Origin of the sequence: Bradyrhizobium sp. B097 (genome assembly GCF_038957035.1) — a bacterium.
GTDB lineage: Bacteria > Pseudomonadota > Alphaproteobacteria > Rhizobiales > Xanthobacteraceae > Bradyrhizobium.
Window position 1 is genome coordinate 8,254,565 of sequence record NZ_CP152412.1, and the last position, 226,102, is coordinate 8,480,666.

Below are 226,102 nucleotides of genomic sequence, written 5' to 3' on the forward strand. Positions count from 1 at the left end.
TTGACGAGAAGAACGGCTCGATCGCCCGCTTCAGCACGTCCGGCGACATGCCACTGCCGCTGTCGACCACCGACAGCTTCAGGTAATTGCCCGGCTGCAGCGCGGGATCGCCCTTGACCTGATCGCTCCTGACCTGATCGTTTTTGGCCTGCCAGGCCGCGAGGCGGATTTCGATCACGCCGCCATCCGGCATCGCATCGCGCGCGTTGATCGCAAGGTTGAGCACCGCAAGTTCGAGCTGGTTGGTATCGACGCAGGCCGCCGGCAGTCCGTCCGGGATATCCAACCGCAGCGTGATGCGCGGCCCGAGCGAGCGCTCGAGCAGTTCGCTCATATCGCGCACCAGCGCGCCGAGATCGACCGGCACCGCGCGCAGATCCTGCTGCCGTGCGAAGGCCAACAGCCGCTGCGTCAGCGAGGCACCGCGCTCGGCGCCCTGCAACGCGCCGTCGACCAGCCGGCGCAGGCGTGGGTCCTCCGGCATCCGCTTGCGCAGCAGATCGAGATTGCCCATCACGGCCATCAGCAGATTGTTGAAGTCGTGCGCGACGCCGCCGGTAAGCTGGCCGATCGCCTCCATCTTCTGCGCATGGCGGAGCTGTTCCTGCGCCCGCTCGCGCGCGGCGACCTCCTTCATCAGGTCGGCGGTGCGCTGTTCGACGCGCTGCTCCAGCGTCGCGGTGAGCTCGGCAAGCGCGGTGCGTTCTGCGGCGAGCTGCGCCAGCAGCGCCTCGCGCTCGATCTCCGCGGTCTTGCGCGCGGTGATGTCGGAGCAGACCCCGACCAGCGATCGGATGCTGCCGTCGGGCCGGCGCACCGCGCGGGCGCGGACATCGAGCCAGTGCTGGGTGCCGTCGGGCCAGATGTTGCGATACTCGATCCGGTAATCCGCGCCGGTGCGCAGCGTTTGCTCGACGATTTCGCTGCGGCGGGCGCGGTCATCGGGATGCACCGCGTCGAGCAGATCCTGATAGGTGAAGGGACCGCGAGGCTTGCGCCCGAAGAATGTCTTGCAGGTCGGCGACGCCTCGAGCTCGAAATCCGGCAGATGAAGTTCGAGCGCGCCGAGATGGCCGGCATCGAGCGCGGTCTGCAACAGGTCTTCGCTCTCGGTCAGGTCTTCCAGTATCTGGCGGGTCTGGTACTGGCGGCGGCGGCCACGCACCGCCGCGGCGACCAGGCTCACCAGCGTGGTCGGATGGAACGGACGCTCGATGAAGGTGACATTGCCGAGCGCGCGGCCGAGCCGCGCCGCTTCGGGATTGCGCTCGGGCCCGCCCTTCTCGCTCATCAGCACGACGGGAAAATCCGACCATGACGGCTGCTCGTTCAGCCAGCGCGTCAGGCCGGCAAGGTCGGCGGTCCTGATCGCCTCGTCGGCAATGATGCCAAGGCCCGCCCCGCTCGCGACCTGGTGCTCGAGCTCGGCGAGGTCGCCGCAGATGTTGGCGTAGTAACCGGCTTCCTTGATCAGGTGGGCAGTCTTGACGGCGTCCCGCTCGCTCGCGGCGAGGATGACCGCGCGTTCCGAGGACGGGCCGGGCTTCACCGCGAGGCTCCGAGCCACCGCGCAGCGCCGATACCACCCGCCCGCAACGGACAGGGCCGCCGGACGGCCTTGGCCAGGAAACCGGCGGCGAGATCGATGCGCGTCATGACACCCCCTAACGAGACGAAAACTCGTTGGTGCCGCCAACCGTTCCGGACCCGCAGGGGTATTTTTGCACAAGGGCAGCCGCTCCGGGCTGCCCTTGTCCATCGTGGTGGGTGAAACCGGTCCGGCGCTAGCGCCGCTCGATCACCAGGCTCTGGACGGCCCTGCCGAAATAGCCGCTGATGTCGGCGAGCCGCGACATCGCAAGCCCTGCACCGTCAGGCCCGATCCAGGACTCGCTGTCGAGCAGGACCCAGTCCCCGACCGGCTCGCGCGCCAGGCTCACGGAGAGGTCGGCGTTGATGAAGGTCCACTGACTGAAATCGAGCGCCGGCGAAACGCCGTTGGAGAAATCCGAAGCGACCACCGCACGCATCGCCTGCGAGACGGTGGAGCCCTCGATCAGCGGCTGGTTGACGCGGAACCAGATCGCGCCCGGGCCCAGCACGCCGAAGCGGCCGCGCGCGGCGCGCATCGAGATGTTCTTCACGAACGGACTGTTCGCAAGGTTACCCGGCTCGACGATGCTTTCGTCGGGGCCCGGCAGATCGACCGGAAGGGCTGCGACATCCGGCGGCAGCTCGGCCGCCTGCTGCTTGATCTTGAGCACGGTGGCCGAGACGACGAGAACGCCGGCGGCGAGCAGTCTGACGCCGCAGAGCTGGATCTTGCGGCCGTCGCGCAGGATCTCGCTCGAGACCGTCAGCGGCGCCACCGGCACCGGGCGCATCAGGTCGATCGTGACCCGCGCGATCCGCATCGGCACCGGCGTGGGGATGGCTTCTGCGGCCCACACCACCAGCGCGGCCGGCGCGGAACCGTGCTGCATCCGCGGGTCCCATGGACCCGCGGCATCGGGACTGGTGACGACGCGGTCGCCGTCAACGCGAAAGATCGGCTCCATCAACCAAGCGCCGGATCGACTGCTTCGTCATACTCTTTCTTGAAGCGGGCGATTAGCTCGGCCGCGGGCACCACCTTGGAGATGCTGCCGACGCCCTGGCCGGAGCCCCAGATCTCTTTCCAGGCCTTCGGCTTGGCGCGCTCGCCCGACGAGTCAGTGCCGAAGCTCATCTTCGAGGGATCGGAGGTCGGCAGGTTTTCCGGATCCATGCCGGCAGCGACGATCGACGGCTTCAGGTAGTTGCCGTGCACGCCGGTGAACAGATTGGAGTAGACGATGTCCTCGGCGGACGAATTGGTGATCATGCTCTTGTAGCCCTCGACCGCATTTGCCTCTTTGGTCGCGATGAAGGCGGAGCCGATATAGGCGAAGTCGGCGCCGATGATGCGCGCCGCGCGAATGGCGCGGCCATTGGCGATGGTGCCCGACAGCGCGATCGGCCCGTCGAACCACTGCCGCGTCTCCGACACGAACGGGAACGGCGACAGCGTGCCGGCATGACCGCCGGCGCCGGCCGCGACCAGGATCAGGCCGTCGGCGCCCTTCTCGATCGCCTTGTGCGCGAACTTCTGGTTGATCACATCGTGGAACACGATGCCGCCCCAGCCGTGGACGGCCTGGTTGAGCTCCTCGCGCGCGCCGAGCGAGGAGATGATCATCGGCACCTTGTGCTTCTCGCAAAGCGCCATGTCGTGATCGAGCCGGTTGTTCGACTTGTGCACGATCTGGTTCACCGCGAACGGCGCTGACGGCCGCTCCGGATGCGCCTTGTCGTAGGCGGCAAGCTCTTCCTTGATCCGGTACAGCCATTCATCGAGCAGTTCCGGCGGCCGCGCGTTCAGTGACGGAAACGAGCCGACCACTCCGGCCTTGCACTGGGCGATGACGAGGTCGGGCACCGAGATGATAAACAGCGGTGCCCCGATCACGGGAAGAGACAGGCGGCCCTTGAACAGAGCAGGCATGGACATTGGCGGCGGATCCTCAAGTTGGTTGGTCTCGAATGCTGATCGTCATACCAACAAGGCAATCTTTCCAGTGTCAAGTATTGCGTTACGGCGCTGCAAAAAGGATGACAAAACCTCATCCAGATGCCGTGTTTTCGGGCGCATCTGGCATCCCAGACGCGGTTTCGACCATCTTTATTGGCAGACCGCCCGTGTCACGAAATTTTCCGTCTTGCAGTCGTTCGGCCCGCGCTTGTGGCCCGGCAGATAGACCAGCGGCGAGCATTTCTCGGAGGCGTCGGTATCGATGCTCTTGCCCTCCTTGAACCCCTTGCTCTGGCACAGCCGGTCGGCGCCGATCTTGCAGTCCGGCGCGCCGTTCGAGGCCACCACGCAGGCCGCGCGCCCGGTCACCATCGTCGAGGGGCGCGCAATGTTCGACAGATCGTTGATGGTCTCGCTGGGGCTCTTCAGCTGTGGCAGCGCCGACTTCGACTTCTCGAACAGCTTTCCGATTTCGTCGATCAGTCCGGGATTCTCGCGCTCGACTGGCGCCGGCGACAGCTCGATCTGTTGTTGCTGCGGAGACTCAACAGGCTGCTGCGCCGGCGACTGCACGCCGAGCGCAGGCGGCGCAGTCTGCGCCCGTGCGCTGTCGGTCGCAGGCAGCGCCATCGACAGCGCAAGGCCCGCCATCGCAACGCGCGCCTTGGCTGGATTGAGTCTCGTGAGATTCACCGGTCGTCGATTCCATCAGCCAACGCAACGACCGTAATCCGAAGCCGTCCGCGAGCAAAGACGCGAACAGCTAGAACTTTGGTCAGATCAGCTTGAATGCGACAACAAAGCCCAGCACCAGCACGATCGCGCCGATCGCGACCCACAGGCCGAGCCGCTTCTCGAGCTCGGCGCGGATGACATCGCCATAGCGGTTGAGCAGCACCGCGACGAAGAAGAAGCGGCCGCCGCGTGCGACAATCGAGCACAGGATGAACAGCCAGATGTTGTAGCCGGCAAAGCCCGACGTGATCGTCACCAGCTTGTAGGGGATCGGCGTCAGCCCCTTCACGAGGATGATCACGGCGCCCCACTCGGCATAGGAGGCGCGGAACGCGTCGACCTTGTCGGAGAGGCCATAGAGATGGATCAGCCACTGCCCGAGCGAGTCGTAGAGCAGCGCGCCGATCGCGTAGCCGAGCACGCCGCCGGCAACCGACGCGACCGTGCAGACGGCCGCGAACCACCAGGCCCGCTTCGGCCGCGCCAGCGACATCGGCAACAGCATGATGTCAGGAGGGATCGGAAAGAAGGAGCTCTCGGCGAAGGCGACGGCCGCGAGAATCCAGAGTGCGTAGGGCTTGTCGGCCGCCGCGACGCACCAGTCGTAAATCCGTTTCAACATGGGCGCGATGAACCATCATGGAGCGGATTTGTCCATGCCGGGAATGGATCGAATTTGGTTGATTTACGACTGCCGTTTGCGCAGCCGGTTCTCCAGCGCGACAATTCGACGCCGAACCACCGGAACGGGCGCGGTCTTGGGCAGGGACTTGGAGACCTTGACCGGCGACTTCGGCAGCTTCTCGGCGATCCCGAGCAGCCGCTCGCGCCGCTCCATCTCGCGCCAGACATCCCCCGGCTTCACGCCGGCCGATGCCCACAGCACGGTGAGATTGTAGAGCAGGTCCGCGCTCTCGCGGACGACGGCGTCCGGCTTACCGCTGACGGCGTCGATCACGACCTCGACCGCTTCCTCGGCGAGCTTCTTGGCCATCTTGGCCGGCCCGCGCTGGAACAGCCGTGCCGTGCGCGACGTAGCCGGATCAAGATCCTTGGCCACGATCACCGCCTGGTAAAGCCGCTCGATCGAATCACTCATCCTACGAGCCTAATCGAAACGCGTCGCCAGCGTGTTAACGGGCGAGCCGACAACGAAAAATCCACCGGCCTCGCAGCCGGTGGATTCGATCTTTTGTGACAGTTCTGAGAACCGACGACGGTGTCAGTACGGCGTATAGGGCAGTGCCGAGCGGCGCCCGTAATAGCCGTGATAACCATAATACGGTCCGCCGCCGTAATAGGCCGGGCCACCACCATAATAGGCGGGACCGCCGTAGTAGCCCGGGCCGCCGTCGTAGTAGCCATAGGAGTCGTAATAGTCGCGACGGTTCTGGGCTGCAGCGATCGCCAGACCCGTGCCGACGATCCCGGCGAACACAGCCGCAGCGGCCGCACCACCGCCGCCGCCACGATAGTAGCGACGGCGCGCGCTGATGTCGGTCGCGCCGCTCGTGCCATGCGATGTGGTCACAGCGGCCGCCTTGCCCGCCGGAGCAGAGCCTGCGAACGCCATCGTCGGCTCAACGGCCGTCAACGCCACCGCGGCAACTGTTGCCAATGTGGCTGCGCGGCCAATGGACGAATAAACACCCTTTCGCGCAAACATTGCAGTCATCCTTTGTGGAAGCCGGCCCGACGGGCCCTGCTGAGCTAACCACTACCCCTAGATTAGGTTCCCCAAACCGAATGCAAGCTGAACAACCTGAGGTGAAATCGAGGCAGTCATCGGCCGTTCACCTTGCCTGGAGCAGGATGCCGGCAAATAACGCTTGAAATTGATGCTTGAATTGCACCCTGCCCTGGCGCATTCGATGTCATCAAGCAGTCGCAGCCGGCGCGGCACTTTGTCTCGCCTCCCGGATGTCATGATGCAGGTAAGTCGGACCACCGTTCTCCGCTGGATACTGGCGGGCATGATCGGCCTTTCGGGCGGCGTGTGGCCGGCCGTCACACCGCTGCGCGCCGGCGATGCGCCGCAGCCGCTCACCATTCAGTTCACACTGGACCGTCCGCTTGATGCTGCCGCGGCCCCATTCGTGATGGCGTCAGCCGGCGGCCTGTTCAGCGCCGAGGGCCTTGCGGTCGGCACCAACGTCGCTACTAGCTCGGCGGACGCGATCGCGCGCGTCGCCGACGGATCGAGCGATTTCGCCCTCGTCGACATCAACTCGCTGATCCGCTTTCGCGACAAGCCTGGTGCTGCCCCCGTCAAGGCGGTGTTCGTGCTGTTCAACCAGGCGCCTTATGCGATCATTGCCCGCAAGAGCCGTGGCATCAAGGCGCTGACGGACATCCAGGGCAAGAACCTCGGCGTCGCCGAGGGCGACCTCTCGATCCGGCTGTGGCCAGCGGTCGCCAGGCAGAACGGCATCAAGCTCGCGAGCGTGAAGCAGAATACGATCAGCGCCGCGGTGCGCGAGCCGATGCTTTCCGCAGGCCAAATCGATGCCGTCACCGGCTTCTCCTATCTCTCGGCAATCAACCTGCGCGATCGCGGCGTGCCCGCCGACGATCTCGCGGTGCTGCGCTTCGCCGACTATGGCTGCGAAGCCTATGGCTTTGCCGTGATCGTTAGCCCGCGCCTTGCGGCGGCGAAGCCGGACACGGTGAAACGGTTCGTGCGCGCGGTGATCGGCGGCACCAACCTCGCCGTCAAGGACCCGGCCCGCGCGGCGAGCGAGGTGGTGAGCCGGATGGATGGCGGTTCGCGCGACCTGGAGCTCGAGCGGCTGAGCGCCATCATCCGCGACAACATCCTGACCGGCGAGGTGAAGCGCCGCGGCCTCGGCGGCATCGAGCCGGAGCGCTTCGAGCGATCGGTCGACCAGCTCGCGGAGGACTACAAATTCCAGAAGCGGCCGCACGCCACCGACATCTTCGACGACCAATTCCTGCCGCCGATCGATGGCCGGCTGGTGAATTGACCGCATGCGAATGCGTAGGTGACGAGCGGCACCGAATGTTCAACGTCGTCCTGGCGAAGGCCAGGACCCATTACCCCAGCCGTTTGTTGCGCGACGCTGGGGCCGCTATCCCGCTCTCAATCAAATTCGGTGGCTATGGGTCCTGGCTTCCGCCAGGACGACGGCGTAGGGAGCCGCTCGCCGCAATCACCGTCACCCCGAGCATGACGCGCTGTCACCGCTGGCCCTCGCTGGCGAACCCTGATTAAATTGCATCCCGCCTGACCGGGCGCCCACCGCTGACGAGTCCCGCCGGCATGTCCATGCTTCGCCTCTATACCCGCGTCCTCGAACTGCTCGGCAAGGAGGCGCGGCTCGGCTGGATCCTCGCCGCCGCCAACATGCTGCTCGCCACCGCGCAATTCGCCGAGCCGGTGCTGTTCGGCAAGATCGTCGACGTGCTGTCCGGCCGGCCGGTCACCGGGCTGTTCGCGACCTCCTCGGCATGGCCGCTGCTCGCGGCCTGGGCGGCGTTCGGCCTGTTCACGATCGGCTGCAGCGCGATCGTGGCGTTGCAGGCCGACCGGCTCGCGCACCGCCAGCGCCAGGCCGTGCTGACGGATTATTTCGAGCACATCCTGCAACTGCCGCTGACCTTCCACTCCGGCACCCATTCCGGGCGACTGATGAAGGTGATGCTGAACGGCACCGATGCGCTGTGGCGGCTCTGGCTCGGCTTCTTCCGCGAGCACTTCGCCGCGATCATGTCGCTGATCGTACTGCTGCCGCTCGCGCTCTACATCAACTGGCGGCTGGCGATTCTGCTGTTCGCACTCTGCGTCGTGTTTACCGTGCTGACCACGCTGGTGGTGCGCAAGACCTACGGCATGCAGAGCGAGGTCGAGGCCTATTACAGCGACCTCTCGGCGCGCGCCTCCGACGCGCTCGGCAATGTCGCGCTGGTGCAGAGCTTCGTGCGGATCGATTCCGAGGTGCAGGGCCTGCGTTACGTCGCCGACAAGCTGCTCGCAGTGCAGATGCCGGTGCTGTCATGGTGGGCGCTGGTCACCGTGATCACGCGCGCCTCGACCACCATCACCGTGCTTGCGATCTTCACGGTCGGCATCGCGCTTCACAACGAGGGCCTCACCACGGTCGGCGAGATCGTGATGTTCGTCTCGTTCGCCACCATGCTGATCCAGAAGCTCGAGCAGGTGGTGAGCTTCATCAACAATGTGTTCATGGAAGCGCCGCGCCTGCAGGAATTCTTCGACGTGCTCGATGCGGTACCGGCGGTGCGCGACCGGCCCGGTGCGGTCGATCCCGGCCGGCTGTCGGGGCTGGTCGAATTCAACGACGTCTCGTTCTCCTATGACGGCAAGCGGCCGGCGATCGAGGACCTCAGCTTCACCGCATTGCCCGGCCAGACCATCGCGCTGGTCGGCTCGACCGGCGCCGGCAAATCCACCGCGATCGCGCTGCTGCATCGCGCGTTCGATCCGCAATCCGGCATCATCAAGATCGACGGTATGGACATACGCGCGCTGAAACTGACGGCGCTGCGGCGGAACATCGGCGTTGTGTTCCAGGAGGCGCTGCTGTTCAACCGCTCGCTCGCTGACAATCTGCGTGTCGGCAAGCCCGATGCGACCGATGAGGAGCTGCGTACCGCCGCGGCGCGCGCGCAGGCGCTGGATTTCATCGAGCGCAGCGAAAAGAAGTTCGACACCCATGCCGGCGAACGCGGCCGCATGCTGTCCGGCGGCGAGCGGCAGCGGCTGTCGATTGCGCGTGCGCTGCTCAAGGATCCGCCGATCCTGATCCTCGACGAGGCGACCAGCGCGCTCGACGCCGTCACCGAGGCCAAGGTCAATGCTGCTCTCGACGAAGTGATGAAGGGCCGCACTACCTTCGTGATCGCGCATCGTCTTTCGACCATCCGCTACGCCACCCGCATCCTGTTGTTCGACCAGGGACGGGTGATCGAAAGCGGAACTTTCGATGAACTGGTGGCGAAAGGCGGGCGTTTTGCCGAACTCGCGCGGGCCCAGTTCATGGTCCAGGAGCAGGCGCGCGCCGGCATCGAGGCACCATAATTCTGCCCTTTCCAATTGAGGCGGCTGCCGAAATTCAGCCGATTTCGTCCACGATATAATTGGCCGGCCTCTGTTCTCAGCTGGCAAGCCGGTATAGGTTTGCATCGCCGCAATGCGGCGCCGGACACGCTTGAAACCCGTACGTCACATCGCAAGACCTCCTTCTCGAAGGCGGGTCTCAAAGGACCGGAACCGTCGTGTATTTTCCTCGCCCGCTGCGCCCGTCGTTGAAATGGATTCTGGCCACAGCGATGCTCGCCATCGCAACGCCGCAGATCGCGCAGGCCGAGGCGCTGCTGGTCGTCGAGGCCGATACCGGGAAGGTGCTGCAGGCCGACAACGCCACGATGCCGTGGTACCCGGCTTCGCTCAGCAAGCTGATGACCGCCTATGTGACGCTGAAGGCGGTCAAGGATGGCCGGGTGTCGCTCGACACGCTGCTCACGGTGTCGCCGACCGCGTCATCGCAGTCGCCCTCGAAGATGGGCCTTCGGCCCGGCACCCAGGTCACCGTCGACAACGCGCTCAAGATGATGCTGGTGAAGTCGGCCAACGACATGGCCGTGGTGCTGGCCGAGGGCATCGGCGGCTCGATCGACGGCTTTGCCGGCGAAATGAACCAGACCGCCTCGAGGCTCGGCATGACGCAAACGAGCTACGTCAACCCGAACGGCCTGCCCGCCGACGGCCAGATCACCTCGGCGCGCGACATGGCGATCCTCGCCCGCGCCATCATCCGCGACCTGCCGGAATACGAATATTTCGTCCACATCCCGTCGATCCGCTTCGGCCGCCGCATCACCCAGAACTTCAACAAGCTGATCGGCCGCTATCCCGGCGCCGACGGCTTCAAGACCGGCTTCATCTGCGCTTCCGGCTACAATCTCGTGGCGTCGGCGACGCGCGACGGCAAGCGGCTGATCGCCGTGGTGCTCGGCGCCTCCTCGGGCCGCATGCGCGCGATCCGCGCCGCGCAGCTTTTGGATCGCGGCTTTGCCAATAACGGGCTGGCGTGGCTGCGGCCCTCGCTCGGCACCGTCGACAATCTGGTGCCGATCGATTCCACCCCGCCGAACCTGCGCGAGGAGATGTGTGGCGCCAAGCACAAGCGGCCCGCCAGCGACGAGGACGGAGAAGACACCGTCGCCAGCGCCAGCGCGAGCACCAACGGCGACAGTGGCGTGAGCTTCTTCGCCTCGGGCCTGCAGGCCGCGATGCCGACAAAACCGGCCGACATGCTGGCGCAGCCGGCGGCGGCGTCCGAACCGGTCGTGGTTTATACGGGACCGACCAAGACCGGCGCTGCGTTGATCGCCGCGGTCGAGGCCGACACCGAGAAGCTGCAGCCGGCCAAGCGCGCCAAGGGCAAGCACACCCGTGTCGCCGGCAAGAAGTCCGATGCGGCTGATGACGCCAAGGGTGACAGCAAGAGCGCCTCCAAGTCAGATAACTCTAAGTCGGACAGCAAGCCGGCGGCCAAGCCGGTGCGTCACGCCAACGCCAAGCCGGATGCCGCAGCTGCGAAGCCCGCCGCGGACAAGCCGGCCGCCGCAAAGCCTGCCGGCAAGCCGGCGGCGGCAAAGCCTGCTGCAAAGCCCAAGGCTGAGAAACCGAAGGCCGACGCCAAGCCGGCAGGCTAGCAGAGCGTCACCCCCTCCGATCTCCCAATGCGTCGATAGCGCGCAGCGGCTTGCCATTGGCCGCGGCATCGCTCAATACTGCCTGAAATAAAGCGGCCAAGACGCGGTCAAGGGTCGGAAAACCCGGAAGCAATCCGGGACATCAGCCAAATTTATATGAGAGGGAATGATCATTATGGAGCGCATCTGGCTCAAGCATTATCCGGCCGGCGTGCCCGCCGATATCGACGTCACGCAATATTCGTCACTGGTCGAATTGCTGGAAGAGAGCTTCAAGAAATTCGCCGATCGCAAGGCGTTCATCTGCATGGACAAGGCGATCACCTATCGCGAGCTCGACGAGATGTCGACGGCGCTCGGCGCCTACCTGCAGAGCAAGGGGCTGCAGAAGGGCGCGCGGGTCGCGCTGATGATGCCGAACGTGCTGCAATATCCGGTCGCGACCGCCGCCGTGCTGCGCGCCGGCTTTGCCGTGGTCAACGTCAATCCGCTCTACACCCCGCGCGAGCTCGAGCACCAGCTCAAGGATTCCGGTGCCGAAGCGATCATCGTGCTGGAGAACTTTGCCACCACCGTGCAGAAGGTGCTTGCGAACACGGCCGTCAAGCATGTGATCGTCGGCAGCATGGGCGACCTGCTCGGCTTCAAGGGCGTGATCGTCAATCTCGTCGTGCGCCGGGTGAAGAAGATGGTGCCGGCCTGGTCGATCCCCGGCGCTGTCGGCTTCAATGATGCGCTGTCAGCCGGTCGCGGCCTGAAGATGAACAAGCCGGCGCTGACGCTCGATGACGTCGCCTTTCTGCAATATACCGGCGGCACCACCGGCGTCTCCAAGGGCGCCACCCTGCTCCATCGCAACATCCTGGCCAACGTGCTGCAGAACGACGCCTGGCTGCAGCCGGCGCTGGCGAAGCCGCCGATCGTCGAGCAGATGGTCATCGTCTGTGCGCTGCCGCTCTATCACGTCTTTGCGCTGACCGCGTGCTATCTGCTGGGCATGCGGGCCGGCGGCACCAATCTGCTGATTCCGAATCCGCGCGACATGGCAGGCTTCGTCAAGGAACTGTCGAAGTACCAGGTCAGCTTCTTCCCGGCGGTCAACACCCTCTACAATGGCCTGTTGAACACGCCCGGCTTCGACAAGCTCGACTTCTCCAAACTGAAGATCGCCAACGGCGGCGGCATGGCGACGCAAAAGCCGGTCGCGGAGAAATGGCTGAAAGTCACGGGAATCTCGTTGTCGGAAGGCTATGGTCTGTCGGAGACCTCGCCGACGCTGACCTGCAATCCCGCGACGATCACGGAGTTCTCCGGGACGATCGGCCTTCCGGTCCCCTCGACCTGGCTCTCGATCCGCGACGACGACGGCAATGAACTGCCGCTCGGCGAGGCCGGCGAAATCTGCGCCAAGGGCCCGCAGGTGATGTCGGGGTATTGGAACCGCCCCGAAGAGACCGCCAAGGTGATGACGGCGGATGGCTATTTCCGCACCGGCGACATCGGCGTGATGGACGAGAAGGGCTATACCAAGATCGTCGATCGCAAGAAGGACATGATCCTGGTCTCCGGCTTCAACGTCTATCCGAACGAGATCGAGGAAGTGCTGGCGAGCCATCCCGGCGTGCTGGAATGCGCCGTGATCGGCGTCCCCGATGCGAAGTCCGGCGAGGCGGTGAAGGCCTTCGTGGTCAAGAAGGACCCCAATCTCTCGGCCGAGGACGTCATCAAGTTCGCCGCCACCCAACTCACCGCCTACAAGGTGCCGAAGCAGATCGAGTTCAGGACCGACCTGCCGAAGACCAATGTCGGCAAGATCCTGCGTCGCGAGCTGCGCGACGAGAAGAAGGCCGCGGCCTGATACAAGTGACGCGGGCGTTGGACAAACATGACTGACGCTCGCATCGCGACGCCTGCCGACATCCTGGCGTTCTGGCGAGAAGCCGGCCGCGAGCGCTGGTACAAGCACGACGACGCCTTCGATGCCGAAATCCGCAGCCGCTTCCTTGCCACCTGGCAGAAGGCGGCTGCCGGCGAATTGTCGTCATGGGAGGCAAGCGACGAGGGCGCGCTGGCGCTGACCATCGTGCTCGACCAGTTTCCGCGAAACCTGTTTCGAGGCGACGCCAGGACCTTTTCAAGTGACGCGCTGGCGCGTGACGTGGCAAGGCGCGCCATCGACCGCGGCGTCGATGCGCGGACCGACCCGGTGCTGCGCGAATTCCTCTATCTGCCCTTCGAGCATTCGGAGGACCTCGACGACCAGCAGCGCTGCGTGATGCTGTTCCGGCAATATGACTGCCATCCCGACAACCTGAAATACGCTGAGGACCACGCCGACATCATCCGCCGGTTCGGCCGCTTCCCGCACCGTAACCGGGTGCTGGGCCGGGAAACCACCGCGGACGAGCAGGCCTTTCTCGACGCCGGCGGGTTTTCCGGCTGATGACGGAACGGTGACCGGAGCCTTTTCCGTTCCGATTGCATCGGAACGGGGCTCCAGACTCTTGTTTTGACGCGTTTTCTTCACGCGAACCGGTACCCACTTCGCTCGAAAACGCTCTCGCCTTCGGCATTGCCGTTCCCGCAGCAGGCCGTATTGTGCCGTCCAACCGCCGGGTTTAAGACAATTCCGCTTCACCGAGGGAGAACAACGATGACGATCAATGTTGGCGACAAGCTGCCGGAAGCCAAGTTTCGCGTAATGACCGCCGAAGGTCCGCAGGTCAAAACCACCGACGACATTTTCAAGGGCAAGAAGGTCGCCCTGTTTGCGGTGCCCGGCGCCTACACCGGCACCTGCCACAAGATGCATCTGCCGAGCATCTTCCTCAACGCCTATGCCATGAAGAACAAGGGCGTCGACACCATCGCGATCGTCTCGGTCAACGACGCCTTCGTGATGAACGCCTGGAAGCGCGACACCGACCAGCGCGACGAAGCCGTCTTCCTGGCCGACGGCAATGCCGACTTCGCCAAGGCGATCGGCATGGAGCTCGACGCCTCCGGCAACGGCCTCGGCATCCGCTCCCACCGCTACTCGATGCTGGTCGAGGACGGCGTGGTGAAGAAGCTCAACAAGGAGCCGGCTCCGGGCAAGGTCGAGGTCTCCGGCGGCGACACGCTGCTCGGGCAGCTCTGAGCTGACGGCCCACGCACACTGTCATCGCCCGGCTCGACCGGGCGATCCAGTACGCCCCGGCCTCTCGTTTCAATCACCACTGTCTCTGGAATACTGGATCGCCCGCTTTCGCGGGCGATGAAAGTTGTGGGCATGGCGATAGCCGGGATCGCTGATCCGTAGGATGGGTAGAGCGCAGCGAAACCCATCGGCTTCGTGCCGTGTATTGAGATGATGGGTTTCGCTTCGCTCTATCCATCCGACACAGTTACCCACCCTGCGCAGCCGATACGCGGCGCGACCGTGCGCCCTACCCCTTCAACCTTGCCATCGCCACGCCTTCCCGCGCCAGCTCGTCGGCGCGTTCGTTCTCGGCGTGGCCGGCATGGCCCTTGATCCAGTGCCAGCGCACCTCGTGCGGCTTCAGCGCGGCGTCGAGGCGCTGCCACAGCTCGACATTCTTCACCGGCTTCTTGTCGGCCGTGCGCCAGCCGTTGCGCTTCCAGCCGTGGATCCATCCGGTGATGCCCTGGCGGACGTACTGGCTGTCGGTGGTGAGGTCGACTACGCAGGGCTTCTTCAGGGCTTCCAGCGCCGAGATCGCCGCCATCAGCTCCATGCGGTTGTTGGTGGTGTGCGCCTCGCCGCCCTTCAATTCCTTCTCGACGTCGCCAAATCTGAGGATCGCGCCCCAGCCGCCCGGTCCGGGGTTTCCGGAGCAGGCACCATCGGTGAAGACAATCACATGCGGCTTGTCGCTCACGCCACGCATCCTACCGGCGTGATGCCGTAGTCGTTGATCGCAGCGACGTTCTGGTGGAAGCGCAGCTTGCGGACGTATTCCAGCGGGTCCTTCGGCTGCACCAGCGCACCCGCGGGCACGTTGAGGAAATCGACCAGTCGCGTCAGCAGGAAACGGAGCGCGGCGCCGCGCGCGAGCAGCGGCAGCGCGGCCTCTTCCGCCGCCGACAATTGCCGCTCGCGGTTATAGGCATTGAGCAGCGCGCGCGCCTTGGTGACGTTGAAGGAATGATCCGGCTCGAAGCACCAGGCGTTGAGGCAGATCGCGACGTCGTAGGCCAGGATGTCGTTGCAGGCGAACGGAAAGTCGATCAGGCCCGAGAGCTTGTCGCCGAGGAAGAAGACGTTGTCGGGAAACAGATCGGCATGGATCACGCCGACCGGAAGGTCCGCCGGCCACGCGGCCTCGAGATGATCGAGCTCGCGCGCGATGAAGTCGTGCAGACCCGGCTGCACGCTGTCGGCCCGCGCGGCGGCAAGATCGAACAGCGGCCGCCAGCCGGAAACCGACAGCGGATTGTTGCGGACCAGCGGAAAGTCGCGACCTGCGAGATGCATTTTCGCCAGCGCCTCGCCGACGCCGGAGCAATGCGCCACGTTCGGCCGCCGCGGCCACACGCCTTCGAGGAAGTTGATGATCGCCGCCGGCCGGCCGGCAAGCCGGCTGTAGACCTCGCCCTTGCGGTTGCGCGCCGGCTGCGGGCACGACACCCCGCGCTCGGCGAGATGCGCCATCAGCGACAGGAAATACGGCAGGTCGTCCTCCGCCACGCGCTTCTCATAGAGCGTGAGGATGTAGGCGCCCTGGCTGGTGTGCAGCAGGAAGTTCGAATTCTCGACGCCCTCGGCGATGCCCTTGTAGGAGAGCAATTCGCCGATGTCGTAGCTCTTGAGGAATTCCGCGAGGTCTTCGGCGGCAACGTCGGTGTAAACCGCCATATGGTCTATTCCGCGGCGGCAGCGTCGGGCCGCAGCGAACGCGGCAGCGGGAAGAACTCGTTCTCTTCCGCGGCCGAGACCGTCTCCACGTGAAGCTCGAAGCGCTCGGCGAAGGCGCCCATGATCTCCTCGACGATCACTTCCGGCGCCGAGGCGCCCGCGGTGATGCCGAGGCTCGTGATGCCTTCGAACCTGCTCCAGTCGATGTCGCTGGCACGTTGTGCAAGCACGGCAATGGGACAGCCCTCGCGCTCGGCGACCTCGCGCAGGCGCTGCGAGTTCGACGAGTTCGGCGCGCCGACCACGATCAGCGCATCGACCACCGGCGCCACCTTCTTGACCGCCAGCTGGCGGTTGGTGGTGGCGTAGCAGATGTCTTCCTTGTGCGGACCGTTGACGTTCGGGAAGCGCTGCTTGAGCAGCGCCACGATCTCCGCGGTGTCGTCGATCGACAGCGTGGTCTGGGTCACGAAAGCGAGGTTGTTGGGGTCCTTCGGGACGAAGGTCTTTGCATCCTCGGCCGTCTCGATCAGGGTCACGGCGCCGACCGGGAGCTGGCCCAGGGTGCCGACCACCTCGGGGTGATGCGAATGCCCGATCAGCAGGATCTCGCGGCCGCGCTTGAAATGGATCGCCGCCTCGCGGTGGACCTTGGTCACCAGCGGGCAGGTCGCATCCAGCGAGAAGAAATTGCGGGATTTGGCCTCGGCCGGAACCGACTTGGGAACACCATGGGCCGAAAATACCACCGGCGCATTGGTATCGTCGGGGATTTCGGCCAATTCCTCGACGAAAATGGCGCCTTTGGTCTTCAGGCTGTCGACCACATACTTGTTATGGACGATTTCGTGCCGGACATAGACCGGGGCACCATAAATGGTGAGCGCGCGTTCGACTGTATCGATGGCGCGGACCACCCCGGCGCAAAAGCCGCGGGGGGAACAAAGCACGATTCTAAGATCGGGTTTTTTCGCTGACATCAGGCTGTCTCGGGGCAATCTCGGGACCGAATCACCCCTCGCCGGCGGGCGGGGAACGGCCAGTTAGGATAAGGACTTGGGACTGCTTTCGGGCGCTGTCAAGGCGATTTTGCTGGCCCATTGCGCCATTCCCCCCGGAGGGCTTATATAGGCCCTATAATTCCCGTCATCGCCGATGACTACCAGCTTCGCCTCTACAGAGGTGGGCGAAGCACAAAGGAGATTTGCCATGAGCAACGCACCGCTGATGCCGAAGGCGACTGCCGTGTGGTTGGTCGATAATACCGCCCTGACGTTCGATCAGGTGGCCGATTTCACCAAAATGCACCCCCTGGAGGTGCGCGCCATCGCCGACGGCGACGCCGCCCAGGGCATCAAGGGCATGGACCCGATTTCCAACGGCCAGCTGACCCGCGAGGAGATCGAGCGCGGCGAGCGGGACCAGAATTACCGCCTCAGGCTCCAGGAGAGCAAGGTGGTGCTGCCGACCGCCGCCAAGAAGAAGGGCCCGCGCTACACCCCGGTGTCGCGCCGCCACGAGCGGCCGAGCGCGATCCTCTGGCTGGTGCGCAACCACCCCGAGCTCAAGGACGCCCAGATCATGCGTCTGGTCGGCACCACCAAGACCACGATCGCCAGCGTGCGCGACCGCACCCACTGGAACGCCTCGACCCTGACCCCGATGGACCCGGTGACGCTCGGCCTGTGCTCGCAGATCGAGCTCGATTTCGAGGTGCAGCGCGCCGCCAAGGAGAAGCCGACCACGACCGTCTACGGCGGCGCCACGCTGCTGCCGGCCTCCGAGACCACGCGCAAGGACGAGCTGGACGATCAGCCGATCGAGCGGCACGACGATCTCAATGTTGATGCCGTGTTCGCCAAGCTGAAGACGATCGGCGGCAAGAAGGCCGACGACGAAGAATAGGCGCTGGCTGCGTTTCTCGAGGACCGGAATACGAAACGCGGCAGGGCAACCCGCCGCGTTTTTGTTTGGGGCACGGGTAGCCTCGATCCCGCTAGCGGCGCGCCGGTGGCCCGCTTTCGCTTACCCGAACGAGAAGCGCCGGTGGGCGAAGTCGAGCAACGGACGTTCGAAATATCGATAACTCAGGGCACACAGGGCGAACGTCAGCGCGAGCGCGCCGAAGGTCAGCGAGAGGCCGGCGAGGCTCTCGACTGTCCTCGGTTGATGCAGCACGGCGAACAGCAGGTACAGGATGACGTGGTGGGTGAGATACGCCGCGTAGGACGTCCTGGCGAAGAAGCTCGCGACCGAACTGCGCAGCAGCGCGAGCTTTGGCGAGCCGCGATTTTCGAGGACGACGAACAGCAGAGAACCGAAGAAGATCTCGACCTGCGTGTGCGAGAACGCCACCGACCAGCGCTTCCATCCGAACAGCCACAGCAGCGGAAGCGAGACGCTCGACCATTTGAGGACGGCTGCGACGCGTCTGGAGACCTCGGCATCCGGCTTGCGATAGAGGCGCCACCAGGCGATCAGCGCGCCGATCGCCAGCGAATCGATCCTGAACTGCGGCAGCACGTACCAGCCGTAAGCGTCCGGCAGCGCGCTATCGATCAGGCGTCCGATCGGGCAGATCAGGATCGGCACGAGCAGGATCGCGAACAGCCGCTCGGACGGGATGTTCCGCACCAGCAACGGAAACAGCAGATAAAACTGCTCCTCGATCGCGAGCGACCAGGTGACGGCCAGCCAGAAGGCGCCATCGGTCTGCGCCTTGGCCATGCCGAAGTTCTGCAAGCCGAACAAATACAGCCAGCCGGGCACGCCCCTTGTGTCGAACAGATCAGGGCTTAGCGAAAAATACCAGCCGATCAGAGCGCAAGCGCACATCAGGTAGTAGAGCGGCCAGATGCGAAACGCGCGCCTGCCGTAGAAGGCCGAGTAATATCGTTCGGCCGCGCGGTGGCGCAGCAGAATTTCCGTGATGAGATAGCCGGACAGAATGAAGAACAGGTCGACGCCGAAGCGGCCGACATGCAGCAGTTTCCACGGCCAGCCCTGCGGACCGTCCGGCGCGCCGAAATAGTGCCAGATGACGACGATCAGCAACGCGATCGCGCGCAGCCCGTCGAGCTCTCCGATCCTGTCACGCTCCAACGCGAGCTCGCCTTCCACAAGCACAGGACCTGGTCTCATCCAAAACAGCCGCTCATGATTGCATGCGGCGAGCCAACACCTTGCCGGAATTTGGCCCGGCGGCCGTCCACGCATACCCGACCGGCCGGGCAGTAGCCAGCGCGCCTAGTGGCGGTCCGGATTGTTCATCATGTATTCGCCGAGATCGCGCTGCCGCCGATCGGTGCGGGCTTCGGCGTTCTGGCGCTGGACGTCGCGATCCTTGCGGCAGGCGACATATTCGGGCGATCCGACCGCGACCTTGCCGTTGCCCTGGCAATACTGATCGTCGTCGCCCATGCTCTCCGCGATCGGCGATCGGCCGCGCTCCAGACAGCCTGCCAGCAGCGGCAGTGCGAGCAGCAATGCAAGAGGCGCGCGTGCGGAAATGGATCGCATCCGGTGGTCCGTATCTGGTGGCACATGACAGGGAAGGTCGGGATGACCCGGCAATCCATCAAAATCAAGGCCATTTTGCTTCCGATGGGTTTCGATGGAGCGCAAGCCCGATTGCACGATGGCACGCTCATTGATGGATCTCGCCCGGGGCCACCCCTCTCCCTACCCTCTCCCGCAAGGGGAGAGGGAACCCTTCCGCCGGTGGCCGCCTCACGTCAGGTGAGCACAATGTTCAGGCTCCCTCCCCCCTTGCGGGGGAGGGTTGGGGAGAGGGGGCCACACGGCGCGCCCTCTCAAGTGCAAGCAAAGCTCTAACGACGAGCTACGCCTTGCCCTTCAGCGCCTCGCCGATTTCGTCGAGCACCTTGGGGTCCTCGATCGTCGCCGGCATGGTCCAGGGCTCGCCGTCAGCGATCTTCTTGATGGTGCCGCGCAGGATCTTGCCGGAGCGGGTCTTCGGCAGCCGCGCCACCGTGATCGCGAGCTTGAACGCGGCGACCGGTCCGAGCTTCTCGCGCACCAGCGCCACCACTTCCTTCTCGACCTGATCGGGCGCCTTGGTGACGCCAGCCTTCAGCACCAGGAAGCCGCAGGGCACCTCGCCCTTGATCGCATCCTTGACGCCGAGCACGGCGCATTCGGCGACATCGGGATGCGAGGCGAGGATCTCCTCCATGCCGCCGGTGGAGAGCCGGTGGCCGGCGACATTGATGATGTCGTCGGTGCGGCCCATCACCCAGACATAGCCGTCCGCATCCTTGTAGCCGGCGTCCGAGGTCTTGTAGTAGCCGGGGAATTCCGTGAGATAGGCGTCCCTGAAGCGATCGTCCTGCTGCCACAGCGTCGGCAGGCAGGCCGGCGGCAACGGCAGCTTGATCACGATCGAGCCCATGGTGCCCGCGGGGACCGGCTTCGCCGCCTCGTCGACGATGTCGACCTGATAGCCCGGCATCGGCACCGTCGGCGAACCGTGCTTGACCGGCAACTGACCCAGTCCCACCGGATTGCCGGCAATGCACCAGCCGGTCTCGGTCTGCCACCAGTGATCGATGACAGGCACCTTCAACTGCTGCTCCGCCCATTCCACCGTCGGCGGGTCGGCGCGCTCACCGGCGAGGAACAGCGTGCGGAAGCGCGAGAGGTCGTAGCTCCTCAGCAGCTTGCCCTCGGGATCTTCTTTCTTGATCGCACGGAATGCGGTCGGCGCCGTGAAGAAGGCAACCGCCTTGTGCTCTGAGATCACGCGCCAGAACGCGCCGGCATCCGGCGTGCCGACCGGCTTGCCCTCATACATGATCGTGGTCGCGCCGTGGATCAGCGGGCCATAGACGATGTAGGAGTGGCCGACCACCCAGCCGATGTCGGAGCCGCACCACCAGATCTCGCCGGGCTTCACGCCGTAGAGATTGTGCATCGACCATTTCAGCGCGACCAGATGCCCGCCATTGTCGCGCACCACGCCCTTCGGGATTCCGGTCGTGCCCGAGGTGTAGAGGATATAGAGCGGATCGGTCGCGGCGACCGGCACGCAGGGCGCGGCCTTGCCGGCGTCGAACGCCGCGCGGCGCAGCGTCGCCCAATCATGGTCGCGGCCCGCGGTGAGCTCGCAGGCCTGCTGTGGCCGCTGCAGGATGATGCAGGTGTCGGGCTTGGCGCCGGCAAGGCGGATCGCTTCGTCGAGCAGCGGCTTGTACTGCACGATGCGCCCGGGCTCGATGCCGCAGCTCGCCGAGAAGATCAGCTTCGGCTTGGCGTCGTCGATACGGGTCGCCAGCTCCTTGGCCGCGAAGCCGCCGAACACCACGCTGTGCACCGCGCCGATCCGCGCGCAGGCGAGCATCGCGACGACAGCCTCCGGCACCATCGGCATATAGAGGATGACGCGATCGCCCTTGGCCACGCCGAAATCCCGCATGACCGCGGCCAGCGTCTGCACCTCCGCCAGCAGCTCGGCATAGGTGAATTTGGTGATCGTGTTGGTAAGCGGCGAATCGTGGATCAGCGCGACCTGGCCGGCGCGGCCGCCGGCGACATGGCGATCCAGCGCGTTGTAGCAGGTGTTGATCACGGCGCCGGCGAACCAGCGTCCATAGGCGCCCACAGAGGGATCGTAGATCTTTTTGGCCGGCTCGATCCAGTCAATCTCGCGCGCCGCTTCCGCCCAAAAACCCTCGGGGTCTCGAAGCGAGCGGGCATACACCTCATGATACCGGCTCTGCTGGATGTTCATCGCGTTTCTCCCTCGCGCCGTCGCGCGTGATTTGCCGACCATTGTCACGGGAAGCGGCGCCGTTTCAAGCCGAAATGACCGCGACCTTCGGCCGGGCAGGCCGGGCTCGGCTAATAGCCGTCGACCCCGTTGATCCGCTGCAGCCGCTCGCGCATTGCCGTTTGCAGGTCATAGCCCGGCTTGCCGAATTCGGCATTGCGGCGGGTGATGAACTGATCCTGCGCGCGCTGCAGCTTGCGCGCCTGGCGCGGGTCCTGCGCCTCGCGCACCGTGCGGAAGGTCGATGCGACGATCTCGCGATCGAGATCGGCCAGCGCGGGATTGGCGCAGATCGCCTTCTCCACCGGCCGGCGTGCCTTGCGGCAATCGAAGCTCGGCTTGCCTGCCACCGCCATCAGGGCGCCGATGCGCTCCAGCTCCAGCGACAGCGATTTGTAGTTGGCCTTGGCGGCGGCGTGATCGGGGTTGAGTTTCACGGCGGCGCCGAAATCCATGATCGCCTTCGGCCGGTCACCCTTGCGGCGCCACAGCTCGCCGCGGGCGTTGTGGGCGTCGGCAAGCGATGGATCGAGCAGGAGCACGGTGTCGTAATCTCCGATCGCGCGATCGATCATCTGCTTGCGGTCATAGGCGCTCGCGCGCGCCAGCAGCGCCTTGATTCGATCCGGCTTGGCCACCTTCTCATTGTCGATCAGCGCGCCGCAGGCCTCGATGGTCTTGTCGTCATCCGCGGCCGCGGCGGCGGCGACGCAGGGTCCGGCATCGGCCTGCACATCCTTGCCGGGCTCGCTGCCGGCCGCGCGCGCAACGCCCGATGTCCGCGCGCCCGACAGCCAAACGCACAGCAGCGCCAGAGCCAGATTGAAGGCCAGATTCGCAGAGTTGCGTCGCATCCCGATCACCGACAAGACATCCCTCTCCCGCGCCCGCACCACCGACCTCTGATGTCCGGCAGCGCGCCATTTGCCGCAAAACCACACGCTGGATTATACGTCAATTGCGACGATCGGCTGCACTTGGAGCCGTACTTGGTTGGGGGTTCGCGTGCTGACATTCGAATGGATCATCGGCCTGTTGCTCGCAGCCGTGGCGCTGTCGGCGCTGGCGCGGCGGATCAAGGTGCCCTACCCGACCTTTCTTGCGCTCGGCGGCGTACTGCTGACCCTGCTGCCATGGGCCCCGACCTGGGCGCTGGAACCGAAACTGGCGCTGGCGCTGTTCGTCGCACCAGTGCTGCTCGATGCCGCCTACGACACCTCGCTGCGCGATCTCCGCAACAACTGGCTGCCGGTCTCGACGCTGGTGGTGGTCGCGGTCGGCGTCACGACAGCAGCCGTGGCGGTGGTCGCGCACTGGCTGCGCCCCGACATGCCCTGGCCGGTCGCGATCGCGCTCGGCGCCATCGTGGCGCCGCCGGACGCGGCCGCGGCCACCGCGATCCTGCGCCAGGTCAACCTACCCTATCGGATCCAGAAGATCCTCGAGGGCGAAAGCCTGCTCAACGATGCCACTTCGCTGTTGATCTATCGCGTCGCGGTTGGCCTCGTCGCCGCCGAGCACATGAAGATCCGCGAGTTCGTACCATCGATCGCGGTCGCGCTGGTCGGCAGCCTTGCCGCCGGCTACCTGTTCGCGCGGGTTTGGATGATGATCACCCGCCGCATCACCGAGGCGCCGAGCGCGATCATCACGCAATTCGGCGGCACCTTCATGGTTTGGATCGTCGCCGAGCATCTCGGCCTGTCCGGTATCCTCACCATCATCGCCTATGCGATCACCATCGCCCGCACCGCGCCGGCCCGCACCTCGGCGCGGCTGCGCGTGTCGTCCTATACGGTGTGGGAAACCGTCGTGTTCGTGCTCAACGTGCTGGCCTTCATGCTGATCGGCCTGCAATTGCGCCCGATTTGGTCAGAGCTCGACGACGAGGTGCGGTGGAAATATTGCAGCTTTGCCGCCGCGATCCTCGCCGTCGTGATCCTCGCCCGCATCCTCTGGGTGATGCCCTATGGCGCCCTGCTGCGCGTGCTGAAGGCGCGCAACCTGCTGCCCGCCCATATGGTGGACGCGGTGCCGACCCTGAAGCGCGGCTTCATCGTGTCGTGGTGCGGCATGCGCGGCATCGTCACGCTGGCGGCCGCATTTGCGCTGCCCGAGTATTTCCCCTATCGCGACCTGATCCTGCTGACGGCGTTTGCCGTGGTGCTGGGCTCGCTCGTGATCCAGGGGCTGACCTTGCGGCCGCTGATCCTGGCGCTCAATTTCGATGACGACGATCCGGTCGGGCGCGAGGCGGCCCATGCCCGCGGCGTGGTGTTTCGCGCAGCGCTCGAGGAGATCGACGCGGACCCGTCGGAAGAAGCCGAGATCCTCCGGCTCGAATACCGCGCCGTGCTGCTGCGCGCCGAGAATGACCCGGATGGCGGCCTGACCTCACGCGAGCTGCCGTCGGATCCGATCCGCCGCCGCGCCATCGCGGCCGCGCGTCAGGCGCTGCTCAATCTGCGCCGCACCGAGACCATCGGCGACGACGCATTCCATCTGGTCGAGGAGGAGCTCGACCGCGCCGAGCTCAGCGTCGAGGCGTAGTTCTTTCAGCGACCTCTCAAGCACCCGACTTCGAGGTGATGCCGCCGTCGACCACCAGCTCGATGCCTGTGACATATTTCGATTCGTCCGACGCAAGGAACAGCGCGGCATTGGCAACGTCCCAAGCGTCACCCATGTGTCCCATCGGCACCTGCGCGTCGCGGGCGCGCCACATCGCCTCCACATCGCCCTTGGCGTAGCTCTGCGCCAGCCCCGCGGAATGTTCGACCATCGGCGTCTTCATCAATCCCGGCAGGATCGCGTTGACGCGCACATGCTTGGAGGCGAACTCGACCGCGGTCGAGCGCGTCATCTGGTTCATCGCCGCCTTGCTCGCGTTGTAGCTGACATAGGAAATGCCGACATGGCGGATCGAGGCGATCGAGGAGATGTTGATGATCGAGCCGCCGCCCTGCTTGATCATGACCGGAATGACGTGCTTCATCGAGAGATAGGCGCTCTTGAGGTTGACCGCGAAGACGCGGTCCCAGTCGGCTTCCGCGACTTCCACCACGCTGCCGACCTCGGCGATGCCGACATTGTTGTCGAGCACGTCGATGCGGCCGTAGGCCTTCAGGCAGGCCGCGACCATCGCCTCGACCTCGCTGGCGCGCGAGACATCTGCGGTGAATGCGGCCGCGGTGCCGCCTTCGTCGGTGATGATCTTGACCGTCTCCTCGGCCGCCGCGCCGTTGCGATCGACGCAGAACACGCTGGCGCCCTCGCGCGCGAAGGTCACGGCGGTCGCCTTGCCATTGCCCCAGCCGGGCCCGATCGAGCCTGCGCCGACCACCATCGCAACCTTGCCCTTGAGCCGATCCATCGTTTGTTCTCCCGTTTGTTGTTCTTGCAGCCTGACCCGTAGCCCGGATGAAGCGAAGCGCAATCCGGGAACCCTGGCCCCGGATTACGCTGGCGCTCCATCCGGGCTACGGACTTTTACAAACACTCATCGCCGTGACATTAGCACCGATCGGATGTCCGAAAATCTCCGATAGCGTCTGGCAGCGTCCCGCCTCGCACAGATGCCATTCGCCCGCCACACCGGAATTGCCGAGCACGACCTCAGGCCTTGGCACCGGCGGCGGCGACCATTGAAACCAGCCATCGACGAGACGCGCTTCCGGCGGCGGCTCCATGCCGGCGCCGGTGCCCTTGATGCGTGCCTGCTGCAGCGTCAGGCCGGCCGGCGTGACCTGCCAGTCTTCCTGCCAGGCGGTCTTCTCGATCGAATGCGTCCAGCTAAGCGTGAAGGCTGCGATCGACAGCGTCTTCACGACACCCGCGGATGTGAGGCAGAGGCTCAAGCCGCCGCCACCGCGTTGCGCGGACGCTGCCGCCATTGCCACAGCACGACCGCGGCCGCGAGCGTAAAACCCGCCGTATCCGAGAAGGGGAAATCGCCGAGCAGGCAGAGTGCGGCGCCGAAGGCGACCACGATCTCGATCAGGGTCAGCCGCGTGAACAGGAAGCCAATCGCGACGATGCCGAACAGGGCGATCGCCACCAGTGCCTTGAAGGTCGCCAGCGCCACCGCGCCGTAGAACCCGAGCTGGGCGGCCATCGGATCATTGCCTTGCAGCATCAGCGCCGGCGAATAGACGAAGATGAAGGGGATGACGTAGCCGGCAAGCGCGATCCGCATTGCCTCCCAGCCGATCTTGTCCGGATTCTCCTTGGCGATCGGCGCCGCCGCCAGCGCCGCGAGCGCGACCGGCGGCGAGAGGTCGGCCATGATGCCGTAGTAGAACGCAAACATATGGCTTGCGATCAGCGGCACGCCGAGCTTGGCCAGCGCAGGCGCCGCCAGCGCCGCGGTGATGATGTAGGTCGGGATCGTCGGGATGCCGGTGCCGAGCAGGATCGACAGCAGCATGGTCATGATCAGCGCCAGGAACAGGCTCTTGGCGCCGAGCCCGATGATCCAGCTGCCGAAGATGGTACCGACGCCGGTCTGCGTCATCATGCCGATGATGGTGCCGACGATGGCGCAGGCCATGCCGACGGTCAGCGCCGACTTGGCGCTGTCGGCAAGCGAGTCACGGCAGGCCCGGAGCGTTGCGCGACCTCCACGGGTGATCGCCGCAATCACGATCAATCCGGCGACGACGCCGGCGACCGGAACGATCTCGAGCCCGTGGCGCGAGACCGCGGCAACCACCAGCGCGAGGCCGATCCAGAAGATGTAGCGCACGACGGTGTTGGAAAAGCCGAGCGTGATGCTGGCGCCGAGGATCAGCGCGACCGTCAGCGCGAGCCCCATGCTGCCGGCATAGAGCGGCGTAAAACCCTCGAACAGCATGTAGACCAGCGCCGCGAGCGGCAAGACGAGATACCAGCGCGCCACCAGCGCCTTCCAGGCGCTCGGGATCTCCGAACGCTTCATGCCGACGAGGCCATGCTTGCCGGCTTCCAGATGCACCATCCAGAACGCCGAGGCGAAGTACAGGATCGCCGGAATCACCGCAGCCTTGACGACCTCGGAATAGGGAACGCCGAGCGTCTCCGCCATGATGAAGGCGACCGCGCCCATCACCGGTGGCATGATCTGGCCGCCCATCGAGGCGGTGGCCTCGACCCCGGCGGCGAACGCGCGGCGATAGCCGAACTTGATCATCAAGGGAATCGTGAACTGGCCCACGGTCACGACGTTGGCGACGCCGGAGCCGGAAATCGTGCCCATCATGCCCGAGGCGAACACCGCGACCTTGGCCGGGCCGCCGCGGGTGCGGCCGAACAGGCCGAGCGAGACGTCGGTGAAGAGCTGGATCATCCCGGCCCGCTCGAGGAACGAGCCGAACAGGATGAACAGGAAGATGTAGGTCGCCGAGACGTAGATCGGCACGCCGTAGAAGCCTTCGGTGCCGAACGAGAGATGGGTGACGATCTGGTCGAAGTCGTAGCCGCGATGATTGAACGGCGACGGCAGGTATTGTCCGAAGAACCAGTAGAGCAGACAGGCGCCGCACATCAGCGGCAGCGCCGCCCCCATCAGTCGCCGCGTGCCCTCGAAGATCAGAATCGCGAGCAGCGTGCCGACCGCAAGGTCCATGTTGGTCGGATCGCCGTCGCGGGCGATCAGGTCGGCATAGAAGATCCACTGATAGAGCCCGCACAGGAAGCCGGCGGCGCCGACGATCCAGCTCACCGCGCGGCCGAAATCGGTCTTGGCGGTGAAATTGCCGATCAGGCCGAAGGTCAAGAGGATCAGGAAGCCGACATGGACGCCGCGCACCACCTGGCTCGGCAGGTAGTTGAAGGCTGCGACATAGAGCTGGAACACCGCAAAAGCGAGACCAATGGCGTAGGCCAGATGGCCCCAGGCGCCCGGACCGAAACCTTCCGGAAAGCCATGTTCGAAATTGTCGAATTCAACCTTGATGGGCTGCTCGCCCGCAACCTGCTGCTGCATATGATTAGTCCCCCCGCCGTGCCCGCGACGTCTATAGCACCTGTGCAGTGCCTCGACCGCCTCCCTCGCACGTCATGCGCGGGCTTGATCCGCGCATCCATCGAAAATCAGAGTCTCTAGAAAGATGGATGGCCGGGTCAAGCCCGGCCATGACACCTCGAAACGTAGCTGGCCTTACTTGATCAGGCCCTTTTCCTTGTAATAGCGGATCGCGCCGGGATGCAGCGGCACCGGGCTGCCGGTCGCGGCGGCCGCCAGCTTGATCTCCTTGCCCGCGGCGTGGGCGTTGGCGAGCTCCGGCAGCGATTCATAGACCAGCTTGGTCATCTGATAGGCCAGATCGTCCGACACTGCGCTCGAGGTGACGAGGTAGTTCACGACCGCCGCGGTCGGCACGTCCTTGTCCTGGCCGGTATAGGTGTTGGCCGGAATGATCACGGAGACGAAGGGTGGGCCGATCTTGTCGACGGTCTCCTTCGGCACGGCGACCACGGTGATGTCGCTGGAGGTCGAGAGGTCCTTCAGCGAGGCGACGCCGAGGCCGGCGGACTGCAGCGTGGCGTTGAGCTGGCGGTTCTTCATCAGGTCGACCGATTCGGCGAACGGCAGATACTCGACCTTGCCGAGATCCTTGTAGCTCATGCCGGCGGCCGCGAGGATCGCGCGCGAGTTGAGCTCGGTGCCGGACTTCGGCGCACCGACCGACAGGCTCTTGCCCTTGAGGTCGGCGAGCGTCTTGATGCCGCTTTCGGCGGTGGCGACGATCTGGATGTAGTTCGGATAGATCGCGCCGATGGTGCGCAGCTTGTCGAGCTTGTTCTTGAAGCCGGCCTCGGTGTCGCCTTCCCAGGCGGCCTTCAGCGAATCGCCGAGCGTGAAGGCGATCTCGCCCCGGCCCTGCTGCAGCAGCACCAGGTTCTCCACCGAGGCCTTGGTCGCCTGCACCTGGGTCTTCACATCGGGGATCTTGTCGCCGTAGATCTTCCCGATCGCGACGCCGAGCGGATAGTAGACGCCCGAGGTGCCGCCGGTGAGCACGTTAATGAACTGCTGGGCCTGTGCGACAGGCGCGGACAAAACACTGGCAGCCACGATCACGGCGGCCATCAACCTTGAATTCATGAGTATTATTCTCCCCTAAGCCGGGCCGGAAATTGGCCGGACGCCCCTGCCGGGTCAACCCATCCAAATGACGCATGCAGGGCCGAAATCCCTGATAGCAGCACCACTTTACCTGCACGGGAACTCTGCGCGCGCCGCCGGGTTGAGATGCGCAATCTCGCCGCGAGGTATCACTTGCAGCCGTCCGGGACGCCCGTTGAGCGCGCGCTTGACGCGTTGAACTTCTTCCTCGCCGACGTGCGGGACGGGCTCGGCCCTTATCTGGCGATCTACCTTCTGACCGAACGGAGGTGGGACGAGGCCTCGATCGGGTCGGTGATGTCGATCGCGGCGATCGCCGGGATCGTCGCCCAGACACCGGCCGGCGCCCTGATCGACCGCAGCCGCGCCAAGCGCGCGTTGATGATCGCAGCTGCGCTCGCCGTGACCGCCGCCTGCCTGCTGCTGCCGCTGCTCGACCACTTCGCGCTGGTCGCCGCGACCCAGGCGCTTGCGGCCGCCTCGGGCTCGGTGTTCGCGCCGGCGATCGCCGCGGTGACGCTCGGTATCGTCGGCCCCAAGGCGTTCGCGGCGCGGACCGGCCGCAACGAGGCCTTCAATCATGCCGGCAACGCGGTGGCCGCGGCGATCGCCGGCGGCACCGCCTACTGGTTCGGTCCCGTCGTCGTATTCTGGCTGCTCGCGGCAATGGCGCTCGCCAGCGTCGCCGCGACGCTCTCGATCCCACCCGCCGCCATCGATCATCAGGTCGCGCGCGGGCTCGACGATATCGCGGAGGAGCACGGCACGCTGCATGACCGGCCTTCCGGCTTTCGCGTGCTGCTGACCTGCAAGCCGCTGCTGATCTTCGCGGCCGCGACCGTGATCTTTCATTTTGCCAATGCCGCGATGCTGCCACTGGTCGGACAGAAGCTCGCATTGGTCAACCGCAACCTCGGGACATCGCTGATGTCGGTCTGCATCATCGCGGCGCAGCTGGTGATGGTGCCGGTTGCGATGCTGGTCGGACGCAAGGCCGACGTCTGGGGCCGTAAGCCGATCTTTGCCATGGCGCTCGCAGTGCTGGCTGTTCGCGGCGCGCTCTATCCGTTGTCGGACAACCCGTACTGGCTGGTGTCGGTGCAATTGCTCGACGGCATCGGCGCCGGAATCTTCGGCGCGCTGTTCCCGCTCGTCGTCGCAGATCTCACGCACGGTACCGGGCATTTCAACATCAGCCAGGGCGCGATCGCCACCGCAACCGGCATCGGCGGCGCGCTGAGCACGGCGGTCGCCGGGTTCATCATCGTCCACGCCGGCTACAGCGCCGCCTTTATGTTCCTTGCAGCCGTCGCTTGCGCCGGGCTGATCGGCTACTGCGCGTTGATGCCGGAGACGTTGCGAACGCCAACGACGACATCACGCACGACTGCATTGGCATCGCAGAGCGGATGATCTGATTCGCCGTTGGTGCTCTGCGGGCAACTCGATTTGATGTCCGACAATGGTGCAATTCCGCTTCTGCATCGACCCGACACCACAGTCATTAACGTCGTCTCGCGATGACACACGCGCGCAACGTTTCCGGTGCGGTGCAAAGTCAGACACGATTGCTCTCATGAACGCCAGATGACGCATTTGTTGCGCCCATAACCGCGGCAAGACGCGGCGATTCCGGCATCATTTGAGTCGAATTGAATCCTTTAAGGTTAGCGAACCAATCAATGTATGAACCAGAAATTTCCATGATTGCCGCCGCTCATGGATGTACGAGTCAGGCCGGGGTAATTACGGATAAGGCGGGGCATGAACCACATCAGTCACATCGGACAAGCGCGAGCCGGCTGGTTCGGACATCGCAAGCTGACCCCACGCGCATGCATTGCGGACAGCAAAAAACACCTTCGGACCTTCCTCGCAGAGGCGCTGGAAGACCTCGGCTTCATCACCAGTGAATGCGGCCAGGCTTTGGAGCTCGACACCGTGCTGGACGCGGAACGGCCCGATCTTCTGGTGCTCGGCGTGTCCGTGGACGGCATCGAAGTCAGTAAAATTCTCGAGACTTTGGTGAGAAAGGACTACGGCGGCAAGGTCCTCGTCATCGGCCAGCCGGACTCCATCATCGTGAAAGCGGTTCGGCAGATCGGCGATGAGTACGGTATCGCCATGCTGCCGGCCCTCTCCACCCCGTTCAGCGCCGGAACCCTTCGTGACAGTCTTGCGTCATTGATGCCGCTCGAGCCCGCACCGAGCCCGGCAGTGGACGTGCACGAAGCGCTGAAGGCCGGCTGGCTCGAGCTGTGGTATCAGCAGAAAATTCATCTCCGGACCTTGGTTCCGAGCGGCGCCGAGGCGCTGATCCGGATGCGCCATCCCGCATGGGGCGTCGTGCCGCCTGCCTACTTCATCCCCGACGAAAGCGATCCGCATTTTCATGCGCTGTCCGAGTTCGTGATCGCGCGCGCGATCGAGGACTGGCGCTATCTGCTCGAGCAGATCGGACCGGTCGATCTCTCGATCAACCTGCCGATCTCGTTTCTCGCCGACGATGCTGCGGTGCGCGAGCTTTGCTACCGGATTCCGGATCATGCCGCCTTCGCCGGCCTGCTGATCGAGATCGACAGCGCCGAGGTGGTCGACAATCTGGACCTGGCGATCGATGTCGCCCGGCGCGTTCGCCTGCACAATATCGGCATCTCGATCGACAATGTCGGCGCGAACTGGCCATCCTTGCTGGGACTGCCGAACTTTCCGTTCGTCCAGCTGAAGGTCGACCATCAATACGTCACCGGTTGCGCGGATCAGCGCCTGAAGCAGACGGTGTGCCGGCGTATCGTCGAACTCGCACACGACGCCGGCGCGCAGGTTATTGCGCAGGGGGTCGAGACGCGCGCGGACTTTCTCGCCGCGCACGAGATGGATTTCGATCAGGTCCAGGGCTACCTGTTCGGCAAGCCGATGGGCGTCAAGAAGTTCGCCCGCTCGCGCATGCACTTCTCGGAGAAACAGCCGGCGTCCTGAGGCATGGCGCCTAGTCAGGCTTGAGCGTTGCGATCGATCGCGCGCAGCGCTTCGCCGCGCGCGATCAGGCGCTTTGCGTTGGAATAGGTCGGGACTTCCAGCAGCGAGCCGTCAAGTTCGACGCGCCCAAGGCCCTGTGCCCGCGCCGCTTCGAACGCAGCTACGATCCTGGCCGCCTGGCGCAACTCATCCTCGCTCGGCGCGAGCACGCCGTTGACGATGGCGGCATGTGCTGGATCAACCAGGCTCTTTGCGGTGTAACCCAACCGTCGTGCCCAGATCGTGTCGCGTTCGACCCCCGCAACATCGCTCCAGGTGTAGGGACAGTCGACCGCGACGACATTGGCGGCGCGACATTCGACGATGAAGCGCTGCCGCGCGTAAGCGAGCTCCAGGCCATCGCTGCCGCGCTCGGCGCCGAGATCGGAGGCGAGGTCTTCGGCGGCCATCAGGCAACCGATGGTGCGCCGGCTTACTGCCGCGATCGCGCCGGTCTGCACCAGCCCGCGCGCGAACTCGATGTTCGGCAACAGCGACGTCGATCCCTCGGCGATGCCATAGTCACGCTCGAACCGTGTCACCGCCTCGTCGAGTCTGACGACATGATGCGGCTCGGCGACCTTCGGCAGCGCGACGATGTCAGGATGGCCGCGCATCACGGCGGCAAGATCGTCCATGCCGTCCTGGTCCAACGGATTGACGCGGACCGCGACCACCACGCCCTGGTTGCGCCAGGCCGCGTAGAGCTCGGCCGCCAGCGCCCGCGCCTTCGGGCGCAGCGGCGGCGGGGTGAAGTCCTCGAGCTCGTGGATCAGCACGTCGGCGCCGCTGGCGGCCGCGTTCTGCAGGACCGCCTCATTGGCGCCTTCGAGAAACAGCCAGGAGCGGCACAGCGGGGCCGGGCGCAGCGTGCGCATCACGCGGCCCGCACAGCCGTCACTGAAACGTCATGTCGAGGCATTTCGAGATGTCGGAGCCGAGGCCGGACGAGATCGTGATGCAGCCGCGGATCTTCTGGGTGTTGGTATCGCTGGCCCAGATTGCATAGCCGCCCGGACCGAAGAACGAATTGGTGTTCGGCGGCTCGGTCTCGGTGGCGTCGAACGTGTAATTGCCGTCGGTCTCGAAGATGCGCGGCTTCTTGGTGCAGCCACCGTCGGCCTGCACGTTGATGACCTCCTTGTTGTCCCGCGTCAGCGCCAGCGAGACCTGGCAGCGGAAATATTCGGAGGTCTTGGCGTTGAACAGATAGGCGTAGGACTTGCAGGTCGACGTGTTGAGCTTGCCGGCCGACAGGCCGCGGCTGCAGGAGATCCGCTGGTTGTTGGAGAGCTTGAACTCGTCCGCCTGCGCGACTGACGCCAGCGCCATGAACGACAGAGCGACACCGATCTTCATGACGTGGTTCATCGCGATCATCCCCAGGTAGTGTTTCCGCCAATCGAGGCGTTTGTAAACGGTAACGCGAAGATAGTCGCCAAGCTTGATGCGGGAAATCACAAAGTCGCTGATCGACGACAGCGGTCGCGCCGATTGTCGTATTGACGCGCGAATGCCGTTCGTGATTTGTTCAAAAACGTGGGGACGACGCCGTTTTTCTCGGCCGGAGGTGGATCATGACGCTTTTTCTGACCAAGACCTTTATTGCGACTGCGGCGTTTGCCGCGCTGACGACATGCGCATTCGCGCAGGAGGCTGCGCCCTGGGAGCTGAAGACCGACATGGGCTACGCCTATGACAAGGACGGCAAGACCTGGGCCTACAAGATGGGGACCAGCAATGCCAACACACTGCTGAAGGGCGCCAAGAAGGTGCCGAAGGGGACGCTGTTCTTCATCGGGCACAACGGCCAGCTCTACATGCGCTCCGGGCCCTATCTCGAGGGCGACGGCAAGTTCATGTTCGGCTCGAATTAGAGCGTTTTCGAGCGACGTGGACGCCGGTTCACGTGAAGAAAGCGCGTCAAGAGAAGGCTCTGGAGCTTCGGTTCTGATTCAATCGGAACCGAAGTTCTGACGTCTTCGGCAGACCTCAGAACGCCGTGGCCAATTCCCTCGCGCCGGGCTTGCTGCTGTTGGAATCCATCCGCTCGTTGGTGATGGCGAGCAGCTTGGCCACGGTGTTGTGACGGATCGCGACCGGATTGCGTTCGTAGCCGGAGCGCTGGAAGAAGTTCGTGGTCGGCACCTGCTCGCGCATCGCCTGCGGCATGGTCACCATGTCGAGCCCGGTGCCGTCGCCGGTCAGGTTCATCATCTCGAGCTCGGCCGCGGTCAGCGGCCTCGTGTAGCCCTTGTTGCGGGCGAAGATCACCGAGGTCAGCAGCTTGTGGGTCTGCAGCATCGGGCCGATATCGATGTCGAGCACCATGGCGTGACACGCCCAGCCCTGGGGCGTATCAGCCAGACGCTGATGCGCCGACCAGTCGTCGGGCACGGTGCGCGTGAACGCAACCATCTTCTTCAGCACCGCGAGCTTGTGCTCCATGGCCTTGCGCGCAGGCCCCTGCGTCGCCGCAACCCGCGCAGTCAGGTCCCGGACGAATTCATGGCCCTGCTCGGCCAAGAGCTCGACGGTGTTGGTGGTGAGCAGCTGGTTGTAGCCCATCGCGGTGGAGATGGCGCGCTTGCCGCCATGCTCGATGCCGGCCTGCACGTCGTAATTGCCGGTGCCCCCGGTCTCGAATGAATAGACCCGCACCGCCTGCTCCGGCGTCAGCCCCGCGGCGCGTGCGTAGCGGGCATAGGCGCGCTTGAACTCGACCTCGCTCGTCGGACGCTGCGGCGTGAACTGGAATTGTTCGGCCGCCGCCCTGACGAAATCGGAGACCACTGGAATGGTTTTGGGCGGACGCGGCGGCTTGCCGCCCTCTTCTTCCGGCGCCGGGTTGACCGGCCGCTTCGGGCCCTCATAGACCGGCGGCTGCTGCAGCACGTAATCGTCCAGCGTGATCTGCACACGGTCGCGGCGCTTGGCGTTGCGGCCGCGCCGCTTGTCGGCGATCGCACTCCAATAGGCGCTGGCGTCCTGCTCGAAGGCGTCGCGCGCCGCCTGATATTCCTCCAGCTTGCGGCGATATTCCATGATCGCCTGCGGCGAGGCCTGCGCCATCGCATTGGCGACGGACGGCGGCAACGCATCGGCCTCGCCGGCCAATACCGGCGGCGCGCTGGCGGCGAGCGCGAGCGCGACAAATCCAGGAACGAGGCGAATCAATTGCGGGCGCATGGCCTCGTTGTAGCAAGCGCCGCCGCGAAGTCAGCCCGGAAATGTCCGGAGCGCAAGCGGCCGGATGCCGCGATCAGGTCCAGAATTTTCGCCACAATGCGGTGTTCTCCGAAGAATGCTGTGGAGATTGCGATGAGAATGGCACTCTGGCTCGCCGCCGCCGCGCTGACGCTCGCCACATCTGCGCACGCCGAGCGTCCGGATTGCGGGTCGTTTCCGGATACGCGCTCACGGCTCTCTTGTTACGAGAATGTGTCGCGGGCGCCGCCGGAACCCGCGACCGCAGCGCATTCGCCTGTTGCGCAAGGCAAGGCAATGAAGATGAACGCCCGCAAACGCCGTCACAAATAGCCGCATCGTTGCGGCCTACTTCCATGCGAACACCGGCTGCTCGAGATCGGCGACGCGGGTGTTGCGGCCGGCGAGCACCTCACGGAACTGATAGATCAGCGCGGCGGTCGGCGCATGGATCTGCTGGCCACCGAGCCGGAAGCGGATCACGCGCCGCGCGCTCTCGGGAATCGTGACGAAGGTGAACGCATCGTCGTGCTCGATCGCATCGAGGCCGATGCGGTGGACGGACGCGACCTCGTCCGGGTTCGGCGCGATCGCCGCATGCGCACCGGCCCAGACCACGACCGGTGTAATCAGATAGCCGGAGCGTGTCGGATAGTCGTCGAGCATGCCGAGCACGTCGCGTTCGGACAGCGCGAGGCCAAGCTCCTCGTGCAGCTCGCGCAGCGCGGCCTCGGGCTGTGTCTCGCCGGCATCGCAGCGTCCGCCCGGCAGCGCCCATTGCGCGCTGTGGGCGCGCAGGCGCGCGCTGCGGCGGGTCAGCAGGAAGGCGGTGCCGTTGCCGTCATCACCCTCGGTCAGCGCAATCGCGACCGCCGCGCGCTTCAGCGTCGGTGCGGCGTCGGCCGGCGCGAGGCGCGCGAATGCGGCGCAGAGCTCTGCGATATTCCGCCGGGTGGCATCGTCAAATGTGCGGGCCATTGAGCTTGACTACAACACAACAGCATTTGATGAAATGAGCGGAACGACATGCCTCCTGCGATCAATCATCTGCAAGCAAGGGATCCCTCCTCATGACGGCCAAGGCCGCGGACAAACTCAAATCCGACGGCTGGAAGATCGCCGACACCACGGGTTTCCTGACGCTGATCGGCCCGTTGTGGGAGCGGCTGAAGGACGGCGCGCTCGAGCTCGCGCTGATCACCGAGGACAAGCACCACAACCGCCGCGGCCTGGTGCAGGGCGGCGTGATCATGACCTTTGCCGACCGCGCCTGCGGCATGGCCGCGCGCTTCGTCTCGGGCAAGCCGACGCTTGCGACGGTGCAGCTCGACACCCATTTCGTCGAGGCCGGCAAGATCGGCGAGATCCTGACGACGCGGCCGCGCGTGGTACGCTCGACCCGCAGCCTGATCTTCATCGCGGCCGAGGTGACCGTCGACAAGCGCTGTGTCGCGATGGCCAATGGCGTGTTCAAGATCCTGAAGAACGAGAGTTGATCCTGTCATTCCGGGGCATCGCGCAGCGATGAACCCGGAATCTCGAGATTCCGGGTCTGGTCCTTCGGACCATCCCGGAATGCCCCGGAGGAACGATCGATGCAATATCGCCAGCTCGGCCGCAGCGGCCTGAAGGTTTCGCCGATCTGCCTCGGCACCATGATGTTCGGCGGACCGACCGATGAGGCGACCTCGTCGCGGATCGTGGCCAAGGCGCGCGAGGCCGGCATCAATTTCATCGACAGCGCCGACGCCTATAATGGCGGCAAGTCCGAGGAGGTCGTCGGACGCGCGATCTCGAACAGCCGATCGAACTGGGTGCTCGCGACCAAGCTCGCCAATCCGATCGGCGACGATCCGAATCATGGCGGGCTGTCGCGGCGCTGGGTGTTCCAGGCCGCAGACGAGAGCCTGAAGCGGCTCGGCACCGACTACATCGACGTCTACTACCTGCACAAGGAAGACCACACGACGCCGCTCGACGAGACGGTGCGTGCGATGGGCGACCTGATCCGCGCCGGCAAGGTGCGCTATTTCGGTGTCTCCAACTATCGCGCCTGGCGCGTCGCCGAGATCTGCAACATCTGCGACCGGCTCGGCATCGACCGTCCCGTCGCGAGCCAGCCCTATTACAATGCGATGAACCGGATGCCGGAGGTCGAGCATTTCCCGGCCTGCGCCTATTACGGCCTCGGCATCGTGCCCTATAGCCCGCTGGCGCGCGGCGTGCTGACCGGCAAATACGCACCCGACGCCGCTCCGCCTGCCGACACCCGCGCCGGCCGCAACGACAGGCGCATGATGCAGACCGAGTGGCGGCCGGAATCGCTGCAACTCGCGCAGGAAATCAAGCGCCACGCCGAGAGCCGCGGCATCACCGCCGGGCAGTTCGCCGTGTCCTGGGTACTGAACTCGTCGTTCGTCAGCGCGGTCATTGCGGGCCCGCGCACCGAAGCGCAATGGGACGATTACATCCGCGCGCTCGATTATCGCTTCACCGCCGAGGACGAAGCCCTGATCGACCGCCTCGTCGTCGCCGGCCATCCTTCGACGCCGGGCTTCAACGATCCCGCCTATCCGATCGAGGGACGCCGCGCGCGGACTGCATAGAACCGGCAGCGGCGACGAAGTCAGGCTACATCGCTTCAGCGGCAGATTCGCTGCACCTCTCCTGCTTGCGGGGGAGGTCGCATCGCATTTCATGCGATGCGGGTGGGGGCTCCTTCCGCGATGCGACTCGTGGAGAGAGCCCCCATCCCAGCCCTCCCCCGCAAGCGGGAGAGGGAGCACAGTTCGGACGCGGCTCTCGGCTACGCCGAAGTCACGTTTCGTAACTTCCGAATTGCGCAAGCGCCACACAGGCTGCACCATCAGCGTATGGAAATGCTGATGCTGGTGCTGCAATGACGGCATCCAATGTACTGGACTGGATCGTCGCTCTCCTGGTGTGCTGGGCGAGCCTGACCGCGATCTTCGAGCCTTCGCGCGGGGCCTCGCAGTGCGATGCTCCCATCGTGATGAGCAGCGCGCCGGAATCGCCACCGGCGATTCCGACGCAGGCGGAGTTCGAGGAGATGATCCGCGACATGAACCTGCACGACTGAGCAAAGCTGCGGAAAGCCTTAATCTCTTCCAAATTGCGTCCCCGAAATGAAACAGGGCGGCGCCGAAGCGCCGCCCTGTCGTGATTGCCGTGACGTACCGGCCGCTTACTCGTCCAATTTACTTGGCGAGATCGAAGCGATCGGCGTTCATCACCTTGGCCCAGGCCGCGACGAAGTCGTTCACGAACTGCTCCTTGGCATCCGACGAGCCGTAGACCTCGGCGAACGCGCGCAGCTGCGAGTGCGAGCCGAAGATCAGGTCGGCGCGGGTGCCGGTCCACTTCACCGCCTTGGTCTTGCGGTCGCGACCCTCATAGACGCCCTGGCCGGCATCGCTCCACACCGTGCCCATGTCGAGCAGGTTGAGGAAGAAGTCGTTGGTCAGCGTCCCCGGCTTGCCGGTGAAGACGCCGTGCTTCGACTTCTTGGCATTGGCGCCGAGCACGCGCAGGCCGCCGACGAGGACCGTCAATTCCGGTCCGGTCAGCCGCAGCAGCTGCGCACGGTCGACCAACGCCTCCTCGGGCTGCAGGAACTGATGCTTGCCGCCGATATAGTTGCGGAAGCCGTCAGCCCGCGGCTCGAGCGGAGCGAACGATTCGACGTCGGTCTGGTCCTGCGTCGCATCGGTGCGGCCCGGCGTGAAGGGGACCTTCACATGGGTGCCGCCGTCCTTCGCCGCCTTCTCGATCGCAGCCGCGCCGCCGAGCACGATGAGATCGGCCAGCGAGACCTTCTTGCCGAACTCCTTCTGGATGGCTTCGAGCTTGGCCAGCACACCCTTGAGCTGGGCCGGCTCGTTGACATCCCAGTCCTTCTGCGGAGCAAGGCGGATGCGCGCGCCGTTGGCGCCGCCGCGCTTGTCGGAGCCGCGGAACGTGGAGGCCGAGGCCCAGGCGGTCGACACCAGTTCGGAGACCGAGAGACCCGAGGCAAGGATCTTCGCCTTGAGCGCCTCGATATCCTTGTCGTCGATCACGGCGTGATCGAGCGCCGGCACCGGGTCCTGCCAGATCAGCGTCTCCTTCGGCACCAGCGGGCCGAGGTAGCGCGCGATCGGACCCATGTCGCGGTGGGTGAGCTTGAACCAGGCGCGGGCGAAGGCGTCCGCGAACTGATCCGGATGCTCATAGAACCGGCGCGAGATCTTCTCGTAGGCCGGGTCGTAGCGCAGCGACAGGTCGGTGGTCAGCATGGTCGGGACATGCTTCTTCGACGAATCGAACGCGTCCGGAATGACGGCGTCCGCGCCCTTTGCCTTCCACTGTTTCGCACCCGCCGGGCTCTTCGTCAGCTCCCATTCGTACTTGAACAGGTTCTCGAAGAAGTGGTTGCTCCACTTGGTCGGGGTCTGGGTCCAGGTGACCTCGGGACCGCCAGTGATTGCGTCAGCGCCGACGCCGGTGCCGAACTTGCTCTTCCACCCCAAGCCCTGATCCTCGATCGCGCCACCTTCCGGCTCCGGACCGATCAACGACGGATCGCCCGCACCGTGGGTCTTGCCGAAGGTGTGGCCACCGGCGATCAGCGCAACCGTCTCCTCGTCGTTCATCGCCATGCGGAAGAACGTCTCGCGGATGTCCTTGGCCGCGGCAACCGGGTCCGGATTGCCGTTCGGGCCTTCCGGGTTGACGTAGATCAGGCCCATCTGCACCGCGCCGAGCGGCTCGGAGAGCTGGCGCTCGCCGCTATAGCGCTCGTCGCCAAGCCAGGTGCCTTCCGGACCCCAGTACAGCTCTTCCGGCTCCCACACGTCGGCGCGGCCGCCCGCAAAACCGAAGGTCTTGAAGCCCATCGATTCCAGCGCGACGTTGCCGGCGAGGACCATCAGGTCGGCCCAGGAGATCTTGCGGCCGTATTTCTGCTTGATCGGCCACAGCAGCCGGCGCGCCTTGTCGAGGTTGGCGTTGTCAGGCCAGCTGTTGAGCGGGGCGAAACGCTGCTGACCGGCACCGGCGCCGCCGCGGCCGTCGGTGATGCGATAGGTGCCCGCCGAGTGCCAGGCCATGCGGATCATCAGGCCACCGTAATGGCCGAAGTCGGCCGGCCACCACTCCTGCGACGTCGTCATCAGGGCCGTGAGGTCCTTGATCACGGCGTTGAGATCGAGGGACTTGAATTCCTTGGCGTAGTCGAAGCCCTTGCCCATCGGATCGGACAGGTTGGAATTGTGATGCAGCACCTGAACGTCGAGCGTCTCCGGCCACCAGTCGCGATTCGCGTGCCCGCGGGGCCCGCCCGTGAATGGGCATTTGCCCGCGCCGTCGTCGGTTTTTGCGTCCATGTTTCTTCTCCGAGGTGATGGATTCTGGAATGCGCTGGAGCTCTTCCAAGAACGATTCTACGCGCCCCAATCCATCAGGTGAAATTGACTTTAGTGATCGCGTCGATAAGATAATCTGATGATAAATGTCACACTCCGGCAACTGAGGTATTTCGATGCGCTGGCCCAGCACGGGCATTTCGGGCGCGCCGCGGATGCCTGCGCGGTGTCGCAGCCGGCGCTGTCGATGCAGATCCGCGAGTTGGAACGGGCGGTCGGCGGCGTGCTGATCGAACGCAATGCCCGGCAGGTCACCCTGACGACCTTCGGCGAGGACCTGCTGCATCGCGTGCGCGACATCCTGCGCTCGGTCGACGAGCTCGGCGACTTCGCGCGCGCCTCGCGTGACAAGCTCGCCGGCCGCCTGCGCGTCGGCATGATCCCGACCATTGCGCCATATCTGCTGCCGCGGGTGATCGAGACGCTGGCGCGGCTGCATCCCGAGCTCGACATCCATGTCCGCGAGACGCTGACGCCGAAGCTGATCAAGGCAGTCGCCGAGGGCCGGCTCGACACCGCGATCGTGGCGCTGCCGGTGCATGAACCGTCGCTGACCGAGGTCGCGCTGTTCTCGGAGAATTTCCTGCTGGTGCGGCCGGGCGAGGACGCCAAGACGCCGGTGCCGAGCGCCGAGATGCTGCGCGAGATGCGGCTGTTGCTGCTCGAGGAAGGCCATTGCTTCCGCGACCAGGCGCTGTCGTTCTGCAACATGCAATCCTCGCCGCCGCGCGAGGTGCTGGATGCGAGCTCGCTGTCGACACTGGTGCAGATGGTCGGCGCCGGCATCGGCGTCACCCTGATCCCCGAGATGGCGGTGACGGTGGAGACGCGCTCCGCGCCCGTCACCGTCTCGCGCTTCAAGAACCCGCAGCCCTCGCGCACCATCGGCATGGTCTGGCGCAAGACCAGCCCGCTCGCCGCGCAGCTGCAGCAGATCGCCGAGGTGGTCTCGCTCGCTGCCCGGGAATTGCGTGCGCCGAAGGCGGATGGGGCGAAGGAGCCAATGAAACGGGCGAAGCGAAGGAAGGTGGCGTGATTGGGTCGGGGTGCGGCGGAGACGATGCCGTCCGTGTTTGACGCACACGTCGCGCCATACTTACAGCTGTCGTCCCTGCGAAAGCAGGGACCCATACTCCGCGGCGGGTGTCGTGAATGGGACTCGTCGTTCCAGCGTCGCGCAACAACGAACTTCGGTGGTTGATGGGGTGGACGGCCCCCTACGGCATCAGTGTGCCAGAATGAGGTTGTTGCAAATCTCAGACAAGGGAGCCGTCCGTGAGAGAGATTATCCGTATAGGCATGGATACGTCGAAGCATATTTTTGTGCTGCATGGAGTTGATGCAGCGGAACAGCCGGTGTTGCGCAAGAAGCTGTCGCGCAAGCAGGTGCTTGAGTTTCTTGCCAAGCTTCCGCCGACGGTGATCGGGATGGAGGCCTGCGGCGCGGCCCATTACTGGGCGCGCGAGCTTGGCAAGCTTGGCCATGAGGTGAAGCTGATAGCTCCGCAGTTGGTGAAGCCTTATGTGCTGCGGAACAAGAACGACGGGCGAGATGCGGATGGGGTGTGCGAAGCGATGGGCCGACCGCGGATGCGGTTTGTGCCGGTGAAGAGCGCCGAACAGCAGGCCGCGCTGATGCTTGCGGGTGTCCGCGACGGGCTGATCGGCCGCCGTACCCAGCTCAGCAATGCGATCCGCGGCTACGCGGCGGAGTTTGGCCTGATCGCGCCGAAGGGGTTGGACAAGATCGAGCCGCTGTTGGCCCGGATCACGCAGGACGAGAGCGTTCCCGCTATGGCGCGCGAGCTGTTCGCCATGCAGGGCCGTGACTATGCGCAGTTGCAGGGTGAGCTGAAGGCGGTCGAGGCCAGGCTGCTGGCCTGGCACCGGGCCAACGCCACGAGCCGTCGTCTGGCCCAGATCCCCTCGGTCGGTCCGATCATCGCAACCTCGCTTGTGATGAAGACGCCGGACCCGCACGCCTTCCGCTCCGGCCGCTTGTTCGCGGCCTGGCTCGGCCTGACGCCCAAGGACCATTCCACCGCCGGCAAAACCAGGCTCGGCAAGATCACCCGCGCCGGCGACGAGACCCTGCGTCGCCTGCTCGTGGCCGGGGCGACCGCGGTGATCCGGCAGGCAAGGCTCGGGCGCGGCCACCCCTCGCGCTGGCTGGTGGCGTTGCTCAGGCGCAAGCCGCCGAAGCTTGCGGCCGTAGCGCTCGCCAACAAGGTGGCCCGCATTGCCTGGAAGCTGATGGCGACGGGCGAGAGCTATGATGCCGCACGCATGAGCGCTGTCACCTAACAGTTTGGCCGGCCGGACGCAGCGCTCGCCGGACGAACCGGAGCTGCAAGAGCAGATGGAATGATCGATCGATCCAGAACGCGAGACAAGCCGCGGGACCCATTGGCCTTCACAAGGTCGCCAGGTTGTTTGGCACTCGCGTCGCGGAAACCATCTTGGCCCAGCGATCAACACCATCGCATCAAACAGGCCGGACATATGGATGACAGCGATCCGACCAAGTCCAGAACGCTCTTGTGCCACGGGGGCCGTCCACATATGGGTCCCGGCCTCCGCAGGGACGACATCTTGGATGGTTCTGGCGCAATGTCATCGCCCGGCTCGACCGGGCGATCCAGTATTCCAGAGACGCCGGCGCTTGAATCGACAAGCCGCGGCGTACTGGATCGCCCGCTTTCGCGGGCGATGACAGACGTGCGTGGGGACGTAGCTTCGCATTCTCGCGAGTCTTGCTACTCGCCGCGCGCAGCGCGAACCGGAGCGCCCCTACTTCTCCAGATACTTCTTCATCTCGGCGATCAGGCCGTCGCGCAGCTCGGGGCGCTTGAGGCCGAAGGCGATGTTGGCGCGGAGGAAGCCGGGCTTGGAGCCGCAATCGTGGCGCTCGCCCTCGAACTCGACGCCGTAGAACTTCTGCGTCTTGGCAAGCCCGATCATCGCGTCGGTAAGCTGGATCTCGCCGCCGGCGCCGCGCTCCTGCGTGGCCAGGATGTTGAAGATCTCCGGCTGCAGGATATAGCGGCCGGTGATCGACAGGTTGGACGGCGCGGTGCCCTTCGGCGGCTTCTCGACCATGCCGTCGACCTCGAAGATGTTGCCGGTGCGTTTTCCGACGCCGCAGATGCCGTATTGATGGGTGAGTTCGTCGGGTACCGCCTCGACCGCGATCACGTTCGACTTCTCGCCGAGCTTGTTGGCGGCATCGATCATCTGCTTGAGGCAGCCCGGCGTGTTCAGCACCAGTTCGTCCGGCAGCACCACCGCGAACGGCTCGTTGCCAACGATGTCGCGCGCGCACCACACCGCATGGCCGAGCCCGAGCGGCGACTGCTGCCGGGTAAAGCTCATCGCGCCGGCTTCAGGCTGGTTCTGCGCCAGGATGTCCTGCTCGGTCTTCTTGCCACGCTGCGCGAGCGTGGTGTCGAGCTCGAACATGCGGTCGAAGTGATCCTCGATGACGCCCTTGTTGCGGCCGGTGACGAACACGAAGTGCTCGATGCCGGCCTCGCGCGCCTCGTCGACCACGTACTGGATCAGGGGCTTGTCGACGATCGTCAGCATCTCCTTCGGCATCGCCTTGGTGGCGGGCAGCACGCGGGTGCCGAGACCGGCGACGGGAAATACGGCTTTGCGGATCTTCATGGGATTATCGGGAGCCTTGAAACGGGTGGGACGGCGCGAGATGTAATCGCTTCTTCGTACCCGTTTTGCAGCCGAGAACAAAGGCGGATGTGTGATGCGCACTCATCCGCTTCTTCCACCCAAGCATTTCCGACCCAAATGGCGGGCCTACCGAGGCATCCCGACGGCCCGCGCGTTCGCACGCGACAAAACCGACCCGACGTGAGACGCAGCAGTCGCGTCGGCAGATGACGCGATCCAGCGGCGATATTTGCGGGTGAGCGACGACGTGCGCAGCTGGGCGAGAACCAACGCCTTCAGCGGCGAAACGTTCGGATTGGCCGTGCCGCCCCGGCTCAACCGCCCCAGCTGGAATTTCACGACGGCCATGGCGGCAAGCGAGGCCATCGGCTTGCTCTTCCAGCGGATGGGCGCGACTTCTGGCCGCAGATCTTCGCCGCGGCGCCACGCATTCGGCAGATCCGGCCTGATGGCAAGCGCGGTGGCGATACCCGCAATGGCGACGCCGCTGTCGAGCACCTGTTGCACGATGCCGATGCGGCGAATGCCGCCGGTGACCATGACCGGCATCCTGGCGACCCCTGCGATATCGCGCGCGAAGTCGAGGAAATAGGCCTCGCGCGCCAGCGTGCGGCCGTCGCGTGCATCGCCCTGCATCGCCGGCGCCTCGTAGCTGCCGCCCGACAGTTCCACCAGATCCACGGGCAGTTCATTCAGCATCTCGACGACGGTCTTCGCATCGGCTGCATCGAAGCCGCCGCGCTGGAAATCGGCCGAGTTCAATTTGACCGCGATCGAGAAGTCCGGCGACACCGCCGCGCGGACGGCCTTGACGGTCTCGATCAAGAGACGCGCCCGATTTTGCAGCGAGCCGCCCCAGCGGTCGGTGCGCCGGTTGCTCAAGGGCGACAGGAACTGGCTGATCAGATAGCCGTGCGCGGCATGGATCTGCACGCCGGAGAAGCCGGCCTGCTCTGCGAGTTTCGCGGCCGTGACGAAGCGCGCGATCACCTCGTCGATGTCGTGCTCGGTCATCGCTCTGGGCATCGCAAACAGGTTCGAATGCTTGCCGAGATCGAGCGCCACCGCCGATGGCGCCAGCGTCTGCTGGCCCATGTTTTTCATCATCTGCCGCCCCGGATGACTGAGCTGCAACCAGATTTGCGCGCCCCTGGCCCGGCCGATCCGCGCCCAGTTTCGGAACGCTTCAAGCGGCGTGCCGTCCTCCAGCACGACGCCGCCCGGGCCGGTCATGGCGCGGCGATCGATCATGACATTGCCGGTGATGATGAGGCCGGCGCCGCCGTCGGCCCAGGCCTGATAGAGGCGCAGCAGTTCGGCCGACGGGAGATGCCCGGCGTCGGCCATGTTCTCCTCCATCGCCGCCTTGGCGATGCGGTTGGGAACGCTGGTCCCGTTGGGCAGAGTGAGGGAATCGAACGACGACATGAGCCAGCTTCCTTACCGAGTTCCTTGTTGATCTGCGCGCACCCTAACCTTAAAGTTAGCTTTAAGGTCAAGCAGCAAGGAGCACGGCGGTGAAGATCGGGGAACTGGCTCGGGAGTCCGGCCTCGCGCCGTCGCGCATCCGTTTCTATGAGCGGGAGGGCCTGATCGGGTCGATCGATCGCGGCCTGAATGGCTATCGGCAGTATTCGCGCGGAACCAGGCAGGTCCTCGAGATCATCGTGATGGCCCAGCAGGCCGGGTTCTCGCTCGACGAGATCCGGAACCTGCTGCCGCCACACGGCAAGGGAGACTGGAGCCGCGACACGCTGGTGGCCGCGCTCAAGGCCAAGGTGGTCGAGGTCGCAGCCTTGCAGCACCGCTTGTCTGAAACCCAGGCCGGGCTCGAGGCCGTGATCGCCCGGATCGAAGCCACGCCGCCCGGCGGCGACTGCTTTGAGAATGCCGAAGCTGTTCTGGCCGGTCTCAGGGAACAGTCGAAGGCGGGTTGACGACGCCGGACAATTTGTCCCGGTCAAACATCGCGCGCGATTTCGTCACGCCCCAAATGCCGCCCTTTGTTAAGCTATTGGAAACCGTGACGGGGCCTTCTGAGGCGGCACGATTTTGACAGGCACACGACACATGCGCGCGAAGGGAATATCAAGGACCAGGCTTTGCAGCGCGAGCCTGATCGCACTGGCCCTGCTGCTGCCGGGCGCGACGCAAGCGCAATCGGCCGGCAACGGCCTGACCAACCTGATCGACAGCATCTTTTCGGGGAACGCCGCGACGCCGCCGCAGGCCGCAACCGGACAGGACGGCGCCGCGCCGCCCTGGAGCGGGGAAGACGGCGCCTCCGGCCATCCTTTGATGACGGCTGCCGCGGTCCGTCAGGCCGCATCCGACTTCCCGAACTGCGTCGCCGCGATGTGGCCGGATGCCGCGCGGCGCAACATCACCCAGCAGAATTTCGAGCGCTTCACCGCTGGCCTGCAGCCCGATCTGCGCATCATGGATCTCTTGGATTCGCAACCCGAATTCACCAAGGCGATCTGGGACTATCTCGACATTCTCGTCAGCGACGCCAGGCTCGCCAAGGGCCGCGAGATCCTTGCGAAATACAAGCCGCAGTTCGATGCGACCGAGAAGGCCTATGGCGTCGATCGCTATATCATCGCGGCGATCTGGGGCATCGAGTCGAACTACTCGACTCAGATGGGCGATCGCAGCGTGGTGCAGTCGACCGCGACGCTCGCCTGCATCGGCCGCCGCCAGGCCTATTTCAAGGACGAATTCCTGTCGGCACTGGAGATTCTCAACCGCGGCGATCTCAAGCCCGAGCAGATGCGCGGCTCCTGGGCCGGCGCGTTCGGCCCGACCCAGTTCATGCCGACCGCGTTCAAGCGCTACGCGGTCGACGGCGATGGCGACGGCCGCCGCGACGTCGTCGACGATCCGAGCGACCTGATCGCCTCGACCGCCAACAATCTGAAGAAGGACGGCTGGCAGACCGGGGCGAGCTGGGGCTATGAGGTCGTGCTGCCGCAGGGCCTGAACTACATGCTGGCCGACCGCGCCAAGGCGATGCCGCTGTCGCAATGGGAGCAACTCGGCGTCAAGCGGCCCAACGGTCAGGCGTTGCCGCGGCCGTCCGACAAGGCCTATCTGCTGGCGCCCGCCGGTGCCGAAGGTCCGGGCTTCCTGATGCTGCAGAATTTCCGGGTGATCATGAAGTACAACCCGGCCGAGGCTTATGCGCTCGCCATCGGCCATTTCGCTGATCGCCTGCGCGGCGGTCAGCCCTTCGTGCAGCCCTGGCCGCGACAGGAACGGGTGCTGTCACGCGCCGAGCGGCTGGAACTGCAGCAGCTGCTCGCCCAGCGCGGCTTCTACAAGGGCACGCCCGACGGCCAGTTCGGCGGCCAGACCCGCGAGGCGCTGCGCGGCTTCCAGGTCTCGATCGGGGCGCCGGCCGACGGTTTCGCCACCGCCGAGGTGCTGGAGCGGCTGCGGGGGCGGTAGGGCCGAGGTCACAGACTGCCCGTAGCCCGGATGAAGCGCAGCGAAATCCGGGGTTCTCACCATGCGGCTCGTCTGGTCCGGATTACGCTTCGCTCCATCCGGGCGACAACAGCTCAACGATGTCGTTCCGGGGCGCGAAGCGAACCCGGAATGACGAGGTACTTGCCCCTCATCCCCGAAAGTAACCGTGAAATCCGATATTTGCCCGGCGCCTTGACGGCGGCCGGAGGCACCCGATTTATGGTGGAAAAGCTGCCCGCTTGCGGCCCGATTCCGCTAATATGCTCACGTACTTCTGATCATTGCGACGAACTCGATGGCGAAGCCGAAGTCCTTCCTGCGCATATTCACCGAAGCCGGTCCGCTGGTCGCGCTGACGGTGGCGCTTGCGCTGTTGATCGGCATTGCCGAGCCCGCCTCGGCGCAGTTCTTCGGCTTCCCGGGGTTCGGTGACGCTCCGCCGCAGCGCCGCGCACCGCAGCGTGGCGGAGGAGGTGGAGGTGGTGGTGGCGGCTGGTTCGGGGGCGATTTCTTCGCACCGTTCCAGCAGCAGCAACCGCAATCACAGCCGCAGCGGCCGCGCGAGGATTTCTCGCGCGCCCCGCCGCCGGCCAAGCACGAAGCTGCGGCGGAGCGCAACGTGCTGGTGATCGGCGACGCCATGGCCGACTGGCTCGCCTATGGCCTGGAAGATGCCTATTCCGACCAGCCCGACATGGGCGTGATCCGCAAGCACAAGACGGTCTCCGGCCTGATCCGCTATCAGCCCAAGGGCGACCCGGCGGACTGGGCTGCGGCCGCCAAGGGCATTCTCGCCACCGAGAACCCCGACGCCATCGTCGTGATGCTCGGCCTCAATGACCGCACCTCGATCCGCGAACCGGTCGTGGAGAAGAAGGTCGACAAGAAGGACGAGAAAAAGGACGCGCGCGCCAAGCCGGACGCAAAGCCGGGCGACAAGCCCGATGCCGCCGCCAAGACCGACGGCAAGACTGACGGCAAGGCCGATAGCAAGACCGACAGCAAGCCGGTCGATGCCGAGCTGCCGGCCGACGACGCCGACACCGATTCGCAGGCGGCGCCGGGAAAGACCGCGCGCTCGCCGAATGGCCTCTACGACTTCCGCGACGACCGCTGGGTCGAGCTCTACGGCAAGAAGATCGAGGAGCTGATCAACGTGCTGAAGAGCAAGGGCGTGCCGGTGCTGTGGGTCGGCTTGCCCGCGATCCGCGGCCAGAAGGGCACGTCGGACATGCTGTTCCTCGACGCGCTCTATCGCGACGGCGCCGGCAAGGCCGGCATCACCTATGTCGACGTCTGGGACGGCTTTGTCGACGAGGCCGGCCGCTTCATGCCGAAGGGCCCCGATTTCGAAGGCCAGCCGCGCAAGCTGCGCTCCGATGACGGCGTGTTCTTCACCAAGGCCGGCGCGCGCAAGCTCGCGCACTATGTCGAGCGCGAGGTGACCCGCCTGCTCGCGGTGCGCACCGGTCCGATCGCGCTGCCGAGCGAACCGGCAACGCCCGAGACCAGCACCGAGCCCGGCAAACCCGCGCCGCGGCCGCTGGCAGGCCCCGTGCTGCCGCTGGTCGCCTCCACGGTCGGTACCGATCAATTGCTCGGCGGCCCGGGCTCGCGGCCTGCCGCCGTCGACGCGCTCGCCGCACGCACGCTGGTGAAGGGCGAGGCGCTGGCGCCGCCGGCCGGCCGCGCCGATGATTTCGCCTGGCCGCGCCGCGAAATGGGGCGCGAGCAGGCCAAGGGCGACGTGCCGGTTGCCGCGACCACGCCGGCCGCCCCGACCGGTGGCCCTGCGAATCCGCCGCCATCGACCACGGCGATCGCGCCCGACGGCTCGATCATCACTGCGCCGAAGCCGCCAAGGCGCGTGTTCCGTCCGGCCCAGGCCCAGCCGCAACAGCAGCCACAGACGCAGCCCTGGCTGCGTGACATCTTCGGATTCGGCGCGCCGCAGCAGCAGCGCCCGCTGGTCGCCCCGCCGCCGCGCCCGCCGCGCAATGTCGGACAGCGTGCCGCGGTGCCGGGGAATCCCTGGCAGTAGGCGGCGCGCGCGTTCAGATCATGGAAAAACTGTAGGGCGGGTTAGGCGAAGCCGTAACCCGCCGATGCCGTATGCGCGGAGAGAATGCCGGGTTACGCTAACGTTAACCCGCCCTACGAATCTCAACCGTAGTAGCGCCAGCGTGACGACGGCGGGCGGCGCGGCTGGCGCGTCATCAACAGCGCCAGCGCGAAGCCGATGCCGCCGGCAATCAAGAGCGATCCGAGTGGATTGTCCTGCACCGTTTGCGCCATCGCCTTCTGTCCGCTGCGAACGGTCTCGCCGCGATTCTCATAAGCATCCTTGAAAGTATCCTTGGCGTATTTGACCGCGGTGTCGGCGGCGTCGCGCGCGGCATCCTTGGCCTGGCCGTAGAGGTCCTGCACTGCGCCTGCGGCCTCGCGCGCGCGGCCCGACGCTTGCGTCTGCGCGTCGCCGGTCGCATCGCCGACGGCGCCTTCGGCCTTGCCCGCGAATTCCTTCGCCGTTCCGAAAATCCGATCCTTGTCCATCATAATGGCTCCCTGAAACTGTCAGGGAGCCAACCGTCGAACCTCGCACAAGTTCCTGGAGCTAAAGAATGAGCCCGCCATCGACGATGATGGTCTGGCCGACGACGTAGGAGGCGAGCGGCGAGGCCAGGAACAGCGCGGCGCCGGCCATGTCGGCGGGTGTGCCGAGACGCTTCAGCGGAATGCGCTCGAGCGCGCCTTCGAGCCGCTTCGGATTCGCCGTCGTCGCCTTGGTCATCTTGGTGTCGACGAGGCCCGGCGCGATGCCGTTGACGCGGATGCCGTTCTCCGCCCAGGCCTCGCCGAGCGTGCGCGTCAGGCCGACCGCGCCGGTCTTCGAGGCGTTGTAGGCCGGATTGCCCATGGTGGAATGATAGGCCGCGGTCGAGCTCACGATGATCAGCGAGCCTTTGCTCGCGCTCAACATCGCGTGGAATTTGGTGGCGCAGGCCATCAGGCTCATCAAATTGACTTCCATCACCTTGCGGAAGCCTTCCATCTGGAATTCCCCGCGGCGGTAAATCACCGCGCCCTGCGCCAACACCAGCACGTCGAGCCGATCGAACGACGGCGTGAGGCTTTCGAGCGCCTGCGGATCAGAGACATCGAGCCGCGCATAGGCAAGGCCCTCGAGATGCGAGCCCTCCTCTGCGGAATAATCGCTCGCCTGCGCGCGGGTGCCGTACACACTGACGCGCGCGCCCTTGGCGCGGAATGCCTGCGCGATGCCGTTGCCGATGCCGCTGGAGCCGCCGACCACCAGGACCTGCTTGCCGCCGAAATCGAGCTCGTTCATCGCATTCCTCTCCCGCGTTGTTTTCTGGATTGAGCATGATCCTTTTCGAAAAGCCAACGCAAAAGCCAACGCAGAACTTGCGTTAACGCGCTGCGCGCGTGCCGGATACGGATCGCCGGTTTGACGTCTTTGCGGATCGGTGCCAGCGTTGCCGGTCTCACACCAAAAAAATCAACGGAGGTCCGTCATGTCCGAATTCAAACAGCTCAGCCGCTCGGTGAAGGGCCTCACCGTTCTCGTCACCGGCGCCGCCAGCGGCATGGGCCGCGCCACCGCGCGCGTGTTCGCCGATGAGGGCGCCAATGTCGCGGTCACTGACCTGACCGAAGATGGCACGCAGGCGGTGGCGAAGGAGATCGCAGCGAGCGGCGGCTCGGCAAAGGCCTGGACGCTCGACGTCAGCGATCGCGACGCCATCACCAGGGTCGTCAACGATGTTGCCGCGCATTTCGGCGGGCTCGACATCATCGTCAACAATGCCGGCATCTCGGTGCGCGTGGCGATCGACGATCCTGCTTACGAGGACGCCTGGGCCAAGGGCATCGCGGTGATGCTGACGGCGCATCCGCGCATCATCCGCGCCGCACTGCCATACCTGCGCAAGTCGCGATCGCCGCGCATCGTCAACATCGCCTCGACCGAGGCGCTCGGCGCGACCGGGATGCATAGCCCCTACTCCGCGGCCAAGGGCGGCGTCACCAGCCTGACCCGCTCGCTCGCCGTGGAATTGGGACGCGAAGGCATCACCGTGAACTGCATCTGCCCGGGCCCGATCCGCACCGCCATCACCGACCGGATCTCCGAGGAGCACAAGACGATCTATGCCAAGCGCCGCACCGCGCTGGCGCGCTACGGCGATCCGGAAGAGGTCGCGCACATGACGCTGAGCCTGTGCCTGCCGGCCGCATCGTTCCTGACCGGCGCGGTGATTCCCGTCGACGGCGGGTTGATGGCGCGGAATGCCTGACCCGCGTCTGGTCGCGAAGCGTTGACAGCGCCCGCGTCGGGGGTAGCCTTCCCGTCAAACGAAGCGGGACAACCGCCCGCGAGATACAGGGAGAAACGCCAATGACGGTCCTGATCCGGCAGCTTCACAAGCATTTCGTCGGCGAGGTCTCCGGCGTCGATCTGCGCAAGCCGCTGACGAAGCAGGAAGCCGTCGACATCGAGGCCGGCATGGACAAATACGCCGTACTCATCTTCCACGGCCAAGACATCACAGACGACCAGCAGATGGCGTTCGCGCTGAACTTCGGCGAGCGCGAGAACGCGCGCGGCGGCACGGTGACGAAGAAGGAAGACTACCGCCTCTCCTCCGGGCTCAACGACGTCTCCAATCTCGGCAAGGACGGCAAGCCGCTGCCGAAGGATCACCGCACCCACCTGTTCAATCTCGGCAACTGCCTGTGGCATTCCGACAGCTCGTTCCGGCCGATCCCGGCGAAATTCTCGCTGCTGTCGGCGCGCATCGTCAACCCGAAGGGCGGCAACACCGAGTTCGCCGACATGCGCGCCGCCTATGACGCGCTCGACGACGAGACCAAGGCCGAGATCGACGACATGATCTGCGAGCACTCGCTGATGTATTCGCGCGGCTCGCTCGGCTTCCTCGACTACACCGACGAGGAGAAGGAGATGTTCAAGCCGGTGCTGCAGCGCCTGGTGCGCACCCATCCGGTGCACGGCCGCAAGTCGCTGTATCTGTCGTCGCATGCCGGCGCCATCAGGGGCATGAGCATGCCGGAGGCGCGGCTGTTGCTGCGCGATCTCACCGAGCACGCCACACAGCCGGAGTTCGTCCATGTGCACAAATGGACGGTGCATGACCTCGTGATGTGGGACAACCGCCAGACCGTGCACCGCGTGCGCCGCTACGACCAGTCGCAGCCCCGCGACATGCGCCGCGCCACGGTGGCCGGCACCCAGCCGACGGTGGCGCAGGAGGCGGCGGAGTAGCGGGCTCCGCCATCGTAGCCAACCCACCGCTGGCGTGGCCAAACCCACAGCCGTCGTCCCGGGCAAGCGAAGTGCGACCCGGGACCCCATAACCACAGGGCGCCGTTGTGGCGCGACGCTGTGGCCCCAGCGCAGTGTCACAACTGCATGTTGGGGTTATGGGTCCCTGCTTTCGCAGGGACGACACCGTGAATGTGTTGAGACCGTCGCTACTTCAGCGGACCTACGCGTACCCGGCGTCGTTCGACAGCATGCCGGCCTCGATGCCGATCTTGCGAAGGGCGCCGCCATTGTAGCGAAGTCCACCGCTGTCGTGGCCAATCCCAAAGCTGTCGTCCCGGGCAAGCGAAGCGCGACCCGGGACCCATAACCACAGGGCGCCGTTGTGGCGCGACGCTGTGGCCCCAGCTCACTCCATCCGCACGTCCTGTGGTTATGGGTCCCTGCTTTCGCAGGGACGACACCGTGGGTGTGGCGCGCTACGCATGCCCCGCGTCGTTCGACAGCATGCCGGCTTCGATGCCGATCTTGCGCAGGGCGCGTGCATATTTCTCGTCGACATCGGTGCCGAAGATCAGCTCCGGATCGGCATCGCAATGCAGCCAGCCATTGTGCTGGATCTCGTTCTCGAGCTGGCCCGGCGCCCAGCCGGCATAGCCCAGCGCGAGGATCGCGTGCTTGGGACCGGAGCCCTTGGCGATCGCCTTGAGGATGTCGACGGTCGCGGTGAGCGAGATGCCGTCGTCGATGTTCAGCGTCGCATCCTGAATGTAGAAGTCGCTGGAATGCAGCACGAAGCCGCGGCCGGTGTCGACCGGGCCGCCCTTCATCACCTTCATCATCTCGGCATTTTCCGGTAGCGTGATCTGGTCCGACTTCTCGATGATGTCGAGCTGCACCAGCAGCCCCGGGAAATCGATGCTGCCGGCCGGCCGGTTGACGATGATCCCCATCGCCCCCTCGGACGAATGCGCGCACATGTAGATCACGGAGCGTTCGAAGCGCGGGTCGTTCATCACAGGCATCGCGATCAGCATCTGGCCATCGAGATAGCCATCTTCGGTGGCATGGGGACCGACGGCCGGGCTTCTGCCGGCGGCGGTCTTGCGAGTCTTGCCTGTTTTGCCTTCAGGGCGCATCCGCAAAGGCCTTTCCTGCTGATTTGGCATCCTGATATTGGGTCGCCGTTCTGTCAATCAACCTTCGGCCGCCGTGCCGCGATGCATCACAAGCAATTCAATGGTTTGCAACGAAAGTTGCAGGTAAAGACGTCTCATGATCGTCACAGTTCCCATGCGTGCCGCATTTGCCGTCGCCGCCTTGCTTTCCGTCGCATCCGTGGCAACGGAGATTCGCGCCGATGACGCCTCGCCGTGGCAGCAGGACACGCATTCGGCCGTCAGGCTGCTGGCGGGATCGCGCAGCGGCGCGGTGCTGCTCGGCGGCATCGCCTTCCAGTTGCAGGACGGCTGGAAAACCTACTGGCGCACGCCAGGCGATTCCGGCGTGCCGCCGCGGTTCGATTTCTCCAGGTCGGACAATGTCGATGCGGTCACGGTGATGTGGCCGGCGCCGCGCCAGTTCGACGACGGCGCCGGAGGTACCTCGCTCGGCTACAAGCACCAGGTGGTGTTGCCGCTGCGCATCGTGGCGAAGAATCCCGACAAGCCGCTGGTGCTGCGCGCCGACATCAACTACGCGGTGTGCGAGAAGCTGTGCGTGCCGGTGGAGGCGAAGGCCGAGCTTGCGTTCGCCAGCGTCGCCTCGACCGAGGACGCCGCGCTGTCGGAAGCGCTCAACGCGGTACCGAAGCCCGCCAATATCGGCGACCTCACCCCGTTCACGATCCGCGACGTCAAGCGCGATGGCAACAATGTGCTGGTCGATGTCGCTGCACCCGAAACCAAGGACCTCAGCCTGTTCGTCGAGGGTCCGACGCCCGACTGGGCGCTCCCCGTGCCCAAGCTGGTCGAGCACGCGCCGCCGGGCGTGAAGCGCTTCTCATTCGAGCTCGACGGCTTGCCGCCGGGTGCCAAAGCGGACGGCGCCGCGCTGAAGCTGACGCTGGTCGGCGGCGACAAAAGCTATGAATTCAATATCAATTTGAACTGACGACGCAAGATGGGAACATCCGTCACCCAACCCAATCTTAACGTTTCGTTGATAGATCGGGGGCCATTGCCGGCTTGCGGCGCTTTAGGAATTTTCCGCCTTGGCTGTGATGGAAGCACAACCCGCAACCCCTGCGCCATCGGGCCCGGCCGCACGCCTGCGCGGCCTCGCTGCGCGCCTGCTCGGCGGCACCAAGGAGGCGTCGGTCACCAAGCGCCTCGCCGGCATGATCTTCGTCATCCGCGTCATCAGCGCCGCCATCGCCTATCTCGCGCAGATCCTGCTGGCGCGCTGGATGAGCGGCTCGGACTACGGCATCTATGTCTATGTCTGGACCTGGGTGCTGCTGCTCGGCAGCACCATGGATTTCGGCATCGCGCCGTCCTCGCAGAAGATCATCCCGGAATATCGCGCGCGCGGCGACCTCGCGGCGCTGCGCGGCTTCCTCTCCGGCGGCCGCTGGGTGGTGCTTGCCGCGTCCAGCACGGTGGCGCTGCTGCTCGCCGGCGTGATCCACCTCGCCTCGCCCTGGATCGACCCCAACGCGGTGGTGCCACTCTATATCGGCTGCCTGACATTGCCGCCCTTCGTGGTTGCCAACACCCAGGACGGCATCTCGCGCGCGCATGACTGGATGCAGCTCGGCCTGATGCCGCAGTTCATCGTGCGGCAGGGACTGATCATCGCGCTGACCGCGGGCGCGCTGGCGCTCGGCCTCAACCTCGGCGCGACTGCGGCGATGATCGCGAGTGCCGCGGCGGTCTACATCGCGGCGATCGGCCAGATGATCGTGCTGAACCGCCGCCTCAAAGCCCATCTCGGCGCGGGCGAGAAGACCTATGACATCAGGGGCTGGTTTGCGATCTCGCTGCCGATCATGCTGGTCGAAAGCTTCTATCTCCTGCTCGGCTACACCGACGTGCTGATGCTGCAGCAGTTCCGCTCCTCCGAGGAGGTCGGCATCTATTTCGCCGTGGTCAAGACGCTGGCGCTGGTGTCGTTCGTGCACTACGCGATGTCGGCGACGACGGCACACCGATTCGCCGAGTACAATGCGCTCGGCGACAAGGACCGGCTGTCGGCCTATGTCGCGCACGCCATCAGCTGGACGTTCTGGCCCTCATTGTTCGCGACCATTGCGCTGCTCGCATTCGGCAAGCCGCTGCTGTGGCTGTTCGGACCGAAATTCGTCGACGGCTACAGCATCATGTTTGTCGCCGCGATCGGGCTCGTGGTGCGCTCGGCGATCGGACCGGTGGAGCGCCTCTTGAACATGCTCGGCCACCAGAGCATCTGCGCCACCGCCTATGCGGTGTCGTTCTTCATGAATGTCGGCCTCTGCATGACGCTGGTGCCGCGCTACGGCGGCATGGGCGCGGCCGCCTCGACCTCGCTGTCGCTGATCTTCGAGACCATCCTGCTATTCTACGTGGTGCGTTCGCGGCTCGGCCTGCACGTGCTGGCGTTCGGGAAGCGGCGGTCGGGGCCGTAGCATTTCATCGGACGCCGCCGGCGCGCCAGGAGACTTCGGCTATGGATCCCGTATCGCAACTTCGTGCCGCCCTGCTGCCGATCCTACAAGTCTGGGAGCAGGAGCTGAGAATAGAATACCCAAACGTGAGGTTCAGTATCTATGATCATTCGATCGGCGCGCTCACCGATTGGAACGGTCACCAAATTGGAATTGACTGCACGTTCAAGGAACCTGCCCCAGAATCTCCTGACAATCTGGCGCTATTGGTTTCACTTAAGCATCTGCACAAAACGCCATCACTCGATTCTGCTGAGGTGGTGTGGGGGCATCCTGGCTACATTGAAGCGAGCGTCTTGCCTGCGTGTGTCGAATTCTCCGCCGATCGACTTGCAGAGTTGATCGAACGGTTACCTAGCCTGTTCACCGCTCTCAAGCAGGCCATCCGACGAGGTCACCCGCTCTCGTAGAACGATACGAGGGACCATTCTCACGAACGAGTTTGGCAACGCACGATTTCCCCGTCTACTTGCTGCCAGAAGCAAAAGCCGGCCCCGATCGGATCAGGGCCGGCTCATTCTTGGGCGAAAGTCCCGCCAGAATACTACTCCGCAGTCCAGCCGCCGTCGATCGAGAGGTTGGCGCCGGTGATCTGCGCGGCATCGTCGCCGCACAGAAACAGCGCGAGTGCCGCGACCTGCTCCGAGGTGACGAATTCCTTGGTCGGCTGGGCGGCGAGCAGCACGTCCTTGATGACCTGCTCCTTGGTCATGTTGCGCGCCTTCATGGTCTCCGGAATCTGGTGCTCGACCAGCGGCGTCCAGACATAGCCCGGGCTGATGCAGTTGCAGGTGATCTTGAACTGCGCGAGCTCGAGCGCCGCGGTCTTGGTGAGGCCGGCGATGCCGTGCTTGGCCGAGACATAGGCCGACTTGAACGGTGAAGCGACCAGCGAGTGCGCCGAGGCGGTGTTGATGATGCGGCCCCAGCCGCGCTTCTTCATGCCGGGTACCGCGGCGCGGATGCCGTAGAACGCCGACGACAGATTGATCGCGATGATGGCTTCCCACTTCTCCGGCGGGAATTCCTCGATCGGCGACACGAACTGGATGCCGGCATTGTTGACCAGGATATCGACCGAACCGAAGGTCTTCTCACCGAGCGCGATCATGTCGGCGATCTCGGCCGGCTTGGTCATGTCGGCCGGCGAATAGGCCGCCTTGACCTTGAAGTCGGTCTCGATGCCGGAACGCTCCTTCTCGATGTCGGCCGGAACGCCCATGCCGTTGATGACGACATTGGCGCCGGCGCCGGCGAAGGCGCGCGCATAAGCCAATCCAATGCCGCTGGTCGAGCCGGTCACAACGGCGGTCTTGCCTGTCAACGTACCCATTGTTCTTCGCTCCTATTTGCTTGCGGGGGCCTTCGTTTCAGGGGGCGTGGGTTCGTCCCCCGTGAGGTCGTAAGTCACCATGGTTTCGCCGGACTGCGGCCGTTCTAGCCATTCTTTGTGACGCATCGACAAATGCACGTCGCGCACGCCGGCGCCCCAGTGCTCGACCATCGCGACATGGGAGAAGTCGTAGTCCTTCGACGAAGACTCGTAATTCTTGCTCTTGTAGATCAGGTGAACCACCGTGACGGTGTTCTCCTTGGACGCCTTGCGCAACAGTTCGACCGACGGATCGTTCTTCAAATAATCGGGCAGCTTGCCGATCAGGTCGCGCACCGCCATGCGGGCGTTGTGGATCTGCCTGTTCTTGTCGGTGTTCATCCGCGTTCGGCTGGAAAAGCGGATGTCCTTTTCGCGCTCGGCGGCCTCCAGCAGCGTCTCCGGCAACGGCCCGCGCGCGCTGAACAGGTCGACCTGGAAGATCAGGAGATCGCGGCTGGTCTCCTCATCGAGCACGAAGTCGAGCGGCGTGTTGGAGGCGATGCCGCCGTCCCAGTAATGCTCGCCTTCGATCACGACGGCCGGAAAGCCCGGCGGCAGAGCGCCCGAGGCCATGATGTGCTCGGGGCCGATCTTCTTGCCGAGCTTCTTGAACTCATAATTGTCGAAATAGCGGAAATTGCCCGAGGTGACGCCAACCGCGCCGACCGACAGCCGCGTTTTCAGATCGTTGATGCGATCGAAGTCGACCAGCCGCTCCAGCGTCTTCTTCAGCGGCGCGGTGTCGTAATAGCTCAGCGATTGCGAGCTGCCGGGCGGCCACAGCGGCGCCGGCGGAATCCGCGGCGTGAAGAAACCGGGCACGCCGAAGGTCGCGATGATGGCGGCGCTGGTCTCGTTGAACAGCGAACGGGCGCGCTCATGCTTGGAGACCGGATTCCACGGCACCGGCGCCGACACCATCTCCCAGAATTCCTTGAGCCGCGGCACACGCTTGTCCGGCTCGTTGCCGGCGATGATCGCGGCATTGATGGCGCCGATCGAGATGCCGGCGATCCATTCCGGCTCGAAGCCAGCATGACAGAGCGCCTGAAAGGCGCCGGCCTGATAGGAGCCGAGCGCACCGCCGCCCTGAAGAACCAGCACACGCTGCCCTTGCGCCGGCGTCGAGCCGGGCGCGGAATCCGAAGTATCCATTCGTAACCGTTCGGTTCGAAATGACTTTGAGGGCGCACCGTGGCGACTGTTCGCAGCCGCGTCAATCAACGAGATACGGCGGGGAGTTCACGCGGAATTTATCGAGATCAGGTTGCCGCCAAAATGAGCGTCCAGAACACCTTGTATTTGGTATTCGGAGCATAAACGGCTGCGATGCCCATTTTTGTGACACCGCTTTTGAGCATGTTGGCCTTGTGCGGCGGTGAATCGCGCCAGCCCGAAAAAGCCTCCGCGAGCGTGTGATAGCCGGCCGAGATGTTCTCGACCGCCACCGTCGCCGGATAGCCGCCGGCCTCCAGCCGCTTGCCGAGCGGGGCCTTCACGTCATGGTCCATCTTGTTGCGGGCGGCCATCGCCTGCGACTGCTGCTCGGCGAGCCTGGTCAGGTCGGGATCGACCACCACGGTGCCGAGACCATTGTTCTGGCGATACTGCGAAAACATGATCGCGGCCGCCTGGCTGTCCAGCACGGCACCGGGCTGCGCCATGTTGAGATACATGGCCGGTTCTTCCGGGATTTTGGTGTCTGTGCCGCAGCCGGCAAGCACCAGAAGCCCGAACAGGGCGACCGTCGTCCGTTTCACTACTGAAAACCCCCAAGGTTGGCCCGCCGTTGTTGCATACCAACCGTGGCTGAATGGTGAACAGGGGCTAACTTTTGGCCATCAATAGCCACCGATCTCCCGGGTCGCGCGCAAGCCCCGTAGCCCGGGTGAGCGAAGCGATACCCGGGGACCGGTCGATCCACTGAACGAGGTCCCGGATGTCGCTCCGCTCATCCGGGCTACGGGCAATTTACGTGGGGGCTACGGCGCTACTCCTGGGCGGCAAAGATCCGGTAGCGGCGGGGCTGCAGCGAGACGATTTCGCCGGCCTGCAGCTCGCGGTCGCGGGGGGCGTCGATCTCGATCACGGTCTTGCCCTCGCTCCCCGACAGGGCCACCTCGGCGCGCTGGATCGGACCGAACGAGCGGACATGCCGGATGGCGCCCTCCAGCGCCCCGGTTCCCGCCGGGCCGACCGCCATGTCATGGCGGCGGACGAACAGCTTGGCCGCGCCGGACGCGGCACCCAAAGCGGGAATGTTCAGGGGGCGGCCATCGAGCCGGACGGCATCGCCAGCCACATCGACCGGCAGCACGATGGACTCGCCGATGAAGCCGTGCACGAAGGCGGTCGCCGGGTTGTCATAGACCTCGCCGGGCGAGCCGATCTGCTCGATCTTGCCCTTGTCCATCACCACCACGCGGTTGGCGACTTCGAGCGCCTCCTCCTGGTCGTGGGTGACGAAGATCGAGGTGACGTGGATTTCGTTGTGCAGCGAGCGTAGCCATTGCCGGAGCTCCTTGCGCACCTTGGCATCGAGCGCGCCGAACGGCTCGTCGAGCAGCAGGATCCGCGGCTCGATCGCAAGCGCGCGCGCCAGCGCGATGCGCTGACGCTGTCCGCCGGACAACTGGCTCGGATAGCGGTTGGCAAGCCAATCGAGCTGCACCAGATCGAGCAGGTTCTTGACGCGGGCGCGGATCGTCGCCTCGTCCTTGCGGATCGCGCGCGGCTGCACGCGCAGGCCGAACGCGACGTTCTCGAACACCGTCATGTGGCGGAACAGCGCGTAGTGCTGGAACACGAAGCCGACCTGACGCTCGCTGGCGCCGCGCGAGAGCGCGTTCTCGCCGTCGATCGCAACCTCGCCCGAGTCAGGCCAATCGAGCCCTGCGATGATCCGCAGCAGCGTGGTCTTGCCGGAGCCGGACGGGCCGAGCAACGCCAGCAGCTCGCCATCGGCGACCTTGAGATCGACATTGTCGAGCGCGGCAAAGCTGCCGAACTTCTTTACGATATTCTTGACTTCAATCGCCATCGGGCACCTCAGCCTCGTCGAGCCGCCGCTCGAGAACGGTTTTCGCCACCAGCGTGATCAGCGCCAGCATCGCCAGCAACGACGCGATCGCGAACGACGCGACGAACTGATATTCGTTGTAGAGAATCTCGACCAGCAGCGGCATCGTGTTGGTCTCGCCGCGGATGTGGCCGGAGACGACGGACACCGCGCCGAACTCGCCCATCGCCCGCGCGTTGCAGAGCAGGACGCCGTAGAGCAGGCCCCATTTGATGTTGGGCAGCGTGACGCGGAAGAAGGTCTGCAGGCCGGAGGCGCCGAGCGAGATCGCTGCCTCCTCTTCCTGGGTGCCCTGCTCCTGCATCAGCGGGATCAGCGCGCGCGCCACGAAGGGGAAGGTGACGAAGATCGTCGCCAGTGCGATGCCGGGCACCGCGAACAGGATGTGGACGTTGTGCGCCTGCAGCCATGTTCCGAAATAGCCCTGCGCGCCGAACAGCAGCACGAAGACCAGACCCGAGATCACGGGCGAGACAGAGAACGGCAGGTCGATCAGCGTGATCAGGAAGGTCTTGCCGGTGAATTCGAATTTCGAGATCGCCCAGGCCGCGACCACGCCGAACACGAGGTTGAGCGTGACCGAGATCGCCGCGATCAGCAGCGTCAGCTGGATGGCAGCGAGCGCCTCGGGCTCGGCCAGCGCCGCGAAATAGGCGACGATGCCTTTCGAGAAAGCCGACGCGAACACGACGACCAGCGGCAGTACGACGAAGATGCTGAGGAAGGCGATCGCGAGCGCAATGATGATGAGGCGGATCGGACCCGGCTCGGTGCGCGGGTTGCGCCGCGCCGCGACCGGCTCGGCGCGCGCGATCTCGAGCCGCGGCGCCGGGGCCGCAACGCTGACATCGGTCGCGGGCGCGTAGGTCCGCAGTTGCGTGGTCGAGGTCGCCAATCCCGTCTGCATCGACATCTCGAACCTCAATGCACGGGAATGCGGGCTTGCGCCCAGCGCTGCAGCCGGTTGATCAGGAAGATGATCAGGAACGAAGCCACCAGCATCACGACCGCGATCGCGGTGGCGTCGGCGTAGCGGAATTCGGACAGCCGGATCACGATCAGGAGCGGCGCGATCTCGGAGACATTGGGCAGATTGCCGGCGATGAAGATCACCGAGCCGTATTCACCGATGGCGCGGGCGAAGGCCAGCGCAAAGCCGGTGAGCAGCGCCGGGATCAGGCTCGGCAGGATGACGCGAAACACCGTATGCCAGCGATTGGCGCCTAAGCTCGCGGCCGCCTCCTCGATCTCGGGATCGAGATCGATCAGCACCGGCTGCACCGTGCGAACCACGAAGGGAATGCCGATGAAGATCATCGCGATGAAGATGCCGATCGGCGTGAACGCGACCTTGATGCCGAGCTCGGCGAGCGGCGCGCCGAGCCAGCCCTTTTGGGCGAACAGCTGCGTCAGCGCGACGCCTGCGACCGCGGTCGGCAGGGCAAACGGAATATCGACGATGGCGTCGAACAGCCGCCGGCCCGGAAAGCGGTAGCGCACCAGCGCCCAGACGATGATGGTGCCCATCACCAGATTGACGCAGGCGGCCGCAAACGAAAGCCCGAACGAAATCTTCAGGGCGTTCAGGGTACGGCGGCTGGTGACGATGGCCCAGACCTGATCGAGGCTGAGCTCGAACGTCTTGAGGAACAGCGCGGCCAGCGGAATCAGGATGATAACGGAGAGCCATGTCAGGGTCAGTCCCATGGTGAGACCGAACCCCGGCAGGCTACTGCGCCTTGCAACCGCTGTGCTCACATATCCCCCTGATATCTCGATCAGTTCTTGTAGATCTGATCGAAGATGCCGCCCTCGGCGAAGTGCTCCTTCTGCGCCTTGGTCCAACCACCGAAAACGTCGTCGATGGTGAAAAGTTCAACCTTGGCGAAGGATTTTTCGTACTCCTTGGCGATCTCGGGATCGCGCGGCCGGTAGGAGTTGCGCGCGGCGATCTCCTGGCCTTCCTTGGTGTACCAGTACTTCAGATAGGCTTCGGCGACGGGGCGGGTGCCTTTTTTGTCGGCGACGGCGTTGACGACGGCGACCGGCGGCTCGGCCAGAATCGACTGCGCCGGGGCCACGATCTCGAACTTGTCCGGACCGAATTCGCGGAGCGCCAGAAAGGCTTCGTTCTCCCACGCCAGCAGCACGTCGCCGACACCGCGCTCGACGAAGGTCACGGTCGAACCGCGTGCACCGGTGTCGAGCACCGGGACGTTCTGATAGAGATCGGCGACGAACTTCTTCGCCTTGTCGGCCGAGCCGAACTTCTTCTGCGCATAGCCCCAGGCGGCGAGGTAGTTCCAGCGGGCGCCGCCCGAGGTCTTCGGGTTCGGCGTGATCACGGCAACGCCGGGCTTGATCAAATCGTCCCAATCCTTGATCCCCTTGGGATTGCCCTTGCGCACCAGGAACACGATGGTCGAGGTATAGGGCGAGGCGTTGAGCGGCAGCCGCTTCTGCCAGTCGGTGGCGAGGAGACCCTTGCCCGCGATCGCATCGATGTCATAGGCCAGCGCCAGCGTGACGATATCCGCCTGCAATCCGTCGATCACCGAGCGCGCCTGCGAGCCCGAGCCGCCATGCGACTGCTTGATCTCGACGCTCTTGCCGGTTTCCTTCTGATAGGCCGCGGCGAACGCCTTGTTGAAATCGACATAGAGCTCGCGCGTCGGATCGTAGGACACGTTGAGCAGCGAATAGTCGGCCGCGAAGGCCGAGCTCGCCCACAACAATCCCGCGACCAGCGGCAGCATACGACGGATCATTTCTGTCTCCATTCAACCTGAGAATGTCAGGGAACACGCAAGACATAACTCACGGTGAAGTGGCCCTAAGTCAACGAAACCGGTTTTCTTTGTTTTCAGCGGCGCAGCGCGCTTGTGCTACGAACTCGCCGCACCGCGAAGGCTTTGTCGCGTCGCCGGATCGCGATGAAGCGTCATCGCGACCTGGCGCGGTACCTACGACATCTTCATCGTATGGATGCCGCATTCCGTCTTCGCCCGGCCCCGCCAGCGGCCGTCGCGTGCATCCTCGCCGGCTGCAGCCCGGCTCGAGCAAGGCATACACCCGACCGACTGATATCCCGATGCGACAAGTGGATGCGGCGGCAGTCTGCCGAGCGTGTAGATCGCCTCGATCTCCTCGCGCGAGACATTGGCGAACGGATTGAATTTCAGCCTGACGCCATCGTCCTCGACGACCGGGATGTCGACGCGGGCACCGCCCTGGAAACGCTTGCGGCCGTTGATCCAGCCGGCGAACGGCTTCAGTGCGCGCGCCAAAGGCTCCACCTTGCGGATGCGGCAGCAGGCGTCGGGATCGCTGAACCACAATTCGCGGTCCGGATCGAGGCGCGATAGCGCCTGCTCATCGGGCTTGATCGAGCGCACATCGGTGAGGCCAAGCGTCTTGATCAGAGTATCACGATAAGCCAGCGTCTCCTCGAACAACCAGCCGGTGTCGAGGAAGACCACCGGGATCGCCGGATCGACGTCCGCCATCACCTTGAGCAGCGCGGCGGACTCGGTCCCGAACGACGACACCAGCGCGAGCCTCTCGCGACCGACCGTCTGCAATGCGGCCGCGATCACCTCGGCGGGTGACGCTTTGCGCAGCGCGCGATCGAGCGCATTGGCCGTCGGCAACGCGACTGATCCTACTGCGAGCTCTGGTGCAAGCGTGCTCACTGGCCGGCGCTCTCCGAGTGACGCAGCTGCATGCGGCGGTTGAGTGCGGTGACGCGGCCGTCACCGGTCGGCTGGTAGAACACCGAATAGCGCTTCATGGTCTGGGCGAACGCGTCGGCGTCGGCATCCTTCTTCACCTCGAAGGCGTCGAAGCCGGCGCGCGTCATGAACACGAACTGGTCGCGCAGGATCTGACCGGTGGCGCGCAGCTCGCCGTCATAGCCGTAGCGTTCGCGCAGCAGGCGGGCCTGGCTGTAGGCGCGGCCGTCGCGGAAGGTCGGGAACACCAGCGCGACCGAGGCCAGGCGATCGAGATGCGGCACCAGTTCGTCGAGGTTGCGGTTGTTCGGCCAGATCACGCCCAGCTTGCCGGGGCGGCGCAGCAGCGCCTGCGGATCGGCGAGAAAGCGCTCGGCCGTCACCAGCACCGCGCCGTCACCCGGCAGCTCGGCGCCGTCGGCGACATGCACGAACAGATCGGTGGTCAGTCTTCCCTGCTTAACGAGTGGCATAGACGCGCTCCTTGAAAGGCTCGACGCCCAGACGCTTTACCGTATCGACGAACAATTCCTCGGGACGGTCGCGCAGCGCCAGATAGGCTTCGACAATGTCTTCGATCACGTCGGCGACTTCCGCATAGGGAACGGCCGGGCCGATCAGGGTGCCCATCTGCGCGTTCTCGTCGGCGCGGCCGCCGATCGTGATCTGGTAGAATTCCTCGCCGTTCTTCTCAACGCCGAGAATACCGATGTGGCCGACATGGTGATGGCCGCAGGCATTGATGCAGCCGGAGATGTTGATGTGCAGCCGGCCGATCAGGTCGGCGGTGTCGTGGTTGGCGAAACGCCGCGTCAGCTCCTGCGCGATCGGGATCGAGCGCGCATTGGCCAGCGAGCAGTAATCCAGCCCCGGGCAGGCGATGATGTCGGTCACCAAGTTGACGTTCGGCGTCGCCAGGTCGAGCCGATCGAGCGCCTTGAACAGCGCCGGCAGGTCGCGCTTGGCGACATGCGGCAGCGCCAGATTCTGCTCGTGGCCGACCCGGATCTCGCCGAACGAATATTTGTCGGCGAGGTCGGCGACCGCGTCCATCTGCTCGGCGGTGGCGTCACCGGGCGGACCGCCGACCGGCTTCAGCGACAGCGTCACGATCGAATAGCCCTGCACCTTGTGCGCCGACACCGAGTTCTTGCGCCAGCGCTCGAACAGCTTGTCATGCGCGGCCTGCTTCAGCTCGTCCGGCATGTGCGGCAGCTTTTCGTAAGCCGGATAGGAGAAGCGCGAGCGGACTTCCTCGATGGCGGTGTGATCGAGCGTCAGCCCGACATCGCCCATCGCCTTCCACTCCTCGTCGACTTCCTTGGCGAACTTCTCGATGCCGAGCTCGTGCACCAGGATCTTGATGCGCGCCTTGTAGATGTTGTCGCGGCGGCCGTACTGGTTGTAGACGCGCAGGATCGCTTCGATGTAGCTCAGGATATCGCGGCCGGGGACGAACGGCTTGATGGTCTTGGCGATGAACGGGGTGCGGCCGAGCCCGCCGCCGACCAGCACCTCGAAGCCGGTCTCGCCGTCGGCGTTCTTGTGCAGGCGCAGGCCGATGTCGTGGATCTTGATCGCGGCGCGATCGTGCTCGGCGGCGGTGATCGCGATCTTGAACTTGCGCGGCAGGAACGAGAATTCCGGATGCAGCGTGGTGTGCTGGCGGATCAGCTCCGACCAGATGCGCGGATCCTCGATCTCGCCCGGCGCGACGCCGGCCCACTGGTCCGAGGTGACGTTGCGCATGTTGTTGCCGGAGGTCTGCATCGCATGGATGCCGACCTCGGCGAGATCGGCCAGCGCGTCCGGCAGCTCGGCGAGCTTGATCCAATTGAACTGGATGTTCTGCCGCGTGGTGAAGTGGCCATAGCCGCGGTCGTAGCGGCGCGCGACATGGGCGAGCCGCCGCAGCTGCTTCGACGACAGCGTGCCGTAGGGGATCGCGACGCGGAACATGTAGGCGTGCAGCTGCAGGTACACGCCGTTCTGCAGGCGCAGGATCTTGAATTCGTCCTCGGTGAGCTCGCCGGAGAGGCGGCGCTTCACCTGATCGCGGAATTCCGAAACACGCTCGTTGATCAGCGTGCGGTCGAGTTCGTCATAAGCATACATGTTCGATGAGCCTTACGCCGGCGCGTCTTACGCGGGGACCTGGAGATCGATGGTGACGCCCTTGGCGCGGATGTGTTCGCGGAGATTGCCCGGCTTGACCTTGCCGCCGTCCTTGAGCTCGACCGGCGCGATATAGGGGCCGACCGCACCGACGTCGTCGGCGGTGGCTTCGGCCAGCAGCGCGCGGGCATCGTCAGAGGTGCTGACGACGGCGGAATCGGAAAGTTCGGTGGACCAGCCCTGTTTGGCGGTTCGGTACACGACGGCGCCATCCCAGGTGCGGTTGGCGGTCACCACCGAGGGGCCAGTGATCTTGATTTTCTTCTGTTCGAGCGGAGAGGTCATTCGGCAGCTTTCAGCAGTTCGCAGAACATCTGGTTGGAGAACAGTTGGGTGACGTTGGATCGGCTCCACGGCGCGGAATGCGCGACCACGTCGCCGATGATGAGGACGGCGGGACCGCCATCGACCTGTTTGACCAGCTCGGGCAGCCGCGCCAGCGTGCCGACCGCGGCCTTGGCATCGGGTCGCGTCACGCGCGCGAACACACCGACCGGCGTCTCCGGCGAGCGGCCCGCAGCGAGCAGGCCTTCACGGATCGCGGGTGCGGCGGTCATGCCCATGTAGACGACAACGGTCATCTTGGTGTCGGTCAGCACCGACCAGTCGACGACTTCGGCATCGCGCGCCTTGTGCGCGGTGAGGAAGGTGATGCGCAGCGCCTCGTGCCGGAAGGTCAGCGGCACCTCGAATTGCGCGGCCGCACCAAGACCGGCGGAGATGCCGGGAACAATGGAGTAGGCGACGCCGGCGTCGCGCAGCGCCTCGATCTCCTCGCCGCCGCGGCCGAACACAAAGGGATCGCCGCCCTTCAGCCGCACCGCACGCTGGCCTGACTGCGCGGCCTCGATCATCAGGCGGTTGATGGCGTCCTGGCCGATGCCGGGCTTGCCGATGCGGCGGCCGACCGGAATCCGCGTGGCATCGCGCCGGATGCGGTCGAGAATTTCTGGTGACACCAATTCGTCATAGAACACGACGTCAGCGTCCTGCAGCGCGCGCAGCGCCTTCACGGTGAGCAGATCCGGATCGCCCGGACCGGCGCCGACCAGTGTCACATGGCCGACAGCCTTGCCTTCCGTATTGGCGCCGGCGAATGCGGCGGGATCGCCGATCGCGTTCAGCGCCTGCTCGGCTTCGTCGGTGCGGTCGGCCAGCACGAGCGCGCCGATCGGGCCGTCGACGATGCGCTCCCAGAAGCGGCGGCGCAGCGGGAACTCTTCAATCCGCGCATGCATCGATTTGCGGAAGCGGCCGATAAATCCGGCGAGGTCGCCGATCCGAGCCGGCAGCACCGCCTCGATCTTCTCGCGGATGCGACGCGCCACGACCGGCGACGTGCCGCCGGTTCCGACCGCGACCACCACATCGCCGCGATCGACGATCGCAGGCATGATGAAGGTGGAATGCACGAGGTCGTCCATCACATTGACCGGCAGGCCAATCGCCTTGGCGCGCACCGACATCGCGGCACCGACCTCGCCTGCACCGGCGCAGAGCACGGCGATGACATCGGAGAGATCGGCTGCGAGCGGATCGCCCTCGGCGCGCTCGATGCGCGCGGCGTCCTCCGCCGCGATGCCCGCGAACTCATGATCGCCGTCGGTCGCGTACCAGCGAACCGCCGCGCCGGCAGCCGCGAGCAGCCGCAACTTGGCGCGCACGAGCTCGCCCGCTCCAACGAGCAGCACCTTGCCGCTTTGCAGATCCAGAAACACCGGCAGATATCGCATCAGACACTCGCTTCCCCAATTTGGGGGTTGACTGAAATTATTTTCTATTTATCTCTCGATCAAGCCCAGCAAAGAGAAAATTATTTCTTCTCTATTGCAGCGCAACTTTAGAATTTTCAACTCCATAGGCCAAGGCCAAGAGATGCATCTTCTCGACAACGAATCCGCCGCTGCCGGAACGCGGTCCGCAGCCCTTCGCAGTGCATCTTCCGTGCCGGGGATTCCTGCCAATCAGGCCCCCCCGTCCATGGATCATCTCGATGAGCTGGAAGCCCAGAGCATCTATATTTTGCGCGAGGCGTTCGCCCGGCTGAAAAAGCTCGCGCTGCTGTGGTCGCTCGGCAAAGACTCCAACGTGATGATCTGGCTGGCGCGCAAGGCGTTCTTCGGCCGGGTCCCGTTCCCGGCGCTGCATGTCGACACCGGCAAAAAGTTTCCGGAGATGTATGCGTTCCGCGACCGCTTCGGCAAGGAATGGGATCTCGATCTGCGCGTCGAGCCCTGCCCGCCGATCGACAGCGTCGACCCGACCCTGCCGCCGGCCGCGCGCTCCGCCGCACGCAAGACCGAGGGCCTGAAGCTCGCGCTCAATAAATTCGGCTTTGACGGATTGATCGCCGGCATCCGCCGCGACGAAGAGGCAACGCGCGCCAAGGAGCGCGTGTTCTCGCCGCGCGGCCTCGAAGGCGAATGGGACGTCCGCGACCAGCCGCCCGAATTCTGGGATCACTTCAACGCCTCGCCGCCGCAGGGCGCTCACTTGCGCATCCACCCGATCCTGCATTGGACCGAAGCCGACATCTGGGCCTACACCAAGCGTGAGGGCATTCCGATCATCCCGCTCTATCTCGCCAAGGACGGCAAGCGCTATCGCTCGCTCGGGGATCAGGACATCACCAACCCGGTGGCTTCGACCGCATCCAGCATCGAAGAGATCCTGGATGAGCTCGAGAACACCAAGATCCCGGAGCGCGCCGGCCGCGCACTCGATCACGAAACCGAGGATGCGTTCGAGCGACTGCGTGTCGCCGGCTATCTCTGATCCCAGTTTGGCGTGAGTGCTCTGATGAACATGATCCTTCCCACCGCCTCGATCTCGGCGACCCCCAACGGCACCACGCGTCCCCAGGTGCGCATCGTCATCGTCGGCCATGTCGACCACGGCAAGTCCACCCTGGTGGGCCGCCTGCTGCATGAGACCGGCAGCCTGCCGGACGGCAAGCTGGAGATGCTGAAGGCGGTCAGCGCGCGGCGCGGCATGCCGTTCGAATGGTCGTTCCTGCTCGACGCGCTGCAGACCGAGCGCGACCAGGGCATCACCATCGACACCACCCAGATCCGCTTCCGCACCCGCTCGCGCGACGTCGTGCTGATCGACGCGCCCGGCCATGCAGAGTTTTTGCGCAACATGATCACCGGCGCCTCGCAGGCCGACGGCGCGGTGTTGATCATCGACGCGCTGGAAGGCGTCCGCTCGCAGACGCGGCGGCACGGCTATCTCCTGCATCTGCTCGGCGTGAAGCAGGTCGCGGTCGTCGTCAACAAGATGGACCGGGTCGATTTCAGTGCCGATCGCTTCAAGGAGATCAGCGACGAGATTTCCGCGCATCTGATCGGTCTCGGCGTGACGCCGACCGCGGTGGTCCCGATCTCCGCGCGCGACGGCGACGGCGTTGCCGAACACACGCCGCGGATCGGATGGTACAAGGGACCGACCGTGGTCGAGGCGCTCGATGCGCTCGATCCGGCACCACAGCTGGCGAAGCTGCCGCTGCGGCTGCCGGTGCAGGCGATCTACAAGTTCGACGACCGCCGCATCGTGGCGGGCCGCATAGAGTCCGGCAGCCTGAAGGCCGGCGACGAGATCGTCATCATGCCGACGGGCAAGATCGCGAAGATCAAGACGGTCGAGAGCTGGCCGGCGACGCCGGTGCACGGTCCGCAGGGCGCCGGGCGCTCGGTCGGCATCACGCTCGACCGCGAGCTGTTCCTCGAGCGCGGCGACATCATCGGACATAGCGGGCAGAGCCCGCGCGACACCCGCCGCATCCGCGCGCGGATCTTCTGGCTGCACGACAAGCCACTGACCACGGGCGAGCAGATCCTGATCCGGCTCGGCACCAAGGAAAGCCGCGCCACCGTCGTCGCGATCGAAAAGGCGATCGATCCCGGTGCGCTGTCCAACGAAGAAAACACCGCGATCGCGCGCAACCATGTCGGCGAGATCGACATCTCGCTGGCGCAGCCGGTTGCGACCGATCCCTACACCGACAATCCGCGCACCGGCCGCCTCGTGATCGAGGTCAACGGGCGCATCGCCGGCGGCGGCCTCGTGCTGTCGGTCGATGCCGGCCGGCCTGCGGTGCCGATCGACATCGTGCCGGTGGAATCCGCGCTGCGGCCGGACGAGCGCTCGGCGCGCTATCATCACAATGGCGCGGTGGTCTGGCTGACCGGCCTGCCCGGCTCGGGCAAGTCGACGCTGGCGCGCGCGCTGGAGCGACGGCTGTTCAGCAATGGCGGCTCGCCGATCCTGCTCGACGGCGACACCTTCCGCGCCGGGCTGAACAGCGACCTCGGCTTCTCGCCGCAGGATCGCACCGAAAACATTCGCCGCCTCGCCGAGGTCGCGACCCATCTGGCGCGCAACGGTCATATCGCAATCGTCGCCGCGGTGTCGCCGTCGACCGCCGACCGCGCGGCAGCCCGCCGTATCGCCGACAGCGCATTCCGCGAAGTCTATGTCGCCACGCCTGCCGAGGTCTGCGAGACCCGCGATCCCAAAGGCCACTACGCCAAGGCGCGCTCGGGCGGATTGCCGTCCTTTACCGGCATCACCAATGACTACCAGCCGCCGACCGGCAACGAACTGACCATCGACACCTCGAACCGCTCGGTCAGCGATGCCACCGACGCGATCGAGCGGATGCTGGCCACGACCGGCATCCTGTTTGACGAACTGACCGACCTCGCGGCGAATATCTGACCTTGCTCACCTGTCATCGCCCGGCTCGACCGGGCGATCCAGTATTCCAGAAACAGTAGAGCTCGAATCGAGAGGCCGCGGCGTACTGGATGCCCCGCCTGAAGCGGGGCATGACGGGGGTGTGGATGCCTATTCCGCCGCGTGGCGGCTTCCAGCCGGTTGCCGCACCATCCCCGGCGATTGCCCGGTGATACGCTTGAACGCGCGGCTGAAGGCCGCCTGCGACGCATAGCCCAGCCGTTGCGCGATCACATCGATCGGCTGGCGCTCGTGCTCGATCCACTGTGTCGCGAGGCGCATGCGCAGTTCGGCAAGATAGCGCAGCGGCGATTGCCCGGTCATTGACTGGAAGCGCTCGGCGAACAGCGAACGCGAGCAACCCGCCTCCGCCGCCAGTTCAGCAACGGTCCAGTTGCGGCCGGGAGCGCGATGCAGCGCGCCGATGGCGCGGCCAAGACGCGGATCGCGCAAGGCCTCGAACCAACCCATGGCGTTGGCGCCGCCGCATTCGACCCAGCCGCGCACGATCGACGCGGCGAGAACATCGGCAAGCCGCGCCATCACGCCGACGGAACCGGCTCGCGGCGTGCAGGTCTCCCGCTCCATCGCCTTCAGCATGGGTTCGATTTCCGGCTGGCGCACCAGCAACGTGTCGGCCCGCATCACCTCCGGCATCAGGGCGATGAGCGGGCGCATGCCGCCGAGATCGAAATTCATGCAGGCGCTGAAGACCAGGACCGACTCGTCCTGCGGGCATCCGTCAGGGCAGGCCGACGTCACATCGACATTGCCGCAGAGCGTCTCGGTCTCGAAACGATCGACGTCGCAGCTCGGCTCATCCGGAGCCGAGACGAGATCGTGCGCGCCGCCGCGCGGCAGGAAGATTGCGTCACCGCACCCGAGGGGAAGCAGCGCGGCATCGGCGTAGCGCAGCAGCGCCGTGCCATGCGCAACGAAGTGGAATTGCGCGCGTCCGTACGGCGTCTCGAAGCGAAAACCGAACGGCGCCCGCGTCTGGACCCGACGGTAGTGAACGCCCTCAAGCCGCATGCCGAGCAACAACTCGCTCACCAGATCGACGGCGGCATCGGTCGTATCGGCGGAAGACGATCTGGACGAATGATCAAACATTTGGGTGTTTATGGCATAGATTGTCCAAAACCTCCAGCCTATGTCTGCGGCAGCGCAGCATAAGATGGAAGTTTCGGTCAATGGATCAAGAAGTGAACCCCGATTTGGCGCAGGCCGATGCCGTTGCGCTGATGCCGGGAGAAGTCGCTCTCAGGGTTGGTGACAAGCCGGCCGCATCGGAGAAGCCCGCCTGGGGCGCCGTCGCCGCCATGATGCTGGGTGTCACCGCACTTCTGACGGCGGAGTTCCTGCCGTCCGGCCTGCTGACGCCGATGGCGAGGGACCTCGGTGTGAGCCCGGGCCTCGCCGGTCAGGCGGTGACGGCGACCTCGCTGGCCGGCCTGGTCGGGGCGTTGTTCACGCCGCGACTGACGCGCAGCTTCAATCGAAAACCGGTGCTGCTCAGCTTCTCGATTCTGCTGGTCATCTCCAACCTGCTGGTGGCGCTGGCACCGAGCATCACGTTCCTCTTGGCGGCGCGGATCGTGCTTGGCCTCGCCATTGGCGGCTTTTGGGCGATGGCGGCAGCGACGACGATCAGGCTGGTGCCGCCGTCGCTGGTTGCACGGGCGTTGTCGATCGTGATGAGCGGCATTCCCGCCGCGATGATTATTGCCGTTCCGCTTGGCAGCTATCTCGGTGAGGTGGCGAGCTGGCGCACCGTGTTCCTGCTCGCGACGGCATTGGGCGCAGCGGTGTTCTTCGTCCAGGCGCTGGCTTTGCCGCGTCTGGCCCCGAGGGGAGAAGCCGGGCTCGGCACCCTGGTCGACATCCTGACACGGCCGGGGATCGGCGCCGGCATCTTCGCGGCTACGTTGGTCTTCACCGGACACTTCGGCTATTTCGGCTATATCCGTCCCTTCCTTGAAAGCGTGACCGGGCTTGGCGCGCCCGGCGTCGCAGCGACGCTGCTCGCTTTCGGCGTCGCCAACTATGTCGGCTCCTTCGCGAGCGGGCTGATGGCCGAGCGCAATCTCAAGCTCACGCTGATCGCGATGCCGCTGGCAATCAGCGTGATCGGTCTGTTGCTCTCGGTCTATGGCAAGGACGTCATTCCGGCGCTGGTGCTGGTCGCACTCTGGGGATTTGCCTTCAGCGGCGTACCGGTGGCGACGACGACCTGGATCACCCGCATGGTGCCCGATGAGACCGAAAGCGGCACCGGATTGACTGTGGCCTCGATCTTCCTCGGCATCACCATGGGCGCGGCGGGCGGCGGGCTGGTGCTCGATTTGATGGGCGCGGCGGCCGTGTTCGTGGCGGGCGCAATTCCCTTGTTGCTCGCCGCATTGCTGATCGCCACCAAGGTACGGACCAGGGCGCCGTGACCGCGCTCGCTGGCGGTGCCGCGCCCCGGGGGGAAAAGGGGGCCTTCTCAGAACCGTGGCTTTAGGGCAAAAAGGGCCTTGAACGCCGCCTTTGGCGCGTTTTTTGCTGATTTCTTTCGAAAACAGCCCCTAAACGCCCCATTTCTTTGAGAAAGCCCATCATGACTCGTGTCGATGCCCATGGATTGAAGATCGCCCCTGTCCTGTTCGATTTCATCGCCAAGGAGGCGACGCCGAAAACCGGGATCGCGCCTGACGCGTTCTGGGCAGGACTCGCCGCCATCATCCAGAAGCTCGGCTCGAAGAACCGCGAGCTGCTCGCGGTCCGCGACACCTTGCAGGCCAAGATCGACGACTGGCATCGCGCCAACAAGGGCAAGGCGTTCGACCTCAACGCCTACACCGCGTTCCTGAAGGACATCGGCTACCTGCTGCCGGAGCCGGCGACCCACAAGGTCGAGACATCGAATGTGGACGAGGAAATCGGCAAGATCTGCGGCCCGCAGCTCGTGGTGCCCCTGACCAACGCCCGCTACGCGCTGAACGCCGCCAACGCGCGCTGGGGTTCGCTGTACGATGCCTTCTACGGCACCGACGCGATCCCGCATGATCCGAGCGAGGGTGGCAAGGGTTACAACAAGGCCCGCGGCGACAAGGTGATCGCGAAGGCGAAGGCGTTCCTCGATGCCGCCGTGCCGCTCGCGACCGGCAGCCACACCGACGTGACCTCCTACGCCGTGATCGCGGGCCAGCTCTCGGTCAAGCTGAAGAGCGGCAATTCGACCGCGCTGAAGAACGCCGCCCAGTTCGCCGGCTATCTCGGCGACGCTGCCCAGCCGACCGCGATCCTGCTCGTCAACAACGGCATGCATGTCGAGGTCAAGGTCGACCGCAGCAACGTCATCGGCAAGGACGATCCGGCCGGCGTCGCCGACATGATCCTGGAGTCGGCGGTCTCGACCATTCTCGACATGGAAGACTCGGTCGCCGCCGTCGACGCCGAGGACAAGGTGCTGGTCTATCGCAACACGCTCGGCCTGATGAACGGCACGCTGTCGGCCGATTTCGACAAGGGCGGCAAGACGCTGACGCGCTCGCTCAATGCCGACCGCGTCTACAAGAAGCCCGACGGCAGCGAGCTGAAGCTGCACGGCCGCAGCCTGCTCTTGATGCGCAATGTCGGCCACCACATGTTCACCGACGCGGTGCTCGACGCCAAGGGCGAGGAGATCCCGGAAGGCATTCTCGACGCCGCCGTCGCCGGCCTGCTCGCGATCCACGACCTCAAGGGCAATTCCAAGGTCAAGAACAGCCGCACCGGCTCGGCCTATATCGTCAAGCCGAAGATGCACGGCCCCGACGAGGTGACGCTGACCTGCGACCTGTTCGCCGAGGTCGAGAAGATGCTCGGCCTGCCGGAGAACACGCTGAAGGTCGGCATCATGGACGAGGAGCGCCGTACCACGGTCAATCTCAAGGCCTGCATCCAGCGCGCCTCCAAGCGCATCATGTTCATCAACACCGGCTTCCTCGACCGCACCGGCGACGAGATCCATACCTCGATGGAAGCGGGTCCGATGATCCGCAAGAACGACATGAAGGCGCAGCCCTGGATCAAGGCCTATGAGGACTGGAACGTGGACAACGGCCTGATCGACGGCCTGCCCGGCCATGCCCAGATCGGCAAGGGCATGTGGGCGGCGCCCGACAAGATGGCCGACATGCTGACGCAGAAGATCGGCCATCCGCAGGCCGGCGCCACCACCGCCTGGGTGCCGTCGCCGACCGCGGCCACGCTGCACGCCCTGCACTATCACCAGGTCAACGTGACCGCCCGGCAGCAGGAGCTCGCCAAGGGCGGGCCGCGCGCCAAACTCTCCGACATCCTCACCATTCCGGTGTCGCAGTCGAACTGGGCGCCTGATGACGTGAAGCAGGAGATCGACAACAACTGCCAGGGCATCCTCGGCTACGTCGTGCGCTGGATCGACCAGGGCGTCGGCTGCTCCAAGGTGCCCGACATCCACGATGTCGGCCTGATGGAAGACCGCGCGACGCTGCGCATCTCGAGCCAGCATCTGGCGAACTGGCTGCATCAGGGCGTCATCACCAGGGATCAGGTGATGGAGTCGCTGAAGCGCATGGCCGTCGTCGTCGACAAGCAGAACGCCGGCGATGCAATGTACAAGCCGATGGCGCCGGCGTTCGACGGCGTCGCCTTCAAGGCGGCCTGCGACCTCGTGTTCGAGGGACGGACGCAGCCGAACGGCTACACCGAATACATCCTCACCGCGCGCCGCCGCGAGGCCAAGGCCGCGGGCTGATCTTCTCAACCGCGATCACACCAAAAGCCCTGGCGATGAGCCGGGGCTTTTTTGTTGGCGCCCGCGAGCCCGCCGTCGCAGGGCGTACCACCAAAATATCGAAAACAACCCCATGCACAGTAGCCGGCGGGCACGGCAACTTGACACGTCGGGCAACTCAGCGGTATTTTTCCATTATTCCGAAATCGTGATGTGAGTCTGCGGTTCCTCCAACCCGGTCGCCCCTGCGACCCGGTCGCCCCTGCGAAAGCAGGGATCCATAAGCCGCGGCGGACCTTGTTGAAGGGACTCGTCGTTCAGCATCGCCCAACAATTGGCATCTGTGGTTATGGGTCCCTGCTCCCCTGCGCAATCGCGCTCTAGGCAGGGCCGACGATGAGGATGATTCTCGATTGAAGGCGTCACACCACGCAGTGTCACCCACCCGCGCATTAATTCATGAGAATCCTCCTTGGGTTATGAGCTGGCCAATCAGGTTGAGTTAGCGAGGACCGCCGCTGACCGTGTGCTGGGATAAGCCGCCTACCGGATCGGTGGCGTCACCGCGTGTCACGCATCCAGGAACAGCGAAGCGTGGGCCAGGAAGAGTTCCGGATACTGGTAGAAAGGTCCGTGGCTGGAATCCGGATAGATGATGAGCTGTGCGTTCGGCAGGTGCTGTTGCAACGTGAAGCCATTGATCGTGGGAATGACCAGGTCGTTGTGGCCATGCACGACGAGCGTCGGGTGACGAATTTCACTCAGATAATCCAGAACGCCATCGACCTTCTCGTTCGACTTGATGATCGCCTGGTACTGGGTTGCGGCGGATATCTCGCTGACCTCCGGACTGCGGTCCCGCCTGCGGTGCTTGCGTTCGAGATACGCGAGACCGGCCGCCCGTCCGGCGGCAGAGGGCGAGAAATGCGCGGCGATCCAAAGATGTTCGGGCGGATCATAGGTCGCGGAAAATATCTCCGCCGATTTGCTGGCCGCGGTGTCGGCACCGCGCGGGCCGGTGCCCACCAGTAGCAGCTTGCGCACCACGTCCGGCGCTTGCACGGCGATCTCCTGGGCGATCTTGCCGCCGATCGAGTATCCCAGGACGTCGGCCTTGCCGATCCCGAGTGCCTTGATAAAGGCGATCGCGTCCCTTGCCATGTCGGGGAAAGTCGCCGGCACCTCGCCCGAGCTCGCGCCGACGCCCGCGTTGTCGAACAAGATCACTTCGCGGCGCTCGGCCAGCCCGTCGGTTATTGCGGGATCCCAGTGGTCCATGGTGCCGCGAAAGTGAATGTTCATGATGATCGGCACGCCGCCCGTCTTGCCGAAACGCCGATAGGCGAAGCGGATGCCGTTGGCTTCAACAAATTTGGTTGGAGCGGTGTAGTGATTGTCGTCGGCCATGTTATCGGTCCCAATTTGTGAATGAAGGATTTCTCTGACAACCACTGATGCGCTTCAGTTTGCCTGTCTGACGAACGCCGTTGTCGTTAGGCGTTGGTACCGCCATCCACCGTGAGATTGGCGCCGGTGACATAGGAGGCTTCCTGGCTCGCGACGAACGAGACCAGCGCTGCCACCTCTTCAGCCTTGCCGTAACGGTTGAGCGCGGTCACGGCTTTCTGCGGGGTTGCCCAGTCGCCGGATGCAGGGTTGAGATCGGTATCAATCGGGCCAGGCTGCACGTTGTTCACGGTGATGCCGCGATCACCGACCTCGCGCGCAAGGCCTTGGGTGAACATCCGGATCGCACTCTTTGTAGCCGAGTACGGCACGAGGCCCGGCGTCAGCATGCGCTCACCGACGCAAGAGCCGATCGTTATGATGCGGCCGCTGTTGTTCATCTGCTTGAGGGCCGCTTGCGTGGCGACGAATACGCCACGGATGTTGAGGTTGATCACCTGATCCATCTCCTCAAGCGTCGTCTCTTCGAACTTCTTGGGGATCGCGGTGCCCGCATTGTTCACGAGAATGTCGAGCTTGCCGAATACGCTCACCGCCTTATCGACGGCGGCCTGGACGGCCTTGGGATCGGTGGCATCGGCCTGCACCGCGATTGCTTTTCCGCCAGCGCCTTCGATCGCCATGACTACGGCAGCGGCGGCATCTGCGCCCTTGCTGTAGGTGAGGGTCACTTTGGCGCCGTCGGCAGCGAGACGCTTTGCAATCGCTGCGCCGATACCACGTGAAGCGCCCGTCACGAGCGCTGTCTTGCCTTCAAGTTTCTTCGACACGTTGAGTTTCCCTTGCTGAAGTGAAAAAAGGACGGCGATATGGAGAGTTCCCTGGCTGTCAACTGGCCGTCTTACCGCCATTGACGTTGATGATCTGCCCGGTGATGAATGACGCCTTGTCCGAGGAAAGGAAGAGGATCGTGTCCGCGAGTTCTTCGGGCTTGCCTGCCCTCCGAAGCGGAATACCCGCGACCAATCCAGCCTTGCGGTCGCTGGAGCCTGTGAAACGATCGAGCATGGCGGTCTCGACGGGACCGGGTGCGACGGCGTTGACGCGTACGCCGAAAGCAGCAGCCTCCAGCGCGCCGGCTTTGGTGAGGCCCTCGACTGCGTGTTTGCTGCCGACGTAAAGCGATGCGTTCGGCGCGCCGCGACTGCCCATGGTCGATGAGATATTGACGATGTTGCCAAAGCCCTGGGACTGCATCACGCGCAGCTCGTGCTTCATGCAAAGGAGTACGCCGAGGACGTTGGTGTCGAAAGTCGCGGCGTATGTTTCCGGCGTTTGCTCGGTCACGGGGCCCGGAGTCCCCTCAGTACCCGCGTTGTTCACGGCAACGTCGAGGCGACCGAAACGCGCGACGGTCTTGTCGATCAACGCGCGGACATCGTCTTCTTTGCGAACATCGGCGTTCAAGAATTCAGCTTCCGGACCGAAAACACGAAGTTCTTTGACGAGTTCTGCTCCGGCTTCGTTTCGCCGCCCGGCGACGACGACGATCGAGCCCTCCTTGGCAAAGGCCGTGGCGGCGGCACGCCCAATTCCCGTCAGTCCCCCGGTGATCAAAACAACCCAGCCAACCATGCTGAACCCCTCGATAAATTCGTGGTCTAAGCTGGCCTGCGCCTTGCGGGGCTTGGGCGGGCTCATATTCCGCGATCAGATGTGCAGATTCATAGGCAGTCCGAGACGTTCCGTCCTGAAACTGCGGTGAAGCCGTCCGAAATTGTTCTGAAATCTGGGCGATCCCTGCTCTTGCTATCGCCTTGCAAGGACGATCGGCCGGGTGCAATCTTGCGGGAACGTCAAAGCGTTCGTTCGCTGCCGGGGTAAGAAGTGAATATTCGTCCTCAAGACGTCAGATCAGGCAGCCTGGGCATTCCGAATGTGGTCCAGATAGCCGATTTGACCCTCGATCTTCGGCAGGAAGAGCTGCGCGATGGGACCGGCGCCCGCGTCGATCTGCGAAACCGGTCTTTTGGTGTGCTCCGTCATCTGGTGAAGAACGCAGGGCGGGTTGTTTCCAAGGATGAGCTGTTGGCCGCCAATTGGCCGGGCTTAACGGTCACGGAAGATTCTCTCACCCAGTGCATCTCCGACATCCGCCGTTTGCTCGGCGAGGCCGGGCGCGATCTTGTTCGCACCGTCGCCCGCCGCGGCTACATGATCGTCTTGCCCGAGCCCCCCATCGAGATCGGGCGAGGCTCCTCGACGGGTCCAACGGTCGCCGTCTGGCCCTTCGAGACGGACGCCAGCAACCTCGACAGGTTCGCGGATGGTCTAACTGGGCAGATTGTCTTAGCGCTTGGACGCTTCGGTGAATTGCGCGTTCTGGCTCGAAGCGTCATGCAATCCTATAAGGATCGTTTTGAAGGCACCGCTGACTTCGGTCGCGCCCTCGGCGTCGACTACTTCGTCGAGGGCGATCTGCGGTCGGACGGCGCATTGACTCGCGTCGACGTGCATTTGACCGATGCACGGACGGGCGCGCAGCTCTGGACCAAGACCTTCAAGGTAGACGTAACCCCAGCAAATCTGCTCGCGATTCAGGATGAGATATCCGGGCAAGCAAGCGCCATGATCGGCAGCTATTGGGGCGCGATCGGTGCCGCCGAGTACAGACGCATCCAGAACAAACCGAGCGCGGAGCTGACGCCGTATGAGTGCATCGTCCAGGGCGTGATCGGAATTCCTACGGACGCAACCATTCTTGATCCTGTCGCCAAAGCCCGCGAATGCCTGGAGCGCCTTACACGCGAGGAACCGCGAAACGCGGCGGCATGGGCGGCGCTCGTTCTCGTCTTCAATAATCAAAGGACGTGGGGCTTTTCTTCCCCAACCGGAGAGGTTGGCAGCATCGAAGATCGCCTTTACTTCGCCGACATGGCGGTTGAAGCCGCAAACCGCGCGGTCGAGATCGCACCGAACGACGCGTTCGTTCGCGGCCTCGTCGCGCGGGCGGCGTGGATGGCCTGCCAACCTGATCTGCTTCGTATCGAGACGATGCGGGCGATCGAGCTCAATCCCAACGATCCCCAGAATCTTGGCCCACTCGGCAACCTCATGGCGTATGCGGGCTTTTGGGATGAAGGTGTCGCTCTTGCCGAGAAAGGCATCGCGTTGACCGCCCCCAGCACGCCCCGCTGGTGGTGGTGGGCGTCCGCCAAACGGGCCTTTGCATACGGAAAATACGCCGAGGCCTTTGATGCCTTTCGCCAGTCCTATGTGGAGCAGCTATGGATCAGTCATCTTCACATGGCCTATACGCTGCCGTTCCTCGACCGGCCGAATGAAGCGAAAGCGCACATCGCAACCTTGCTCAAGATGAGGCCCGGTTTTACCGTCCGCGAAGCGGACGCCTATTACAAGATGTGGTGCTTCGCTCCGTCGTATCGCGGAAAGATGTGCTATGCGTTGCGAAATGCAGGACTTCCTGGCTAAGGGCTTGCTCCCTGAGCTCCGGAATTCCACACCAGTGTTCGGCAGTGCAGTTGTCCCTTGGACGACCTACAGCGACGTACGCTATCGAGCCGCCGTTGGCGAGCAAGCGCACATCAAGCGTCTCACAGGACATAACTCCATTCTATGGGGTACACGGCCTTAAAACACCGCGAGATACTTCAGCAGCGAGACGATGCCGATGATGATGACGACGACGCGCGCGATCTGCTTGGCGCGGCCGTCGAGTGGCAGCATGTTGATGAGATAAAGAACGAGAATGGTGACAAGGAAAGTGACGAGTACGCCGACGAGCATGCGGGGCCCCCTGATGGCATCGGTGAATGTGCTGTTCGCCCGTTGCTAACGTGCGACGAGGAGTCCGGTTCCTGACCGCGGAACCGAAAGTGGCCGACCTCGCTTGATCGACGCTATTCGCGCGCCAGCACCGGCGCGCGCTGATACTTGGCGCGGATGCGATCCGGCGCCGGCGTGAAGTTGAGGGATGCTCCGCGCCGGTCCGGGCGGCCGACGGACATCAACCCGTCCTTGCCGACGACGATGTCGCCCTTGCGCAAGGTCGGATCGTCCTCGATCTTCACCGTGGCGAGCCCGACAGTGTCCTTGCCGTTGCAGGTGCAGCCCGAAACGATCTCGTCGCGATAGCGGAATGCGTTCGGCAGCTCGGAATACGGCTTGCCGTCTTCGGTCGCGGCGTTGTCGATATTGCCGCCATAGACCACTTCGGTCGCGCTCGCCGGGCAGAAGCTGTTGCAGCTCTCCGCCTTGCTCTGGTTGCCGGTCGCCGCCAGCGGGAAATAGCGGCCATCGCAGGTACGCACGCAATAGGCCTGGCCGCCGTCATAGCGCGCGCGCCGCTCGGCCCGCGGCGCAGGCGCCGGCCCGTCATCGAACGGCATCCGGATCACCGGCGGACGGCCCTGCATGAAGCCGCCGAACAGTTGCGAGAAGAAATCCTGGGCTTGCGCAGCGGGCGCAAGCAACAGGCCAAGCACTGCCGCCGTCCCGAACGCCAACCGCCTCACGTGCCGCTTCACCATCACCAACCCTCAGTCCAACGCCGATCCCGAGAGCCCCGTTCCGATTGAATCGGAACGCGGCTCTAAATTCTTGTTCTGACGCGTTTTCTTCACGCGAACTGGTATCCACTTCGCTCGAAAACGCTCTAGTACAACGAGGAAGTCGCCGGGATGTTCAACGCCTGACGGCCGGAAGGCAGCGTCATCACCGCGGGGCGCGGCTGCATCGGCGCCGGCCGGACCGAGATCTGCGTCGTGGTCGGGCCGAGCTCGCGTGCGGCGAGATGCGGCCCGTTCTTCGGCAGCACCACCACCTTGGTCCCGACATCGACCCGGCTGAACAGGTCGGAGACGTCTTCGTTGGTCAGGCGGATGCAGCCCGACGACACGAACTTGCCGATCGTCGACGGATCGTTGGTGCCGTGGATGCGGTACTCGCTGGAGCCGAGATACATCGCGCGTGCACCGAGCGGGTTGCCCGGGCCGCCGGCCATGAAGCGCGGCAGATAAGGCTGGCGCTTGATCATCTCGGCCGGCGGATGCCAGTCCGGCCACTCGGCTTTGCGGCTGATGGTCTGGGTGCCCGCCCAGGTGAAGCCCTCACGGCCGACGCCGACGCCGTAGCGGATCGCCCGGCCGCCGCCGAGCACGTAGTACAGCGCGGTGTTGCCGGTATCGATGATGACGGTGCCGGGCGCCTCTGACGTGTTGAGCGCGACGGTGGTGCGGCGCAGCCGCTCCGGCAGCGCGCCGTCCTCGGTCGAGGGATCGTTCATCACCTCGTCGGAGGGGAATCCGCCCGGCTGCGTCGACGCATAGCCGAGCGCGGAGGAGCGCCCTTGAGCGCTCGCCGAATTGGCGACAATGAATGGCGTCGCGAGCAGGACGCTGGCGAAAGCAAAGGTGCGGACAAGGGTGCGCGCGGCGCGCGACGCAAGCCGGCGGCTGGAAAGAGACTGCTGTGTCATGTGCTGCCCCTGGACGGGATGCGCATCATGGTGATGCGATGACCAACCAACGCGCGTGACCGTCAGACAGTTCCGCCGCGAATCGTCGCGAAGTCGCGATTGTCAACCCGCCATCTCTCACGAGCGCGCGATGGAACCTTTGCCGGGGCGACGCCGTTGTCGTGCGCAATTTGACGCGAAATTCATTTGTCCCCATTCGGGAGGAGTCTGGTGCGCGCCTTTCCGGGTGAACGTATGCTTGGCAACGCGCCCGAAGGCACGCCCCTCCCCGACAGCAAAACCGAAACGCCACCGTTGATCAGCCGCGCCGAGGTCGTCGCCTTCGCGCTGGTCGCGCTGCTGGTGATCGCCGTGGTGGCGGTGCTGTATCTGGCGCGCGCGGTCTTCCTTCCGATCACCATGGCTTTCATCGTCGGCACCATGCTGTCGCCGGCGGCGAGCCTGCTCGAGCGCTACCGGATCCCGCGCGCGCTCGGCGCGGTGCTAATCGTGATCGCAGTCGGCACCGCCGTCAGCTTCATGGTCGGACTGATCGCCTCGCCTGTGATGGAATGGAGCTCGCGGCTGCCCGAGCTCGGCGCGATCCTGAAAGAGAAGCTGCATGTGTTCGACCGGCCGCTCGCGCTGTGGCAGGAGCTGCAGAGCATGGTCGGCGCCCCCGATACGCTCGCCAACCTCCAGCTGCCGAAATTCGAATGGGTGCAGCCGACGCTGGAATTCGTGTCGCCGACCTTCGCCGAATTCCTGCTGTTCATCGCCACCCTGATCCTGTTCATCGCGAGCTGGAAGGATCTGCGACGCGGGCTGGTGATGACCTTCAACGACCGCGCGGCACGATTGCGCACGCTGCGAATCCTCAACGAGCTCGAAACGCACCTCGGCAATTATCTGCTGACGGTGACCATGATCAATGCCGGCGTCGGCATCGTCACCGGTGCGATCTGCGCGGCGGCGGGCACGCCCAACGCGGCCGGGCTCGGCGCGCTCGCCGCGACACTGAATTTCATACCGATCATCGGCCCGGTCGCGATGTTCGTGGTGCTGGTCGCGGTCGGCATCGTCTCCTCGCCGACCATCGGCGCGGGGCTGATCGCGCCGGCGTGTTTTGCCGTCGTGACCTTCATGGAAGGGCATTTCGTGACACCGACGATCGTCGGCCGCAGGCTGTCGCTGAATGCGCTCGCAGTCTTTCTCGCGCTCGCATTCTGGACCTGGCTGTGGGGCCCGATGGGCGCCTTCCTGTCGTCACCGCTGCTGATCGTGGCGTTGATCGTGAAAGACCATTTGATGCCGGTCAATTCGCCGCAGCTGCCTGAGGACTAACCTCGGTTTCGCATCGGGAACCTTTGCATGGTGCGAAGCGTTTTTCTCCGGACACGCACGTGCTCCGGGAGCTTTCGATGTCGAGCACGGACAGCGCATTTGGGATCAGGACCATGACGGATAACGCGACCTACGAACGCCTCGAAAAGGATGTCACCGCCGTGAAGAACGATATCGCAGCCCTCACCGAACAGATCACCGACGCGCTCAACTCGTTTGCCAACAACGCAGGCAAGCAGGCCCGCCGCCGCTACAAGGATGCGCGCGCCAACGCCGAATCGACGCTCGACGACATGTCGGAGCGCGGCAGCGCGATGATGGGCGCGGCACAGGATGCGGCATCCTCGATCGAGGAATCGCTGGAAGAGGTGATCACGCAGCGGCCGCTGGCGACCGTCGGCCTTGCACTCGGCCTCGGCTTTCTGATCGGCCTCACCTGGCGCCGCTAGGTCATGCGCAAACCACCGCTCTGGACGCGATGGCAGCGCTGGCGCGCCGCCGCCTCGTTTGTCGATGCGCTCTTCAAGGCAAGACTCAGGACAAGGCTTGGCAATGCTTCAGCGGCTGATCGATGACGTCAAGCAATCCACCGGCAGCGCGCTGCGGCTGACCTCGCTCGCGGCCGCCGCCGCGATCGCGCTGTTCATCACCATCGCCTTCCTGTGCGCGGCCGCCTTCGTCTATGTGCTGCAGCACTATGGTCCGGTGGAGGCGTGCCTGTCCGGCGCCGCGGTGTTCCTGGTCGTCACGCTGATCGCCATTGCCGTTTACATGGCGCGCAAGCGAGAGATGCGCCGCCGCGCGGAGAAAGCGGCCAAGGCCGCGAAATCGGCCGCGGCGACAATGTTCGCCGACCCCGCACTGATCGCCACCGGCCTGCAGATCGTGCGCGCCATCGGCGTGAAGCGGCTGATCCCGATCCTAGCGGTCGGCGGCCTCGCGCTCGGCCTGATGGCAAGCCGCAGCGCCGCCGGCAGCAGCGAGCCGGACGAAGAGGAATAGTCACCAACAAGCACTGCTGTCATCGCCCGGCTTGCCGCCTTCGCTAAAGCTTCGGCGCGCCAGGGATCCATGGCCTCGTCGAAGCCTTGGCGGAGACGGGACCGGGCGATCCAGTGCGCCGCGGCCCATCGGCTCAACAATGACTGTCTCTGGAATACTGGATCGCCCGGTCAAGCCGGGCGATGACACCGTTCAAGGGGTGCTCAGGTCACGCAGCGGCCGGGCTGCAGCAGCTTGGCCACTTCGGTCAGGACGCTGACCACGGGCTCGCAGGCCACCTTGCGGGTGTCGCCGGGCCGCGCCCGGGCGGGCGCTGCGGGGTGATTGCGGGCCTCTTCCCGCGCCACGGGAACGCGGACCAGGACCGACGTATCGGGAAGCCGATCAACCTTCAGCGCAACCGTCCGGCTTGGCAGGCCGGTGATCGGAACCGCGGCACGGTCGGTCTTGGCGGCGCGATTGACCGCGCTCTCCGGTGCCAATTGGGTGGTGACCTGCTGTCCGCCAATGAGATCGTGGCCGGACGCCAGCTGGACCGCGCCAAGCGTCAGTCCCGCCGCCAACGCAGCGAAAATTCCCTTTTGAATCTTTGACATGGTGATGTCCCTCGCCCCATGGAAATTCCCGTTGGCGATCACGGACACAACGCGAGCGAAACCTGTGGGGTTCTCGCGTCCGGCCATCACTTAACCGTGTACGAAAAAATTTTGATTCCCGCGGAACGAGTCCGGGGGTCTGCGAGTCATTGGAAGAGCCGGTTATTCCCCCTGCCCCATTGACCGGCGACGTAGGGCGCGACCGTGGTGATGCCGGTCGCGCCCTGCTCTTTTTTCGGCGGTTGTTTTCGAGGTTGCCGCAAACGATGCGTCAGTGGGCCTGTCACTCAGCCGTCGTAATTGAAGCCCGGCGCTGAAGGAGCGGCCCTTCCGCCGAGCGAGAGGACCGTCTGCTTCAGGCATTGTCGTTTGATGGCATGTCCTGGGATCGAACGACCGTCACTTCACGGCAGGACAGGCAACGACCGACATGAAACTTGATTCCAGTCGTCTGGTCGTCGACGAGCATCAATTCGCTCAAGGGCTCGCCGCATTTGCAAGTGACCGTTTTCTGAACGGCAAAATACATCTGACGTCCTCCATAAGCCTGGAGATTTCATCGCGTCATTCGGGCGAACGCGCTTGCGCTCGCCCCCTCGCTTCGGCTCCTTCTCGGTCGGTCAGATCGCTGCAATCCGGACGATGGATGTGGCTCACTGCGCTTGCTTTGCAGCGGATGGCTTCCGTGATTCCGCGGCTTCACGCGCCTGCCGCTCGGCCTTGAGGCGGTGGAAGTTGTTGTAGAACGCCTTCTCGTGGGCGAGGTGCTCCTTCATCGCCTGCGATGCGTCTTGCTGACGCTGCTCGTTACGAACCTTGCGCTGCTGGGGAGTAAGATTCATGCGACCTCCAACTAAGCTCTTGAATCAACGCTGGATTCAACGCACGAGGCTGGAAAAGGTTGCACCCCCGGAAGGAGCTGGATCTATTTGCGCAGGCTCGCCCAGACGCCGCCGAGGATCAGCAAGCCGCCAACCAGGTGGATCAGCTTCGGCGGCTCGCCAAGGATGATCCAGGACAGCAGCGCGCTCGCGATCGGCGCGACATAGAGCACGAGCGACGTCCGTACCGAGCCGAACCGTGCGCCGAGCCAGGCGAAGCCGGCATAGGCGGCGAGGCCAGGCGCGAGGCCGGCGAAGACATAGGCCTCGAACGCCCGGGCGTTGAAGACCGCAGACGGCGTCGTCCACATTTCCTGGAGCGCCGGCGGCAGCGAGCACAGCGCGCCGGCCGCCGAGAACAGGCTGACCCGCGCCAGCAGCGAGGCGCGCGGCGCGACGCGCGATTGCACCAGCGTATAGCCGGACCAGCCGAGCATCGCGCACACCACCAGGAGATCGCCCCAGGCCGCGCTCGATCGCGTCAGCGTTTCCAGATGCCCGCCCGAGACGATCAAAAGCGCACCGGCGAGCGCCAGCGCCGTGCCCAGCCATTGCAGCGGACCGATATGCTCGATGCCGAGCGCGGCTGAAATCAACAGCACCATGATCGGCGACAGCGCGAAGATCAGCGCGATATGGATCGCGGTGGTGGTGATGCCGGCGATGTAGACCGGGCCGCCGCACAGGAACATGCCGAGGAAGCCCGCGGCGAGGATCGGCCAGAAATTCTGCGCCAGCGGGATCTTGCCATCCCTCACGGCCGCGATCGCAAACGGCGCGAGGCCGATGGCGATAATGCTCCAGCGGAAGAAGGCCAGCGAGAACGGCGGCACCGAGCCGGCCAGGCCGCGCGCCAGCACCTGGTTGGAGGCCTGCCCGACCGCGACCAGGATGAACCCCGTCAGCGCGACCGCGTCCTCCCAGCCCGGGGCCGGGCGGCCGACCTCACCTTTCGGCAGCTCCGCATCCATGACACCGCCCCCTCAGCCGGCGCACGTTCACCCAGGACGGCTTCCGTCAGCGCGCCACGTTCCGCGGCACGCCCGCGCTATTGCTCCGCCGCCTCGCGCTCCATGTCGCGGCCGGACATGTCCTCGCCCTGCATGTTGGCGTATTCGCGCGCCATCTCGCGCATCAGGAATTTGGCCGGGACGTCGTGATAGGTGCCGTGGTCGTTGACGTATTGCATGTAGGCGCGCCCCGCGCCGTCGAACGGGTGCAGCAGCGCATCCGAATGGCCGTCGAAATCGAGCGGCTTGACGCCGAGCTTGGCGCACAGCGTGTCGTTGAAGGTCGGGGTCGCCTTGCGCCAGGCGCCGTCGACGAACACTTCGGTGAAGCCGTGCCAGGTGAACAGGTCCGAGCCCATGCTCTGGCGCAGCTTCTCGGTGGTGAGATGGTTGCGGACGTCGGCGAAGCCGACCCGGGCCGGGATGCCGTGGACCCGGCAGGCGGCGGCATAGAGCGCTGCCTTGCCGACGCAGTAGCCATTGCCGGCGGCGAGCACGCTGGAGGCCCGGTAGCTCTCCGCCGAGCGCATGCTGACATAGGGGTTGTAGCGGATGCCGTCGCGCACCGCGGTGTAGAGCCGGCTCGCGATGTCGCGGGCGCCGGCGTCGGCCGGGACGGCGGCGCGGGCGAACGCCTCGACGGCGGGATGGTCGCTGTCGACATATTCGCCAGGGTCGGTGTAGAGGCGGCTGATCGTATCGGGGAGATGCTCGGTCATGGCGCAAGCTTAGCAAGCCATGTGCGCAGTTCAATGCGGCCGATGCAGCCGTCTCGCAGCCCTGCCCCGCTTAGTTCCTGAAGCGTTCGTCCCATTGCGGTGGCGGGTAGCTGCGCCGCTTCGCCTTGAAATATTCGCGTGCGAAATGGATGCCGATCCCGATCAGGAACGGCGGCGCGAGCGCGGCGGCGATCATCAGCGCGGTGATCGACTTCGGCGTCAGGATGTCCAGCACCATCGACGCCAGCAGCCACAGCGTGGCAGCAATCACCGCGACGTCGACATGCTTCATTCCCCAGTCTTTCCCTTGGTCCCTGACCGCGATCCGGGTTCCATCCTACCGGCTGGCCCCGGGCACGCCAAGGATTCCGGCGGCAGAGGATACCTCCGGTCCTTCACTTTTTTGGAACGGCGCCCACGCGGGCCGGACGACGAACCCGCACGCCGGCCGCCGTTCAAGCGATCAAGCCGCGAACGCCCGCACCAGCAGCAGGCCGGCGAACAGCGCGAGGATCGAGAGCGCAACGGAGGCCGCAATGTAGGCCGCGGCCGGCCATAGCTCGCCCCGCTGCGTGGCAGATACGGGCAAGCCGTTTTCGGACAGACGTTGACGGATCTCCACCGCGTAGCGAGCCGCGCGCCTTGCAATCAACCAAAGCGCGAATAGAGTGCTTCTTGTAGATTATGAAGTTGGATCAGCACCTGGATGTTACGACGCGTCGCTGTTTGCATTGCCTTGCTCGTGGTTGCCACAATTCCCACAATCGCAGAGGAATACGGCGCTGAGACGCGGCCCTCCGCTTCGGCCGAGGCATGGAAGCGGGATATCAGCATTCGTCTTACGCAGGCTCGGCGCTACCCAGCAGCGTTGACGCCCGGCCAGGAAGGCACCGCCAAAGTTGCCTTCAGGGTCGATCGCGCAGGTCATCTCATGGCGAGCTGGCTCGTCGAGGCCAGCGGTATCCCGGCGATCGATGCAGAGGCATTGGCTATCGTTGAACGCGCTCAGCCCTTTGCCGCGATGCCTGCGGAGGTGCCGGACGATTCGGCCACCCTGACCGTCCCATTCCATTTTGGAGCTATGCGCCCTTCCTTCGTCGAGGGCGACTTCCCCGAAAGCTGGAAAAGGCAGGTCTACGCTCGCTTGACTGGCGCTATTGAGGACGCCAAACGCCGATTGGCACGGATGTCGGACACCAAGCGCCAATCAATTCGGATACCGGACGATGCCTACACCGTCAAAGTCGGCATCTCGCTTGATCGCAGCGGCAAGCTGGTGACGAGCTGGCTTGTGGAGAATGGCCGCGTCCCGGCGCTCGATACCGAAGCGTTGGCGATCGTTAGGCGGGCTGAGCCCTACCCACCGCCCCCTGTCGACACGAATGGCCAAGACTTCCAATTGGTTCTGCCGATCACTTTCAATGCTGTCATGCCGTGGGACGACCCTGGCCTCAAAGCAAAGCTGAATTCAGTCTGCCGCGGTTGCTGAGCGGCTCCGTCCGACGCGGCGGGAGCCAATGGTCCATCCCGCCGCGCCGGGGCTGTTCTCACTCATTCATCGACAGCATCGTGTTCAGCTCGACGGCGGTCCGCAGCTGATCGATCCGCGCGGCGATCTGTTCGCGCTTGGCGCCGCGCGGCAATTCCGCGAGCTGGCGCTCGAGCCGCACCCGGTGTTCTTCGAGGCGCTGCTCGAAGGTGTGGGGCTCAGATCGCTTCCGCTTCCGAATCGTCTTCTGCATCACTCACCCTTGGCGGTTGCAGACCGGGACTATTGGCCCAGCGGTCCAGTTGATCGATCACCCGTGCGTGGCTCGGACGCCGCGGTTCCGGCGCTTCCGGCTCCTCGGATAGCTTGCGGGGCAGCTTGACGTGATTGGTCATGGCGTCACTCCCGCCAGACAACGGAGAGGCAGCCGGATCGTTCCCTTAGTCTTTCTTGTAAGCCATTGATTTTGTTTGATTAACTTACTCAATCGACGTTTTTATCTCAAGCTGCGGAACCCACCGCGAATTGGTTCGTTTAGCAAATTACTCAACTAACTAATTCTGGGCGATTTGCGATGAATGAGCTTCGCGCTGAACGTCTTCAAGTGATGCTTTCCCCCGAAGAATTATCGGCTCTCGACGATTTCCGCTTCAAGCACCGCATGCCGACCCGTGCCGCGGCGGTGCGCGAGCTGCTCAGGCTCGGTCTGGCCGGCAACGGCGTCGATGGAGGGGCCGGGGTCAAGTCGAGCGAGTATGGGGTGTTTGACCGGGGGCCGGATGGGCACACCCAGGGCGACGCGCCGCAAGAGAAGTAGCGGCGCGTTGGCGCTGATGCGACGGTTCAGCCGGCGACGAAGAGGTCCACGACCGCTTTCAGCGTGCAGACCACAAGCGCCGAGGTGAACATCGCCGTTCCGAGATCTGCGAGATAAAGCAGCTGCGCCTTCTGCTCCGCATCAAGCCGCGCGATCGCCTTGCGCATGGCCAAGCTCCCTTTTCAGGAGAACGCGTCGCGTGAACGTCGGTTCCCTCGGCCGCCTCCTCACGCCCGCTGCAGCGCCAGCGTCACGCCGCCTAGCGTCAGCACCATCGCGCCGATCTCACGCAGGCCCAGCGGCTCGCCGAGGATGATCGCGGCCGAAATCACACCGACGACCGGCACCAGCAGCATGCCGGTCGACGCCGATGTCGGCGGCAGGCGGCGCAGCGTCTCGAACCAGGTGAGATAGCAGATGCCCATCGGCATCAGCGTCATATAGGCAAAGCAGCCGAGGCCGAACGGCGTGATCGCGGCATAGTTCGGGTGCTCGAACAGAACGCCGAGCAGCAGCATCACCAGACAGCCGATGCCGACCTGCCAGGCGACCACCGCAAGCGGCGGCATCGGCAGCGGCTTGCGATTCAGCACGTTGCCGAGCGCGAACAGGATGGCGCAGGCGAGCGCAAGCGCGATGCCGGTGAGCTTGTCGGCGCTGAACGCAAAGCCGCCTCCGCCGAGCAGGAGCGCGACACCGGCGACGCCGAGCACCAGCGCCGCCAGGTCCCGCAGCGTCGGGCGGCTGTGCAGCACCGGCCAGGCGAACAGCATCGCCCAGATCGGCATGGTGTAGGCGAGGAGCGCGCCCTCACCGACCGTAACGAATTTCATCGCGATGGTGCCAAAGCCCATCCAGGCGAAGACGTTGGTGAAGGAGGCGAACAACAGCCGCGGGAGCGCCTCGCGCGGCACGGCGAGCGACTGGCCCCGGGCCAGCGCCAGCGTGCCCAGGATCGCCGCCGCGCAGGTGCCGGCCAGCCCGCGGGCGAACAGCGGCGGCCATTGCTGCAGCAACAGCTTCATCAGCGGCCAGTTCAGGGCCCAGCCGAACGCCGTCACCACCAGGCAGAGAAAACCGATCGTTCGGTCGCGTTGCGTCGTATCCATCGGCCGCGCTTAGCAGGCGGAGGCGCGCGATTCCACATCGCAGCGCGCATGCCGCATCGGCGTGTAGCTTCGGATACCATTCCGTCAGGCAAAGGTGCCGATCGAGACCCGCGGCCAGCCCTGGCTTTTCCGCGCGGCGGCAAGCTTGCTGGTCCAGGCATCGATCAGGCTTGCGATCAGCAGACGGCCGGTGCCGCGCATGTCGGGCAGTTTCATGGTCGGCGTGCCGAGCGCGAGCGCGATCACGCCGTGCACGGCCGCAAGCAGCGCAGTTGCGAGCCGCGGCGGCAGGCCGGACGCCGGCTCGGCGCCGTGCGCCGCGAGATATTCCCGCACCGAGACCACGAACAGCTCGTAGCTGCGGCGCGCGATCTCGGTCTCGCCGAAATAGACGCCGTCGGGAAACCGCCGGTCCTCGACCGTGCCGGACATCGAGAACAGCGAACGGAAATGATCGGGATTGTCGGCCCAATAGTCGAGATAGGTTTCCATCACCCGCCGCAGCCGCAGATCACTGTCGGCAGTCTGCGCACGGACCCGTTCGAGCTGTTCGGCAACCGCCTCGAGATTCTGCTGCTTCACCGCTAGCAGCAGCAGCAGCTTGGTCGGATAATATTTGAGGACGGTGCCCTTCGAATAGCCGATCGCATCGGCGATCTTCTGGATCGAGACGGTCTCGAGCGTACCGGCGGCGAACTCCTTGCGCGCGGTCTCGAGGATCAACGCCTTCAGCGCCTCCTTGTCGGCCTCCTGACGCGCCCTGCGCTGAAAGCGCCGCGCACCCTTGCTGGATCGCTCCTCGATCGACATCGCCGTCTCCTAGAGCACTTTCGGTTCTGATTGAATCAGAACCGAAGCTCTAGCTTCTCGTTTTGACGCGTTTTCTTCACGCGAACCGGTACCCACTTCGCTCGAAAACGCTCTAGAGCCTTTTCCGCTCCGATGGAATCGAAACGAGGCTCCCCTTGCCATAGCCGATTTAATTGACTATGGTCAATTAACCGATCAAGAAACGGGAGGATGCAATGAGCGCCCTTGCGAGCCCCCTCGCCGGCGAAATTGTCCGCAGCGATTTCGATCCGTTCAGCCCGGCGACCCGGGCCGATCCCTACGGCACCTACGCGGCGCTGCGTGCCGCGGCGCCTGTCGTTCGCCTGACCAGATATGACATCTGGGCGGTGCCGCGCTTTGCCGAGGTCAAGACGATCTTCGGAGACCATGTCAATTTCAGCAACGCCGGCGGCGCCGGACTTGCGAACCACTTCAAGGAAACGCCGTGGCGGCCGCCGAGCATCGTGCTAGAAGCCGATCCGCCGCTGCATACGCGGACCCGCGCGGTGCTGGCGCGGATCCTCTCGCCCGGCGCGATGCGGCGGCTCGCCGATGATTTCAAGGCCACGGCAACACGGCTGATCGACGGGCTGGTCGAGCGCGGCTCGTTCGATGCGATCAAGGACATCGCCGAGGTGTTTCCGGTCAGCGTGTTTCCGGACGCGCTCGGCATCGACCAGGAGGGCCGCGAGAACTTCCTGACCTATGGCGCGATGGTGTTCGCCGGCTTCGGGCCCGAGAACGACTATTTCCGCGACCTGATGAAAGAGGCGCCGCGCGTGCTGCCCTGGGTTGCGGCGCGCTGCCAGCGCGAGGCGCTGCGGCCGGGCAGCTTTGGCGCGCAGGTCTACGAGGCGGCCGACGCCGGCGAGATCAGCGCCGAGGAAGCTCCGCTGCTGGTGCGCTCGCTGCTCTCGGCCGGGCTCGACACCACGATCAGCGCGATCGGCATGGCGCTGTACACGCTCGCGCGCCATCCGGAGCAATGGGCATTGCTCGCTGCCGACCCGGCGCTGTCGCGCGCGGCGTTCGACGAGACGCTGCGCTTCGATTCACCGGCGCCGTTCGTGTTCCGCACCACGCCGCATGACACCGAGATCGCGGGCGTTGGGATCGGCAAGCACGAGAAGGTGCTGCTGCTGCTCGCCTCCGCCAACCGCGACGCGACGCGCTGGGAGCATCCCGACCAGTTCGACATCAGGCGGCGGCTGTCCGGACACATGGGCTTCGGCGTCGGCATCCACGGCTGCGTCGGGCAGATGGTGGCGCGGCTGGAGGCGGAGGCCGTGATCGCAGCGCTCGCCAGCCGCGTGAAGCAGTTCGACATTGCGGGTCCCACAGCCTTCCGCGACAGCTCGGGCCTGCGCGCGCTCAGCACGATGCCGGTGCACGTCACCCGCAAATAGTTTCGACGCGCGACGCAGCCTTGCTCAAGAAAAAGCCGGCGTACCTTTCGATACGCCGGCTTGCACTTTGCCCTCTTGCGTAAACTTAGCTCATGCCGACGCCGCGCGCGGCGTGCGGTTGCGCGAGTTGCGCTGGAAGAACAGCGCCTGGCTCGCCACCGCCGACACCATTGCGGGCTGGAACGGCTTCGAGATCAGGAACGCCGGCTCCGGCCGCTCGCCGGTCAGGAAACGCTCGGGATAGGCCGTGATGAACACCACCGGCACCTCGAAGGTGCGCAGCAGCTCGTTGACCGCATCGAGGCCGGACGAGCCGTCGGCGAGCTGGATGTCGGCGAGGATCAGGCCGGGCTTCTTGTTCTTGGCGAGCGCCACCGCATCGGAATGGGTGCGCGCAACGCCGATGACGTTGTGGCCGAGATTCTTCACCAGGCTCTCGAGGTCCATGGCGATGAAGGTCTCGTCCTCGATGATCAGGACATCGGTGGCGATCTCGGCGGCCATCTCGCGGCCGGCGGCATCGGTCAGCTTGCGGGTCTCGGCAATGTCGGTGCCGAGAATGTAGCCGACCTCCTCCTCCGAGAAGCCTTCCAGCGACAGCAGCAGGAAGGCCTGCCGAGGCAGCGGCGTGATGTTGGAGAGCCGGCGCTCCGGCGGCAACGAGAGCGTCGCCACCTCGGCATTGTCGTTGTTGTTCACCGACACCGAATTCCAGATCTGGGTGAACAGCCGAAACAGGCCGGCGCGCGGACCGTGGCTCTGGTCCAGCAATGATCCGTCCTGCAACAGGGCCTCGAGCATGGCCCCGACATAGGCGTCCCCGGACGCCTGGTTTCCGGTCAGTGCGCGCGCATAACGGCGCAGCAGCGGAAGGTGTTCGGCAACGATCTGTGATCGGGACATTCCCACTCCATCCTTGTTCGTGAGGCCAACCGGCCTGAAACCCGTACCCTGGGGCGGCGTACCATTTTGGGGCGCCCCAGGTTCCCCTGCATGCCCGACTACGCGCGAGCGCCAAAAAAGTTCCACGAAATAGTTCCAGCCTTCCGGAACTTTCTGCGCAACTTTGCATTAGCTCCTGACCGACGAGGCAACGCGGCCAGCCTCTTTTTTCGAGGAATCGACTTGAAAATCAGAGACTTCACTCCCGGGGAAGCGTGGATCACATCATGAAGGAAGTAAAGAAGCAGGGCGGTCTCAACGCCGAGATTCAATCGAGAATCGGCCACCAGCTTCGCGCCATGTACGACGACGTGGTGCGGCAGGGGGTGCCCGACCGCTTTGCGGAGCTGATCCGCAAACTCGACGGACCCGAGGCTGCCGCGGCGGCTGTGGCCGGGGGCGATACTGACAAGAACAATGGAGGGGACTAATGCCTCTCACGAATGAACTTCGCGACGACATCCTGGCGTCGGTCCCGAGCCTGCGCGCGTTCGCGATCTCGCTGTCCGGTAATGGTGACCGTGCCGACGATCTGGTGCAGGAGACCCTGCTGCGCGCGATCGCCAATATCGACTCGTTCCAGCCCGGCTCGAACCTGCCCGCGTGGTTGTTCACCATCCTGCGCAACCTGTTTCGCTCCGACTACCGGAAGCGGCGGCGCGAGGTGGAGGATGCCGAGGGCAATTATGCCAAGACGCTGAAGAGCCAGCCGTCGCAGACAGCGCATCTGGAGTTCGAGGAATTCCGCGCGGCGCTCGAAAAGCTGCCGCAGGACCAGCGCGAGGCGTTGATCCTGGTTGGCGCCTCCGGCTTCTCCTACGAGGATGCCGCGGCGATCTGCGGCTGCGCGGTCGGCACCATCAAGAGCCGCGTCAACCGCGCGCGATCGAAGCTCTCCGCGTTGCTCTATGTCGACAGCGCCGAGGATTTCGGCCCCGACAACACGGTGCGCGCCGTGATCGGCGGCAATGGCGGCTAGACAAGCGCGATGCTAGAATGGAAGGGCGGCCCGATCGGGCCGCCTTTTTCATTCGGCGATGGTCCACAATGGTATCGCGCAGCATGACCAGGAAGACGTTTGAAGCCACCATCGTCCTGGAGGGCAGCGCCTGCTTCATACCGGTGACGTTCGATCCGAAGGTCGTTTTCGGGAAGGTTCGCGCTCCGGTTCTCGTCACGCTGAACGGCTACACCTATCGAAGCACGATCGCCTCGATGGGCGGGCAGGTCTGCATTCCCTTGCGAAAGAGCAACCGCGAGGCGGCGGGCCTAACGGGCGGCGAGACATTGCGGGTCACGCTCGAACTCGATGCCGAGAAACGCATTGTCGACATCCCGCCCGACCTGGACGAGGCGCTCACCCCCGCTGCGCGAGCCCGCTGGGATCAGCTCAGCTACTCGCACCAGCGAGAATACGTCGAGGCGATCACCGAAGCCAAGAAGCCGGAGACGCGCGCACGGCGGATCGAGCACACCGTCGCCCGTCTCGATCGACCGTCGTCAGGTTAGAGCGTTGTCTGCCGCGTTGCGCGACGGTCGCGCCATCAGCCCGCCATCGCCTGCTTGACGGCAGTCGGCTTGAAGCCGTTTCTCAATTCGAGGATCTTGCCCGCGATCTCGGTCACCGGGACCGGATGACTGAACAGGAAGCCCTGGGCCTCGTTGCAGCCCTCGGCCCGCATGTGGTCCAGCTGCTCGACGGTCTCGATGCCTTCGGCGATCGTGGTCATGCCGAGGCTCCTGCCAAGACTGATGACGGCGCGCACGATCGATTTCGATCCATGCGTCGCGGTCGCGTCGCGCACGAAGGATTTGTCGATCTTGAGCTTGTCGAACGGAAAACTGCGCAGATAGCTCAGCGACGAATAACCAGTGCCGAAATCGTCCAGGGCGATGCGCAGTCCCAGCGCCTTCAGCTTGTGCAGCGTTGCAAGCGTCTCGCTGCTGTTCGCGAGGAAGACGGATTCGGTGATTTCGAGCTCCAGCCGGCGCGGTGACAATTTCGACGCCGTGAGCGCGTTGACGGCGACGTCGATGAAGTCGGGGTCGCGAAACTGGACCGCGGAGACGTTGACCGCGAGCTTCATCTCGCTGGGCCAGGTGACGGCCTGCTCGCAGGCGCGATTGAGCACCCATTCTCCCAACGGGCCGATCAGGCCGATCTCTTCGGCGATCGGGATGAACTGGTCCGGCGCCACCATTCCCCGCTTCGGGTGATGCCAGCGCAGCAACGCCTCGAAGCCGCAGATACGGTCGAGATGGAGATCGTAAAGCGGCTGGTAGTACAACGAGAACTCGTCCTTGGCCATCGCCTCGCGGAGATCGAGCTCGATCGCCCGGCGCCGCTGCAGGCTGGCGTCCATCGCGGGCTCGAAGAAGCGCCAGGTACCCCGGCCTTCCATCTTGGCGCGGTACAAGGCGACGTCGGCGTTCTTCAGGAGCTTCTCTCCGGTGCTGCCGTCGACCGGCGACATCGAGATGCCGACGCTGCATCCGACCACGACGCGATGCCCGTTCAGCTCGTACGGAGCACCGACGCATTCCACGATGCGGCGAGCGAGGCGCTCGGCCTCCTCTCCGGCCTGGACGCCACACTGAATGACCGCGAACTCGTCGCCGCCCAAACGCGCGACGGTGTCGACCTCGCGGACGCAGGCATTGAGGCGGTCGGCGACCGCACACAGCAGTTCGTCGCCGACCGGATGCCCGAGCGTATCGTTGACCTGCTTGAAATTATCGAGATCGAGGCAGAATACCGCGAAGCCGGATCCGCGGCCGACCTGAGCGACCGCCAGCTCGATCCGTTCCGCCAGCAGCGTCCGGTTCGGCAGCCTGGTCAGGGCATCGTGCCGGGCCATGAACGCGATCTGCGACTCGGCCCGCTGCTGTTCGGTGACATCCTCGCAGGTGACGAGCCAGCCGCCGTCGGATGTCGGCCGTTGCGCGATGGCAATGATCCGTCCATCGCTGAGATGCTGCAGATAGTTGCCCTCGTGCTGGGCCATCGATCGCTCGCGTTCCGCCAGCAGGTCGGCGACGGTCTGGTCACCGTGATTGTCGGCGGCGACGCTGAGGCCGAGCACGTCCTCCATGGTCATTCCGGGAACGACGAGCTCCGGCGAAATGTCGAAGATCTCGCAGAACCTGCGGTTGGCGACCTGCAGCCGCGCCTCGCTGTTGTAGAGGCACAGCCCTTGCGACATGTGCGTGAGCGCCGCGTCGAGCCGCAGATTGGTTTCATGCAGCTCGGCCTTCTGCTGCTTCAGCGCGGAGATGTCGCTGTAGACAAGAACGACGCCGCCCTCCTGCGTCTCGCTGCGACTGACACGCAACCAGCGCCCGTCGGAAAGCTGCGCCTCGCTCGCGAAGCCATCGAAGTCACTGTCGGCCGGCGCCAGGCTGGGCGCATCGAGCCGATCCGACTGCAGAAGCTGCGGCGAGAGACGGATGAATTCGCTGGCGCGCGAGTTGGCCAGCGCGATCTGGCCATCCGCATCGAGCAGCACGACGCCTTCGTGCGACGTTTCGAGCGCATCGGAAAGCCGCGCCTGCGCGGAGCGGCGTTGCGACACCTCCTGATCGACCATCCGCCTGATGTTGTCGCGCATGGTTTCCATGGCGGTCAGCAGCGTGCCGAGCTCGTCGGTGCCGCCCTTGGGGACGGTCGCGTCAAGGTCGCCGCCGGCGATGCTCCGCGCGGCCCTCGATGCAATGGCGACAGGCCCGATGATCCGGCGCGCCAACACCCACGAGAACAGCGCCGACAGGAACAGCGCGACGGTCAGCCCGGCGACGTTGAGCTGCAGATCCCGCTTGATCGTCGAGAGCGCCTTTTGCCGGAACAGAAAGCCGTCGCCGGCGGTATAGTTGACCAGGAGCTCGACCTGCTGGCTGACGATCTTGGAGTAGCGATCGACATCGCCGACCGTCGTCCCCGGCGCATGCGGATCAGCCGCCGAATTCTCCTCGAGCGACGATCCGATCGCCCGGCGATGCAGCGCCATCCAGGCGTCGGCGGCTTCCTGAACCTTTGCCGCGGCTTGCGCGGCCCGCGAGGACTGCGAGCGGTCGGCAGCGATCGTCAAGTCTTCCGAGAGCGTCTTGGCGAGCTTTTCAATCTGGCTGTCGAGGCTGGCGTGAATTTCCGGATCTGTGGTCAAGAGACGCTGCGACGACGCGACCCGCATCGAGGCGAAGTCCGCACCGGCCGCGCGGGCGTAATTAATCGACATCAGGGATTCGTCGAACGTCTTGGCCACCAGATCGCCGGCATGGCGGATACCAAGAATGGAGTATCCGCCGAGCGCGACGGCAACGGCGCTCATCGCGAGGCAAAAAATCAGAATCTGGGTGCGGATCGAGCCCGTGGTCAGGGCAAGACGCGACAGGCCGCCGGTTGCGAGCCGGAAGGCTGCACCGCTCTTGACCTTGAGGTTGCCTAATAGGCTATCCATACCCGCGTTTCGCCGTAGTGCTCGATGTTCAAGCTACGCAGAAACGCGCAGCGCTTGCGGAAAAATGACTGTCTGCTCAAAATTGCTTTAGTAGTGACTGCAACTCATGCTGAAATCGTTAAGATCAGCTGGCGATAATCACCCTTACAGGTAATGCGGAACGCATCATTTGCACGCCAGAGTAGCCGGTGTCGGAATTCCAAGCGGGGGTCTCATGCAATCAGGCTTGTTGCGCATCCTGCGCCTCGGCCGGTCCAGCCGCGTGCCTTTAGTGGCCGCGATTGTCACGGGAGCGCTAGCCGGCGCCGCTCTGGGTGCGGCGCCTTACGTCATTTCGCAGAAGGATCGCGAATTCAAGCCCGCAGAGATCTCGATCAAGCGCGGCGAGATTTTACGATTCATTAACGATGACGGCGAACTGCTTCATCACGCTTATTTGAGCACCGATACGTTCAGTTTCGACTCGGGCGACCAGCAGCCGGGCAGCAAGTTCGACGTCACCTTTTCTGTGCCCGGCGACTACACGGTGCTGTGCGGCATTCATCCGAAGATGAAGCTTGCCGTCCACGTCGCCAAATAGTCCCCTCAGGGATCAACGATCTACAGGACCGAGGTCTTGAAGATCGCGGCGTGGCCGAAATAGTAGACGAACAGCGTCAGCGACAGCGCGGCGACAAGCGCGACCGGGGCAAGCCACGGCGCGCGACGATCGCGCGGCAACACCTTGTTGTCGGCGAGAATCGCAAACAGCACGGCGATGATCGCCGAGTGTCCGATGGTGTCGATCTTGCCGAATTCGAAGCACGCGCTGATGAACATCCCGGTCAGCACGGCGGCTGCGCAGCGCCGGATCAGCGGCGTCCAGATCAGGGCAAAGGCGAGCGTGAACTCCACCATGCCCGCGGCGCGCATGTAGAACTCATTGTCGAAGCCGAGGGTCATCCCGGTATGCTCGATCAGGAGCGGAAAGCTCCATTCCGGATAGGCCCATTTTTCGATCGAGGCCCACATCAGCGTCACCGCCGCGGCGTACCGCATCACGTCGATCGGGCGGATTCCGAACAGGTCCTTGTTCAGCCCGATCAGCGCAAAATAGGCGGCAACGCCGAGAAAAATCGGGTAGTCGGCGAGATGGAAGACGCCGTAACCGCGAACGCCGATGCCGAACAGGATCGCCATCCCCACGGCCGAGAGCGGCAGCGTGCGCCGCGACAGCATGCCGGCGGCGATGGCGAGCTGCAACGCGCCGACCAGCGGTGACGACGTCTTCAACTCGGGGGTCAGCAGGATCCCGCCCACGGCCCAGATCGAGATGAAGAAGAACGCGCAGACCGCGCGCATCATCAGTTCGGTGTGCAGCCGAAGTGCCTCGGTAATGCGGTCCAGCACCCGAATGGTCGCATCGCCGAGCAACGTCGGCTCGATCAGGCAGCCCGCAAACAGCCAGAAGACAGCGACACCGAGCAGCAGTTCAAAATCGAGGCAAAGGACATTCTCGAGTCCGCGGGGCTGACCGGCGACATCGTAAGCGCAAAACCATTTGACATGTGCCTCGGCACTGCGCGCGGCTACGACGCAAAACAAAACCGCTGCAAGGCACGTGGCGAAATAGGAGCGCACAGCCGACGCGGCATCTCGCTCCCGCCCATTAAACATTGAACCAACCGCCCACACACATATACGCTTAAGGACTTGTTTAACTTATATCAAATTTTACGCTTTGCGCCTGCCTCTGGACATCCGCTGGTTGCATTGTGGTTAATTGCGGCAGGCAGGCCCCAACCCGTCCCTCATTGCATCTTTTCTGGGCGGTTCCATCGAATTTTAGCTAATTCCGGCACGGGCGCTCAATTCAACTGTCGTAGTGAAACCCGGACAAATCGGATCGGGAGGCCGGTTAAATGTTCGGACTGTTGAGCGTCGTGAGTATCGGGGTGGGGTCAGCCCTCGCCTACGTGACAAAATCGTCCCCGTCGCGCACGGCGACCCTCGAGACCTGCGCCGGCGCGTTCCTGGTCGTCGGGCTCGGCCTGCTTGGGGCCGCGCTACCGCACCTCGCCTGACGAGCGCCCGTTCCAGACCCTCTGCTGTGCTCAGCGCGGCAATTTGGGGATCCCCGCCACCGGCGGGGCCGTAGCGGTCAGGGATTGCAGGAAGGCGATGAGGTCCTTCTTCTCGCCTGCCGTCAGAGACAACGGCTTGATGTCGGGCGACCGGCTCGGCCGTTCGATCCCGCCCTTGTTGTAGAGCTCGATGACATCTTCCAGCGTTGCGACCGATCCGTCGTGCATGTAGGGCGCACGGCGCGCGACATCGCGCAATGTCGGGGTCTTGAACGCGTATTTCAGCTTCGCCGAGGTCGGAAAGTAACGTCCGCGCCCGATGTCGTGGCCCTTGGCGGTGCCGATATCCTGGAAGGACCCGTCGGAGAAGGATGGGCCGCTGTGGCAGGACGAACAGCGTCCCTTGCCGTTGAAAAGCTCAAAGCCGCGCTGGGCCGTTGCGCTGATCGCGCTCTGGTCGCCCTTGATCCAGCGGTCGAACGGGGCTTCGCCTGCGACGATGGAACGCTCGAAGGTCGCCAGCGACTGCTCGATCCTCGGCCGCGTGATCGCGCCGTCGCCGAACGCGTGGGTGAATGCGTCGACATAGCCGGGGATCGCCGCGAGACGCGCGATCAATTCCGGCTCGGTCATGTTCAGGTTCATCGGGCTCAGGATCGGCCCGAACGCAACGGATTCGAGATCCTTGAACTTGCCGTCCCATCCCAGCGGCTCGAAGAAGGCCACATCGATCAGCGTCGGCGAACGGATCGGCAAGCCTTTCGGATCCTCACCGATGGCGCGCGGCAGGCCGTCGGCCCATGACAGGCTCGGCTTGTGGCAGCTCGCGCAGGAATGGGTCTTGGACCGCGACAGCAGCGGATCGAAGAACAACATCTGCCCCAGCGCGGATTTCGCCTCCGAATAGGGATTACTGCTCGGGAAGGGAACGACGTCGGGCCGGCGATAGCTGGCACGAATTGTCGCAGGGTCGTGCGGCGCCGTCGCCGGGGTCAAGGCAAGCGACAGCCCGACAGGCAAAACTGCCGCGAGCAAGGTCAGGCTGACCCAAAGCCTCATCGGGGTCCTCAGACGGTATCCTGCTCGGTATATGCCCAAGCATGTTCAACGAAGTTTTAACGCTCGGTTGCGGTCTATTACGGATGTCGGATTTCGACACAGATCACGTGAACCTCATCCGGCGCGCCTGATTTCGATCAATCCGCGCAATAACATAACCACTCAACCTGAGGCGGCTGCGGCGCTCTACCTCTTTGCCGGACGGACCGGCGCGGAGAGCTGCTCGGTGCGGTCGCGCTCGGTCATGTCAACCACCGTGTCCATCGGCGCGGTGAGCTCATAGACATAGGAGACGTCGGTGAAGTAGCGCTTCGCGGTGCCGCCCAGCGCCTCCGGCGCGACACGGTCGAGCAGGATCAGGCCGAAATCACTGTCGGCCCGCCGCGTCGCCTGGCTGGTGTTGAACTCTTCCCAGCGGAAATGGAAGACCGAGTCCGCATCCTCGCCGGCGACCTCCCAGTTGGCGACGATGTGCGGATGCTTGCCGACCAGCGACAGCCCTTCGTCGGAGTGCGAGGCGAGCTCGAAAAACAGCAGCGACAGCGATTGCGCGGCGCGGGCGCTGACGGTGATGTCGGGACCGTTCACCGCGATCCGGTCGGCATGCGGAATCGCGCGCGATTCGAACAGGCCCTTCAGCTTGACGCCTTGCCACTGGCTCTCGCTGAGCAGCGTGACGACATTCGACATCGCGTGGATGCGCCCGATCAACAGTTCGCGCGCGACGTCGATGTCGGCGCCGTGCCGCAGCGTGCGGGTCACGATCGACTGGATCACCGCGAGGATGTTCTTGACCCGATGGTTGAGCTCGTCGATGACCGCAGTCAGCCGGCGCTCGAAGCCGATCCTAACCTCGATCTCGCGGCTGAGGCGCAGATTGTTGTAGGCGACATAGCCGAACAGGCCGCAGACGATGCCAGTCAGCGCGAGGCCGATCGCCGCGACGATGGTCGCGGTCTGCTGTGCACGCACCGTGGCGTTGCTCTTGGCGTAGTAGTCGAGCGACCAGTCCCGGCCGCCGAACGTCACCGTGCGGACCATCGACGGCACCGGACCGTCCTGGCGCACCGCGCGCGAGGTGACGATGCCCTGCTCGTTGGCGGTGAACTCGTCATTGGAATCACGCGGGTCCTTCAACGCCACTGCAAACAGCGAGGAATCGTCGTTGGTCAGCATCAGCGACGACAGCTCATAGGAAAAGGTGATGAAGCCGGCCGGCTCGGACCCCCCCTCCTGAAACACCGGCGCAGCGAGCACGACCCCGACCGGGCCGTTCTGCCGCAGCAGCGGCACCGGGTCCGAGGCCACGGGCTTGGCGTTCTCCATTGCCCGCGCCAGCATCGGACCGACCACCGAGTGGCGGTCGAAGGCGCGGCCCGGGATGCTCAGGGTTTCCGGATTGCGCGGCTCGACATCCATCAGCACGTTGATCGGCTTGTCGAGCGCCTTGATGTCGAGCGCCTGGTCGTCGAAATCGCGGATCGAGGGATTGGTGAAGCCGGCGGCCTTCAGCTCCGCCTCGGCCGCGGTCAGCTCGTTCGGCTTGAGCCGCGCGATCCAGGCGGCGACGACGAAATCGGTCTTGAAGGCGTAGATCGCCGAGCGCAGCGGCTGCAGCATATTGGCCTTGACCATCGACGGGGTCCGGAACAGTCCCGAGGCCACCCGCGCCAGCAGCTCGCGCTCGGTCAGGCGGTCCTGCACCAGGCTGGCATGGACGTCGATCGCCCGCGCCAGTGCGATACCGTCGATTGCGAGCTCCTGATCGTGCACCCGATAGGCCGCAAGACCGGAGAGCAGAACCCCGATCAGCGCAATCAATGCAACGATGAAGCCCAGTCGAACCACACGCTTACTCGGCAATCAGGGGGTGGCGAAAGGGGACGGTAGGCATCTGGCTTCTGCGGGGGCGGCGACAGATCAGGGTGCGATGAACGCCAGCCGCAAGGGAATATGGAATAGCGATCATCGGTACGCAACAGGAGCCGGTCGGCAACATTAACGACGACGCCATCCGGCGGTCTTTGGCGGCACCAAAGGTTGCTAATCGTCAAAGTTGGAAATTGTTCCGGCGATTGGGCAGCTTTTTTGCGACGGCCCGACGCCCAGCCTAGTGCCTCACCGTCATCCTGAGGTGCGAGCGGAGCGAGCCTCGAAGGATGGACGGCCCAGCTGGTGGCCGTCGATCCTTCGAGACGCGCTGCGCGCTCCTCAGGATGACGGGGCAGGCAGCCGGTGCTAGTGATCCGCCACAATGATTAACGACTAGCCCGCCTTCGTACTCGCCTTGGCCGCCTTGCCCGGGTCCTGCGACCGAAGGCCACCCTTGGTCTCGATGAAGCTGATGATGCGGTCGAGGCCGTCGCTCTTCTTCAGATTGGTCATCACGAAGGGCCGCTCGCCGCGCATCCGCCTGGCGTCGGTGTCCATCTTCTCCAAGGACGCACCGACATGGGGCGCGAGGTCGATCTTGTTGATCACCAGAAGGTCGGATCGCGTGATGCCGGGGCCGCCCTTGGAGGGGATCTTGTCGCCGGCGGCGACGTCGATGACGTAGATCGTCAGATCCGCCAATTCCGGCGAGAAGGTCGCCGCCAGATTGTCGCCGCCGGATTCGATCAGGACCAGGTCGAGATCGGGGAATTTCGCCCGCATGTCGGCGACCGCGGCGAGGTTCATCGAGGCGTCCTCGCGGATCGCGGTGTGCGGGCAGCCGCCGGTCTCGACGCCGGCGATGCGGTCCGGCGTCAGCGAGCCGGAGCGCACCAGAAACTCGGCATCCCATTTGGTGTAGATGTCGTTGGTGATCGCAGCGATGTCGTAACGCTCGCGCATCGCCTTGCAGAGCAGGTCCATCAGTGCGGTCTTGCCGGAGCCGACCGGACCGCCGACGCCGACACGCAACGGACCATGAGAAGTTGCCATATCAATCCATCCATCGTCGTCCCGGCGAAGGCCGGGACCCATTACCACCGAATTGAATTGTTGCGATACGCTGGGGCCGCAGCTCTGCACAACCACAAGCGCCTGTGGTTATGGGTCCCTGCTTTCGCAGGGACGACCCGGCAGTGTAGCGCATCATGACCGGAACAGCCTCGTATACTGCGCTTCATGACGCAGGCTTGCGAGGTCGGCCCGAAAGGTCGCGCTGCCGAGATCGTCGAGCGAAGCTGCGTTGGCCCGCGCCGCCGTTGCGGCAACGACCGGCTCGAGACCGGCCAGCACGCGCTGGCTGTCGGTCTGCCCGAGCGGGATCAACCGGCTGCCTGCGGAAATCCAGTTGGAGAGCACGGCATGCAGGAAGGCATGCAGCGACGGCGCCAGCCGGATGCCATGCGCAGCGCTGACGACGCCGACCGCGACCGGGTACACGATCGGCCCGTCGCAAGCCGCGATCATCGCGTCGAGGCCGGACGAACTCCAGGCCGCGCGGGCGATCTCGATGAAGGCGCGTCCCTGCGTCGTGGTCTCGAGTTGTCGCTCCCGCGACGGCACGAAGGCGGCCGCGAGCTCGGCGATCTCCTTCAATCCGGCGTGGCCGGGCTCCGACGCCGCGCGATGGCTCTGTGCGAGGAACACGGCGTCGCAAAAGCCGCTGCCGTCGGTGAGCATCGCCGCGAGCCAGCCGCGCAGCGACGCGGCATCGGTGATGTCGCCGGCCTCGACCGCCCATTCGATGCCGCTGGAATAGGCGAACGCCCCGACCGGGAAGGACGGCGACAGCCACGTCATCAGCCGGTACAGCGCGGCCGCCTCGTCCTCCGCCATCCCGCCGCGCACCGCAGCGGGATCAGGCTCATTTGTGGTCATGAGCATGGGAGTGGTCGTGGTGATGATGGGCATGGTCGCAATGCTCATCATGATGATTGTGGTCGTGGTCATGCGCGTGATCGTGACCATCACCGTGGTGGTGACCATGGTCGTGCGGGTCGCTATGGGCATGATCGTGCCCGGTGTGACCATGCGCGGGCTCGTCGGCATGGGCGTGCTCGGCATAGGCGCCGCCCTCGGGATCGAACGGCGCCTCGATCTCGATGACACGGGCCCCTAACCCCTTCACCATCGCCTCGATCACGTGATCCCTGCGAATGCGCAGGCCCTTCGGCATGATCTGCGTCGGCAGATGGCGGTTGCCAAGATGCCAGGCGACCCGGATCAGATGATGCGGATCGCTGCCGCGGATTTCCGCGAGCGGCTCGGGAGCAGCGACCACCTCGACGAGGCGGCCGTCCTCCAGCACCAGCGCGTCGCCGCCGCGCAGCGCGACGGCGTTCTCGAGATCGAGCAGGAATTCGAGCCCGCGCGTCCCGGTCATTGCCATCCGCCGCCGGTGCCGGTCGTCGAAATCGAGCACGACGGTGTCGGCTGCCGCTTCTGTCCAGCGATGCTGTCCCAGGACTTTGGTTGCGCGGATCATCGATTGCCTCAGAGCTTCTGAACCTTGGCGTCGCTGATGATCTCGATCACCGTCGGCCCGGTCTTCATTTCGGCGGAATATTCGCGCCACACCTTGATGTGCGGCGCCTTGCTGTGCGCGGTCAGGTCGTCGCGGGTCTCCCAGCGCTCAACGACCACATACAGATTGGGATCGTTGACGCTGACATGGCCCTCGTAGGAGAGGCAACCCTTCTCCTTGTGGGTCTCGGCGATGCACGCCTTGTGTCCCCTGATGAAGTCGTCCTTGTTCTCAGGCTTCATCGGCGTGGTGGCGATGACATAGATCATGGTGTTTCTCCCGTTCTTGTTCTTGCTTCAAGCGCGAGGATCGCGCTCGAAGCCTCTTTTTTGTTTAAGCATGATCTTTCCGAAAAACCGCTTCACACTTTTCCGGATCATGCTTTAGCGAACGTCGACCTTCTCGGGCGTGATCACCTCGATCTTCGGCGGCGCGGCCATGCACTTCACCGCAACGCGGCCGAACGTCTTCATGTGCTCGGCGGTGCGATGCGGCACCAGCGCCTCGGCGTTCTCCCACTGCTCGACGAACACCATCTTGCTGTGGTCGGTGACGCTCTCGTGCAAGTCGTAGGCGATGTTGCCGGGCTCCTTGCGGGTTTCCTTGATGCAGGCCGTCGCCGCAGCGATGAATTCGGCGCGGGTCTCGGGCTTGATGGTCAGCGTGGCAACGACGTAAATCACGGAAATTCCTCCCGGTTTTCTGTTCTGGCTTTGGATACCGGGAGCGGTTTTAGAACATAAAGTAGCGCTGTGCCATGGGCAGCACCTCGGCCGGCGCGCAGGTCAGAAGCTCGCCGTCTGCGCGTACCTCATAGGTCTCCGGATCGACCTCGATCTCGGGCGTCGCGTCGTTGTGGATCATGCTCTTCTTGGAGATCTTTCCGCGGGTGTTCTGCACCGCGTAGAGCTTCTTGCCGATCCCGAGCTTGCGGGCGAGGCCGCCGGTGACCGCAGCCTTCGAGGTGAACACCACAGAGGAGGCGGTCAGCGCCTTGCCGAAGGCGGCGAACATCGGCCGGTAATGCACCGGCTGCGGCGTCGGGATCGATGCGTTGGGATCGCCCATCGGCGCCGCCACGATCGAGCCGCCCTTGATGATGCAGTCCGGCTTGACGCCGAAGAACGCCGGCGACCACAGCACCAGATCGGCCATCTTGCCCTTCTCCACCGAACCGATCAGCTTCGACACGCCATGCGCGATCGCCGGGTTGATGGTGTATTTGGCGATGTAGCGCTTGACGCGGAAATTGTCGTTGTCGTTGCCCTTGTCCTGCGGCAGCGCTCCGCGCTGCTTCTTCATCTTGTCGGCGGTCTGCCAGGTGCGGATGATCACCTCGCCAAGCCGGCCCATCGCCTGCGAGTCCGACGACATCATCGAGAGCGCGCCGAGATCGTGCAGGATGTCCTCGGCCGCGATGGTCTCCTTGCGGATCCGGCTTTCGGCAAACGCCAGATCTTCGGCGATCGACGGATCGAGGTGATGGCACACCATCAGCATGTCGAGATGCTCGTCGATGGTGTTGCGGGTGAACGGCCGGGTCGGGTTGGTCGAGGACGGCAGCACGTTCTTCAGGCCGGCAATCTTGATGATGTCGGGCGCGTGGCCGCCGCCGGCGCCTTCGGTGTGGAAGGCATGGATGGTGCGGCCCTTGAACGCCTTCACAGTGTCCTCGACGAAACCGGATTCGTTCAGCGTGTCCGAATGCAGCATCACCTGGACGTCGTAATCGTCGGCCACCGACAGACAGGTGTCGATCGCCGATGGCGTGGTGCCCCAATCCTCGTGCAGCTTCAGCGCGCAGGCGCCGCCCTTGATCATCTCGACCAGCGCCGCCGGGCGCGAGGCGTTGCCCTTGCCCGAGATGCCGAGATTGACCGGGAAAGCGTCGAACGACTGGATCATCCGCCCCATGTGCCACGGGCCGGGCGTGCAGGTGGTGGCGAAGGTGCCGTGCGACGGGCCGGTGCCGCCCCCTAACATCGAGGTGACGCCAGACATCAGCGCGTGCTCGATCTGCTGCGGGCAGATGAAGTGGATGTGACTGTCGAATCCGCCCGCGGTGAGGATCTTGCCCTCGCCCGCGATCACGTCGGTGCCGGGGCCGATAATGATGGTGACGTTGGGCTGGATGTCCGGATTGCCGGCCTTGCCGATCGCGGCGATCATGCCCTCCTTGATCGCGACGTCGGCCTTGACGATGCCCCAGTGATCGACGATCAGCGCATTGGTGATGACCGTATCGGCCGCACCCTGCGCGTTGGTCACCTGCGACTGCCCCATACCGTCGCGGATCACCTTGCCGCCGCCGAACTTCACCTCCTCGCCATAGGTGGTGAGATCCTTCTCGACCTCGATGATCAGATCGGTGTCGGCAAGCCGCACCTTGTCGCCGGTGGTCGGGCCGAACATGTCGGCATAGACGGAACGCTTGATCTTCACGGACATATCAGCCCCCAGTTTCAGCCAGCGCGGCCTTGGCGCGCGCGATGGTGTCATCAAAAATGCGGTCGAGCCGCGGATTGATCCCCCGGCAACCGGCAACGACCTTGTCGGCCCAGGCGGCATAATCGGCGAGATCGTCGCGCTCGTCCTTGCCTGGATGCGGCACGATGCGGGCGCCGATATTGCTGATCTTGTCGGCCGTCTTGATCAGCTTGGCGCCGGGCGATTTGTGCGGAGCATCCTCGATCTGCTTTTGCCGGCGTGCGGCCTTTGGCAGGCTCATGTCGTCGGTGCATTCGACCACCAGCGCGGCAACGCGTTCGCTGAACTTTTGCGCGAGCTCCTCGCGCGTGGTCTCGGTGTCCTCGATGGTGTCGTGCAGCCAGCCGGCCGCCACCAGCTCGGCATCGGCGCCGTCAGTCACCTGCGCCAGCAGGTTCGCGACCTCGGCCAGATGGTTGATGTAAGGCTCATTCCCCCGCCCCTTGCGCGCCATGCCGTTGTGACGGCGCGCAGCAAGCTCGGCGGCTTCGGAGACCATGCGAACTGGAGGGAGCATGCGGCTACAAAGCTCCTCTGCAGAGGCGCGCGTTGCAGATCCGCGTTGCACTGGATTCCCGGATCTGTTCCGCCGGCGCCCGGGGCTTACCCCTCTCCCCAACCCTCCCCCGGCGCAAGTCGGGCCTGCCCGACTTGCGCAAATCAATTATGCGCAACCGGGGTAGACCCCGGTTGCGTGGGGGAGGGAGCCTGAAGAGTGTGCTCACCTCACGTCTCGTAGGGATTTCTCCACTTCGCATCACAACTTCTCCGCTCCATCAACATTAGATGTAAGGGAGGCATCGGTGGAAGGGTTCCCTCCCCCCTTGCGGGGGAGGGTTAGGGAGAGGGGTGTCGCTTGCTCCACTGCCTGAAGGATCGCAAGAGCGACACCTTCGAGATTTTTCAGCACGTCGTTGTTGGTGAAGCGGAGAACACGGTAGCCGCGCGACGTGAACCAGGCGTCTCGTCGCTCGTCGTGACGAACTCGTTCATCGAAATCGTGGCTTTCGCCGTCAACTTCAACAACCAGCTTGCAAGAATGCGCGACAAAATCGGCGATGTAATTGCCGATCGGCACTTGCCGACGGAAGTTGAGACCCGCTAGGCGATCGGCTTTCAAGTACCGCCACAGCAGCGTCTCCGCGCGCGTCATCGCACGGCGGAGCTGTTTGGCGCGATCGCGCTGGATGTCGCTCACTTGAGTGTGCGGCATACCCCTCTCCCCACCCTCCCCCGCAAGGGGGGAGGGAGCCTGACCGGAGTGCTCACCTCACTATCGACCATCACCATCACACTCGCCGCTTAGATTACAATCACAGCTTCCCCTTCACCTCGGCGCGGAAGCCGTAGATCACGCGCTTGCCGGCGAGTGCGACGAGGTGGACTTCGCGGGTCTGGCCGGGCTCGAAGCGGACGGCGGTGCCGGCGGCGATGTCGAGGCGCATGCCGCGGGCCTTCTTGCGGTCGAATTTCAGCGCCGGGTTGGTCTCGAAGAAGTGGTAGTGCGAGCCGACCTGGATCGGGCGGTCGCCGGTGTTGGCGACCGAGAGCGTCACGGTCTTGCGGCCGGCATTGAGCTCGATCTCGCCGTCCTTGATGAAGAGTTCGCCGGGGATCATGTCGCGCTCCTATCGGATCGGCTCGTGCACGGTGACGAGCTTGGTGCCGTCGGGGAATGTCGCCTCGACCTGGATGTCATGGATCATCTCCGGGATGCCATCCATCACCTGCGCGCGGGTCAGGACCTTCGCGCCGGCCTGCATCAGCTCGGCGACGGTGTGGCCGTCGCGTGCGCCCTCGACGATATAGTCGGTGATCAGCGCCACCGCTTCGGGATGGTTCAGCTTGACGCCACGCTCGAGCCTGCGGCGCGCCACCATGGCCGCCATCGAAACCAGGAGCTTGTCCTTTTCGCGGGGAGACAAATTCATGCGAGCACTCTGATGATCTTGAAAGGATTAGTTGAGCCACAGCCGCGGCAGCGGCACGGCGGAGGCGCGACCGAGCACCGCCATCATGTCGGCGCGCAGCCGGGCCGCATCTTGGGCACAGAAGCGCGCCATTGCAAAGCCATTCCAGGCGGAGATGCCGACCTCGGCGCCGAAGCTGTCAGACGCCTCGCGGATGTGCGCGACCAGCGCCTCGTCGCCCGGCACGATCAGCGCGGTGCCGATCGCGCAGCCGCCCCCTGCGATCGCAGGCCTTGCCAGCTTCTCGCCGATCTCGCCGTCGAGGCGGATGGTCTCGGCAAACACCAGCCGGCCGCTGCGCCGCATCCGCCAGCGGTCGACGAACTCGCCGTGGCGCATGGTCTCGCCCATCGCAGCACGGCCGAACACCACGATCTCGCACAGCAAAAGCGAGGCGCCCTCGGCCAGGTCGATGTCGAAGCCGCGATGAATACGGGCGCGGTCGAACAGGATGGTCTCCTGCGGCAGCCAGGAGAGATGCGCACCGTCAGCGACCTTCAGCGCGATGTCGAGCCGCGCCGCGGCGCCGGGGGCGCGATAGACCTTTTCGGCGGCCGCGGTGGTCAAGGTCAGGCGGGTGCCCTCTCCGGCTGAGATCGCAATCTCGAAGCGGTCGCCGCCGGCAATGCCGCCGGCGGTGTTGACGAACATGGCCGACAGGCCGTCGTCCTCCGGCGACGGAAAACGCACGCGCAGCGAGCCCGATTCATGGAGATCATCGCGGCGGGTGGCGCCATCCTTGCGATGCACGCCGAACCTGACCGCGCCCTGGGCGCGGTTTGCCGCAAACGTTGCCGCTGCCGCGCCTGCGATCCCGGTCCGCATTCCCCCGAAGCTCCCTTGCGCGCGCCGCGAAAGGCGGCGTCACATCATTTTCACAGCGCCATCTGGCGGCTGATCTCGGCGGGATCGAGGCTTGCGCGATCGCAGGCGTATTTCACCGCACCCCGGTCCATCACGGCAAAACTGTCGCCGAGTTCGCAGGCAAAGTCGAGATATTGTTCGACCAGCACGATTGCGATGTTGCCGAGGTTGCGCAGATAGGAAATCGCGCGGCCGATGTCCTTGATGATCGAGGGCTGGATGCCTTCGGTCGGCTCGTCGAGCAGCAGGAGCTTTGGCCGCATCACCAGCGCGCGGCCGATCGCAAGCTGCTGCTGCTGGCCGCCGGAGAGATCGCCGCCGCGGCGGCCCAGCATGGTCTGCAGCACCGGAAACAGCGAGAACACGTCGTCGGGGATGTTGCGGTCCTCGCGCTTCAGCGGGCCGAAGCCGGTCTTGAGGTTTTCCTCCACCGTCAGCAACGGGAAGATCTCGCGACCCTGCGGCACGAAGCCGATGCCGCGCCGCGCCCGCTCATAGGGCTTTAGCGCTGTGATGTCCTTGCCGTCGAAATTGATGGCGCCGGAGGCGATCGGATACTGGCCGACCATGGCGCGCAGCAGCGAGGTCTTGCCGACGCCGTTGCGGCCGAGCACGCAGGTGACCTTGCCCGGCTCCGCGGTCAGCGACACGCCGCGCAGCGCCTGCGCCGCGCCGTAATAGAGGTTGATGTTGTCGACCTTCAGCATCGCCTAGCGCCCCAGATACACTTCGACCACCCGCTCGTTCGACGACACCTGGTCGATCGAACCTTCGGCGAGCACCGTGCCTTCGTGCAGGCAGGTCACCTTGACGCCGAGCTCGCGCACGAAAGTCATGTCGTGCTCGACCACCATGATGGTGTGGTTCTTGTTGATCTCTTTGAGCAGCTCGGCGGTCAAATGGGTCTCGACATCGGTCATGCCGGCGACCGGCTCATCGACCAGCAGCACCTTGGGATCCTGCGCCAGCAGCATGCCGATCTCGAGCCACTGCTTCTGGCCGTGCGACAGGCTGCCGGCGAGGCGGTTGCGCGCATCGGTCAGGCGGATGGTCTCGAGCACCTTGTCGATGCGCTCGGACTCGGCCTTGCTGCCGCGCCAGAACAGCGTGCCGCGCACGGAATGATCGACATTGAGCGCGAGCAGCAAATTGTCCTGCACAGTCTGGCTCTCGAACACCGTCGGCTTCTGGAATTTGCGGCCGATGCCGAGCTCGGCGATGCGGGTCTCGTCGAGCCGGGTCAGGTCGACGGTGCCGTCGAACAGCACGGTGCCCTCGTCCGGCTTGGTCTTGCCGGTGATGATGTCCATCATCGTGGTCTTGCCGGCGCCGTTCGGGCCGATGATGGCGCGCATCTCGCCGGGCGCGAGCGTCAGCGACAAATTGTTGATGGCGTGAAAGCCGTCGAACGAGACGTGCACGCCGTCGAGATAGAGCATGGCCGAAGTGGCGCGGGTATCCATGACGTTCATCTGCCTACTCCGCCAGGTTCGGTGCGCCGACACCGTCTTCGCGTGCGGCGCTTTCCTTGTCGGCCGCAAGGGCCGCGCTGCGCCGCGTCTCCCACCAGCTGTTGAAGGTGCCGACGATGCCCTTGGGCAACAGCAGCGTGACCAGGATGAACAGCGCGCCCAGCATGAACAGCCAGTACGGCGCGAGCGGCCCCGAGGTGAAGAACGTCTTGGCGTAGTTGACGACGACGGCGCCGAGCGCGGCGCCGATCAGCGTGCCGCGACCGCCGACCGCGACCCAGATCACCGCCTCGATCGAGTTGCCGGGCGCGAACTCGCTCGGATTGATGATACCGACCTGCGGCACGTAAAGCGCGCCGGCGACGCCGGCCATGCAGGCCGACAGCGTGAACACGAACAGCTTGTAGGACTCGACGCGATAACCGAGGAAGCGGGTGCGGCTTTCGGCGTCGCGCACCGCGATCAGGACCTTGCCGAGCTTCGAGGTCACGATCGCGCGGCAGATCAGGAAGGCGATGATCAGCGCCAGGCAGCTCAGCAGGAACAGCGCAGCACGGGTGCCTTCGGCCTGCACGTTGAAGCCGAGGATATCCTTGAAGTCGGTCAGGCCGTTGTTGCCGCCGAAGCCGAAATCGTTGCGGAAGAACGCCAGCAGCAGCGCATAGGTCATCGCCTGCGTGATGATCGACAGATAGACGCCGGTGACGCGCGAGCGGAAGGCGAGCCAGCCGAAGCAGAAGGCGAGCAGGCCCGGCACCAGCAGCACCATCAACGCGGCAACCCAGAACTTGTCGAAGCCGTACCAGTACCAGGGCAGCTTGTCCCAGTTCAGGAACACCATGAAGTCGGGCAGGATCGGATTGCCGTAGACGCCGCGGCTGCCGATCTGCCGCATCAGGTACATGCCCATGGCGTAGCCGCCGAGCGCGAAGAACGCGCCGTGGCCGAGCGAGAGGATGCCGCAATAGCCCCAGATCAGGTCGATCGAGAGCGCGAGGATGGCGTAGCAGACATATTTGCCCCACAGCGCCACCAGATAGGTCGGCACCTGGAACATCGAGCCCTGCGGCAGCAGCAGGTTCGACATCGGGATCAGCACGCCGACCGCGGCGACGAGCAGGACGAACGCGGTCGCGGCGCGGTCGAGCGAACGGGTGAGGATGTGCGGCGTCATTGGCGAACTCCCTTGCCTCCCCCGCTTGCGGGGGAGGCCGACGCGCGCATCAGCGCGCGGCGGGTGGGGGTCTCTCCACATCGGGAGTGTACCGTGTGGAGAGACCCCCACCCCAACCCTCCCCCGCAAGCGGAAGAGGGAGTCGCAGCGCACTTCGGGGCAGTCATTGGTGGCTCAAAGCAGGTCATGCTTCCACCGCCCGGCCCTTGAGCGCGAACAGGCCGCGCGGCCGCTTCTGGATGAACAGGATGATCAGCACCAGGATCGCGATCTTGCCGAGCACCGCACCTGCCACCGGCTCGAGGAACTTATTGGCGATGCCGAGCGTGAAGGCGCCGACCAGCGTGCCCCAGAGATTGCCAACGCCGCCGAACACCACGACCATGAATGAGTCGATGATGTAGCTCTGGCCGAGATTCGGACTAACATTGTCGATCTGCGACAGCGCAACGCCGGCAATGCCGGCGATCCCCGAGCCGAGGCCGAAGGTCAGCGCGTCGACGCGCGAGGTGGCGATCCCCATCGAGGCCGCCATGCGGCGGTTCTGCGTCACCGCGCGCATCTCGAGCCCGAGCGCGGTATAGCGCAGCATCGCGAGCAAGATGGCGAACACCGCGAGCGTGAAGCAGAGGATCCAGAGCCGGTTATAGGTGATGGTGATCTGGCCGAGCTCGAAGGCGCCGCTCATCCAGGAGGGATTGCCGACCTCGCGGTTGGTCGGGCCGAACGCGGTTCGCACCGCCTGCTGCAGCACCAGCGACAGGCCCCAGGTCGCGAGCAGCGTCTCCAGCGGACGGCCGTAGAGGAAGCGGATGATGGTGCGCTCGATCACGACACCGATGAGGCCGGCGACCAGGAAGGCGAGCGGCACCGCGATCAGCAGCGAATAATCGAACAGCGCGGGATAGCGGGTGCGGATCACCTCCTGCACCACGAAGGTGGTGTAGGCCCCTAACATCACCATCTCGCCATGCGCCATATTGATGACGCCCATCACACCGAAGGTGATGGCAAGCCCGATCGCAGCGAGCAGCAGCACCGAGCCGAGCGACAGGCCGTACCACGCATTCTGCACCATCGACCACATCGCGAGACTGCTCTGGATCGAGGTGACCGCGGTAGCCGCCGCCTTGGCGACCGACGGCGGCTGGTCGCCGAGCCCGGTGAGCAGCGCCAGCGCCTCCTGGTCGCCGCGGGCCTTGACCACGGCGACGGCGTCGAGCTTGTCGCTGTCGGATGCATCCGGCTTGAACAGGATGATGACGGCGCGCGCCTCGGCGAAAGCCTGCTTGATCGATTTGACGCTCTCCTTGGCGAGCGCGCCCTCCACGGTCGGCAGCAGGTTCTCCTCGTGGCTCTTGAACACCGATTGCGCAGCCGCGAGCCGCTTGGCCGGATCCGGCGACAGCAGCGTCAGGCCGCCGAGCGCGGCCTCCACGGTGCGGCGCAGGCGGTTGTTGAGGCGAACGGCGGCGGCATTGTCGGGCAGCTTGTCGACGGCCGCGCCGGTCGCGGCGTCGACGATCTTGCCGTCGGCCTGCGTGATGAAGACCTTCTTGCTGTCCGGATCCGCCGACAGCCGGCCGTCCTGCAGCGCGCCGATGATGGGCGAAGCGAGCGCATTGCCCGATGCGGCGACTTCGCCGATCGCAGCCTCGGTGTCGGAGAACTCGTCATTGGCGAATTTGGCGACCGAATCCTCGAACGGGCCGGCCAGCACCGGCAGGGCAAGGCAGCTCAGCAGCAGGATCGAGAGAAACAGAGTGCGAAAGCGATCAATACAAATAGCAAACACGTCAGTACCCCGGCAGGAGTGGAGGAGAAGGCGGCGAGCGATGCCGCCTTCTCCGGTGTTGGAAGGTTGTGTTGTGTCGTTAGGTCAGGAGTGCCCGATTACGAGCCCTGGCCGCCGCACTTGTTGGTCTTGGTGTTGTAGTTGCCGCACTTCTTGCCGACCCAATCGCCGATCAGGTCCTTGGAGCCTTCGAGCTCCTTCGACCAGGCGTCGCCGGCCACCAGGCCCGGGGTCTTCCAGACCACGTCGAACTGGCCGTTGCCCTTGATCTCGCCGATGAACACCGGCTTGGTGATGTGGTGGTTCGGCAGCATCTTCGAGGTGCCGCCGGTCAGGTTCGGCGCCTCGGTGCCGGGAAGCGCGTCGATCACCTTGTCCGGATCGGTCGACTTCACTTTCTCGACCGCCTTCACCCACATGTTGAAGCCGATGTAGTGCGCTTCCATCGGGTCGTTGGTCACGCGCTTCGGATTCTTGGTGTAGGCCTGCCACTCCTTGATGAACTTCTCGTTCGCCGGGGTCTTGATCGACTCGAAGTAATTCCAGGCGGCGAGATGGCCGAGCAGCGGCTTGGTGTCGATGCCGGCGAGCTCTTCTTCGCCGACCGAGAACGCGACCACCGGGATGTCGGTCGCCTTGATGCCCTGGTTGCCGAGCTCCTTGTAGAACGGAACGTTGGCGTCGCCGTTGATGGTGGAGACCACGGCGGTCTTCTTGCCGGCCGAGCCGAACTTCTTGATATCGGCCACGATCGTCTGCCAGTCGGAGTGACCGAACGGCGTGTAGTTGATCATGATGTCGTCCTGGGCGACGCCCTTCGACTTCAGATAGGCTTCCAGGATCTTGTTGGTGGTGCGCGGATAGACGTAGTCGGTGCCGGCCAGCACCCAGCGCTTCACCTTCTCGTCCTTCATCAGATAGTCGACGGCGGGGATCGCCTGCTGGTTCGGCGCCGCGCCCGTGTAGAACACGTTGCGCTCGGATTCCTCGCCCTCATACTGCACCGGATAGAACAGGATGTTGTTCAGCTCCTTGAACACCGGCAACACGGACTTGCGCGACACCGAGGTCCAGCAGCCGAACACGACCGCAACCTTGTCCTTGGTGATCAGCTCGCGGGCCTTTTCGGCAAACAGCGGCCAGTTCGATGCGGGGTCGACCACGACGGCCTCGAGCTTCTTGCCGAGTACGCCGCCCTTCTTGTTCTGCTCGTCGATCAGGAAAAGGATCGTGTCCTTCAGCGTGGTTTCGCTGATGGCCATGGTGCCCGACAGCGAGTGAAGAATACCAATCTTGATGGTGTCGTCGGCCGCTTGGGCAGGCGCGAACGGCGAGGACGCAGCCAGACCCAAAACCAGGCCGGCGGTCGCCGCGAGCGCGCGGCGGCGGGTCATCGTCGTTATTTTGTGAGTAAGCTGAGTAAGCATGAAATGTCGTCTCCCTGACGCAGGCGTGGAACGCTTGCGAACGGCCGCTTGGCCGCCTGCGGTTAAGGGAATCGCAAGAACTGTGCCACGGTGTGTGGGCACCGTAAGCCGATGAACCAATTAGATAATTTCACGAGTTCCGGGCAAATACGGAAAGCGATTGCCCAATCATTGAGCCGTCAACTTGACTGCCGAAAGAGCAATCAGGTTATTTTATGGGCAAAATTACCTTCTTGGCTAAATTTCCGGCACCGATTTGTGACAGTTTGCGCGATGGTTCGGCGCATTCGGCGCACCAATCCCGACGATATCATCTTGAAACCGCCCAGTTCCTGGTCCATATCCTCGCCATGCCCGCGACATCGCGGTGCCTTCGCGAGCTGCGTGTTCAAGCCGCCCCAAGCGGCTTCTGGCTCGCCTTTCAGCTAACCCAGCTTGACGCCCCAGACACGCGGGTGTCCCCGAATGCTTTCATGCGATTCCGGCCGATACTGGCCGGGACGATGACGGCTTTTATGGAAAGAACCACCTTTTGACCTCCTTTCAGGATTTCGGCCTCGCCGATCCCATCGCCCGCGCGCTCCGAGAAGAAAACTATCTCACGCCGACCCCCATCCAAGCCCAGACCATCCCGCTCGCACTTGCCGGCCGCGACGTCGTCGGCATCGCCCAGACCGGAACCGGCAAGACCGCGTCCTTCGCGCTGCCGATCCTGCACCGGCTGCTCGAGAACCGCATCCGCCCGCAGCCCAAGAGCTGCCGCGTGCTGGTGCTCTCGCCGACCCGCGAACTGTCCGGGCAGATCCTCGACAGCTTCAACACCTATGGCCGCCACGTCCGGCTGTCCTCGACGCTCGCCATCGGCGGCGTGCCGATGGGCCGCCAGGTCCGTTCTCTGATGCAGGGCGTCGAGGTGCTGGTCGCCACCCCCGGCCGCCTGCTCGATCTCGTGCAGAGCAACGGGCTGAAGCTCAACCAGGTCGAGTTCCTGGTGCTCGATGAAGCCGACCGCATGCTCGACATGGGCTTCATCAACGACATCCGCAAAATCGTCGCCAAGCTGCCGATCCGGCGGCAGACGCTGTTCTTCTCGGCCACCATGCCCAAGGACATCGCCGAGCTCGCCGAGGCGATGCTGCGCGACCCGGCCCGCGTGGCGGTGACGCCGGTGGCCTCGACGGTGGATCGCATCGCGCAGCGCGCGATCCAGGTCGATTTCGCCGCCAAGCCGACGGTTCTCGCCCAGCTTCTGAAGCAGGAGCAGGTCAATCGTGCCCTGGTGTTTACCCGCACCAAGCACGGCGCCGACAAGGTGGTGAAGAGCCTTGCCAAGGCCGGCATCGAGGCCAATGCGATCCACGGCAACAAGTCGCAGAACCATCGCGAGCGCACGCTGGCGGCATTCCGCTCCGGCGAGATCCGCACGCTGGTGGCGACCGATATCGCCGCCCGCGGCATCGACGTCGACGGCGTCAGCCATGTCGTGAACTTCGACCTGCCCAACATCCCGGAGACCTACGTCCACCGCATCGGCCGCACCGCGCGCGCCGGCGCCGACGGCATCGCGATCTCGCTGGTCGCCGGCGCCGAGGAGATGGGCTATCTGCGCGATATCGAGCGGCTGATCCGGATTACCGTGCCGCGGGAAGACCGCCGCACCCAAGGCGGCTCCTCTGGCAGCCGCGAGGCCGCCGCGCCCGCATCGGCGACCCACCCCCACCGGGGCGGCCGCTCTGCGCCGCGCGCGCATAATGTCCGTGGGAATGAGCCCGCTCCAAGTGCAAAAGGGCCTCGCCGCCGCCGCCGTCGGGGTGGTAATAATGGCGCGCCGCAGACGAGCCGGGGCGAGTCGCCGCGTCCGTCGCAGGCCGGCAACAGCGAAGGCATTCAGGGCGTCGCCTTCTTGCATCGCGAGAGCCGGCCGAATCCGCAACCCAACCGCAACAACCGACCGAAGCACTAGCCGTCGCTCGATCTGGAGAACCATATGGCTAAGGAAGAGCTGATCCAGTTCGAAGGACTGGTGACCGAAATCCTCCCCGACGCTCGTTACCGGGTGCAACTCGATGCCGGACACGAGATCGTCGCCTACACCGCCGGCAAGATGAAGAAAAACCGCATCAAGACGCTGGCCGGCGACCGCGTCACGATCGAAATGTCGCCCTACGATCTCGAAAAGGGCCGCCTGATTTTCCGGCACAAGGACGAACGTCCGAGTGGCGCACCCGGCGGTCCGCCGCGGGGCGGCGCACAGCGCGGCGGCCAGTTCCGCCGCCGATAGGCTGGACATTGCAACCGTTGGGCGCATGACGTCCTGATGTCCTGCGCAACAATTGGCCGGCGGCTGCGCCGGCCAAAAAATCGCGCACGTCAGGATTGTTTTGAACCCTTCTATCGAATAATATCCTACCCATCGATTTTCGGCCGGACGACATTAGCCAATACCGGTACAGCCGGTTCAGACGCTGACGACCCTTCCAAAAATTCGATCTCACCACCCCGCCGACAAGCGGGTCTTGAACTTGTATATCTGAGAAGGGACTACCCACGTGAGCATGGGAACCGTGAAGTGGTTTAACGCGACCAAGGGCTACGGCTTCATCCAGCCGGATGAAGGCGGGAACGACGTGTTCGTGCACATCAGTGCAGTCGAGCGCGCCGGCCTTGGCACTCTGCGTGAAGGCCAGAAGATCTCCTACGAGATCGTTGCTGACCGCCGTTCCGGCAAATCCTCGGCCGACAATCTGCGCGCCGCTGGATAAGCCGATTTCCCGGGAGCGCGAAGCTCCAGGAAATTGTCGTCAAAGCATCAAGGGCCGCACCTTCGGGTGCGGCCCTTTTTGTCTGGATCGCATTTTTCTTCATGCGAACCGGTGGCCACTTCGCGCGAGAACGCTCTAGTAGGTCGAGCAGGTCGTCGGCATGGTGGCGGAGGTCGGGGCATAGAACACGCAAACCGACTGCCGCGGCCGCGTAAAGGCAACGTCGCTGAAGGTGATGCCGGCCTTGGCCATCACGTAGCCGACGGCCGGGCGGTATTTGTAGCTCACTTCGCCGAAGATCAGATAGGTGCCCGCAACCAGCAGCGCCGGCGGAACGATGCTTGTTACAATGTCACCCTGACTGCGGCTTGAGGCCGTCACGGTGGCCTGCGTGGCCCCCGAGGCGATCGTCCCGGCCTTGCTCCACTGTATGTGCGCGATGTTCGAGTTATCGACGTAGATTTCCGACAACGTGACCTTGGTCGGTGACGCATCGTAGGGCGTCATGATGCCGACACTGGCGCTGAAGAAGTTCTGCAGGTCGGCATCCACCACCTGCGTCGCCTGCGAGGTGAGATCTGACGCGGCGCGCGCCATCAGCGTGACCTTGCGGTCGACCGCGACACCGGATGAAAATTCGACGGTGCCGAAGAACATCACCAACATCAGCGGCATGATGAAGGCAAACTCGACGGCGGCGAGGCCCCGGCGGTCGCGCGCGAGAGCAGCAACTGAGCGCAGCAAGGCCGCAGACAGGGTTTTCACGTTCTTGCTCATGAGCATGTGGTCCCTGCGGTTCCGGACGGCTCGTTCTTGAATGTCGCGGTCGCGATCAGGAGCCGTTTGCCACCGGGGAGATTCGAGGCGTTGAAGCCGAGCTGGGTGACAAACAGCTGCCATTGATAGAACAGCCGGACCACCACGACGTCGCCGTCCTTGCCGGGACACCATTTCACCTGGGTGGGATCGGAGATCGGCGTGATGTTGACGCTGCTGAAGCCTGTCGCAGACGGATAGCTGCGGACGTCGACATAGATGCCGTTGTTGCAGTCGAACAGCGCATTGGTGACCCGGCCACAGACATAGGCCTTGAACTGCGCTTGGGTATAGCTCGCGCCCTGGGCCTGGCCGGTCATGATGAACCGAGACGAATCCTGCGTCGCCGTCTCGAGCACCTGGCTCGCAAAGAAGATCATTGCCACTTCGATGATCGCAAAAAGCAGCCCGAAAAACAGCGGCGCGACCAGCGCAAATTCGACCGCGGTCACACCACTACGGTTACGGCGAAAGCGACGGATGAGGCGTGCAAAAGAATTGGCGGGCAGCGGCATCAACGACCCCGGATCAACATGGTGGCAACAACTACCCAAGAGTCATTGTCGAAGTATTTCGCCGGATCGAGACAGAGCGACCCGATCCGTTAGGCCTTTATTAAGCATGTCGGCGAACGGCCTGCGATCGGCCAAGGCCCCGGCGCGTGAAGCGCCGAGCGGACGCACGTCAGTTCTGCGGCTTCGCGGCGCCGCCCGAACCGGAGGCCTGGCTGCTGAGCGTACCGGCCTGGTCCATGGTCGACTTGAAATAGGACTCGCCGTCACCGAGGGTGATGCGGCGCTGACAGACCGGCATGCAGCTGTAGGTCTCGCGATCGATGCCGCGATAGACGGTGACGAGTTGGTCGCTCGGAGGGCCTTCAACCTGGATCTGGCGATCCACCACCACCTGGCCGGTGCGGTCGAGTGCGATGAAATTGGTCGCGCCATAGCCCTTGCCGGTCACGACAACAACCCCGCCATTCTGCAAGGTAACGTCGGCGATCAGGGGATTGCCGACCACGATCGTGGCAATGCCGCCCGGCAGCCTGACGAGCTTGGCCTGATCGACATTGACCGCGATCCGGTCGGGATCCGGCGCTGCCGTTGCGAGTGCGGGCCCCAGCAGCAAGGCTGCGGCCATCGAGATGAAACCAATGCGCGTGGCGGCGCGAATACGCTGGGACTGAAACGACATACTCTACCCCGGGACGTTAACAGGCCGGCAAAGACGATACGCTGCGGACCGGCGCCCGACACTGGCAAATCTGACGGCAATTCATTTAGGAAGAGCAAAGATCGACCGCCGAATTGCGCGGATGTCACGACTTCCCGAGCGGATCGGCCAACCGTCCGGTACCTCGCGCAAGACTATCCGGTCGCCGCCGTCGTCCCGCCATCGGGCGGGCGGCTTCAACTGGCGGCGCGGACGTGAACGACCACACGCTCATCGGCGTAGAGGCGCTGCCATCCTCCGATGTGATCCAGCAATTTGGACGCCGGCGTGGTCGGATCGAGCATCACCGCATCGATGTCATGGGTCGCGAGCAGATTGAGGAAGCCGTTGACGTCCTTGAGCTGAAGCGCACGGACCAAGCTCATGCCGAACGCCTCGCCGTAGAGTTCGGCACGCCCGTCGATGAACACCGGCATCTGACGCCAGATCAGGTAGCCGCCGAACTGCAGATCGTTGAGCACGCGCTTGACGTTGTGCGCCTTCATCGCGTCAACGGCGGCAGCCGGCGAATACATCGGCGGTGGCGATATCACCTGGCGCGCGGCAACGACTGAGGTCCACGCGCAAAGCCCGACGATAAGGATTGCGGCCGGAACGACTCTCGGGCGGACGGCGCTGGCGGCACGCAGCCCGAACTGGGTGGCGACCGGCGTCAGCACGGCCAGCGGCAGCAGCAGGGCGAACAGCTCGAGATTTCTGACATGGGACAGCGCCATGTGCAGCAAGCCCAGCACCAGGATGATTCGCGGCAGCGGCAACCTCGCCCCGTAGTAGACCGCAGCGCCGAGCAGGCCGAGGATCGATAGTCCAAACGGGTCGATCTCGCCGAACGTCGCCGGCCTCCACTCCGTGATGAGATGCAGCAATTCACCGAGGCCGAGAATCCTGAGCGAGGCGAGGATCGAGCCCCAGCCATAAGGGGTCGCGCAGCACGCAGCCAGTGCGCCGATGCCGAACGCCCCCCAGCGCAGCGCCAGCGCCGACCTTTGAGCCGGCAAGGCATTCCACATCGCATCGAGCGCAAATGCGCCGGCCAGGACCAAACCAAACAGGAAGCCGCCGTGCAGATTGGCCCACAGCGCGATCAGCGGCAGTAGCCAGAACGAAGGCGCCTCGCGGCGTTCGCTGGCGGTCATCAGGCCGTTCGCCCAGACGATCATGATGGGCATCGCCAGGACATGCGGACGGGCCAGCAGGTGCCCGCAGGTCAGAACCAGCGCCGCAAGGGCGATCAGGCTCGCGTAGATCGTCGGCAGCGCGCGGCTCAGGATGGCGGTGAGCAGCGCGAAGCTGGCAGCGGCGCAGGCGGCCGCCAGCGCCGCCGGGCCGGTCCAGCCGGCGAGGTCATAGGCCTTCGCGAACAGAACCTGCGCCAGCCAGGACGACGACACCCACGGCTCACCGGCCTTGGTGAACGAATACAAGTCGACGGACGGCAGCGTGCGATGGTCGAGGATCCAGCGGCCGACGGCAAGCTGCCAGTAGGTGTCGGAATCGGCGAGCAGCCTGTCGCCGACCAACAGCAGCAGCGCATAGACGCCGCACGCCATCCAGAACCAGGCCGGAAGCTCGGCGAACGCGGAGGCTTTCGCGCGCGAGAAGGTCGCGGTCTCAGCGCTCATGATGGCACCGGCCGGCTGGCGGCGTCATTGCCGGAACGGATAGGCCAACTGTCCGCCGATCTCGGACGGCACGCCCTGCTCGGCATCGACCCCGTAATCTTCCGGAAGCTTGCCTTCGGGCATCCGGAACGTTCCGAACAGAATATCCCAGAGCGGAAACGTGCCCGCGAAATTGGTGTCGCCGCCGTCCTCGAGCCCGGTGTGATGCCAGCGGTGAAACACCGGCGTCGCGATCACGTATTTGAACGGGCCGAGCGTCCAGTTCAGGTTGGCGTGCACGAATGCCGAATGGAAAGTGGTGAACGGGCCGACCCACAGCATGATGTTCGGCGAGATACCCGCCATCAGCAGGATCACATCGACAGTGATCGTGCCGATCAGAAGATTGACCGGATGGAAGCGTGCCGCCGAGATCCATTCAAGATCCTCGGAGGAATGATGAATGGCGTGGTACTTCCAGAAGGCCCCGCCATGGAACATCCGGTGCAGCCAGTACAGCATGAAATCGGAGGCGACGAGGAAGATAATGGACTGCAGCCAGAGCGGAAGCTGCGCCAGAGGGCCATGCCCGTTCTCGTAGAACGCGATCAGATCGTCGGCGTCGTGAACGTTGAACACCACGGCTGCGCCCACCACCAGGAGCCCGATCCGCAGCACGCGGGCGAACACCGGCACGAAGAACCAGTAGCAGATGTCGGTGACCAGCTCACGCTTCTGCCACCACGGCTTGCCGGGATTGCAGGCCCAGAAATGAGTGAGCACCGTGAAGAACAGCGCCAGCGCGATCGTGATCGGCACCACCTTCATCATCGTCTGGCCGATCATCTCGATGACTTCAAAGGGAAGGCTGGGCATGACGGCCTCATCTGACGGAAGCCCCATCGGTATAGATGTGCGCTTAAGGAGCCGTGAACAGGTGCCGATAGCGGGTCCCGGCAACAATCTGCAATCTTAGCGGACCGCTTAATTCCAAATTTACTGTGCGCAACAACTGCGAGTTCCCGCTGTGTTTAATCGATCAAATTAACTGCGCCGAAATTGTCGAACCGTAGGGTGCCGGAATGGTCACGGTGCTGAGAACGCCGGCGAGACCAAACCTAGTTCGACCAGCCACGTGTACACAGGAGTTACTTATGAAGAACCTCGTTTCGCGCTTCGTGAAGGACGAATCGGGCGCGACCGCCATCGAATACGGCCTGATCGCCACCGGTATCGCCATCGCGATCATCGCTGCGGTCAACGGCGTCGGCAAGAACCTCTCGGGCACCTTCAACACGGTCGCCAGCTCGCTGAAGTAATCCGGTTCCCAGGAACTCGCATCAAAGGTCCCGGCACCCCCGGGACCTTTGCTATTTGGCGGACCGGCCGTCGGCGCCTCGATGGCGACCACGGCGACCTTTCCCGATTGTTCACCATTGGCCGCTAGCGTCGGATCTCGACCGCAGCTCCAGCTTGACGGCATGAATCCATGATCCTCGACATCGCACGCTTGATGCTGTTTCCGGCCCTTATGGCTTTTGCGGCGGCGAGCGATCTCTTGACCATGACGATCCCGAACCGGATCTCGCTGGCGCTTGCGGCCGGCTTCTTCGTGCTGGCGCCGCTGACCGGGATGGGCGTGCACGAGATCCTCAACCATGCCGGCGCGGGCGCGCTGGTTCTGGTGGTGGCATTCGGCATGTTTGCGATGGGTTGGGTCGGCGGCGGAGACGCCAAGGTCGCGGCCGCGGCCGGCCTGTGGTTCGGGTTCGAGCATCTGCTCCCCTATCTGGTCTTCGCGTCGCTGTTCGGCGGCGCGCTGACGGTGCTGCTGCTGCAGCTCCGGCAATGGCCGCTGCCCTATGCGCTCGCGAACCAGGCCTGGCTCAGCCGCCTGCACGACAAGCAGACCGGAATTCCCTACGGCATCGCACTCGCCCTCGGCGCCCTGCTGATCTATCCCGAGACGGACTGGATCAAGACGATCGATCTCACGCACTTCGCCATGCGTTGAGAAAGCAGCGGTAACCGCCCGTTAAGGCGATTTAGATACGCCTCATTAACCATGCTTTGACGAATAGCTGGTCAACTCCCATCACGGCGGCGGCAGCGTCGCGGCGTCATGTGGAAAGTGAAGCGTAATGGATAAGGCCCGCATTCTGGTCCTCGCAATCGCAGGCTGCGCCGGCCTTGCGGCGCTCTATTTGGCGAGCGGAAGCGACGACAAGCCGGCGCCGGCTCCGCCGGTCGCGCAGCTGCCCACCGTCGACATCCTGGTCGCGAAAACCGACATCGGCCTCGGCCAGGCCGTGAAGCCCGAAGATTTGCAATGGCAGACCTGGCCGGCGGCAACCGCCAGCGCCAGCTTCATGCGCAGGGACAGCAACGCCGAAGCGATCAAGGACGTGACCGGCTCGATCGCGCGGGCCCCTTTCATCCAAGGCGAACCTATTCGCGAGCAGAAGCTCGTCAAGGCCGACGGCAGCGGCTTCATGGCCGCGATCCTGCCGACCGGCATGCGGGCGGTATCGACCGAAATCTCACCCGAGACCGGCGCCGGCGGCTTCATCCTGCCGAATGACCGGGTCGACGTCCTGCTGTCGAAGCGGGACAAGAATCCGGACCGCAACGGCGCCGACATCGTCAACTCCGAAGTGATCCTGACCAACGTCCGCGTGCTCGCGATCGACCAGGCGCCGAAGGAAAAGGACGGCACCAACGCACTGATCGGCAAGACGGTGACGCTGGAGCTGAAGCCCGAACAAACCGAGACGCTGGCGCGCGCGCGCCAGAGCGGCGTCCTGTCGCTGGCGCTGCGCAGCATCGCCGACAACAATGCGCCCGAAACCAAGATCGACGACAACCGGCAGAGGCGCGGTGACACGATCAACGTCATCCGCTTTGGCGTTGCCAACCAGGCGACGATGCAGAAGTGACCATGAGGACACACGTGATGAAGGGCGGGGCAACTCAACGGACGATGCGGGCCTTCATGGTCCGCGCATTGTCGTTCTCGGCCGTCGCGGCGCTCACGCTCAATCCGGCGCTGACGCCGGTGGTGGCGAGCGACTACCGTGCCGCGCCGGCCCCCACCTCGGCCGATAGCCAGATGAACGCTCGTTTTCTCGCACTCGGCGTCGGCAAGTCGGTGGTGATCGATCTACCCCGGGACATCAAGGACGTGCTGGTCGCCGATCCCAAGATCGCCAACGCCGTGGTTCGCTCGGCGCAACGCGCCTATATCATCGGCGCGACGGTCGGCCAGACCAACATCGTGTTCTTCGACGCCGCCGGCCAGCAGATCGCGGCCTATGACATCGCCGTCAAGCGCGACCTCAACGGCGTGCGGGCCGCGCTGCGCGCGGCGATGCCGAATTCCGATATACAGATCGAGGGCGTCGGTGACGGCGTCGTGCTGACCGGCAGTGCGGCGACCCCGGTCGAGGCGCAGCAGGCCGGCGAGATCGCCGCGCGGCTGGTCGGCGGCCCCGAGAAGGTCGTGAACTCCATTACGGTTCGCGGCCGCGACCAGGTGATGCTGAAGGTCACGGTTGCCGAAGTCTCGCGCAGCCTGATCAAGCAGCTCGGCATCGACCTCACCGCGAACCTCAACTACGGCACGACCGTGGTAAAATTCGCCAACAGCAACCCGTTCACCGCGAACAGCTCACCGCTCGTGGCCGGCAACGCGCTCACCACATCGTTCGGATCGTCGGTGTCGGCGACGATCCGCGCCATGGAAAGCGCCGGCGTCGTGCGGACGCTCGCCGAACCGAACCTGACCGCGATATCAGGCGAATCGGCGACCTTCATCTCGGGCGGCGAGTTTCCAATTCCGACCGGCGTGACCTGTCAGACCTCGTCGACGGGCGCGATCGGCAATTGCGTCCAGACCGTCAGCTTCAAGAAATTCGGCATTTCGCTCAACTTCACGCCGGTGGTGCTGACCGAAGGGCGCATCAGCCTGCGCGTGATGACGGAAGTGTCGGAAGTCTCGACCGAGAACGCGCTGACCGGCGGTGCCGGTGGAACGACGATCCCTTCGATCAAGACCCGCCGCGCCGAGACCACGCTGGAAATTCCCTCGGGCGGCTCGATGGCCATGGCCGGCCTGATCCAGGACCAGACCAAGCAGGCGATCAACGGCCTTCCCGGGCTGGCGTCCCTGCCCGTGCTCGGCACGCTGTTCCGCAGCCGCGACTTCGTCAACAACCAGACCGAACTGATGGTTCTGGTGACGCCCTATGTCGTTCGCGCCGTGGCGCAGAAGGACCTGTCGCGTCCGGATGACGGCTTTGCCAACGCGTCCGATCCGCAGGCCGACCTGCTCGGCAGCATCAATCGAGTCTACGGCGTGCCTGGCCGCACCGAGCCGGCGCGGAATTACCGCGGCACCTACGGCTTTATTACCGACTGAGGCGGACGATGACACAGACCACACCCAGAACATCCGCCGATCATAAGCGCACCGCCGGTCTCGCCGGAGCGCTCGTCGGCCTTGCCATGACGCTCAGTGCCTGCCAGCACGCCGCCGACAACAGTTTCGCGATGGCAGACTCGCCGGCCGACTATCGCCAGCGTCACCCGATCGCGGTGACCGAGGCGGATCGCTCGATCGTGGTCTTCGTCGGCCGTAGCCGCGGCGGCCTGACCGCGGAGCAGCGCGCCGAGGTGGTGGGAATGGCGCAGGACTGGATGCGTGAGGGTACCGGCGCCGTCACCATCGACGTTCCCGCCGACACGCCGAACGCCCGGCCCGCACAGGAATCGTTGCGCGAGATCCAGGCGACCTTCGCCGCCGCCGGCGTGCCGCCGCGCGGGATCCTCGTGCGCAAATACCATCCCGAGAATCCGCGCCTGATGCCTGCGATCCGCGTCAACTATCCAAGGATGAAGGCGGAGGCCGGGCCGTGCGGCCTGTGGCCCGAAGATCTCGGCCCGTCGGTGCACAACGGTTCCTACATCCAGAACAAGCAATACTACAATTTCGGCTGCGCCAATCAGCGCAACCTCGCAGCCATGGTCGAAGACCCGACTGACCTCGTGCAGCCGCGCGCGGAGACCCCTGCCTACACGTCGCGCCGCAATATCGCCTTCGAAAAGTATCGCAAGGGCACCACCACCGCCACGACGTATCCCGAGTCCGACAGGGCCAAGCTAAGCGACACAGGAAAATGATCACCTACGCGCAGCAAAACTCCGAAGAGCAGACGGACGCCCCGCCGCAGGCCGTGGACGACCATATTGCTCCGGCGCCGCGGGTTTCGGTCCAGGCGTTCTGCGAGACGGTCGAGACCGCTGCCGCCGTACAGTCGGCGGGCGAGGATCGCCGGCTGGCCAAGGCTCACCTCAAGATCCAGATGGGCGGCATGGCGGCTGCCATCGAGGCCTATCGCTCGGCGCCGACGCCCAACGTCATCATCCTCGAGACCGAGGGCCGCAGCGACATTCTGGCCGGGCTCGACCAGCTCGCCACGGTGTGCGACGCCGGCACAAGGGTGGTCGTGATCGGCCGGGTCAACGACGTCACGCTGTATCGCGAGCTGGTGCGCCGCGGCGTCAGCGACTACGTGATCGCGCCGGCCCATGCGATCGACGTGGTGCGCGCGGTCTGCAACCTGTTCTCGGCGCCGGAAGCCAAGGCAGTCGGCCGTGTCGTCGCCGTCGTCGGCGCGAAGGGCGGCGTCGGCGCCTCGACGATCGCCCACAATATCGCCTGGGCGATCGCCCGCGATCTGGCGCTGGATTCCGTAGTGGCCGATCTCGACCTTGCATTCGGCACCGCCGGCCTCAACTACAACCAGGATCCGGCGCAAGGCATCGCGGATGCCGTGTTCTCGCCGGACCGCGTCGATACCGCCTTCGTCGACCGCCTGCTGTCGAAATGCACCGACCATCTGAGCCTGCTGGCGGCGCCGGCCACGCTCGACAAGGTTTACGATTTCGGCGCCGAAGCGTTCGATGCGATCTTCGACACGCTGCGCACCACGATGCCCTGCATCGTGCTCGACGTGCCGCACCAATGGTCCGGCTGGACCAAGCGCGCGCTGATCGCCGCCGACGACATCTTGATCGTGGCGGCGCCCGACCTCGCCAACCTGCGCAACGCCAAGAACATGTTCGACCTGCTGAAGGCGTCGCGGCCGAACGACCGCGCGCCGTTGTACTGCCTGAACCAGGTCGGCGTGCCGAAGCGTCCGGAGATCGCGGCGAGCGAATTCGCCAAGGCGATCGAAAGCCCGCCGATCGCCGCCATCCCGTTCGATCCGCAGGTCTTCGGTTCGGCCGCCAACAACGGCCAGATGATCGCGGAGATCTCCGCCAATCACCGCGCAGTCGAGATGTTTCTGCAGATGGCGCAGCGGCTGACAGGCCGCGGCGAAACCAAGAAGCCGAGGGGGTCCTTCCTGTCGCCCCTGCTCGAAAAGCTGCGGTCCAAATAGTGGTCCGCGTGGAGTCAAGACGTCGTGTTTGGTAAGCGTAGCGGAAACGATGCGGATATGCGGGCACCCAAGCCCGCTTTTCAGACGCCGGAGCCTGCCGGCTCGTCGCCGATGGCGCGCGAGGCCGCCGCCCCGACGATATCGTCGCCACCGCTAGCCCCTGCCAAGCCACCGCCCGCTCCCGCCGTCGAAGCCCGCCGCTCGGACAACTACTACCAGGTCAAGGCGACGATCTTCGGCGCCCTGATCGAGGCGATCGACCTTGCCCAGCTCGCCAAGCTCGACAGCGAGTCGGCGCGCGAGGAAATCCGCGACATCGTCAACGAGATCATCGCGATCAAGAACATCGTGATGTCGATCGCCGAGCAGGAAGAGCTGCTCGACGACATCTGCAACGACGTCCTCGGCTACGGACCGCTGGAGCCGCTATTGTCGCGCGACGACATCGCCGACATCATGGTCAACGGCGCCGGCACCGTCTTCATCGAAGTCGCCGGCAAGATCCAGCGCACCGGCATCCGCTTCCGCGACAACCAGCAGCTGCTCAACATCTGCCAGCGCATCGTCAGCCAGGTCGGCCGGCGCGTCGACGAATCCTCGCCGATCTGCGACGCCCGCCTCGCCGACGGCTCGCGCGTCAACGCCATCGTGCCGCCGCTGGCGATCGACGGGCCCGCGCTCACCATTCGTAAATTCAAGAAGGACAAGCTGACGCTGGAGCAGCTCGTCAAGTTCGGCGCGATCACACCGGACGGGGCGACCATCCTGCAGATCATCGGCCGTGTCCGCTGCAACGTGATCATCTCGGGCGGTACCGGTTCGGGCAAGACAACGCTGCTGAACTGCCTGACCAACTATATCGAGCACGACGAGCGCATCATCACCTGCGAAGACGCCGCCGAACTTCAGCTGCAGCAGCCGCATGTGGTGCGGCTGGAAACCCGGCCGCCGAACATCGAGGGTGAGGGCCAGGTCACGATGCGCGAACTGGTCCGCAACTGTCTGCGTATGCGCCCCGAGCGCATCATCGTCGGCGAAGTCCGCGGACCCGAGGCGTTCGACCTGTTGCAGGCGATGAACACCGGCCATGACGGCTCGATGGGCACGCTGCACGCCAACAATCCTCGCGAAGCGCTGTCGCGCTGCGAATCCATGATCACCATGGGTGGCTTTTCGCTTCCTTCGCGTACCATTCGCGAGATGATCTGCGCCTCGGTCGACATCATCGTGCAGGCCGCGCGCCTGCGCGACGGCTCGCGCCGCATCACCCACATCACCGAGGTGATGGGCATGGAAGGCGACACCATCATCACCCAGGATATCTTCCTCTACGACGTGGTCGGGGAAGACGCCAACGGCAAGATCATCGGCAAGCACCGCTCGACCGGCATCGGCCGGCCGCGCTTCTGGGAACGTGCGCGCTACTACAATGAAGAGAAGCGGCTTGCGGCGGCGCTGGATGCCTCCGACTCGCCGCCGCCGGTCTAGGGGAACGCAGCATGCAGACGCAAACCCTTGCCCTGGCCTTCCTCGCCGCCACCACCGTGGGCGGCATCGCCTGGGTCTTCCTCTATCCCTACCTCTCGGGGGAGAAGAAAGCCGAGTCGCGCCGCGCATCGGTGGCGCGCAGCGAACCGTCGACGACGCGAAATACCGACCGCACGCAGCGCTCCCGCCGCGAGCAGGTCGAAGGATCGCTCAAGGAGCTCGAGGCGCGTCGGCAGAAGGACAAGAAAGTCCCGCTCGGCATGCGCATCTCGCAGGCCGGACTGGAGTGGTCCGAGCAGAAATTCTGGATGATCTCCGGCGCCCTCGGCCTGTTCGGGTTCGGCGCGGCATTTATGGTCGGCGGAGGCCTGCTCGGCGCGGCCGGCATCGGGTTTGCCATGGGTCTCGGCCTGCCGCGCTGGCTGCTCGGCTTCCTGAAGAAGCGGCGGGAAAAGGCCTTTCTGAAGGCGCTGCCCGACGCCGTCGACGTCATCGTGCGCGGCATCAAGGCCGGCCTGCCGCTGTTCGAATCGCTCAAGGCGGTCGTCAACGACGCCTCTGAGCCGTTGCGCAGCGAGTTCCTTGCGATCATCGAAACCCAGGCGATCGGCATGCCGCTTGGCGAAGCCTGCGCCCGGCTCTACGAACGCATGCCGCTGCCGGAAGCGAACTTTTTCGGCATCGTGATCGCGATCCAGCAGAAGTCCGGCGGCAATCTGTCGGAAGCGCTCGGCAACCTGTCGCGGGTGCTGCGCGACCGCAAGAAGATGGCCGAGAAGATCCAGGCGATGTCGATGGAAGCGAAAGCTTCCGCCGCCATCATCGGCTCGCTGCCGCCGATCGTGATGATCCTCGTGTTCCTCACGACGCCGGACTACATCGCCCTGCTGTGGACGAACTCGATGGGCCAGCTCATGCTGGTTGCCTGCGCCGTCTGGATGTCGATGGGCGTGCTGGTGATGAAGAAGATGATCAACTTCGATTTCTGACGGTGCAGCATGATTGATATTCTGGTCGCCAAGCTCCACGACGTCAGGTTCATGACCATGCTGCTTGCCTTCATCGCGGCAAGCGCGACGGTCTACACGTTGGTAATGCCGCTGCTCGCCGGCGGCGACCTCAACAAGCGCATGAAGGCCGTCGCCAGCGAGCGCGAGCGTCTCCGGCAGCGTGAGCGCGAGCGTCTCGCCAAGACGGAGAAGGTCGCGCTGCGGCAGACCCCGAAGCAGGTCGTCTCCCGGGTGGTGGACGATCTCAACCTCACGAAATGGCTCGCCCAGGAAGCGGCGCTCGAGAAGCTCGTGATGGCGGGCTATCGCGGCCACGCCCCATACGTGACCTTCTTGTTCGCCCGCGCGGTGGCGCCGATCGTGCTGCTGCTCGGCGCTATCGTCTATACGTTCTTCATCGCGGGCGCGACCTGGTCACTCACGCTCAAGATCGGCATTTGCGTCGGTGCGGCCTATGCAGGCCTGCAGGCGCCGATGCTGTTCCTGAAGAACGCGATCTCCAAGCGCCAGCTCCAGATCAAGCGCGCCTTTCCGGATTCGCTCGACCTGCTGCTGATCTGCATCGAGTCGGGCATGTCGGTCGAGGTCGCATTCCGCAAGGTGGCCAACGAGATCGCCGGACAGTCGATCGCGCTGTCGGAGGAGTTCGCCCTGACGACCGCCGAACTGTCCTACTTGCAGGACCGCAAGTCCGCCTACGAGAACCTGGCGCGCCGCACCGGGCTCGAAGGCGTGAAATCGGTGTGCATGGCCTTGCAGCAATCCGAACGCTACGGCACGCCGCTCGGCCAGAGCCTGCGCGTGATGGCGCAGGAAAATCGCGACATGCGCATGAACGAGGCCGAGAAGAAGGCGGCGGCGCTGCCGCCCAAGCTGACCGTGCCGATGATCCTGTTCTTCCTGCCCTGCCTGTTCATCGTGATCCTCGGGCCGTCCTACATCAAGATCGCCACGATGCCTTGAGCCGCGCCGCAGCGGACTGCGCCGACCGCCTTCTCCTTTCTCATGAAAGCGGGAAAGTGGGGATGGGGGTCAGCCGCAGGCGCCGCTGTTCGCGGTGAGAGATGATCCCCACCCGCTTTGCTCTTGCGAGCAAAGCGACCTCCCCTTTTCAAGGGGAGGTTTGGAAGTTGCCATGTCGGCTTAATCGTCCTTGGCGACGACAGGCGCGCCGCGCGAGGAAATCCGCGGCCCGTCCTTGCGGTTCAGCATGTCGCGCAGATAGGCGACGTTGGTGGCCGCCTCATCGGCTGGCAGGTCGGCCTTGACGATGGTCTCGGCCTCCGCGAAGCGGCCCTGCAGACCGACGACGAGGGCAAGGTTCTGCCGGATGCGGGTGTCGGCGCGGGCGCTGGCATAGGCCTGGCGCAGCGTCTGTTCCGCCTTCGGCAATTCCTTGGTCAGCATGTAGGACAGGCCGAGATTGGACAGCACGGACGGCTCGTCCGGGGCCAGTCGAAGGGCACTGGCGTAATAGCGCCGCGCTTCGTCGTGCCGGTTCAACTTGTCGAGCGTGGTCCCCTGCACCGACAGGATCCGCCAGTCCGGATTGTCCGGACTGTGCGCGCGGCTCAGCACGTCGAATGCGGCCTGCGAATTGCCGTTGTCAGCGAGCGCGCGGCCATAGGCGGCGAGCAGCGGCTTGCTGCCGGGGGTGGCGAGTGTGGCCTGCTCCAGCACGGCGCAGGCCTGCGAACGCTGTCCGGTCATGCGCAGCGCCTGCCCGTAAGCGATGGCGGCGTCGACATCCTTGGGATTCTTGCGGTAGCGCTCGCCATAAACCTCGAGATTGCGGCGCGGATCGTCGGGCACCGGATCGGACCGGGACGCGATCGATCCGGTGACGTCTGACATGGTCTGGCAACCGCCAAGCCCGGCGGCGAGGACCGCCACGAGGGCTGCGGAACTAAGATGCCGGGTCAAAATGGACTGTCGACGCATGGCACTGTGACTCACGAAATCGGGCAAATGGATCGAGCCGAGCGTGCCAGCAATAGACTGTTAACCCTAACGTCTGGTTAACTGCGGCACCGGCGACCGGCACGCCGGTTCCAGTCCCGCAGGTCGCGTCAACCGTGGGCGCGCTACCATCCACCGCGAAAGGCGTGTTAGTCACCAGCAACGACGCCAGAACAGCCGAGAGCCGCATGCCATCCGTGTTCGAGACCGCCCCCACGACCGCCGTCACGCCGATCACCTTCGTCAGCAAGGCGACATGGGATGCGATCCGCAGCGAGTTGCCGGCGCCGGCGCGCCAGTTCGCGGAGGCCAATGACTTTGCGGCCAAGCCGGGCAAGGCCCTCGCTTTGCCGGCAGCCGATGGCGGCATCGCGCAGGTGCTGTTCGGCCTCGAGGATGCAGATCACAAGGCGCGCGATCCGTTCCGCGCCGGCGCCCTGCCCGGCCTGCTGCCGCCGGGCGTCTACCGCTTTGCCAATGCGCCGCATGACACGCGGCTCGCCGCGCTCGCTTTCGCGCTCGGCTGCTACCGCTTCGGCCGCTATCGCAAGAACAAGACCCCCGAGGTCCGCCTGGTGCCGCCCGATGGCGTCGACACGGCCGAGATCGCGCGGATGGCGGATGCCGCGGCGCTGGCGCGCGACCTCATCAACACGCCGTCCAACGACATGGGCCCGGCCGAGCTCGCCGAGGCGGCGCGCGACCTCGCAACGCGGTTCGGCGCCGCCTTCAATTGCATCGACGGCGACGAGCTCGCGCAGAACTTCCCGCTGATCCACGCCGTCGGCATGGCATCGACCCGCGCGCCGCGGCTGATCGATCTGAGCTGGGGCGATCCGGCCCATCCGAAGGTGACGCTGGTCGGCAAAGGCGTCTGCTTCGACACCGGCGGGCTCGACCTCAAGCCGTCGAGCGGCATGCTGATCATGAAGAAGGACATGGGTGGCGCCGCTAACGTGCTGGCGCTGGCGCAGATGGTGATGGACGCGAAGCTGAAAGTGCGGCTGCGCGTGCTGATCCCGGCGGTCGAGAACGCGGTTGCCGGCAATGCGTTCCGTCCGCTCGACATCTTCAAGTCGCGCAAGGGCATCACCGTCGAGATCGGCAACACCGATGCCGAGGGGCGGCTGGTGCTCGCCGACGCACTGGCGCTGGCCGACGAGGAGACGCCGGACCTGCTGGTCGATCTCGGCACGCTGACCGGCGCGGCGCGCGTGGCGCTCGGCCCGGATCTGCCGCCGTTCTACACCAACGACGAGGCGCTCGCCGGCGACATTGCAGCGTTTGCAAGGAGCGAGAACGACCCGTTGTGGCGAATGCCGCTGTGGCCGGCCTACGATGCCTGGCTCGACTCCAAGACCGCCGACATCACCAACGCGCCGTCGGGCGGCTTCGCCGGCTCGATCACCTGCGCGCTGTTCCTGCAGCGCTTCGTCGAGCACGCCAGGAGCTGGCTGCATGTCGACATCTACGGCTGGACGCCGTCGACGAAGCCCGGCCGCCCCGAGGGCGGCGAGTGCCAGGCCGCGCGCGCGATCTACAAACTGCTGAGCCAGCGTTATGCATGATGCCAGACTGACGCCGGCCCGCGAGGACGTCGCGGCAAAATATCTCGAGGGTAAGGTAAAGGCGGCGCGCTTCGTCGACGGCGAGGCGCTCGAGGTCGGCGATGCCATCGCGCCGCTGCGGCGGGCGCCGGCGGCCGATGCCGAACAGATGACGCAGGCACTCAGGGGCGAACGCGTCACGGTGTACGACCGCAACGGCGAAGGCTGGGCCTGGGGCCAGCTTGCCGATGACGGCTATGTCGGCTGGATTGCCGAGGCCGCGCTGACGGCGCCCGGCACGGCACCGACGCACAAGGTGACGGCGCTGCGCACGCTGGCGTTTCCGGGACCGTCGATCAAGCTGCCGCCGGTCGAGGCGCTGGCGATGGGGACCAGGCTCGCAATCACCCGCGAGGACGGTCCCTTCGCGGTGACCCGCGAGGGCTGGCATCTGCCGCGCCAGCATCTCGCGCCTCTCGACACGACGGCGCAGGATTTCGTCGCAATCGCCGAGCAGTTCGTCGGCACGCCCTATCTCTGGGGCGGCAAGTCGAGCCTCGGCATCGATTGCTCCGGCCTGGTGCAGATCGCGCTGACCGCCGCCGGCACCGGCTGCCCGCGCGACAGCGACATGCAGCAGGACGGGCTCGGCCGCGAATTGACGGCCGCGGAATCCAAGCACCTGCAGCGTGGCGACCTGATCTTCTGGAAGGGCCATGTCGCCATCGTGCGCGATGCGACGACGATCGTGCACGCCAATGCGCATCACATGGCAACGGTGGTGGAGAACACACACGCCGCCATCGCGCGCATCAAGGCCGCCGGCAGCGAGGTCCTGGCGATCAAGCGGCTTTGATTGGCGCGACGGGCATCGTCCGTCATCCTGAGGAGCGCGAAGCGCGTCTCGAAGGATCGACGGCCCCACTCGGGCCACGCATCCTTCGAGGCTCGCTCCGCTCGCACCTCAGGATGACGTGGGACGACGTGAGTGGGTTACGTCGCCACCGCCCCGTCGCCGGCCGCTTCGATACGGAACGCGGCGGCGAACAGCGCGCGGGTGTAGTCGCTCTTCGGATTCTTGAACAGCTCGGAGGCCGGCCCCTCCTCCTCGACCTTGCCGGATTTCATCACGATCAGATGGCTGGCGAGCGAGGCCACCACGCGCAGATCGTGCGAGATGAACATGTAGGTCAGGTCGCGCTTGCGCTGCAGGTCGCGCAACAGATCGACCATCTGGGCCTGGAGCAGCATGTCGAGCGCACTGGTGGGTTCGTCCAGCACGACGAAGTTCGGCTCCAGCACGACCGCGCGCGCGATCGAGATGCGCTGGCGCTGGCCGCCGGAGAATTCGTGCGGATAGCGGAACCGCCAGTCGGGATCGAGCCCGACATCTTTCAAAGCCTTGATCACCCGCGCCTCGCGCTCCTCGCGCGACAGCTGCTTCTGGTGCACCTCGAGCCCCTCGGCGATGATGTCGGCGACCGACATGCGCGGGCTGAGCGAGCCGAACGGGTCCTGGAACACGATCTGCATGTCGCGGCGGAACGGCAGCATCTGCTTGAAGCGAAGGCCCTGGATGTCCTTGCCGAGGAACACGATCGGACCATCGGACGAAATCAGCCGGAGCAGCGCGAGCCCGAGCGTGGTCTTGCCGGAGCCGGATTCGCCGACGACGCCGAGCGTCTCGCCCTTGCGCACCGCAAGGCTGACGCCATCGACCGCCTTGATGTGGCCGACGGTCGAGCGCATCAGCCCGCGCTTGATCGGAAACCAAACCTTGAGATTGTCCGCCGACATCACGACCGGCGCGTCCGGCTGCGGCGGCGCCGGATCGGGCTTCGGCTCGGCCGCCAGCAGCGCCTTCGTATAGGCGTGCTTCGGCGCGGTGAAGACCTGCTCGACCGGGCCCTGCTCGACGATCTTGCCGTTGTTCATCACGCAGACGGTGTCGGCGATCCGGCGGACGATGCCGAGGTCGTGGGTGATGAACAACAGGCTCATGCCGAGCCGGGCGCGGATCTCGGCCAGCAAGGCGAGGATCTGCGCCTGCACGGTGACGTCAAGGGCGGTGGTCGGTTCGTCCGCGATCAAGAGATCGGGCTCGTTGGCAAGCGCCATCGCGATCATCACGCGCTGGCGCTGGCCGCCAGACAGTTGATGCGGATAGCTCTTGAGCCGCGTCTCCGGCTCGGGGATGCCGACCTGGCCCAGCAACTCCAGCGTCCGCGCCCGCGCCGCCGCACCGCTGATGCCGCTGTGCAGCGACAGGATCTCGCCGATCTGGGATTCGATGGTGTGGAGCGGATTGAGCGAGGTCATCGGCTCCTGGAAGATGATCGAGATGTCGTTGCCACGAATCCCGCGCATCTCGCGTTCCGACGATCCCAGGAGATCGCGTCCCTTGAAACGGATCGCCCCGGAGGGATGCGACGCCGCCGGATAGGGCAGCAGCCTCAATACCGACAGCGCGCTGACCGATTTTCCCGAGCCGGACTCGCCGACCAGCGCCGTGCATTCGCCGCGCTTGATCGAGAAAGAAACGCGATCGACCGCAAGCGAACGGCCGAAGGCGACCGAGAGGTCGCTGACGTCGAGCAGGGGCTGGTTGGTCGCGTCCATGAGTCAGCCCTTCGAGAACGTCTTGCGCGGATCGAAGGCGTCGCGCGCGGCTTCGCCGATGAAGATCAGAAGCGACAGCATGATCGCGACCGAGAAGAAGCCGGTGAGGCCAAGCCACGGCGCCTGCACATTGGCCTTGCCCTGCGACAGCAATTCACCGAGCGAGGGTGAACCGGGCGGCAGGCCGAAGCCGAGGAAATCCAGCGCCGTCAACGTCATCACCGAGGACGAGACGATGAAGGGCAGGAACGTCATGGTCGCGACCATCGCGTTCGGCAGCAGATGGCGGAACATGATCACGCGGTTGGAGACGCCGAGCGCGCGCGCCGCCTGAATGTATTCGAAGTTGCGGCCGCGCAGGAATTCGGCCCGGACCAGGCCGACCAGCGAGACCCATGAGAACAGCAGGAGGATGCCGAGCAGGATGAAGAAGCCCGGCGGCAGCACCGCCGAGATGATCAGCAGCAGATAGAGCGAGGGGATCGCGGTCCAGATCTCGATGAATCGCTGGAAGCCGAGATCGATCCAGCCGCCGAAATAGCCCTGCACGCCGCCGGCGGCAACGCCGATGATCGAGGACAGGATGGTCAGCGTCAGGCCGAACAAGACCGAGATGCGGAAGCCGTAGATCAATCGCGCGACGACGTCGCGGCCCTGATCGTCGGTGCCGAGCCAGTTGTATTCGAGGTCGCGGCAGCCGGTGAGCCCCTTCCGCTTCACCACATCCGCGCACTGCTTTTCGGTCAGGAGCCAGGTCGGCTTTGACGGCACCGCGGTCGGCGGGTCGAGGTTGCGGCTGTCGTAGGAATAGCGGATCGGCGGCCAGATCATGCTGCCGCCCTTGGCGGCGATCTGCTTCTGCAGATAGGGGTCACGATAGTCGGCCGCGGTCTCGAAGTCGCCGCCGAAAGTGGTCTCGGCATAGGTGAACACCACCGGCCAGTAGAGACGGCCGTCATATTTGACGACCAGCGGCTTGTCGTTGGCAATGAAATTGGCGAACAGCGACAGCACGAACAGCACGAGGAATATCCAGAACGACCAGTAGCCGCGGCGGTTCGCCTTGAAGTTCTGCCAGCGCCGCTGGTTGAGCGGCGACGGCGCGAAGGCGTGGCGGGTGGCGGGCACCGCCTCGCCCATCGGCGATTGCGTCGTGGTCTCGACCGGCTGGGGCGCGAGCATCGTCATCAGACCTCCCGCGCCTCGAAGTCGATCCGCGGATCGATCCACATATAGGCAAGATCGGAGATCAGATTGACCACCAGTCCGACCAGCGAGAAGATGAACAGCGTTCCGAACACCACCGGATAGTCGCGGTTCAGGACGCTCTCGAAGCCGAGCAGGCCGAGCCCGTCGAGCGAGAAGATCGTTTCGATCAGCAGCGAGCCCGAGAAGAAGGCGTGAATGAACGCGCCCGGGAAGCCCGCGATCACGATCAGCATGGCGTTGCGGAAGATGTGGCCGTACAGCACCTGGCGCTCGCTGCAGCCCTTGGCGCGCGCGGTCATCACATATTGCTTGCGGATCTCGTCGAGGAACGAGTTCTTGGTGAGCAAGGTCATCGTCGCGAAGGCGCCGAGCGCCATCGACACCAGCGGCAGCGTCAGGTGCCAGAAATAATCGATGATCTTCCAGTACCAGGGGAATTGCGCCCAGCCGTCCGAGGTCAGGCCGCGCAACGGGAAGATATTGAGGAACGAGCCGCCGGCGAACAGCACGATCAGAAGGATCGCGAACAGGAAGCCGGGGATCGCAAAGCCGATGATGATCACGGCCGAGGTCCAGGTGTCGAACCGAGAGCCGTCCTTCACCGCCTTGCGGATGCCAAGTGGGATCGAGATCAGATAAGTCAGCAGCGTCATCCAGATCCCGAGCGACATCGAGACCGGCAGCTTCTCCTTGATCAGCTGGAGCACGCTGACACTGCGGAAATAGCTTTCGCCGAAGTCGAACCGCGCGAAATTCCACACCATCAGCGCGAACCGCTCCGGCGCCGGCTTGTCGAAGCCGAACTGCACCTCGAGCTTCTTGATGAAATCAGGATCGAGCCCCTGCGCGCCCCGGTATTTCGAATTGATGGCCGCGCCCGCCGCCGCGCCCTGGCCGCGCTGCGCGCCGAAATCGCCACCGCCACCCGAGACGCGCGAGGTGCCGCCGGTGTCGGCGCCGTTGATCTGCGCGATGACACGCTCGACCGGACCGCCGGGAGCAAACTGCACGACCACGAAGGAGACGAACAGGATGCCGAGCAGCGTCGGCAGCATCAGGAAGATACGTCGGGCGATATAGGCGCTCATCTACTTCGCCTGCTCGAGCTTCGCGGCCTTGGCCGCGTCGTACCACCAATTCTCCGGCGCACCGACGCCCTGGGTGTATTTTGCCAGCTTCTCGGTATGGCCGAATTGGTCCCAGTAGGCGATCGGATGCGTGTTGCGGTACCATTGCGGCACCCAGTAGCGACCGGCGCGAAACACGCGGTCGAAGGCGCGGCAAGCGACCGTCAGCTCATGGCGGCTGTTGGCGCCGATGATCTTCTCGATCAACGCATCGATCGCGGGATTGGATATGCCTGCGAGATTGTAGGAGCCCTTGGTCTTCGCAGCCTGCGAGGAGAAGAACGGCCGCATGCTGTCGCCGGGCGTCGCCGAGAAGCTGAAGCGCTGCATGGTCATATCGAAATCGAAGTCTTCCACCCGGGCGCGGTACTGCACCGCGTCGACCAGGCGGAATGTCGCATCGATGCCGAGCGTGCCGAGATTCTTGATGTAAGGCCCGTGATGCGGTTGCAGCGAGGGCTCGTCGTTGAGGAATTCGATGGTAATGGGCGTGCCGTTCGGCAGCACGCGCTTGCCGTCCTTGACCACACAGCCGGCCTCGTTGAGCAGCTGCACCGCCTTGCGCAGCAGCGCGCGGTCCTGACCGGAGCCGTCCGACATCGGCGGCACGAACGGCAGGCCGAACACCTCGTCGGGCACCTGGCCGCGGAACGGCTCGAGCAACGCAAGCTCCTCCGGCGAGGGAGGCCCTTCCGCCACCATGTCCGAGTTCTGGAACGGTGAGACGGTGCGCGCATAGGCATCGTACATGATGGTCTTGTTGGTCCACTCGAAATCGAAGGCGCAGATCAGCGCCTCGCGCACGCGCGGATCCTTGAACCTGTCGCGGCGCATGTTGATGAACCAGCCCTGCGCACCGGACGGCGTGTCGTCGGGCAGCGTCTCGCGCTTGACTCGACCGTCCTTCACCGCAGGGAAATCGTAGCGTGTCGCCCAGACCCGCGCAGTGAATTCCTCGCGGAACAGATAGCTCTTCGAGGTAAAGCCCTCGAATGCCACGTCACGGTCGCGATAGAATTCGTAGCGCACGGTGTCGAAATTGTAGCTGCCGCGATTGACCGGAAGATCGGCGCCCCACCAGTCCTTGACGCGGTCGTATTCGACGTAGCGATTGACCTCGAACCGGCCGACCTTGTACGGCCCCGAGCCGAGCGGCGCATCGAGCGTCGATTCCTCGAACGATCGCGTCGCGTAGTAGGCCTTGGAGAAGATCGGCAAGCTCGCGACATAGAGCGGCACGTCGCGCGCGCGACCCGCCGCGAAGGTCACCACCACGGTTGCGTCATCGGACGCCTCGGCCTTGACGAAGTCGCGGAGTTGCACCTGGATGAGCGGATGCCCCTTCTCCTTCAACGTGTTGAGCGAGAAGGCGACATCCTGCGCGGTCAGCTTCGAGCCGTCATGGAAGCGCGCTTCGGGGCGCATGGTGAAGCGGTAGGTCAGCTTGTCGGGCGAGATCTGCACCGACTTCGCGGCAAAGCCGTACATCGCGTCGGGCTCGTCATTGGCGCGCGACATCAGCGCCGCGAACGTCATGTCCATGCCCTGCGCACCCTCGCCCTTCAGGACATAGGCGTTCAGCGAGTTGAAGGTGTAGTAGGACTGGTTGTAGGCGCGCACCCACGGGATCACGGAGAAGGCGCCGCCCTTCGGCGCTTTCGGATTGACGTAGTCGAATATCTGGAAATCCGCGGGATATTTCAGGTCGCCGAACACCGACATGCCGTGCATCTCGGTTCCGTTGTCGGCCGCCGCCGGTGCAGCACGCAAGCTTGCAGCACTCAACGCACCGATGCCGAGGCCGAGTGCGTGCCGACGGGAGAAGTGCGCCATGCGCGGATCCTTGAGCTTATGAACGCTTGAGCTTGGCTGCCTTGTCGACGTCGTACCACCAGATCGCCGGGAATCCCGAGAGACCATATCTGGGCAACTCTGCCGGACGGCCGAAGCGATCCCAACGCGCTGTACGCAGCTTCGGATAATTCCACTGCGGAACGACGTAATGGTTCCACAATAACACGCGGTCGAGCGCCTTTGTTGCCGCGACGAGATCTTCACGATCCGTCGCAAAAATCACTCGTTCGATCAATTTATCGATCGCCGGGCTCTTGATGCCGGCGAGATTGCGCGATCCGGCAGTATCCGCAGCTTTCGATCCCCAGTATTCACGCTGCTCGTTGCCGGGCGACAGGGATTCACCCCAGGACCCGACGACGATGTCGAAATCCCAATTGCGAAGTCGATTCTCGTATTGGATCGGATCGATCGTGCGTACGGAGATCGAAAATCCAAGCCGCTCGAGCGGCGGCTTGTAAGCGAGCATGATCCTCTCGAAATTCGGATCCTCACTCAGCAATTCGATCGAGAACGGCTCTCCACTCTTGGAATCCACGAGCTTCCGCTCCCGCACTTCGTAGCCGGCCTCCTTGAGCAGACGCGCTGCTTCGCGGAGGTTTTCGCGCACGGCCTCGGGATTGCCGCCGACCGGATTCGTATAGACCGTTGTGAAGACTTCGGCCGGCACCTGATCACGCATGGATTCGAGGATGGCAAGTTCCTTGCCCTGCGGTAGCCCGGTCGCCATCAATTCCTCGGCGCCATCAAAGTAGCTGATGATTCGCTTGTATTGGCCGAAGAACAGCAGTTTGTTGACCTCCTCAAAGTCGAACGCGAAATTCAGAGCGCGGCGAACGCGCGGATCGCTGAATTTGGCACGACGCTGATTCGGAACAAAGGCCTGCATGATGCCCGAACTGCGGTTCGGAAACTCTTCCAACACCACACGCTTGTCGGTGACCGCCGGAAAATTATAGGCGGTCGCCCATGCCTTCGCACTGTTCTCCAAACGCCAATCGATCTGATCGCCCTTGAATGCCTCGATCGCAACCGTCGGATCCCTGAAGTACTCGTAGCGAAGTTCGTCGAAGTTGTTGCGCCCCACGTTGATCGGGAGATCGAGCGCCCAATGATCCTTGACGCGCTCCAGAATGACAGTCCGCCCTGCGACGAACTCCTTGATGCGATAGGCTCCCGACCCGAGCGGCTTCTCCAGCGTCGTCGCTGAAACATCGCGCTTGCGCCCCTCGCTGTCGGTGCCTTCCCACCAGTGTTTGGGCAGCACCGTCAGTTCGCCCACGATCTGCGGCAGCTCTCGGTTGCCCGGCATGTCGAACACGAACTTCACGTCACGATCACCGATCTTCTCGGCCCGCGCCACATGGCTGTAGTAGGCTGAATACATCGGATGATGCTTCTTGAACGCATCGAGCGAGAAGGTCACGTCATCCGCGGTGACGGGTGCGCCGTCATGCCATTTGGCTTGTGGGCGAAGACGGTAGATGACGTACGAGAAATCGTCGGGATAAGTTGCAGACTCTGCGAGCGCCCCGTACTGGGTTGAAACTTCGTCGAGCGACTGCATCATCAGGGGTTCGTAGACCAGCGCGACCGCACCCGCGATCGCGCCCTTCACGCCTGAAACCACCACGTTGAAATTATCAAAAGTGCCGATCGCAATCTGGCGAACGGCACCGCCCTTGGGCGCATCCGGATTGACATAGTCGAACCGCTTGAAGTCGGCCGGGTATTTGACATTGCCGAAAAGGGACAGGGCGTGCCGCCATTTTAGTCCATTCGCGGCGTCTTCCGCGAGCGCCGGTGTGACCGCGCCAGTGCCGGGGCCGGAGCCGAGCGCCGGCGCGAGTGCCGCCAGTGCGCTGCCTTGAAGGAGGTGTCGTCGGGTGATCGCCAAATTCGGTGTTCCTGCTTGCGGCCCCGGTTACATGGGACCCAATATAAGGCAACGGTTCGACAAATTACGTTGCTTTTTCCTCATGATATTGGCCCGGGAACAATATCGGTGCGGCGAAACGTCCCGATAACAACCCCGCGACAGCGGATTCCCCATGCGAAAACGGCCAGGCAGTGCCTGGCCGTTTCATCCACATGCTTGTGAGGATCAAGTCGCTACTTCGAAGCGGTCGGGAGCGAAGCCGGGTGCTCCGAGTTCGAATTCAGATAGGCGATGATGTCGGCGCGCTCGCTGTCCTTCGGCACGCCGGCGAAGCCCATCGCGGTGCCGGGGACGAAGCCCTTCGGGTTGGTCAGGAACTTGTTGAGGTCATCGAACGACCAGTCGCCGCCCTTGCCCTTCATCGCGGCCGAGAAATTGAAGCCGCGGCCCTCGCCCTTCTTCTCGCCGACGATACCGAACAGGTTCGGACCGACGCGGTTGGGGCCGCCCTTCTCGAAGGTATGGCAGGCCTGGCACTTCTTGGCGGCGGCTGCGCCCTTCTCGGCGGAAGCGGTCTGCAACAGCTTCTCGATCGGCTCGGAGGCCGCCGCGGCAGCCTCGCCGCCACCGCCATGGGACTCTTCCTTCACCGCGATCTCAAAACCCGGCTTCTCCGGCAGCTTCGGCGCGAATTTCGCGCTGGCGGCAAAGCTCATCACCAGGACGACGATGCAGGTGCCGAGAACCGCACCGAGGATTTTGTTGAGTTCGAAGGAGTCCATTTCGGTCAGGCTCCGGGCCTTGAATGTCGACTTCAGGCCGGGAATACGGCCGCGGGGAAAGACCTGGGAATCGGCCTTATCGCACCGCCCCAAGCAGGGTTGAGATATCGGTTTGCCCGCGCTCTGGCAACCCGTATAAACGCGCCGAATTCAACCTCCTCACCGCCAATTTCCGCGGGCCGGACGGGCCCCGACACGAATGACCCAACCCCGTACCTTGGTGCTGATTCCGGCCCGCATGGCCGCCACGCGCCTCCCCGGCAAACCGCTGCTCGATATCGCGGGCGCGCCGATGATCGTCCATGTGCTGCGGCGGGCCGAGGCGGCCGGGATCGGCCGGGTTGCGGTCGCAACCGACGCAGCCGAGATCGCAGCCGCGGTGAAGGCTGCCGGCGGCGAGGTGGTGATGACCCGCCCGGACCACCCCTCCGGCTCGGACCGGATCCATGAAGCGATGACGATCCTCGACCCGGACGGCGCCGCCGAGATCGTGGTCAATCTGCAGGGCGATTTCCCGACCATCACGCCTGAAACGATCCGCAGCGTGATGCCGCCGCTCGCCGACCCCACCGTCGACATCTCGACGCTGGCCTCGCGCATCCATAGCGCGGAGGAAGATCAGGCCCCCAGCGTCGTCAAGGCCGTGGGCTCTCCGATCGGGGCAAATCGTCTGCGCGCGCTGTATTTCACCCGCGCCACCGCGCCCTACGGCGACGGACCGCGCTACCACCATATCGGCCTCTATGCCTACCGCCGGGCCGCGCTGGAGCGGTTCGTGCGACTGCCGCCCTCGCCGCTGGAGCAGCAGGAGAAGCTCGAGCAGCTACGGGCGCTGGAGGCCGGGATGCGGATCGACATCACCATCGTCGACACCGTCCCCCGCGGCGTCGACACCCCGGCCGACCTCGAAACCGCCCGGCGGATACTGGCAAAAGCCTAAGCCGCATCTCTTTGTTGAGCATGATCTTTTCGGAAAACCGGTTTCCACTTTTCCGGATCATGCTCTAAAAGGCCACGCATGACCAAGAAGCTGAAAATCGCGTTCCAGGGTGAGCCTGGTGCCAATTCCCATATCGCGATCGCCGAGGCCTATCCCGACGCCGAGCCGATGCCTTGCCCGACCTTCGAGGATGCGCTGGCCGCGATTTCCTCGGGCGAGGCCGATCTCGGCATGATCCCGATCGAGAATTCGGTCGCCGGCCGCGTCGCCGACATCCATCATTTGCTGCCCGCCTCGGGCCTGTTCATCGTCGGCGAATGGTTCTTGCCGATCCGCCACCAGCTGATGGCGGTCAAGGGCACCAAGCTCGCCGACATCAAGAGCGTGGAGAGCCACGTCCATGCGCTCGGCCAGTGCCGACGCATCATCCGCAAGCTCGGCATCCGGTCGATCGTCGCCGGCGACACCGCCGGCAGCGCCCGCGATATTTCCGAGCGCGGCGACAAGAGCGTGGCGGCGATCGCCTCGCGCCTCGCCGCCGATATCTATGGCCTCGACATTCTCGCCGAGGACATCGAGGACGAGGCCCACAACACCACCCGCTTCGTGGTGCTGGCGCGCGAGGCCAAATGGGCTGCGCAGGGCTCCGGGCCGCTGGTCACCAGTTTTGTTTTCCGGGTGCGCAATTTGCCCGCCGCGCTCTACAAGGCACTCGGCGGCTTCGCGACCAACGGCGTCAACATGACCAAGCTCGAAAGCTACATGGTCGACGGCAATTTCTTCGCCACGCAATTCTATGCCGATGTCGACGGTCATCCTGACGACCGTGGACTCGCCTTCGCGCTGGAGGAATTGAAATTCTTCTCGCGCGAATTCCGCATCGTCGGCGTCTATCCCGGCCATCCGTTCCGCGCGACCTTCAGCGAAACGCAGGAATAGGCTGCGCCAGCGCAATTCTCTCCACGTGTCGTCCCGGCGAAAGCCGGGACGACGATCATATTGCGGCTTCCTTCTCGCCAAGCCCGAACGCCTCGGCAAGCAGGCTGTACGACTTCTTCCGCGCCGCGTGGTCGTAGACCGCGGTGATCACCATCAGCTCGTCAGCCTGGCTCGCCGCGATCAGCGGCTCCAGCTTCGTCATCACGGTTGCGGGGCTGCCGACGAAGAAGCGTGCGCGGTTGCGCGCGATCGAGGCCCGCTCGGCGTCGGTGTAGGGATAGGCCTCTGCCTCCTCGACGCTCGGCAGCGGCAGATACTGGCCGCGATCGCGACGCAACCGGTTGAGGTCCATCGACATCGCAAGCCGCTCGGCTGCCGCGTCGGTCTCCGCCGCAACGGCCGCGACCGCCAGGATCGACTGCGGCGCCGCACGCCAGCCCGACGGCTTGAAATGCGCGCGATAATTCGTCATCGCCGCAATTGCGTCGTGAGTGGCAAAATGATGCGCGAACGCAAAGCCCATCCCGACCTGCGCGGCGAGCTCGGCGGAATAATCGCTCGAGCCGAGCAGCCAGATCGGCGGTAGCGGCGAATCGTCCGGCATCGCCACCACATTGTTGTAGGGATGGCCGGCCGGGAAATCGCGCGTCTCCCACAAGGTCAGCTCATGCAGCCGCTCGAGGAAATCGTCGCCCTCGCGGCGGTCGAGCCGGCTGCGCAGCGCGTAGGCGGTCGCGCCATCGGTGCCGGGCGCGCGGCCGAGGCCAAGATCGATGCGTCCGGGAAACAGCGCCTCCAGCATCTTGAAACGCTCGGCGACCACGAGCGGCGCATGGTTGGGCAACATCACGCCGCCGGAGCCGACGCGGATATGCTGCGTCACTGCCGCGATCTGCCCGATCATCAAATCGGGGGCCGGGCTCGCGACCGAGGCGAGGTTGTGGTGCTCGGCGAGCCAGTATCTGACGTAGCCGAGACCATCGACATAGCGCGCCAGGTCGATGCTGTTGCGGAGCGCAGCGGCGGGCTTGGTGCCTGTGGTGACGACGGACAGGTCGAGGACGGAGAGCGGGATCATGGCCGACAACCTAATGTGGCGCCACGAGGCGACAAAGACGCCGGCCGCGCAGACCAGTCCCGCACCGGAAAGTCGGCGCCGGTCACCGCGGCTCTTGGGACGAAATACGAAGATTCGTTGACATGCGGTCCTGCCCACGGCCGATTCGAGCATCCAGCCGATTCCGGAATCACATTTTTATACATATAATTCAATATTTTAATTCCATTCCCCGTCAATTGAAGGCCCAGCCCACCACTCGTTCCCGATCGCTCATTTTGAGCGCATCCTCGTCGCCCATGGGCAATTTCCCATATACGATGGGCTGTTTCGGCCCACCGGTTTCGCCTATCTTAGGGCCTCCATATCCAGGCCGGACGTCTGCCCTCCAGTTGCGGAGCCCTTGCGTATCATGACCGAGACCATTTCCTCCCTGCCGAACGGGCAGCGCGCGCCGAAAACGCCGAAAATCTCCTTCGAGTTCTTCCCGCCGAAGACCGAGGAGATGGAGCGCAGTCTCTGGGAGACCATCAATCGCCTGGCGCCGCTGACGCCGAACTTCGTCTCGGTCACCTATGGCGCCGGCGGTTCGACCCGCGAGCGCACCCATTCCACCATCAGCCGCATCCTCCGCGAGACCGATCTGCTGCCGGCGGCGCATCTGACCTGCGTCAGCGCCTCGCGCGGCGAGATCGACGAGATCGTGGACCGCTATCACGAGGTCGGTGTCCGCCACATCGTGGCGCTGCGCGGCGATCCGCCCGGCGGCATCGGCACGCCATACTTCACCCATCCCGACGGCTACCAGAGCTCCGCCGAGCTGGTCGCCGCCATCAAGAGGCGCCACGCCGACATCGAGATCTCGGTATCCGCCTATCCGGAGAAGCACCCGGAAGCCACCGATTTCGACGCCGACATCGACACGCTGAAGGCCAAGGTCGACGCCGGCGCGACGCGCGCGATCACCCAGGTGTTCTTCGACAACGACCTCTATCATCGCTACGTCGACAGGGTGCGCGCACGCGGCATCGAGATTCCGATCGTGCCCGGCATCATGCCGATGCACAATTTCAAGCAGGCCCGCAATTTCGTCACCCGCGCCGGCACCAGCGTGCCGGACTGGCTCGCCGAGAAGTTCGAGGGCCTCGATAATGACGCCGAGACCCGCAAGCTGGTCGCCGCCACCGTCGCCGCCGGCCAGGTGCAGAAGCTGTTCAAGCACGGCGTCGACACCTTCCACTTCTACACCATGAACCGCGCGGACCTCGTGTTCGCGATCAGCCACCTGCTCGGCATCCGGCCGACCGGTGCCCAGAAAGCTGCCTGAATCATGTCCGTACCGGTTTCTCCCAAGCGTAACGCTTTGCTCGCGGCTGCCCGCGAGCGCATCCTGGTGCTCGACGGCGCCATGGGCACGATGATCCAGGGCCTGCAGTTCGACGAAGCCGCCTTCCGCGGCGAACGCTTCAAGGACTTCCACCGCGACATCAAGGGCAACAACGATCTCCTGATCCTGACCCAGGCTGAGGCGATCACGGACATCCACGCCGCCTACCTGCGTGCCGGTGCCGACATCGTCGCGACCAACACCTTCTCCTCCACCTCGATCGCGCAGGCCGACTACGACATGTCGGACCTCGCCTACGAGCTGAACCTGCAGGGCGCGCGGCTCGCGCGCGCGGCCGCGGAGCGGGTGAGCGCCGAGGACGGCAAGCCGCGCTTCGTCGCCGGCGCGCTCGGCCCGACCAACCGCACCGCCTCGATCTCGCCCGACGTCTCCAATCCCGGCTATCGCGCGGTGACCTTCGACGATCTACGCAAGGCCTATGGCGAACAGGCCAAGGGCCTGCTCGATGGCGGCGCCGACCTGCTGCTGGTCGAGACCATCTTCGACACGCTGAACGCCAAGGCGGCGCTGTATGCGATCGCCGAGCTCATCGAGGAGCGCGGCATCGACGTGCCCGTGATGATTTCCGGCACCATTACCGACAAGTCCGGCCGGCTGCTCTCGGGGCAGCTGCCGGAGGCGTTCTGGCATTCGGTGCGGCACGCCAAGCCGATCACGATCGGCTTCAACTGCGCGCTCGGCGCCGAGGATCTGCGCGCGCACATCGCCGATATCGGCCGCGTTGCCGACACGCTGGTCTGCGCTTATCCGAATGCGGGCCTGCCCAACGAGTTCGGGCAGTATGACGAGACGCCGGACTACATGGCGCGGCTGATCGGCGAGTTCGCCGCCGCCGGCCTCGTCAACATCGTCGGCGGCTGCTGCGGCACCACGCCCGACCATATCGCCGCGATCGCCAGGGCCGTCGCCCCGCACAAGCCGCGCGTCGTGCCCGAGATCGAACCGCGGCTCAAGCTCTCCGGCCTCGAGCCGTTCACGCTGACCGACGCGATCCCGTTCGTGAACGTCGGCGAGCGCACCAACGTCACGGGTTCGGCGCGCTTCCGCAAGCTGATCACCGCGGGCGACTACACCGCCGCGCTTCAGGTCGCGCGCGACCAGGTCGAGAACGGCGCCCAGGTCATCGACGTCAACATGGACGAGGGCCTGCTCGATTCCGAAGCGGCTATGGCGACGTTCCTCAACCTCGTCGCTGCCGAGCCCGACATCGCGCGGGTGCCCGTGATGGTCGACTCCTCGAAATTCCACGTGATCGAGGCCGGCCTGAAATGCATCCAGGGCAAGCCGATCGTGAACTCGATCTCGATGAAGGAAGGCGAGGACAAGTTCCTGCACGAGGCAACCGTCGCCAAGCGTCACGGCGCCGCCGTGGTGGTGATGGCGTTCGACGAGACCGGGCAAGCCGACACGTTCGCGCGCAAGACCGAGATCTGCAAGCGTGCCTACGACCTTCTGGTCAATCGGCTCGACTTCCCGCCCGAGGACATCATCTTCGATCCGAATATCTTCGCGATCGCGACCGGCCTCGAGGAGCACAACAATTACGGCGTCGACTTTATCGAGGCGACGCGCTGGATCCGCCAGAACCTGCCCGGCGCGCACATCTCCGGCGGCGTCTCCAACCTGTCGTTCTCGTTCCGCGGCAACGAGCCGGTGCGCGAGGCGATGCACTCGGTGTTCCTGTATCACGCCATCCATGCCGGCATGGACATGGGCATCGTCAACGCCGGGCAGATGATCGTCTACGACGACATCGACCCCGAGCTGCGCCAGACCTGCGAGGATGTGATCCTCAATCGCGACCCGGGCGCCTCCGAGCGGCTGCTGGCGCTTGCCGAGAAATTCCGCGGCAAGGAGAAGCAGACCAAGGAGCAGGATCTCGCCTGGCGCGAATGGCCGGTCGAGAAGCGGCTGTCGCACGCGCTGGTGCACGGCATCACCGAGTTCATCGAGGCCGACACCGAGGCCGCCCGCCAGAACACGTCCCGTCCGCTCGACGTCATCGAGGGGCCGCTGATGGCCGGCATGAATGTGGTCGGCGACCTCTTCGGCGACGGCAAGATGTTCCTGCCGCAGGTCGTGAAGTCGGCCCGCGTGATGAAGCAGGCGGTCGCCTATCTGATGCCGTTCATGGAGGAGGAGAAGGCACGCAACCGCGCCAACGGCGTCGCCAGCGATGGCCGCAACGCCGCGGGCAAGATCGTGCTCGCGACGGTGAAGGGCGATGTCCACGACATCGGCAAGAACATCGTCGGCATCGTGCTCCAGTGCAACAATTTCGAGGTCATCGACCTCGGCGTCATGGTGCCTGCCAACAAGATCATCGAGACCGCGAAGGCCGAGGGCGCCGACATCATCGGCCTGTCCGGCCTGATCACGCCCTCGCTCGACGAGATGAGCTTCCTCGCCGGCGAGCTGCAACGGCAGGGCATGAACCTGCCGCTGCTGATCGGCGGCGCCACCACGAGCCGCGTGCATACCGCTGTGAAGATCGACCCGAACTATCCGGGCGGCCCGGTCGTGCATGTCAATGATGCGAGCCGCGCCGTCGGCGTCGCCTCCTCGCTGCTGTCGGCCGAGAAGAAGCAGGCCTATGCCGCCGAGGTGCGCGCCGAATACGCAAAGATCTCGACGGCGCATTTCCGCGCCCAGGCCGACAAGAAGCGGCTGAAGCTGGGCGACGCCCGCGCCAACAAGGTCGCTATCGACTTTGCAGCAATGCCGCCGAAGAAGCCCGCCTTCTTCGGGCTGAAGAGCTTCGACGCCTACGATCTCGCCGAGCTGGCCGATTACATCGACTGGACGCCGTTCTTCCAGACCTGGGAGCTGACCGGCCGCTTCCCCGCGATCCTCGACGACCCCAAGGTCGGCGAGGTCGCGCGCTCGCTCTATGCCGACGCGCGCAAGATGCTCGACACGATCATCCAGGAGAAGTGGTTCACTGCGCGGGCCACCATCGGCTTCTGGCCGGCAAATGCCGTCGGCGACGACATCGAGGTCTATGCCGACGAGAGCCGCGCCAAGAAGATCGCGACCTTCCATACGCTGCGCCAGCAGCTCGAGAAGCGCGAGGGCCGCTTCAACGCCGCGCTGTCCGACTTCGTCGCGCCAAAGGAAACCGGCGTGCCCGACTATATCGGCGGCTTCGTCGTCACCGCCGGGATCGGCGAGGATGCGGTCGCCGACCGCTTCAAGAACGCCAATGACGACTACTCCTCGATCCTGTGCAAGGCGCTGGCCGATCGTCTGGCGGAAGCCTTTGCCGAGCGCATGCACCAGCGCGTGCGCAAGGAGTTCTGGGGCTATGCGCCCGACGAGGCCTCGTCGCCGGACGAATTGATCCTCGAGAAGTATGACGGCATCCGCCCCGCGCCCGGCTATCCGGCGCAGCCCGACCACACCGAGAAGCGGACGCTGTTCGCGCTGCTCGATGCCGAGAACACGTCCGGCGTGAAGCTGACCGAGAGCTACGCGATGTGGCCGGGCTCGTCGGTTTCGGGCCTGTATTTCTCGCATCCCGAAAGCTTCTATTTCGGCGTCGGCAAGATCGAGCGCGACCAGGTCGAGGACTATGCCGCGCGCAAGGCCATGACGGTCGCCGAGGTCGAGCGCTGGCTGGCGCCGGTGCTGAACTACATCCCCTCGCAGGACGGCGCGAAGGGCCAGGCAATCGCGCCCGCCGCGACACCCGCCAACGACGAGGAACTGGCCTCGCATCCGCAGGGCTGCACCTGCGCGGTGCACCTTGCCTGGCGGAAGAAGAAGGTGGGCGCGGGGTAGCTCTTCCACCCTCCCCTGGAGGGGGAGGGTCGGTGCACATGGAGCGAAGCGGAATGCGCACCGGGGTGGGGTGATCCCTCCACTCGAGCACCGCTTCAACGGAGAGACCGTCACCCCACCCCGTATCGCATCGCTCCGCGCGATGCGATACGACCCTCCCCCTCCAGGGGAGGGTGGAGCATCATTGCCTCTCCGACACGTGTCATCGCCGGGCTTGACCCGGCGATCCATCTTCAAGATTCTCGCGAAGATCGATGGATGCCCGGGTCAAGCCCGGGCATGACATGAGGAGTTCGCCCCATGCAATTCTTCTCCTTCTGGCGATCGCTGGCGAGCTTTCGGGTGCGGATTGCGCTCAATCTGAAGGGCGTTCCGGCGGAGGTCGTGTTCGTCGACATCGATGCGGACGCGCATCGCGCCGATGCCTATCGCAAGATCAATCCGCAGATGGCGCTGCCGGCGCTGGTGACCGACGACGGCACGGTGCTGTTCCAGTCGCTCGCGATCATCGACTATCTCGACGAGACCTGCCCGAGCCCGCCACTGCTGCCACCAGATGCGCTCGGCCGCGCCCGGGTGCGCGGACTTGCGCTGATCGTCGCCTGCGAGGGCCATCCGCTGCTGACGCCGCGGGTGCGCCGCTATCTCGACCGCGAGCTCGATCTGCGCGACAGCCAGCAAAACGCGTGGCGGCGGCACTGGACGGTCGAGACGCTGGCGGCGCTCGAGGGCCACCTCGCCGGCCACAAGGCAACCGGTCAGTTCTGTCACGGCGATGCGCCGACCCTCGCCGATATCTGCCTGGTTGGCCATGTCACCGCGGCGATCAACCAGCAGATCAGCCTGTCGCCCTGGCCGATTGTGAAGCGCATCCACGACACCGCGATGGCGCTTCCGGCGTTCGCCAAGGCGCATCCCTCCGCGCAGCCGGATACGCCCGAGGCGATGCGGGCAAAGTAGTGCGCGAACGGAAGCGCTGCGAAGCATAGGCAGAGGCGCAAACGTGTGCACGATCCTCTCCCCACCGTCGTCCCTGCGAAAGCAGGGACCCATAACCACAGGGCATTGTCGTTGAAGCGAGCTGTGGCTCCAGCGTTGTGCAACGATGACCATCGGTGGTTATGGGTCCCGGGTCGCGCTGCGCTTGCCCGGGACGACGGATTGTTTCGGATTCGGTTGTCAAACAACCAGGCTCTCAGTGTCATCACCCGCGCATGCGGGTGATCCAGTATTCCAGAGGCACCAGTGCTTGAGCAGAAAGGCCGCGGCGTGCTGGATCGCCCGGTCGAGCCGGGCGATGACAGTTGTGGGTGAGGACGCAGCTTCGCATTCTCGCGACATGATCTGTCCGAGCTTTGCTCTTCGTTCCACCCTCTCTCTCGCAGAGGGCGCAGGGAAAGCCGGGTGCCGATCGCCAGGGGTCCCGTGCACGCCCCGGAATGACGATGGATAGAGTTGCGCGATATCTGCCCTACCGGCCAGCATCGCTCTCCAGTCTCCGACGAACGCGCTCGCCGACCGTCCGCGCGATCGCCGCCGGCGCCTCGTCGGGAATCGCAAAGCACGAACTCGCGTTGATCTCGCAGAGCACGTAGGTGTCGGCGCCATCGGCATCGCGCGGACCATAGAGGAAGTCCGCATCCCAGATCACCGGCAGCGACGCTTCATCGATCGCCAGCGCCGCCATCAACCCCGGAATCCATTCGTCTTCCATCAGCCGCCGCAGCGTCTGGAATTGTGCAGCATCAGGACCGTGCATGATGCGCGGTCCGGGCTGGGCTTCCGGTGAATCTGGACCTTGCGGCGGCGGGATCAAGGCCTTGATCAGCTGGTGTCCGAAGCCCGCGACCTTCGATCCGCTGACATAGCAACGGATCATGCCCTCGGGCAGCCGCGGCTGGAATGCCTGATCGATGATGCAGCCGCCCCAACCGAAATACGGCTCGCAGCGCGCCATGAAAGCGTCCAGCGGCAGCTCCTCGGGCCGGCTGCCGCGCAGCGCGTGAAGCACGCGAACGGTCGCGTCCGCATTCGGCAAGCCTTCCACCTTCAAGGCTTCCACCTTCCAGATGCCCTGCCCGCCATTGCCGCGGTTCTGCTTGAGCACGCGCGGCCCGGCCGCGCGAAGGCGCGACGGGAATTCGGCGCGGAAGGCGTCCGCGGTGGCGTATCGATGCGTATCGGCGCCCCAGCCCAGATGACGCGTTCGATAGAGCACGTCCTTGACGCCCATCTTGAGGATGATTTCGGGATGTGCGCTGACCCACGGACGTTTCATCGCAACCTCGCGCAGCAACGGATCGAGCGCCGCACGGGTCTTGCCCTGATGGATCGGATCGACCCAGACGAGAACGCCGTCCGCGGTCAGCAATTGGTCGCGGACGAGATCGGCGACGGCCTCATCATAGACGACGGGAAAAGCGTCGATGCCGGAAGCCGCGAGCGCTTCGAAGACGCGAACGAAACGGCTGTTTTGTGGGGTCGCCTCCCGGCGCGACGCGGCGTCGCCACGCCAGAGGATGGCGATTTTGGAACGACGGGATGTGTGTGGTTCGGTGTCCATATGAAAGCTCCACGACGGTTGAGTGTCGCGCAGAGCTTGGACCGAGGTCTCACGGGGAGTCTGCCTTGTCCCCTTGGCAGGAACTCTAGACCACCTCGCGCAGGTTTCAAGATGGAAGTGGGATCATATCATGATCCGGGATCAGGCCGTGATCCCGTGCAACCCCAGCCAGCCCGTGTAGAGGCCAACCAGCACGATCAGCGCAGCCGACACGTAGGGGGCGCGTTGGGCGAAGCGGCTAAAGCCGCCCCAATGACGCTCGACATGACGCAGACTGAGCGCGGCCGCGACGCCGACCGAGACCATGGTGATCGCAAGCCCGATACCGAAGCAGAGCACCAGCACGAAGCCGAGGCTGAACTGCTTGAGCTGCAAGCAGAGCAGCAGCACGGTGATCGCCGCCGGACACGGAATGAGCCCGCCGGTTAGGCCGAACAGAATGATCTGCCACGTCGTGACGGTCCGCCCGGCAAAGCGCTTGCGGATGTCGGCAGCGTGCGCGCGCGCATGCGCATCGTCCGCGTCGCCGAGATCCATATGCGCGTGGTCATGCTCCTCGAACAGGACTTCCGCAATGTCCGCCCGCACCGACACGCGCGCCTTGAAGGCATGCGGCTCCGGAATTTCGTCGATGCTTTCCAGATAGCCGTCCCGCGCGGCGAAGCGGAACTGCTGCTCGCTGCCGTCGGGACGGATCGTCACGACGTCAACTTCGCCGGCTGCCGGCAGCGCCCCGGCCTCGCTGCGCAGCCGCCAGCGCGGCGGCACGCCGTCCTCGAAGACTTCGAGTGACAGCGGTTGCCCGGCCAGGGTCAATTGGCGCGTTTCGTCGTGATGGTGGTGATCATGGTCATGGTCATGATCGTGATCATGGTGATGGTCGTGTTCGGAATTCTGCTCGCGCCAGGTGCGCCAGGCCATCCAGGCTGCGATCGAAATGATGATCGCCGCCGAGGCCAGTTGCAGCCAGGCTTCGCTGCGTTCGCCGGACCATTGCTGGCCGAAATGCAGACCCGCCAGCGCGATGATCCAGACGATGGCGGTGTGCGAGATCGTGGCCGACAGGCCGAGCAGCACCGCCTGCACCACAGTGCCGCCGATCGCGACGATGAAGGCCGCCATCATCGTCTTGGAGTGGCCGGGCTCGAGGCCATGCAGCGCGCCGAGCAGGATCGCGCTGGGGATGAACAGCCATGCATGCGCGCTGCTCTGCTGGAGCAGCTGGGACAGATCGGTCATGTGCTTCACTTCAAATAGGTACGAACGACGTCGATCAAGTCGGCCGCGCCCTGCGCTCTCTCGGGATCCTTCTCCCGGGCCGGATCCACCACGTGATGGCGGATGTGATCCTCGAGCAGTTCCGCGGTCAGGCCGTTGATGGCGCCGCGAACCGAGGCCACCAGCATCAACACGTCGGCACAGCCGATCTCGGACTCCAGCGCCCGCTCGACGGCCTCGAGCTGACCCTTGATGCGGCGAACTCGGCCGACGAGCTTGGACTTGTGCTTGATGGTATGCATGCAGGTAATATAGGGGGGTACCCTATATTGGTCAATAACGCTGTCGGCCCGTTCTGGGCGGCATCGGGAAACGGCACGACTGAGATGTCGGCGGCGACATTGTTCCCGTCATCGACTGTGAATTCTTGGTGATCCGTCGATCCAGTGGAGCGGTTGACAGCAACGGGCATAAGTCTTTTATTGACGGCACGGGGATGTGCGATCTCCCCGCGAGGCGACATGCCCAAGAATCGCGTCCTGTTCACCAAGGACGCACCATGTCATCATACACATCGATCTCATCCGAAAAACTGTCTCGTCTCATCGGTACGGCCAAAGCGCCGACGCTCGTCGACGTTCGCCTCGATGAGGATTTCGCCGCCGATCCGCGCTTGATCCCTGGCGCCATCAGGCACTCCCACCTCGATGTCCAGGACTGGGCTCCCCGCCTTTCCGGCCAGTCCGTGGTCGTGATCTGCCAGAAGGGACAGAAGCTCAGCGAAGGCACCGCCGCCTGGCTCCGGTGCGGCAACATTGCTGCCGAAGTTCTCGAGGGCGGCCACCTCGCTTGGAAGGCCGCGGAGCTTCCGACCGTTCCTGTCGACAGGGTTCCGAAACGCGACGGGCGCGGCCGCACCGTCTGGGTGACGCGATCGCGGCCGAAGATCGATCGCATCGCCTGCCCGTGGCTGATCCGCCGCTTTGTCGATCCCGCGGCCATGTTCCTGTTCGTCACATCAGCGGAAGTCGAGGCCGTCGCCGAACGCTTCGACGCCACACCGTTCGACATCGAGAACGTGTTCTGGAGCCATCGCGGCGAGCTCTGCACCTTCGACGTGATGGTCAGGGAGTTTGGCCTGTCGACGCCTGCACTGGAGCGGCTCGCGACGATGGTGCGGGCCGCGGATACCGCGCGGCTCGATCTTTCGCCGGAGGCGCCGGGGCTGCTCGCCGCTTCGCTCGGCCTATCGCGCATGTTCGACGACGACCTCGAACAACTGAGCGCCGGCATGCTGCTCTACGACGCCTTCTATCGCTGGTGCCGCGACGCGACGCGGGAGACGCACAACTGGCCGACCAGCAAGGTGAAGCCATGACGGACGTCGTAACAACACCAGGGGCGCGCGGACAGGAGCACGCGCACGGCATCTCATTTCACGAGGCGCTGCTCGTCTGGACGCGTGTCGCCATCCTGAGCTTCGGCGGACCGGCCGGCCAGATCGCGGTGATGCATCGCATTCTGGTCGAGGAGAAGAACTGGATCTCGGAAGGGCGTTTCCTGCACGCCCTCAACTACTGCATGCTGCTGCCGGGACCGGAAGCGCAGCAGCTCGCGACCTATATCGGTTGGTTGCTGCACCGGACGCCTGGGGGCATCGTGGCGGGCGGATTGTTCATCCTGCCCGGCATCCTCGCCATCATGGGCCTCAGCTATGTCTACGCAGCGTACGGCAATGTGGGGTTTGTGGAGGCCCTGTTCTTCGGCCTGAAGGCCGCGGTGCTTGCCATTGTCATCCAGGCTGTCGTGCGGGTCGGCAAACGCGCGCTGCGCAACCGCGTAATGATCGCGCTCGCGGCCATCGCCTTTGTCGCGATCTTCTTCTTCGCCGTGCCGTTTCCGCTGATCATCGGCGCTGCCGCCGTCACAGGACTGATCGGCGCACGCCTGGGCCGGAGCGAATTTGCCGCCGTCGAACATGGCGGGAAGAATTCCGCCGTGATCGACAGCATGCTGGGCGAAGAGGTGCCTGATCATGTCCGTCCTAACGCGTCGCGCACCTTGCGTGTCGGCGCCGTCTGGCTCGCGCTCTGGCTGGTTCCGGTGTTCGCGATGCTCGTCGTCTTGGGGCCCGGCGACGTGTTCACCCAGATCGCGATCTTCTTCAGCAAGATGGCGATGGTGACGTTCGGCGGGGCCTACGCCGTGCTGGCCTATGTCGCACAGCAGGCCGCCGAATATTATCACTGGGTCAGTCCGCGCGAGATGCTGGACGGGCTCGGCATGGCCGAGACCACGCCCGGACCGCTCATCATGGTGGTGCAGTTCGTGGGCTTCATGGCCGCCTTCCGCGAGGCAAGCGGGCTGTCGCCGATGCTTGCCGCCACGCTCGGCGGGTTGCTGGCGACATGGGTGACGTTCACACCGTGCTTCCTGTGGATCTTCGTCGGCGCGCCCTACATCGAAGCACTGCGCGGCAACAAGGTGCTGGCGGGCGCGCTTTCCGCGATCACCGCCGCCGTGGTCGGCGTGATCCTCAACCTGTCGATCTGGTTCGCGCTGCATACGCTGTTCCGGCAGACCTTCCCGGTCCACGGGCTCGGCCTGTCGTTCGACGCGCCGGTGCCTGCTAGCGTCGACTGGCCTGCGCTTGCGCTGTCGGCAGCCGCAGCGATTGCGATCTTCCGTTTCAATGTGGGGATGCTCAGCGTCCTCGCCGCATCCTGCACCGCAGGCGTGCTGTTGCGCCTGGCAGGCGCGATCTGAACGAAGCGACGCCATCTCGAGAAACCTGGGGCAGCACAACACAACCGGGAGAACAAACATGCAGGAACGAAGATTCTTTCACCTGATCCTGACGCTCGCGATCGCGGGCACCGCCATGCCCGCCTACGCCGACGTCAGCGAGCAGCAGCAGGCCACCGTCGCATTGGCCGAGGCGGCAGCCAACCACCCGCCGGCGACCGAGACCCTACGCGGCGTCGTCGACAGCATCGACGAACGCAGCGACACGATCAGGATACGCCTAGCGCCGGACAGGACCGAACCGTTCAAGGTTCAGGACGGCCTGCTGTTCAACGCCGTCCGTTTCGGCGACCCCGTCGCGTTCTCGGTGCAGGACATCTCGGGATACCGGACCATCGTCGGGCTCACGAAGGAATAGCGCGAACCTTTTGCGCCTTAGATCCAAACGTACCGGCATTGCTCAATATCAGGAGGACCCATGACCATCAACACCGAGCGCCGAAACTTCATCACCGCGGTCGGCGCGGCCACCGCATCGGCAGTCGTGCTGGGCGCCAACCAAGCCGCTGCCGAAACCAACCAGCAGACAGGAACCAGGGCCATGTCCTATCAGGCAAAGCCGATGTCGTTCGACCCAAAATCGATCAGCGGCATCTCGGAGAAGATTCTCGTCAGCCACTACGAGAACAATTACGTCGGTGCGGTGAAGCGGCTGAATGCCATCGGCACGCAGCTTGCCGAACTCGACTTTGCCAAGGCGCCGAACTTTGTGATCAACGGCCTGAAGCGCGAGGAGCTGGTCGCGGCGAACTCGATGATCCTGCATGAAGTCTATTTCGATGGACTCGGCGGCGCCGGCAAACCGAACGGAGCGCTCGCCGAGGCGATTGCGCGCGACTTCGGCAGCATGGAGCGCTGGCGGACGGAATTCGCGGCGATGGGCAAGGCGGAAGGTGGCGGTTCGGGGTGGGTGATCCTCGCCTACTCGCCCCGCGACAAGCGGCTGGTCAATCAATGGGCCGCGGATCACACGACGACGCTGGCCGGCGGCCGTCCGGTCCTCGTGCTCGACATGTATGAGCACGCCTATCACATGGACTTCGGTGCCGCCGCGGCACGCTATGTCGACGTCTACATGGAGGCCATTCGCTGGGACAATGCAGCCCGGCTTTACGAGCAATACGCCAAGGAGGCGTAAGGAGAGACGTGGAGCGGCGCTGCCGGTTCCATTCGGCGGGCAGGTTGCCAAACACTGCTGCGTTATCGGCATTGAGAACGTGCCTCTGCCATTCTAGATCAGAGGTTGCCCCTCCCCCGCGGGCTGTCACCGCGCCGCTCCACCGAAGAGTTAGTCTATGCGACCCCACATCATCTGCCACATGGGCACGTCGATCGACGGCCGGCTGCATCCCAGCCGCTTCACCAAGCCGGCCGCCGGCATCCCGGCCGACGTGCTGCGCTCCCACTATGAGAGGATCCATGACGGCTTCAACGCCGATGGATGGATCATCGGCCGCGTCACCATGAACGAAATGGCCAAGGGAACCGAGCGGCCCTTCGCCAATGCGCCCAGGCTGCCGCGCGAGGCGCATCTCGGCAACCGCAACGGTCGCAAGCTCGCGGTCGGCATCGATCCGTCGGGCCGCGTGCATTTCGGCAAGGACAATGTCGGCGGCGACCACGCCGTGGCGGTGCTCGGCGAACAGGTCTCGGACAGCCATCTTGCCGAGTTGCGCGAGGACGGCGCGTCCTACATCTTCGCAGGCCGCAAGGGCGACGATCTGGCGAGCGCGATGACGCAGCTCGCATCGCTGTTCGGCGCCAAGACGCTGCTGCTCGAAGGCGGCGGCGGGATCAACGGCGCCTTCCTCAAGCACGGACTGATCGACGAGTTCAGCACGTTGATCCATCCGGCGGTCGACGGCGTCGCGGGATCGCAGAGCATCGTTGACTATCACGGCCCGGAAGGCGACCGCCCCGGCGCCGGGCAGTCGCTCCGGCTCACGCATTGCGAGACGCTGGAAGGCGGCATGGTCTGGCTGCGCCACGCCGTGGAGCGCGCGCCGGGCTGAGAGTCGCCTACGACTCGGGACTCTCAACCCAGCCGCTCCTGCACCCCGCGACGAAGAACGCGACGCCGCGCGCGACGTGCTCGTCGAGTTCGGGATCGAGTGCCTTCAAGTCGACTTCGTAGAGAGCCCGGAGCAGCATCGGTACCGCGATGATGTCGAGGAACAGGCGCGCGGTGGTAGGCAGGTGCTCCGGCGCGAAGGCGGGCAGCTTGCCGAGTTCGTCGGATCGCGTCAGGTCGCGCAGCAGATGAACACCGAGCTCGGTGGCGAGCGCGCGCGCCCTGCGGTTGACGGTGGCCGCGAGATCCGGGAAGCGATGCGCCTCCGCGATGGCAAGCCGCATCAGGCCGATCCGGTCGGCGTCGAGGCCCCAATGCAACAGGGTCGAGGCGACGCTGGTGAGGCGTTCCTCCACCGTCGCGCCGAGCGGCGCGTCCGCCTTGAACTCCGCAATGCGTGACAGGATGTCCCGCGTCACCACCTCGGTGAACAGCGCCCGCTTGTCGCGGAAGCGCGCATAGATGGTGCGCTTGCCGGAACGCGCGGCCTCGGCGATCTCGTCGATACTGGCGCCTTCGAAGCCGCGCTCGAGGAATACCTTGCGTGCGGCGTCGAGGATGCGCGCGTCGACCTCGCCCGCCAATTCCTTTGGCGGCCGGCCGGCGCGGACTTTGGCCGGCCCGGTCGCCGTCCTGGTCTTGGGCGCCCGCGGCATCTTCAGGGTACTGGTGGTCATCAGTCTTCCCCGGGTTCCATGGGCCGGTCCGGCCGGCAACATCAGGCAATATAGCCCTATCACATCTAGTTGTAAATAGAACGGTACAGTTCCGTTTCTATTGACGCTGCACTGCCGCGAGACTATTTGTCGCACAGAACGGAACGGTATCGTTCCCTTTTGCGAAGGCCTTGCAGACCTCGCCCAACAGCAGGAGCAGCCATCATGTTCGAAGACACTGTTTTGGAGCGCGACCACGGAGGGCACGAGCGCATCGAGGGTTCGCCCTCGGCGCCGGCCTCTCACGAGCCCAACGTCACGTCCGAGCGGCCGGAGGTGACCGCGCGGGCTCCGGCGCAGGAGCGCCCCGCAAGCAAGCAGCCCGCCCCGCCGGAGACAGTCCCGCCGGAGGTCGCCCCACAGCGGCGCGGCTTCCTGCGCCGCCGTCCGATGGTCTCCGCGATCGGCGCCGTGCTGCTCGCCGCCACGCTCGGCGGCGGCACCCTCTACATGGACTACACCGGGCATTTCGAATCCACTGACGACGCCTTCATCGCGGCGCGGCAGTTCGCGCTCGCGCCAAAGGTCTCCGGCTACATCACTGCGGTTCCGGTCACCGACAACCAGCACATCGCCGCCGGCGACGTGATCGCGCGCATCGACGACCGCGACTATCGCGTCGCGCTGGCGCAGGCCGAGGCGCAGGTCGCGGCCGCGCAGGCCAGCATCCAGAATGTCGATGCGCAGCTCGACGTGCAGCAGGCGCAGATATCGGCCAACCAGGCCCAGGTCGACCAGGCGCAGGCGGCGCTGACCTTCGCCCAGCAGCAGGCGACGCGCTACCAGCATCTGGAGCAGACCGGCTACGGCACCGTGCAGAATTCCGAGCAGTACACCTCGCAACTGCATCAGCAGCAGGCGTCTCTGCTGAGCGCACAGGCGACGCTCAACCTCGCGCAGCGCCAGGTGGAATCGCTGAAGGCGCAGCGCAAGAGCGCGGTCGCGAACCTCGCCCAGGCCGAGGCGCAGCGCGACCAGGCAGAGCTCAATCTCTCCTATACGACGGTGACCGCCGCGCAGCCCGGGCGCGTCGTCAACCTGTCGGCGGCGGTCGGCCAATTCGCGCAGGCCGGCACCAACCTCACGATGTTCGTGCCCGACCAGACCTGGGTCACCGCGAACTTCAAGGAGATCCAGCTCGACCAGATGCGTCCGGGCGAGAAGGTGACGCTGAAGATCGACGCCTATCCCGGCCGCACGATCCGGGGCCATGTCGAAAGCGTGCAGCCGGGATCGGGCACCGCGTTCTCGCTGCTGCCGGCGCAGAACGCCACCGGCAACTACGTCAAGATCGTGCAGCGCGTGCCGGTCAAGATCGTGATGGACAACCCGCCGACCGACGTCGCGCTCGGCCCGGGCATGTCCGTCGTCCCGACGGTGCGGATCAATCCCGCTCCATCACTGCTCGAGCGTCTTGAGAAGCTTTGATCCAGGGAGGCTGTCATGAGTGCAACAGCGATCGATGCCAAAAGCCTCCCTGCTCCGAGCGTTGCCGTCAATCCCTGGCTGATCGCCATCGTGGTTGCGCTCGCGAGCTTCATGGAGGTGCTCGACACCACCATCGCCAACGTCGCGCTGCCCTATATCGCGGGCGGCATGGGCGTGAGCGAGGACGAAGCGTCCTGGGTGGTCACGACCTACCTGGTGTCCAACGCCATCATCCTGACCGTCTCCGGCTTTCTCGCGCGAATGCTCGGGCGCAAGACCTTCTTCCTGATCTGCCTCGGCATCTTCACGGTGAGCTCGGTGCTGTGCGGCTTCGCGCCCAACCTGAACGCGCTGCTGCTGTTCCGCATCCTGCAGGGCCTCGGCGGCGGCGGCATGGTGCCGGTGGCGCAGTCGATCCTCGCCGACGCCTTTCCGCCGGCCAAGCGCGGCCAGGCGTTTGCGGTGTTCGGCATCGCCGTGGTGGTGGCGCCGGTGGTCGGGCCGACGCTCGGCGGCTGGCTGTCCGACAATCTGTCCTGGCACTGGTGCTTCCTGATCAACGCCCCGGTCGGCGTGTTCGCGATCGCGCTGATCGCAGCGGTGCTGCAGGAGCCCGCGAAGGCCAAAGGAGCGCAGAAGGCCGCACAGCCGCAGAACAACAGCTTCGATTTCATCGGCTTCGCGCTGGTTGCGACCTTCCTCGGCGCGCTCGAGGTGACGCTCGACCGCGGCCTCGAGGACGACTGGTTCGGCTCGCCCTTCATCATCACCTTTGCGGCGATCAGCGCCACGGCGTTCGTGCTGATGATCCCGTGGGAGATGACCCGCCGCAATCCGATGATCGACCTGCGCATGGTCGCGACCCGGCAGTTCGGCGCCTGCTTCCTGGTGATGTTGGCGACCGGCGCCATCCTGCTCGCGACCACCCAGTTCCTGCCGCAACTGGTGCAGCAGGATTTCGGCTACACCGCGACCTGGGCCGGCCTCGTGCTCTCGCCCGGCGGCGTGGTCACCATGGTGATGATGTTCGCGGTCGGCCGGCTCGCCGCCAAGGTGCAGCCGAAATATTTGATCGTCGCCGGCGCGCTGGTGATCGCCGCCTCGATGTACAGCATGACCAACGTGTATGCCGATCTCGGCTTCTGGTTCATGGCGCGCTCACGCATGCTGATCGGCGTCGGCCTGCCCTTGATCTTCGTGCCGATCATGGCGGCGTCCTATGACGGCATTCCGCCCGACAAGACCGACCAGGCCTCCGCGCTGATCAACGCGGCGCGCAACACCGGCGGCTCGATCGGCGTCTCGATCGTCTCCAACGTGCTGACGCACCGCCAGCAGTTCCATCAAAGCCGGCTGGTCGAGCAGGTGACGCCGTCGAGCCCGCAATACCAGGACACGTTGCACCAGGTGACCGATTTCTTCGTCGCCCAGGGCAACTCGCTGGCGCAGGCGCACCAGCAGGCGATCCAGTGGATCGGGCAGCAGGTGCAGACCCAGGCCTCGTTCCTGTCCTACATGGATGCGTTCTGGGTCCTGATGCTGATCTCGCTCTCGGCGATCCCGCTGGCGCTGACCTTGCGCAAGGTCAAGCTCGGCGGCCCCGCCCCGGTCGGTCATTGACGAGATGCTGACGTCAACCGCGATACGCCCACGCCAAAGATCGGCGCGGGCGTATCGATTCGGGATCCTATCGGCGCAGATCAAATGCCGCGCGTGGCGGCAACGATCGTGTCCCGCAGCCAGCGGTGCGCCGGCAGATCGTCGAAGCGGCGGTGCCAGCTCATGACGCTCTGCAATTTCGATGCATCGAACGGCAGCTCCCGCATCTCGATCGGATAGGCGCGGCGGAATTCGAGCGCGAGCTTGCGCCCGAGGATCGCGACCATGTTCGATTGCACCAGGACCGCGCCGGCGGACAGATAAGGGACATCGGTCGCAATGGTGCGGCTCGCCTTGCGCGCCCGCAGCCAGGCATCGATGAAATCGAGATCTTCGCCGCTGGAGGTGATCGCAAGGTGCGGCAGCTCGACCAGCGTCTCGCCGGTCAGCTTCTTGCGCAAGGCCGGATGACCGGTCCTCAGCACCGCGACGAAGCGATCCTCGATCAACCGGCACGCGGCAAAGCGCTCGCCCTCCAGCGCGCGGGCGGAGATCGCGAGATCAAGCTCGCCGCGATCGAGCCTGTCGGCGAGATTGAGCGTTCCGCTCGGCACCAGCGTCAGCCGCACTTTGGGCGCCTGCGCGCGCACCGCGGCGATGATCGAGCCGGCCGCGACCACCGCGGCATAATTGTTGACCGCAATGGTGAAGCGCCGTTCCGCCTGCGCCGGATCGAAGCGATCTCCCTCGACCGCGAGTTGCAGTTCGCTGAGCGCCTTGCGGACCGGCAGCGCGAGCGCTTCCGCCCGCGGCGTCGGCAGCATGCCGGACGGCGTACGGACGAACAGTTTGTCCTTGAGCGCATGACGCAGCCGGTTCAGCGCATGGCTCACGGCGGGCTGGCTGATGGCGAGCGCGCCGGCGGCGCGCACCACGCTGCGCTCGCGCATCACGGCGTCGAACACCAGCAGGAGATTGAGATCCAGATTGCGCATCCGCATGCCGTCATCATGCATGATATGAATTGACGGATAAAGACAATTCATTTGAATAATATCGGGCCAAAGCCCAGCTTCTGGGCATGCCCGAAAGCCCGCACAGCACGATTGCAGTCCGGCCCCGTCGCGCCACCACGGGCGTGCTGGTCGGCGTCCTGGTCGCCCCCGATGCCGCGTCCATCGCCGTGCCCGAAACCTTCGCGCGCTGGCGCCGGCTTACGCCGCTGGCAACATGGCTGCCGATCGAGCTCCGCGAAGCGAGCTATGCCGGCATCCTGAGCGGCGTCGCCGCCGCGCTCGATCGCGTCGGCATGATCCCGCGGCAGCTGATCCTGCTCGGCGAGGGATCGGTCGCGCGGCGCATGCTCGAACTGGCGCTGCGAGGCGAGCTGCCCTGCGGCGGCGTTGTCGCGATCGACGTCGCCTCCGACGCGCTGCCGTTTCACATCGTGCCGACGGTGACCGCGATCCGGCTCATCGTTCATCGCAACGACGATGCGCCGCAAGGCAGCCTGATCGGCGCGTTGCGCGCCGCCGATCTCGACGCACGCATCATCCACCTCGATTTGACCGCCGGCCGCGGAACGGAAGCGGCCGCAGCGAGCGCAACCGAAACCTTTGTCCTGGAGCTGGTCGCAACGATCGGCCGCCGGACAACCGATGGAGCTGGTGACCTATGATATCCAAAGCCTTCAAGATCGCTTGCGCGGGCCTGGTGGCCGCCGCCGCAATCGGCGCCGGCGCTTACGTCGTGCATCGGCCCGACGGTGCAACGGACCATGCAGCGGCGGCCCAGTCGAAGACCACCACGTCAGTCGTTCCGGTGACGGCGGCGAAGGTGTTGCAGCATGATGTGCCGATCGTGCTCGAAGGGCTGGGCACGGTGACGCCGATCAACACCGCCACGATACGCACCCAGGTGCAGGGCACGCTCGACAGCGTCGATTTCGTCGAGGGCAAGCAGGTGAAGCGGGGCGATGTGCTCGCCAAGATCGACCCGCGGGTTTACGAGGCCCAGGTCGACCAGGCCGAAGCCGCGCTGGCGCGCGACGAGGCGAGCCTGAAGAACGCCAGGACCAATTTGGCGCGAACGCAGCCGCTCGCCAATCGGGGCTTTGCGACCCAGCAATTGCTCGACACCCAGGATTCGCAGGTGACGCAGGGCGAAGGCACCGTCGCGCTCGACAAGGCTGCGCTGGAAGCCGCGCAAACCCAGCTGAGCTTCGCCACGATCACGGCGCCGTTCGACGGCGTCACCGGCATCCGCCGTATCGATCCCGGCAACATCGTGCACCCGACCGACACCAACGGGCTCGTGGTCCTCACCCAGCTGCAGCCGATCGCGGTGATCTTCACGCTGCCGTCCGGCGAGATCCCGGGCGTGCGGCAAGCGCTGGCATCCGGAGACGCCTCGGTCGACGTCTATGATGCACAGAACAAGCGCGAGCTCGACCACGGCAGTCTGATGCTGATCAACAACCAGGTCGACAGCACGACCGGCACGGTGCAGCTGAAGGCGTCCTTTCCCAATGCCGGCAATACGCTGTGGCCCGGCACTTTCGTCAACGTCCATCTGACGATCGCGGTTCGCCACGATGCGCTCACCGTGCCGCTGACGGCGGTGCGCCAGGGACCGGACGGCGGCTTCGCCTATCTGGTCGGCGCGAACAACGTCGTCAGCATCCGCAATGTCACCACCGGCCAGTCGCGCGACGGGCAGGTGCTGATCGAGCAGGGCCTCGCGGCGAACGAGACCGTGGTCACCGCGGGTCAGTACCGGCTCAATCCGGGGACGACGGTCGAGATCGTGCCTGATGACAAGAAAGACCAGGTCCAGGACGCAACCACCGCAAGCGCAGGCATGCTGCCATGAACATCTCCGCTGGTTTTATCCGCAAGCCCGTCGCCACCGCCTTTCTAGCCATCGCCATCGTGCTGGTCGGCATGATCGCCTTCGTGCGGCTGCCGGTCTCGGCGCTGCCGACGGTGGACACCCCGACGATCCAGGTCACCGCGCAATTGCCCGGCGCCGATCCGCAGACCATGGCCTCCTCGGTCGCGACGCCGCTGGAGCGGCAATTCGGCCAGATCGCCGGCCTCACCGGCATGAGCTCGAGCAGCGGGCTGGGCAACACCCAGATCACGCTGCAGTTCGCGCTGAACCGCAGCGTCGATGCGGCCGCACAGGACGTGCAGACCGCGATCGATGCGGCATCGGGGCAATTGCCCAAGACCATGCCGTCGCCGCCGACCTTCCACAAGGTCAATCCGGCCGACGTGCCGGTGCTGCTGATCGCGCTGACGTCGGACACCGAGCCGCTGACCAAGGTCGACGACTATGCCGACAGCATTCTGGCGCAGAAATTGTCGCAGGTGCCGGGCGTCTCGCTCCTCACCATCGGCGGCATGCAGAAGCCCTCGATCCGGGTGCAGGTCAATCCGGCCAAGCTCGCCGCCGCGGGGCTCGATCTCGAGCAATTGCGCACCACGCTCGGCAACATCACCGTGAACCAGCCCAAGGGCGTGCTTTACGGCAGCCAGCAAGCCTATACGCTCGCCACCAACGACCAGGTGCTGGCCGCGAGCAAGTATGACGATCTGATCATCGCCTATCGCAACGGCGCGCCGGTCCGCCTGCGTGATATCGGGCATGCCGTGGTGGCGGCCGAGGACATCACGCTGCATGGCTGGTACAACGACAAGCCCGCGATCATCCTCGCGATCCAGCGCCAGCCCGGCGCCAACGTGATCAGCACGGTGGACGGCATCAAGAAACTGCTGCCGCAGCTGGTGGCGAGCCTGCCCTCCGACATCAAGGTCCAGATCGCCTCCGACCGCACCCAGACCATCCGCGCCAGCGTCGCCGACGTTCAGCTTACTCTGGTGCTGACCATTGCGCTGGTGGTCGGCGTGATCTTCCTGTTCCTGCGCAATCTGTGGGCGACCATCATCCCCGCGGTCTCGGTCCCGATCTCGCTGATCGGCACCTTCGGCGTGATGTATCTGCTCAACTACAGCCTCGACAATCTGTCGCTGATGGGCCTGTCGATCGCAGTCGGCTTCGTCGTCGACGATGCCATCGTGATGATCGAGAACATCTCGCGGCATATCGAGGAAGGTCTCTCTCCGATGCAGGCCGCGCTGAAGGGCGCCGGCGAGATCGGCTTCACCATCATCTCGATCTCGGTCTCGCTGATCGCGGTGTTCATTCCGCTGCTGCTGATGGGCGGGGTGATCGGCCGCATGTTCCAGGAATTCGCCGTCACGGTGTGCGTTGCCATCGTGGTGTCGGTGATCGTCTCTGTAACCCTGACGCCGATGATGTGCGCCTATCTGCTGTCGCCGCACCAGGGCGCCAATGCCGGCGCGGTGTCGCGCGCGCTGGAACGCGGCTTCGTTGCGATCCAGGCGGCATACGAGGCGGTGCTTGTCAAAGCGCTGCGCTACAAGGCCACGACCATGTCGGTCATGCTGGCAAGCGTCGTGGTGACCGGCCTGCTGTTCGTGGCCATTCCCAAGGGCTTCTTTCCCCAGCAAGACACCGGCATGATCACCGGCATCACCGAGGCCTCGGCGGACATCTCGCCGGCGCAGATGGCGACGCTGCAACGCAGCGTCATCGACGTCATCGCCAAGAATCCCTCGGTCGCCAATGCGACCGGCTATATCGGACCGGGCGGCCCGACCGTGACCGAGAACAACGGCCGCCTGTTCGTGCTGTTGAAGCCGCGCAACGAGCGCAGCTCATCCGCCGACCAGGTGATCCGGCAGCTCGACACCGAGTTGCAGAAGATCAAGGGCATGTCGGTGTTCATGCAGGCGACGCAGGACATCAATCTCGCCAGCCGGCTGTCCAAGACGCAGTATCAGTTCACGCTCACCGACGTGAACCAGGACGAGCTCAATCTGTGGGCCGGCAAGCTGTATCAGAAGCTGAAGACGTTGCCGGAACTGGCCGACGTCGCCACCGACCAAGCCAACGCCGCGCGTCAGCTCAAGCTGCAGATCGACCGCGACGCGGCCTCGCGCCTCGGCATCGATCCGGCCACGGTGGACAATACGCTCTATGATTCATTCGGCCAGCGTCACGTCGCCCAGCTGTTCACGACGCTCAACACCTATTATGTGATCCTCGAGGTCGATCCGTCGTTCCAGCTCGGCCCCTATGCGCTCAATCGCATCTACGTCCGCTCCTCCGCAGGCACGATGGTGCCTCTGAGCCAGATCGCGAGCATCGATTACGGCACTGCGCCGCTCTCGGTGAACCACCAGAGCCAGTTTCCGTCGGTCACGCTGAGCTTCAACCTGGCGCCGGGCACGGCGGTGGGGACCGCGGTCGCGGCGGTGCAGAAGGCGACCGCCGACCTGCACGTGCCGTCGACCGTGATCACCAGCTTCCAGGGCAATGCGCAGGCGTTCCAGGCGGCGCTCGCGTCGACGCCGATCCTGATCCTGGCCGCGGTGGTCGCGGTCTATCTGATCCTCGGCATGCTCTATGAGAGCACGATCCATCCGATCACGATCCTCTCGACCCTTCCGTCCGCCGGGCTCGGCGCACTGCTCGCGCTGTGGGCCTTCGGCTTCGGCCTCGACGTGATCGGGCTGGTCGGCATCATCCTGCTGATCGGCATCGTGCAGAAGAACGGCATCATGCTGATCGATTTCGCGCTGGAGGCCGAACGCCACCAGCATCTCCCGGCCGAGCAGTCGGTCTACATGGCCTGCAAGGCGCGCTTCCGCCCGATCCTGATGACGACGATGTGCGCGATGCTCGGCGGCGTTCCGCTGATGATCGGCACCGGCACCGGATCGGAGCTGCGCCAGCCGCTCGGCTTTGCCATCGTCGGCGGGCTGATCGTCTCGCAGCTGATGACGCTGTTCACGACGCCGGTCGTGTACATCTATCTCGACGGCTTGACCCAATGGATCAACCGAATGCGCAGCAGCCGTTCGGCTGAGCCTGCGGCACATCCGACATTGTCGACCTGAACCTTGCCGCGGAGACGCGCATGGACATGCGTCACATAGAGATGCGAGGGACGAGCGGCGTGCGCGAGGCCGCGTTGCGGTTCTGGGCGATCAGGACCGTTGCCGCAGTGCTGGGCAAAATCGGAGGCCATGCGGTCGCGGGCAAGGGAAGCCACGTCCTGGCGGCGGCCGGCGTGGTGTCGATCGGGGTCCTGTATGCGCGCGATCGTGACGGTCGGATCGCCTTCTGGCCGGTGCTGGTCGGCGTCCTGGTCCTCAGCGCGGCATTGGCGCATATGGCGGACCGATCGCTCGGGATCGGCGATCTTGTCGCCTCGGTTCAGCTGGCGGCGCTGTTCGCGCTCGCCCTGATCGTCTGGGCCCGGGTGGCGGGAACAACGGGATTCCTCTGCGTCGGCTCGGTTCGCGACCAGGCTCCGTTCTGGATCGTCGCGATGCTGGCGCAGGCATTCGCCAGCTCGTTGGCCGACTGGGTGGTGGACCCCGGCCAGACCGGTTCGTCCATCGTGCTGCTGGCGGTCGCGGTCGGCCTGCCGGCGGCGGCCGCGGCGCGATGGGCGCGGTTCGCGCGTCCCGCGCTGTTCTGGACCGCGTTCGTGTTGACCGGGATTCTCGGCGCGCTATGGGGCGACATGCTGATCCGCCTGATCGGAGCCGGCCACGCGCTCTCCACCTGACCTCAAGCTCCCCTGCGGCGCTGGCCGCGCCACCACAGGCCGAAGGCGACCGTGACCGCGGCGGCCAGCGAGAACCAGGTGATGGCGTACTGCATGTGGTCGTCCTTGAGCCGCACCTTGAGCGGTCCGGGCTTCGGCGTGCCGCTGTCGGGCACCGGCGCCTCGAGGTCGATATAGAACGGCGCGATTTGAGCTCCATCTTTGCCCCAGCCGAGCGCCTGCGCCATCGCGCGATGATCGCGCACGAACCACAGCCGCTTCGTTGGATCTTCCTTCGGTGTCAGCCGGCCCGGCGGCTCGGGAAAGCGAATGTAACCGGTCAGCTCAACCGACGCGCCGGTGACGAGGCGGCCGGTGACGCGATCCTCGAAGGCGCGATCCTGCATCGTGTTCTGGACAAAGCCGGTGTTGATCACGACGATCTCGCCGCTGCCGAGCTTGGCCGGCAGGAACGCCCAGGTGCCGGGTCCCGCGACATCGTCGCGCACCGCCGAGCCGGAGCTGAAGACCATCGCGTCCGGCTGTTTCGCGTAGGTCGCGGTCAGCGCAACGCGGCGGAATTCATCCTTGGCCGAGGTCACCGCAGGCCACGCCGATGGCGGCGGCAGCGCCTCGGTCGGGGCGGCCAGCCGCTCGTCGAGCGCGGCAATCAGCGCATGCTTCTCGGCCCTGCGCTGCAACTGCCAAACGCCGAGGGCGATGAACACCGCGATCAGGATCAGCGTGAAAATGCCGAAGCCGGCCGCGCTCGGCCGTTGAGAGCCTTTTGACGCGTCTCCTTCGCGTGAACCGGTGCCCGCTTCGCTGGAAAACGCCTTGTTCGTCGTATCATTCATTTCGGGTCGCGCTCGATCAATTGGCCTTCGGCGGCCTTGTGGTGGAATTGCAGCGCGATCAGCAGCGCCTTCATCGAACGCAGCGGCAGGATCGTGGTGACCAAAATCAACGGCAGCCACAGCGCGGCATGCACCCAGAACGGCGGCTGGTACTTCACCTCGACGATCAGCGCCGCCGCGACCACGATGGCGCCGGCCAGCATGATGATGAAGACCGCCGGCCCGTCACCGGCATCGATGAAGGTGAAGTCGAGGTTGCAAGCCTGGCAGCGCGGCGCCAGCGTCAGGAAGCCCGAATAGAGCTTGCCCTTGCCACAGCGCGGGCAGCGGCAGGCGATGCCGCGCAGCGCGCTCTCGGTCACAGTGGGCGGGGTATCGGTCATCGGTCCTCTTCAAAGCAAAGGGGCGGCCGTTCGGCCGCCCCCCTCTTAGCACGTCAGTGAATTCAGTGTGCGCCGTGCGCCATGGACTCGGCGCCGTGGCCCCAGACGTAGATGCAGATGAACAGGAACAGCCAGACCACGTCGACGAAGTGCCAGTACCAGGCGGCAAATTCGAAGCCGAGGTGCTGCTTCGGCGTGAAGTGGCCGGCATAGGCGCGGATCAGGCAGACCAGCAGGAAGATGGTGCCGACCAGCACGTGGAAGCCATGGAACCCGGTCGCCATGAAGAAGGTCGAGCCGTAGACGTTGCCGCCGAACGAGAACGTCGCATGGGCGTACTCATAGGCCTGCACGCAGGTGAAGCAGGCGCCGAGAATCACGGTGAGGATCAGGCCCTGCTTGAGGCCCTGGCGGTCGTTCTCCAGCAGCGCATGGTGCGCCCAGGTGACGGTGGTGCCCGAGGTCAGCAGCAGCAGCGTGTTGAGCAGCGGCAGATGCCAGGGATCGAAGGTCTCGATGCCATGCGGCGGCCAGGTGCCGGGAACCGAGCAGGCGCCCATCGCCGTGCCGGCGCCACAGCCGAACACCGCATCGCGGGTGGCGTGCACCGCATCGGCCGGGAACAACGCCGAATTGAAGAAGGCCCAGAACCAGGCGACGAAGAACATCACTTCGGAAGCGATGAACAGGATCATGCCGTAGCGATGGCTGATCTGCACAACGCGGGTGTGGTCGCCCTTGTACTGGGCTTCCTTGATCACGTCGCCCCACCAGCTCGCCATGGTGTAGAGCACGCCGATGGTGCCGACGCCGAACACGATCGGGGCGGCGGAGAACATGTGGTGCATCCAGCCGATCGCACCGAGCGCCATGATGAAGGCCGAGACCGAGCCGACAACCGGCCACGGGCTCGGGTCGACGAGATGATAGTCGTGATGCTTGACTTGCGCCTCAGCCATTGCCGTCTCTCCATTCGCGTGCCGCAAGGCACGTCTTAATCTTGAATTCCAGAACTAGCCGCCCTTGCGCTGCTCCGCCTCGCCCGCAGCCACGGGCTTCGGCGCGGCGTCGCGCACGGGGAAGAAGGTGTAGGACAAAGTGATGGTTTTCAGCGTGTCGTTCTCGCTGTCCTTGGCCAGCGCCGGATCGACATAGAACACCACGGCCATCTCGCGCTTCTCGCCCGGCGCCATGGTCTGCTCGGTGAAGCAGAAGCAGTTGATTTTCTGGAAATAGGCGCCGACCGTCAGCGGAGCGACGTTGTAGGCGGCTTGTCCCGTCGTGGTGCGCGCCGACTGGTTGGTCACGGTGTAATAGACCGTGACGACCTGGCCGATCTTGACGTCGATCGTGGTCTGCTCGGCCTCGAACTTCCAGGGCAGGCCCGGCGCGACGTTGGAATCGAAGCTGACCGAAATGGTGCGCGCGAGCGGCGCATCCGTCGGCAGCGAGGTCGCGACCTGGGTGGTGCCGTTGAAGCCGGTGGTGCGGCAGAACCAGTTGTAGAACGGCACGGCCGCGTAGGACGCGCCGACCATCAGCACCACGACGAAGCCGCAGATCGACGCGACCATGGCGTCGCGCGTCAGCATGCGGCGCGTGACCTTGGCGCCCTCGCCTTGCGGAGCCTGCGGTGCGCCCTGTTTTGCCATCTCACTCACAGCGGCCGCACCAGCACGGCCGGCCCCTTGACGAGGGTGACGGCGAAGAACAGCACGACCATGACGCCGAGCGCGAGCGCAATGGCGATCGAGCGCTGGCGGCGGCTCTTGAGCTGCGCCTCGGTGAGGACGATTCCTTCTGGTTCGCGTTTCTCGTCCATTGGTATCCCATGCACCCCCATCTTGCCCCCCGGCGTCCCTACCCGATGAAGACAGGCAGGATCGCGCGGACGACCACCTCGGCGAGGAGGACGGCAAACAGCGCGAACAGATAGAGGATCGAGAAGGCGAACAGCCGGCGCGTGGCGCGGTTGGCGGCAACACCCTCGCGGCGGCGATAGACCTCGATCGCGAGCCACAGCATGCCGGCGCCCAAAACCAGCGAGGTGACGCCGTAGATCGCGTCGAAATAGCCGAGCGGCCACGGCGCCAGCGCGATTGCGACCAGCACGACGGTGTAGAGCAGGATTTGCAGCCGGGTCGCGTCGGGACCGGCGACTACCGGCAGCATCGGGATGCCGGCGCGCGCATAGTCGTCGCTGCGGAACAGCGCCAGCGCCCAGAAGTGCGGCGGGGTCCAGAAGAAGATGATCAGGAACAGCAGGATCGGCTCGACCGAGAGCGAGCCGGTCGCGGCCGCCCATGCCACCACCGGCGGCAGCGCGCCGGCGGCGCCGCCGATCACGATGTTCTGCGCGGTCCAGCGCTTCAGCAGCATCGTGTAGATCACGGCATAGAAGAAGATGGTGAAGGCCAGCAGCGCGCCCGCCACCCAGTTGACCAGGATGCCGAGCGTCATCACCGAAAAGAAGGCGAGCGTCAGGCCGAAGGCGGCGGCCTCGGCCGGAGTGATGCGGCCGCGCGGGATCGGCCGGTTGGCGGTGCGCGACATCAAGGCGTCGACGTCGCTCTCATAGGCCATGTTGAGCGCGCCGGAGGCGCCGGCGCCGACCGCGATGCAAAGGATCGAGGTGAACGCCAGCACCGGATGGACATGCACCGGCGCGATCATCAGCCCAACCAGCGCGGTGAAGATCACCAGTGACATCACGCGCGGCTTCAACAGCGCGATGTAGTCGCCCACTTCGGCCTCGGAAATCCGGGGCAGCTCGATGGCGTTGTGATCGACAACCGACAAGATCAGGTCTCACTTCTCTCAAAAGGCGCGGCGCACCCAGGGTGCGCCGCGTTGTCGTGGACTTACTGCACGCGGGGCAGCACTTCGAACTGGTGGAACGGCGGCGGCGAGGTCAGCGTCCACTCCAGTGTGGTCGCACCCGCACCCCACGGATTGTTCGCGGCCTGCTCCTTGCGAACGAAGGCATCGATCACGCCGTAGATGAAGATCAGCACGCCGATGCCGGAGATGTAGGAGCCCCAGGAGGAGATCAGGTTCCAGCCGGCGAACGCATCCGGATAGTCGACGTAGCGGCGCGGCATGCCCGACAGGCCGAGGAAATGCTGCGGGAAGAATACCAGGTTGACGCCGATGAAGGTGAACCAGAAGTGCGCCTTGGCGATCCGCTCCGAGTACATGTAACCGAACATCTTCGGGAACCAGTAGTACCAGCCGGCGAAGATGCCGAACACGGCGCCGAGCGACAGCACGTAGTGGAAGTGCGCCACCACGTAATAGGTGTCCTGCAGCACACGGTCGACGCCGGCATTGGCCAGCACGACGCCGGTGACGCCGCCGACGGTGAACAGGAAGATGAAGCCGATCGCCCAGATCATCGGCGCCTTGAACTCGATCGAGCCGCCCCACATCGTGGCGATCCAGGAGAAGATCTTCACGCCGGTCGGCACCGCGATCACCATCGTGGCGGCGACGAAATAGGCCTGCGTCGCCGACGACATGCCGACGGTGTACATGTGGTGCGCCCACACCACGAAGCCGATGCCGCCGATCGCGACCATGGCGTAGGCCATGCCGAGATAGCCGAACACGGGCTTGCGCGAGAAGGTGGAGACGATCTGGCTGACCATGCCGAAGGCCGGCAGGATCAGGATGTACACTTCGGGGTGGCCGAAGAACCAGAACAGATGCTGGAACAGCACGGGGTCGCCGCCGCCGTCAGCCGCGAAGAAGGCGGTGCCGAAATTGCGGTCGGTCAGCAGCATGGTGATCGCACCGGCGAGCACCGGCAGCGACAACAGCAGCAGGAACACGGTCACCAGGATCGACCACACGAACAGCGGCATCTTGTGCAGGGTCATGCCCGGCGCGCGCATGTTGAAGATCGTGGTGATGAAGTTGATGGCGCCGAGGATCGACGAGGCACCCGCGAGATGCAGCGAGAGAATCGCGAAGTCGACCGCAGGACCCGGATGGCCCGAGGTCGAGAGCGGCGCGTACATGGTCCAGCCCGCGCCGACCCCGTTGGCGCCCGGCTCACCCTCGACGAAGGTGGACATCACGAGCAGCGCGAACGAAGCCGGCAGCAGCCAGAACGAAATGTTGTTCATGCGCGGGAACGCCATGTCCGGCGCGCCGATCATCAGCGGCACCATCCAGTTGCCGAACCCGCCGATCATCGCCGGCATGACCATGAAGAAGATCATGATCAGACCGTGCGAGGTCACGAACACGTTATAAGTGTGCGTTTCGTGGAATATCTGGACGCCCGGGTACATCAACTCGGCACGGATCGCGATCGACATCGCAGCGCCGATGATGCCCGCGATCACCGCAAAGACAAGGTACATCGTACCGATATCCTTGTGGTTCGTGGAGTAGAGATAGCGCCGCCATCCGGTCGGATGGTGGGCGTGATCATCATGGGCGTGATCGTCGTGTGTCGCTGCGCCTGTCGCCATGTTCAAAATCCTGCCTTGCAGTCCCTCTTGGACCTCGCGGTCCCATCGCCCTTAGTCCATCTGCGCCGTGAGCCGTCAGGCTTACTGCGCCGCTTGACCAGCCGAGGCGTAGGAATTCGCCGGGTTGGTCGCAAACTTCTTCTTTGCCCCTTCAACCCAGGTCGCGAATTCCTGGTCGCTGACGACCCGCACCGCGATCGGCATGAAGGCATGGTCCTTGCCGCACAGTTCCGAGCACTGGCCGTAGAACACGCCGGTCTTGGTGGCCTTGAACCAGCTCTCGTTGAGGCGGCCGGGGACCGAGTCGATCTTCACGCCGAAGGCCGGCACCGCGAAGGAGTGGATCACGTCGGCGCCGGTGGTCTGGATCCGCACCACCTTGTTGACCGGGACCACCATCTCGTTGTCGACGCCGAGCAGCCGGGGCTGCTTGTCCTTGTCGAGCAGCGAGTCGAACTCGAACTTGCCGTTGTCCGGGTAGGCGTAGGACCAATACCACTGCTTGCCGGTGACCTTCACGGTGAGGTCCGGCTTCGGCACGTCGAGCTCCAGGAACAGGAGACGGAACGACGGCACCGCGATGCCGACCAGGATCAGGACCGGGATCAGCGTCCAGGCCACTTCGATCAGCGTGTTGTGGGTGGTCTTGGAGGGGACCGGGTTGGCCCTGGCGTTGAACTTCACCACCACGATGACGAGCAGCGCCAGCACGAACAGGGTGATGACGGTGATCAGCACCAGCAGGAAATTGTGAAACCAGATGATGTTTTCCATCACCGGGGTCGCGGCTTCCTGCAGCGTGTGCTCCCACGGCGCCGGCTGCCCCATTTCGGCGAAGGCCGATCCCGCGGCGACTGACGCCACACTCGCCACCGCCAACCCCAGCAATTGCCTGCCCAACCGGCCAATCGACATCTTCATGCCGTTCGCGCTCCCTTGCATTATTCCCCAACGCACCCCCGGCAATTGACCGGAGATACAGCACGATCCGCCCTGACAAATGGCCTTCCGGACATACCCGTCTCTGAGTCAAGGTGGGTACGGGAGCCAGATCGCTAGAACGCGTCGAAATCCAGCCTCTCAAACCATAATTCGCAGGCGCTCGCAATGCAGTAGTACGGCCGAAAGCCATGCGCCTGCGATGAAGCTGCCGCTTGCGAATTTTCCCGCAAAATCAAGCGAAAGTCGCCGAAACAACGCCGCGCACTGTTGACAGGGGGATTACCGGATGTACGCACAGACGGGATGGCCGGCAGGAACCTGATTCGCTGCGGGCTGCCCCAATCCGGCGCGGGAATGGCTTCAAGATCGCCTTCAAGGCGCCCAATTGCGGTATCAGTCGACTGATGCGTGCTACCCGGCGGCCTCGACGGCCGGACCGACCGAACAATCAAAGGATCGACCCCGGATGGGCGCTTCGAAAATTCAGGCAGGACGAAAGGCCGGCTGGCTCGGCGGCCTGCTGATTCTGGCCCTTTCTCTTGGCCTGACCCAGCCGGCGAACGCGCAGGGCGCGGTGCGCTCGGTCCATGGCGACTGGCAGATCCGCTGCGACACCCCGCCGGGCGCCCAGGCCGAGCAATGCGCGCTGATCCAGAGCGTGGTAGCCGAAGACCGCTCCAATGCCGGCCTGACCGTGATCGTGCTGAAGACCGCCGACCAGAAGAGCCGCCTGATGCGCGTGGTCGCCCCGCTCGGCGTGCTGCTGCCCTCCGGCCTCGGCCTCAAGCTCGACAATCAGGACGTCGGCCGTGCCGGCTTTGTCCGCTGCCTGCCCAATGGCTGCGTCGCCGAGGTCGTGATGGACGACAAGCTGCTCGGCCAGCTCAAGAACGCCAAGACCGCGACGTTCATCATCTTCGAGACCCCGGAAGAGGGCATCGGCTTTCCGCTCAGCCTGAACGGCCTGGCGGAAGGCTATGACAAATTGCCGTAGGGTGACTCACCCTGCTGCGTCACAAGGCACAGCAGCACGTAGCCCGGATGGAGCGCAGCGCAATCCGGGCCGCTCTCATCGCCGATTGACCAACCCCGGATTTCGCGGAGCCTGTCATCGGGCGCGCATACGCGCGACCCGTTGGCTTCATCCGGGCTACGCCATCTCACCGCCCACCACCCGCATAATAATCAAACAACCCACTCGCCTCCGCGGACAGCCAGTCGGCCTCGCCCGTCATGTAGCCCTCGACCTGTCCGCTGACGCCGATCAGGAACGAGATCGGCATGCCGTAGAGCGCGAACGGCGTGTCGACCTCTGCCGCGTCGACGCGCGAGACGAGACCGCCGGGATCGAATCCGATCGCAAGGTGGCGCAGCTTGAACTGCTTGACGTAGGGCGCGACCAGCGAGCGGTTACGATCAGTGCTGACAGCGATGACGACGAGATCGCTGCGGCCGCTGGCCGCGAGGCGGTCCAGCATCGGCAGTTCGGTCCGGCACGCCGCGCACCATGTGGCCCAGAAGTTCACCAGCACCAACCTGCCCTTGAACGCGGCGAGATCGAGCGTGCCGCCGGCGAGCGCCGGGATCGCCACCGGTGGCACCGGGCGGGCGCCTTGAACCAGCGTGAACTGATGCCGGACGGTGCCGAATGGCGGCGGTCCCGACGCTGCGCGCGCCCGCGCTGCCGGTATCGCGAGCGAGACGCCGGCGCCGATCATGCCGGCGACGACGGCGCGGCGGGTGGGCACGCGAACTGACGTCATGTTGGAGTTCTCCGCTTAGGCTTGTTCGCTCAGGACCGGATGTAGGACCAGCCGGCTTCCTGCAATTCGATAATGCGTCCGGGCCCGTTCGGCACCAGATCGACATTGTCGAGCAGGACCAGCGGATGTCCCTCGGCGCGCTCCATGCCGAGCTTGGTGGCTTCACAGACCACGAAGCGGATGTCCGGCGTGAGTCCCCGCACCACCCGCAACAGGTCCTTCACCGGCGAGGTATCGGCGCGCAGCATGTGGACGCCGGCATTGTAGGCGACGACCTCGATCTCGAACGGCTCGTTGCGCTCCCGATAATATTTCGGGAGGTTGAGCGCGGTCGAGATCAGCGCCCGCATCGTGGTCGGGTCGTCCGAGTTGATCGGCAGCACCACATGGTGCACCCGCGGCTCGGGTTTCTTTGGCTCCGGTTTGGAGACCGCCGCGACCGAACCGGTGAGCAGCAATGTCGCGGCGAACGGCACCGCGAAGGCCAGCGCGAGCCCCGCGGCCAGCGTCAGGATGCGGCGAGAGACGCGCATCGCGCCCACCTCACGGTGCGCTCGGGACCAGGGCGAACTGGCTGCGCTTGGCGTAGGCGACGATCGCGCTCAGCGCCAGCAGCACCAGGGCGGGCACCGGCGAGCCGCCGATCACGAACAGATGCGTGAGCGTGGCGCCGACCATAATGCAGCTCAGCAGCAGGCCGCCAAAGGCTGCGACCGGCGGCACCAGGATCAGGACCGCGCCGAGCAGTTCCAGCGATCCGGTGAGATAGCGGAACCACTGGCCGAGCCCGATATGCTCGAATTCCTCGACCAGCATCGGCACGCCATAGAGCTTGGCCGCACCGGCGGCGGCAAAGGCCAGCGCGAGCAATCCCCTGACGACCCACAGCGTGACGGATTTCCAGCGCGACGGCGCTGCGGCAACGGCAACTGACATGGATGACTCCCCAAATGACCGCGCGACCACCCGCCCATTCGACCGGCCCACGGCTTTCGATGCACTAAATTCGGGGGTAGGATGAAAAGAACAAGTAGGATGCTTTTTGTGAGGTAGTATGAAAAAACTGACTATTGAGCCCGCCGAGCCTCCGGCGGCATCCGAGGCGTGCAACGGCGACCTGTCGGGGCAATTTCATCGGGCGCTGTCGGTGCTGGCCGGGAAATGGAAGGGCGACATCCTCTGGCAGCTGGTCGAGCGCAAGCGCCGGTTCGGCGAATTGCGGCAGGCGATCCCCGGCGTGACCCAGCACATGCTGACCACCCAGCTGCGCGATCTCGAGGCCAACGGCCTGGTCAAGCGCACGGTTTATCCCGAGGTGCCGCCGCGGGTTGAGTACGAGATGACGCCATCAGCCAAGGCGCTCAAACCGGTGTTCGACGAGCTGTACCGGTGGGCGCAGGAGCATGGTTTTCCGACCTCGGCACACGGCGCCGCGCAGCCGAAGCCTGAACCGTCGAGCGACGGCATCGCGCCGGAGGGCCAGCAGCGGAAGGCGGGGCGAGCAGGCCGATGACGACAAGGTGACAATCGCGTGGGGCTGCCGTGATCGACCGCATAGCCGCAGGCACTCCCGGTTTGCCACCCCAAACACTATCTTTGCCGATCGCCGTCCAGGCCTGAACCGGGACCGGCACAGGTTTCCGGGTTGTAAGGTGAGTTTTCCGCTCTTCTCTGCTTCAATCGCCCGAAAGTCCTGCTGCGGGTTCCGCACTGGCAATCAGCTGCGCTTCAGGCAAGGATGACAAGGAATCGCCAAGCAATAGCATTGCGTCGGAGTGACCATGACCAATCCTGCCACCACCTCCCTGCTCGACCGCGCCAATCTGGACCGCGATGCCGTCCGCCGCGAGGTGTCCCGCGGACTTGATGGCGCCGACGACGGCGAGTTGTTCCTGGAGTTCGGGCAGACCGAGGCGCTGGTGTTCGACAATGGCCGGCTGAAACAGGCGACCTATGACACCTCGCAAGGCTTCGGCCTGCGTGCCGTCAAGGACGACGCGGTCGGCTATGCGCATTCCTCCGACGTCTCGATCCCGGCGCTGATTCGCGCAGCGGATGCGGTGGCGGCGGTCCGTGGCGGCTACGCCGGGACTTTCGCCGCGGCGCCGTCCCACACCAACATCAAGCTGTATGGCGACGAGAACCCGCTGGATGGCCCGGCCTTCGAGGCAAAAGTAAAGCTGCTCGGCGAGATCGACGCCTATGTCAGGGACAAGGACCCACGGGTCCGGCAGGTCTCGGCCAGCCTCACCGCGACCTGGCAGGTGGTGGAGATCCTGCGGCCCGATGGCGAGAGCTATCGCGACATCCGCCCCCTGGTGCGCGTCAATATCTCCGTGGTCGCCGGCCAGGGCGACCGGCAGGAGAGCGGCAGCAAGGGCTATGGCGGCCGCGAGGGCTATGCGCGCTTCATCGAGACCAAGGCCTGGCGCGACGCCGCCGACGGCGCGCTGCGCGAGGCGCTGGTCAATCTCGAATCGGTGCCGGCGCCCGCCGGCGAGATGGACGTCGTGTTAGGGGCCGGCTGGCCCGGCGTGATGTTGCATGAGGCCGTCGGCCATGGGCTCGAGGGCGACTTCAACCGCAAGCAGACCTCGGCTTTCGCCGGCCTGATGGGCCAGCAGGTCGCAGCCAAGGGCGTCACCGTGGTCGATGACGGCACCATGGCATCGCGCCGTGGCTCGCTGTCGATCGACGACGAGGGCACCCCGACCAACCGCACCGTGCTGATCGAGGACGGCGTTTTGGTCGGCTATATGCAGGACCGCCAGAACGCCCGGCTGATGGGCATGAAGCCGACCGGCAACGGAAGGCGGCAGAGCTATGCCCATGTGCCGATGCCGCGCATGACCAACACCTACATGCTGTCGGGCGACCGCGACCCGGCCGAGATTATCGCCTCGGTGAAGAACGGCATGTATGCCGCCAATTTCGGCGGCGGTCAGGTCGACATCACCTCGGGCAAATACGTGTTCCAGTGCACTGAGGCCTACAAGATCGAGAACGGCAAGCTCGGCGCGCCGCTGAAGGGCGCCATGCTGATCGGCAATGGACCGACCGATCTCCACAGGATCACCATGATCGGCAACGATCTTGCGTTGGATACGGGAATCGGCACCTGCGGCAAGAACGGCCAGGGTGTGCCGGTCGGCGTCGGCCAGCCGACGCTCAGGATGGAACGGATTACGGTCGGAGGAACAGGCTAGTGAGCAGCGGAAACGAAGTCGTGGCGGCCAAGCCGACCAGCTGGCGCGGGCAGGCCGTGCAACTCGCCGCGATCGTGGCCGTCGTGTTCCTCGCCAAGGGCGCGATCGCCGAGCCGTTCTACGTGCCGTCGGGCTCGATGGAACCGACGCTGCTGATTGGCGACGCGCTGGTCGCCTCGAAATTCCCCTATGGCTACGGCGCGGCGTCGCTGCCGATCCAGATCACGCTGCCGGAGACCGGCCGGGTGTTCGGCGAGACGCCGAAGCGCGGCGACGTCGTCGTGTTCCGCTGGCCGGGCGACCGCTCGCAGGCCTGGGTCAAGCGCGTGGTCGGGCTGCCCGGCGATCGCATCCAGATGCGGCAGGGCCAGCTCTTCATCAACGATCATCCGGCGGCGCTGAAGCCCGACGGCACCGGCTTTGCCGAGGACGATCGCGGCGGCGGCGAGGACGCCTACCGCTATATCGAGACCCTGCCGAACGGCGTCAGCCACGCGATCTTCAAGATCCGCGACAATGGCAGACTGGACAACACGGCCGAAGTCACTGTGCCGCCCGGCAACCTGTTCGTGCTCGGCGATAACAGGGACAATTCCGCCGACAGCCGCGTGCCGGTGCGCGACGGTGGTGTCGGCCTGTTGCCGATCGACAATCTGATCGGCCGCGCCGATGCCGTGGTCGGCTCCTGGGACATGGGCATCCGCAGCCAGCCGGTCTGGACCTGGCTCTCCGGCTTCCGCCTCGCACGCTTCTTCACCTCGGTGCAGTAAGCTCGAACGGACCCGTAGCCCGGATGGAGCGCAGCGCAATCCGGGATCTCTCGCTCGGCAAGATGTCCCGGATTTCGCTGCGCTCCATCCGGGCTACATTCTTTATGGGATGATTGCCGTGACCTTCGACGACATCAGGCACATCGCACTGGCGTGGCCGGAGGTCGAGGACGGCTCGTCCTACGGCACGCCGGCGCTGAAGGTGCGCAAGAGGATACTGGTGCGGCTCAAGGAAGACGGCGACAGCCTGGTGATGCCCGGCGTGCCGCCCGATGAGCGCGACATGCTGGTCGAGAGCCAGCCGACGGTGTTCTACTTCACCGATCACTACCGCGACTATCCGATCGTGCTGATCCGCCTGTCGAAGGCCAAGCGCGCGACCGTCGAGCCGCCGCTGCGCCGGCACTGGCGCGCGCTGGCATCGAAGAAGGCGGTCAGGGATTACGACGCGACCGCTTCGTCGTGACGCAAGACGAATTCCTCGCCGCGGCGCTGCGCAACCCCGCCAATGAAGCGATCACAGACGAGCTGCACCGCGTTGCCCTGCCCGATGCCTGGCTGGTGTCCGGCTGCCTGGTGCAGACCGTGTGGAATGCGCTGACCGGCCGGCCGCTCGATCACGGCATCAGCGACTACGACATCTTCTATTTCGATCCGGATACGTCGTGGGAGGCCGAGGACGCTGTGATCCGCGAGCTGAAGGCACGGCTCGGCCATCTCGGGGTTGCGATCGAGGCGCGCAACCAGGCCCGCGTCCATCTCTGGTATCCCGGCAAGCACGGCCTGCCCTACCCGGCGCTGTCGCGCTCAACCGACGGCATCGATCGCTTCCTCACCGCGACCACGCAGATCGGCATCCGCCGCAGCACCGATGGTTACGACGTCTATGCGCCAAACGGTTTCGACGATGTCGCCGGCATGATCGTGCGGCCGAACCTCACCGCGAATTTTTCCGCGGCGAACTATGCGAACAAGGCGGCACGGTGGAAGGCGTTGTGGCCGGAGATCACAGTGCTGGCGGCGGAGTAGAGACTTCGTAGCCCGGATGCAGCGAAGCGAAATCCGGGGCAGGTCCATCCGCGGCGAGCGCGCTCCCGGATTGCGCTTCGCTCCATCCGGGCTACGGATTGCTCGCGCGCCCCGCCTTGCGGCGCGGCGGCTTGATCTCACCCGCACGGTTCTTGCAATGCTGCGTGCCTGATCTAGGCGCCAACGATCAAGCTCAGACTCACCAGGAAAATCACGACAACGCCAAGCAAGACGGCCAGCAGGAACCAGTACCGGTCAAACATCGACGTCTCCAAAGCAGTTCTCCCAGCTTGTTGATTGGCATCAGCGGACAGCCGCGAGATGCATGTCGCCCAACGTCGTCGGCAGGCTGCGCGTAATGAGGTCGACGATCGCCCGGTGCAGGCCCTCATCGTTGCCATCGCCCGAGCTGATCGGAAAATTCCCGTCGACCGGCCGGCTCGGACCGGCGAGCGGGACGTTCCCCGCATTGCCCAGCGGCTGGGCCGCCTTCTTGTCGATGACGTCAAACGTCTTGCCGTCGATCACTCTGATTTCATAGAGCGCATAGATCTGGCTGTAGGACTCCGTCACCGTGCGGTAGGTGATGAAGCCGACGCCTTCGACCTTTCGGTGGCCGCCACCGTAGACCGCCTGCGCCTTGGTGATGACGATATACGCATCGAGCCCTTGCGGAGACACCTCGGTCCGAACCAGCTGCTTGAACGGATCGCCGCGAACGAGGTTGGCGGGCGTGAACACGGAATCCTTGATCGTGGCGAAGGCGGAACGGCTGTAGGTGACCGGCTGCACCTGAAAGCGGCCGCCCAGCGCCGCCGTCACCTGCTGGACGATCAGATCATCAAGTCCCCACGGCTCGATCGGGAAGCTTTTGCTGCCATTGTCCAGGCCCGTGAGCCCTCCCTTGGCGACGGTCACTTGATCGCCGACCGCCGAAATGATGCCGACGGTCTTGACCGCCTGCAGCTTGCTGTCGCTGGTCGCAAACGTCGCGCACCCGGCCACATTTGCGGCGACAAGAACGACCGCCGCGAAGCTTGCACATCGACCGCTGCGTCGCATGGGCTCTCATTGAACCTTGACGTCGAATGAATAGGAGGCGCCGACGCCGAACGTGGTCTGATTTGCCGAGCCGCGGACCGTCACGATCGGGCTCTTCGCGGCGTCGCCGAGCAGTCGATCGTATTCGACATAGGAATGAACTTCCCATTTCGGATTGATCCGATACGACAGCTGCGCGCCGACACCGGCCGAATGCGCCCCGCCTTTGGCGTCAAAGACCGGCAGCCCGGTCGCCATCGCATGCACGGTATCGACGCTGAAATAGGGCGAGACCGCCTTCGCGGTCTCCACGGTGAAGCGCGGTCCGGCGGAAACGGTGAAGCCGCCGAACACCGGCACGATGAAGTCCGCCGAGAAGTCGGAAACGATGCCGTGGTGCCCGCCGAGGCCCTGGCGCGTCTCGTTGCGCACACGAAACCAGTCGACCGGAAAGTATTCGACGAATCCGCCGAGCTCGAAGGCCGCGCTGACGTCGGCAAGACCGTTGAGCTCGGAGTACCTGCTCGCCTTTCGCGACGTCACGAACTTGCCGACGGGGCCGGCCCGAAAATCACCGAAGTCGACGATCGCGATGCTCGCGTTGTCGCGCGGGCTGCGAAACTGGTCGACGGTGCCGGGGCGACGGATCGCGAAAACCGGGACCGGGGCGAACTTGCTGTGGTTTGTACCCTCGAAATCCGGTCTGGACGCCCCGCTCGCTCCAATCATCACAGTCCAGTTGCCCGAGACCGAGGGCAGGAAAGGGACTGAAAAAGGCGGAGCCGGCAACGTGAACGCGGTTTGCGCGGCAGCCTGACCGAGAAAGGCCGCGACAACGCCGAATGCGGCAGGAAGAGCAGCAACGACGGCACGACGCGCGGCCTTCGCGGCGCAAGAACGGGAGAACTCTCGCATGGCGGAATGCTCAAAACCTCTGACCTGGGCCTTGTGGGAAGGGTTGCTGCATGGTCGCGGGTAGGTGGCCTGTGATCATTGCCCGAAGATTGCCGCGCCGCGAGCGCGCGCAAGACGCGAAAGATTCGAGGCTTGTCTCGTCAAAGCGGACTGTCGACGCCGGCGCGATGCCGACACAATCGTCTGCAAGATCATCGGCCAACCATGCGAGGGAAGGTCTGTGCGCTTTCTCGTGATCGAAGACGAACCGCAAATCGCCGCCTATCTCGACCGGCTGCTCGGACAGCTCGGCGGCGTTATCGACATCGTCGAGTCCGTGACGGATGCGAGGCATGCGCTGAGCAGTTTCAACTACGATCTGGCGATCGTCGACCGAATGCTGCCTGATGGCGATGCGCTCAATATCGTCACGACGCTGAGCCGACGGCCGGACAGGCCGGCCATCATCATGCTGACCGCCAGGGACGCCAAGGAAGACGTGATCGACGGGCTGAACGGCGGCGCCGACGACTATCTGGGCAAGCCCTTCGAGCCGCAGGAGTTCATCGCGAGAGCACGGGCCGTGCTGCGGCGGCCCCGCGTATCCGTGTCGTCAATGCTCTCGTTCGGCAATGTCGAACTGAAGATCGGCACCAACGAGGCGACCGTCGCCGGCCACAAGGTCCTGCTCCGGCGCCGCGAGGCCCTGATCCTCGAGGCGCTCTTGATGCGACGCGACCGCGTCATCGCGCGCGAGGCGCTGATCGAGGCCATTTACGGATTCGACGACGAGATCGAATCCAACACGCTCGAGGCGCAGGTGTCTCGGCTTCGCAAGAAGCTGTCCGAGATTGGCAGCAACGTCGAGATCCGCAGCATGCGCGGCATCGGCTACATTCTCAGGATGGCAAATATCCGATGACGTCGATCGCACGGACATTGACGCTCTCGCTCGGGATGGCCGCCGCCGTGATTTTCTTCGCCGCGCTCGGCCTCGTGTTCTGGCTGTTCATCGCGAAGGAGCCCGAACGCAGCGCCTGCTTTGCGGCCGCCTACGTTCTTGGTCGCGCCACCGAGGTCAACCCCGGCGAAAGCCTCACAGTCCGCCCCACCGCCCGGTTGGAAGAGCTGAAATCCCAAAGCCCGGATCTGTGGTACGTCGTGGCCTACGGCGATATGACAAGCGAATTCGGGCGCGAGCGCAGGCCGCAGCTTCCGGTTTCGCTGCCCTTTGTCGGACCGAGCGGTCTTTCGATGCTCAAGTCGCTTGACCAGAATAGCTCGTTCTGCATGGCGGTGATGCACAGCGGCCACGTCCCCGAACTCGTGATGATGATCGGAAACGCCCACGTCCGTCGTGACCAGATCGCGATGTGGTTCATCCTGAAAAATCTGATCGAGATTTCCCTCTACGCGGCGGGGTACGTATTGATCGTGGCGATCGGCGTGTTCCTCGCCGCGCGTTTCGTTGCGCGCAGCATCGAACGGGTGACGAAGCTTGCGCTCGCGATCGATCCGGCCGCGCCGCAGGGATCGATTTCACTCGACCGGGTCCCCGCAGAACTGAAGCCGCTGGCCACAGCGCTGAACCGCGCGTTTGATGAGATCCACGCCTACATCCGGATGCAGCGCCGGTTCCTGGGCAATGCCGCCCATCAGCTCCGCACCCCCCTGACGTTGTTGCGCGCCAGGGTCGAGGACGTGGCCGATCCCGCCTTGCGGGTGGAGCTGATTCACGATGTCCGCCGGCTGACATCGCTTGTTTCGGCCATGCTGGACCTGGCGCGGCTGCAAAACGGGACGCTCGAAAAGCGGCCGATCGACCTTGCGACCGTGACGCGGGACGTGCTGGCAGATTTCAGCCCGTCGGCTTTGGACGCCGGGATCGAACTCTCGCTGGAACACAGCGACGAACCGGCCACCATGGTGCAGGGCGTCGAAGCTGCGATCAGGAGCGCGCTGGCCAACCTGGTCGGCAACGCACTGATTCACGCCCGGGGCGCCCGATGCATCAGGGCCAGCCTGAGCCGCGGCCGCGTATCGATCAGCGACGACGGCGCCGGACTCGCTTCGGGCTCGGAGCGCAAGCTGATCGAGCCATTCCAGACCGGCGGCACGGCCAGGAACAGCGCCGGCCTCGGCCTGTCGATCGTGCAGGAGATCATGGCCTCGCATGGGGGTGAGCTCGTCATTGCGTCGAACCGTGGACAGGGAACGACCGCTTGCCTTCGCTTTCCGGAGGCCGCGTTGGCCATGCCAATTCAGCGCGCGGCCGGGGTAATCTGAGGGCGGCCGGTTGATGCGGATCGGATGGGCGATCATCGCATCCGGAGGCCGGTCAACACCCAGTGACACATTCGAGAGCCCAAGCGCCTGCCGGAGCGTCGCCCTTTCCCGGATCAGGTTACGCACCGACGATGCGCGGTGGCGCTACCGCACCACGCCTGAGGTGAACCCCGCCTTGCGGCGCGGCGGCTTGATCTCCTTCTTCAGGAAGCAATGCGCGTCGCGGCCGGCATAGCCGGGCCGGGCGTAGGTCCAGGCGCGGCACTTGTTGTCGGCGGTGCAGGCAGCCTGGCAGGCCTCGTCGCCGTCGCTGCTCTTCAGCTCGAAATTCTTGTAGTCGCCGCCGAGGCGGTCGATCGAGGTTTCGATGGCGCCGTTGCGCGGTTCGACGACGCCCGCGCCACGCACCCCGGAGACACAGCAGACGTCCTGCACCCGCGCCGGCACGGTGTTCTTCAACCAGCACACCGCACCACTATTGGCGTCGGTCGGATAGTTGAAGCTCCAGGCGCGGCAGCGGCGGTCGCGCTCACAGGTGAGCGCGCAATCGGCGGGATCGCCTGATGTCACCGGCGCGTTCAGATAGTCGCCGCCGGGACGGTCGAAATTGGTCTGCGCCAATGCCGGGCGTGCGACGAAAGCGGCCGCAAAAACCGCGAACATCACCATCCACGCCCTAAAGAGGCGACCTATCCCCATGAGATTGCTTTCAAATTCGCACAGCCCCGCGCACTCCGCGGGGCGTCATTTGAACGCCATGAACCTGTACGGCTGATGAACGGCGGGTGCGACACCACCGCCGTCCGCGCGCGTTCCGGGCCCGGATCAGAGGTTGACCGGGGATTAGGGCGGCAGTTGCGCGCACGATCCAGATGCGGGCTGAAGCAGATTGGGTCTTGCGATTTCGTTTCGGCGGAATGACGCCGACACGTCCAAATCCACGCGCTTGACCCGATCGAGCCGTCCGATTGGTTACTTAGAAATCATGAGAGCCGTCGCTTACCTGCAGCGACTTCAAACGGACGCCTCGGTCGGTTCTGACATCGTGATGCGGTTCTTTACGCTGGGACGCTCCTGCATCCTTGCGTACCAAGCCTGAAGTGCCTCGCACTCCGCTGGCACCGGCAACTTGACGAGCCCCGCAAAGATCAAACCACCTATGACCGTGATGTCGGCCATCGAGAAGGCCTCACCGGTGACGAACGGCTGTCTTTTCAAAATGCCATCGAAGTAGTGCATGCCCCTTAGGGCTTTGTCGCGCTGACGGAACCCCCACTCGGCGTTCTGGTAGATCTCGACGTGAGGCCCAAGTCCCGGCGTGGCATGGTGGAAATAAACACTGATGGCGTCGAGTAACTCCAACTCGGCGCGCTTGCTCATCATGTGGATCAAGCCCTTCTCGCGCGGTGATCTGCCGGTGAGTGCGGGAGCGCCGTCAAGCGCGTCAAGGTATTCGGTAATGGCCGTGCACTCGGCAAGAAGGGTCCCGTCGTCGAGTTCGAGCACCGGCAGCGTGCCTGAGTAGTTCTTGGCGAGGAACTCGGGCTTTTTGTGCTCGCCTTTCCAGAGATCGACCGACACAAACTGAACACGCGATTGCAGGTTCTTCTCGGCCAAGGCGATACGGACGCGGGCCGGATACGGGCCGGTGGCCCAATCGTAAATCTTCATTGTCACTTCCTTTTACCTACCTAACGCTTGGTAGGACCAATACGAGTTATAATTTGCGCTGTCAATGCCTACCTGTCACTTGGTAGGTAGTTGGTGACGAAGCAGCAGCGGTGAGGCCGTGAAATGATTGCAAACTCTAAGGAAGCCATCCTCGCGGCCGCCAAACGGACCGCGCAGGCTCATGGCTACAGCGGCTTGAATTTCCGCGATCTTGCGGACGATGTGGGCATCAAGGCCGCGAGCATCTACCATCATTTCCCGAGCAAGGCCGATCTCGGCGCAGCGGTAGCGAGACGCTATTGGGAGGACACTGCGGCTGATCTCGAGTCGATGTTGGCCGAGACTTCGGATCCGGTCAGCTGCCTCAGTCGATATCCCGATGTGTTTCGCAAATCGCTCGAGAGCGATAATCGCATGTGCCTCTGCAGCTTCATGGCTGCCGAATATGATGACCTTCCGGAAGCCGTGAGGCAGGAGGTCCAAACCTTTGCCGACGTCAATGTGGCGTGGCTGAGCAGGGTTCTGTCCGCTGCGGCCGTGGTCAGTTCCGACGAAAGCGAAGGGCGGGCTCGCGCCATCTTCTCCGCTATCGCCGGCGCTCAGCTGATTGCGAGGAGCCGCTCGGATGTGTCGCTCTACGACGCGTTGATCGATAGCTATCGCTTGGCGGGCCTCCTACCGGCATAGACGGTGCAATCTTCGATAGCCGACGCGTGGCACGGAAGCCCGGCGATTGGCGACCTCCTGCTTCAGCCGGAGCTGAAGCCGCGGGCAAAAGGAATGCGTAAGCGCGAACATTCGCTTACGGGGCGGCATCAATAAGCATCAAACGACCGAGATGGTGCTTTTCGGACGTACCGCGAAGATCGGCTTGCGTCCGCAATGCGCTTCAATGCGAACGTCATTCGACCAATCTGGATTGAGGTTCGCGTCTTAGAAGGCGTACTCCTGATAGGCCGGTTCAACCGAGCCCTTCCAGGGTCCGTTGAACTTCTCCAGCATCTCCTCCGCCGGCGAGCGTCCGGTCTCGATGATGCGCTCGAGCGGTTCGAGGAAGCGGCTTTCGTCGCGTCCGAGATGGTCGATCCGGCCGCGCCGCCGCAATCCGGCATGCGACAGGATCAGGCACTCCTTGGCGATCTCGAACAGATAGCGGTCCTTGATCCGCGCCTTGAAGCCGAAACGCGGCACGTCGTCGCGCAACGCCTGCCGCTCCGGCGCGGTCCAGTGACGGACGATGTCCCAGGCGGCATCGAGGCTGTCATTGTCGTAGAGCAGCCCGACCCAGAACGCCGGCAGCGCCGGCAGCCGGCCCCACGGCACGCCGTCGGCGCCGCGCATTTCAAGGTAACGCTTCAGCCGCACCTCGGGGAAGATCGTCGACAGGTGATTGGCCCAGTCCGACAGGGTCGGACGCTCGCCGGGCAAGGCGGCATTCTTGCCGGCGAAGAAATCGCGGAACGACGAGCCGGAGACGTCGATATATTCCTCGCCGCGCTTGACGAAATACATGGGAACGTCGAGCGCGTAATCGACGTAGCGCTCGAAGCCCATGCCGTCCTCGAACGCGAACGGAATCATGCCGCTGCGCGCGTTGTCGGTGTCGCGCCAGATCTCGGAGCGGAACGACAGGAAGCCGTTGGGCTTGCCTTCGGTGAAGGGCGAGTTGGCGAACAAGGCGGTCGCGATCGGCTGCAACGCCAGCGACACCCGCAGCTTCTTCACCATGTCGGCTTCGGAGGAGAAGTCGAGATTGGTCTGCACCGTGCAGGTCCGGAACATCATGTCGAGGCCGTATTTGCCGACCTTCGGCATGTAATTTCTCATGATCTTGTAGCGGCCCTTGGGCATCGCCGGGATTTGCGCCCGCGACCAGGACGGCGTCATGCCGAGGCCGAGGAAGCCGATGCCGAGCGGGGTTGCGATCTCCCGCACCTGCGCCAGATGCGCCATCAGCTCCGATTGGGTCTGGTGCACGGTCTCGACCGGCGCGCCCGACAATTCGAACTGCCCGCCCGGCTCGAGCGAAATCGCGCCGCCGCCGGTGACGTCATAGAGCCCGATGATGTTGCCGCGCTCCATGATCGGCTCCCAACCGAGCAAGAGCTTCATGCCCTCGAGCAGCGCGCCGATGCCCTTCGCGCCTTCATAGGGCACGGGGTGATGGCCCTCGAGCGTGAACGGGGTCTTCTCGTGCTCGGTACCGATCCGGAATTCGGACTCGGGCTTCACGCCGGCTTCAATCCACGCCACGAGTTCGTCGCGCGATTGCAGCGGCGTCATGTCGATCTGGTCACGCGCCATAGAAAATCCAACTCAAGGGCGCTTCGATCGAAGGCGCGCGGTGGCAGGGACATCCGCGAGCCACAACGGCCGCGGATGATGGGATCAGGAATATCATCGGGCAGGCACGCCGTCTCGCGCCGGCGCGGCCTTGGTATCGCTCTTTGCATCGACCTTGGTGTCACCGCAGGAGCAGCCCAGACGGTCGAGCAGACCGCACAGCCTGGCCGCGTCGGCATCGGACAATTTCGAGCCGACATGCTTGTCGATCGCGGCCGAATAGGCGCTCCACATCTTCTTCTGGAGCTCGCGACCGGCCTCGGTGATCTCGACGAACTGGCCGCGCTTGTCGATCTTGCATTCGCGCCGGGCGGCAAGCCCCTCGTCGACCAGCTTGTCGATCAGCCGCGAGGTCGAATATTGCGGAATCAGCATCTGCCGCTCGAGCTCGACCGGGCGCAGCTCGCCCGACGGCGCGCGCGACAGCTCGAGCAAGGCGTCATACCAGGCGAGCGGCGGAAAGCCGGCCTTCTTCAAATCCTGCTCGACGCAGTCCAGCACCCGGCTCGGCACCCGCATCAGGCGGATCCAGGCGGCCGTCGCCTCGCTCGATAGCTTGCGTTTCATCGTCTAGCCCATATGGTCCCGGAACCCACTGTACCGCACTGAATGCATCTGCATCAATCTTGACTATTTCATGCAGGTGCATGTAGGCAATCCCTCTCCGGACGCCAAGAACAAGGGAAGGAAATACCCCCATGAAGCTTTATTACTCCCCCGGTGCCTGCTCCCTCTCCCCCCACATCGCCCTGCTCGAGGCCGGCCTGCCCTACGACCTGGTCAAGGTCGATCTGCGCGCCAAGAAGCTCGAAAACGGCGACGATTTCCTGCAAGTGAACCCCAAGGGCCAGGTGCCCGCGCTGGCGCTGGATACCGGCGAGATGGTCACCGAAGGGCCGATCATCATCCAGATGATCGCCGACAAGGTCGCCGACAAGAAGCTGGCGCCGGCCCGGGATTCCAACGAGCGCTACAAGCTGCTCGAATGGCTGAACTACATCACGACCGAGCTGCACAAGAATCTCGGCCCGATGTTCTCGCCGGTGCTCGCCGATGACGCCAAGGCCTTCTTCAAGGACCGCGCCATGGGCAAGTTCAAGTATGTCGAGAGCCAGCTCGCCGGACGTGAATACCTGATGGGCAACCAGTTCACGGTCGCCGACGGCTACCTCTTCACCATGATGATGTGGGCGCAAGACCGGCTCGGCTTCGATCTGTCCGGCCTGCCGAATGTGATGGCCTACAAGGCGCGCGTCGCGGCGCGCCCGAAGGTGCAGGAAGCGCTGAAGAAGGAAGGCCTGCTGAAGGCGGCCTGAGCTCTCGCGCCAGTTTCATGAGACATGAAGGGGCCGGATCAGGATCCGGCCTTTTTTCTGCGTGCGACCTAAGAGGTCGCGGCAAGGAGTAACGCCTGGTCTCGCGGTCGCGCCGCAGCGCGCTGCAACGGGATTCCGCGGCTGCTCGGCGAACACGGCGAGCTCACCGCATCGATCGCATGTTGCGCCGCAAGATATCGATCAGGTCAAGCTGGGCGTCGGCTTCATCGAATCGGCCTTCAGGGAGGAATGAGCGGTGCAAACTTTCGGCACGCGCTGGAACAAATCAAATTTAATCCGCATTGTACCGATTAATACTAAGTCGGTGTACTTCCGGCTGAGGGCGTAGCTGTCCTTGTTCGTGCGATCCAACTAACCGACTATGACCTGCGGCGCGCCCTCCGCTCCAACTGGTCTAAAAATGTGACGATCGCCTTGACGCTTTTATTGACCAGCACGCTCGTTGGGCTGGCAACCAGTTTGTACTTTCGGGTTTGGACATTGATGCTGGTGTCGCCGCTGATCGCGGTGCTCGCGGCAATCGTGCTCCAATCCGACGGCTATGCCTTTGCCACCGGCGCCCCGATCGTCGTCGCCTGCCTTGCATTCAACCAGATCGCCTATCTCGCCGGCGCGGTGCTCTCGCCGGACCATGACGGCTCAATGGCGGAAGAAGTCGACGGCACTCCACGCGGCCGCCGCGAGAACTAGGTCCACGGCCAGAAAGAATAGCGCCAGGCCGAGCCAGGAAGGACCCTTGCCCCGCAAGCGCAGCGGATTCCCTCGTCGCGGCGGTGAGATCGAGACGGAATGCTTGCCGGCAGTCCCAGCGGCACCTTCCTTGAGCACAGAACGCATTGCAGGACACCCCAACCCTGATCGTCATCTTTGGTGATCGTCTTGGCGATCGACCAGCAAGAGTGATGCCAGCAGCATGGTGCCAGTGGGGAGCAAGCGTGGCGGGACTTTGACCTGCGCGACCGTCACGCAACAGGATCAAGTCGGATCGATGACCGGGCCATTTCGGTTTCGTCATTGCGAGCGGAGCGAAGCAATCCAGTCCTCCGCCTGCTGAGGTATGGATTGCTTCGTCGCTTCGCTCCTCGCAATGACGCGGCCGGAGCCTACTCCGCGGACTAAGCCGCCTGCTTCTTCGGCGGGAAGCGGCCGTAGAAGGTCTCGCCCTTGGCCGCCATCTCCTCGAGCAGCTTCGGCGGCGTGAAGCGCGAGCCGTATTTCTTCTCGAAGGCGTGGCAGAGCGCGACGAAATTCTTGGTGCCCATGAAGTCGATGTAGGACAGCGCACCGCCGGTGAACGGCGCGAAGCCGAAGCCGAGGATCGAGCCGACATCGGCCTCGCGCACGTCGGTGATGACGTGATCCTCGACGGTGCGCGCGGCTTCCACCGCCTGCACCACCAGGAAGCGCTGCTTCAATTCCTCGACGCTCAGGGTATCCGGATCGAGCTGCTTCGGCTGCAGATCGGCCAGTCCCGGCCACAGGCTCTTCTGACCCTTGCCCTTCTCGGGATAATCGTAGAAGCCCTTGCCGTTCTTGCGGCCGAAGCGACCCTGCTTCTCGACCATCTCGACCATCAGCTTCTTCTGCGCCTGGTCGATCGCGTTGGGGCCGAGATCGGCCTCGGTCGCCTTGGTGATCTTGAGGCCAAGATCGAGCGCGACCTCGTCCTGCAGCGACAGCGGTCCGACCGGCATGCCCGCCATCTTGGCGGTGTTCTCGATCATCGCCGGCGGCACGCCTTCGAGCAGCATCTCGTTGCCCTCGGAGATGTAGCGCATCACGCAGCGGTTGGCGAAGAAGCCACGGGAATCGTTCACCACAATCGGCGTCTTGCCGATCGCGCGGACATAGTCGAGCGCGGTCGCCAGGGCAACGTCGCCGGTGTTCTTGCCCAGGATGATCTCGACCAGCATCATCTTCTCGACCGGCGAGAAGAAGTGGATGCCGATGAACTTGCCCTGGTCCTTGAACTCCTCGGCCAGCGAATTGATCGGCAGGGTCGAGGTGTTGGAGGCGAAGATCGCGCCCGACTTCAATAGCGGCTGCGCCTTGGCATAGGTATCGGCCTTGACCTTACGGTCCTCGAACACGGCCTCGATGACGAGGTCACAGTCCGAGATCACGTTGTAATCCGCAGTGGCCGAGATGCGCGCGAGGATGGCATCGCCCGCCTCCTGCTTCATCCGGCCCTTCGCGACCAGGCCGTCGACCACGGTCTTGGCGTGGCCCTTGCCCTTGTCGGCGCTGTCCTGGTCGCGGTCGACCAGCACGACATCGATGCCGGCCTGCGCCGAGACATAGCCGACGCTGGCGCCCATGAAGCCGGCGCCGATCACGGCGAGCTTCTTCACCTTGGTCGGCGGCACGCCTGCCGGGCGGCGCGCGCCCTTGTTCAATTCCTGCATCGACAGGAACAGCGAGCGGATCATCGCCGCCGCTTCCTTCGAGCGCAGAACCTTCGTGAAGTAGCGCGACTCGACCCGCAGCGCGGCGTCGATCGGCAACTGCAGCCCCTCATAGACGCAGCTCATGATGGCGCGCGCGGCCGGATAATTGTCGTAGGTCTCTCGGCGATAGATCGCGTTGCCGGCCGGGAACATCTGCATGCCCATCTTGGAGAAGACGGGGCCGCCGGGCAGCTTGAAGCTCTTCTCGTCCCACGGCGCGACGGCCTTGCCGCCGCCCTTGATCCAGTCCTTCGCGGCCTTGATCAGATCGGCCGCCGGCACGACGGCATGGATCAGATTGAGCGCCTTAGCGCGGGTCAGATTGACCGCCTCGCCCTTGAGCAGCAATTGCATCGCGTCCTGCGGCGCCACCAGGCGCGGCACGCGCTGGGTGCCGCCGGCGCCCGGGAACAGGCCAACCTTGATCTCGGGCAGGCCGAGGCGAGTCTTGGGGTTCTCGGCCGCGACGCGGTAGTGGCAGGCCAGCGTGATCTCGAAGCCGCCGCCGAGCGCGAGGCCGTTGATCGCGGCGACCCACGGCTTGCCCGAGGTCTCGATCGCGCGAAACGACTGCGACATCTGGCGGCTCTGCTCGAACAGCATCTGGTTTGCGGCTTCCTCGCCCTTCTCCTTGAAGAGCTGCGCGTAGCTGCGGTTCATGCCCTCGAGCATCGAGAGGTCGGCGCCAGCGCAGAACGCCTCCTTGGCCGAGGTGATCACGACGCCCTTGATCGCGGCATCGCTCGTCGTCTGCTTGATGATCTCGCCGATCTCCCGGGTCGAGACCTCGTCGAACACGTTCATCGAACGGCCGGGGATGTCCCAGGTGACGAGCGCAATGCCGTCGGCATCGACGTCGAACTTGAAATTCTTGTAGGTCATGTCGTTCGTTCCCAGTCTCTCCGTCATCCCCGCGCAAAGGCTTTGCCTTTGTCGCTGGAGGTGGCCTCGCTCTTGCGAGGCCCTCGAAGGATGACCCGGTGAATTTATCCATCCTTCGAGGCTCGGGCTTCGCCCTCGCACCTCAGGATGACGGTGCCTGCTCGGTTACACGCGCTCGATGATGGTGGCGGTGCCCATGCCGCCGCCGATGCACAGCGTCACCAGCGCCGTCTGCTTGTTGGTGCGCTCGAGCTCGTCGAGCACGGTGCCCAGGATCATCGCGCCGGTCGCGCCGAGCGGATGGCCGAGCGCGATCGCGCCGCCATTGACGTTGATCTTGGTGTTGTCGATGTCGAACGCCTGGATGTAGCGCAGCACCACCGAGGCGAAGGCCTCGTTGAGCTCGAACAGGTCGATGTCGGACTTCTTCATGCCGGATCGCTCGAACAGCTTTTCGGTGACGTCGACCGGGCCGGTCAGCATCATCGCGGGCTCCGAGCCGATATTGGCGAACGCGCGGATTTTTGCACGCGGCTTCAGCCCGTGTTTCGCCCCCGCCTCCTTGCTGCCGAGCAGCACCGCGCCGGCGCCGTCGACGATGCCGGAGGAATTGCCGGCGTGATGCACGTAATTGACCTTCTCGACCTCGGGATGCGACTGGATCGCCACCGCGTCGAAGCCGGCCATCGCCGCCATCGCCGCGAAGGACGGCTGCAGCTGCGCCAGCGACTGCATCGTCGTGGTCGGGCGCATGTGCTCGTCCTTGGCGAGGATGGTCAGGCCGTTGATGTCCTTGACCGGCACCACCGACTTGCTGAAGCGGCCTTCGTCCCAGGCCTTGGCCGCGCGCTGCTGGCTCTGCACCGCGTAGGCGTCGACGTCGTCGCGCGAAAAACCGTATTTGGTCGCGATCAGATCGGCCGAGATGCCCTGCGGCATGAAATAGGCCGGCACCGCCATCGAGGGATCCATCGGCCAGGCGCCGCCGGAGGCGCCGATGCCGACGCGGCTCATCGATTCCGCGCCGCCGCCGATCACGAGCTCATGCTGCCCGCTCATGATCTGCGCGGCCGCGAAATTCACGGCGTCGAGGCCCGAGGCACAGAAGCGGCTGATCTGCACGCCCGGCACCTTCTCGCCGAGACCGGAGTTCAGCGCGGCGAAGCGGGCAATGTCGGAACCGGCCTCGCCGACCGGATCGACCACGCCGAGGATGACGTCGTCAACGCTGTCCTCGGGAAGATTATTGCGCTCCTTGAGCGCCTTCAGCGGCACCGTGGCGAGCGCCAGCGCGGTGACCTCGTGGAGCGCGCCATCGGCCTTGCCGCGGCCGCGCGGGGTACGAACGTGATCGTAGATGTATGCCTCAGGCATGACGCCCTCCTTGATATGAGGATCATAATATATACGGAAGGAAGCCCCGCCGCACAGGGTGCGGCGGTAATTTTCAGAACGCTTCCGCGGCCAATTCCATCGTGGTGGCGCTGCCGCTCTGGATCCGGGCGAGATGCACGGCGGTTTCGGGCAGCAGCCTCTCCATGAAGAAGCGGCCGGTCACGAGCTTGGAGTTGAGGTAAGGCGTGGTGCCGGCGGCGGCCTTGTCCTGCGCCACCTTGGCCATCTTCGCCCACATGTAGCCGAGCGCGACGAGGCCGAACAATTTCATGAAATCGGTCGCGGCGGCGCCGGCATTGTCGGGCTTGGTCAGCGCGTTCTGCATCAGCCAGCCGGTGGCCTGCTGCAGATGGCCGAGCGCCGTGGAGAGCGGAGTGATGAACGGCTTCATCGCCTCGTCGCCGCCATGCTCCTTGGCGAAGGCCGTGACCTCGCCGAAGAACGCCATTGCGGCACGGCCGCCGTCGCGCGGCAGCTTGCGGCCGACCAAGTCGAGTGCCTGGATGCCGTTGGCGCCCTCATAGATCATCGCGATGCGGGCATCGCGCACGAACTGCTCCATGCCGTGCTCGGCGATATAGCCATGGCCGCCAAACATCTGCTGCGCGGAGACCGTGTTGGCGAAGCCGGTGTCGGTCAGAACGCCCTTCAGCACCGGCGTCATCAGGCCCATGTGATCGTCAGCGGCCTGACGATCCTTCGGGTCGTTGGAGCGGTGCGCGACGTCGCTCTTCAGCGCGGTCCACACCACCATGGCGCGCGCCGCCTCGTTGAAGGCGCGGATGGTGAGCAGCGTCCGGCGCACGTCGGGATGCACGATGATCGGATCGGCCGGCTTGTCGGCGGCCTTGACGCCGGTCAGCGCGCGGCCCTGCAGGCGCTCGCGCGCATAGGCGACCGCGTTCTGATAGGCGACCTCGGACTGCGCGAGACCCTGCACGGCGACGCCGAGGCGAGCCTCGTTCATCATCACGAACATGCCCTGCATGCCCTTGTTCTCTTCGCCGATCAGCCAGCCGGTGGCGTTGTCGTAGTTCATCACACAGGTGGAATTGCCGTGGATGCCCATCTTGTGCTCGATCGAGCCGCAGGTGACGCCGTTGCGCTGGCCGAGCGAGCCGTCGGCATTGACCAGCACCTTGGGAACGACGAACAGCGAGACACCCTTGATGCCGGCCGGCGCGCCTTCGATGCGCGCCAGCACCAGGTGAATGATGTTGTCGGCAAGATCATGCTCGCCGGCGGAGATGAAGATCTTGGTGCCGGTGATCTTGAAGCTGCCGTCGGCCTGGCGCACCGCCTTGGTGCGGAGCAGGCCGAGATCGGTGCCGCACTGCGGCTCGGTCAGGTTCATGGTGCCGGTCCACTCGCCGGCGATCATCTTCGGCACATAGGTCTTTTTCTGCTCGGGGGTGCCGTGCACCAGCAGCGCGGCGGTCGCGCCCATGGTCAGCCCGCCATACATCGAGAACGCCATGTTGGCGGAGATCTGGAATTCGTTGACCGCCTGCGAGAGTGTCACCGGCAGACCCTGGCCGCCAAATTCGGTCGGCGCCGACAGGCCGAGCCAGCCGCCTTCGGCGACCTGCTTGAAGGCCTCCTTGAAGCCCTTCGGCGTGGTGACGCTGCCGTCGTCACTGCGCTTGCAGCCTTCGAGATCGCCTGTGCGATTGAGCGGCTGCAGCACCTCCTCGCTGAGCTTGGCGGCCTCGCCGAGGATCGCCTCGCGCACGTCAGCCGACGCATCGGTGAAGCCGGGAAGATTGCCGTAACGGTCGATCTGGAAAACGTCGTTCAACAGGAAGCTGACGTCTTCGACGGGGGCTTTGTAGGTCGGCATGCTGGTCTCCCGGCTGGGTCGCGGTCGCACGCGCGACCGATGCTGCGCAGCCTGTCCTTGGGTTTGTTGGAACGGACCTTATCCGGTTCGGAAGGTCCGCGGCAGGTCCTATCGAGACTGTGATTGCGACGTTGCGCCGCTCTGCTTCATCAACTCCTCGCCCATCATCCGATGCAGCAGGTTGATCGCCTTGAGCGGGCGCACCATCACCTTGAAATGCGTGATCCGGCCATCACCGTCGAACGTGACGATGTCGACGCCGTTGAGCTTGATGCCGTCGATCTCGTTCTCGAACTCGAGCACCGCGCCGGTGTCGTTGCGCCACTCGCCGAGATACTTGAAGGTCGGGCCGCCGAGCACCTTGGCGGCGCTGGTGAGATATTTGAAGGTGATGTCGCGGCCGCGCTGCGGCGTGTGCACGACCGGGCTTTCGAACACCGCGTCGGGATGCAGCAGATCCCACAATGCGGCGGTGTCGTGGGACTTCATGTAGGCGTACCACTTGTCGAGGCCCGGCTTGCTCATTCGGACGTCTCCTGCGGCGGGGGTTTAAGAAGCCTGAACATCGGCCGCGCGCGACAAGGCGGCACGCCGATCACCATATGCATATTGACGCATATGCACAGTTGCGCATAAAGTCAAGCGAACTTCAGAATGGCCTTCTTGGGAACTGAGATGGAGGTGGGCGTTGGCACTCGGTGACGCAATCCTCGCATGCCTCACGGAACGTCCGATGACGGGCTATGAGCTCGCCAAGACGTTCGACGCCTCGATCGGCTTCTTCTGGAAGGCCGACCACCAGCAGATCTACCGCGAGCTCTCCCGCCTGCGCGACAAGGGCCATGTCCAGGGCCGCGAGGTGGTGCAATCCGGCAAGCCGAACAAGCTGGTCTACACCCTGACGGCCGAAGGCCGCGCGGCGCTGAAGCACTGGGCGGCGCGGCCGAGCGTTCCGCCCTCGATCAAGGACGACCTCTTGGTCCGGCTCTACGCGCTCGACTGCGTCGACATCGAGCCGCTGCGCACCGACCTGATGGCGCGGCTGGAGCATCACCGCGACCGCTATGAGCGCTACGAGCGGCTGTTGAACAAACGCTTCCCCGACGGCACCGCGCCGCCGGCCGATGTCGGCAAGATGCTGAGTCTGCGCCTCGGGATGCGCCATGAGCACATGGTGGTGGAGTGGTGCGAGGAAGCGCTCGACGCGCTCTCGGCGATGTCCGGCCGCGGCAATGTGCTGCCGCTCGACGACGGCAAGCGCGAAGGCAACGGCTAGAAAACAAATCTCATACTTTGCGCGTGCCGATGAGGGCGGGGAATCCGCTTTGCCGGAAAGCGATAGGCGTGTCCTGATCCGGCGCAACAGGTTCCCGGATTCCCTAACTTTAAGGCCCGCCGGCCGCATTCCTTAACCCGTTATTTACCGTGACGGGAAAAAGTCAGCAGCTGAAGCAGACGACCAGCGCAGAATTCGATTGTCTCTTAACGGGAATGCGCGGGGAGGCTGCGGGCGCAGGGTGTAGCGCCGGAGTCGGGACCGGACGGAATCATGAATTCGCGCGTATCGTGGAGTGTTGACGGCATCGATCCCTCCGTCCGCGACAGGGCCGAAGCGGCTGCGCGCCGCGCCGGCATGTCGCTGAACGACTGGCTCAACTCCACGGTCGGCGAACCGAGCCCGCCGGATTGGCGCATGGCGCCCGAGCAACGGCAGCCGATGCCGAGCCGGGAAAGCCGCGAGGTCGCCGACATCCATCAGCGGCTCGACGCGATCACCCGCCAGATCGAACAGATTGCAAAGCCAATGTCGCGCGCCGAAGCCGTGCGCGCCGAAGTGCCGCGCGGCCAGCCCGCCGTCGCACGGCAGCTGAACGACGCGATTTCGCGCCTCGACGCGCGGCTGTCGCAGATTTCGCGACCGCAGCCCGCGCGCGAGCCGCAACCCCAGCCGATGCGTGAAGCGCAGATGCAGCGGGAGCCGCAGATGCAGGACCGGCAACTGGAGGAAAGGCTGCGCCAGGCGGAAGCGGTCGAGCGCGCCGCAGCCCAGGTCTACCGCCCCTCGCCGCCGCTCAGCCCGGCGTCGTTCGATTCCGCGATCGCGGAGATCGCCGCACGTCAGAACGAGCTCGACGGATCAGCGCAACGGCAGATGCCGCCGCGCACCGCTCAGCCGATGCCGCAAGCGGCTCCGCCGATGGCCGCCTATGCGCCGCCGCCGGCTGCGCCGGCCGGGCCCGATTTCTCCTCGCTCGAGCGGCACCTGCTCAAGATCACGAGCCAGATCGAGGCGCTGCAGCGGCCCGACCATATCGAGCAATCGATCGCAGCCTTCCGCGGCGAGCTTGCTGAGATCCGCCAGGCGATCACCGAGGCGATGCCGCGGCGGGCGATCGAATCGATCGAGAACGAGATCCGCTCGCTGCATCACCGGATCGACGAGATCCGCCAGGACAGCAGCAACGGCCAAGGCCAGGTGATCACCGGCATCGAACGCGCGCTGGCGGAAATCCGCGAGGCGCTGCGCACGCTGACGCCCGCCGAGCAGCTCACCGGCTACGACGAGGCGATCCGCAATCTCGGTGGCAAGCTCGACATGATCCTGCGCGCCAACGACGATCCGTCGACGGTGCACCAGCTCGAGAGCGCGATCGCCGCGCTGCGCGCCATCGTCTCCAACGTCGCCTCCAACGACGCGCTGCTGCAGCTCTCCGGGGACGTGCATGCGCTGGCCGCGAAGGTCGACCAGCTGTCGCAGATGTCGCGCGCAGAGTCCCACGTCGATGCCTTCGCCGGGATCGAGCAGCGCATCGCCGCATTGGCCTCGACGCTGGAAACCCGCGAGCGGCCGGTCGCCGGCTACGACAATACCGACGCCATCGAGGGCGCCCTGCGCTCGCTGTCGGAGCGGATCGACCGCCTGCAGGTCGGCAACGACAGCTCGTCGGCGTTCACCCATCTCGAGCAGCGTGTCTCCTATCTGCTCGAGCGCCTGGAGTCCGCCGACCAGCGCTCCGGCAATCTCGGCCGGGTCGAGGAGGGGCTGCATGACATCATGCGGCACCTCGAGGCGCAGCACGCCCATATCGCCTCGCTCGCCGATGCCACCCGCAACAACGTCAACACCTCGCCGCAGCCGATGATGGACAGCGGCATCGTCGACCTGGTGAAGCGCGAACTGTCCGACATCCGCTTCAGCCAGTCGGAGACTGATCGCCGCACCCAGGATTCGCTGGAGACCGTTCACAACACGCTCGGCCATGTCGTCGATCGGCTCGCGATGATCGAGAACGATCTGCGCACGGTCCGCACCGCGCCGCCGGCTCCGCCCGCCCCTGCTTATGCCGAACCGCGGATGGAAGCACCGCGGATGGAAATGCCGCGGGCGGCGATGCCGCAGCCGACCGCGCAGCCTGAATCATACAAGCCTGAAGCGTACAGGCCTGAATCGTACCGGCCCGAATTGCCCAATCCTGCGCTGGCGCAGGAGCACTTCATGTCCGCGCCGCGCGAATTCCATGCCGCGCAGCCGGTCGAGACCGCGCCGCCGCCGCTGCCGCCGCGCGCGATCAGCGAGATCCTGGAGCCGCATGCCGCCTCCGCGCGCGCCGCGATCGCGCCGGATCTGCCGCCGGATCATCCGCTCGAGCCGGGCACACGCCCCTCGGGCCGCGCGTCGTCGCCGTCGGAGCGGATCGCGGATTCCGAGCGCGCGATCAGCGACCTTCCCGCCGGCAAGAAGGAGCCGGTCTCGACCTCGAGCTTCATCGCCGCCGCGCGCCGCGCCGCGCAGGCCGCCGCCGCGCAGCCCGTCAACGACAAGGCCGCGCGCGCAGCGAGCAAGGCGGCAGCCAAGGCCAAGGAGAAGGCCGACAAGGCTGCGAAGGCCGCTGCCGGCAAGGCCGGCGTGCCCGCGACTGGCGCGCCGGCGACCGGTGCGCCGGAGGCCCAGCCTTCGACCATCACCTCCAAGATCCGCTCGCTGCTGGTCGGCGCGAGCGTGGTCGTGATCCTGCTCTCGACCGCCAAGATGGCGATGAACCTGCTCGACACCAGCTCCGCGCCGCAGACGCCGGCGATCGAGCACAGCGAGCCGGCAGCGCCGCCCGTGCAGCTGCCTACCGATAACTCCGTCGTCCCGGCGCCGGCGGCACCGTCCGGCGTGCCCGGGCTGTCAGTGCCCGGGCCGTCGATGACCTCGCCGACCCCGCTCGGCCGCCAGTCCAACAACACAGCGTCGCCGAACACGCTCGACAGCGCGCAGGTAACGATCCCATCGGCGCCCGCGCCCGCCGTGACGCCGGAGCCGGCTGCGGCACCGGTCGCCGCCGCCAGCGACATCACCGGCACGATTCCGACCGCGCCGCCGCTCGGCGGCAAGCTTGCCATGGTCCAAATTCCGGCGGGCGAGAAGCTGCCCGACGCGATCGGCGGTCCGGCGCTGCGCACGGCTGCGATCAAGGGCGATGCGGCCGCGGCCTATGAGGTCGGCGTCCGCTTTGCCGAAGGCAAGGGCGTGCCCGCCAATGTCGACGAAGCCGCCAAATGGTATGGCCGCGCGGCGCAAGCCGGCGTGGTGCCCGCGATGTTCCGGCTCGGCACCTTCTACGAGAAAGGCCTCAGCGTGAAGCGCGACTTCGATGTCGCACGGCGCTACTACGTGCAGGCCGCGGAGCGCGGCAATGCCAAAGCGATGCATAACCTCGCCGTGCTCGACGCCGATGGCGGCGGCAAGGGCGCCGACTACAAGAGCGCGTCGCAGTGGTTCCGCAAGGCGGCCGATCGCGGCGTTGCCGACAGCCAGGTCAACCTCGGCATCCTCTATGCCCGCGGCATCGGGGTCGAACAGAACCTCGCCGAGTCGTTCAAGTGGTTCAGCCTTGCGGCCGCGCAGGGCGACGCCGACGCCGGCCACAAGCGCGACGATATCGCCAAGCGGCTCGACCCGCAGTCGCTGGCTGCAGCGAAGCTTGCGATCCAGACCTTTACCCCCGAGCCGCAGCCGAGCGATGCGGTCAACGTGCCGGCCCCGGCCGGCGGCTGGGACGGCGCCCCCGTGCAGCCCGCGGCGGCGAAGTCCGTCAAGCCACCGTCGAAGCGGACCGCGGCGCTGACCGCGCACTAGAGCATTTTTCGGTTCTGATTGAATCAGAACCGAAGCTCTAGATTCTTGTTTGACGCGTTTTCTTCACGCGAACCGGTGTCCACTTCGCTCGAAAACGCTCTAATCGCACTCATTTGAAAGCTGCTGCGGCGCCTTGACGGCGCCGCTGTCCTATACCTGCGGGCCTCCGCCGTGTAGATAAGCGCAAAACCCCGCGCCAGCGGCGCATGCGTTCCGGAGGGCAGGCTTGTCTGTCGACGATCGTCAGGATGATGGAACGGGCCATCGTTCGTCGCCGACCGGTCCCCGCGTCGCGCCGCCGCGCCAGATGCCGTCGCCGTTTGCCGCGCCTCCCAAGCCTCGGCCTTCTCCTCCGCCTTCTCCGCCTTCCCCTCGGCCTCCACCCCCGCAAGGGCAAGGACAAGAGAGCCTGGCACCGCCGCTCCGCATCTTCCGGTTCTCGCTCTGGTCCGTCGTCATCTTCGTACTACTGGTGTCGAGCGTTGCCATTCAGGCCTATCGCGACTTGTCGAAGCCCGGCGCGTGGGACTTCTGGCGCGAGACCTACATCGCGGCGAGCATGGATTCGGCGGTGATTTCCGACGTCGACATCGACGGGTCGGGCCGCGGCCGGCGTGCGCTTGCGATCAGCGGCAAGATCGGCTCGGCCAGCGCAAGCTGGTTCCGCGATAGGCTCAGCGAGGCCCGTCTCGCACCCGGCGATGCCGTGCTGCTGTCGTCGCAGGGCGGTGCGCTGAACCAGGCCGCGATCATGGGCGAGGTCATCCGCACACATGGGCTCGTCACCGCCGTCGCTACCGCGGACGCCTCGGGCAAGCTCCGCCCCGCGGCCTGCGCCAGCGCCTGTGTGCTGGTCTATGCCGGCGGCCAGACCCGCTATGGCATCGCGGACTCGCGGCTCGGCGTTCATCGCTTCACGACCAGCGCACCGGTCAGCGATCCCCTCGCCGAGGCGCAGCGCATCCAGGGCATGGTGCTGGGCTACATGACCAAGATGGGCGTCTCCTCCGGGATCGTGGAAGCGATGTCGCAGACCTCGGATATCCGCTGGCTGAGCCCGAACGAAGCGCTCGCGCTGAACCTGATCACCAAGCCGGTCGATCGGCCCTAAAGCATGACAAGCCGACACCGGCGTCATTAATCTGAATTATCAACCACGTCCGCAGCCGGGCGGCCACGTGCGGCGAAAAATGCCATCGAGGGCGGATTCTTTAGTCCCTCCGCTCGCCGATTTCGGTTATGCAAGAACGCGGCAATCGACCCGCGTTCGCCTGCTTCTTGCGCGCCGACCGGATTCGTTCAGCCGGAGAATGCCCGACCAGAACGACATCACGCCGTGATGCGGCCTTGCGCCCCAGCATGTGGCGAACCGACAAGAAGCGACGCGCGTGCAGCTCTACCTCCCGATCGCCGACATTCCGGTCAATGTCTTCCTCATCCTGGCGATGGGCGCGGCGGTTGGATTCGTCTCCGGCATGTTCGGGATCGGCGGCGGCTTCCTGATGACGCCGCTCTTGATCTTCGTCGGCATCGCGCCCGCGGTCGCGGTTGCCTCGGTGGCGAGCCACATCGCGGCCTCCTCATTCTCCGGCGCGATCTCCTATTGGCGCCGGCGCGCGATCGACCCGCTGCTGGCGGCGGTGCTGCTGGTCGGCGGCACGATCGGCACCGCGCTCGGGGTGTGGACCTTCACCTTCCTCCGCTCGCTCGGCCAGCTCGATTTGATGATCGCGCTGTCCTACGTCATCCTGCTGACCACGGTCGGCGGGCTGATGTTCTGGGAAGGCCTGCGCGCGATGCTGCGTTCCAGGCGCGGCGGCCCGGTGACGCTGCGCAAGCCCGGCAGCCATGGCTGGATCCACGGCCTGCCGCTGAAGCTGCGCTTCAAGCGCTCCAAGATCTACCTCTCGGTCGTCCCGGTCGTCGTGGTCGGGCTCGTGATCGGCTTCATCGGCGCGGTGATGGGTATCGGCGGCGGCTTCATCCTGGTGCCGCTGATGATCTATGTGCTGCGGGTGCCGACCTCGACCGTGATCGGCACCTCGATGGTGCTCACCCTCGTCACCATGGTGTTCGCGACCCTGCTGCACGCGGTGACCAACCATTTGGTCGACGCCGTGCTGGCGCTGATCCTGATGGTCGGCGGCGTCACCGGCGCGCAGTTCGGCGCCCGCGCCGGCCAGAAGATCCGCGGCGAGCATCTGCGCCTCTTGCTCGGGCTGCTCGTGCTCGCGGTCGGCATCCGGTTTGCCGTCGAGCTGGTGATCCGGCCGCAGGACCTGTTCAGCATCCGCGAAACCGGCGGAGCCCCGCCATGAGGCTGCGCGCGCCGCTTGCGATCGTGGGCCTCGTCGCCGCCAGCCTGGCGGCGGTACCGGCGCGTGCCGAGCGGCTGATCGTGTCGGTCTCCAACCACCGCGTCACGGTGACGCCGAACTATTCCGGCGGCGAGCTCGTGCTGTTCGGCTCGGTCGAGAAGGACGACAAGACTCCGTCCAATCGCGACAATTACGATCTCGTCGTCACCGTGTCCGGCCCGCGCGCCGACATGGTGACGCGGCGCAAGGAGCGCAAGTTCGGGATCTGGATCAACACCGACTCGCGCCAGTTCCTGCAGGTGCCGGGCTATCTCGCGCTGTTCTCCAATCGCCCGTTCGACCAGATCGCCTCGCCGGAGGTGCAGCGGCGGCAACAGCTCGGGCTCAACAACGTGCTGCTGATGCAGCGGGTCGGGCCCGACTTTGCCGACGTGGTGCCGAACGATCCGTTCCGCAGCGCCTTCGTCCGGCTGCGCTCCGAGCACGGGCTGTACCGCGAGGCGACCTCGGCGGTGACGTTCCTGACCCCGACCCTGTTCCGCACCGGCATTCCGCTGCCGGCGGAGGTGCCGATCGGCACCTACAATGTCGAGATCAAGCTGTTTTCCGACGGCGCGCTGGTGACCAAGACCGAGACCGCCTTCGAGATCGTCAAGGTCGGCTTCGAGCAGTTCGTCGCCACCACCGCACGGCAGAACGGCCTGATCTACGGCCTCGTCACCGCGTTCATGGCGCTGATGACCGGCTGGATGGCCTCGATCGTGTTCCGCAAGGATTGATCTAGAGCGTTTTCGAGCGAAGTGGATACCGGTTCGCGTGAAGAAAACGCGTCAAAACAAGAATCTAGAGCCCCGTTCCGATTCAATCGGAACGGGGCTCTAGTCACGCCCCTGCTGCAACGTGCTCGCGAACGCGTCGCTCAGGATCGAGAGGCCAAGATCAATCTCGTCATCGCTGATCGTCAGCGGCGGAGCGATGCGGAAGACGCTGCCCATGCCGGGCAGCTGCACGATGTTGGTGCTCAGTCCGAGCTCCAGGCAACGCTGCGACACACGCGTGCCGAGCGCTTCGTCGGGCTCCTTGCTGAAGCGGTCGCGCACGATCTCGATGCCCTGCATCAGTCCCCTGCCGCGGACGTCGCCGATGCATTCGAACCGGTTCTGAAGGGCCAGCAGCCCGTCCCTCAGCCGCGCGCCTGCGATCCCCGCGCGCTCGACCAATCGGTCGCGAAGGATGATCTCGATGACCTTCAGCCCGACCGCGGCCGGCATCGGATCCGACACATGCGTCGTGTAGAACAGGAACCCCCGTTCGTGACAGCGCTCCTCGATTTCCGCTGACGCGACGACCGCGGCCAAGGGCAGGCCGGCGCCGAGCGTCTTCGACAGGGTCAGGATATCAGGCACAACGCCGTCGCGCTCGAAGGCGAACATGGCGCCGGTTCGCCCGAGGCCGGTCTGCGCCTCGTCGACGATCAGCAGCATGCCGCGCACGCGGCACAATTCCTTGAGCGCGGCGAGATAGCCTTGCGGTAGATCGATCAACCCGCCAGAGCTCAGGATCGGCTCGGCGATCATGCAGGCCAGCGCGCCGGTCGATTGGCGGTCGACGAGATCGAAAGCGTAGGCCAGCTCGGCCCGCCAATCGGTGGCATTGCCAAAGCGAGGACGATAGGGGTTCGGCGTCGGAATCGCGAGCGAGCCGACCGGCGCGGGGCCATAGCCCTTGCGGCCGGCCGAATAGGTCGCCCCGGCCGCACCCGATGTCATGCCATGCCAGGACTGCGCGAACGCAACGGTCTCGAAGCCGCCGGTGGCGAGCTTGGCCATCTTGATGGCCGCCTCGTTCGACTCAGCCCCCGTGCTCAGCAGCATGACGCGATCGAGCCCCGGCGGCAGCAGGCCGGCGAGCTGTTCGGCCAGCGCGACCACCGGGCGCGTCAGCATGCCGCTGAACAGATGGTCGAGCCGTTCGGCATGCTCGCTGATGGTCTTGACGATCTCCGGGTGACCGTGACCAAGCACGGCGCTCATCTGCCCGGACGTGAAATCCAGGATGGCGCGGCCGTCGGCGTCATAGACGAAGGATCCGGAAGCGCGCTCGATGATCACAGGAGCGAACGTCCCGCCATAGCGAATGAGGTGACGCCGCGCGCGGTCCCAGAACGATTTATCGTCATTTCCAGCCATGCCGTTTCCTTGCTGCTCGATCGCCGCGATGAACGACCTTCGCAGCGCATCTTATGCCCCCGACACAGCAATGACGTTGCGATTTGAGATGCATTTTGCCCGTTCTTCTGCGACCAATTGCGTAAAAGACGGGAAATACGAAAGAAATGGGAACCACAATCGTGATCGACGAGATGGACCGGAAAATCCTCGACGTGCTGCAGGTCGAAGGGCGCATCACCAATCTCGAGCTGGCCGAGCGGATCGGCCTCTCTTCCGCCCCTTGCATGAGACGCGTCCGGACCCTGGAAGAGACCGGCGTCATCAATTCCTATGTGGCGCTGGTGGACCCTGCGCGAATTGGACTTGGGTTCGACGTGATCGTCGAAGTCCGCCTCAAGCAACAGGACAGGGAGTCCTTCGCTCGCTTCGAGAAGAAGGTGATCGGCCTTCCGGAGGTCGTCGAATGCTGCATGATCGCCGGCGACTGGGATTACTCGCTGCGGGTCGTGTCCTCAGATCTCGCAAGCTATCAATCGTTCATCCTCGACCGCCTCATGCATCCGGACACGGATATCGCGAGCTACCGCACGACCATCATCCTGCGGAAGGTGAAATCAACGACGAAGATCGACAGCTCGCTGTTCTGACCGCAAGGATCAAACAAGGATCAAACAAGCACCCCGACCCCCATCGCGATCACGCTGAGCGCCATCGCGCCGGTCGAGAGCCAGCCGAGCCAGTAGAGCCACCCGCCGATCACGAAGCGACCCATCACCGCCTTGTGGCGGGCCATCAACATCAGCAGCACCATCACGGGCACCGCGAGCACGCCGTTGACGACCGCGCTCCAGTACAGCGCCGAGATCGGATCGATCGGCGTGAAATTCAGCGCGATGCCGATGGCGCCCGACAGCGCCAGCACCGAATAGAACGCAATCGCCTCCTTCGGCTTGCGCGCCAGTCCAACCGGCCATCGCCGGCCCTCGCCGACCGCGTAGGCAGTCGCGCCCGCGAGCACCGGGATCGCCAGGAGGCCCGTGCCGACGATGCCGAGCGCGAAGATCACCTCGGCGAACGGCCCGGCAATCGGGCGCAACGCCTCGGCGGCCTGCGCCGAGGTCTGGATGTCGGTCTTGCCGGCGGCATGCAGCGATGCGGCGGCGGTGACGATGATCGACAGCGCGATCAGGTTGGAAAACGCCATGCCGGTGACGGTGTCGGCGCGAATGCGGGAAAACTCCTTCCGTGCGCCGTAATGCTTCTCGATCAACGGATGCTTGGTGACATCGACCCGCTGCTCCTCCGCCTCCTGCGAGGCCTGCCAGAAGAACAGATAGGGCGAGATGGTCGTGCCGAAGATCGCCACGATGGTGGTGAAATAATCCGAGCTCCAGGTCAGGCGCGGAACCAGCACGCCGGCCAGCGCTTGCATCCACAACACCTTGGCAAAGGCGAGCGCCGCGACATAGGCGAACAGGCTGAGCGTCAGCCATTTCAGGACGGCGACGTAGCGGCGGTAGTTCATGAAGATCTGGGCGGCGACCGAGGTCACGCCGAACAGCACGACGTAGAAGATGGCCGGACCGCCGATCAGGAGCTTGGTCGCGTCCGCCATGGCCGACAGGTCGGCGGCGATGTTGACGGTGTTGGCGATGAACAGCAGCGTCACCACGATGATCAGCAGCCAGCCCGGATAATGCCGGCAGACATTGCCCGATATGCCGTGCCCGGTGACACGGCCGACCCGCGCGGAGATCTCCTGGATCGCGGTCATCAGCGGGAACGTCAGCAGCATGGTCCAGCCAATGCCGTAGCCGAGTTGCGCGCCGGCCTGGCTGTAGGTGCCGATGCCCGACGGATCGTCGTCGGAGGCGCCGGTGATCAGGCCGGGGCCGAGCGACTTCACGACGCGCTTGAAACTGAACGGCTCGCGCCGCGGCTTCGCCGCCGGCGCATCTTCATCCTTGTCGTGTCGCGAGATCGTCTCTTGCGGCGTCATGTCCGGTTCCAGCCGTCTGACAACGGGCCGGATGCCGCCAAGGTTCCTGGGATGAAACCTAACCCTCGATGACCGTGGCGACGCCGGGTTCGAGGATGCGCAGACGGCGGCCGAAGCCGAGCGTATCGAAGCTCGCGCGCAGGTCACTCGCGTTCTGCCGGAAATGCGCCCAGCCATCGGTATGAACGGGCACGATGACGGCGTCCGCAAAGGCGCGCGCGGTCTCGATGGTGTCGTTGGTGTCCATGGTGAGATGGAACGGGCCGCGCGTCTGTGCAGCACCGGCGAACGGCAGCACCACGCCGCAAGCAAAGCGCCGCGCGACCTCGGCGACACCGTCGAACCAGGTGGTGTCGCCGCTGACATAGACCGGACGGCCGGGCTTCGCCGGTTCCAACACGAAGCCGATGACGTCGCCGGACAACGGCTCGATGCCCGCGGGCCCGTGCCGCGCCGGCGTCGCAGTGACGGTGAGCGCCCGTCCGCCCTTCTCCAGTGTGGTCGAGGCCCAGGGCGCAAAACCCTCGGCGTTGCCGCCGAGCCGCTTGGCGCCGGCCTCCGTCGTCAGCACCCGCTTCGCCATTCTAAGGAAATCCCGGCCAGAATGGTCGAGATTGTCGGAATGCTGATCATGGCTGAGCAGCACCGCATCGATCTCGCCGACGTCGCGCGCACTGAGCGCGGGCCCCGTCAGCTTCTCCAGCTTCACATGCGGCAGCTGATAGTCGCCGGGCGCATCGAAGGTCGGATCGGTGAGCAGGCGGAACCCGTCGATCTCGATCAGGGCGGTCGGGCCTCCGATCAGGGTGATGGTGATGCTCACGTTACACTCCTATTTGGGCGAAGCCGCGGCGGGGCGGGTCACCAGGTAAATGCCGAGCGCGACCGGAACGATCCCGAGCAGATCGCGAAATTCGACATGCTCGCCGAGCACGAGATAGGCGAACAGCATGCCGAGCGGCGGCATCAGGAAGTGATAGGCGCTAGCGGCGGTCGCGCCACACACTTTCAGGAGATGAAACCAGAGCAGGTAGGCAAGGATAGAACCGCCGAGCACGAGGAAGGCGAAGGCACCGGCGAGCCGCATGCTGGGCACGACGTCACTGAGGCTGGAGAGCGTGAAGGCGAACGGCATCACCGCAAGGCCACCGGCGATGTTCTGGATGCCGTTGCCGATCCACAGGCTGCCCTTCGGCGCCAACAGCTTGAACAGGACGGTGCCGGCGACGATCGAGGCGAGCGAAGCCAATGTGAAGAGTATGCCGTGCGGGCTGTCGGTCCCGACCTTCATGCGATGCCAGACGATGAAGGCGACGCCGGCGATGCCGAGCACGAGGCCAACCACCTTGCGCAAGGTCATGGTCTCGCCGAGGAACATCGCGGCCAGCATGGCGGTGAAGACCGGATTGGCGGAGACGATCAGCGCGCCGAGCCCGGCGGAGACCGTCTTCAGGCCGGTATAGCCGAGGCCGAGATAGAGCGCGTTGTTGGCAACGCCGAGCACGGCGAAAACCGCCGCATCGCGCCAGCTGAGATCCCATTGATCCCGGCGCAGCAAGGAGGCGCCGAGGATCAGGACTCCGGCGAGCGAGAATCGCGCGACGAGCAGGATCAGCGGCGGACAATCGGTAACGCCGATCTTGCCGGCGACGAAGGCGTAGCTCCAGAGCAGGCAGAACAGGGCGATCAACAGCGGCAGGGTGTTGAAGCGGGTGCGGGGGACCGGCACTGAGGTTGCGGCGGGCGAGCTTGCAGAGGACATGGCAGTTTCTCCTTCGCCCGATGATCTAGGCCCGCGCCTTGTCATTTGGAAATTAAATGATAGACTGACTTGCAGTGGATTTATAAATGGAGGCTGCGATGCTCGACCTGGAGCTGCTGCGCAGTTTCGTCTCGGTGGTCGATGCCGGCGGCTTCACCCGCGCGGGCGAGCGCGTCCACCGCACGCAATCGACGGTGAGCCAGCAGATCAAGCGCCTGGAGGAGGATGTCGGCCAGCCGCTGTTGATCCGCAGCGGCAAGGACGTCACCCCGACGGAAGCCGGCGAGCGGCTGCTGACCTATGCGCGGCGGCTGCTGTCACTTGCCGAAGAAGCCCGCGACGTGCTCTCGCGCCCCGGCAGCGAGGGTGCGATCCGGATCGGCATCACCGAGGATTTTGCCGCCTATCGGTTGACGAGATTGCTCGCGACCTTCGCGCGCAGCCACCCCAATCTGCGGCTCGACGTGCGTTCCGGCCAAAGCCTGTTCCTGTACCGCGATCTGGAGCGCGGCGATCTCGATCTCGCGCTGATCAAGCGCGCCGCCAGCGAGAAGGGCGGCATCGCGGTGTGGCCGGAACGGGTGCACTGGGTCACCAGCAAGAGCCATCCACGCGACACGGCGACCGGCTCGGTGCCGCTGATTGGCTTCGGCTCGGGCTGCCTCTATCGCGCCCATGCCATCCATGCGCTGGAGCGCGCGGGCCGTAACTGGCACATGGCCTACACCTCCTCCAGCCTCGCCGGGATCCAGGCCGCGGTCGCGGCGGGCCTGGGCTTAAGCATTCTCTCGGAAATGTCGATCCAGGCCGAGCATCGCGTGCTGACGGCAAAGGACGGCTTTGCGCCGATCGAGCGGACCGAAGTCGCCCTTGTCGCCACCCCCGAAGCCAGCCCCGCAACGCTGCGGCTGGCGGATCGGCTGGCGGAGTATTGCGAGAGCGTGCAGGCGAAGGCGGCGTAGGGCGGGGTCGCGCCGCTACTTCACTGTCGTCCCTGCGAAAGCAGGGACCCATAACCACAGGGCTGTGTTGCTGAAGCAAGCTGTGGCCCCAGCGTCGCGCATCAACGACGATCGGTGGTTATGGGTCCCGGGTCGCGCTTCGCTTGCCCGGAACGACACCGCGTGTGTGGTGCGGCAGGCCAAGGCGGCATAGGGCGAGGTTGCGCCGCTACTTCACTGTCGTCCCTGCGAAAGCAGAGACCCATAACCACAGGGTTGTGTTGCTCAAGCAAGCTGTGGCCCCAGCATCGCGCAACAACGAAGCCCTCTGGTTATGGGTCCCGGGTCGCGCTGCGCTTGCCCGGGACGACACCGCGTGTGTGGCGCGGCAGGCGAAGGCGGCGTGGGGTGAGATCGCGCCGCTACTCCACTGTCGTCCCTGCGAAAGCAGGGACCCATAACCACAGGGTTGAGTTGCTGAAGCAAGCTGTGGCCCCATCGTCGCGCAACAACGACCATCCGTGGTTATGGGTCCCGGGTCGCGCTGCGCTTGCCCGGGACGACACCGCGTGTGTGGCAGGCCGATCGCCTAGTAACACCGCGACGCCGCGAACGCGTGGACGTGGTTGTCGCCGAGCACGTGGGCCATGAAGCCGGGCGATCCAAAAATCCGCGCGAACGCGGCGTCGCGGATGCTGAGGCCCCCGGTGTAGGCGCCGAACGCCGGCATCACCGCGCGCTCGCCGTCGGAGGCGAAACAACGGCGCTCGATCGAGCGGCCGCGGGTCGGCACCCGCGCCTTGGGGTGGAGGTGCCCGGCTATCTCGCCGGCAGCGCCAGTCGGCTCATGGCGGAACACAATCGGGCCGATCGCGACCTCGGTCGCGACCACGCCGCCGAGACTGGTCGGCAGCGCCGGATCGTGATTGCCCGAGATCCAGATCCAGTTGCGCCGCATTTGCAGCGCCGCGAGCGCCTTGCGATCCGGCGCCGACAAGCGCGCATGCGCATCGCGATCGTGAAAGCTGTCGCCGAGTGCGATCACCTGTCGCGGATCGTGCCGCGCGATGACGGCGGCGAGCCGGCTCAACGTCGCCACCGTATCGTAAGGCGGCAGCAGCACGCCGCGGCTGGCAAAGCTCGAGCCTTTTTCCAGATGCAGGTCGGAAACCACGAGCAGGCTCCGCTCTTCCCAGAACAGCGCGCCGGAGAAATCCGCCACGAAGCCGACGTCCGCCACCGTGACCCTCGAAACGCGCATGTCGTCACCGTCTCGCAAAACCTGCGCGCTTGCCGCCACGTGCTGTTCCCCACAGTGCCAGTATTACGTCGTCGCCTCCCGCACGAGTTCCTCGGCCGCCTCGGCCAGAAGCTCGTCGGATGCTTCGCCATAAACTGACTCGCGGCCGATTTCCAGCAGCGCGGGCACGGCAAGCGGAGAAACGTGGTCGAGATCCTTGTGGGTGATTCGGCCGTGAATGCGCGAAAGCATGTCGCTGAGGCGGCGGAGATCGAGCAATCCCGTGGCGGCATCGCCGCGCGCGGCGCGCAGCAGCACGTGGTCGGCCTGGTGCTTGCGCAGCACGTCGTAGATCAAATCGGTCGAGAACAGCACCTGGCGGCGCGACTTCTCCTCGTCGGTGAAGCGGCGCGCAATCAGTCCGGAAATGATGGCGCAGTTGCGGAAGGTGCGCTTCATCAGCGCGGATTCCGCGAGCCACGCCTCGAGATCGTCGCCGAGCATGTCGGGATCGAACAGCGCGTTGAGGTCGAGCTTGCCGTGCCGGATCATGAAGGAGAGATCGCCGACGCCCCACACTGCCAGCGCGTATTCGTTGGCGACGAAACCGAGCGGACGGGCGCGGGCGCGTTCCAGCCGGCGGGTCAGCAGCATGCCGAGCGTCTGATGCGCCAGCCGGCCCTCGAAGGGATAGCAGACCAGATAATGGCTGCCGCCGCGCGGAAAGGTTTCCACCAAGAGCTCGCGCGCCGCAGGCACACGCGAGAATTTTCGCTGCAGCGACAGCCAGTCGTGCACCTGATCCGGCAATCCGTTCCAGGCCCGGCTGTTGTCGAGCAGCTTGCGGACGCGTTCGGCGAGATAGGTCGAGAGCGGAAACTTGCCGCCCATATAGGACGGGACTTTTGCATCCTTATCATTGGCGCGGGAGACATAGACCTGGTCCTCGACCAGCGCCTCGTAGCGCACCACTTCACCGCCAAAGACAAAAGTGTCGGCGGGCACGAGGCCCTCGATGAAGACCTCCTCGATCTCGCCGAGCATCCGGCCGCCGCGGGCGATCGCGCCGGTCGAACCGCTGCCGCCGGCGCGCGAGCGCACCAGCCGCACCTTCAGCATGGTCTCCTCGACGATGGTCCCGACATTGAGGCGGTAGCTCTGCCGCACCTTGGGATTGGTGACGCGCCAGCGGCCCTGCTTGTCCTGCTTGATGCGCGCGAAACGCTCATAGGTTTTCAGCGCATAGCCGCCGGTCGCGACAAAATCGACGACGTCATCGAAATCGGTCCGCGCCAGTGCTGCATAGGGCGCTGCGGTCCTGACCTCATCATAGAGTTCGTCGGACAGGAACGGCTTGCCGCAGGCGCAGCCGAGCACGTGCTGGGCCAGCACGTCGAGCGCGCCCGAACGCAGCGGCGGCGTGTCCTGCGCATTCTCCGCAATGGCGTCGATCGCGACGGCGCATTCCAGCACCTCGAACCGGTTGGCCGGCACCAGCACGGCGCGCGAGGCCTCGTCGAAGCGGTGGTTGGCGCGGCCGATCCGTTGCATCAGCCGCGACGAGCCTTTGGGTGCGCCGATATTGATGACGAGGTCGACGTCACCCCAGTCGACGCCGAGATCGAGCGAGGAGGTGCAGACCACGCCGCGCAGCCGGCCAGCGGCCATCGCGTCCTCGACCTTGCGGCGCTGCGCGACGTCGAGCGAGCCGTGATGCAGCGCGATCGCGAGCCCGTCATCGTTCATGCGCCACAGATCCTGGAACAGCATCTCGGCCTGGCTGCGCGTGTTGACGAACACCAGCGTGGTCTTGTTGCGCTTGATCAGCTCGTAGACCTCGGGCAGCGCATGGCGCGCGCTGTGGCCGGACCACGGCAGCCGTTCGCGTGTGTCGAGCATCTCGACCACCGGCGGCGCGGCGCCGCCGGCGATCACGACGTCGGCAGACACGTTCTCGCCGCCCGGCTGCGGCACCAGGAAACGCGCCAGCTGCTCCGGCTCGGCCACCGTCGCCGAGAGACCGATCGCGCGCGCCTGCGGCGCGATGGTCCAGAGCCGCGTAAGCCCGAGCGAGAGAAGATCGCCGCGCTTGGAGGTGACCAGCGCATGCAGCTCGTCGAGCACGACGCGCTTCAGCGAGGAGAACAGGAAAGGCGCGTCGTCGGACGCCAGCAGCAGTGCCAGCTGTTCCGGCGTGGTGAGCAGAATATCCGGCGGATAACGCCGCTGCCGCTGCCGCCGCGACACCGGCGTGTCGCCGGTGCGGGTCTCGATCTTGATCGGCAAGCCCATCTCGGCAACCGGCGTCTCCAGATTGCGCGCGATGTCGACCGCGAGCGCTTTCAGCGGCGAGATGTAGAGCGTGTGCAGCCCACTGGAACGTCGAACGCCGCGGCCGGTGGAGATGAGAGTCCTTCTTGGCTCCGCAGCGCTCGCTGCCAGGGCTCCCTCCCCCCTTGCGGGGGAGGGCTGGGGAGAGGGGTAAGCCGGATCGTTCGGAGCAAGCGGCATACCCCTCTCCCGCCGCCCCCCGACGCGCGATTGCGCGTCAGAGGACGTCGACCTCCCCCGCAAGGGGGGAGGTGGCGATCGAGTATGCGACAAAAGCTTTCCGTCTCTCGCCTCGTTCTCCCCACTCAACTCCACCAGCGTCGGCAGGAACCCTGCCAGCGTCTTGCCCGCACCGGTGGGCGCAATCAGCAGCGCGGAGCGTTCCTCGCGCGCCTTCGCCAGCAGCGCGAGCTGATGCTCGCGCGGCGACCAGCCGCGCGACGCGAACCAGTCGCGAAACCGGCGCGGCAAGAGATCGGCCGTTTCCGACGGCGGAACGGAAAAGAGATCGAGCGTCGACACGCCCAAGAGGTAGGTGGTTCAGCGGGTTTCGTCGAGGGCGGACGAAAATGGCGGCAGGTGGCAGGGCCGCCCTCCTCCACGTCGTCCCGGCCTAGTGCGCAATTGCGCATGGGGGGCCGGGACCCATTACCCCGAATGCGTGTTGTGGAGTGACGCCGGGGCCGCAGCCTTCTAAATCACGGACAACGGTGGTTATGGGTCCCGGCTTTCGCCGGGACGACGCAACAGAGTTGGCGCCCCCTACTCCGTCATCGGCTCGCCCAGGAGGTCCCAGTCCTTGCCGTTGAAGATCGAGACATAGAGCGTCTTCATCGGCGTGTAGTCGTCGGGCGTATAGCTGTAATTGATGCCGTCGAGGAAATAGGGCGAGTGGAAGCCGGCCAGCGTGGTGGCGTGCTTCAGCACGTTGGCGCGGGTCAGATCGTCGCCGCAGCGGCGCAGGATTTCGCCCATCGTCGCCGCCTGGCCGTAGCCGGCGAAGGCGATGGTGTTGTCAGGATCGATGTTCGGCAGGTACTTCTTGCGCAGCTCCTCGAACGCGACCACATCCGCATCCTTCTCGTAGCGGGGCACGCCGACTTCCTTGTTGTAGCGGATCGCGACGATGTCCTTGGCGTTCTCGAGGCCCGCGGCGCTCAGGATCGAGCGGCCGGTCGAGCCCGCCGACAACAGCTGCAACGGCTTCCAGCCGAGCTCGGCCACCTTGCGGATCGACTGCGACGTCGCCTTGCCGGTGGTGATGTTGTAGAACACGTCGGCGCCCGACTTCGAGAGATTGATGAGCTGGGAATCGACCGTCGGATCGGTGAGATCGTAGGTCTGCTCCATGATCACCTGTGCCTTGCCGCCGGCATCGGCCAGCACCTTCTTGAACGGCCCCAGGAAGTCGCGGCCAAAATCATCGTTCTGGTAGAGGATGCCGATCCTGGCGTTCGGCTTCACGCTGACGACGTGCTTGGCGAGGATGCGCGCCTCGGTCGGATAGAGCGGCAGGCCCGCCATGGTCCATTTATTGTTCTTCGGATCGTTCCATTTCGAGGCGCCGGTGTTCAACAGCAATTGGGGGACGCCCTTGGAATTGAGGTATTTGTGCACGGCGGTCTGCGGCGCGGTGCCGAGCGAGCCATAGAGCGCCAGCACCTCCTCCTGCTCGACCAGGCGGCGCGTCGCCTCGACGCATTTCGGCGCGCTGTAGGCGTCGTCCATGGTGAGGAATTTTACCTTGCGGCCGTTGATGCCGCCCTTGTCGTTCAGCATCTGGAAATAGGCTTCGCCGACCCGGCCGAGCACGCCATAGAGCGACCCGGGGCCGGAATGCGGCACGGTCTGGCCGAGCTTGATCTCGGTGTCACCAGCGCCCGGATCGTACTTCTTGTCGGCGGCCCGGACGAACGGCGCAGGCAGCACGGACGCTGCGATCACGGACAATGCGGTGGCGCCGAACTCGCGCCGGGTATGTTTTTTCATTGTTTCTCTCCCTGAGGCGAAAAGCTCTCGCATTCCGCCTTGCGCCGGGCAAGCGCGAAGTCACGGCTTTGCGGCGCAATGCCGCGTCACGGCAAATGCGTAGCGTGTAGACTCAAGTCTGAGAGCGATGCGTCGCTCTCTTACCTTCTCCCCTTGTGGGAGAAGGTGGCGCGGACGCAGTCCGCGACGGATGAGGGGTATGCATCCGCGGAGAGAAACCCCTCACCCGGCTTCGATGCTAGCGCATCGAAGCCACCCTCTCCCACAGGGGGAGAGGGTGAGAAAGATCACGGCTTGACGGCGACAGCCACGAGCCCGGGCGCCGGGATGTTGTCCTCATTGCGCGCCGAGAGATCGTCGAGCAGAGCCAGCGTCAGCCCGGCGGCGGCGACCGAGGCGCGCACGTAGGCCGCGCTGTGGGCGTAGCGCAGCCCCTCGCCGAGGATGACGCCCTCGCCGTCATGGGTCTCGGTCGTGAAGGCGATCACGCCGCCCCCGACCAGCACGCGCGCAGCCTCGGCAAGCACGGGCGCGAGATCGGCGACATAGACCATCGCGTCCGCAGCGATGATCAATTCGGCACTGGCGTCCGGCTTGCCCGAAATACCCCTCAGCATGTCGTCGACCTCGAGCTCGGCATAGAGCCCGGTCGCGCGCGACTTGTCGATCATGCGCGGCGACAGGTCGATGCCGATGAAGCGATCGACGTGCTGCGCGAATGCAGCGGCCGCGAGGCCGGTGCCGCAGCCGAGATCGATCGCGCGCTTGAAGAACGCCGGCTTCCTCGCAGAGGCGCGCACCGACAGCACCGCCTTGAACAGCAGCGCCGGGCCGCGATAGCCGAGATCGCCGACCAGCGCGGCCTCGAAGCGCGGCGCATATTGATCGAACAACGTCTGCACATAGCCCGGCGGCATCGCGCTGACGGCCTCGACGCCGAGTTGCATCAGATGCAGGCCGGCGCCATGGCGGTCTTCGGGGTCGGCATCGCGTGCGGCGCGGAAGGCTGCGATCGCGGCTTCACGCTGGCCGAGCTCGAGGCGGATCTTGCCCAGCGTGTACCAGGCCGACGGGAATTCCGGCACCAGCTCGATCGCCTGTTCGAGCAGCTCGGCGGCAGCCGGCAGATCGCCCTTCAATTGCAGGTCGCGCGCGAACTCGTAGCGGCGGTCGGCAACCAGGTCGCCGGAGGACAGAAACAGGCGGGGGGCCATTTTCTCTTAGGGAACCGATCTTGGCCAGGTCCGGCCATCCATCAAAGCATGGACTTTTTCCGGAGATGGAAGCGCCGGTCAAGCCCGCTCGCGACCGCTAAACATCGCCGAGGGAGCACCTATATTGCGACAATGCGCCCGCAAGACATCCTGATGCCCGTCCCCGCCGGGCTTTGCTGCAAGCCCGGCGGCTTCCACATCGATCCTGTCAGGCCGGTCGAACGGGCGCTGATCACGCATGGCCATTCCGACCATGCGCGGGCGGGTCATGGCGCGGTTCTCGCGACCCAGGAAACGCTCGACATGATGCGGCTGCGCTACGGCGAGAATTTCGCCGGCACGACGCAGGCGGTCGCTTACGGCGAGGAGATCAGGCTCGGCGACGTCACGGTGACGTTTCATCCCGCCGGCCACGTATTGGGCTCCGCCCAGATATCGGTCACCTGCAAGGACACCCGCATCGTCGCCTCCGGAGACTACAAGGACGCACGCGACCCGACCTGCGCGCCGTTCGAGCTCGTGCCGTGCGACGTCTTCATCACGGAGGCGACTTTTGGGCTGCCGGTGTTTCGCCATGGCGATGCCGCCGACGAGGTGAAGAAACTGCTGGCCTCCGTAAAACTGTTTCCGGAGCGCGCGCATCTGGTCGGCGCCTATTCGCTCGGCAAGGCGCAGCGCGTCATCGCGCTGCTGCGCGAGGCCGGCTACGACGCGCCGATCTATCTGCACGGCGCGATGGAGAAGATCACTTATTACTATCAGGAACGCGGCATCCCGCTCGGCGAGCTCCGGCCGGCGCGCGGCATGAAGAAGGCCGAGCTTGCCGGCACCATCACGCTGGCGCCGCCGAGCGCGACCTCCGATGTCTGGACGCGCCGCTTCCCCGATCCGGTCACGGCTTTTGCGTCGGGCTGGATGCGGGTGCGCGCCCGGGCGCGGCAAGGCGGCATCGAGCTGCCGCTGGTGATCTCGGATCACGCCGACTGGGACGGACTGACGGCGACGATCGCAGCCACCGGCGCCGGCGAGATCTGGGTCACCCACGGCCAGGAAGATGCGCTGGTGCATTGGTGCAAGAGCAAGGGACTTGCGGCGCGGCCGCTCGATCTGGTCGGCTATGGCGACGAGGACGAGAGCGAGGCGGCAGCGGTCACCGGCGAGGCGGAGCCCACCGGCGAAGGCCAGCCCGTCGGCGAGACCAAGAAGCCATGAATCGCTTTGCCGAGCTGCTCGACCGACTCGCCTACGAGCCGGGCCGCAACAACAAGATCAAGCTGCTGGTTGCCTATTTCCGCGAAACCGAGGATCCCGACCGCGGCTACGCGCTGGCGGCGCTGACCGGCGCGCTGTCGTTCAAGCACGCCAAGCCGGG

General features: G+C 64.9%; 219 protein-coding genes (2 of these 219 cut by a window edge). 92 read left to right on the plus strand and 127 right to left on the minus strand.

The annotated features are described in order from the left end of the window. From AAFG07_RS37955 to AAFG07_RS37985, 7 genes are all read right to left on the minus strand, one after another. On the minus strand, positions 1-1,567 hold the 5' portion of the coding sequence (locus tag AAFG07_RS37955; protein ID WP_342724716.1) for an ATP-binding protein. Its footprint begins 590 nt before the window's first position; the window shows 1,567 of its 2,157 coding nt (coding positions 1-1,567); it begins with the start codon at positions 1,565-1,567; its stop codon lies beyond the left edge, outside the window. A 217-nt stretch (positions 1,568-1,784) separates the two neighbouring features. After that, a complete protein-coding gene (locus AAFG07_RS37960; RefSeq protein ID WP_342724717.1) occupies positions 1,785-2,558 on the minus strand; it encodes a thioesterase family protein in 774 nt (257 codons plus the stop codon). Beyond that, positions 2,558-3,529, minus strand: a complete 972-nt coding sequence (locus tag AAFG07_RS37965; RefSeq protein ID WP_212314107.1) for a nitronate monooxygenase family protein — start codon at positions 3,527-3,529, stop codon at positions 2,558-2,560. Before AAFG07_RS37965 ends, AAFG07_RS37960 begins: the two co-directional genes overlap by 1 nt. A 171-nt stretch (positions 3,530-3,700) precedes the next feature. Beyond that, positions 3,701-4,201, minus strand: coding sequence for a hypothetical protein (locus AAFG07_RS37970; protein ID WP_342729363.1), 501 nt, complete (start codon positions 4,199-4,201; stop codon positions 3,701-3,703). A 124-nt stretch (positions 4,202-4,325) separates the two neighbouring features. Next, the gene (locus tag AAFG07_RS37975) at positions 4,326-4,907 is read right to left on the minus strand and encodes a YqaA family protein (RefSeq protein ID WP_212314108.1); all 582 of its coding nucleotides are present in this window, start codon (positions 4,905-4,907) and stop codon (positions 4,326-4,328) included. Positions 4,908-4,970: 63 nt separating this feature from the next. Then, positions 4,971-5,384: a phosphoribosyl-ATP diphosphatase gene (hisE, locus tag AAFG07_RS37980; RefSeq protein WP_342724718.1), complete on the minus strand. Its 414-nt coding sequence runs from the start codon at positions 5,382-5,384 to the stop codon at positions 4,971-4,973. 123 nt (positions 5,385-5,507) lie between these two features. Next, positions 5,508-5,951: a hypothetical protein gene (locus AAFG07_RS37985; protein WP_342724719.1), complete on the minus strand. Its 444-nt coding sequence runs from the start codon at positions 5,949-5,951 to the stop codon at positions 5,508-5,510. Between the two features lie 307 nt (positions 5,952-6,258). On the opposite strand from AAFG07_RS37985, the gene AAFG07_RS37990 reads away from it, so the two are divergent. The 6 genes from AAFG07_RS37990 (at position 6,259) to AAFG07_RS38015 (ending at position 14,123) form a co-directional block, all read left to right on the plus strand. Continuing rightward, complete coding sequence (locus tag AAFG07_RS37990) at positions 6,259-7,269, plus strand: ABC transporter substrate-binding protein (RefSeq protein ID WP_342724720.1); 1,011 nt, start codon at positions 6,259-6,261, stop codon at positions 7,267-7,269. A 296-nt stretch (positions 7,270-7,565) separates the two neighbouring features. Beyond that, positions 7,566-9,344: a glucan ABC transporter ATP-binding protein/ permease gene (locus AAFG07_RS37995; RefSeq protein WP_342724721.1), complete on the plus strand. Its 1,779-nt coding sequence runs from the start codon at positions 7,566-7,568 to the stop codon at positions 9,342-9,344. A gap of 251 nt (positions 9,345-9,595) precedes the next feature. Further along, positions 9,596-10,984 carry a D-alanyl-D-alanine carboxypeptidase family protein gene (locus tag AAFG07_RS38000; RefSeq protein ID WP_342724722.1) on the plus strand — a complete coding sequence of 463 codons (1,389 nt, stop codon included), beginning with the start codon at positions 9,596-9,598 and terminating at the stop codon, positions 10,982-10,984. Between the two features lie 175 nt (positions 10,985-11,159). Next, complete coding sequence (locus AAFG07_RS38005; RefSeq protein ID WP_342729364.1) at positions 11,160-12,842, plus strand: long-chain fatty acid--CoA ligase; 1,683 nt, start codon at positions 11,160-11,162, stop codon at positions 12,840-12,842. Between the two features lie 27 nt (positions 12,843-12,869). After that, a complete protein-coding gene (locus AAFG07_RS38010) occupies positions 12,870-13,427 on the plus strand; it encodes a DUF924 family protein (protein ID WP_342724723.1) in 558 nt (185 codons plus the stop codon). A 210-nt stretch (positions 13,428-13,637) separates the two neighbouring features. Then, positions 13,638-14,123: a peroxiredoxin gene (locus AAFG07_RS38015; RefSeq protein WP_050419364.1), complete on the plus strand. Its 486-nt coding sequence runs from the start codon at positions 13,638-13,640 to the stop codon at positions 14,121-14,123. A 289-nt stretch (positions 14,124-14,412) separates the two neighbouring features. Here AAFG07_RS38015 and rnhA read toward each other — a convergent pair whose 3' ends face one another. Genes rnhA through ispH form a run of 3 tightly spaced genes read right to left on the minus strand, consistent with a single transcriptional unit; the run spans position 14,413 to position 16,822 of the window. Then, complete coding sequence (gene rnhA, locus AAFG07_RS38020; RefSeq protein ID WP_171947839.1) at positions 14,413-14,874, minus strand: ribonuclease HI; 462 nt, start codon at positions 14,872-14,874, stop codon at positions 14,413-14,415. After that, positions 14,862-15,842, minus strand: coding sequence for a homoserine kinase (locus AAFG07_RS38025; protein WP_342724724.1), 981 nt, complete (start codon positions 15,840-15,842; stop codon positions 14,862-14,864). The genes rnhA and AAFG07_RS38025 overlap by 13 nt, the downstream gene beginning before the upstream one ends. 5 nt (positions 15,843-15,847) lie before the next feature. Further along, positions 15,848-16,822, minus strand: a complete 975-nt coding sequence (ispH, locus tag AAFG07_RS38030) for a 4-hydroxy-3-methylbut-2-enyl diphosphate reductase (protein WP_092118785.1) — start codon at positions 16,820-16,822, stop codon at positions 15,848-15,850. A gap of 229 nt (positions 16,823-17,051) precedes the next feature. Here ispH and AAFG07_RS38035 point away from each other — a divergent pair, with 229 nt between their 5' ends. Continuing rightward, positions 17,052-17,747 (plus strand): cell cycle transcriptional regulator TrcR, encoded by a 696-nt coding sequence (locus AAFG07_RS38035; protein ID WP_050405544.1) that lies wholly within the window; start codon positions 17,052-17,054, stop codon positions 17,745-17,747. 120 nt (positions 17,748-17,867) lie between these two features. Here AAFG07_RS38035 and AAFG07_RS38040 read toward each other — a convergent pair whose 3' ends face one another. The 4 genes from AAFG07_RS38040 to AAFG07_RS38055 all read right to left on the minus strand — a co-directional run bounded on the left by AAFG07_RS38040 (position 17,868) and on the right by AAFG07_RS38055 (position 22,484). After that, on the minus strand, positions 17,868-18,983 hold the full coding sequence (locus tag AAFG07_RS38040) for an acyltransferase (RefSeq protein ID WP_342724725.1): 1,116 nt from the start codon (positions 18,981-18,983) through the stop codon (positions 17,868-17,870). Positions 18,984-19,088: 105 nt separating this feature from the next. Continuing rightward, on the minus strand, positions 19,089-19,361 hold the full coding sequence (locus tag AAFG07_RS38045) for a hypothetical protein (RefSeq protein ID WP_229168563.1): 273 nt from the start codon (positions 19,359-19,361) through the stop codon (positions 19,089-19,091). Positions 19,362-19,683: 322 nt separating this feature from the next. Next, complete coding sequence (locus AAFG07_RS38050) at positions 19,684-21,591, minus strand: propionyl-CoA synthetase (RefSeq protein ID WP_342724726.1); 1,908 nt, start codon at positions 21,589-21,591, stop codon at positions 19,684-19,686. Positions 21,592-21,701: 110 nt separating this feature from the next. Next, positions 21,702-22,484, minus strand: a complete 783-nt coding sequence (locus AAFG07_RS38055; RefSeq protein ID WP_342724727.1) for a hypothetical protein — start codon at positions 22,482-22,484, stop codon at positions 21,702-21,704. 151 nt (positions 22,485-22,635) lie between these two features. Here AAFG07_RS38055 and AAFG07_RS38060 point away from each other — a divergent pair, with 151 nt between their 5' ends. Further along, positions 22,636-24,180 carry a sodium:proton antiporter gene (locus AAFG07_RS38060; RefSeq protein ID WP_342724728.1) on the plus strand — a complete coding sequence of 515 codons (1,545 nt, stop codon included), beginning with the start codon at positions 22,636-22,638 and terminating at the stop codon, positions 24,178-24,180. Between the two features lie 16 nt (positions 24,181-24,196). Here AAFG07_RS38060 and AAFG07_RS38065 read toward each other — a convergent pair whose 3' ends face one another. From AAFG07_RS38065 to AAFG07_RS38080, 4 genes are all read right to left on the minus strand, one after another. Then, positions 24,197-25,003 carry a glucose 1-dehydrogenase gene (locus AAFG07_RS38065; RefSeq protein WP_342724729.1) on the minus strand — a complete coding sequence of 269 codons (807 nt, stop codon included), beginning with the start codon at positions 25,001-25,003 and terminating at the stop codon, positions 24,197-24,199. 106 nt (positions 25,004-25,109) lie between these two features. Further along, the gene (locus AAFG07_RS38070) at positions 25,110-25,523 is read right to left on the minus strand and encodes a DUF1850 domain-containing protein (RefSeq protein WP_342724730.1); all 414 of its coding nucleotides are present in this window, start codon (positions 25,521-25,523) and stop codon (positions 25,110-25,112) included. Continuing rightward, positions 25,484-27,592: a TRAP transporter permease gene (locus AAFG07_RS38075; RefSeq protein WP_342724731.1), complete on the minus strand. Its 2,109-nt coding sequence runs from the start codon at positions 27,590-27,592 to the stop codon at positions 25,484-25,486. The genes AAFG07_RS38070 and AAFG07_RS38075 overlap by 40 nt, the downstream gene beginning before the upstream one ends. Positions 27,593-27,766: 174 nt before the next feature. Continuing rightward, the gene (locus AAFG07_RS38080; RefSeq protein ID WP_342724732.1) at positions 27,767-28,714 is read right to left on the minus strand and encodes a TAXI family TRAP transporter solute-binding subunit; all 948 of its coding nucleotides are present in this window, start codon (positions 28,712-28,714) and stop codon (positions 27,767-27,769) included. Positions 28,715-28,888: 174 nt separating this feature from the next. On the opposite strand from AAFG07_RS38080, the gene AAFG07_RS38085 reads away from it, so the two are divergent. Next, the gene (locus AAFG07_RS38085; protein WP_342724733.1) at positions 28,889-30,148 is read left to right on the plus strand and encodes an MFS transporter; all 1,260 of its coding nucleotides are present in this window, start codon (positions 28,889-28,891) and stop codon (positions 30,146-30,148) included. Between the two features lie 351 nt (positions 30,149-30,499). Then, positions 30,500-31,714, plus strand: a complete 1,215-nt coding sequence (locus AAFG07_RS38090; RefSeq protein ID WP_342724734.1) for an EAL domain-containing response regulator — start codon at positions 30,500-30,502, stop codon at positions 31,712-31,714. Positions 31,715-31,728: 14 nt separating this feature from the next. Here the strand turns inward: AAFG07_RS38090 and AAFG07_RS38095 are convergent, their stop codons facing one another. Together AAFG07_RS38095 and AAFG07_RS38100 are read right to left on the minus strand one after the other, a co-directional pair. Then, complete coding sequence (locus AAFG07_RS38095; RefSeq protein ID WP_342724735.1) at positions 31,729-32,631, minus strand: CoA ester lyase; 903 nt, start codon at positions 32,629-32,631, stop codon at positions 31,729-31,731. A 19-nt stretch (positions 32,632-32,650) separates the two neighbouring features. Then, the gene (locus tag AAFG07_RS38100; protein ID WP_342724736.1) at positions 32,651-33,124 is read right to left on the minus strand and encodes a hypothetical protein; all 474 of its coding nucleotides are present in this window, start codon (positions 33,122-33,124) and stop codon (positions 32,651-32,653) included. A 206-nt stretch (positions 33,125-33,330) separates the two neighbouring features. On the opposite strand from AAFG07_RS38100, the gene AAFG07_RS38105 reads away from it, so the two are divergent. Then, positions 33,331-33,630 carry a hypothetical protein gene (locus AAFG07_RS38105; RefSeq protein WP_342724737.1) on the plus strand — a complete coding sequence of 100 codons (300 nt, stop codon included), beginning with the start codon at positions 33,331-33,333 and terminating at the stop codon, positions 33,628-33,630. Between the two features lie 115 nt (positions 33,631-33,745). On the opposite strand, the gene AAFG07_RS38110 is transcribed toward AAFG07_RS38105, so the two are convergent. Next, positions 33,746-34,942 carry a hypothetical protein gene (locus AAFG07_RS38110; protein WP_342724738.1) on the minus strand — a complete coding sequence of 399 codons (1,197 nt, stop codon included), beginning with the start codon at positions 34,940-34,942 and terminating at the stop codon, positions 33,746-33,748. A gap of 138 nt (positions 34,943-35,080) precedes the next feature. On the opposite strand from AAFG07_RS38110, the gene AAFG07_RS38115 reads away from it, so the two are divergent. Then, entirely contained in the window at positions 35,081-35,293 is a 213-nt protein-coding gene (locus AAFG07_RS38115; protein WP_342724739.1) for a hypothetical protein, read from the plus strand. Between the two features lie 15 nt (positions 35,294-35,308). On the opposite strand, the gene AAFG07_RS38120 is transcribed toward AAFG07_RS38115, so the two are convergent. Beyond that, complete coding sequence (locus tag AAFG07_RS38120) at positions 35,309-35,938, minus strand: CoA pyrophosphatase (protein WP_342724740.1); 630 nt, start codon at positions 35,936-35,938, stop codon at positions 35,309-35,311. 92 nt (positions 35,939-36,030) lie between these two features. On the opposite strand from AAFG07_RS38120, the gene AAFG07_RS38125 reads away from it, so the two are divergent. The 3 genes from AAFG07_RS38125 to AAFG07_RS38135 all read left to right on the plus strand — a co-directional run bounded on the left by AAFG07_RS38125 (position 36,031) and on the right by AAFG07_RS38135 (position 38,060). Beyond that, positions 36,031-36,456, plus strand: coding sequence for a PaaI family thioesterase (locus AAFG07_RS38125; RefSeq protein WP_342724741.1), 426 nt, complete (start codon positions 36,031-36,033; stop codon positions 36,454-36,456). 99 nt (positions 36,457-36,555) lie between these two features. After that, entirely contained in the window at positions 36,556-37,566 is a 1,011-nt protein-coding gene (locus tag AAFG07_RS38130; protein WP_342724742.1) for an aldo/keto reductase, read from the plus strand. A gap of 293 nt (positions 37,567-37,859) precedes the next feature. Further along, positions 37,860-38,060: a hypothetical protein gene (locus tag AAFG07_RS38135; protein WP_342724743.1), complete on the plus strand. Its 201-nt coding sequence runs from the start codon at positions 37,860-37,862 to the stop codon at positions 38,058-38,060. Positions 38,061-38,178: 118 nt separating this feature from the next. Here AAFG07_RS38135 and katG read toward each other — a convergent pair whose 3' ends face one another. Then, complete coding sequence (gene katG, locus AAFG07_RS38140) at positions 38,179-40,344, minus strand: catalase/peroxidase HPI (protein WP_342724744.1); 2,166 nt, start codon at positions 40,342-40,344, stop codon at positions 38,179-38,181. A gap of 118 nt (positions 40,345-40,462) precedes the next feature. Here katG and AAFG07_RS38145 point away from each other — a divergent pair, with 118 nt between their 5' ends. After that, on the plus strand, positions 40,463-41,419 hold the full coding sequence (locus AAFG07_RS38145; protein ID WP_342724745.1) for a LysR substrate-binding domain-containing protein: 957 nt from the start codon (positions 40,463-40,465) through the stop codon (positions 41,417-41,419). A gap of 239 nt (positions 41,420-41,658) precedes the next feature. Further along, entirely contained in the window at positions 41,659-42,687 is a 1,029-nt protein-coding gene (locus AAFG07_RS38150) for an IS110 family transposase (RefSeq protein ID WP_342724746.1), read from the plus strand. Between the two features lie 486 nt (positions 42,688-43,173). Here AAFG07_RS38150 and galU read toward each other — a convergent pair whose 3' ends face one another. Both galU and AAFG07_RS38160 read right to left on the minus strand, forming a co-directional pair. Then, positions 43,174-44,049, minus strand: a complete 876-nt coding sequence (gene galU, locus AAFG07_RS38155; RefSeq protein ID WP_342724747.1) for a UTP--glucose-1-phosphate uridylyltransferase GalU — start codon at positions 44,047-44,049, stop codon at positions 43,174-43,176. Positions 44,050-44,196: 147 nt separating this feature from the next. Continuing rightward, complete coding sequence (locus tag AAFG07_RS38160; protein WP_342724748.1) at positions 44,197-45,498, minus strand: NADH:flavin oxidoreductase/NADH oxidase family protein; 1,302 nt, start codon at positions 45,496-45,498, stop codon at positions 44,197-44,199. Positions 45,499-45,587: 89 nt separating this feature from the next. On the opposite strand from AAFG07_RS38160, the gene AAFG07_RS38165 reads away from it, so the two are divergent. The 3 genes from AAFG07_RS38165 to AAFG07_RS38175 all read left to right on the plus strand — a co-directional run bounded on the left by AAFG07_RS38165 (position 45,588) and on the right by AAFG07_RS38175 (position 49,582). Beyond that, positions 45,588-46,007, plus strand: coding sequence for a MerR family transcriptional regulator (locus AAFG07_RS38165; RefSeq protein ID WP_342724749.1), 420 nt, complete (start codon positions 45,588-45,590; stop codon positions 46,005-46,007). Positions 46,008-46,140: 133 nt separating this feature from the next. Continuing rightward, positions 46,141-47,520: a lytic murein transglycosylase gene (locus AAFG07_RS38170; RefSeq protein WP_342724750.1), complete on the plus strand. Its 1,380-nt coding sequence runs from the start codon at positions 46,141-46,143 to the stop codon at positions 47,518-47,520. Positions 47,521-47,836: 316 nt separating this feature from the next. Then, positions 47,837-49,582: a DUF459 domain-containing protein gene (locus tag AAFG07_RS38175; protein WP_342724751.1), complete on the plus strand. Its 1,746-nt coding sequence runs from the start codon at positions 47,837-47,839 to the stop codon at positions 49,580-49,582. A gap of 122 nt (positions 49,583-49,704) precedes the next feature. Here AAFG07_RS38175 and AAFG07_RS38180 read toward each other — a convergent pair whose 3' ends face one another. Then, complete coding sequence (locus tag AAFG07_RS38180; RefSeq protein WP_342729365.1) at positions 49,705-50,094, minus strand: CsbD family protein; 390 nt, start codon at positions 50,092-50,094, stop codon at positions 49,705-49,707. Between the two features lie 61 nt (positions 50,095-50,155). Beyond that, positions 50,156-50,890, minus strand: coding sequence for an SDR family oxidoreductase (locus tag AAFG07_RS38185; protein WP_342724752.1), 735 nt, complete (start codon positions 50,888-50,890; stop codon positions 50,156-50,158). Between the two features lie 187 nt (positions 50,891-51,077). On the opposite strand from AAFG07_RS38185, the gene AAFG07_RS38190 reads away from it, so the two are divergent. Together AAFG07_RS38190 and AAFG07_RS38195 are read left to right on the plus strand one after the other, a co-directional pair. Then, the gene (locus tag AAFG07_RS38190; protein WP_342724753.1) at positions 51,078-51,857 is read left to right on the plus strand and encodes an SDR family NAD(P)-dependent oxidoreductase; all 780 of its coding nucleotides are present in this window, start codon (positions 51,078-51,080) and stop codon (positions 51,855-51,857) included. A 101-nt stretch (positions 51,858-51,958) separates the two neighbouring features. Further along, positions 51,959-52,846: a TauD/TfdA family dioxygenase gene (locus AAFG07_RS38195; protein ID WP_342724754.1), complete on the plus strand. Its 888-nt coding sequence runs from the start codon at positions 51,959-51,961 to the stop codon at positions 52,844-52,846. A 479-nt stretch (positions 52,847-53,325) separates the two neighbouring features. Here AAFG07_RS38195 and AAFG07_RS38200 read toward each other — a convergent pair whose 3' ends face one another. Then, a complete protein-coding gene (locus AAFG07_RS38200) occupies positions 53,326-53,985 on the minus strand; it encodes a YqgE/AlgH family protein (protein WP_176528924.1) in 660 nt (219 codons plus the stop codon). 136 nt (positions 53,986-54,121) lie between these two features. On the opposite strand from AAFG07_RS38200, the gene AAFG07_RS38205 reads away from it, so the two are divergent. The 3 genes from AAFG07_RS38205 to AAFG07_RS38215 all read left to right on the plus strand — a co-directional run bounded on the left by AAFG07_RS38205 (position 54,122) and on the right by AAFG07_RS38215 (position 56,899). Further along, complete coding sequence (locus tag AAFG07_RS38205) at positions 54,122-54,958, plus strand: protein-disulfide reductase DsbD domain-containing protein (protein ID WP_342724755.1); 837 nt, start codon at positions 54,122-54,124, stop codon at positions 54,956-54,958. A gap of 100 nt (positions 54,959-55,058) precedes the next feature. Continuing rightward, on the plus strand, positions 55,059-56,450 hold the full coding sequence (locus AAFG07_RS38210; RefSeq protein ID WP_342724756.1) for an oligosaccharide flippase family protein: 1,392 nt from the start codon (positions 55,059-55,061) through the stop codon (positions 56,448-56,450). Between the two features lie 41 nt (positions 56,451-56,491). Beyond that, the gene (locus AAFG07_RS38215) at positions 56,492-56,899 is read left to right on the plus strand and encodes a hypothetical protein (protein ID WP_342724757.1); all 408 of its coding nucleotides are present in this window, start codon (positions 56,492-56,494) and stop codon (positions 56,897-56,899) included. 134 nt (positions 56,900-57,033) lie between these two features. Here AAFG07_RS38215 and AAFG07_RS38220 read toward each other — a convergent pair whose 3' ends face one another. From AAFG07_RS38220 to cysG, 12 genes are all read right to left on the minus strand, one after another. Then, positions 57,034-57,822, minus strand: coding sequence for a 3-hydroxybutyrate dehydrogenase (locus tag AAFG07_RS38220; protein ID WP_106321122.1), 789 nt, complete (start codon positions 57,820-57,822; stop codon positions 57,034-57,036). 12 nt (positions 57,823-57,834) lie between these two features. After that, the gene (locus AAFG07_RS38225) at positions 57,835-59,019 is read right to left on the minus strand and encodes a DUF3734 domain-containing protein (RefSeq protein WP_342724758.1); all 1,185 of its coding nucleotides are present in this window, start codon (positions 59,017-59,019) and stop codon (positions 57,835-57,837) included. A 107-nt stretch (positions 59,020-59,126) separates the two neighbouring features. Next, the gene (locus tag AAFG07_RS38230; protein WP_076860877.1) at positions 59,127-59,624 is read right to left on the minus strand and encodes a CAP domain-containing protein; all 498 of its coding nucleotides are present in this window, start codon (positions 59,622-59,624) and stop codon (positions 59,127-59,129) included. Between the two features lie 230 nt (positions 59,625-59,854). Continuing rightward, positions 59,855-60,904 (minus strand): sulfate ABC transporter ATP-binding protein, encoded by a 1,050-nt coding sequence (locus tag AAFG07_RS38235; RefSeq protein WP_342724760.1) that lies wholly within the window; start codon positions 60,902-60,904, stop codon positions 59,855-59,857. Beyond that, the gene (gene cysW, locus AAFG07_RS38240; RefSeq protein ID WP_342724761.1) at positions 60,894-61,850 is read right to left on the minus strand and encodes a sulfate ABC transporter permease subunit CysW; all 957 of its coding nucleotides are present in this window, start codon (positions 61,848-61,850) and stop codon (positions 60,894-60,896) included. The genes AAFG07_RS38235 and cysW overlap by 11 nt, the downstream gene beginning before the upstream one ends. 14 nt (positions 61,851-61,864) lie before the next feature. Further along, complete coding sequence (cysT, locus tag AAFG07_RS38245; RefSeq protein WP_342729366.1) at positions 61,865-62,650, minus strand: sulfate ABC transporter permease subunit CysT; 786 nt, start codon at positions 62,648-62,650, stop codon at positions 61,865-61,867. A 71-nt stretch (positions 62,651-62,721) separates the two neighbouring features. Further along, positions 62,722-63,711, minus strand: a complete 990-nt coding sequence (locus AAFG07_RS38250; protein ID WP_342724762.1) for a sulfate ABC transporter substrate-binding protein — start codon at positions 63,709-63,711, stop codon at positions 62,722-62,724. A 195-nt stretch (positions 63,712-63,906) separates the two neighbouring features. Then, entirely contained in the window at positions 63,907-64,635 is a 729-nt protein-coding gene (locus AAFG07_RS38255) for a phosphoadenylyl-sulfate reductase (protein WP_342724763.1), read from the minus strand. Then, the gene (locus tag AAFG07_RS38260; protein WP_342724764.1) at positions 64,632-65,147 is read right to left on the minus strand and encodes a DUF934 domain-containing protein; all 516 of its coding nucleotides are present in this window, start codon (positions 65,145-65,147) and stop codon (positions 64,632-64,634) included. The genes AAFG07_RS38255 and AAFG07_RS38260 overlap by 4 nt, the downstream gene beginning before the upstream one ends. Continuing rightward, positions 65,134-66,789 carry a nitrite/sulfite reductase gene (locus AAFG07_RS38265; RefSeq protein ID WP_342724765.1) on the minus strand — a complete coding sequence of 552 codons (1,656 nt, stop codon included), beginning with the start codon at positions 66,787-66,789 and terminating at the stop codon, positions 65,134-65,136. The genes AAFG07_RS38260 and AAFG07_RS38265 overlap by 14 nt, the downstream gene beginning before the upstream one ends. Before the next feature lie 27 nt (positions 66,790-66,816). After that, entirely contained in the window at positions 66,817-67,134 is a 318-nt protein-coding gene (locus AAFG07_RS38270; RefSeq protein ID WP_342724766.1) for a DUF2849 domain-containing protein, read from the minus strand. Continuing rightward, complete coding sequence (gene cysG, locus AAFG07_RS38275) at positions 67,131-68,582, minus strand: siroheme synthase CysG (protein ID WP_342724767.1); 1,452 nt, start codon at positions 68,580-68,582, stop codon at positions 67,131-67,133. Before cysG ends, AAFG07_RS38270 begins: the two co-directional genes overlap by 4 nt. A 247-nt stretch (positions 68,583-68,829) precedes the next feature. Here cysG and cysD point away from each other — a divergent pair, with 247 nt between their 5' ends. Both cysD and cysC read left to right on the plus strand, forming a co-directional pair. After that, positions 68,830-69,624 carry a sulfate adenylyltransferase subunit CysD gene (gene cysD, locus AAFG07_RS38280; RefSeq protein WP_342724768.1) on the plus strand — a complete coding sequence of 265 codons (795 nt, stop codon included), beginning with the start codon at positions 68,830-68,832 and terminating at the stop codon, positions 69,622-69,624. 24 nt (positions 69,625-69,648) lie between these two features. Beyond that, positions 69,649-71,568: an adenylyl-sulfate kinase gene (gene cysC, locus AAFG07_RS38285; protein ID WP_342724769.1), complete on the plus strand. Its 1,920-nt coding sequence runs from the start codon at positions 69,649-69,651 to the stop codon at positions 71,566-71,568. 129 nt (positions 71,569-71,697) lie between these two features. Here cysC and AAFG07_RS38290 read toward each other — a convergent pair whose 3' ends face one another. Next, complete coding sequence (locus AAFG07_RS38290) at positions 71,698-72,780, minus strand: AraC family transcriptional regulator (protein WP_342724770.1); 1,083 nt, start codon at positions 72,778-72,780, stop codon at positions 71,698-71,700. 11 nt (positions 72,781-72,791) lie between these two features. Between AAFG07_RS38290 and AAFG07_RS38295 the strand changes: the two genes are divergently transcribed. Together AAFG07_RS38295 and AAFG07_RS38300 are read left to right on the plus strand one after the other, a co-directional pair. After that, on the plus strand, positions 72,792-74,027 hold the full coding sequence (locus tag AAFG07_RS38295) for an MFS transporter (RefSeq protein ID WP_342724771.1): 1,236 nt from the start codon (positions 72,792-72,794) through the stop codon (positions 74,025-74,027). Positions 74,028-74,188: 161 nt separating this feature from the next. Beyond that, a complete protein-coding gene (locus tag AAFG07_RS38300) occupies positions 74,189-76,351 on the plus strand; it encodes a malate synthase G (RefSeq protein WP_342724772.1) in 2,163 nt (720 codons plus the stop codon). Positions 76,352-76,900: 549 nt separating this feature from the next. Here AAFG07_RS38300 and AAFG07_RS38305 read toward each other — a convergent pair. From AAFG07_RS38305 to AAFG07_RS38315, 3 genes are all read right to left on the minus strand, one after another. Next, entirely contained in the window at positions 76,901-77,737 is an 837-nt protein-coding gene (locus tag AAFG07_RS38305) for an alpha/beta hydrolase (protein WP_342724773.1), read from the minus strand. A gap of 86 nt (positions 77,738-77,823) precedes the next feature. Then, positions 77,824-78,648 carry a 3-oxoacyl-ACP reductase family protein gene (locus AAFG07_RS38310; RefSeq protein ID WP_342724774.1) on the minus strand — a complete coding sequence of 275 codons (825 nt, stop codon included), beginning with the start codon at positions 78,646-78,648 and terminating at the stop codon, positions 77,824-77,826. Continuing rightward, complete coding sequence (locus AAFG07_RS38315; protein ID WP_342724775.1) at positions 78,626-79,438, minus strand: glucose 1-dehydrogenase; 813 nt, start codon at positions 79,436-79,438, stop codon at positions 78,626-78,628. The genes AAFG07_RS38310 and AAFG07_RS38315 overlap by 23 nt, the downstream gene beginning before the upstream one ends. Before the next feature lie 186 nt (positions 79,439-79,624). Here AAFG07_RS38315 and AAFG07_RS38320 point away from each other — a divergent pair, with 186 nt between their 5' ends. After that, complete coding sequence (locus tag AAFG07_RS38320; protein WP_342724776.1) at positions 79,625-81,229, plus strand: winged helix-turn-helix domain-containing protein; 1,605 nt, start codon at positions 79,625-79,627, stop codon at positions 81,227-81,229. A gap of 159 nt (positions 81,230-81,388) precedes the next feature. On the opposite strand, the gene AAFG07_RS38325 is transcribed toward AAFG07_RS38320, so the two are convergent. The 3 genes from AAFG07_RS38325 to AAFG07_RS38335 form a co-directional block, all read right to left on the minus strand. Continuing rightward, the gene (locus AAFG07_RS38325; RefSeq protein WP_342724777.1) at positions 81,389-81,544 is read right to left on the minus strand and encodes a Thivi_2564 family membrane protein; all 156 of its coding nucleotides are present in this window, start codon (positions 81,542-81,544) and stop codon (positions 81,389-81,391) included. 113 nt (positions 81,545-81,657) lie between these two features. Beyond that, positions 81,658-82,287, minus strand: a complete 630-nt coding sequence (locus tag AAFG07_RS38330) for a DUF2865 domain-containing protein (RefSeq protein WP_342724778.1) — start codon at positions 82,285-82,287, stop codon at positions 81,658-81,660. 125 nt (positions 82,288-82,412) lie between these two features. Continuing rightward, positions 82,413-83,234 carry a L,D-transpeptidase gene (locus AAFG07_RS38335; RefSeq protein WP_342724779.1) on the minus strand — a complete coding sequence of 274 codons (822 nt, stop codon included), beginning with the start codon at positions 83,232-83,234 and terminating at the stop codon, positions 82,413-82,415. A gap of 210 nt (positions 83,235-83,444) precedes the next feature. Between AAFG07_RS38335 and AAFG07_RS38340 the strand changes: the two genes are divergently transcribed. From AAFG07_RS38340 to AAFG07_RS38350, 3 genes are all read left to right on the plus strand, one after another. Continuing rightward, on the plus strand, positions 83,445-84,557 hold the full coding sequence (locus tag AAFG07_RS38340; RefSeq protein ID WP_342724780.1) for an AI-2E family transporter: 1,113 nt from the start codon (positions 83,445-83,447) through the stop codon (positions 84,555-84,557). A gap of 77 nt (positions 84,558-84,634) precedes the next feature. Next, entirely contained in the window at positions 84,635-85,006 is a 372-nt protein-coding gene (locus AAFG07_RS38345; protein ID WP_342724781.1) for a DUF883 family protein, read from the plus strand. Between the two features lie 103 nt (positions 85,007-85,109). Beyond that, on the plus strand, positions 85,110-85,559 hold the full coding sequence (locus AAFG07_RS38350) for a hypothetical protein (RefSeq protein WP_342729367.1): 450 nt from the start codon (positions 85,110-85,112) through the stop codon (positions 85,557-85,559). Between the two features lie 203 nt (positions 85,560-85,762). Here AAFG07_RS38350 and AAFG07_RS38355 read toward each other — a convergent pair whose 3' ends face one another. The 7 genes from AAFG07_RS38355 to AAFG07_RS38385 form a co-directional block, all read right to left on the minus strand. Continuing rightward, a complete protein-coding gene (locus AAFG07_RS38355; protein ID WP_092118931.1) occupies positions 85,763-86,155 on the minus strand; it encodes a hypothetical protein in 393 nt (130 codons plus the stop codon). A gap of 355 nt (positions 86,156-86,510) precedes the next feature. Then, a complete protein-coding gene (locus AAFG07_RS38360; RefSeq protein WP_342724783.1) occupies positions 86,511-86,684 on the minus strand; it encodes a hypothetical protein in 174 nt (57 codons plus the stop codon). Between the two features lie 124 nt (positions 86,685-86,808). After that, complete coding sequence (locus AAFG07_RS38365; protein ID WP_342724784.1) at positions 86,809-86,997, minus strand: hypothetical protein; 189 nt, start codon at positions 86,995-86,997, stop codon at positions 86,809-86,811. Between the two features lie 83 nt (positions 86,998-87,080). Further along, complete coding sequence (locus AAFG07_RS38370; RefSeq protein WP_342724785.1) at positions 87,081-88,007, minus strand: DMT family transporter; 927 nt, start codon at positions 88,005-88,007, stop codon at positions 87,081-87,083. A gap of 77 nt (positions 88,008-88,084) precedes the next feature. Next, on the minus strand, positions 88,085-88,765 hold the full coding sequence (locus AAFG07_RS38375; RefSeq protein WP_342724786.1) for a transglutaminase family protein: 681 nt from the start codon (positions 88,763-88,765) through the stop codon (positions 88,085-88,087). 70 nt (positions 88,766-88,835) lie between these two features. Beyond that, positions 88,836-89,057 carry a hypothetical protein gene (locus AAFG07_RS38380; RefSeq protein ID WP_342724787.1) on the minus strand — a complete coding sequence of 74 codons (222 nt, stop codon included), beginning with the start codon at positions 89,055-89,057 and terminating at the stop codon, positions 88,836-88,838. Between the two features lie 171 nt (positions 89,058-89,228). Next, complete coding sequence (locus AAFG07_RS38385; RefSeq protein WP_342724788.1) at positions 89,229-89,354, minus strand: hypothetical protein; 126 nt, start codon at positions 89,352-89,354, stop codon at positions 89,229-89,231. Positions 89,355-89,471: 117 nt separating this feature from the next. Here AAFG07_RS38385 and AAFG07_RS38390 point away from each other — a divergent pair, with 117 nt between their 5' ends. Further along, on the plus strand, positions 89,472-90,254 hold the full coding sequence (locus AAFG07_RS38390; RefSeq protein WP_342724789.1) for an energy transducer TonB: 783 nt from the start codon (positions 89,472-89,474) through the stop codon (positions 90,252-90,254). Between the two features lie 58 nt (positions 90,255-90,312). On the opposite strand, the gene AAFG07_RS38395 is transcribed toward AAFG07_RS38390, so the two are convergent. Both AAFG07_RS38395 and AAFG07_RS38400 read right to left on the minus strand, forming a co-directional pair. Then, positions 90,313-90,507: a hypothetical protein gene (locus AAFG07_RS38395; RefSeq protein WP_342724790.1), complete on the minus strand. Its 195-nt coding sequence runs from the start codon at positions 90,505-90,507 to the stop codon at positions 90,313-90,315. Further along, the gene (locus AAFG07_RS38400) at positions 90,473-90,649 is read right to left on the minus strand and encodes a hypothetical protein (protein WP_171947849.1); all 177 of its coding nucleotides are present in this window, start codon (positions 90,647-90,649) and stop codon (positions 90,473-90,475) included. The genes AAFG07_RS38395 and AAFG07_RS38400 overlap by 35 nt, the downstream gene beginning before the upstream one ends. A 179-nt stretch (positions 90,650-90,828) precedes the next feature. Here AAFG07_RS38400 and AAFG07_RS38405 point away from each other — a divergent pair, with 179 nt between their 5' ends. Next, positions 90,829-91,071, plus strand: a complete 243-nt coding sequence (locus tag AAFG07_RS38405; protein WP_342724791.1) for a hypothetical protein — start codon at positions 90,829-90,831, stop codon at positions 91,069-91,071. A 26-nt stretch (positions 91,072-91,097) separates the two neighbouring features. On the opposite strand, the gene AAFG07_RS38410 is transcribed toward AAFG07_RS38405, so the two are convergent. From AAFG07_RS38410 to AAFG07_RS38420, 3 genes are all read right to left on the minus strand, one after another. Further along, positions 91,098-91,238, minus strand: a complete 141-nt coding sequence (locus tag AAFG07_RS38410) for a hypothetical protein (protein ID WP_173643732.1) — start codon at positions 91,236-91,238, stop codon at positions 91,098-91,100. A gap of 60 nt (positions 91,239-91,298) precedes the next feature. Continuing rightward, positions 91,299-92,180: a DMT family transporter gene (locus AAFG07_RS38415; RefSeq protein ID WP_342724792.1), complete on the minus strand. Its 882-nt coding sequence runs from the start codon at positions 92,178-92,180 to the stop codon at positions 91,299-91,301. 84 nt (positions 92,181-92,264) lie between these two features. Next, positions 92,265-92,990: a TetR/AcrR family transcriptional regulator gene (locus AAFG07_RS38420; protein ID WP_342724793.1), complete on the minus strand. Its 726-nt coding sequence runs from the start codon at positions 92,988-92,990 to the stop codon at positions 92,265-92,267. Between the two features lie 215 nt (positions 92,991-93,205). Here AAFG07_RS38420 and AAFG07_RS38425 point away from each other — a divergent pair, with 215 nt between their 5' ends. Beyond that, complete coding sequence (locus AAFG07_RS38425) at positions 93,206-94,417, plus strand: cytochrome P450 (protein ID WP_342724794.1); 1,212 nt, start codon at positions 93,206-93,208, stop codon at positions 94,415-94,417. Positions 94,418-94,507: 90 nt separating this feature from the next. Here the strand turns inward: AAFG07_RS38425 and AAFG07_RS38430 are convergent, their stop codons facing one another. Continuing rightward, positions 94,508-95,320: a response regulator gene (locus AAFG07_RS38430; protein WP_342724795.1), complete on the minus strand. Its 813-nt coding sequence runs from the start codon at positions 95,318-95,320 to the stop codon at positions 94,508-94,510. Between the two features lie 266 nt (positions 95,321-95,586). On the opposite strand from AAFG07_RS38430, the gene AAFG07_RS38435 reads away from it, so the two are divergent. The 3 genes from AAFG07_RS38435 to AAFG07_RS38445 are packed head-to-tail and all read left to right on the plus strand — an operon-like array spanning position 95,587 to position 96,868. After that, the gene (locus AAFG07_RS38435) at positions 95,587-95,790 is read left to right on the plus strand and encodes a NepR family anti-sigma factor (RefSeq protein ID WP_018269610.1); all 204 of its coding nucleotides are present in this window, start codon (positions 95,587-95,589) and stop codon (positions 95,788-95,790) included. Continuing rightward, the gene (locus AAFG07_RS38440; protein WP_092118964.1) at positions 95,790-96,338 is read left to right on the plus strand and encodes a sigma-70 family RNA polymerase sigma factor; all 549 of its coding nucleotides are present in this window, start codon (positions 95,790-95,792) and stop codon (positions 96,336-96,338) included. The genes AAFG07_RS38435 and AAFG07_RS38440 overlap by 1 nt, the downstream gene beginning before the upstream one ends. Positions 96,339-96,355: 17 nt before the next feature. Beyond that, complete coding sequence (locus AAFG07_RS38445; RefSeq protein ID WP_342724796.1) at positions 96,356-96,868, plus strand: YdeI/OmpD-associated family protein; 513 nt, start codon at positions 96,356-96,358, stop codon at positions 96,866-96,868. 35 nt (positions 96,869-96,903) lie between these two features. On the opposite strand, the gene AAFG07_RS38450 is transcribed toward AAFG07_RS38445, so the two are convergent. Next, entirely contained in the window at positions 96,904-99,813 is a 2,910-nt protein-coding gene (locus AAFG07_RS38450) for an EAL domain-containing protein (protein WP_342724797.1), read from the minus strand. A 214-nt stretch (positions 99,814-100,027) separates the two neighbouring features. Here AAFG07_RS38450 and AAFG07_RS38455 point away from each other — a divergent pair, with 214 nt between their 5' ends. After that, complete coding sequence (locus AAFG07_RS38455) at positions 100,028-100,393, plus strand: methylamine utilization protein (RefSeq protein ID WP_342724798.1); 366 nt, start codon at positions 100,028-100,030, stop codon at positions 100,391-100,393. A gap of 20 nt (positions 100,394-100,413) precedes the next feature. Here the strand turns inward: AAFG07_RS38455 and AAFG07_RS38460 are convergent, their stop codons facing one another. Continuing rightward, positions 100,414-101,397: a hypothetical protein gene (locus tag AAFG07_RS38460; RefSeq protein ID WP_342724799.1), complete on the minus strand. Its 984-nt coding sequence runs from the start codon at positions 101,395-101,397 to the stop codon at positions 100,414-100,416. A gap of 350 nt (positions 101,398-101,747) precedes the next feature. On the opposite strand from AAFG07_RS38460, the gene AAFG07_RS38465 reads away from it, so the two are divergent. After that, a complete protein-coding gene (locus tag AAFG07_RS38465) occupies positions 101,748-101,876 on the plus strand; it encodes a hypothetical protein (protein ID WP_342724800.1) in 129 nt (42 codons plus the stop codon). A gap of 30 nt (positions 101,877-101,906) precedes the next feature. On the opposite strand, the gene AAFG07_RS38470 is transcribed toward AAFG07_RS38465, so the two are convergent. From AAFG07_RS38470 to urtA, 18 genes are all read right to left on the minus strand, one after another. After that, positions 101,907-102,935, minus strand: a complete 1,029-nt coding sequence (locus tag AAFG07_RS38470; protein ID WP_342724801.1) for a cytochrome c peroxidase — start codon at positions 102,933-102,935, stop codon at positions 101,907-101,909. A gap of 186 nt (positions 102,936-103,121) precedes the next feature. After that, entirely contained in the window at positions 103,122-104,783 is a 1,662-nt protein-coding gene (locus AAFG07_RS38475; protein WP_342724802.1) for an HWE histidine kinase domain-containing protein, read from the minus strand. A 417-nt stretch (positions 104,784-105,200) separates the two neighbouring features. Beyond that, complete coding sequence (gene ureG / locus AAFG07_RS38480; protein ID WP_342724803.1) at positions 105,201-105,860, minus strand: urease accessory protein UreG; 660 nt, start codon at positions 105,858-105,860, stop codon at positions 105,201-105,203. Positions 105,861-106,013: 153 nt separating this feature from the next. Continuing rightward, positions 106,014-106,751, minus strand: coding sequence for an urease accessory protein UreF (locus AAFG07_RS38485; protein ID WP_342729368.1), 738 nt, complete (start codon positions 106,749-106,751; stop codon positions 106,014-106,016). Then, positions 106,732-107,352, minus strand: a complete 621-nt coding sequence (locus AAFG07_RS38490; protein ID WP_342724804.1) for an urease accessory protein UreE — start codon at positions 107,350-107,352, stop codon at positions 106,732-106,734. Before AAFG07_RS38490 ends, AAFG07_RS38485 begins: the two co-directional genes overlap by 20 nt. An 8-nt stretch (positions 107,353-107,360) precedes the next feature. Continuing rightward, on the minus strand, positions 107,361-107,660 hold the full coding sequence (locus tag AAFG07_RS38495) for a putative quinol monooxygenase (protein ID WP_342724805.1): 300 nt from the start codon (positions 107,658-107,660) through the stop codon (positions 107,361-107,363). 114 nt (positions 107,661-107,774) lie between these two features. Continuing rightward, the gene (locus AAFG07_RS38500; RefSeq protein ID WP_024581875.1) at positions 107,775-108,074 is read right to left on the minus strand and encodes a putative quinol monooxygenase; all 300 of its coding nucleotides are present in this window, start codon (positions 108,072-108,074) and stop codon (positions 107,775-107,777) included. 49 nt (positions 108,075-108,123) lie between these two features. After that, complete coding sequence (gene ureC, locus AAFG07_RS38505) at positions 108,124-109,839, minus strand: urease subunit alpha (RefSeq protein WP_342724806.1); 1,716 nt, start codon at positions 109,837-109,839, stop codon at positions 108,124-108,126. A gap of 1 nt (position 109,840) precedes the next feature. Then, positions 109,841-110,395 carry an HD domain-containing protein gene (locus tag AAFG07_RS38510; RefSeq protein ID WP_342724807.1) on the minus strand — a complete coding sequence of 185 codons (555 nt, stop codon included), beginning with the start codon at positions 110,393-110,395 and terminating at the stop codon, positions 109,841-109,843. 240 nt (positions 110,396-110,635) lie between these two features. Further along, positions 110,636-111,091, minus strand: coding sequence for an endonuclease domain-containing protein (locus AAFG07_RS38515; protein ID WP_342724808.1), 456 nt, complete (start codon positions 111,089-111,091; stop codon positions 110,636-110,638). 100 nt (positions 111,092-111,191) lie between these two features. Continuing rightward, positions 111,192-111,497, minus strand: coding sequence for an urease subunit beta (locus AAFG07_RS38520; protein ID WP_342724809.1), 306 nt, complete (start codon positions 111,495-111,497; stop codon positions 111,192-111,194). A gap of 9 nt (positions 111,498-111,506) precedes the next feature. Further along, positions 111,507-111,809: an urease subunit gamma gene (locus AAFG07_RS38525; RefSeq protein WP_342724810.1), complete on the minus strand. Its 303-nt coding sequence runs from the start codon at positions 111,807-111,809 to the stop codon at positions 111,507-111,509. 27 nt (positions 111,810-111,836) lie between these two features. After that, positions 111,837-112,673, minus strand: coding sequence for an urease accessory protein UreD (locus tag AAFG07_RS38530; RefSeq protein ID WP_342724811.1), 837 nt, complete (start codon positions 112,671-112,673; stop codon positions 111,837-111,839). Positions 112,674-112,723: 50 nt separating this feature from the next. Further along, positions 112,724-113,419: an urea ABC transporter ATP-binding subunit UrtE gene (gene urtE, locus AAFG07_RS38535; RefSeq protein ID WP_021076835.1), complete on the minus strand. Its 696-nt coding sequence runs from the start codon at positions 113,417-113,419 to the stop codon at positions 112,724-112,726. Between the two features lie 3 nt (positions 113,420-113,422). Then, entirely contained in the window at positions 113,423-114,184 is a 762-nt protein-coding gene (gene urtD, locus AAFG07_RS38540) for an urea ABC transporter ATP-binding protein UrtD (RefSeq protein ID WP_050405363.1), read from the minus strand. Between the two features lie 4 nt (positions 114,185-114,188). Beyond that, a complete protein-coding gene (gene urtC, locus AAFG07_RS38545) occupies positions 114,189-115,358 on the minus strand; it encodes an urea ABC transporter permease subunit UrtC (RefSeq protein ID WP_342724812.1) in 1,170 nt (389 codons plus the stop codon). A gap of 184 nt (positions 115,359-115,542) precedes the next feature. Beyond that, positions 115,543-117,153, minus strand: coding sequence for an urea ABC transporter permease subunit UrtB (gene urtB, locus AAFG07_RS38550; protein ID WP_342724813.1), 1,611 nt, complete (start codon positions 117,151-117,153; stop codon positions 115,543-115,545). Positions 117,154-117,251: 98 nt separating this feature from the next. Further along, complete coding sequence (urtA, locus tag AAFG07_RS38555; protein WP_223966545.1) at positions 117,252-118,580, minus strand: urea ABC transporter substrate-binding protein; 1,329 nt, start codon at positions 118,578-118,580, stop codon at positions 117,252-117,254. A 215-nt stretch (positions 118,581-118,795) separates the two neighbouring features. Here urtA and AAFG07_RS38560 point away from each other — a divergent pair, with 215 nt between their 5' ends. From AAFG07_RS38560 to AAFG07_RS38575, 4 genes are all read left to right on the plus strand, one after another. After that, the gene (locus tag AAFG07_RS38560) at positions 118,796-119,116 is read left to right on the plus strand and encodes a hypothetical protein (protein ID WP_342724814.1); all 321 of its coding nucleotides are present in this window, start codon (positions 118,796-118,798) and stop codon (positions 119,114-119,116) included. Then, positions 119,113-120,543 carry a DEAD/DEAH box helicase gene (locus tag AAFG07_RS38565; protein ID WP_342724815.1) on the plus strand — a complete coding sequence of 477 codons (1,431 nt, stop codon included), beginning with the start codon at positions 119,113-119,115 and terminating at the stop codon, positions 120,541-120,543. Before AAFG07_RS38560 ends, AAFG07_RS38565 begins: the two co-directional genes overlap by 4 nt. Before the next feature lie 24 nt (positions 120,544-120,567). Next, positions 120,568-120,861: a translation initiation factor IF-1 gene (gene infA, locus AAFG07_RS38570; RefSeq protein ID WP_016842649.1), complete on the plus strand. Its 294-nt coding sequence runs from the start codon at positions 120,568-120,570 to the stop codon at positions 120,859-120,861. Positions 120,862-121,129: 268 nt separating this feature from the next. Next, a complete protein-coding gene (locus tag AAFG07_RS38575) occupies positions 121,130-121,342 on the plus strand; it encodes a cold-shock protein (protein ID WP_016842648.1) in 213 nt (70 codons plus the stop codon). Between the two features lie 135 nt (positions 121,343-121,477). Here AAFG07_RS38575 and AAFG07_RS38580 read toward each other — a convergent pair whose 3' ends face one another. The 5 genes from AAFG07_RS38580 to AAFG07_RS38600 all read right to left on the minus strand — a co-directional run bounded on the left by AAFG07_RS38580 (position 121,478) and on the right by AAFG07_RS38600 (position 125,868). Next, a complete protein-coding gene (locus AAFG07_RS38580; RefSeq protein WP_342724816.1) occupies positions 121,478-122,125 on the minus strand; it encodes a TadE/TadG family type IV pilus assembly protein in 648 nt (215 codons plus the stop codon). Continuing rightward, on the minus strand, positions 122,116-122,673 hold the full coding sequence (locus AAFG07_RS38585) for a TadE/TadG family type IV pilus assembly protein (RefSeq protein ID WP_342724817.1): 558 nt from the start codon (positions 122,671-122,673) through the stop codon (positions 122,116-122,118). Before AAFG07_RS38585 ends, AAFG07_RS38580 begins: the two co-directional genes overlap by 10 nt. A gap of 169 nt (positions 122,674-122,842) precedes the next feature. Further along, positions 122,843-123,352, minus strand: coding sequence for a pilus assembly protein N-terminal domain-containing protein (locus AAFG07_RS38590; protein WP_342724818.1), 510 nt, complete (start codon positions 123,350-123,352; stop codon positions 122,843-122,845). 215 nt (positions 123,353-123,567) lie between these two features. Beyond that, positions 123,568-125,013 carry a hypothetical protein gene (locus AAFG07_RS38595; RefSeq protein WP_342724819.1) on the minus strand — a complete coding sequence of 482 codons (1,446 nt, stop codon included), beginning with the start codon at positions 125,011-125,013 and terminating at the stop codon, positions 123,568-123,570. A gap of 24 nt (positions 125,014-125,037) precedes the next feature. Continuing rightward, positions 125,038-125,868: a sterol desaturase family protein gene (locus tag AAFG07_RS38600; protein ID WP_342724820.1), complete on the minus strand. Its 831-nt coding sequence runs from the start codon at positions 125,866-125,868 to the stop codon at positions 125,038-125,040. Between the two features lie 278 nt (positions 125,869-126,146). Between AAFG07_RS38600 and AAFG07_RS38605 the strand changes: the two genes are divergently transcribed. The 9 genes from AAFG07_RS38605 (at position 126,147) to AAFG07_RS38645 (ending at position 134,896) form a co-directional block, all read left to right on the plus strand. After that, complete coding sequence (locus tag AAFG07_RS38605) at positions 126,147-126,311, plus strand: Flp family type IVb pilin (protein WP_092119027.1); 165 nt, start codon at positions 126,147-126,149, stop codon at positions 126,309-126,311. Between the two features lie 170 nt (positions 126,312-126,481). Further along, complete coding sequence (locus AAFG07_RS38610; RefSeq protein ID WP_342724821.1) at positions 126,482-127,006, plus strand: prepilin peptidase; 525 nt, start codon at positions 126,482-126,484, stop codon at positions 127,004-127,006. 127 nt (positions 127,007-127,133) lie between these two features. Next, complete coding sequence (gene cpaB / locus AAFG07_RS38615; protein ID WP_342724822.1) at positions 127,134-127,928, plus strand: Flp pilus assembly protein CpaB; 795 nt, start codon at positions 127,134-127,136, stop codon at positions 127,926-127,928. Between the two features lie 17 nt (positions 127,929-127,945). Continuing rightward, on the plus strand, positions 127,946-129,409 hold the full coding sequence (locus AAFG07_RS38620) for a type II and III secretion system protein family protein (RefSeq protein WP_342729370.1): 1,464 nt from the start codon (positions 127,946-127,948) through the stop codon (positions 129,407-129,409). Positions 129,410-129,417: 8 nt separating this feature from the next. After that, the gene (locus AAFG07_RS38625) at positions 129,418-130,170 is read left to right on the plus strand and encodes a CpaD family pilus assembly protein (protein WP_342724823.1); all 753 of its coding nucleotides are present in this window, start codon (positions 129,418-129,420) and stop codon (positions 130,168-130,170) included. Next, positions 130,167-131,435, plus strand: coding sequence for an AAA family ATPase (locus tag AAFG07_RS38630; RefSeq protein WP_342724824.1), 1,269 nt, complete (start codon positions 130,167-130,169; stop codon positions 131,433-131,435). Before AAFG07_RS38625 ends, AAFG07_RS38630 begins: the two co-directional genes overlap by 4 nt. 24 nt (positions 131,436-131,459) lie before the next feature. Further along, complete coding sequence (locus tag AAFG07_RS38635) at positions 131,460-132,923, plus strand: CpaF family protein (protein WP_342724825.1); 1,464 nt, start codon at positions 131,460-131,462, stop codon at positions 132,921-132,923. 11 nt (positions 132,924-132,934) lie between these two features. Beyond that, positions 132,935-133,912 carry a type II secretion system F family protein gene (locus tag AAFG07_RS38640; protein ID WP_342724826.1) on the plus strand — a complete coding sequence of 326 codons (978 nt, stop codon included), beginning with the start codon at positions 132,935-132,937 and terminating at the stop codon, positions 133,910-133,912. Positions 133,913-133,921: 9 nt separating this feature from the next. Further along, positions 133,922-134,896, plus strand: coding sequence for a type II secretion system F family protein (locus tag AAFG07_RS38645; RefSeq protein ID WP_342724827.1), 975 nt, complete (start codon positions 133,922-133,924; stop codon positions 134,894-134,896). A gap of 180 nt (positions 134,897-135,076) precedes the next feature. Here the strand turns inward: AAFG07_RS38645 and AAFG07_RS38650 are convergent, their stop codons facing one another. Beyond that, complete coding sequence (locus tag AAFG07_RS38650) at positions 135,077-135,874, minus strand: tetratricopeptide repeat protein (protein ID WP_342724828.1); 798 nt, start codon at positions 135,872-135,874, stop codon at positions 135,077-135,079. 206 nt (positions 135,875-136,080) lie between these two features. Between AAFG07_RS38650 and AAFG07_RS38655 the strand changes: the two genes are divergently transcribed. Both AAFG07_RS38655 and AAFG07_RS38660 read left to right on the plus strand, forming a co-directional pair. Then, on the plus strand, positions 136,081-137,460 hold the full coding sequence (locus tag AAFG07_RS38655; protein ID WP_342724829.1) for a leucyl aminopeptidase family protein: 1,380 nt from the start codon (positions 136,081-136,083) through the stop codon (positions 137,458-137,460). Then, positions 137,453-138,295, plus strand: coding sequence for an NlpC/P60 family protein (locus tag AAFG07_RS38660; RefSeq protein ID WP_342724830.1), 843 nt, complete (start codon positions 137,453-137,455; stop codon positions 138,293-138,295). The genes AAFG07_RS38655 and AAFG07_RS38660 overlap by 8 nt, the downstream gene beginning before the upstream one ends. Before the next feature lie 137 nt (positions 138,296-138,432). Here AAFG07_RS38660 and AAFG07_RS38665 read toward each other — a convergent pair whose 3' ends face one another. From AAFG07_RS38665 to AAFG07_RS38690, 6 genes are all read right to left on the minus strand, one after another. After that, the gene (locus AAFG07_RS38665; RefSeq protein ID WP_342724831.1) at positions 138,433-140,058 is read right to left on the minus strand and encodes an ABC transporter ATP-binding protein; all 1,626 of its coding nucleotides are present in this window, start codon (positions 140,056-140,058) and stop codon (positions 138,433-138,435) included. 3 nt (positions 140,059-140,061) lie between these two features. Then, positions 140,062-141,246: an ABC transporter permease gene (locus AAFG07_RS38670; RefSeq protein ID WP_092119064.1), complete on the minus strand. Its 1,185-nt coding sequence runs from the start codon at positions 141,244-141,246 to the stop codon at positions 140,062-140,064. Further along, the gene (locus AAFG07_RS38675) at positions 141,246-142,355 is read right to left on the minus strand and encodes a microcin C ABC transporter permease YejB (protein ID WP_342724832.1); all 1,110 of its coding nucleotides are present in this window, start codon (positions 142,353-142,355) and stop codon (positions 141,246-141,248) included. The genes AAFG07_RS38670 and AAFG07_RS38675 overlap by 1 nt, the downstream gene beginning before the upstream one ends. Continuing rightward, the gene (locus tag AAFG07_RS38680; protein ID WP_342724833.1) at positions 142,356-144,227 is read right to left on the minus strand and encodes an extracellular solute-binding protein; all 1,872 of its coding nucleotides are present in this window, start codon (positions 144,225-144,227) and stop codon (positions 142,356-142,358) included. It lies immediately after the preceding gene. A gap of 16 nt (positions 144,228-144,243) precedes the next feature. After that, positions 144,244-146,145, minus strand: coding sequence for an extracellular solute-binding protein (locus tag AAFG07_RS38685; protein WP_342724834.1), 1,902 nt, complete (start codon positions 146,143-146,145; stop codon positions 144,244-144,246). Between the two features lie 215 nt (positions 146,146-146,360). Then, positions 146,361-146,909: a cytochrome c family protein gene (locus tag AAFG07_RS38690; RefSeq protein ID WP_342724835.1), complete on the minus strand. Its 549-nt coding sequence runs from the start codon at positions 146,907-146,909 to the stop codon at positions 146,361-146,363. A 199-nt stretch (positions 146,910-147,108) separates the two neighbouring features. On the opposite strand from AAFG07_RS38690, the gene AAFG07_RS38695 reads away from it, so the two are divergent. Both AAFG07_RS38695 and AAFG07_RS38700 read left to right on the plus strand, forming a co-directional pair. Continuing rightward, a complete protein-coding gene (locus AAFG07_RS38695; protein ID WP_342724836.1) occupies positions 147,109-147,849 on the plus strand; it encodes a 3-deoxy-manno-octulosonate cytidylyltransferase in 741 nt (246 codons plus the stop codon). Positions 147,850-147,927: 78 nt separating this feature from the next. Beyond that, entirely contained in the window at positions 147,928-148,788 is an 861-nt protein-coding gene (locus tag AAFG07_RS38700) for a prephenate dehydratase (protein WP_342724837.1), read from the plus strand. Positions 148,789-148,843: 55 nt separating this feature from the next. Here AAFG07_RS38700 and AAFG07_RS38705 read toward each other — a convergent pair whose 3' ends face one another. Beyond that, positions 148,844-149,866 (minus strand): LLM class flavin-dependent oxidoreductase, encoded by a 1,023-nt coding sequence (locus AAFG07_RS38705; protein WP_342724838.1) that lies wholly within the window; start codon positions 149,864-149,866, stop codon positions 148,844-148,846. Positions 149,867-150,257: 391 nt separating this feature from the next. Here AAFG07_RS38705 and metF point away from each other — a divergent pair, with 391 nt between their 5' ends. From metF to maiA, 3 genes are all read left to right on the plus strand, one after another. Beyond that, positions 150,258-151,172, plus strand: a complete 915-nt coding sequence (gene metF / locus AAFG07_RS38710; RefSeq protein WP_342724839.1) for a methylenetetrahydrofolate reductase [NAD(P)H] — start codon at positions 150,258-150,260, stop codon at positions 151,170-151,172. A 3-nt stretch (positions 151,173-151,175) separates the two neighbouring features. After that, positions 151,176-155,033, plus strand: a complete 3,858-nt coding sequence (gene metH / locus AAFG07_RS38715; RefSeq protein WP_342724841.1) for a methionine synthase — start codon at positions 151,176-151,178, stop codon at positions 155,031-155,033. Positions 155,034-155,333: 300 nt separating this feature from the next. Next, positions 155,334-155,993 carry a maleylacetoacetate isomerase gene (gene maiA, locus AAFG07_RS38720; RefSeq protein WP_342724843.1) on the plus strand — a complete coding sequence of 220 codons (660 nt, stop codon included), beginning with the start codon at positions 155,334-155,336 and terminating at the stop codon, positions 155,991-155,993. A gap of 511 nt (positions 155,994-156,504) precedes the next feature. Here maiA and AAFG07_RS38725 read toward each other — a convergent pair. The 3 genes from AAFG07_RS38725 to AAFG07_RS38735 form a co-directional block, all read right to left on the minus strand. Further along, positions 156,505-157,596 carry a Cj0069 family protein gene (locus AAFG07_RS38725; protein ID WP_342724844.1) on the minus strand — a complete coding sequence of 364 codons (1,092 nt, stop codon included), beginning with the start codon at positions 157,594-157,596 and terminating at the stop codon, positions 156,505-156,507. Between the two features lie 141 nt (positions 157,597-157,737). Beyond that, complete coding sequence (locus tag AAFG07_RS38730; RefSeq protein WP_342724845.1) at positions 157,738-158,835, minus strand: nickel/cobalt efflux transporter; 1,098 nt, start codon at positions 158,833-158,835, stop codon at positions 157,738-157,740. Between the two features lie 5 nt (positions 158,836-158,840). Further along, entirely contained in the window at positions 158,841-159,116 is a 276-nt protein-coding gene (locus AAFG07_RS38735; RefSeq protein ID WP_229166898.1) for a metal/formaldehyde-sensitive transcriptional repressor, read from the minus strand. 257 nt (positions 159,117-159,373) lie between these two features. Here AAFG07_RS38735 and AAFG07_RS38740 point away from each other — a divergent pair, with 257 nt between their 5' ends. The 5 genes from AAFG07_RS38740 (at position 159,374) to AAFG07_RS38760 (ending at position 163,631) form a co-directional block, all read left to right on the plus strand. Further along, positions 159,374-160,192, plus strand: coding sequence for a sulfurtransferase/chromate resistance protein (locus AAFG07_RS38740; protein ID WP_342724846.1), 819 nt, complete (start codon positions 159,374-159,376; stop codon positions 160,190-160,192). Further along, positions 160,189-161,580 (plus strand): chromate efflux transporter, encoded by a 1,392-nt coding sequence (gene chrA, locus AAFG07_RS38745; protein WP_342724847.1) that lies wholly within the window; start codon positions 160,189-160,191, stop codon positions 161,578-161,580. The genes AAFG07_RS38740 and chrA overlap by 4 nt, the downstream gene beginning before the upstream one ends. Positions 161,581-161,638: 58 nt before the next feature. After that, the gene (locus AAFG07_RS38750; protein ID WP_342724848.1) at positions 161,639-161,977 is read left to right on the plus strand and encodes a hypothetical protein; all 339 of its coding nucleotides are present in this window, start codon (positions 161,639-161,641) and stop codon (positions 161,975-161,977) included. Between the two features lie 183 nt (positions 161,978-162,160). Beyond that, complete coding sequence (locus AAFG07_RS38755) at positions 162,161-162,757, plus strand: Fe-Mn family superoxide dismutase (protein WP_342729372.1); 597 nt, start codon at positions 162,161-162,163, stop codon at positions 162,755-162,757. Between the two features lie 157 nt (positions 162,758-162,914). Next, the gene (locus tag AAFG07_RS38760; protein ID WP_342724849.1) at positions 162,915-163,631 is read left to right on the plus strand and encodes a RibD family protein; all 717 of its coding nucleotides are present in this window, start codon (positions 162,915-162,917) and stop codon (positions 163,629-163,631) included. A 7-nt stretch (positions 163,632-163,638) separates the two neighbouring features. On the opposite strand, the gene AAFG07_RS38765 is transcribed toward AAFG07_RS38760, so the two are convergent. Continuing rightward, entirely contained in the window at positions 163,639-164,367 is a 729-nt protein-coding gene (locus AAFG07_RS38765; protein WP_342724850.1) for a TetR/AcrR family transcriptional regulator, read from the minus strand. 222 nt (positions 164,368-164,589) lie between these two features. On the opposite strand from AAFG07_RS38765, the gene AAFG07_RS38770 reads away from it, so the two are divergent. Together AAFG07_RS38770 and AAFG07_RS38775 are read left to right on the plus strand one after the other, a co-directional pair. Beyond that, complete coding sequence (locus AAFG07_RS38770) at positions 164,590-165,834, plus strand: HlyD family secretion protein (protein ID WP_342729373.1); 1,245 nt, start codon at positions 164,590-164,592, stop codon at positions 165,832-165,834. A gap of 15 nt (positions 165,835-165,849) precedes the next feature. Further along, positions 165,850-167,454: a DHA2 family efflux MFS transporter permease subunit gene (locus tag AAFG07_RS38775; protein ID WP_342724851.1), complete on the plus strand. Its 1,605-nt coding sequence runs from the start codon at positions 165,850-165,852 to the stop codon at positions 167,452-167,454. A gap of 80 nt (positions 167,455-167,534) precedes the next feature. Here AAFG07_RS38775 and AAFG07_RS38780 read toward each other — a convergent pair whose 3' ends face one another. Beyond that, positions 167,535-168,434, minus strand: coding sequence for a LysR family transcriptional regulator (locus AAFG07_RS38780; protein ID WP_342724852.1), 900 nt, complete (start codon positions 168,432-168,434; stop codon positions 167,535-167,537). Positions 168,435-168,514: 80 nt separating this feature from the next. On the opposite strand from AAFG07_RS38780, the gene AAFG07_RS38785 reads away from it, so the two are divergent. From AAFG07_RS38785 to AAFG07_RS38800, 4 genes are read left to right on the plus strand one after another with little or no spacing between them, the layout of a single operon-like run. Beyond that, positions 168,515-169,111, plus strand: coding sequence for a hypothetical protein (locus AAFG07_RS38785; RefSeq protein ID WP_342724853.1), 597 nt, complete (start codon positions 168,515-168,517; stop codon positions 169,109-169,111). Beyond that, positions 169,108-170,304, plus strand: coding sequence for an efflux RND transporter periplasmic adaptor subunit (locus AAFG07_RS38790; protein ID WP_342724854.1), 1,197 nt, complete (start codon positions 169,108-169,110; stop codon positions 170,302-170,304). Before AAFG07_RS38785 ends, AAFG07_RS38790 begins: the two co-directional genes overlap by 4 nt. Beyond that, the gene (locus AAFG07_RS38795; protein WP_342724855.1) at positions 170,301-173,420 is read left to right on the plus strand and encodes an efflux RND transporter permease subunit; all 3,120 of its coding nucleotides are present in this window, start codon (positions 170,301-170,303) and stop codon (positions 173,418-173,420) included. The genes AAFG07_RS38790 and AAFG07_RS38795 overlap by 4 nt, the downstream gene beginning before the upstream one ends. Before the next feature lie 20 nt (positions 173,421-173,440). Further along, positions 173,441-174,097 (plus strand): hypothetical protein, encoded by a 657-nt coding sequence (locus AAFG07_RS38800; protein WP_342724856.1) that lies wholly within the window; start codon positions 173,441-173,443, stop codon positions 174,095-174,097. A 2-nt stretch (positions 174,098-174,099) separates the two neighbouring features. Here AAFG07_RS38800 and AAFG07_RS38805 read toward each other — a convergent pair whose 3' ends face one another. The 8 genes from AAFG07_RS38805 to coxB all read right to left on the minus strand — a co-directional run bounded on the left by AAFG07_RS38805 (position 174,100) and on the right by coxB (position 180,715). Beyond that, positions 174,100-174,933, minus strand: coding sequence for an SURF1 family cytochrome oxidase biogenesis protein (locus AAFG07_RS38805; RefSeq protein WP_342724857.1), 834 nt, complete (start codon positions 174,931-174,933; stop codon positions 174,100-174,102). Then, positions 174,930-175,316 carry a DUF983 domain-containing protein gene (locus AAFG07_RS38810; protein WP_342724858.1) on the minus strand — a complete coding sequence of 129 codons (387 nt, stop codon included), beginning with the start codon at positions 175,314-175,316 and terminating at the stop codon, positions 174,930-174,932. The genes AAFG07_RS38805 and AAFG07_RS38810 overlap by 4 nt, the downstream gene beginning before the upstream one ends. A 62-nt stretch (positions 175,317-175,378) precedes the next feature. After that, positions 175,379-176,275: a cytochrome c oxidase subunit 3 gene (locus AAFG07_RS38815; protein ID WP_092119134.1), complete on the minus strand. Its 897-nt coding sequence runs from the start codon at positions 176,273-176,275 to the stop codon at positions 175,379-175,381. 54 nt (positions 176,276-176,329) lie between these two features. After that, positions 176,330-176,968, minus strand: a complete 639-nt coding sequence (locus AAFG07_RS38820) for a cytochrome c oxidase assembly protein (protein ID WP_342724859.1) — start codon at positions 176,966-176,968, stop codon at positions 176,330-176,332. Between the two features lie 5 nt (positions 176,969-176,973). After that, positions 176,974-177,138, minus strand: a complete 165-nt coding sequence (locus AAFG07_RS38825; protein ID WP_176528844.1) for a CoxF protein — start codon at positions 177,136-177,138, stop codon at positions 176,974-176,976. Positions 177,139-177,176: 38 nt separating this feature from the next. Beyond that, positions 177,177-178,115 (minus strand): heme o synthase, encoded by a 939-nt coding sequence (locus tag AAFG07_RS38830; protein ID WP_212319919.1) that lies wholly within the window; start codon positions 178,113-178,115, stop codon positions 177,177-177,179. A 62-nt stretch (positions 178,116-178,177) separates the two neighbouring features. Beyond that, complete coding sequence (gene ctaD / locus AAFG07_RS38835) at positions 178,178-179,794, minus strand: cytochrome c oxidase subunit I (RefSeq protein WP_342724860.1); 1,617 nt, start codon at positions 179,792-179,794, stop codon at positions 178,178-178,180. 81 nt (positions 179,795-179,875) lie between these two features. Further along, entirely contained in the window at positions 179,876-180,715 is an 840-nt protein-coding gene (coxB, locus tag AAFG07_RS38840; protein WP_342724861.1) for a cytochrome c oxidase subunit II, read from the minus strand. Positions 180,716-181,202: 487 nt separating this feature from the next. Here coxB and AAFG07_RS38845 point away from each other — a divergent pair, with 487 nt between their 5' ends. Beyond that, positions 181,203-181,730, plus strand: a complete 528-nt coding sequence (locus AAFG07_RS38845) for an invasion associated locus B family protein (protein WP_097676619.1) — start codon at positions 181,203-181,205, stop codon at positions 181,728-181,730. A gap of 166 nt (positions 181,731-181,896) precedes the next feature. Here the strand turns inward: AAFG07_RS38845 and AAFG07_RS38850 are convergent, their stop codons facing one another. Genes AAFG07_RS38850 through AAFG07_RS38860 form a run of 3 tightly spaced genes read right to left on the minus strand, consistent with a single transcriptional unit; the run spans position 181,897 to position 183,435 of the window. Beyond that, positions 181,897-182,499, minus strand: a complete 603-nt coding sequence (locus tag AAFG07_RS38850; RefSeq protein WP_342724862.1) for a TlpA disulfide reductase family protein — start codon at positions 182,497-182,499, stop codon at positions 181,897-181,899. 29 nt (positions 182,500-182,528) lie between these two features. Next, positions 182,529-183,032: a hypothetical protein gene (locus tag AAFG07_RS38855; protein ID WP_342724863.1), complete on the minus strand. Its 504-nt coding sequence runs from the start codon at positions 183,030-183,032 to the stop codon at positions 182,529-182,531. A gap of 10 nt (positions 183,033-183,042) precedes the next feature. Continuing rightward, positions 183,043-183,435, minus strand: coding sequence for a DoxX family protein (locus AAFG07_RS38860; RefSeq protein ID WP_342724864.1), 393 nt, complete (start codon positions 183,433-183,435; stop codon positions 183,043-183,045). Positions 183,436-183,553: 118 nt separating this feature from the next. Here AAFG07_RS38860 and AAFG07_RS38865 point away from each other — a divergent pair, with 118 nt between their 5' ends. The 5 genes from AAFG07_RS38865 (at position 183,554) to AAFG07_RS38885 (ending at position 187,504) form a co-directional block, all read left to right on the plus strand. Then, the gene (locus AAFG07_RS38865; protein ID WP_342724865.1) at positions 183,554-184,012 is read left to right on the plus strand and encodes a helix-turn-helix domain-containing protein; all 459 of its coding nucleotides are present in this window, start codon (positions 183,554-183,556) and stop codon (positions 184,010-184,012) included. Positions 184,013-184,280: 268 nt separating this feature from the next. Continuing rightward, positions 184,281-185,705 carry a metalloprotease TldD gene (gene tldD, locus AAFG07_RS38870; RefSeq protein WP_342724866.1) on the plus strand — a complete coding sequence of 475 codons (1,425 nt, stop codon included), beginning with the start codon at positions 184,281-184,283 and terminating at the stop codon, positions 185,703-185,705. Then, positions 185,705-186,475, plus strand: coding sequence for a signal peptidase I (gene lepB, locus AAFG07_RS38875; RefSeq protein ID WP_207834863.1), 771 nt, complete (start codon positions 185,705-185,707; stop codon positions 186,473-186,475). Before tldD ends, lepB begins: the two co-directional genes overlap by 1 nt. A 118-nt stretch (positions 186,476-186,593) precedes the next feature. Continuing rightward, positions 186,594-186,941, plus strand: a complete 348-nt coding sequence (locus AAFG07_RS38880; RefSeq protein ID WP_342724867.1) for an MmcQ/YjbR family DNA-binding protein — start codon at positions 186,594-186,596, stop codon at positions 186,939-186,941. Beyond that, complete coding sequence (locus AAFG07_RS38885) at positions 186,938-187,504, plus strand: nucleotidyltransferase family protein (RefSeq protein WP_342724868.1); 567 nt, start codon at positions 186,938-186,940, stop codon at positions 187,502-187,504. The genes AAFG07_RS38880 and AAFG07_RS38885 overlap by 4 nt, the downstream gene beginning before the upstream one ends. 303 nt (positions 187,505-187,807) lie before the next feature. Here the strand turns inward: AAFG07_RS38885 and AAFG07_RS38890 are convergent, their stop codons facing one another. Together AAFG07_RS38890 and AAFG07_RS38895 are read right to left on the minus strand one after the other, a co-directional pair. Beyond that, complete coding sequence (locus tag AAFG07_RS38890) at positions 187,808-188,566, minus strand: hypothetical protein (protein ID WP_342724869.1); 759 nt, start codon at positions 188,564-188,566, stop codon at positions 187,808-187,810. Positions 188,567-188,572: 6 nt separating this feature from the next. Beyond that, on the minus strand, positions 188,573-189,274 hold the full coding sequence (locus AAFG07_RS38895; protein ID WP_342724870.1) for a MipA/OmpV family protein: 702 nt from the start codon (positions 189,272-189,274) through the stop codon (positions 188,573-188,575). Positions 189,275-189,680: 406 nt separating this feature from the next. Here AAFG07_RS38895 and AAFG07_RS38900 point away from each other — a divergent pair, with 406 nt between their 5' ends. Together AAFG07_RS38900 and AAFG07_RS38905 are read left to right on the plus strand one after the other, a co-directional pair. Then, on the plus strand, positions 189,681-190,361 hold the full coding sequence (locus AAFG07_RS38900; RefSeq protein ID WP_342724871.1) for a response regulator transcription factor: 681 nt from the start codon (positions 189,681-189,683) through the stop codon (positions 190,359-190,361). Further along, positions 190,358-191,725, plus strand: a complete 1,368-nt coding sequence (locus tag AAFG07_RS38905; protein ID WP_342724872.1) for a HAMP domain-containing sensor histidine kinase — start codon at positions 190,358-190,360, stop codon at positions 191,723-191,725. The genes AAFG07_RS38900 and AAFG07_RS38905 overlap by 4 nt, the downstream gene beginning before the upstream one ends. A gap of 144 nt (positions 191,726-191,869) precedes the next feature. On the opposite strand, the gene AAFG07_RS38910 is transcribed toward AAFG07_RS38905, so the two are convergent. Both AAFG07_RS38910 and AAFG07_RS38915 read right to left on the minus strand, forming a co-directional pair. Next, positions 191,870-192,394, minus strand: coding sequence for a PAN domain-containing protein (locus AAFG07_RS38910; protein WP_342729374.1), 525 nt, complete (start codon positions 192,392-192,394; stop codon positions 191,870-191,872). Positions 192,395-192,739: 345 nt separating this feature from the next. Next, positions 192,740-193,396: a glutathione S-transferase gene (locus tag AAFG07_RS38915; protein ID WP_342724873.1), complete on the minus strand. Its 657-nt coding sequence runs from the start codon at positions 193,394-193,396 to the stop codon at positions 192,740-192,742. A gap of 123 nt (positions 193,397-193,519) precedes the next feature. Here AAFG07_RS38915 and AAFG07_RS38920 point away from each other — a divergent pair, with 123 nt between their 5' ends. Beyond that, positions 193,520-194,083 (plus strand): TetR/AcrR family transcriptional regulator, encoded by a 564-nt coding sequence (locus tag AAFG07_RS38920; protein WP_342724874.1) that lies wholly within the window; start codon positions 193,520-193,522, stop codon positions 194,081-194,083. Positions 194,084-194,329: 246 nt separating this feature from the next. On the opposite strand, the gene AAFG07_RS38925 is transcribed toward AAFG07_RS38920, so the two are convergent. Beyond that, positions 194,330-195,700 carry a glutamate--cysteine ligase gene (locus tag AAFG07_RS38925; RefSeq protein ID WP_342724875.1) on the minus strand — a complete coding sequence of 457 codons (1,371 nt, stop codon included), beginning with the start codon at positions 195,698-195,700 and terminating at the stop codon, positions 194,330-194,332. A gap of 93 nt (positions 195,701-195,793) precedes the next feature. Continuing rightward, complete coding sequence (locus AAFG07_RS38930; RefSeq protein WP_342724876.1) at positions 195,794-196,306, minus strand: MarR family winged helix-turn-helix transcriptional regulator; 513 nt, start codon at positions 196,304-196,306, stop codon at positions 195,794-195,796. A 131-nt stretch (positions 196,307-196,437) separates the two neighbouring features. Here AAFG07_RS38930 and gstA point away from each other — a divergent pair, with 131 nt between their 5' ends. Together gstA and AAFG07_RS38940 are read left to right on the plus strand one after the other, a co-directional pair. Beyond that, complete coding sequence (gene gstA / locus AAFG07_RS38935; protein ID WP_342724877.1) at positions 196,438-197,055, plus strand: glutathione transferase GstA; 618 nt, start codon at positions 196,438-196,440, stop codon at positions 197,053-197,055. Positions 197,056-197,478: 423 nt separating this feature from the next. Then, the gene (locus AAFG07_RS38940; protein WP_342724878.1) at positions 197,479-197,766 is read left to right on the plus strand and encodes a hypothetical protein; all 288 of its coding nucleotides are present in this window, start codon (positions 197,479-197,481) and stop codon (positions 197,764-197,766) included. Between the two features lie 425 nt (positions 197,767-198,191). Here the strand turns inward: AAFG07_RS38940 and AAFG07_RS38945 are convergent, their stop codons facing one another. From AAFG07_RS38945 to AAFG07_RS38960, 4 genes are all read right to left on the minus strand, one after another. After that, entirely contained in the window at positions 198,192-200,405 is a 2,214-nt protein-coding gene (locus AAFG07_RS38945) for a 3-hydroxyacyl-CoA dehydrogenase NAD-binding domain-containing protein (protein WP_342724879.1), read from the minus strand. Positions 200,406-200,570: 165 nt separating this feature from the next. Continuing rightward, entirely contained in the window at positions 200,571-201,779 is a 1,209-nt protein-coding gene (locus AAFG07_RS38950) for an acetyl-CoA C-acetyltransferase (protein ID WP_342724880.1), read from the minus strand. Between the two features lie 73 nt (positions 201,780-201,852). Next, positions 201,853-203,640, minus strand: a complete 1,788-nt coding sequence (locus AAFG07_RS38955) for an acyl-CoA dehydrogenase C-terminal domain-containing protein (RefSeq protein ID WP_342724881.1) — start codon at positions 203,638-203,640, stop codon at positions 201,853-201,855. A gap of 108 nt (positions 203,641-203,748) precedes the next feature. Continuing rightward, positions 203,749-204,165, minus strand: a complete 417-nt coding sequence (locus tag AAFG07_RS38960) for a nuclear transport factor 2 family protein (protein ID WP_342724882.1) — start codon at positions 204,163-204,165, stop codon at positions 203,749-203,751. 163 nt (positions 204,166-204,328) lie between these two features. Here AAFG07_RS38960 and AAFG07_RS38965 point away from each other — a divergent pair, with 163 nt between their 5' ends. The 5 genes from AAFG07_RS38965 to AAFG07_RS38985 all read left to right on the plus strand — a co-directional run bounded on the left by AAFG07_RS38965 (position 204,329) and on the right by AAFG07_RS38985 (position 211,862). After that, entirely contained in the window at positions 204,329-204,916 is a 588-nt protein-coding gene (locus tag AAFG07_RS38965; protein WP_342724883.1) for a PadR family transcriptional regulator, read from the plus strand. Between the two features lie 273 nt (positions 204,917-205,189). Next, the gene (locus tag AAFG07_RS38970; RefSeq protein ID WP_342724884.1) at positions 205,190-208,765 is read left to right on the plus strand and encodes a hypothetical protein; all 3,576 of its coding nucleotides are present in this window, start codon (positions 205,190-205,192) and stop codon (positions 208,763-208,765) included. A gap of 472 nt (positions 208,766-209,237) precedes the next feature. Then, positions 209,238-209,876, plus strand: a complete 639-nt coding sequence (locus AAFG07_RS38975) for a hypothetical protein (protein ID WP_342724885.1) — start codon at positions 209,238-209,240, stop codon at positions 209,874-209,876. A 277-nt stretch (positions 209,877-210,153) separates the two neighbouring features. Continuing rightward, positions 210,154-211,083 (plus strand): sulfite exporter TauE/SafE family protein, encoded by a 930-nt coding sequence (locus tag AAFG07_RS38980; RefSeq protein WP_342724886.1) that lies wholly within the window; start codon positions 210,154-210,156, stop codon positions 211,081-211,083. After that, on the plus strand, positions 211,080-211,862 hold the full coding sequence (locus AAFG07_RS38985) for a TIGR02186 family protein (protein ID WP_342724887.1): 783 nt from the start codon (positions 211,080-211,082) through the stop codon (positions 211,860-211,862). The genes AAFG07_RS38980 and AAFG07_RS38985 overlap by 4 nt, the downstream gene beginning before the upstream one ends. Positions 211,863-211,961: 99 nt before the next feature. On the opposite strand, the gene AAFG07_RS38990 is transcribed toward AAFG07_RS38985, so the two are convergent. Further along, positions 211,962-213,272 (minus strand): aspartate aminotransferase family protein, encoded by a 1,311-nt coding sequence (locus tag AAFG07_RS38990; RefSeq protein ID WP_342724888.1) that lies wholly within the window; start codon positions 213,270-213,272, stop codon positions 211,962-211,964. 146 nt (positions 213,273-213,418) lie between these two features. On the opposite strand from AAFG07_RS38990, the gene AAFG07_RS38995 reads away from it, so the two are divergent. Then, positions 213,419-213,901 (plus strand): Lrp/AsnC family transcriptional regulator, encoded by a 483-nt coding sequence (locus tag AAFG07_RS38995; RefSeq protein ID WP_342724889.1) that lies wholly within the window; start codon positions 213,419-213,421, stop codon positions 213,899-213,901. A gap of 20 nt (positions 213,902-213,921) precedes the next feature. Here the strand turns inward: AAFG07_RS38995 and AAFG07_RS39000 are convergent, their stop codons facing one another. The 3 genes from AAFG07_RS39000 to AAFG07_RS39010 are packed head-to-tail and all read right to left on the minus strand — an operon-like array spanning position 213,922 to position 217,015. Next, positions 213,922-215,253, minus strand: coding sequence for a divalent metal cation transporter (locus tag AAFG07_RS39000; RefSeq protein ID WP_342724890.1), 1,332 nt, complete (start codon positions 215,251-215,253; stop codon positions 213,922-213,924). Positions 215,254-215,311: 58 nt separating this feature from the next. Then, a complete protein-coding gene (locus tag AAFG07_RS39005) occupies positions 215,312-216,076 on the minus strand; it encodes an MBL fold metallo-hydrolase (protein ID WP_342724891.1) in 765 nt (254 codons plus the stop codon). A gap of 9 nt (positions 216,077-216,085) precedes the next feature. Beyond that, positions 216,086-217,015 (minus strand): DMT family transporter, encoded by a 930-nt coding sequence (locus tag AAFG07_RS39010; RefSeq protein WP_342724892.1) that lies wholly within the window; start codon positions 217,013-217,015, stop codon positions 216,086-216,088. A 98-nt stretch (positions 217,016-217,113) separates the two neighbouring features. On the opposite strand from AAFG07_RS39010, the gene AAFG07_RS39015 reads away from it, so the two are divergent. Then, on the plus strand, positions 217,114-217,977 hold the full coding sequence (locus AAFG07_RS39015; protein WP_342724893.1) for a LysR substrate-binding domain-containing protein: 864 nt from the start codon (positions 217,114-217,116) through the stop codon (positions 217,975-217,977). Positions 217,978-218,545: 568 nt separating this feature from the next. Here AAFG07_RS39015 and pdeM read toward each other — a convergent pair. The 4 genes from pdeM to AAFG07_RS39035 form a co-directional block, all read right to left on the minus strand. After that, positions 218,546-219,217: a ligase-associated DNA damage response endonuclease PdeM gene (gene pdeM / locus AAFG07_RS39020; RefSeq protein WP_342724894.1), complete on the minus strand. Its 672-nt coding sequence runs from the start codon at positions 219,215-219,217 to the stop codon at positions 218,546-218,548. 63 nt (positions 219,218-219,280) lie between these two features. Continuing rightward, positions 219,281-222,049 (minus strand): ligase-associated DNA damage response DEXH box helicase, encoded by a 2,769-nt coding sequence (locus AAFG07_RS39025; RefSeq protein WP_342729375.1) that lies wholly within the window; start codon positions 222,047-222,049, stop codon positions 219,281-219,283. A gap of 240 nt (positions 222,050-222,289) precedes the next feature. Further along, a complete protein-coding gene (locus tag AAFG07_RS39030; RefSeq protein WP_342724895.1) occupies positions 222,290-223,516 on the minus strand; it encodes an ABC transporter substrate-binding protein in 1,227 nt (408 codons plus the stop codon). 287 nt (positions 223,517-223,803) lie between these two features. Then, positions 223,804-224,730 carry a methyltransferase domain-containing protein gene (locus AAFG07_RS39035; protein ID WP_342724896.1) on the minus strand — a complete coding sequence of 309 codons (927 nt, stop codon included), beginning with the start codon at positions 224,728-224,730 and terminating at the stop codon, positions 223,804-223,806. Between the two features lie 132 nt (positions 224,731-224,862). On the opposite strand from AAFG07_RS39035, the gene AAFG07_RS39040 reads away from it, so the two are divergent. Both AAFG07_RS39040 and AAFG07_RS39045 read left to right on the plus strand, forming a co-directional pair. Beyond that, complete coding sequence (locus tag AAFG07_RS39040; protein ID WP_342724897.1) at positions 224,863-225,942, plus strand: ligase-associated DNA damage response exonuclease; 1,080 nt, start codon at positions 224,863-224,865, stop codon at positions 225,940-225,942. Beyond that, positions 225,939-226,102, plus strand: the start of a protein-coding gene (locus AAFG07_RS39045; protein WP_342724898.1) for an ATP-dependent DNA ligase. 1,759 nt of this gene lie beyond the right edge of the window; only the first 164 of its 1,923 coding nucleotides appear in the window; it begins with the start codon at positions 225,939-225,941; its stop codon lies beyond the right edge, outside the window. The genes AAFG07_RS39040 and AAFG07_RS39045 overlap by 4 nt, the downstream gene beginning before the upstream one ends.

Excerpts from the sequence above, each read along its gene's own strand:
- AAFG07_RS38700 (WP_342724837.1), top strand. The coding sequence starts at position 147,928 with ATGACCAAGAAGCTGAAAATCGCGTTCCAGGGTGAGCCTGGTGCCAAT.
- AAFG07_RS38860 (WP_342724864.1), bottom strand. The coding sequence starts at position 183,435 with ATGTCAGTTGCCGTTGCCGCAGCGCCGTCGCGCTGGAAATCCGTCACG.
- AAFG07_RS37985 (WP_342724719.1), bottom strand. The coding sequence starts at position 5,951 with ATGTTTGCGCGAAAGGGTGTTTATTCGTCCATTGGCCGCGCAGCCACA.
- cysG (WP_342724767.1), bottom strand. The coding sequence starts at position 68,582 with ATGCGATATCTGCCGGTGTTTCTGGATCTGCAAAGCGGCAAGGTGCTG.
- urtA (WP_223966545.1), bottom strand. The coding sequence starts at position 118,580 with ATGCTTACTCAGCTTACTCACAAAATAACGACGATGACCCGCCGCCGC.
- AAFG07_RS38315 (WP_342724775.1), bottom strand. The coding sequence starts at position 79,438 with ATGAGCCCGCCCAAGCCCCGCAAGGCGCAGGCCAGCTTAGACCACGAA.
- AAFG07_RS39030 (WP_342724895.1), bottom strand. The coding sequence starts at position 223,516 with ATGAAAAAACATACCCGGCGCGAGTTCGGCGCCACCGCATTGTCCGTG.
- AAFG07_RS38925 (WP_342724875.1), bottom strand. The coding sequence starts at position 195,700 with ATGGCGCGTGACCAGATCGACATGACGCCGCTGCAATCGCGCGACGAA.
- infA (WP_016842649.1), top strand. The coding sequence starts at position 120,568 with ATGGCTAAGGAAGAGCTGATCCAGTTCGAAGGACTGGTGACCGAAATC.
- AAFG07_RS38215 (WP_342724757.1), top strand. The coding sequence starts at position 56,492 with ATGGATCCCGTATCGCAACTTCGTGCCGCCCTGCTGCCGATCCTACAA.
- AAFG07_RS38185 (WP_342724752.1), bottom strand. The coding sequence starts at position 50,890 with ATGAACGAGCTCGATTTCGGCGGCAAGCAGGTCCTGGTGGTCGGCGGC.
- AAFG07_RS38815 (WP_092119134.1), bottom strand. The coding sequence starts at position 176,275 with ATGGCTGAGGCGCAAGTCAAGCATCACGACTATCATCTCGTCGACCCG.
- AAFG07_RS38425 (WP_342724794.1), top strand. The coding sequence starts at position 93,206 with ATGAGCGCCCTTGCGAGCCCCCTCGCCGGCGAAATTGTCCGCAGCGAT.
- AAFG07_RS38775 (WP_342724851.1), top strand. The coding sequence starts at position 165,850 with ATGAGTGCAACAGCGATCGATGCCAAAAGCCTCCCTGCTCCGAGCGTT.
- AAFG07_RS38035 (WP_050405544.1), top strand. The coding sequence starts at position 17,052 with ATGAGCAACGCACCGCTGATGCCGAAGGCGACTGCCGTGTGGTTGGTC.
- AAFG07_RS38080 (WP_342724732.1), bottom strand. The coding sequence starts at position 28,714 with ATGAATTCAAGGTTGATGGCCGCCGTGATCGTGGCTGCCAGTGTTTTG.
- AAFG07_RS38135 (WP_342724743.1), top strand. The coding sequence starts at position 37,860 with ATGACGGCATCCAATGTACTGGACTGGATCGTCGCTCTCCTGGTGTGC.
- AAFG07_RS38810 (WP_342724858.1), bottom strand. The coding sequence starts at position 175,316 with ATGACCGATACCCCGCCCACTGTGACCGAGAGCGCGCTGCGCGGCATC.
- AAFG07_RS38440 (WP_092118964.1), top strand. The coding sequence starts at position 95,790 with ATGCCTCTCACGAATGAACTTCGCGACGACATCCTGGCGTCGGTCCCG.
- AAFG07_RS38065 (WP_342724729.1), bottom strand. The coding sequence starts at position 25,003 with ATGGATCGGCTCAAGGGCAAGGTTGCGATGGTGGTCGGCGCAGGCTCG.
- AAFG07_RS38345 (WP_342724781.1), top strand. The coding sequence starts at position 84,635 with ATGTCGAGCACGGACAGCGCATTTGGGATCAGGACCATGACGGATAAC.
- AAFG07_RS38610 (WP_342724821.1), top strand. The coding sequence starts at position 126,482 with ATGATCCTCGACATCGCACGCTTGATGCTGTTTCCGGCCCTTATGGCT.
- cysT (WP_342729366.1), bottom strand. The coding sequence starts at position 62,650 with ATGGGACTGACCCTGACATGGCTCTCCGTTATCATCCTGATTCCGCTG.
- AAFG07_RS38995 (WP_342724889.1), top strand. The coding sequence starts at position 213,419 with ATGGGAACCACAATCGTGATCGACGAGATGGACCGGAAAATCCTCGAC.
- AAFG07_RS38045 (WP_229168563.1), bottom strand. The coding sequence starts at position 19,361 with ATGCGATCCATTTCCGCACGCGCGCCTCTTGCATTGCTGCTCGCACTG.
- AAFG07_RS38495 (WP_342724805.1), bottom strand. The coding sequence starts at position 107,660 with ATGATCTATGTCATCGCCACCACGCCGATGAAGCCTGAGAACAAGGAC.
- AAFG07_RS38725 (WP_342724844.1), bottom strand. The coding sequence starts at position 157,596 with ATGGACACCGAACCACACACATCCCGTCGTTCCAAAATCGCCATCCTC.
- AAFG07_RS38750 (WP_342724848.1), top strand. The coding sequence starts at position 161,639 with ATGCAGGAACGAAGATTCTTTCACCTGATCCTGACGCTCGCGATCGCG.
- AAFG07_RS38705 (WP_342724838.1), bottom strand. The coding sequence starts at position 149,866 with ATGATCCCGCTCTCCGTCCTCGACCTGTCCGTCGTCACCACAGGCACC.
- AAFG07_RS38375 (WP_342724786.1), bottom strand. The coding sequence starts at position 88,765 with ATGACCGAGCATCTCCCCGATACGATCAGCCGCCTCTACACCGACCCT.
- AAFG07_RS38310 (WP_342724774.1), bottom strand. The coding sequence starts at position 78,648 with ATGGCGGTAAGACGGCCAGTTGACAGCCAGGGAACTCTCCATATCGCC.
- AAFG07_RS38040 (WP_342724725.1), bottom strand. The coding sequence starts at position 18,983 with ATGAGACCAGGTCCTGTGCTTGTGGAAGGCGAGCTCGCGTTGGAGCGT.
- AAFG07_RS38025 (WP_342724724.1), bottom strand. The coding sequence starts at position 15,842 with ATGGCGGTTTACACCGACGTTGCCGCCGAAGACCTCGCGGAATTCCTC.
- AAFG07_RS38920 (WP_342724874.1), top strand. The coding sequence starts at position 193,520 with ATGATTGCAAACTCTAAGGAAGCCATCCTCGCGGCCGCCAAACGGACC.
- AAFG07_RS38070 (WP_342724730.1), bottom strand. The coding sequence starts at position 25,523 with ATGGCGGCAGCGTCCGCGCAACGCGGTGGCGGCGGCTTGAGCCTCTGC.
- AAFG07_RS38730 (WP_342724845.1), bottom strand. The coding sequence starts at position 158,835 with ATGACCGATCTGTCCCAGCTGCTCCAGCAGAGCAGCGCGCATGCATGG.
- AAFG07_RS38985 (WP_342724887.1), top strand. The coding sequence starts at position 211,080 with ATGAGGCTGCGCGCGCCGCTTGCGATCGTGGGCCTCGTCGCCGCCAGC.
- AAFG07_RS38755 (WP_342729372.1), top strand. The coding sequence starts at position 162,161 with ATGTCCTATCAGGCAAAGCCGATGTCGTTCGACCCAAAATCGATCAGC.
- AAFG07_RS38520 (WP_342724809.1), bottom strand. The coding sequence starts at position 111,497 with ATGATCCCCGGCGAACTCTTCATCAAGGACGGCGAGATCGAGCTCAAT.
- AAFG07_RS38595 (WP_342724819.1), bottom strand. The coding sequence starts at position 125,013 with ATGAGCGCTGAGACCGCGACCTTCTCGCGCGCGAAAGCCTCCGCGTTC.
- AAFG07_RS39010 (WP_342724892.1), bottom strand. The coding sequence starts at position 217,015 with ATGTCCTCTGCAAGCTCGCCCGCCGCAACCTCAGTGCCGGTCCCCCGC.
- AAFG07_RS38855 (WP_342724863.1), bottom strand. The coding sequence starts at position 183,032 with ATGCGCGTCTCTCGCCGCATCCTGACGCTGGCCGCGGGGCTCGCGCTG.
- AAFG07_RS38405 (WP_342724791.1), top strand. The coding sequence starts at position 90,829 with ATGAATGAGCTTCGCGCTGAACGTCTTCAAGTGATGCTTTCCCCCGAA.
- AAFG07_RS38695 (WP_342724836.1), top strand. The coding sequence starts at position 147,109 with ATGACCCAACCCCGTACCTTGGTGCTGATTCCGGCCCGCATGGCCGCC.
- AAFG07_RS38645 (WP_342724827.1), top strand. The coding sequence starts at position 133,922 with ATGATTGATATTCTGGTCGCCAAGCTCCACGACGTCAGGTTCATGACC.
- AAFG07_RS38130 (WP_342724742.1), top strand. The coding sequence starts at position 36,556 with ATGCAATATCGCCAGCTCGGCCGCAGCGGCCTGAAGGTTTCGCCGATC.
- AAFG07_RS38055 (WP_342724727.1), bottom strand. The coding sequence starts at position 22,484 with ATGCGACGCAACTCTGCGAATCTGGCCTTCAATCTGGCTCTGGCGCTG.
- ureC (WP_342724806.1), bottom strand. The coding sequence starts at position 109,839 with ATGTCCGTGAAGATCAAGCGTTCCGTCTATGCCGACATGTTCGGCCCG.
- AAFG07_RS38105 (WP_342724737.1), top strand. The coding sequence starts at position 33,331 with ATGACGCTTTTTCTGACCAAGACCTTTATTGCGACTGCGGCGTTTGCC.
- AAFG07_RS38950 (WP_342724880.1), bottom strand. The coding sequence starts at position 201,779 with ATGCCTGAGGCATACATCTACGATCACGTTCGTACCCCGCGCGGCCGC.
- ureG (WP_342724803.1), bottom strand. The coding sequence starts at position 105,860 with ATGGCAACTTCTCATGGTCCGTTGCGTGTCGGCGTCGGCGGTCCGGTC.
- AAFG07_RS38640 (WP_342724826.1), top strand. The coding sequence starts at position 132,935 with ATGCAGACGCAAACCCTTGCCCTGGCCTTCCTCGCCGCCACCACCGTG.
- AAFG07_RS38800 (WP_342724856.1), top strand. The coding sequence starts at position 173,441 with ATGGACATGCGTCACATAGAGATGCGAGGGACGAGCGGCGTGCGCGAG.
- AAFG07_RS38355 (WP_092118931.1), bottom strand. The coding sequence starts at position 86,155 with ATGTCAAAGATTCAAAAGGGAATTTTCGCTGCGTTGGCGGCGGGACTG.
- AAFG07_RS38790 (WP_342724854.1), top strand. The coding sequence starts at position 169,108 with ATGATATCCAAAGCCTTCAAGATCGCTTGCGCGGGCCTGGTGGCCGCC.
- AAFG07_RS38605 (WP_092119027.1), top strand. The coding sequence starts at position 126,147 with ATGAAGAACCTCGTTTCGCGCTTCGTGAAGGACGAATCGGGCGCGACC.
- cysC (WP_342724769.1), top strand. The coding sequence starts at position 69,649 with ATGAACATGATCCTTCCCACCGCCTCGATCTCGGCGACCCCCAACGGC.
- AAFG07_RS39015 (WP_342724893.1), top strand. The coding sequence starts at position 217,114 with ATGCTCGACCTGGAGCTGCTGCGCAGTTTCGTCTCGGTGGTCGATGCC.
- AAFG07_RS38390 (WP_342724789.1), top strand. The coding sequence starts at position 89,472 with ATGTTACGACGCGTCGCTGTTTGCATTGCCTTGCTCGTGGTTGCCACA.
- AAFG07_RS38370 (WP_342724785.1), bottom strand. The coding sequence starts at position 88,007 with ATGGATGCGGAGCTGCCGAAAGGTGAGGTCGGCCGCCCGGCCCCGGGC.
- AAFG07_RS38110 (WP_342724738.1), bottom strand. The coding sequence starts at position 34,942 with ATGCGCCCGCAATTGATTCGCCTCGTTCCTGGATTTGTCGCGCTCGCG.
- AAFG07_RS38820 (WP_342724859.1), bottom strand. The coding sequence starts at position 176,968 with ATGGCAAAACAGGGCGCACCGCAGGCTCCGCAAGGCGAGGGCGCCAAG.
- AAFG07_RS39000 (WP_342724890.1), bottom strand. The coding sequence starts at position 215,253 with ATGACGCCGCAAGAGACGATCTCGCGACACGACAAGGATGAAGATGCG.
- AAFG07_RS38410 (WP_173643732.1), bottom strand. The coding sequence starts at position 91,238 with ATGCGCAAGGCGATCGCGCGGCTTGATGCGGAGCAGAAGGCGCAGCTG.
- urtD (WP_050405363.1), bottom strand. The coding sequence starts at position 114,184 with ATGAACGTCATGGATACCCGCGCCACTTCGGCCATGCTCTATCTCGAC.
- AAFG07_RS38120 (WP_342724740.1), bottom strand. The coding sequence starts at position 35,938 with ATGGCCCGCACATTTGACGATGCCACCCGGCGGAATATCGCAGAGCTC.
- AAFG07_RS38850 (WP_342724862.1), bottom strand. The coding sequence starts at position 182,499 with ATGACGTCAGTTCGCGTGCCCACCCGCCGCGCCGTCGTCGCCGGCATG.
- AAFG07_RS38665 (WP_342724831.1), bottom strand. The coding sequence starts at position 140,058 with ATGGACGCGACCAACCAGCCCCTGCTCGACGTCAGCGACCTCTCGGTC.
- AAFG07_RS38335 (WP_342724779.1), bottom strand. The coding sequence starts at position 83,234 with ATGACACAGCAGTCTCTTTCCAGCCGCCGGCTTGCGTCGCGCGCCGCG.
- AAFG07_RS38650 (WP_342724828.1), bottom strand. The coding sequence starts at position 135,874 with ATGCGTCGACAGTCCATTTTGACCCGGCATCTTAGTTCCGCAGCCCTC.
- AAFG07_RS38270 (WP_342724766.1), bottom strand. The coding sequence starts at position 67,134 with ATGACCTCTCCGCTCGAACAGAAGAAAATCAAGATCACTGGCCCCTCG.
- AAFG07_RS38990 (WP_342724888.1), bottom strand. The coding sequence starts at position 213,272 with ATGGCTGGAAATGACGATAAATCGTTCTGGGACCGCGCGCGGCGTCAC.
- AAFG07_RS37965 (WP_212314107.1), bottom strand. The coding sequence starts at position 3,529 with ATGTCCATGCCTGCTCTGTTCAAGGGCCGCCTGTCTCTTCCCGTGATC.
- AAFG07_RS38825 (WP_176528844.1), bottom strand. The coding sequence starts at position 177,138 with ATGGACGAGAAACGCGAACCAGAAGGAATCGTCCTCACCGAGGCGCAG.
- AAFG07_RS38190 (WP_342724753.1), top strand. The coding sequence starts at position 51,078 with ATGTCCGAATTCAAACAGCTCAGCCGCTCGGTGAAGGGCCTCACCGTT.
- AAFG07_RS38740 (WP_342724846.1), top strand. The coding sequence starts at position 159,374 with ATGTCATCATACACATCGATCTCATCCGAAAAACTGTCTCGTCTCATC.
- AAFG07_RS38400 (WP_171947849.1), bottom strand. The coding sequence starts at position 90,649 with ATGACCAATCACGTCAAGCTGCCCCGCAAGCTATCCGAGGAGCCGGAA.
- AAFG07_RS38170 (WP_342724750.1), top strand. The coding sequence starts at position 46,141 with ATGCGCGCGAAGGGAATATCAAGGACCAGGCTTTGCAGCGCGAGCCTG.
- AAFG07_RS38200 (WP_176528924.1), bottom strand. The coding sequence starts at position 53,985 with ATGCGCCCTGAAGGCAAAACAGGCAAGACTCGCAAGACCGCCGCCGGC.
- AAFG07_RS39035 (WP_342724896.1), bottom strand. The coding sequence starts at position 224,730 with ATGGCCCCCCGCCTGTTTCTGTCCTCCGGCGACCTGGTTGCCGACCGC.
- AAFG07_RS37960 (WP_342724717.1), bottom strand. The coding sequence starts at position 2,558 with ATGGAGCCGATCTTTCGCGTTGACGGCGACCGCGTCGTCACCAGTCCC.
- AAFG07_RS38420 (WP_342724793.1), bottom strand. The coding sequence starts at position 92,990 with ATGTCGATCGAGGAGCGATCCAGCAAGGGTGCGCGGCGCTTTCAGCGC.
- AAFG07_RS38090 (WP_342724734.1), top strand. The coding sequence starts at position 30,500 with ATGAACCACATCAGTCACATCGGACAAGCGCGAGCCGGCTGGTTCGGA.
- AAFG07_RS38530 (WP_342724811.1), bottom strand. The coding sequence starts at position 112,673 with ATGCGGACCGGGATCGCAGGCGCGGCAGCGGCAACGTTTGCGGCAAAC.
- metH (WP_342724841.1), top strand. The coding sequence starts at position 151,176 with ATGTCCGTACCGGTTTCTCCCAAGCGTAACGCTTTGCTCGCGGCTGCC.
- AAFG07_RS38785 (WP_342724853.1), top strand. The coding sequence starts at position 168,515 with ATGCCCGAAAGCCCGCACAGCACGATTGCAGTCCGGCCCCGTCGCGCC.
- AAFG07_RS37975 (WP_212314108.1), bottom strand. The coding sequence starts at position 4,907 with ATGTTGAAACGGATTTACGACTGGTGCGTCGCGGCGGCCGACAAGCCC.
- AAFG07_RS37970 (WP_342729363.1), bottom strand. The coding sequence starts at position 4,201 with ATGGCGGGCCTTGCGCTGTCGATGGCGCTGCCTGCGACCGACAGCGCA.
- AAFG07_RS38470 (WP_342724801.1), bottom strand. The coding sequence starts at position 102,935 with ATGAGGCTTTGGGTCAGCCTGACCTTGCTCGCGGCAGTTTTGCCTGTC.
- galU (WP_342724747.1), bottom strand. The coding sequence starts at position 44,049 with ATGAAGATCCGCAAAGCCGTATTTCCCGTCGCCGGTCTCGGCACCCGC.
- AAFG07_RS37990 (WP_342724720.1), top strand. The coding sequence starts at position 6,259 with ATGATCGGCCTTTCGGGCGGCGTGTGGCCGGCCGTCACACCGCTGCGC.
- AAFG07_RS38445 (WP_342724796.1), top strand. The coding sequence starts at position 96,356 with ATGGAAGGGCGGCCCGATCGGGCCGCCTTTTTCATTCGGCGATGGTCC.
- AAFG07_RS38625 (WP_342724823.1), top strand. The coding sequence starts at position 129,418 with ATGACACAGACCACACCCAGAACATCCGCCGATCATAAGCGCACCGCC.
- AAFG07_RS38510 (WP_342724807.1), bottom strand. The coding sequence starts at position 110,395 with ATGCTCCCTCCAGTTCGCATGGTCTCCGAAGCCGCCGAGCTTGCTGCG.
- cysW (WP_342724761.1), bottom strand. The coding sequence starts at position 61,850 with ATGCAGACGGGATTGGCGACCTCGACCACGCAACTGCGGACCTACGCG.
- coxB (WP_342724861.1), bottom strand. The coding sequence starts at position 180,715 with ATGAAGATGTCGATTGGCCGGTTGGGCAGGCAATTGCTGGGGTTGGCG.
- AAFG07_RS38330 (WP_342724778.1), bottom strand. The coding sequence starts at position 82,287 with ATGGTGAAGCGGCACGTGAGGCGGTTGGCGTTCGGGACGGCGGCAGTG.
- cysD (WP_342724768.1), top strand. The coding sequence starts at position 68,830 with ATGGATCATCTCGATGAGCTGGAAGCCCAGAGCATCTATATTTTGCGC.
- katG (WP_342724744.1), bottom strand. The coding sequence starts at position 40,344 with ATGGACGCAAAAACCGACGACGGCGCGGGCAAATGCCCATTCACGGGC.
- AAFG07_RS38930 (WP_342724876.1), bottom strand. The coding sequence starts at position 196,306 with ATGAAACGCAAGCTATCGAGCGAGGCGACGGCCGCCTGGATCCGCCTG.
- AAFG07_RS38175 (WP_342724751.1), top strand. The coding sequence starts at position 47,837 with ATGGCGAAGCCGAAGTCCTTCCTGCGCATATTCACCGAAGCCGGTCCG.
- AAFG07_RS38225 (WP_342724758.1), bottom strand. The coding sequence starts at position 59,019 with ATGGATACTTCGGATTCCGCGCCCGGCTCGACGCCGGCGCAAGGGCAG.
- AAFG07_RS38265 (WP_342724765.1), bottom strand. The coding sequence starts at position 66,789 with ATGTATGCTTATGACGAACTCGACCGCACGCTGATCAACGAGCGTGTT.
- AAFG07_RS38160 (WP_342724748.1), bottom strand. The coding sequence starts at position 45,498 with ATGTCGTCGTTCGATTCCCTCACTCTGCCCAACGGGACCAGCGTTCCC.
- AAFG07_RS38305 (WP_342724773.1), bottom strand. The coding sequence starts at position 77,737 with ATGGCCGACGACAATCACTACACCGCTCCAACCAAATTTGTTGAAGCC.
- AAFG07_RS38380 (WP_342724787.1), bottom strand. The coding sequence starts at position 89,057 with ATGAAGCATGTCGACGTCGCGGTGATTGCTGCCACGCTGTGGCTGCTG.
- chrA (WP_342724847.1), top strand. The coding sequence starts at position 160,189 with ATGACGGACGTCGTAACAACACCAGGGGCGCGCGGACAGGAGCACGCG.
- pdeM (WP_342724894.1), bottom strand. The coding sequence starts at position 219,217 with ATGCGCGTTTCGAGGGTCACGGTGGCGGACGTCGGCTTCGTGGCGGAT.
- AAFG07_RS38525 (WP_342724810.1), bottom strand. The coding sequence starts at position 111,809 with ATGAATTTGTCTCCCCGCGAAAAGGACAAGCTCCTGGTTTCGATGGCG.
- AAFG07_RS38945 (WP_342724879.1), bottom strand. The coding sequence starts at position 200,405 with ATGACCTACAAGAATTTCAAGTTCGACGTCGATGCCGACGGCATTGCG.
- AAFG07_RS38250 (WP_342724762.1), bottom strand. The coding sequence starts at position 63,711 with ATGATCCGTCGTATGCTGCCGCTGGTCGCGGGATTGTTGTGGGCGAGC.
- AAFG07_RS38690 (WP_342724835.1), bottom strand. The coding sequence starts at position 146,909 with ATGGACTCCTTCGAACTCAACAAAATCCTCGGTGCGGTTCTCGGCACC.
- AAFG07_RS38180 (WP_342729365.1), bottom strand. The coding sequence starts at position 50,094 with ATGGACAAGGATCGGATTTTCGGAACGGCGAAGGAATTCGCGGGCAAG.
- AAFG07_RS38205 (WP_342724755.1), top strand. The coding sequence starts at position 54,122 with ATGATCGTCACAGTTCCCATGCGTGCCGCATTTGCCGTCGCCGCCTTG.
- AAFG07_RS38115 (WP_342724739.1), top strand. The coding sequence starts at position 35,081 with ATGGCACTCTGGCTCGCCGCCGCCGCGCTGACGCTCGCCACATCTGCG.
- rnhA (WP_171947839.1), bottom strand. The coding sequence starts at position 14,874 with ATGCGTGGCGTGAGCGACAAGCCGCATGTGATTGTCTTCACCGATGGT.
- AAFG07_RS38890 (WP_342724869.1), bottom strand. The coding sequence starts at position 188,566 with ATGCGACGCAGCGGTCGATGTGCAAGCTTCGCGGCGGTCGTTCTTGTC.
- AAFG07_RS38905 (WP_342724872.1), top strand. The coding sequence starts at position 190,358 with ATGACGTCGATCGCACGGACATTGACGCTCTCGCTCGGGATGGCCGCC.
- AAFG07_RS39040 (WP_342724897.1), top strand. The coding sequence starts at position 224,863 with ATGCGCCCGCAAGACATCCTGATGCCCGTCCCCGCCGGGCTTTGCTGC.
- AAFG07_RS38970 (WP_342724884.1), top strand. The coding sequence starts at position 205,190 with ATGAATTCGCGCGTATCGTGGAGTGTTGACGGCATCGATCCCTCCGTC.
- AAFG07_RS38845 (WP_097676619.1), top strand. The coding sequence starts at position 181,203 with ATGGGCGCTTCGAAAATTCAGGCAGGACGAAAGGCCGGCTGGCTCGGC.
- AAFG07_RS38350 (WP_342729367.1), top strand. The coding sequence starts at position 85,110 with ATGCTTCAGCGGCTGATCGATGACGTCAAGCAATCCACCGGCAGCGCG.
- AAFG07_RS38395 (WP_342724790.1), bottom strand. The coding sequence starts at position 90,507 with ATGCAGAAGACGATTCGGAAGCGGAAGCGATCTGAGCCCCACACCTTC.
- AAFG07_RS38960 (WP_342724882.1), bottom strand. The coding sequence starts at position 204,165 with ATGAGCAAGCCGGGCCTCGACAAGTGGTACGCCTACATGAAGTCCCAC.
- AAFG07_RS38630 (WP_342724824.1), top strand. The coding sequence starts at position 130,167 with ATGATCACCTACGCGCAGCAAAACTCCGAAGAGCAGACGGACGCCCCG.
- AAFG07_RS38485 (WP_342729368.1), bottom strand. The coding sequence starts at position 106,751 with ATGCTCATGACCACAAATGAGCCTGATCCCGCTGCGGTGCGCGGCGGG.
- AAFG07_RS38100 (WP_342724736.1), bottom strand. The coding sequence starts at position 33,124 with ATGAACCACGTCATGAAGATCGGTGTCGCTCTGTCGTTCATGGCGCTG.
- AAFG07_RS38455 (WP_342724798.1), top strand. The coding sequence starts at position 100,028 with ATGCAATCAGGCTTGTTGCGCATCCTGCGCCTCGGCCGGTCCAGCCGC.
- AAFG07_RS38660 (WP_342724830.1), top strand. The coding sequence starts at position 137,453 with ATGCATGATGCCAGACTGACGCCGGCCCGCGAGGACGTCGCGGCAAAA.
- AAFG07_RS38325 (WP_342724777.1), bottom strand. The coding sequence starts at position 81,544 with ATGCTCGTCGGCGTACTCGTCACTTTCCTTGTCACCATTCTCGTTCTT.
- AAFG07_RS38430 (WP_342724795.1), bottom strand. The coding sequence starts at position 95,320 with ATGTCCCGATCACAGATCGTTGCCGAACACCTTCCGCTGCTGCGCCGT.
- AAFG07_RS38075 (WP_342724731.1), bottom strand. The coding sequence starts at position 27,592 with ATGCAGCAGCAGGTTGCGGGCGAGCAGCCCATCAAGGTTGAATTCGAC.
- AAFG07_RS38365 (WP_342724784.1), bottom strand. The coding sequence starts at position 86,997 with ATGAATCTTACTCCCCAGCAGCGCAAGGTTCGTAACGAGCAGCGTCAG.
- AAFG07_RS38050 (WP_342724726.1), bottom strand. The coding sequence starts at position 21,591 with ATGAACATCCAGCAGAGCCGGTATCATGAGGTGTATGCCCGCTCGCTT.
- maiA (WP_342724843.1), top strand. The coding sequence starts at position 155,334 with ATGCAATTCTTCTCCTTCTGGCGATCGCTGGCGAGCTTTCGGGTGCGG.
- AAFG07_RS38585 (WP_342724817.1), bottom strand. The coding sequence starts at position 122,673 with ATGCCGCTGCCCGCCAATTCTTTTGCACGCCTCATCCGTCGCTTTCGC.
- AAFG07_RS38300 (WP_342724772.1), top strand. The coding sequence starts at position 74,189 with ATGACTCGTGTCGATGCCCATGGATTGAAGATCGCCCCTGTCCTGTTC.
- urtE (WP_021076835.1), bottom strand. The coding sequence starts at position 113,419 with ATGCTGAAGGTCGACAACATCAACCTCTATTACGGCGCGGCGCAGGCG.
- AAFG07_RS38675 (WP_342724832.1), bottom strand. The coding sequence starts at position 142,355 with ATGAGCGCCTATATCGCCCGACGTATCTTCCTGATGCTGCCGACGCTG.
- AAFG07_RS38670 (WP_092119064.1), bottom strand. The coding sequence starts at position 141,246 with ATGACGATGCTCGCGCCCCAGCCGGTCGAGACCACGACGCAATCGCCG.
- AAFG07_RS38360 (WP_342724783.1), bottom strand. The coding sequence starts at position 86,684 with ATGTATTTTGCCGTTCAGAAAACGGTCACTTGCAAATGCGGCGAGCCC.
- AAFG07_RS38415 (WP_342724792.1), bottom strand. The coding sequence starts at position 92,180 with ATGGATACGACGCAACGCGACCGAACGATCGGTTTTCTCTGCCTGGTG.
- AAFG07_RS38865 (WP_342724865.1), top strand. The coding sequence starts at position 183,554 with ATGAAAAAACTGACTATTGAGCCCGCCGAGCCTCCGGCGGCATCCGAG.
- AAFG07_RS38560 (WP_342724814.1), top strand. The coding sequence starts at position 118,796 with ATGGGCAAAATTACCTTCTTGGCTAAATTTCCGGCACCGATTTGTGAC.
- AAFG07_RS38000 (WP_342724722.1), top strand. The coding sequence starts at position 9,596 with ATGCTCGCCATCGCAACGCCGCAGATCGCGCAGGCCGAGGCGCTGCTG.
- AAFG07_RS38895 (WP_342724870.1), bottom strand. The coding sequence starts at position 189,274 with ATGATTGGAGCGAGCGGGGCGTCCAGACCGGATTTCGAGGGTACAAAC.
- AAFG07_RS38780 (WP_342724852.1), bottom strand. The coding sequence starts at position 168,434 with ATGCGGATGCGCAATCTGGATCTCAATCTCCTGCTGGTGTTCGACGCC.
- tldD (WP_342724866.1), top strand. The coding sequence starts at position 184,281 with ATGACCAATCCTGCCACCACCTCCCTGCTCGACCGCGCCAATCTGGAC.
- AAFG07_RS38515 (WP_342724808.1), bottom strand. The coding sequence starts at position 111,091 with ATGCCGCACACTCAAGTGAGCGACATCCAGCGCGATCGCGCCAAACAG.
- AAFG07_RS38235 (WP_342724760.1), bottom strand. The coding sequence starts at position 60,904 with ATGGCGATTGAAGTCAAGAATATCGTAAAGAAGTTCGGCAGCTTTGCC.
- AAFG07_RS38015 (WP_050419364.1), top strand. The coding sequence starts at position 13,638 with ATGACGATCAATGTTGGCGACAAGCTGCCGGAAGCCAAGTTTCGCGTA.
- AAFG07_RS38765 (WP_342724850.1), bottom strand. The coding sequence starts at position 164,367 with ATGACCACCAGTACCCTGAAGATGCCGCGGGCGCCCAAGACCAGGACG.
- AAFG07_RS38125 (WP_342724741.1), top strand. The coding sequence starts at position 36,031 with ATGACGGCCAAGGCCGCGGACAAACTCAAATCCGACGGCTGGAAGATC.
- AAFG07_RS38435 (WP_018269610.1), top strand. The coding sequence starts at position 95,587 with ATGAAGGAAGTAAAGAAGCAGGGCGGTCTCAACGCCGAGATTCAATCG.
- AAFG07_RS38655 (WP_342724829.1), top strand. The coding sequence starts at position 136,081 with ATGCCATCCGTGTTCGAGACCGCCCCCACGACCGCCGTCACGCCGATC.
- hisE (WP_342724718.1), bottom strand. The coding sequence starts at position 5,384 with ATGAGTGATTCGATCGAGCGGCTTTACCAGGCGGTGATCGTGGCCAAG.
- AAFG07_RS38795 (WP_342724855.1), top strand. The coding sequence starts at position 170,301 with ATGAACATCTCCGCTGGTTTTATCCGCAAGCCCGTCGCCACCGCCTTT.
- metF (WP_342724839.1), top strand. The coding sequence starts at position 150,258 with ATGACCGAGACCATTTCCTCCCTGCCGAACGGGCAGCGCGCGCCGAAA.
- AAFG07_RS38580 (WP_342724816.1), bottom strand. The coding sequence starts at position 122,125 with ATGCTCATGAGCAAGAACGTGAAAACCCTGTCTGCGGCCTTGCTGCGC.
- AAFG07_RS38910 (WP_342729374.1), bottom strand. The coding sequence starts at position 192,394 with ATGGTGATGTTCGCGGTTTTTGCGGCCGCTTTCGTCGCACGCCCGGCA.
- AAFG07_RS38915 (WP_342724873.1), bottom strand. The coding sequence starts at position 193,396 with ATGAAGATTTACGATTGGGCCACCGGCCCGTATCCGGCCCGCGTCCGT.
- AAFG07_RS38955 (WP_342724881.1), bottom strand. The coding sequence starts at position 203,640 with ATGCCGACCTACAAAGCCCCCGTCGAAGACGTCAGCTTCCTGTTGAAC.
- AAFG07_RS37995 (WP_342724721.1), top strand. The coding sequence starts at position 7,566 with ATGTCCATGCTTCGCCTCTATACCCGCGTCCTCGAACTGCTCGGCAAG.
- AAFG07_RS38005 (WP_342729364.1), top strand. The coding sequence starts at position 11,160 with ATGGAGCGCATCTGGCTCAAGCATTATCCGGCCGGCGTGCCCGCCGAT.
- AAFG07_RS38220 (WP_106321122.1), bottom strand. The coding sequence starts at position 57,822 with ATGGGTACGTTGACAGGCAAGACCGCCGTTGTGACCGGCTCGACCAGC.
- AAFG07_RS38095 (WP_342724735.1), bottom strand. The coding sequence starts at position 32,631 with ATGCGCACGCTGCGCCCGGCCCCGCTGTGCCGCTCCTGGCTGTTTCTC.
- AAFG07_RS38260 (WP_342724764.1), bottom strand. The coding sequence starts at position 65,147 with ATGCCACTCGTTAAGCAGGGAAGACTGACCACCGATCTGTTCGTGCAT.
- AAFG07_RS38805 (WP_342724857.1), bottom strand. The coding sequence starts at position 174,933 with ATGAATGATACGACGAACAAGGCGTTTTCCAGCGAAGCGGGCACCGGT.
- ispH (WP_092118785.1), bottom strand. The coding sequence starts at position 16,822 with ATGTCAGCGAAAAAACCCGATCTTAGAATCGTGCTTTGTTCCCCCCGC.
- AAFG07_RS38010 (WP_342724723.1), top strand. The coding sequence starts at position 12,870 with ATGACTGACGCTCGCATCGCGACGCCTGCCGACATCCTGGCGTTCTGG.
- AAFG07_RS38145 (WP_342724745.1), top strand. The coding sequence starts at position 40,463 with ATGATAAATGTCACACTCCGGCAACTGAGGTATTTCGATGCGCTGGCC.
- AAFG07_RS38760 (WP_342724849.1), top strand. The coding sequence starts at position 162,915 with ATGCGACCCCACATCATCTGCCACATGGGCACGTCGATCGACGGCCGG.
- cpaB (WP_342724822.1), top strand. The coding sequence starts at position 127,134 with ATGGATAAGGCCCGCATTCTGGTCCTCGCAATCGCAGGCTGCGCCGGC.
- AAFG07_RS38590 (WP_342724818.1), bottom strand. The coding sequence starts at position 123,352 with ATGTCGTTTCAGTCCCAGCGTATTCGCGCCGCCACGCGCATTGGTTTC.
- AAFG07_RS38680 (WP_342724833.1), bottom strand. The coding sequence starts at position 144,227 with ATGGCGCACTTCTCCCGTCGGCACGCACTCGGCCTCGGCATCGGTGCG.
- AAFG07_RS38490 (WP_342724804.1), bottom strand. The coding sequence starts at position 107,352 with ATGATCCGCGCAACCAAAGTCCTGGGACAGCATCGCTGGACAGAAGCG.
- AAFG07_RS38735 (WP_229166898.1), bottom strand. The coding sequence starts at position 159,116 with ATGCATACCATCAAGCACAAGTCCAAGCTCGTCGGCCGAGTTCGCCGC.
- AAFG07_RS38620 (WP_342729370.1), top strand. The coding sequence starts at position 127,946 with ATGAAGGGCGGGGCAACTCAACGGACGATGCGGGCCTTCATGGTCCGC.
- AAFG07_RS38450 (WP_342724797.1), bottom strand. The coding sequence starts at position 99,813 with ATGGATAGCCTATTAGGCAACCTCAAGGTCAAGAGCGGTGCAGCCTTC.
- AAFG07_RS38600 (WP_342724820.1), bottom strand. The coding sequence starts at position 125,868 with ATGCCCAGCCTTCCCTTTGAAGTCATCGAGATGATCGGCCAGACGATG.
- urtC (WP_342724812.1), bottom strand. The coding sequence starts at position 115,358 with ATGACGCCGCACATCCTCACCCGTTCGCTCGACCGCGCCGCGACCGCG.
- ctaD (WP_342724860.1), bottom strand. The coding sequence starts at position 179,794 with ATGGCGACAGGCGCAGCGACACACGACGATCACGCCCATGATGATCAC.
- gstA (WP_342724877.1), top strand. The coding sequence starts at position 196,438 with ATGAAGCTTTATTACTCCCCCGGTGCCTGCTCCCTCTCCCCCCACATC.
- AAFG07_RS38195 (WP_342724754.1), top strand. The coding sequence starts at position 51,959 with ATGACGGTCCTGATCCGGCAGCTTCACAAGCATTTCGTCGGCGAGGTC.